This is a genomic window from Thermodesulfovibrio sp. 1176 (genome assembly GCF_029946585.1).
Taxonomy (GTDB): Bacteria; Nitrospirota; Thermodesulfovibrionia; order Thermodesulfovibrionales; family Thermodesulfovibrionaceae; genus Thermodesulfovibrio.
Map to the genome: position 1 here is coordinate 1 of NZ_JARZRZ010000001.1, position 230,686 is coordinate 230,686.

Genomic DNA, 230,686 nt, shown 5'->3' on the forward strand with positions numbered 1-230,686 from the left:
TATCCTTGCTGTGGCTCACAAGCTCCTTAGAACAGTATGGGCTATGCTTACTAAAAAACAACCTTTTTTTGTTAATCATACTCTTTCACCCTGTTTCTGAAGGAGGTGATTTTTCATAGTTGACTCCATAAATTATTTTTTATTTTCATGTTTTAGTATAAAAAACCATTGTTAAGACAGTTTTACAACAATGTTAATTTTTTGTTACAGGAATGTTAATTTTCTGTTACAATATTAAAAAATTAAAATGAGGAGGTATAGATGGTGAGTCTAATTTTGAAATTTATTGTATTTTTTGTACTTTTAACATTCAATATTTCTTCTTCTGCTGAAATGATTAATGGTGCTGGTGCTACCTTTCCATATCCACTTTATTCTTCTTGGGCATCGGGTTATTACAAGGCAACAGGAATTAAAATTAATTATCAGTCAATTGGTTCAGGTGGTGGAATCAGACAGATTACAGAAAGAACAGTTCATTTTGGTGCCTCTGATATGGCTCTTAAACCTGAAGAATTAGAAAAATCCCAACTTCTTCAATTTCCTGCTGTAATAGGTGGAGTTGTACCTGTTGTTAATATCCCTGAAATTCCATTTAATGCTTTAGTTCTTGATGGAAACACAATGTGTGAGATATTTCTTGGTGAGATTAAACAGTGGAATGACCCAAAAATTAAAGCATTAAATCCAGATATACATATGCCTGCAAAACCTATAACAGTAGTCTATCGCTCTGATGGTTCTGGAACAACTGCAATATTCACACACTATCTCAGTGGAACATGTAAAAAATGGGCAGATAATGTTGGCTATGGAACAGCTGTTAAATGGAGAACAGGACTTGGAGGAAAAGGCAATGAAGGGGTTGCAAATTATGTAAAAAGAACTTCTTATTCAATAGGATATGTTGAGTTTGCCTATGCCAAACAAAATAAACTTTCCACAGTAAAGCTTAAAAATTCAGCAGGACAGATTGTAGCCCCTGATTTTGAAAGTTTTGCTGAAGCAGCTGCTACTGCAGAGCTTGATCCTAAAAAACATTTTTATGCATGGATGACAAATGCACCTGGTAAAAAAGCCTGGCCCATAACAGGAGCTACATATATTCTTCTTGCAAAGGAAAAGACAGATGTTAACAAATCTGTTATAAAATTCTTTGATTGGGCATTTACAAATGGAGATGAAACAGCTAAAAAACTTGATTATGTGCCCTTGCCAAAATCCGTAAAAGATAAGGTAAGAAACTATTGGAAAACATATATAAAGTAAAATCTGGTAAGCCCATCTGGTTTTCAGGTGGGTTTACTTTCTTATCCCAATTTCTTTAAAAATTTTTACCATATAGGGCAGAGGAATCTGTCCAGGTGCAGATGTTGTGTTAAGGCTTGCATAGGTAATTAAAGAACCAAACACTGGATTTACAATACGTGTTAATCTTCCCTTTTCTCCCATTCCAATTACTATAACATTGTCTTTTTTATGTTTTATTGTAAAATACAAAAGTTTTTCCGCATCCTCTATTTCATTAACCATTGTAGAAATCTTGATTATATCAGCACCAAGTTTTTTACCTTCTTCAAAGACATTTTCTAAATCTTCTACCGAGGGAGTTAAATCAAATCTGTGATAGGATAAAATGAGTTTAATGTTATTTTGTAAAGTCTTTTGTCTTAAAGTTCGAGATCCCTCAGAAAAAATTTCAATATCAAAAAAATCACAATAGGGAGTTAATTTCTCATAAATGCTTAATCTATCTGGTATTTCTTTTTTGCCACCTTCCTTTAGAGATCTTATTGTACATAGCATTGGAAGATTAAATTTTTTCTTTGCAGTGGCAAAAACCTGTTCAATTTTTTGAATATTTTCAAACATATCAACCCTTAATTCAATAAGGTCTGCGCCTTCCAATGAAGATTCATTTAAGGAAAAAACATCTGTATCAATTAAAACAACTGCTATAGCCGGTATTTGTTTTAAATTCATAAATTAAGTTTATCAGTTTCTTTTAAGAAATTCAAAAAACCCGCCCCTTACGAGGCGGGTTTTTATAAGAGCTACTCTAATTGAATTTTTATCTCTCTTGGTTTTGACTCTGATTTTCTCATTATTGATATTTCAAGCAATCCGTCTTTAAGTCCCGCCTTAACAGAGGATTTATCTATATCAGGTGGAAGACTAATTGTTCTTGTAAAAGGACCAAAGCTTCTTTCACTTAAAATATAATCCTCTTCTTTGACTCCTTCGGGTCTTTTAATTTCTCCTTTGATGATTAGTCTATCATCGGTTATGGTTAAATCTATCTCATTTTTATTTACACCAGGTAATTCAATCTGAATTTTTAATTCGTTATCTTTTTCAAAGATATCTACATTTGGCGATATAATCCCTTCTGAACTCACTGCTCTTCTTCGTCTTACAGGAGAAAGAAACTCCTCAAAAAGTCTATCCATCTCTTTTCTTATCTCTTCAATTTCCTTTAAAGGACTCCATTTTACTATAGCCATTTTACACCTCCTAATTTTTTAAATTGCCTCTGCTAAAACAATCTTATTAAATATTATCTTACCATCTTTAAAGTCAACTTCTACAGTATCACCTTCTTTGAAGATTCCTTCAATAAGTTTTATTGCAAGAGGATCAAGAATCTCCTTTTGTAACACTCTTCTTAAAGGTCTTGCTCCATAAACAGGATCATATCCAATTTTTGCAATGTATTCCTTTGTAGACTCAGTCATTGTTATATCAATTTTTCTCTGTTTTAGATACTGTTTGATTCTTTTTAACTGAATTTCAATAATATTTTTCATTATTTCTTTGCTTAATGGATTGAAGATTATTGTCTCATCAATTCTGTTAAGGAATTCAGGTCTGAAGAAAGCCCTCAAATCATCCATTATTCTTTTTCTTAAATCTTTTTTCAAATCCTGCCAGTGTTCTGACCCACCGCCTTCAAGAAACTCCTGAATATGATGGCTACCTATGTTTGATGTCATAATTATTATTGTGTTACGAAAATCAACAGTTCTTCCATGTCCATCAGTAAGACGGCCATCATCAAGAACCTGTAAAAGAACATTGAATACTTCTGGATGAGCTTTCTCAACTTCATCAAATAGCACAACACTATAAGGACGCCTTCTTACTGCTTCTGTAAGCTGTCCACCTTCTTCATATCCTACATATCCTGGAGGTGCACCAATGAGACGAGACACAGTATGACGCTCCTGATATTCTGACATATCAATTCGAATCATGGCATTTTCATCATCGAAAAGAAACTCTGCTAAAGCCTTTGCAAGTTCAGTTTTACCAACACCTGTTGGACCAAGGAACATAAAAGAGCCAATTGGACGATTTGGATCCTGAAGCCCTGCTCTTGCTCTTCTAATTGCATTTGATACAGCGATTATTGCTTCATCCTGTCCAACAACTCTTTCTCTAAGACGCTCTTCCATCTTTATCAGTTTCTGTGTTTCGCTTTCAAGAAGCTTTTTCACAGGTATACCTGTCCATTTTGCCACAACTTCTGCTATGTCTTCCTCATCAACCTCTTCTTTAAGCATCTTTCTTTTATTCTGGATTTCTTTAAGTTGGGTATTTGCCTGCTCAAGGGATTTCTGAAGCTCTATCATTTTCCCATATCTAAGTTCAGCTGCCCTTGTAAGGTCACCCTGACGCTCTGCCTGTTCAGAGGCAATTCTTGTTTGCTCTATCTCTGCTTTAATTTCTCTTATTTTTAAAATAATCTCTTTTTCAGTCTGCCATTGCCTGTTTAATTCTTCTTTTTTAGTTAACAGCTGATCTATCTCCTGAGAAATTTTTTCAATTTTTTCCTTTGCATCCTTAGTTGGTTCTTTGCTTAATGCCTGACGTTCTATCTCAAGCTGTCTTAGTTTTCTTTCAATTTCATCAAGTTCAATTGGCATACTATCAATTTCCATTCTTAGCTTTGCTGCTGCTTCATCTATAAGGTCAATTGCCTTGTCTGGAAGATATCTGTCAGTTATGTATCTTGCTGAAAGAACTGCAGCAGCAACTAATGCAGAGTCCTTTATCTTTACACCGTGATGAACCTCATATCTTTCCTTGAGACCTCTTAGAATTGATATTGTGTCTTCAACAGAAGGCTCTTTAACAAGAATTGGTTGAAATCTTCTTTCAAGGGCAGGATCTTTTTCAATATATTTTCTGTATTCATTAACTGTTGTTGCACCTATACATCTAAGCTCTCCACGGGCAAGGGCTGGCTTAAGCATGTTTGCAGCATCAACAGCTCCTTCTGCCGCACCTGCACCAACGAGAGTGTGAAGTTCATCTATAAATGTTATAATTCTTCCATCAGAAGAGGTAATCTCTTTCAACACTGCCTTAAGACGTTCTTCAAACTCACCACGATATTTCGCACCAGCAAGAAGAGATCCTATATCTAAAGCTACTATCTCCTTGTCTCTTAATGATTCGGGCACATCTCCTGCTACTATTCTTTGGGCAAGGCCTTCAACTATGGCTGTTTTACCAACCCCAGGGTCTCCTATTAAAACAGGATTGTTCTTGGTTCTTCTGCTTAATACCTGTATAATTCTTCTTATCTCTTCATCTCTTCCAATTACAGGATCAAGCTTTCCTTTTTTGGCAAGTTCTGTTAAATTTTTTCCATATCTAACAAGAGCTTGATATTTTTCCTCTGGATTTGGATCTGTAACTTGATGTACTCCTCTTATTGCTATCATTGCATCAAGAACTTTCTGACGGGTAACAGCTTGTTTTTTTATCGCATCAAAAGCTGGTCCTCCGACATCAAATAGAGCAATCAGAAGATGCTCTACACTTATGTATTCATCTTTAAGATGTTCTGCTTCCTTATCAGCTTTCTCCAAAAGTTGATTAAGCCTTGGTGTAATGTAAATATGTTCAAGAGGTTGAACACTTTGAACTTTCGGAATTCTATCTATTGCTTTTTTTAAATCTGTCTTTATTGTATTTATATCTGCTCCGCATTCCTTAAGAATTCTTGAAACAAGTCCTTCCGAATCTTCAATTAATGCAAGCATAAGATGTTCCACATCTATTTGCTGATTTCCATGTTGAGAAGCAATTCTTTGAGCTTCCTTGATTGCCTCCTGGGTTTTATATGTTAATTTGTCAAATCTCATGTTTTACCTCCTTAAATTTGTTCAAAAAATTTTTTCATTCTTTTTTCCAATGTTTGCTTTATATCTTCATCAACATAACGAAACAATTCATTTATTAATTCTTCCATAATCTGCATTCTCTCCCTCATTCTAAGAATAATATCTACTCCAGCTCTGTTAACACCGAACTCCTTTGTAAGTCTTATTACGAAATTTAGTCTTTCAAGGTCTTCATCTGTATAAACTCTCTGTCTTTTAATTCTTTTAGGTTTTATAAATCCTTCTCTTTCGTAAAGTCTTAATGTTTGAGGATGAACATTAAGAAGCCTACAAACCATACTTATCATATAGAATCTTTCATCCTGTCTCATTTCTACCTCCTCAGCATGAATTCTCTTGGGTTTTCTTTATAAAGACGTTCCAGTCTTTTAATCTCTTCCTTTTCAGGATCTTTTAATCCCTTAGGAATTAATATTTTTATCACTACATAAAAATCTCCTTCCTTACCTCCCTTTGGTGATGGAAATCCTTTCCCTGAAATTCTAAATTTCTGTCCACCCTGGGTCCCCTCAGGTATTTTCATGGTGACTGTATCTCCATCTGGAAGAGGAACATCAACCTTAGCTCCCAAGGCTGCTTCAACAAATGTTACAGGAAGGTCAATGTATATATCATCTCCCTTTCTTGTAAAAAAAGGATGTGGGATAATATTAACTTCAAGAATTAAATCACCATAGGGAGCTCCACCTCTACCTGCATTTCCATATCCTTTAACCTTGACTGTTGAACCATTGTCTACCCCAGCAGGAATCTTAGCCTTAACTGTTTCTGTTGTTAAAAATCTGCCTGCTCCACTACAACTTTTACATGTCGATGAAGCTTTTCTTCCAGTTCCACCACAGTTTTGGCAGGTTTGACTTACCCTTACAAATCCTCTTGAAACCTGAATCCTGCCTGTTCCACCACATCTTGAGCAAATATCAACTCTGTCAGCTCCGCTTCCATGACAACTTTGACACTCTATATATCTTTGATAAGTAATTGGTTTTACAGTGCCTTTATAGGCTTCTTCAAATGTTAAATTAACAGGAATTATTATATCTTCACCTTTTACATAGGTGGTCGAAGTTGTTGTAAAGGTTTCACCAAAAATATCTCCAAAAATATCACCTAAATCAAAACCTTTTGTGAAGTCAAAACCGCCAAAGTCAAAACCTTTAAAATCAAATGATTCTCCTCTGTCATACTCCTCTCTTTTCTTTGGATCACTTAAAACTGCATAGGCTTCATTAATCTCTTTAAACTTTTCCTCAGCTTCTTTGTTTCCAGGATTTAAATCTGGATGATACTTTCTTGCAAGCTTACGATAAGCCTTTTTTATTTCCTCTTGGGAGGCATCTTTACTTACGCCAAGTATCTTATAATAATCCTTACGCTTCATGTTTTTAATCTAACATATTGAGTTGATTTATATCAATATATTTTTAGTCCGAAGGCTTGTGTTTTTTTTCTGTCAATCTGAGCTGAAGGCGAAGGGTCCCCTCTTTTTTTGAAATGAAAGTTTGAGCGAAAGACAGCTTTCTATATATCAGAAAATCTTGGTTTAACACTACATTGATTGACAGAAAGAGGAAAAAATCATTAATATTGAGTTAGAGATAAAATTCTCAAAGGAGTGTTTAACATGTTTGAAAAGTTTACAGAAAAGGGACGTAAAATAATTCTTTATGCAAGAGAGGAAGCAGAAAAAAGAAATAGCGAATTTCTCGATACAGAACATCTTTTACTTGCCATTTTGAGAGAAGAAGACTCTATACCAATTGCTATATTAAAAAAAATAGGGATTCAACCTGAAAATGTTCGTTATGAAATTGAAAAAAGAATTTCTGCAGAAACAAATCTTTTAACTTACGGTGAAATACCTTTCTCACCTAAAGCTAAAAAAGTTCTTGAATATGCAATAGAAGAGGCAAGACTTCTTGGACATCCATATATTGGAAGCGAACACCTTTTCCTTGGTCTTATAAAAGAAGAAGAAGGTATTGCTGGAAAAGTTCTTAGAAGTTTTGGAATAAATCTTTTAGGTGCCCGACAACTGACAATAAACTTTTCAATAAGACCCCATTTTCAAGGAGCTCCTCAGAAGGAAAGAAAAAGATCAAATACTCCAGCCTTAGATGAATTTGGAAGAGATTTAACATTATTAGCCCTGGAAGGAAAACTTGACCCTGTTATTGGAAGAGAAGATGAAATTGAGCGAGTTATCCAAATTTTAGGAAGAAGGATTAAAAATAATCCTGTAATAATAGGTGAACCAGGAGTAGGTAAAACTGCTATTGTAGAAGGATTGGCACAAAAAATAATTGAAGGAGATGTGCCTGATATACTTCTTGGAAAAAGAATTATCGCCCTTGACCTTGGTGCATTAATTGCAGGTACAAAATACAGAGGACAATTTGAAGAAAGACTGAAAGCTGTAATGAGAGAGACAACTCAGTCTGACAATGTAATTTTATTTATCGATGAACTACACACAATCATTGGTGCTGGTGCTGCTGAAGGCTCTGTAGATGCCTCAAATATGTTAAAACCGGCTTTATCGCGTGGTGAAATACAATGCATAGGAGCGACAACTCCACAGGAATACAGAAAATATATTGAAAAGGATGGAGCCTTTGAAAGAAGGTTTCAACCAGTATATATTCAACCAACGAGTGTAGAAACAACAGTTGAAATACTTAAAGGAATAAGAGAAAAATATGAAAATCATCATAAAGTAAAAATTACTGATGAAGCAATCGAGACAGCAGTAAAGCTTTCCGATAGATATATAACAGACAGATATCTTCCAGACAAAGCAATAGATGTCATTGATGAGACAGCATCAAGAATAAAACTGAAAAAATCAGTAATGCCTCAGGAATTAAAGGAAATTGAAATGGAATTAATGAAACTTTCAAAAGAAAAATCTCTTTACATAAAGATTCATGACTTACAGTCTGCTCAAAAAGCAAAATATGAGGAAGATAAACTTAGAAGAATGTATGAAGCTAATTATAAAAAATGGAAAGATTCTGTTTATAAAGAAGTTCCTGTTGTTACAGCCGAAGACGTGTCCTATACTGTTTCTAAGATGACAGGAATTCCTCTTTTCAAAATTGAACAGGCCGAATCAGAAAAACTTCTTCATATGGAAGAAGTTCTTCATAGGAGAATCATTGGACAGGATGAAGCAATCAAAAGCGTTTGTAAAGCCATAAGGCGTTCCCGTGCTGGATTGAAAACTAAAAATAGACCAATCGGTTCATTCTTTTTCCTTGGTCCAACAGGGGTAGGAAAGACCGAACTTGCAAAGGCTCTTGCTGAATTCATGTTTAATGACGAAAATTCTCTTATTAAGTTTGACATGTCAGAATATATGGAAAAATTCAATGTATCAAAATTAATCGGAGCGCCACCTGGGTATGTTGGCTATGAAGAAGGAGGACAGTTAACAGAAAGAATTCGTAAAAGGCCCTATGCAGTAATTCTTTTTGATGAAATTGAAAAAGCCCATCCTGATGTATTTAATCTTTTACTTCAAATTCTTGATGAAGGAGTCCTCACTGACAGTTTTGGAAGAAAAGTAGATTTTAAAAATACAATAATAATAATGACATCGAATATAGGAGCAAGATTAATAGAAAAATCCACTCCCCTTGGTTTCCATAAAAAAGAATCCAAAGATATATACTCAAAAATAAAGGATAGCGTCTTTGATGAATTGAAAAAAACCTTCAATCCTGAATTTCTCAATAGAGTAGATGATATTGTCGTATTCCATCCATTAGAAGAACACCATCTTCTTGCTATAATTGACTTACTCGTTGCAGAAACAAACAAGAAGCTTTCAGAGTACGGCTTTGTTATAGCTGTTTCTGAAGAGGTTAAACATTGGATTTTAAATAAATACTATCAGCCTGCCTACGGAGCAAGACCCATGAGAAGAGCTATAACTAAGGAAATTGAAGACCCACTCTCAGAAGAAATTTTAAAGGGAAGATTTAAAGGTTCAAACATAATAAAAGTTGAACTAAGAAATAATTCAATTGAATTTGAAGAAATTCCTGAAGAGGTAACTACAGCTGTTAATTAATCAGGTGAAGAAATGAAAAAGAATGTTTTTTTGATAATTTTCATATTACTTGCTGTAATAATAACTGGAAGCATATTATTTAAAAAATCTAAAATACCTTCGATTTCGCAAAATGCAAAAATTGGCATGCCTGCTCCTGATTTTGTTCTTAAAGATATCGAAGGTAAAACATGGAAACTTAATGAACTTAGAGGGAAAATTGTTATTCTTAATTTTTGGGCTTCCTGGTGTAATGATTGTAAGGTTGAAAAAAAAGCAATTCAGTCCTACTTGAATAAAAACGGTGCTCCCGATGATTTATTGTTTATTACAGTTCTTTACAAAGATAATCCAAAAACTGTTATAGAAATGGTAAAAAAAGCAGGATTTACCTTCCCAGTACTCATTGATGATGGTAATGTTTCATTTATATATGGAATAAAAGGAGTACCAGAGACCTTTCTAATCGACAAAAATGGAATTTTAAGACACAAAATCATCGGACCAGTTGAATGGGATAATCCCCATATTATTCCCCATTTAAAACAGGTTCTATCATGATTTAATGGGTAAACCAGGACAGCCCAAAAAAGTATTACTGTTTATCGGAACACTTTTTAAAGAAAAAGAAATTTATTATACTTCCATTGAATTCTTGAGAAATCTTTATGGTGAAATTCTCATGGAATCAGCGCCAAAGGAGTGGAAATATTCAAACTATTACACTGATGAGCTTGGTAGTCCTATTTTTCGTAGATTTATATTTTTTAAAAAATTAATTTCAGAAGGAGATATTGCGGATATAAAATTACAAACCAACGAAATAGAAATTAAGTTATCAATAAATTCTAAAAGAATGATTAATCTCGACCCAGGATATATAAGTCTTGCAAAGCTTGTTCTTGCTACCACCAAAGATTATTCCCATCGCATTTATCTTAAAAATGGCATATACGGAGAAGTTACACTAATTTACAAAAAAAACTCCTTTATACCCCATATTAACACTTATAAAGATTACGCAGATAAAAATTATATTGAACTTTTCAATTTAGCAAGGCAAATATATAAAGATTTGCTTTACAAAAATTATTGAAAAAATACTATTCAATATGTCATATTTATGACATGATTAAAGAAACGGAATTTATAGGGCAATCACCTGCAATTAAAGAAATTCTTGCTATCATAAATAAACTATCTAAAACTGACAGTACTGTTCTCATAATGGGTGAAAGCGGAACAGGAAAAGAGCTTGTGGCAAAAATGATTCATCAAAAAAGTACAAGAGCCACAAAACCATTTATTCCTGTCAACTGCGGAGCCATACCCTCTGAACTTCTTGAATCTGAACTTTTTGGACATGAAAAAGGAGCTTTCACAGGAGCAGTATACTCCCGTCCTGGTAGATTTGAACTTGCCCATGAAGGAACTATATTTTTAGATGAAATAGGAGACATGCCTCTTCATTTGCAAGTTAAAATTCTTAGGGTAATACAAGAAAGGTGCTTTGAAAGAATTGGTTCAACTAAACCATTACATGTAAATGTAAGAATAATTGCTGCAACAAACAAAAATCTGGAAAATGAAGTAAAAGAGGGAAAATTCAGAGAAGACCTCTATTGGAGACTCAATGTAGTACCTCTTTTGATTCCTCCCCTAAGAGAGAGAAAAGAAGACATTCCAATTCTTTGTGAATATTTCATAAATAAATTTTCGGAAAAATTTGGTTATACACTAAAGATTAAATCTGATGCTTTTGAATTACTCCTTAACTATCACTGGCCCGGAAATGTCCGTGAACTTGAAAATCTCATTGAAAGACTTTATGTATTAAGTGAGAATGGTGTTATTACCGTCAATGATCTTCCTGAAAGAATCAAATTTTCAGAGAGTTTTTTTTCAAGAAACATTATTCCAGAGGAATTAAATCCCTTTGCTTCATCAATTGACCTCAATGAAGTCATTAAAGAATATGAGAAAAAACTTATTCTACATGCCCTTAATTTACACGGATGGGTAAAAAGCAGAGCAGCAAAATATTTAAGAATAAATCGAACTACATTAATTGAAAAGATGAAAAGACTCGGTATTAAAGATGTTGAGATTAATTAAATCAATAGTATTCGTAATTTTAATATTCTGTTTCCTAATAGCTTATGCTCAGGAATCATTAAAGGAGGGAGAAAATTTATTAAAATCAGGACAATATTTGCAAGCAAGGGAATACTTTAAAAAATTTTTAGAACATCCTCAATTAGCTCCGGAAGCCTTGATAGGAATCAGTAAAAGTGAATATAACCTTGGTAACTACCCTGAAACCACACTTTATTTGAGGAGACTTTTAAGGGATTTTAAAGATTCACCCTTTATAAATGAAGGAAATCTTTACATGGGATTAAGCTATTTAAAAATGGGTAAATATCTTGATGCAGAATTCTATCTTAAAAAAGTAGAACCTCCCTTACAAACAAAAGCAAATATAGGACTTGGCTGGATAGCCTTTTACAAAGGAGATATCAAAACCGTTGAATCAATAATAAATAAAATAGATAAAAAAGAATTGAGTGAAAACCCTGATGCAACTCTTTTAAGAATTAAATATCTTGCCCATACAGGAAAGGCTGACGAAGCTTTAAAAGAGTTTGAAAGAAATACGAAACTGAAAAAAACAAACTTTGAACTTGATAAAGCTGAAATATTAATAAAGGCTGGTAAAATACAGGAGTCTGAAAAATTACTTAAAAATTTTCTAAAAAAAGATGTAAGAATTATTGATTCAATCAAAGCAAAAAATATGCTCTTTGATATTTATCTACTTCAGGGGAAAAAGGAGGAGGCTTTAAAAATTGCTAAGGAGATATATTTATATAATCCTTCTGATAGTTTTAAATTAAAGCTTGTTTCTCTTTACACTGAACAAAAAAACTATGATGAGTCAATAAAAATTCTTTTATCCTTAAGGGATAAGTCAGTTAGAAATCAAAAAATTGAAGAGTTTATTAAAAATGTGATAAAAGAAAGCCCTGAAAAAGCTTCAGAATATATAATGAGAGCATATCCGTTTCTTAGTGCTGACTCCCATTTACTAATTGATTTTGCTCAATTTCTTAACTCACAGGGAAAATTTAAAGAAGCAAAAATAATCCTTCAAAAAGTCATGACAGGACCAAGAAAAGCCGAAGCAATGATTCCACTTGCTCAAATTTTAATAAAAGAAGGCAAATTACAGGAAGCAAAAAAAATTCTTGAGCCTCTAAAAAATAATAAACCTTTGGCAATGGCATTATATGCCCAAATACTTGACAGAGAGGGAGATAAAAATACTGCTTTAATTTATATTAGAAAAGCTGTATCTAAAATAAAAGAACCTGAAATTATTTTATTTGCTGGAGATTTAGAATATTCAGTAGGTAACAAAAAGACCGCGCTAAAACACTGGATTGAGTCGGCAAAATTGGGAAACTCTCAAGGAGCTTTAAAAGTAGCAGATTATTTCTATATTTCAAAAGATTCTAAACAGGCTATTGCCTATTATAAAAGGGCTATTGATTTAGGACTTAATGACAATGACTCCCTTATGTGGGCATACTACCAGTACGGCAAACTTACCAAAGATAAATCCTATCTTGAAAAAGTGGTAAACTCAAAAGGAGAACTATCACAGGCAGCAAAAGAACTCCTTGAAAAATTATGAAAAACAACGAATTATTGAACGAAGCCATATTAAAGATAAACACTGCCTCTGAGGCTTTAGTTAGATACTATCAGATTTTAGAGGAAAGGATTAAACTTCTTACAGAAGAAGTTGAACAGAAAAAAAGACTTTTAAGTAGCATTATAGACAGTATCGACATAGCTGTTGTTTTTTTTGACAGAGAAGGTGTCATAAGATTAATCAATAAAGCAGGTGAATTTCTCTTTGGTATCAAAGCAGAAGAAGTTACCGGGAAAAGGGAATTACCAATAAAAATAGAAAATGAAAAGGTTTATCCTTCAAATTCTAAAAAACCCTTTTATGCAATTGTATCTCAATCAGAAGTTTTAGATTCGGAAGGAAACATCATAGGACATGTTCTACTATGTAAGGATATAACAAGAATTAAAGAACTTGAAGCAGAGAATGAAAGAAATAGAAGACTTTCAGCAATGGGTTCTTTGCTTATGAAAATTGCCCATGAAATAAGAAATCCTCTTGGCAGCATTGAACTTTTTGCCAATATGATATCAGAGGACTTAAAGGATAATATTCATGGAGAGTATGCAAGAAGAATTTCAAGTGCAGTAAGTATGCTTAGAAACACATTAGAAAATATGCTTAACTTTACAAGAGGAATAAACCCTAAAAAAGAGCCAACTCAAATAAATAATTTAATTTTTGAAATAATAAAAGAGTTTGAAGAGCTCTTTCAGAGAATAGGAATTGCAATAACTTTTGAATGGGATAAACAATATATTGTACTGGTGGACAAAGCATTAATCCGACAAGCATTAATCAATCTTATTGTTAATGCCTATCAGGCAATGCCTGAAGGAGGTATTTTAAAAATTATAGTTTCAAGGGAAGAAAAATTCCTTAAAATTATCATTAAAGACACGGGTCATGGAATTGACAGTGAAGTTTTAGATAAAATTTTTGAGCCTTTCTTTTCAACAAAAGACAGAGGTTCGGGATTAGGCTTAAGTATAACAAGTAGTATAATATCTGCCCATGGTGGAAGAATAGAAGTCAAAAGTGAGAAAAATCAAGGCACAGAATTTGCTTTATACTTACCTGTAGGATAAATGAAAGCTGTACTCATCATAGATGACGAACCTGATATGGGTTTTGCTTTAAAGGAAGCTTTAAATCGCATTGGCTTTGATGCCCATTTTTACCGAGACCCTATCCATGTTTTATCCAATGTTAATATCAAAAATTTTTCATTAGTAATTACAGATGTCAAAATGCCTAAAATGGATGGATTGCAGTTTTTATCAGAAATGCGAAAAAGAGGCATATTTACTCCCGTAATTGTTATAACTGGTTATGCAAATGTGGAAGATGCTGTCAAAGCTATGAAATTAGGAGCTGTAGACTATCTGACAAAACCTTTTTCCTTCGAAACCCTTAAATCCCTTGTTTTAAGACTCATACCAGATGAAGAGGATATTATTGCTGAATCAAAGGAAATGAGAAGAATTCTTCAGGTTGCTAAAGAAATAGCTAAAACAGATATCACTGTCTTATTAACAGGAGAAAGCGGAGTTGGAAAAGAAGTTATAGCAAAATATATTCATAAACATAGTAATAGAGCTAATTATCCTTTTGTTGCTATCAACTGTGCTGCGATCACAGAAACATTACTTGAAGCAGAACTTTTTGGATATGAAAAAGGAGCTTTCACAGGTGCCACAGAGAGAAAGCCTGGAAAATTTGAGCTTGCAGACAAAGGCACAATACTGCTTGATGAAATAAGTGAAATGGCTTATAAATTACAGGCTAAGCTACTAAGGGTTATTCAAGAAAAGGAAGTTGACAGAGTTGGCGGAACCAAACCAATTCCCATTGATGTAAGAATTATAGCTACAACTAACAGAGATCTATGGGAAGAAGTAAAAAAGGGAAACTTTAGAGAAGACCTCTTTTACAGAATTAATGTTTTTCCTCTTAGAATTCCACCTTTAAGAGAGAGGTCCTCTGATATAATACCCCTTGCTGATTTTTTTATTAAAAGACTTTCTAATAAAATGTCAAAAAATTTGTATCTTTCTGAAAAAATGAAAAAATACTTAATAAATAAACCATGGACGGGCAATGTTAGAGAACTCGAAAACTTTATATATAGAATGGCAGTATTAAGTAAAAATGGGGAGGTTAATCCTCCAGAGGAAGACGAAATAATATTTGAAGAAGTAAAAATTGCAAAAACAGGGAAGTTAAAGGATGCTGAAAAAGACATGATAGTTGATGCTTTAAGGAAGACTGAAGGAAATCGCACAAAGGCTGCTAAAATGCTTGGGATAAGTGTAAGAACCCTTAGAAATAAAATTAAAGAATATGGATTGAGAGATATCTAATCTGGCATACAATTTGTATATATATTGAGTAGAGGTGAATATACATGGATAATTCAATAAAAATACTTCAGAAAATAATGGATCTTTGTGCCTATAGGCAAAAAATTCTTGCCTCAAATATAGCAAATGTGGATACTCCGAATTATAAAGCAAAGGATATAGATTTTCAGGAGGAACTGAAAAAGGCTTTAGAAATAGAAAACAATTCTTACAGGATCATAGAAGCACCAACAACAATGCCAAACAGGGACGGAAATACTGTAAATATTGAAGTAGAAATGGCAAAATTAACAGAAACTTTGTTAATGTATAACAGTGCAACTCAGCTTCTTTCTACAAGGCTAAGAATGTTAAAAGATGCTATTAAAGGAGGTAGATAATGAAAGACCTCTTTTTGCCTCTTAAAGTATCTGCTACTGGATTAGAAGCGCAAAAAATCAGACTCAATGTTATTGCTTCAAACCTTTCAAACATTAACTCCACAAGAACACCTGAAGGCGGTCCCTATCGAAGAAAGGATGTACTCTTTATGTCCTATATGTATGACCAGATTTCCCATGGTGTTGATGTTTACAAAATAGTTGAAGACCAGAGACCCTTTAGGATAGTTTTCGAACCAGGTCATCCTGATGCAGACAAAGATGGATATGTTAGATATCCTAATGTAAATCCGATGGAAGAAATGATTAATATGATTTCCGCATCTCGAGCCTATGAAGCAAATCTTACAATGATTAACTCCTACAAAGAAATGTTTTTGAGAACCCTTGATTTATTAAAAGTTTAAGAATTTTTCGGAGGTAAATGATGACAGAAATAAAAAATATTAATGAGTTATTAGGTAAAAGTTTAGAGGAATTAAAAAATTTAAAAGGCGCCCAGAAAGAATCTTTTGAACAAGCCTTAAAGGATGCTATTAAAGAAGCCTCTAAAGTAGAGGAAGAAGCACAAAAGGCAATTGAAGCCTTTTCAAAGGGAGAAATAAGCATTCACCAAGTAGTTTTAGCAATGGAAAAGGCTGACATGACTTTACAAACTCTTATTCAGGTAAGGAATAAAGTTTTAACAGCCTACGAAGAAATATCTCGTATGCAGGTTTAGTAAAAAATGCCTATCACTGACAGATTTAAAATATATTTTGAAAACTTTAAAAATCTATCTACTAATCGTAAAATAGCATTTGCTGCAGTTGCTGTTATAAGTATTGCAATTATAATAACCTTCTTACTCTGGTTACCTAAACAGGATTATCAAGTTTTATTTTCCAATCTATCTGCTGAGGATGCAGGCAATGTTATTACAAAGCTTAAAGAAAAGAAAGTTCCCTATCAGGTTAAAGATAATGCAATATATGTTCCATCTGATAAAGTTCATGAACTAAGGCTTGAACTGGCAGCACAAGGTGTTCCATCAGGTGGTGGTGTTGGTTTTGAAATATTTGACAAAACATCAATCGGACTTACTGAATTTTCCCAAAGAGTAAACTATATCAGAGCCCTTCAAGGAGAACTGGCAAGAACGATCAAGCAAATTCAAGAAGTAGATCAGGTTAGGGTTCATATTGCCATACCTGAGAAGACCATATTTACTGAAAAAGAAGACCATCCAACTGCATCCGTTGTTTTGAAACTTAAACCAGGAAGAACTCTGTCAAAGGAACAAGTCGCAGGCATAGTTCATCTTGTATCAAGCAGTGTAGAAGGACTTGCACCTCAGTATGTAACAGTTGTTGACCAGTATGGAAATCTGCTTTCAGCACCTAAGGATACAGCACAGCTTGTTCAAACTGAACAGATTGAATATAAGAAAAATATTGAAAAAACTTATGAAAAAAATATTCAAAGCATGCTTGAAAACATAGTAGGAAAAGGAAAAGCAATAGTAAGAGTTTCAACAGAAATTGATTTTTCAAAAGTAGAACGCCTTGAGGAAAAATTCGATCCTGATACAATTGCTATAAAAAGTGAACAACGAAGTCAAGAAAAAACAATGGCACCACAGACAGGTGGAATACCTGGAGTACTTTCCAATCAGCCAGGACAACCTCAAACAGGTACAACACAAAATATTCAGTCTCAAAGACAGCAAGAAAGCATTAATTATGAAGTAAGCAAAAGTATAAGCAAAATCTTGCAGGCAACGGGACAAATAAAGAAAATCTCTGTAGCTGTATTAGTTGATGGAGTATATAAAGAAGAAAAAGGTAAAAAGATTTATACCCCAAGAAGTGAAGAAGAAATAAAAAAGTATCAAGAGCTTGTACAAGCTGCAATAGGATATAATAAAGAAAGGGGTGACATAGTAATAGTTGAAAGTATGCCCTTTGAAGTAATACCAGAGGAAAAACCAGCTATTGATTATTTAGGTATTGCAAAAACTATACTAAAATATTTATTACCCATAATAGTTCTCTTGTTGATAATCTTCTTTATAATTAAACCTCTCCTTGAAATTCTTAAAAGACCCGTTGAAGAAAAGGTTAAAATGAAAGAAGTTGTTATATCTGAAGAAATCCCAGGTATGCCTCCTTTTAAGGAAAGAGATATAAAGGAAGAAATCAGAGAACTGGCAAAAAGTAATCCTAAAAAGGTTGTTTCAATGCTTAGAGAATGGATGGCTGAATAAAAATGAGAAAATTTTCTGGGATAGAAAAAGTTGCTGCCCTTTTATCTCTTATTGGAGAGGATGCTGCAACAGAGCTTTTTAAACACTTTGATCCTATAGAACTTGCGCGAATTATCCCAATGATGTCAAGGATAAAATTGACAAAGGAAGAAGCAGATGCCATACTTCAAGAATTTTCTGAAAAAATTGGAACAACACCTGTTGTTGTTGATGAAGAATATATAAAATCAATTCTTACAAAAGCTTTTGGAGAGGAACAGGCAGCAAAACTTATTAGTAAAATTGAAAGTGGAGCCTCTGCTTTTGATATTCTCAGATGGCTTGACTCTTCAGCCATATCCTCAATGCTTCAAAGAGAACATCCTCAAACAATAGCTATAGTTTTAGCCCATTTAGAACCAAATCAGGCAGCTGAAGTTTTAAGTAAATTTCCAGAACAACAAAAAATTGAAGTAGCATCAAGAATTGCAAATCTTGATCAAATTTCACCAACTATTTTAAGTGAACTTGAAGATGTTCTTCAAAGTCAGCTTCGCTCCTATACTCAATCAAGAAGAATTGGTGGAGTAAAAACAGTTGCAGAAATACTAAATCAAATGGACAGAGCCTCTGAAGAACTAATTTTAAAAAATATTGAAGAAAAGGATCCTATCCTGGCAGAAGAAATTAGAAAACTTATGTTTACCTTTGAAGACCTTATTCATGTTGATGATAGAGGAATTCAGACAATTCTTAAGGAAATATCTACTGATGACTTAGCCCTTGCTCTTAAAATGGCTTCTGAAGAACTTAAAGAGAAAATATTCCGTAATATGTCAAGTAGAGCAGTTGAAATTTTAAAAGAAGAAATGGAAGCAAAGGGACCTGTTAGGGTTTCAGATGTAGAAAAGGCTCAAATGAATATTGTAAGGGTAGCAAGAAGACTTGAAGAGGAAGGTAAAATTGTACTTGGAGGCAAAGGTGGAGAAGAAGTTGTCATTTAAAGAAATAAAACCTTACATACCTTCATCTTTTGATGAAACTTTGAGACTACCTAAAGAAGAAAAAGATGAACATAAAGAAGAGGGATTAAAAAAGAAATATGAAGAGTTAAAAAAGAAGTATGAGGAAACTCTTAAATCCGCACACATAGAAGGTTTTAACAAAGGTTATGAAGAAGGATTAAAAAAAGCTGAAAAAGAAATTGATCAAAAAAAACAGGAACTTAATAGACAATTTGAAATCTTGAAAAAGTTAATAAATGACCTTTCAACCTTTAAAGAAAAACAGATGGAACTTTTTTTGCCTCAGATTTTAAGATTTGCATTTAAAATAGCAGAGAAAGTTGTTGCAACCAAAATATCCCTTGACAGGCATATAACTCTTTCAATTTTAAAAGATGCTCTTGCAGAAGTGCCTAATAATGAAGAAAAATTTATCGTAAAACTTAATCCAAAGGATTATGAATTTATCTTACAAAAATTAAATGAACTTGGAATTGATCCTTCAAAAATTCAATTCGAACCATCTGAAAATATAAAAAGCGGTGACTATAAAATAGAAACTCATTCTTTACACATTGTTGCAACAGTAGAAGAAAAATTAAAGGAATTAGAGAATGCTATCAATACATTCATTTCTCAGCAAAAGTGAAGAAATTTTAGATAAAACATCGGTAATCAAAATTTACGGCAAAGTCACAAAAGCGGTTGGACTTATCATTGAGGGAGTAGGAATAAATGCAAGTATTGGTGATATTTGTGAGATAATAACCGATAATGATTCCATTGAAGCAGAAGTTGTTGGTTTTAAAAATGGAACTATTCTTCTTTCTCCTCTTGGTGAGATATACGGGATAAGACCAGGTGATAAAATTGCTGTTAAAGGAAAGCAAAGTTATATTAAATTAAATGAAAAAATACTTGGCAGAATAATAGATGGCATAGGACATCCAATTGATGGTAAGCCACCCTTAACTGGCAAACCCTTTCCAATTTATAACGATGCTATCAATCCTCTTGACAGAGAAATAATAAAAGAACCTATTGATCTGGGAATAAGGGCTATAAATTCACTTATTACTTGCGGGAAAGGACAGAAAATTGGAATTATGGCGGGAAGTGGTGTAGGTAAAAGTGTGCTTCTTGGAATGATTGCAAGATACACTAATGCTGATGTAAATGTAATCGCTCTTATTGGTGAAAGAGGAAGGGAAGTTAAGGAATTTATTGAGAAAGACTTAGGTGAAGAAGGATTAAAAAAATCTGTACTTGTTGTATCAACCTCAGACACTCCTGCTTTAGCAAGAATAAGAGGTGCTTTTTTAGCAACAGCAATAGCTGAATATTTCAGAGAAAAGGGTAAAGATGTAATACTTCTCATGGATTCCCTTACAAGATTTGCAATGGCTCAGAGGGAAATAGGACTTGCAGCAGGAGAACCGCCTACAATGAAAGGATATCCTCCTTCGGTGTTTAAATTAATGCCAAAGTTACTTGAAAGAGTTGGAATAACTAAAAGTGGTGGTTCAATAACAGGAATATACACTGTCTTAGTAGAAGGAGATGATTTAACAGATCCAGTTACTGACGCAGCAAGGTCTATTCTTGATGGACATATTGTGTTGTCTCGTGAGCTTGCTAATAGAAACCATTACCCTGCTATTGATGTCCTAAAAAGTATAAGCAGAGTAATGAAAGACATAGTAGATGAAACCCATTTAAAGTATGCTGGAAAACTTCTTGATCTTCTTTCAACCTATTCAAAATATGAAGACATTATAAATATAGGTGCTTATAAGGAAGGAACAAATCCTCAGGTTGATTTAGCAATCAAAATGATGGAACGAATCAATGAGTTTTTAAGACAGGATATAAATGAAAAAGCTGATTTTGAGGAAAGTATAAAAAGTCTTATAAAACTTTTTGAATGACTATGAAAAGCACAACATTAAATATGATACTTAAATTAAAGGAATGGGAAGAAGAACTTGAAAAACAAAAGTTTGCTTCAATAATTACTGAAAAGGGAAAGATGGAGTCTTACATTGAAGAAATAGAGAAAAGATTCGATTTTATTAAATATGAAAGAAACAATAATTTTACATCCGATGAACTTATTGCTGTTTTTAGTGAAATTCAGCATCTCACTGGATTATTGAATGAAGCAAGGGATATTTTACAAAAAATTAATGAAGAATTAGAAAAACAAAGAGAAATATATGAAGAATCATATAAAGAAAGAAAAAAAATAGAACAACTTTATGACAAACTAATATCAATGATTAGAAGAGAAAGAGAAAAAATTGAAGAAAAAATCATTTCCGATGTTTTTACAAGTAGATTCAGAGGTGCATAAGTGTTAAAAAGAGCAATTTTTTTAGGAATTTTTATAACTATAATTGGCATTACTGCGGGAACAATAATTGGACAGCAGACAACTTCAAAGGAATCTTCGCAAAGCATAGAAGAAGAAAGGATAAAAATACTTAAAGAAGATTTGACAAAAAAAACAGAGGAACTTAAAAAGCTTCGCGATGAAATTAATGCAAAGATAAAAGAACAGGAAGCAATAAAGGCTCAACTTGAAAGAGCTCAATCAGAAAACTTTCAGAGACTTGCCAAAATTTATGAATCAATGCCTCCTGAGGAAGCTGCTACAAGAATTGAAAAACTTGATGATGATACAGCCACAACCTTAATTCTTGCCATAAAACCAAGACAGGCAGCTAAAATTCTTGCAAATGTAAATCCTGAAAAAGCAGCAATAATCTCTAAAAAGATAGTTAAAATCAAGGAAAAGGAATCCAAGTAGGAATTTTTTTCCTCTTTCAATTACTCCCCATATAAGAATAAGTTCCTGGAAAATAAAGATTTTTTAAATGGCACAGGAATTGAATAATAATTTGCATGATTTTGATAGGCAATATAAACCTAAACAACTTAATCAGTCAAAATGAGAAGCAATCATTAGTAGTTCAGTCTTTTGATTCTAATAATCTTTTCGATAAATTTTTAAATCTCCTATTAGAAAACGAGGAAAATCAAAATGAGAGCGCACCATTTTTATTACCAAATTTATCTTTTCAGAATCTTATACTACAGGATTTACAGAAAATGCAGGAATTATTGAACTCATTAAATATATCCGCAGATATTAAATCTCTTTTAATAAAATGGCAGATTAATTCGGAAGAGTTAAGCAACATAATAAAAAATTTACAAAACATTGATAACAAAGACTTGCTCAATTTTTTAAAAACTCTCAATGAAAGCAATGAAAACAAACTTGATATACAATCATTAAGGGAGCTTGCAAATGATTTAAAAGCTAAAAATAATGAATCCCACCAGACAGATGTATTATTAGAAAATATAAAGAAAATTGTCAATTCTAAAGAAAACAGTCATTCGGATTTAAATCTCTTCAAAGAATTATCATTAGATAACTTAAACAATAAAACAGAAAAAAATATCCTTTCAAATAGAGATTCTCATAAATTCAAAATTGAAAGTTTAGTAGACAGCGAAGTTCAACTTTCCTCTATTATAAACAAGGAAGTTACAACAAGCAACAACCAACAAAAAATTGAACTTCCCTTTACAAGACTTCAGGAAATTTCAAATATTCTTTTCAAAGCAGTATCGAATTCATCAAAAACTCTTATAGTTCATCTTGAACCACCAGAATTAGGGAAAATTCTTATTAAACTTTCAATGGATTCTGCCGGTATAAAGGCTGATATGAAAGTTGACTACCCCTATGTTAAAGAGGCTTTAACAGCTTTAATTCCCGAAATAAAGAGTAATCTTCAGTCTTCAGGTGTTAAAATATCAGATTTCTTACTTGACCTTATGAGAGACTATCGGGGATATTCAGATTCTTATAATAATCAAGGGCAAAGAAAAAACAAAAACACTCAAAAATTTTTTGAATATTTTGCATAATAAGGAGGAATAAAAAATGGCAGATGTAAGCTCAATATTTGATAATCCCCTTTACACAATATCGGAGAAAACAAATGCAACAGGAAACAACAGACTTGACAAAGAAGCCTTTCTCAAACTTCTTACAGCCCAACTTAAATATCAGGATCCTTTAAATCCCTTAAAAGACACAGAGTTTATGGGACAATTAACAGCAATGACAACTCTTGAACAGATAATTAATATGAAGAGTACACTGGAGGATCTGGCTACCTATCAAATATACTCTAATGCTTTAATGATAGGTTCAACAATAATTGGTAAAACAGTTATAACAACCGATGGAACTGAATATACTGTAAAAGGAATTGCAATTGAAGAAGGGAAATTAAAGATTAATGTTGGTGAAAGTTATATAAATATGAGTCAGATAAAGGAGATTAAAGCTTAAGGAGGTGATAAAATGTTAACATCCCTTTTTACAGGTATAAGTGGATTAAATGCAAATTCTTTAGCTCTCTCGGTTGTAGGAGATAACATTGCGAATGCAAACACTGTTGGTTTTAAATCAAGCAGAGCAAATTTTGGAGATATACTTAGCCAGACCCTTGGTGGAGCTTCAGCTATGCAGGTTGGAAGAGGTGCAATGATTATAGACATTCAAAAAATGTTCACCCAGGGAACCCTTGAGACAACTGCAAATCCCCTTGATTTAGCAATTGAAGGAGATGGTTTTTTCATTGTAAGACAGCTAAATGGTCCAACATATTATACCCGTGCAGGTCAGTTCAGACTTGATAAAGATGGTTATGTTGTTGACCCAAATGGATACAGACTTCAGGCATATCAGATGAATCCCGATGGCACAGTAACTGGAGCAATTGGAGACATCTATCTTGCAGGATTAATGAGTGAACCGAGAGCAACCAACGAAGTAAAAATACAGGTAAATCTTGATTCAAGGCAAACTGTTCCTTCACAACCATGGACATCACCTTCAGGAGCAAGTCTGCCAGACCCTAATACTTATAATTTTTCGACAGCTATTACAATATATGACAGTCAAGGTAATCCCCATCTTGTATATACTTATTTTGTAAAAACTGCTGCAAATCAATGGACTGCATATATGGTTTATGACAGCAGTAGTGATCCTACAAATCCGAATTATACAGAAGCAGGAAGCTTTAATATAACCTTTGATGAAAATGGTAGATTAACTACAGATCCGCCAACATCATCATTTAATTTTGATTTTACACCATGGGGTGCAGCAGCACAGAATGTAACATTTAACTTTACTGACTCAACCCAATTTGGTTCACCGAATGCAGTGGTATTTCAGACGCAAAATGGATACTCTTCAGGAAATCTTATTGCAGTAACCGTTGACCAAGATGGAGTTATCTCTGGAGTATTTACCAATGGACAGGTTAAAAAGGTTGCTCAGGTAGTGCTTGCAAAGTTTGTTGCAGCCCATAATCTTACAAAGGTGGGTAAAAATCTGTTTCTTGAATCCTATGGCTCAGGTAATCCAACCTATGGAGCACCAGGAACAGTAGGAGTTGGTAAAGTTTTTGCAAACTCTCTTGAAGCAAGCAATGTTGACCTTGCAGAGGAGTTTGTCCGCATGATTGCTGCCCAAAGAGGTTATCAGGCAAATGTAAGGGTAATTACAACAACTGACAACATGCTTAATGAATTGATGAATATTGTAAGATAAAAAAGAACTCTTTGAAAGCCCCTTTTTGGGGCTTTCAATTCTATATATTAAATCCATAAAATTGCATAAAACTGTCTTTGTCTGTTTTAATTAAAAAAGGAGCTCGCAGAAAAATGAACCTTCTTTATTTTGAAAAACCTACAAGATATATTAACAGTGAAATAAATTCAATAATAAAAAAAGAAAAAAATAACATAAAATTTGCTCTTTGCTTTCCCGATGTCTATGAAATTGGAATGTCCCATCTAGGCTTAAAAATTCTCTATCACATTTTAAATAAAATCCCTGAAGTCTCTGCTGAAAGGGTATTTTCACCTTGGATTGATATGACAGAATATATGAAAAAAAATAAAATACCCATTACATCCCTTGAAACAAAAAGACCCCTCAAGGACTTTGACATTGTAGGCTTTAGCCTTCAGTATGAACTTTCCTATCCAGCTGTTTTAAATATGCTTAGCCTTGGACAAATTCCTTTAAAATGGGAACAAAGAATAGACAAATCCTATCCTTTAATAATTGCTGGCGGACCCTGTGCCTCTAATCCTCTCCCGATGTCTAAGTTTATAGATGCCTTTTTGATAGGAGAAGCTGAAGAGGCAATTTTAGAGTTCATTCAAGTTTATAAGGAATGGAAAAAGTCTGACTCAAATAAAGAAACTCTCTTAAAAGCAGTAAGTGAAATCGAAGGTTTTTATGTTCCCTTTGTTGGTAAAAAGATTACAAAAAGAAGATTTGTTAACAATTTAGAAAATGTTGATTTTCCAACTACTCCTGTTTTACCCTATATGAAAATCGTCCATGACAGAGTATCCATCGAAGTATCTCGAGGTTGTCCCTCAGGTTGTAGATTCTGTCAGGCTGGAGTTATTTATCGTCCCCTGAGATTTCGTTCTCCCGATAAAATCATTGAAATAGCTAAAAAATCAATAGATAACACAGGCTATGAGGAAGTCTCTCTTCTTTCCTTCAGCATAGGTCATTATCCTTATCTTTTTGAAATAATCGATATTTTAAACGAATTTTTTTCAGGTCAAGGAGTAGCTCTATCACTTCCTTCTATAAGAGCTGATAAAGTCACAAAGGAGCTTCTTCAAAAAATTAAATTTGTAAGGAAAACAGGATTTACAATTGCACCAGAGGCAGCTTCAGAGAGATTAAGAGGAGTCTTAAACAAAAATCTTACAAATGAAGACATACAAAGAGCATGCGGACTTCTTTTTGAAGAAGGCTGGCATAATATTAAGCTATATTTTATGATAGGACTCCCAACTGAAACAGATGAAGATATTGAAGAAATATCTAATATGACAAGGGAAATTCTTAAAACTGCTAAATTTCATACAAAAAAATTCATAGACATAAATGTTACAATTTCACCATTTATACCAAAACCTCACACACCCTTTCAATGGTTTGGGCAAAACTCCTTTGAAGAGATTAAAAGAAAGCTTGATTTTATTAAAAACGCCTTTTTAAGAAGTAAAATTCATTATAAAGGACATGACCCTAAAATGAGCATTCTTGAGGCATCTCTTTCAAGGGGAGACGAAAGGCTCTGTGAAGTTATATACCGTGCTTGGAAAGAAGGAGAAACTTTTTCAGCATGGACAGATTTTTTCAACTTTGAAAGATGGCAAAAGGCAATGGAGGAGACAGGTATAGATTTGCTCTCCTATGCGACTCGAAATTATGGTTTCGATGATGAATTACCCTGGGATTTTATTGATATTGGAGTAAAAAAGGATTTTTTAAAAAAAGAATATACAAAAGCTTTCAATCTTGAAAAAACTAATGATTGCACTATTATATGTGATGGATGTGGCATATCAATCTGTGAATTAAAAAAAGGAAGAACAGAAAAAATTGAAATTCCTCAATCTTTAATAAAAAATTTACCAAGAGAAAATATAGATTTTGATAATCAAACTTTTGTGAGATTTTGTCATATAAAAACTGGAAATATGAAATATTTATCTCAACTTGAATTAGGAAATTTGATTACAAGAGTTTTAAGAATGGCAAAAATTCCTTTTGTACTTACAAGGGGCTTTCATCCTAAACCTGAAATATCCTTTGGTCCTTCTTTACCTGTTGGAATAGAAAGTGAAAAAGAATACTTTGACTTAAAAATATACGGTGATTTTAAATTAGAGTATGTTGATAAATTAAACAGAATATTACCTGAGGGACTTAAAATTAAACATGCTAAGATTATCAATCCAAATACTCCTTCTTTAAACTCTTTTATTCAAAGATATAAATATCTGATAAACACAAAGGGAAAAAATCTCATGGTTTCTCCTGAAAGTTTAAGCAATATCCAGATAAAAAGAAATGATAAAAATTATACAATCACAGAAGTTTTAGAAGATGTTCAGATTTACAATAATCAAATATGTATAATAGTTAAAGATGGACAGATTAAGGCAAGAATTTCAGAAATTGTGGAAGCTCTATTAGGTCTTTCAGCAAAAGACTTAGAAATTAAAAGAATAGAAATGTATGGATATAAAGGAGGCTGGATAGAGCCTTGAGCAATGAACTTTTAATAAATGTAACAAAACAGGAATGTCGAGTTGCCCTTCTTGAAGGTGGACAGGTTGTAGAATTTTATATAGAAAGAAAGGGGGATGCAAGTTTTGTTGGTAACATTTATAAGGGCAGAGTGGTAAAAGTACTAAAAGGTATGCAAGCATGCTTTATTGACATAGGACTTGATAAAGCAGCTTTTTTGTATGTAGATGATATAAGAGGTGGTATAAAGGAGCTTTATCCCTTTTTAGAAGGCGATGAAGAAACAGAATTCATATCCAAGCTTGACTTTAAGGATGCCTCAATAGAAGAACTTGTTCAACAGGGACAAGAAATTTTAGTTCAGGTTGCAAAGGATCCTATCGGAACAAAGGGAGCAAGAGTTACATCAAGAATAACTTTACCTGGCAGATATGTGGTTCTTATGCCAGGTATGGAGCATATAGGAGTGTCAAGAAAAATAGAGGATGAAGAAAAAAGAAAACAACTTAAAGAGCTTGCAACAAAAATAAAACCAACAGGTTTTGGACTTATTATGAGAACAGTCAGTGAAGATGCTTCAGAAGAGGAAATTAAGAGAGATATTGATTTTCTATTGCTTCTATGGGATAACATTCAGAAAAAGAAAGATAAAGTTCATGCTCCTTCTTTAATTCATAGCGAATTTGACCTTGTCCTTAGAAGTCTCCGTGATTTTATGAATCAAAATGTTGACCGACTCATAATTGACAACTACAACGAATGGATAAGACTTAAAGAGTTTGCACAGATTTATTTTCCACGAATTGCCGATAAAATTGAGCTTTTCGAAGGTGATGAGCCTATTTTTGATGCCTTTGGAGTTGAAGTTGATCTTGATCGTTCCTTAGAAAGAAAAGTTTGGCTTAAATCAGGTGGATACATTGTAATAGACCAGACAGAAGCCATGACTGTTATTGATGTAAACACTGGTAAATTTGTAGGTAAAGAAAACTTAGAAGACACTATACTAAGAACAAATCTTGAAGCAGTCAAAGAAATAGCCTATCAAATAAGATTAAGAAATCTTGGAGGTATAATTCTAATAGACTTTATCGATATGGAAAAGGATGAAAATAAACAGAAAGTTATAAATGCAATGGCAGAGGCAATGAAAAAAGATAGAGCAAAAACTACAATTTACAATATTACCGATCTTGGGATAGTTCAGATGACAAGAAAAAGAACAAGGGAGAGTCTTGAGCACATTCTCTGTGATAGCTGTCCTTACTGTGAAGGCAAAGGTAGGGTTAAAAGTGCTAAAACCGTTGCCTATGAAGTGTTAAGAAAGCTTAAATTTATGACCTTACAAGAAGGGACAGAAATAACAGTTATCCTCAATCCACAGGTAGCTGATTTGCTTACCGATGAAGAAAGAGACTCTCTGGAAGAGATTGAAAATAGCAAAAAAATAAGAATAACAATAAAAAAGGATTCTTCATTACATAGAGAAAATTATTCCATATATAAAAACCCTCCATCTATTGAATAAAAAATGGAAATCCTTGAATGTAATAGATGTGGAAAATGTAAAGAATTTTGCCCAAGTTATCTGATTTTTCTAAGAGAATCCTTCTGCCCAAGAGGAAGATTTCAGCTTTCTTTATTACTTCAAGAACAAAAAATAAAGGAAAATGATAAGTTAAGAAAAAGAATATTTAGCTGTCTTCTTTGTGGTGCCTGTATTAATATTTGTCCTCTTCAGATTAATATACCCATGTTAATTTATGAGACAAGGGCTAAAATGCAAAAAAAGATGTTTAACTACTTTTTCAAATACTTTTCCCTTTATCCTAAGTTTTTCTTTTCAGCTCTGCATTTTTTGGGTAATTCAAAAATACTTTGTACTATTTTAAAAAAACAAAAGAAAATTCCAAGCTCCCTTTTAGAAAAATTTTTTGTTATTGAAAGCAAAAAAGCAGAGAAACAATCCTTTAAAATATACAACAAAATAAAACCTAAAGGTAGAGTTGCTCTTTTTTTAGGCTGTTCAACTAACTATATTATGCCTTCCTTGACTGAATCATTAGTATCCCTTTTATCAAATGAAAATTATGAAATTATTATTCCAAAACAAAACTGCTGTGGTGCACCTCTTTTAAGTAATGGATTTAAGGAAGAAACATTAAAAATTGCTAAGAAAAATATTGAAACATATAAATCCTTTAACATTGATGGAGTTATAACGCCCTGTCCTACCTGCGCTCATTTTATAGAAAATATTTATGAGGAAATAACAGGAGAAAGTATCAATGTCATACAAATCTCTGACTTAATAGAAAACTTACCAGTAAATTATACCTCTGAATCTAAAATATTTTTTCATGAATCATGCCACTCTTCAAACTATATTAAAGAAACTGATAAAATTCTAAATCTTTTAACTAAATTAGGGTTTCATAATATCCAAAGAAAAAGTGGTTGCTGCGGATTTGCGGGTATTTTTTCCTTTTTATTTGAAAAAGAATCTATGGATATTCTTCAGAAAAAAGTTTTAGAATATGAAAAAGCAGATATGATAATTACTTCTTGTCCTAATTGTATTATGCAGTTTAAGTTTGCAATGAAAGATAAAAAAATATTTCATTATCTTGAAATTATCAATAAAATCTTAACAGAAAGAGGAGAAAAAAATGGAAGAAAAATCTAACTTTGAAATTATTTTGCCTGACGGGAGTATTTATAGAAGGACTAAAAAAGAAAGTTCTGTTCGGGGCTATGATCCTGATGGAAAACCCAAAAAAATGAAATTCGAAATAAAATCCTCCTGTGAAAGGTGTGGACAATGCTGTATTAAGGATACACCTGTATTGCTAAAAGAAGACTTCCCTCTTCTTATGAAAGGAATTATCTCAGAAAGGGATATTTACACTGTCCGAGAGGGAGAAGCAATTCGTTCATTCATTGATGGAGATATATATTTTTCATCAATGGAACTAATAAAAATTCGACCAATAATAGGTACTTCAACATGCCTTTTCTATGACTATGACGAAGGTTGTACAATATATGAAAACAGGCCAACTGTTTGTAAAGAATACGAATGCTGGAATGAAAATGTATCAATAACAGGATTAGAAAAAAGAAGACTAACAAGATTAGATTTATTTGGTAGCATCGATATTTTGAAAAAAGCAATTGAAAAACATGAGGAAAACTGTTCTTTAAATATTTTTAACAGCTCTATTGATAAATTAAAATCTAAAAAATCTGAAACTATCAAGAAAGAAGAAGAAATTAAAGAGAAGGCTGATGAAAATTTTGAAAAAATTGTAGAGATGATTCTATATGATAGTGAAATCAGACAATGGGCAAAGGATAGGTTAAATATACAGGAAGATGTTTCTTCCCTAATTTTTGGCAAAAGACTCTTAGAATTGGCTCCCTTGTATGGATTGATAATAGAAAAGGAAGGAGAGAATTTTATAATCAAAGTTATGGAGGTAGAAGAATGAAATTTTTCATTGATACTGCCAATCTTGAAGAGATTAAAAAGGCTTGGGATTTAGGAGTCATTGACGGTGTAACAACAAATCCTTCTCTTCTTGCTAAAGAAGGTAAAGATCCCTTGAGTTTACTTAAAGAAATATGTGAAATAGTTGACGGACCTGTTAGTGCAGAGGCTATCTCATTGGATTATGAAGAAATGGTAAAGGAATCCCTTGAACTAAGTAAAATTCATAAAAACATAGTGATAAAAATTCCTATGACAGAAGATGGACTAAAGGCAGTAAAAAAACTTTCTCAGGAAGGGATTAAAACAAATGTTACTCTGATTTTTTCCCCAACACAAGCACTTTTAGCTGCTAAAGCAGGAGCAACATATGTAAGTCCTTTTGTAGGAAGACTTGACGATATAAGCCATTTTGGTATGGATTTAATTCGAGATATTCAGATAATTTTTGAAAACTACGGATTTGACACAGAAGTTATTGTAGCAAGTATTCGAAATCCTTTACATGTTCTTGAAGCAGCCAGAATTGGTGCTGATATTGCAACTATTCCATACTCAGTAATTAAACAACTTATTAAACACCCACTTACAGATATTGGAATAGAAAAATTTCTTAAAGATTGGGAGAAAATTAAGAAATAGGAGGTGTAAAAGATGAAAAAAAATAAAAAATTTCTACTATCTGGAATTCTTCTTATTTTTATCGGAATTACAATAGGATTGATTATTTCATCAAAATTTGATTTTCAAACAAAGGGATACTCTGAAGACTATCAGATTTCAAGGGAATCTCAGGAGACTCTGTCAAAAATTGGCAGTGCAATGGCAGAAGTTGTTCAAGCTGTTAGACCTTCTGTAGTAAATATCTATACTACAAAAAAGATAAAAAGACCAGGTATACCTTTCCCCTTTAACGATCCCTTCTTTAGAAGATTTTTTGATGATGAATTTGAAAGATTCTTTGACAGGCAAAGGGAATTTACCCAAACTTCTTTAGGTTCAGGTGTAATTGTTGATAGTTCTGGTTATATTCTTACAAATTATCATGTTATAAAAGGAGCTGATGAGATTAAAGTTAAACTTTACGATAAAAGAGTATTCGATGGAACAGTAATTGGATTTGATGCAAAAACAGATATAGCGGTTGTTAAAATTAAAGCCGATGGACTTAGAGCTATCAAGTGGGGAGATTCAGATAAGTTAAAAGTGGGTGAAACTGTAATCGCAATTGGAAATCCCTATGGACTAAATCTTACAGTGACCAGTGGAATAGTCAGTGCTACTGGTAGAGCAAATGTTGGTATTTCTGATTATGAAGATTTTATTCAGACCGATGCAGCAATAAATCCAGGAAACTCCGGTGGACCCCTTGTAAATGTAAAAGGTGAACTTGTAGGAATCAATACTGCAATTTTTAGCACAACTGGTGGATATCAAGGAATAGGATTTGCCATTCCAAGCAATATGGCAAGAGTTGTCATGGATAATTTAATCAAACATAAAAAAGTTGTTCGTGGCTGGCTTGGCGTCACTGTTCAAGATATAGATACTGAAATGGCAAAGTCTTTACAAATGAAAGAACTTAAAGGAGCTGTAATTACCGATGTTCATGAAGGAAGCCCTGCAGAAAAAGCAGGACTTATGCGAAAAGACATTATAATTAGTTTTGATGGTAAAGAAGTTGAAGATTCTGCCCATTTAAGAAATCTTGTAGTTAGTACTCCTCCTGGCAAAACAGTAAAATTAGAAATCATCAGAAATGGAAAAGTACATTCAATAACTGCTACAATTGGTGAACTACCTGCAGAACAGAAAGTTTCTCTTTCAGAGTCTGTTCTTGCTGGCATTCAAGTTGAAGAGCTTACAACAAGATTAAGAAATCAGCTAAATATTCCAAAAAGAATAAATGGAGTTGTTGTAACTTCTATAGATCCAGATTCACCTGCGGAGGGATTGTTGACAAAGGGAGATGTAATTATAGAAATAAACAATCAAAAAATCAACAATGTTAAGGATTTCATGAAAGTAGCAGGACAGGTAAAAAATCAAGCAGTTGTATGGTTTTACAGAAAGGGAGTTGTATCATATATTACCCTGAAAATTAGATAACGATTGGAAGAAGGAGTTCAGCATCTGCTGTTTTAACTGAAGCATTAAGTTGAAAGTATTTGAAAACTCACGAAAAACCTTCGCAGGTGCTGACTCCATTTCACTTAAAAGATCCTTACAAAAATACCAATTACATCTCGATGGTCTAATGTAACGAGGTATTTTACAGCCTTTTTCTGTAAGTAAATAACAGGGTTCCTTTACATCAAGATTTCTCTCGGGAATCGGAAATTTTTCCCGTAATGCTAAAATGTATATTAGATCATCATATTCATATCTGCTATTTTTATTTAAACAGCATATGTTTGTACAGGAAGAACAAACTTTTTTGGAATAAAAATCAATAAAAGGATCTATTTTCAAAATACACTCCTTTATTTGCTGAGCTATATTCATAGATTCTTTAAAAGTTTCAGGAAAATTTTTAAAAAGAGCATCTATTCTTTCAACAAGTCTCTTAAATTCTAAAATATTTCCCCATAATAATATTTCTCCCTTATTGATTAACGAAAATCTTTCCATTTAAGATATTATAAAATAATCTGAGTTAAATTGGAGGAATGCTTTTGAAGAAGAGAATACTTAAAAATGCTAAATGCAAATATTGTAAGAACTCAATAATTATTTTCTTTTATTGAAGAAGGGTTGTGCTCTGCTGTAGTGAATGCGGAGCAGAATTTAAAATCTCTCAATACTTAGAGGAGATAGATGAAGAAACATGGGAGATTATTTCCCGTCGGTCCTGTGATAGAGCATAAGATAAATTGCCTTTTTTTTTTAAATATCTATAAAATATTAAATGAACTTAACGTTGGATAGCTTCGTTGAACTCTCTGAAAAATATAATGTTATCCCTATATACACCGAAATTATAGCTGACTTTGATACTCCAGTGGGAGTATTTCTTAAACTTGACAAAAAACCTTCTTTTCTACTTGAAAGCGTTGTTGGAGGAGAAAAATGGGGCAGATATTCAATTATAGGCATTGAGCCTATAGCAACAATCTCATATTATAAAAATCAGATAACCATCGAAAGTAAAGGCAAAAAAGAAACTTTTACAAACGTAAATCCTTTTAATTTTTTGAAAAATTTCTTTTATAAGTTTAAACCCTATATAGATACAGAATTACCAAGATTCTTTGGAGGAATGGTTGGATATATCTCCTATGATACAGTAAAGGTTTTTGAAAAAGTTCCTGACACATGCAAAGACTCTATGAATGTAAATCAAATATTCCTTATGATACCCGAAACTTTATTAATCTTTGACAATCTTAAACAGTCCATTAAAATAGTATTTAATGCATTTGTAGATGGAAATAAAGAAAAAATTTTTAAAAAGGCTCAAAAAACAATAAATAAGATAATACAATCATTCAAATCCCATAAAGATGAAAGATTCAGAAAATATTTTTTAGTTCCTAAAGCATCTAAAGATGTCCTTTGTGATTTTAACTCAAATTTTACAAAAGATGAGTTTTTAAAGGCTGTGGAAAAAGCTAAAGAGTATGTAATTTCAGGAGATGTTGTTCAGGTTGTAATATCCCAACGATTTGAAACAGATACTAAGTGTCATCCCTTTGACATTTACAGAGCCTTAAGAATTATTAATCCTTCTCCTTATATGTTTTATATTGATACAGGAGATATTTTTCTTGTTGGTTCTTCTCCTGAAATTCTTGTTAGATTAGAAGAGAGTAAAATAACTTTAAGACCAATTGCAGGAACACGAAGAAGAGGAAAAACAGAGGAAGAAGACATAGCCCTTGAACAGGAACTTCTATCTGATGAAAAAGAAAAGGCAGAACATATTATGCTTGTTGATCTTGGAAGAAACGATGTAGGCAGAGTTGCGGAAATTGGTTCTGTATCTGTTACTGAATTGATGACAGTTGAAAGATACAGCCATGTTATGCACATTGTAAGTAACATTGAAGGTAAACTTCGCAAGGGGCTTGATATGTTTGATGTTTTTATGTCCTGTTTTCCTGCAGGAACAGTTACAGGCGCACCTAAGGTAAGGGCTATGCAGATAATTGAGGAACTTGAACCAACTTGCAGAGGTCCTTACGCTGGTGCAGTTGGATATTTTGGATTTGGTGGTAATATGGATATGTGTATTGGAATAAGAATGCTTTCCATAAAGGATGGCAAAGTATATGTTCAAGCTGGAGCCGGTATAGTTGCAGACTCAGTCCCAGAAAATGAATACCAAGAAACAATAAATAAAGCTTCGGCAATGTTAAAAGCAGTAAGCTTCATAAATTTTGAGGATGAGCAAAAATGATTCTGATAATTGACAACTACGACTCATTCACCTATAATCTCTATCAATACATCGGAGAACTAAGTAAACATGTAATAGTTTATAGAAATGATCAGATAACAATAGAACAGATAGAAGAAATGAAACCTGAAAAAATAATTATATCCCCAGGACCTTGTACTCCAAAAGAAGCTGGTATATCCTGTGATGTAATAAAGCATTTTGCAGGGAAAGTACCAATTTTAGGTGTATGTTTGGGACATCAGGCAATTGGTGCAGCCTTTGGTGCTAAAATCATACGTTCTCACGAGATAATGCATGGGAAAACCTCTCTTATTTATCATGATGAAAAAACAATTTTCAAAGGAATCTCAAATCCCTTTGAAGCAACAAGATATCATTCATTAATTATTGAAAAAGAAAGTCTTCCTGAATGCTTAGATGTATCTGCATGTACTTCAAATGGTATAATTATGGGTGTAAGACACAAAGAATATATAATTGAAGGTGTTCAGTTTCATCCAGAAAGTATTCTTACAAAGGTTGGTAAGGATTTATTAAAAAACTTTTTAAAACTATGATACAAGAAGCCATTTACAGATTAAGTAAAAAAGAAAATCTACCTGCAGAAATTTTAAGAGATAGCTTTATTGAAATAATTGAAGGAAAAGCTTCAGAAGCACAGATTGCAGGGTTTCTTATGGGACTTGCTATGAAAGGTGAATCAGAAGAGGAAATTTTAACAACAGTAGAACTTTTTAGAGATTATGCAATAAAAATCAACTCTCCCAATGGAGCTATTGACATTGTTGGAACAGGAGGAGATCGTTTAGGAACCTTTAACGTATCTACTGCCACAAGTTTTGTTGTTGCAGGTGCTGGTGTGCCAGTGGCAAAACATGGAAATCGTTCTGCATCAAGTCAATGCGGAAGTATAGATGTTTTAGAAGAGTTGGAAGTAAAAGTAGATATGACTCCTGAACAAGCTGAAAAATGTCTGTTTGAATGTGGTTTAACTGTTCTTTTTGCTCCTCTTTATCATCCAGCAATGAAAAGAGTTGTTCCTGTAAGAAAGGAACTTAAAATAAGAACAATCTTTAACATCATTGGCCCCATGCTTAATCCAGCTATGGTAAAGAGACAACTAATTGGTGTTTTTTCAAAAGATTATATGGAAACAATTGCAAAGGTGCTTATGAAATTAGGATCTGAACAAATAATAGTTGTCCATAGCGAAGAAGGACTTGATGAGATATCTATATCAGGCAAAACTTTTTTAGTAACCGCAAAGGATGGGAATCTCTATAGTACTACCATAACTCCAGAGAATTTAGGATTAAAGAGGTCTTTTATTGATAATGTGAAAGGTGGAGACAGAAAGGAAAATGCTAAGATAATTATAGATTTACTTAAAGGAAAAAAAGGTGCACCACGAGATATGGTTTTAATGAACTCTGCAGTTGCATTACTCATTGCAGGTAAGGTAAAGGATTTTAAAGAAGGGATAGAGCTTGCAACGGAAAGTATTGACAGCGGAAGAGCCTATAAAAAATTAGAAGAATTAAAAAGATTATCAAATTTAAATTAGACTATGGCAGAATTAGGAAAAATAGAGAGATTAAATATAGAGGAGTTTAAAGGAAAAAGAAAGCTTTTTTGTATTCCCAATATTTTTATCCCTGACGATGAAGATGAAAAATTAAAAAATTTAGTTGAGCAGTATTGGCAGGAGGCTATCTCACATATAGAAAGACTTGAAAAATTAGGTTTTGTTACAAAGATATTTGTAGAAACCATATTCATCGAAGGTCAGGATGCTGTTGATGTAATAAGAGATACAAATCCCTATTTATATTTTTTAATTGAAAAAAAAGTTTCTCAAGGTGCTACTGTTGTTGGTATAGAAGACCCGGAAATTTTCGGTGCTTTTATTGATTGGAGTAACTGTTTGAGAATTGTGAAAACAGCATCGGTTTTACAAAAAGTTTTTAACTATTACAATGAAATTAATCAAAAAAGAATTGAGGTTATTTCAAATAAAATAAATGAAAATTTACAAGAAGGTGAATGCGCAATTGTTATTCTAAGAGATCAGGAAAGAATGAAACTTTCTTTGCCTAAGGATATAGACATTTTCTTAGTTGTACCATCTGTTTATGATGATATCTTAAAATATTTAAGAGATAAATTTTTATCCTAACTGTCAATCTCTATTGGCAAAATTATTTCATATTCTGTAAAATATTGCGATAGAAATATTTATGCAAAATATTTCTATTAAAGGGAGTGTATGGGGTTCTGGTGTCCCTCCTGGACTTCAAATCCAGTGTTGCCTGTGAGTAACAGGCAGGGTGGGTTCGATTCCCACACACTCCCGCCAAAATTAAATTTATTGCAGGAGGTAAAAATGAAGATTTCATCGTATACCTTTGGCAAAATTATAGTTAATGGCAACGAATACAATGCTGATTTAATAATTTTCCCAGACACTATTTGTCAATCATGGTGGAGAAAAGAGGGACATTCTCTTTGCATAGAAGATTTAAAGGAAGTTTTAAGTAGAGACATTAAAATTTTAATTGTAGGCACAGGTGCCTATGGTAAAATGAAAGTGCCTGAAAGTCTAATTCAGGAACTAAGAAACAAAGGAATTGAAACCATTGTAAAAGAAACAGACAAAGCTGTAGAATTATTCAATACCTTTATATCTGAAGGGAAAAAGGTTGCAGGTGCCTTTCATTTAACCTGCTAAACATTTTTAAAAGGAGAAAGTATATGGAAGAAAAACAACAACCCCGTCCAGAAAGAGTTGCTATTGTTAAAATGTTACCAAAGGATATTAAAGAAAAATTAACGATTGAAGAAATGAATGCTTTACTTTATGATGAAATTCTGCCAGATTCTTTACTGGAAAAACTTCAGGATTATTTGGCAGATTTTGATAATCCAACAGAATAGCTCAAAAAATTAATTCTCTGGAGAATTATATGCTTCCTGATCCTACAATATATCCTGATTGGCTTATTGCACAGATTGCAGAAAAATCAATGAAAACAATCTTTCAACTTGCCGATGAAATAGGTATTGAAAAAGAAGAGTTAATCCCCTATGGTTATTATATCGGTAAAATAGATTATCAGAAAATTTTAAATAGAATAAATAACAAGCAAGATGGTAAATATATTGTTGTAACTGCGATCACACCAACTCCATTCGGAGAAGGTAAATCTACCACAACTATTGGAATTGTTCAAGGACTTGGTAAAAGAAAGAAAAAGGTAGGCTGTGCTATAAGACAACCATCAGCAGGTCCTCTTATGAATGTTAAAGGAACAGCTGCTGGAGGAGGACTTAGTCAATGTATTCCAAGAACTGAATATTCTTTAGGTTTTACAGGTGATATAAATTCAATAATAAATGCCCACAATCTTGCAATGGTTGCTTTAACAGCAAGAATGCTTCATGAAGCAAACTATTCCGATGAAATTCTCATAAAAAAAGGGTTGAAAAGGCTTGATATTGATCCTAAAAGAGTAGAAATTGGATGGGTTATAGATTTCTGTGCTCAGGCTTTAAGGAAAATTGTTATAGGTTTGGGAGAAAAAAAAGATGGTGTAACAATGCAGTCTCGTTTCGATATAGCCACATCCTCTGAATTAATGGCAATATTAAGCTTAGTAAAAAATATCAAAGAATTACGAGAAAGAATTGGCAAAATTACTGTTGCCTATTCAAAATCTGGCAAGCCCATTACAACAGAAGACCTTGAAGTTGCCGGAGCAATGACTGCTTTAATGCTCACTTCAATTAATCCCAATTTAATTCAAACTATTGAAGGGCAACCTGTTTTAGTTCATGCTGCTCCTTTTGCAAACATTGCAATTGGGCAGTCTTCAATTATTGCTGACATGATAGGATTAAAACTTTTTGATTATCACATAACTGAAAGCGGATTTGGCGCTGATATAGGTTTTGAAAAATTTTGGAACATAAAATGCAGATATTCAGGACTTAAACCAGATGCAGCAATTATTGTTACCACTTTAAGGGCGTTGAAATATCATGGTGCAGACAAGGATGCTCCTAAAATAATACCTGGTAATCCACTGCCAAAAGAATATTTTGAAAAAAATACTCAATGGCTTAAAAAGGGAATGGAAAATTTATTCCATCACATAGAAATTGTAAAAAAATCAGGACTTATTCCTGTAGTATGTATAAATAAATTTCAACAAGACTGTACGGAAGAATTATATTTAGTTAAAAAACTTTGTGAGGAAAGCGGAATTTTAGCGGCAATTTCAGAGCATTGGAGCAAAGGCGGAGAAGGAGCATTGGAATTAGCTGACAAAGTCATAGAAGCTTGTGATAAAAATGCTAACTTTCAATTTTTATATGAAACCAAACTTCCCCATATATCAAGAATTGAATTAATTGCAAGAAAAATTTATGGTGCCGATGCTGTTGAATTCTCAACAACAGCTCTGGAAAAACTAAAAAAAATTAATTCAAATCCTGAATTTTCCGATTATTCTATTTGTATTGCCAAAACCCATTTAAGTCTCTCAGACAATCCAAAATTAAGGGGTGTGCCTAAGGGCTGGCAACTATTTGTCAGAGATATCTTGATTTTCAATGGAGCAAAGCTCATTGTTCCAGTTGCAGGGGAAATTAGTTTAATGCCGGGAACAGCATCAAATCCAAACTTCAGAAATATTGACATAGATTTAGAGACATATAAAGTAAAAGGTATATAAAAAAGTATTGACAAAATTATGATTTTTCGCATATTTTATAAACTAATTTTTAATTAAGAAGGAGGAATTTATGCCTAAAAGAGTTGATATTGAAAAAAAGATACTTGCTATTTCTTTATACAGAAAATTCCTTATAGTTTTTAATACCTCTATTGTTCTATCTACAATAATTCTATTAGCTGGCTTGATATTAACTGGTTATAACATATATGGAGAAGAATTTATTACTAAAAGAATAGGCATAGTGGAAACACTTATAAAGTTTGCTCCTGCAATTGTTATTTTTGCTTTAGCTTTGATTGCTATATCAACAGCTAATGTCTTTTGGTTTAGAAAACAAATTATTTATCCTATAACAGTTATAGAAGATGCTATAGAGGCAATTAGACAGGGCAATTTTGACAAAAGAATAAATCTTAAAACAGGAGATGAATTCCAAAAAATTGCAGAAGCTTTTAATCAAATGATGGATAAACTATCTACACTTATTCAAACTGAGGAAGAAAAAAGAGAAATGCAAAATAATATCATTAAGTTTTTGCAAGTTATGACATCCGCTTCAGAGGGAGATCTTACAAAAAGAGCAGAGGTTACACCAGATGTCTTTGGTTCTCTGGCAGATGCTTTTAATTTAATGGCTGATGGATTAAGTCAACTTGTCAATGAAGTTCAGAATTCAGCCAATGATGTTGGTGAAAAAACAGTTATTATCAACGAAATTATTACGAAATTAAAAACAGGAGCACAAATTCAGAAAAATGAAATAGAAAAAATTGCTTCTATGATAGCAGAATCTTCTGAAATCGCATCATCTACTACTGAAAAAACAATGGTTGCTACAGATGTTTCAAAGGAAGCCTTAGAAGCCATTAATAAAGGAAATGAAATTATTACTGAAACTATGAGCAGCATTCAGTTAATTAGAGCAGCTGTTCAAGTAATAAATAGAAGGATGAAGTTACTTTCCGAAAAATTAATGGAAATTGGTACAATATCCTCAATAATAAGTGAAATAGCTAACAGAACAAATCTTCTCGCCTTAAATGCATCACTTGAGGCAGCAAGAGCTGGAGAAGAAGGCAAAGGTTTTATTGTTATTGCTGAAGAAATTAGGGGATTAGCAGATAGGACAGCTAAATCTTCAAAAAATATTTCTGAAATTTTAACATCTATTCAAGAAGAAGCAAGTTTGGTAACAAAACATCTTGAAGAAGAAACCAATTATGTTGAAGTAGGCACAAAAATGGTCACAGAAACCACATCAATATTTGAAAAAATTGACTCAATAATAAGAAAAATTGGAGATATTATATTAGATATAAATGAATTTGCCAAAAAACAAAAAAATATAACATTTGATGAAGTAAGTTCTATAGATGAAGTTAAGAAAGTTACAGAAAATATAACAACAATTACAGAAGAACTTACAACATTATCTCAATCACTTTCTAAAACTTCTAAAGAGCTTATTGAAGTTACAGGAAGGTTTAAAGTTTAATAAATAAAGTTTTTTAAGATTTCAAATTTAGCAAGAAGGTCTGTTATTGTTTTTTCATCAAAGGGTTTTATTATAAAACCATCTGCTCCAAGGTCAATAGCTTTTTCCTGATGCTTTTTTGTACCCCTTGATGTTAAAACAATAATTGGTAAATCTTTGAATCTGTAGTCTTTTCTTAATCTGCTAATTAGTTCATAACCATGCATAACAGGCATTTCAAGATCAGTTATAACCGCATCAACATGTTTATTTTCTAAGATATTTAATGCTTCAACACCGTCTTTTGCAGTATATACTCTAACATTTTTTGATTCAAGCAATGTTTGCAAAGATTTCCTCACACTTATTGAATCATCTACAACAAGAACAGTTCGTGAATATGTTGTGCCTTCAAAAATGTGAGTTGTAGTTGCATAAGTAAAATTAAACTCTTCTTCAAAAATTCTTAATGGATCTATCACAAGTCTTGGAACACCATTGCTTGATATAACATATCCCATGTATTGAGTTAGACCCTCCAAGAATTTACCAAGAGGATATATAGTAGTTTCCTCTTGCCCAAGTATATTTTCAACAAATAATGCCTTTCTGATTCCTGAAAAATTAAAGATAATAATATAACCTTTATCTTTATCCCTACCATTAGAGGAAAAATATAGTTCAGAAAAAATTTTGACTGGGATTATTCTATTTTTGTGATTGATTTTTCTATCCCTTTTTACTTCTGGGAAATCATCTGCCAATAAAATTTCTTCTATATAGTTAATTGGTATGGCAAATTCAAGATTAGATGAACTAAAAATTAACAAATAACTGATTGTTAAAGATTGAGGTATTTTAATTAAAAATGTTGTTCCTCTGAAAGGTTCAGAAAATACCTCTATTGTTCCCTTTAATCTAGTAATAGTTGTTTTTACTATATTTAGTCCCATCCCTCTACCACTCTGAAAATCAACTTCTTCAGATGTTGAAAATCCAGGTGCGAAGATATAAGATAGAATTTCTTCTTTATTCATGAATGCTAACTGTTCTTGAGATATTAATCCTTTATTAATAGCAATTTCCTTTACTTTTTCAATATCTATTCCATGACCGTCATCACTAATGGAAATAGTAATGTATTTTCCTTCTTTTTTGATGTTAATTTTTATATTTCCTATCTTAGATTTACCTAATGCAGTCCTTGTTTCAGGCGGTTCTATTCCATGATCTATGGCATTCCTTAAAAGATGAAGAATAGGCTCATAAAGGGCATCAAAAATTGGTTTATCAATTTTTACATCACTACCTTTTATTTCTATATTTATTTTTTTCCCTAAACCTTGAGCTATGTCTTTTATAGCCTCTGTGATTTTATTTAATAATCTTCCGATTGGAATCATTCGCATCATGAGCAAATTATCTCGTAGATTATTAATTTCTTTAGTTAGAGATTTAAAATTGGAAGATAAATTATCAAAGAATAATATTAATTCATTTAATCCTTCGTTAATATCATTAGTAATCTCTGCTATTTTCCTTGTAAAAATATGATACTCATCATATCTATCAAATTCTAAATCACTGAAATCAGTAAAGAAAGAATCTAAAACTTTATGTGTTTTATCTAATGGTGTTAACCAATATCTATCTGAGAATGTGGTTATCTCATTGAACAATTTTTTACCACTATTTAATATTTCATCAACCAGTGATCTTAGTTCCTTTTCTCTATCATTAATTATATTTTTATTCAGAATAATTTCTCCCAATATATCAAATATATTTTCAATATGGCTAAGATCAACCCTCACAGAATTAAGCATTGGCATAGGAATATAGGTTTCTGTAACCTGTTCTGGCTGGTAAGATATTTTTCTCTCTATAATATCTTCAATTAATCTCAAAAGATTATCATCAATTTCTGATTGTTCCTGTTTAAATTTTGATAATTCATTTATTAAAGATACAATCACATTTACTACTTTTTTAATTACATTTAAAATAGAAGACTCATATTCTATTTCGTCATTCATCAATGCTTCAAATAGGTCTTCAAGTTTATGGGCTAAAGTTGCGATTTTATTAGATTTTACAATTGATGCAGAACCCTTAAGAGTATGAGTAGCCCTGTATAATGCTTCAAGGGTATCTTTATTATATCCTCTGTGTTCTAAATCTTCTAATCCCTCTATAATTGTGTTGATATATTCTTCTGATTCTAATAAAAAATATTTTATTAATTCTTCCTGATTAATCATCCTTAAGGTAATAATTCATTTGTTTTGTTTGAAGCAGTAGGTTGCTTGACTTTTAATTCTTCGTAAAGTTTTTTTGGATCAATATAATCATCTACTACTATATCCTTATCAAAACTTACAAAAAATGGTGTAATATCAGATAATATGCCTATCTTTTCACCATCTACATCTATGACTAATAATTTATTATCTGCATAATTGATTCTTTCCACATTATAAACTTTTGCAAGGTCAATGGCAGGAATAATTTTGCCTCTTACTGGTAATGCACCTACTATATAATCTGGAGAGCCAGGAATAGGAAATATTCTTGTAATATCAACGATCTGTATTACAGCTTCTTTCGGTATCAGGAATTCCCTTTCTCCTATGCCAAAAACGCAAAATTGTTTTTCTTCTTTTATTTCTTCAGCCATCTTTTAATAACCGCCAATAAATCGATTGGTTCAAAAGGTTTAGTAATGTATTCATCAGCTCCTTGCATCTTACCCCAAAATTTATCAGCCTCTTCTCTTTTTGAAGTAATCAAAATAACAGGAATATGTTTTGTATTTTCATTTTTCTTTATTTCTCTGCAAAGTTGAAACCCATTTTTCTTTGGCATTACCACATCCAATAAAATTAAATCAAATTTGTCTGTTTTAATGTAATTTTCTGCTTCTTCTCCATCCTTTGCAAAAACCAATTCATAGCCTTTATCTGCTAAGATGGATTCTACATATTTCGCATCAGTGATAGAATCCTCTGCAATTAGTATCTTCAACATTTATATTCTCCCATTAAGATTATCAAAAAATTCAAAATTTTGCAATATTTTTGATTAAAGTATTATATTGTTTAAAAAATTTTTTAGTCAACCTTTATTTAATTTCCTATAAATTCTTCAAAATTGTAATTAGGCAAATTTTCTAAATATGAATCTATATTATAACTTTCCTCTAAAATAAAATGTTTTATCTCTTTACTTAATAATTCTGATATTGTTTCATGAGTGATATTTTTTATTTCCTCTTCTGTTAAATCTTTCAAAATTCTGCCCCCCAACTTTGCTCTCCTATAGTTTGATATTGCATAAATAATTTGGCCTCTTAGCAACATAAATTCATAGATAATTTTATCACATTCGATTGTTAACAATCCTGTCATTTTAGAATTACTCAATATATTAAAAAGAGCTCTTAAATCTAATCCTTTTAATGTTCCAGATAGTATAAAATTTGATTCTTGAAACAATTTATATTTTTTAAATAAAGCCTCCATAGAATAATTAATGGCAAATAAAATTTCTTGAGTAAAATTATTTAGTTTAGCTTCAATTAGTTTTTCCATTTCCTTAATATCAAAGGATGGTTGAGGAATTACATCTGTCAGTCTTTCTGATGTTTCGATTTTTTCTTCTGTTGCAATAATATCACTAATTTCCTTAGAAGTTTGTAGAATTGCTTCTTCTTTTTCATCAAAAGTTAAAGTTTCTGATTCTTCGAAAGGAATTTCTATAGAAGGAACTTCTTCTTTTAATTCCGAGATTTCAGATGTTGTCATTTCCTCCGAAAACTCTATTTTTTCTGAAAGCAATTCATCAAATTCTTGAGAAGATAGAATAAATTCTTCTTGAGATGGTACTTCTTCTTGCTTTGATAATTCTTCTAATGGAGGAATTTCTACTTCAGGCATTAATATTTCTTCCTGAGAAGGAATTTGTATTTCAAACACTGATTCTTCAAACACTGGAATTTTTTCTTCTGAGACCTCTTCTTTCAAAATTTCTTCATATTGAGGGGTCTCAACTTCTATTTGTTCCTCTAAAATAGGGCTTATTTTACTTAGTATTAAGTCTACTTTTTCAACTAAGTCTTCTGATTTAAAGGGTTTAATAAAGTAATCGTAGACTCCGTATTTTTCTATAAATGCCTGACCAACTGTCTCTCCTTTTCCTGTAATTAGAATTATTGGTGTATCCTTTAATTGTTCTTGTTCTTTTAGAAGCATGCAAAATTGAGAACCTGTCATTTTAGGCATTATAAAGTCAACCAAAATCAGATCAGGATTTATAGACTGGGCAATTTTTAATCCATCTTCACCGTTGTCAGCAGTATAAACCTCATATCCTGCCTCCTGTAAAGATACTTCTGCAAGTTTTCTTACAAGAGGACTATCATCTACTATTAAAATTTTCCCCTTTCCCATTTTTTATACCTCATTCAAGTAATTTTTTCATTGTTATACGCATCCTTTCAATTGCCTTTGCCAAAATTGCAATTTCACCACGGGCATCTTTTACTTCAACTTTCTGCGCAACTTTTCCCATAGATATTTCATCGGTTATTTTTGTTAATGCTATAATAGGATTTATAACATATTTATTCATACCATAACCAATTAAAAGAGCTATTAAAGTAAGCATTGCAAGATAAACTAAAATATTTATTCCAAGAATTGTAAAAATTTTAACGGGACTGAGAATTCTTTCTTTAACAATATATATGTATCCTATGATTCTTCCTGAAAAATCTTTAAATGGACTGTAAACAACAATGTATTCTTTCCCTGTCAAAGAAACCACTTCGGTATAATATTTTTCTTTTGATTGAACAGCTCTTTTTAAAGAAGTTTCCGAAATAAACATTTTAGGGTCCTGCTGAGTAAAATAAAGCGAAACCCATTCTCCTAAAACATGTTTTACATCTTTTAACCCAGTCCAACCAGAAAGTAATTCCTTGTAAACAACTACCCCTAAATCGGCATTTATTGCTTTTTTAATCTGATCAATTTCTGTTTTCAGTCCTCCACCAAAATCAACACTTCCAACATATCTGCCTTTGTAAAACACCGGCTCAACTCCTCTTAATCCAACTCCACCCAAACCAATCTCAATACCTCTAACGCCTTTATGGGTTGACTCCACCTGGACAACAGTTTTACGGTCCTTGGAAATATCATCACCAAAATGAGAAAGGTCATGAAGCCTAACAAGAGAAACTGCAGGAGGTATATGAAAGTGAAATTGAGCAAGACCGAAATTTTCCTTTAAAGAATTAAAAGCAGGTAGGAATTTATCTATTAAGATATTCCTATCCTTTTTATTAACAGCCTCTTGAACATCTGGCATATGAGATATGAGATGTGCCATTTGTTGGTAATGGATAGTTGCAGTTTCAAGCAAAACCTGTGCTGTATTAACAGATGCTTGAATACTTCGATTTTCTTCTTCCTTTAAAAGGTTTACTTGTGTAATATAATTGAAAACAACTAATATACTCATTCCAGCAATCAAAGTTGCTAAAAGAGGCAAAGCTATTCCTGCTCTTAATCCTAATTCTATTCTCATTTTATAAACCTCCTAAAAATTTATTTACATCCTCAATAAATTCTTTTTTTGATTTAGGGTCTTCTATTTCCTCTTTTAACATCTCAACAAGTCTAAGAAAATCTTCTTTATTTGGAGGCTGAGAAGGAATCCATTTTTCATTAATGTATTTCTCTGTAATCTTACCTCCAATAGGACCTATTTGTTTTACTAATGCCATTTTAATATTTTCTTTAATTTTGTTTAAATCAGGAGTTTGAAGTAAAGCGGAATCAGTTACTGTCTTATTCATCTGTTTTAAAGTTGTAATTATCTTTTCAGTAGCAGGTAGATTAGTACTTACAATATCGATTGCTATCTGAGGAATAAAATTATATGAGATTGGCTCTTTTGAAGCTATCTCATTTAAACATTCAAAACCTTTTTTAAATCCATATGAAATATGATAAATTGATCCATCTTTTAGATATATTTTCAATAAATTTTTATCAGAAGATAAGTTAATAGTAAGTAACCCCGTGCTTTTTGTTTTAGATAAATTATCAACAATATCTCCAAGATCTTTTTTCATTTTGATTATTTTAGCATAAAATTTTTATAAATTTTATTACATTTTTCTCCACATCACCCTCTAAAATACCAGATGAAACTGCTACAAATTTACCTCCTACTTTTTTTATATTGATAATATTATCTACATTTATACCTCCAATTGCAACAACTGGTAGATTAACTTTTTTTTGTATAAAGGATAACATATCAATTCCTCTTGGTTCAATGGCATCTTTTTTAGTAGTGGTTTTAAAAATTGGTCCAAATCCTATATAGTCTGCACCGCTTTCTTGAGCCTTAACTGCTTCTTTCAAATTATGGGTTGAAATCCCTATTATTCCTGAAAAAAATCTTTTTGCAGCTTCTATTGGAAGGTCATCCTGCCCAAGATGAACACCGTCAGCTTTAACTGCTATAGCAATATCCAAATAATCATTTATAGTTAGAAGAGCATTGTATTGATTTGTAAGCTCTCTTAAATAAAAGGCTTGCTTTAGTATTTCCTTTCTTGACAAATCCTTTTCTCTGTATTGTATCCATTTAATACCTGATTTTAATGCTATCTTTAATTTTTCAATGGTTTGATTGATAGAAAAAATTAAACAAATTTGAGGGATTTCAGGTTTTTTCATTATTATTCATAATACTTATAAAATTAGTAAAAAATTTACCCTTTATGAAATCAGGATGTTCAAGAATTTTCAGAAAAAGATTAATATTTGTTTTTATGCCCTTGATAGATATTTCATTTAAAGCCCTTTTCATTCTATCTATAGCTTCAGCCCTATTTGCTCCCTTTGAGATTACTTTAGCAACTAAGGAATCATAATAGGGAGGTACTTTGCATCCCTGATAGAGATAACTGTCCACTCTTATACCTGGTCCACCAGGAAAATGTATGAATTCCACAATACCAGGAGACGGAATAAATTTTTCAGGATCTTCTGCATTAATTCTACATTCAATAGCATGGCCACGGAACTTAATCTGAGACTGTTTAAAAGACAATGGATATCCTTTTGCTACTCTAATCTGTTCTTTTATGATATCAATATCTGTAATTTCTTCAGTAACGGGATGTTCTACTTGAACCCTTGTATTTATTTCAATAAAATAGGGATTTAACTCATCATCCACGATAAACTCGAAGGTTCCTGCATTTCTGTATTTCAGTACCTTTGCAGCTTTGACCGCATATTCTCCAATTTTTTTTCTTAATTTTTCATTCAAAACTGGAGAAGGTGCTTCTTCAAGCAATTTTTGATGCCTACGCTGTATTGTACAATCTCTTTCACCAAGATGAATAATGTTACCCTGTTTATCAGCGATAATCTGAATCTCTATATGTCTTATCTTTGGAAAGTATTTTTCAATATAAAGTTCTCCATTACCAAAGGCAGCAAGTGCTTCTCTTTGAGCCATAAAAAAAGCCTGTTCTATTTCTTTTTCATCATTAACTATCCTCATTCCCCTTCCACCACCACCAGCAGAAGCCTTAAAAATCACAGGAAGTCCTATTTTTTTAATAACTTTTATACAAGCTTCTTCAGTGGTTACAGGTCCATCACTTCCAGGAACAACTGGAATACCTTTTCTCTTTAATATCTGTCTTGCCTTTGCCTTATCTCCTCCGATTCTTATTGTTTCTGGAGAAGGTCCAATAAATACAATTCCAGAGTTTATACAAGCTTCTGCAAACTGAGCATTTTCAGACAAAAATCCATAACCTGGATGAATTGCCTCAGCATCTGTTATGTCTGCTGCAGAAAGAATTGCTGTAATATTTAAATAACTTTGTTTAGGATTTGAAGGACCTATGCATATTGCTTCATCGGCAAGTTTAACATGTAAAGATTCTTTATCAGCTTCGGAGTAAACAGCAACGGTTTTTATACCAAGTTCCCTGCAAGCACGAATTATTCTAACTGCTATTTCTCCTCGATTTGCAATAAGAATCTTTTTAAATAATTCCATTATTGCGTCACCTCAATTAAAAATAATGGTTCTCCATACTCAACAGGATGTCCATTTTCAACAAGTATCTTTCTAACAATTCCTGAGACATCACTTTCAATTTCATTCATAATTTTCATTGCCTCTATTATGCATATAACCTGTCCCTTTTCAACTTTTGAACCAACTTCAACAAAAGGAGCAGAATCTTGAGAAGGAGACCTATAAAACGTACCAACCAATGGAGACGTAATTGTATGAAGTATTTCTTCTTCTTTAGATGGTGCTATTTCATAAGATGGTTTTACAGCTTCTTCTATAGGTTTTACAGTCTTAGTTATCTCAATAGGTCCGTAAATGTAACCTCTTTTTATTCTTATTTTGAATCCTTCTTTTTCAATATTCAACTCCGTAACATCCGTATCCTTCAAAAAAGATATTATTTCTTTTAATTCTTCAAGTTCCATTTTTTTACTCCTTTACCTTTTCAATATATTCACCTGTTCTTGTATCAATTTTTAATAAATCTCCTGTTTGAATATGAAAGGGGACCTTTACTGTCAAACCGGTTTCAAGTTTTGCAGGTTTTGTTCCACCTGATGCAGTATCACCTTTAAATGCAGGCTCGGTCTCTGCAACCCGCAACTCAACGAACATTGGTGGCTCAATCACAAGAATTTCACCTTTATAATAAATTACATCAACAATCATTTCCTCTTTTAAGTAATATAGAGCCTCACCAATTCTATCTTTTGGAATAGCAACCTGTTCATAAGTTTCCATATCCATAAAAACATAGGAATCTCCCTGACAATAGAGATACTGCATCTGTTTTTCTTCAAGTTCTGGTTTTTCAAACTTTTCACCGGCGGGGAAATTCTCTTCAAGAACTCTTCCTGTTTTAAGATTTTTAATTTTTGTTCTCACAATAGGAGCCCTTTGCTGCATTTTTACATGTTGAAAATCAATTATTTCATAGGGTTCTCCTTTGTATTCAATTTTTAATCCTTTTTTAAAATCCGTTGTTGAAATCATACCTTTACCTCCTTCTTATAAAATTTCCAAATCTCTTGGAAGCGTTGTCAAAACTTCCACTGAATTTTCTTTTACTGCTACCATATCTTCTATTCTTACTCCCCCAATTTTTTCTATATAAATACCTGGTTCAATAGTAAAAACCATTCCAGAGTCTATAACCTCTTCAGATTGAAAATTGATCTTTGGGAATTCATGAACGTCAAGTCCAACTCCATGCCCTGTAGCATGACCAAAATTTTCTGCATAACCTGATTTTTTTATCAGATTTCTTGCAGATTGGTCAATCTCTTTAGCCAATACCTTAGCTTTACAGGCTTTAATAGCTTGTTGTCTTGCATTATTTACAATGTCATAAATTTCTTTCTGTCTATCGTTAGCTTTTCCTATTATAAATGTTCTTGTCATATCAGAAAAGTATCCCTTGTATTCAGCCCCCCAATCAATTATAACAAAATCACCTTTTTTAAGAGTTCTATTAGAATGTCTCCAATGGGGCATTGAAGTATTCTGCCCAGAAGCTACAATTACAGGAAAAGGTAAAGTATCACTGTGTTTTCTTATTTCATCTTCAAGAGCTTTTGCTATAGATACCTCTTTTGAGCCTTCTTTGATGAGATGTTTAATCTTTAAAAAAGACTTCTCTGCTATTTTCACTGCTTTTTTTATTTTTTCAATTTCTTCTTTTTCTTTAATTGCTCTTATTTGTTCAACTATGTAATATTGAGGAAGAAGCTCAACTTGTTTAATACTATTAAGTTTATAAAAAGTCTCCACAGTACATGAAACTTCAAAGGAAAGACTCTTTATCTGTAAGTCCTCAATAAATTTCTTTAATGCATCAAACCATGAATCCTTAAAAAATACTATTTCTGCTATTGACTCTTTTTTTGCCTGCAGTATATAACGGAAATCAACAAAAAGGAAACATCCTTTTTCTGTTAAAAGAGCAACAGCAAAGCTTCCTGTAAAGCCAGTCAGATATCTAATGTTTTTAATATTAGTAATTAAAAATGCCTGAGAGGATGAGCTAACTTTATTGAAAACTTTTTTAATTCTATCTTCATATCTGTCTGTCAATTTTTATCTCCCTTATTTTAGAAAGTATAATATTAGCAATTTCATCTTTTGAAAGATGTGGTGTTTTCTCTTCAAAAAATTTGTTTCCTTTCTTATAAATAATTACTACTTCATTTTTATCAGCCTGCATTCCTCTGTCTTTTTGCATTATATCATTAAGAATAATCATATCAAGAGCTTTTTCTTTAAACTTAGTTTTTGCTCTTTCTGAATTTAAGCCTGCTTCAGCAGAAAAGCCTACTGTAAATGGCTTTTTTTTAAGTTTAGAAACTTCTTTTAATATATCGGGGCATAGTCTAAGTGGGATAGAATCTATTGATTTCTTATCAATTTTTGTATCAAAAAAAGTCTTCGGCTCAAAATCAATTGGAGCTGCTGCCATTAAAAGAATAGTAGCAGAATTTATATTTTCAATAACCCTTTCTAGCATTTCCTTAGTTGTTTCGACGCTAACAAAGCTGTCTACCTCTGGTGGTTCAATATTTGAGGGTCCGCTTATAAGAGTAACTTTAGCTCCTCTTCTCTTTGCAATTTTTGCCAAAGCATATCCCATTTTCCCAGAGGATTTATTTGTTATAAATCTTATTGCATCAATATATCCTAAGGTTGGTCCTGCTGTAACAATTATATGTTCATCTTTTAAATCCTTTTCAGTTAATGAAGAAACCAGGGATTCAAAAATTTTATCTGCCGATGAAAGCCTACCTGTACCTTCCTCTTTACAGGCAAGAAAACCCTTTTCTGGTCCAACAAAATTAACTCCAATACTCTTAAGGTATTCTATACTTTTATTAACCTGGGGAGATTCATACATTCTCCAGTTCATTGCAGGAGCAATAATTACAGGACCCCTGAAGGCAAGAAGTATTGTTGTAAGAAGATCATCGGCAATTCCATAGGCATATTTGTTAATAAAATTTGCAGTGGCTGGTGCAATTAAAGCAAGATTACATTTTTTCGCAATCTCAATATGTGAAAGAGGTTCATCAAATAAATCAACCAAAACTTTGTTTCCGCAGGATATTTCAACACTCATGGGCGTTACAAAATAGGTTGCCTTTTCGGTCATTACAGGAAAAATCTCTGCTTCTGCTTCCTTTAAAAGTTTAATAATTTCATATACTTTATATGCGGCAATACTTCCTGTTATACCTAAAAGAATTTTTTTATTTTTCAACAAAGGTTTACCCTTTATTATTCCTCTTCTTCTATATTCTCTGTATTTTCATTAAACAAATCCTCTAACATCTTTTCTGCTGATTCTTTCCCATGTAAATATATTTTCAGATCCTTTTCAAGTTCTGTAATATCTGGAATCGCCCTTCTTTTATCTTCAAGTAGCTTTTTAACATCAATTTTATCAATTTTTTCCTTAGCCCTAATTGCTTCTTCACCAGTAATATATTCTATCTTATTTGACAAAATTTCTAATATGGCTGTTGAGGTCACTTTTTTTGCCTTTTTTTCGAGCTTTGGAGTAGCTCCTAAAGATAATTCAGCAGCTCTTTGTGCTGCAATGACTGCTAAACGATATCTGCTATCGATTTTGTTTCTGTCAAATTCTATTGGTAGAGAAATAATATCGATTTTTTCTTCCTTTTTTTCCATTTTCTTACCCTCCTAATTTTAAAAATTGTTTATAATTTGTTGATTTACTTTATTAGTTTTCAATTTTTCAGCAGTAATAATGCATAAAATCTCTTTTACAGCTTTATCAAGATCATCATTTATTACGAGATAATCATAAATTTTATATTGAGAAATTTCTTCTTTTACTTTATTCAATCTCATTTTTATCGTATCAATTTCTTCTTTTCTTTGTTTAAGTCTTTTTTCTAATTCCTCCAATGAAGGGGGTAAAATGAAAATTAAAACACTATCAGGGTATGTTTTTTTTATATTTTTAGCTCCCTGTATATCTATATCAAGTAAAACATCATTTCCACTTTGGAACAATTCATTTATGACTTTTTTTGATGTTCCATAAAAATTTCCATATACCTCTGCCCACTCGACAAAATCATTATTTTTTATCATTGTCTCAAAGACTTCTCTATCTACAAAAAAATAATCAACTCCATCTCTTTCACCAATTCTTGGTTTTCTTGTAGTATGAGAAATACTCATCTTTAAATTTGGTAAACTTTTAATTAATCTCTCACATATAGTAGTTTTACCTGTTCCTGAAGGAGCAGATAAAACAAATATAGTCCCCACTTTATAAATCTCCATGCTCTTCCTTATTAAATTCATTAATTCTTTGTAAAATTGTTTCTACCTGTAAAGCACTCAGTATCACATGATCACTGTCTGTAATAATAATTGAACGAGTTTTTCTTCCTTCAGTAGCATCAATAAGTTTCCCTCTTGCTTTAGCTTCATCTTTAAGTCTTTTCATAGGAGAAGAACCAGGATTTACTATCGCAACTATTCTTGATAAAGAAACAATGTTACCAAACCCTATATTTACCAGCATAGTTATTGAATATTTTGAACCTGTTCTCTAAGTCTTTCTATATAAGTTTTTAAATCAACCGAGATTGTTTTAATCTGAAAATCCTCTGTTTTTGCCAGGATAGTGTTTGTCTCTCTATTCATTTCTTGTAGTAAAAAATCTAATTTCTTTCCTATAATACCACCCTTTTCAAGGGTTTCTTTAAATTGAATAATATGGCTACGCAATCTATCTACTTCCTCTTTTATATCAGATTTTTGTGCATAAATAATAATCTGTTCAAGTATTTTATTGTCATCAATGTTGTTCTGAATTATTATTTCCTTAACCCTTTCACGTATTGAATTAATATGGTTATTATAACTTATATCTACTCGATTTTCTAAATTAATAAATTCCTTTTCAATATTATTAACAATTTCTATGATACTTTCTTTTATTAACTCTCCTTCTCTTTTTCTCATCTCTTTAAGTCTTTCTAATGCCTCAGATACAGCCATTATAAAATTATTCACATCAGGTTCTTCCTCTTCATAGACAAAAAGTTCTTTGAAATTTGAAAATATAGAAATATCAATAGAACCAAGAATACTTAATTCCTTTTTTAAATCAATAAAGGCAGAATAGACCTCCATTGCAAGTTTCTTATTTAAATAAACCTTGCCTGTTTTCTCTTTTTGATTGATTGATACAATCAGGTCAATTTTACCTCTTTGAAATTTATTTTTTATTAGATTCCTGATTTCATATTCATGTTTTGAAAGTATAGTAGGCAATTTTATGTTTATTTCAAGAAAACGATGATTCAAAGATTTTGCTTCAACTCTAAAAATATCTCTCTCTGAAGTTCCGTAACCTGTAAGGCTTTCTATCAATTTATATCCCCTTTTATTTTTATAATTTTATTTTTAGATGTTTTTCCTTTAATTATTTCAATTTTTGATTTAGGAACATCTAATAAATCTGACAATATTTCAATAAGCTCCCTGTTAGCTAATCCGTCATAGGGTTGTGATTTAACCTTTACTTTGATTTTATCTTCTTCTATACTATCCAATCCAGATATTTTGGAGCCTGTCTTTACAACAATTTTTAGAATATATCCACACTTATCTTTTGTAAACGGAATTTTCATTTTTTGTTAACCAAAAATTATAGTATAAATTACCTAAAACTAAAGTTACAATAGTTAATAAAATACCCCCTAATATATCAACAAAATAGTGATATCTACAATAAACAGTAGATAAGATTAACATTAAAACAGGGAAAAACATCAACCAAAAAATTTTTTTACTGTATCTGTAAATTAAAATTAAAATTAGCAATGATATACCTACATGACCACTTGGAAAGGCATCTCTCTTAATTCCTTCAAGAGAATTGAGAAAATTCTTTATATAATCAGCTAAGAATAATCCTCTCAGCTCACTCTGAAAAATCTCTGGGATACTATATCTTGGACCTAAGGCTGGAAATAGAATATAACCTGTGTAAGAAAGATAATAACAAAGAAGTATCAGGAACAAAACTTTATAAAATTCATGCCATTTTTTTTCTTTAATTAAAAGAACTCCTATCAAAAAAGGCAGTATATAATATACACAGTAGGACAACTGCATCAATTCTGTTATTAGAGGATTAGCTATTTTCTCAAAGTAAAGGTAAGGATAAAATCCTAAAATCATATAATCAAGTTCAAGCAACACTAAATCTATATCTTTATTGATAAAAGGAGTTATTACTCCTACTGTATCAAAGGCAACAAGAACTGAAAAAACAGGAAAAGCTATGTTTTTTATAAAAGAAATACATGAATTATTAATTTGTTTACATAGAAAAAATTGAAAAAGAGCCATAGAAGAAAAGATTATCAAAAAATTCTCCCAAAGGGGGATTTTATCGTGAAAAATAATCACTAATATAACCAAGAAAATAAAGAAAATAATATTTACTTGAAATGCTGGATATAATTTAAAAAAGTTCTTTATCATTATAGTTTAGCGATTGCTCTTTGAATTGCTTTCTCTCTTTTAGACAGGGTTTTACCCTTTGTTTGTTGTTCAATAAAATATTCTTCTCCATTTATAATATTTAAAAAAATTGATGAATCAATAGCTACACAATTTTCTCTCCAGGCAACTTTTTCAATTTCTCTGTCTGAGGTTATTACAATCCAGAATTTTTTTGCTTCTTTAAGAATTCTTTTTATGACATCATCAGCTTTTTCTCCTGCGCCTGAATAAATTACAGTTATTCCACCGATAAATTCTTTAGTTTCAATGCCAGGACCTTCCTTATATCCATCAAAAACTAATGTGATATTATGTCCTTTTTTGTTCTTATATGATATGAGAGTTTGTATTAAATTTTGTCTAACTTTTTTTAAATCTCTATGGAATATTCCTATAAGGTTATATCCATCAATCAAAAGATTGCTCATTTTTTATTTTTTATAGAATCCCAAAAATTACCTATTTTCCTGTATTTTTCATAACGTTTTTTCAAGAGACTGTCAATCTTTATTTCCTTTAATTCATTGAAGGCATTTAAAATTGTACTTTTTATTCTTTTTGCTGTTTCTTGAGGGTCTCTATGGGCACCGCCTAATGGTTCTGGTATAATATCATCAATTATATTGAACTCTTTTAATTTTTGAGCTGTCAATTTGAGTTCTTCAGCTGCCTTGGCATACTCATCCACTCCTACTTCTGAATTTTTCTTCCATAAAATTGCTGCACATCCTTCAGGAGATATGACAGAGTAAACAGCGTGTTCAAGCATAAAAATTTTATCACAAACACTCAATGCTAAAGCTCCTCCACTTCCACCTTCTCCGATAACTATGGCAATTGTTGGGATTTTTAACAATGACATCTCCATTAAATTTGTTGCAATTGCCTCTGCCTGTCCCCTTTCTTCAGCTCCAACACCTGGATAAGCTCCTGGTGTATCAATCATTGTAATTACAGGGATAGAAAATCTTTCAGCTAATTTCATCAGTCTCAATGCCTTTCTGTATCCTTCTGGATGGGCCTGTCCAAAATTTCTATAAACTCTTTCTTTTATTGTTCTACCTTTCTGATGACCAACCAAAGCAAAAGACTGGTTTTCAATCTTACCTATACCTGCTACAACTGCTGGGTCATCGCCAAACCTTCTGTCACCATGAATTTCTATGAAATCTTCAAAGATCATAGAGACATAATCAAGAGTATAGGGTCTTTCTGAATGTCTTGCTATTTGAGTTTTCTGCCAAGCAGTCAAATTTGAAAAGATCTCTGTTTTTAATTCCTTCAGTTTTTTATTAAGTCTCTTTATCTCCTGTGATAGATCTATATCACTGTCATCGGATATTTTTCTTAATTCCTCTATCTTGGTTTCCAATTCCTGAATGGGTTTTTCAAAATCAAGATAAAATCTCATACTATTTTTACCTCACATCCATCAATTTTTGATATTTTGTTTTCTAAATCAATACAGGGTTCATAGGGGCTTAAAATTGTAACATAATAATCCTGAAAATTTAAAGATATATAAATATTGCCGTCGCTATTATTAGTTGGTCTTAGATACTTCTTCAAAGACTTAAGTTTCTCCTTTGCTTCATCCTCATTTATACAATCAATGATTATTTCATATCTAACCTTCATATCTTCATTTTTTATTTCTTCAATTTCTCGGGCAAAAAATTTAGTTGATTCTCCCACTTTGTTTACAATACCTTTTATTAATATGAAACTACCTTCTTTTAAAATATCTCTAAATTTTTTAAATAAATCAGGATAAATAACTACCTCAAGTATACCTGTTTCATCGGCTATTGTTAAATATCCAATAACTCCTTTTTCTTTTGCCTTGCTATTGATTTTTTCTACAATTCCACAGATATTTACCTCGAGGGAATCATTATCTGATTCTATTCCTTCATCATCAAACATTTCGAAAATTTCTCCAATGGGAATAATATTTCTCTTTCTAAGAATTGTTCTTAAATTTTTAATAGGATGTCCACTTAAATAAAATCCTAAAGATGCCTTTTCCTCGGACAATAATTTATCTATGTCCCAATCTTCGATGATATTTTCCTGACTATTAAAGGTGTTAATGTCTGAGGCTTCCTTATCTTTTATTTCTGAAAAAAGAGAAACAGCCTTTGCTTCATTTGATTTTTTTACTTTTCCGTTACCCTTATTTGAAATGAGATAGTTCATCGCAATCGCTCTTGCTTGATTAGGTGGGTATTCACTATAAACTGAATCAAAGGCACCAGCTTTTATTAAAGATTCAATAACTTTTTTATTTACCTTCCTTGCATCAACTCTTTTTAAAAAATCTTCCATAGAGACAAACTTACCCTTTTTTCTTTCATTTAGAATACTCTCCAGAGCTGCTCCACCTACACCTTTAACTGCTTCTAATCCAAATCTAATAGAATTGGCTGTTATGGTAAAAACTCTATCACTTTCATTTATATCAGGACCCTTTATTTCAATCCCTAAGGATCTGCATTCATTTAAAAATTTCAAAAGTTTATTTGTATCTCCCATTTCGTTAGATAGGTTTGCTGCAAAAAATTCCAATGGATAATGAACTTTCAAATAAGCTGTTATGTAGGCAAGATATGCATATGCTGCTGAATGTGATTTATTAAATCCGTACTCTCCAAAGGCTGCCATAAGATTAAAAAGAGCTTCTGCCTTATCTTTTGGAATTCCCTTTGATAAAGCTCCCTTTACAAAATCATCTTTCAAAGCTTCCATTAATTCAGGAATTTTTTTACCCATTGCCTTTCTTAGAACATCTGCCTGTGCCATTGTAAATCCGGCAATCTGATTTGCTATTTTCATTACCTGTTCTTGATAAAGGATAACTCCATAGGTCTCATCAAGAATTTCTTTTAGCTGAGGCAAATCATACTCTATAGGGATCAAACCTTTTTTTCTCTTAATAAAATCATCGACCATGCCACTTCCTAAAGGACCCGGTCTAAAAAGAGCTACAAGAGCTATAAGGTCCTCAAATCTTTCAGGATGCATCTTTTGAAGAAGATCCCGCATACCTCTGCTTTCAAATTGGAAAACTCCTATTGTCTGTCCAGATGAAAGAAGCTCGTAGGTTTCTTTATCATCAAGAGGGATGTGGTTTAAATCTATTTTTTTACCAAGTTTCTCGGCATATTTTACTATGTTATCAATCACTGTTAGAGTTTTAAGTCCTAAAAAATCAAATTTTAAAAGTCCTATATCTTCAAGAGCTTTCATGTCAAATTGACTTATAATTATTTCCTCATCGGGATTTTTGTAAAGAGGCATGAAATCTTCAAGAGGTTCTGGAGATATTACAACTCCTGCTGCATGTTGTGATGCATGTCTGGCTAAACCTTCTAATCTTAATGCAATATCAATAAGTTCCTTTATTGTTTGATTTTTTTCATATATTTCTCTTAATTTTGGCTCTAAGTCTAAAGCCTGTTTTAGAGATTGACATGCAGTTGGTATCATTTTTGCAATTTTGTCAACTTCATTATAGGGAATATTCAATGCTCGACCAACATCTCTTACAACAGCTCTTGCTGCCATTGTACCAAAGGTTATTATATGGGCTACTTTGTCATTGCCATATTTTTCCGATACATATTTAATTACTTCTTCTCTTCTGTCTTTACAAAAATCCACATCTATATCTGGCATGCTTATTCTTTCCGGATTTAAAAATCTCTCAAAAAGCAATCCATATTTCAAAGGATCTATATCAGTAATTCTTAATGCATAGGCAACAAGGCTTCCAGCTGCAGAACCTCTACCAGGACCAACAGGAATAGATTTTTTTCTTGCATAATTGATGAAATCCCAGACAATTAAAAAATAAGAAGCAAAACCCATTTTAGTTATTACTTCAAGTTCCCTTTCAACTCTTTCATAGTAAATATCTGGTACACTTCCATTAAATCTTTCTTTTAACCCCTCTAAGGTAATTTTTCTAAGATAACTTTCAACTGTAAAACCGTCTGGAACTTCATATTTAGGAAGTTTATAATCTCCAAGATTAAATTCAAAACTGCATCTTTCAGCTATCTCTATTGTATTTCTGATAGATTGTGGAATTTCTTGAAAAGCTAAAATCATTTCTTGCGGTGATTTGAAATAAAAATCTTCTGTTTGAAATTTTAATCTTTTTTCATCTTTTATTGTTTTTCCTGTTTGAATACAAAGAAGTATCTCATGGGCTTTAGCATCTGATTTTTGTAAATAATGGCAATCATTTGTTGCTACAACTGGTATGTTAATTTTTTTTGAAAGTTCTAATAGACCTTTGTTTGCTATTTCTTGTTCATGAATAGTATTTGGCTGAATTTCAAGATAAAGTCTATCCTGAAATATTTCTTTTAGTAGCTTTCCAATTTCCTCTGCCCGTTGTATATTTCCATGTATAATGTTATAAGGTATTTCTCCCTTAATACATCCTGACAAAGCGATAATTCCATCGGAATATTGACTTAAAATTTCCATATCAATTCTTGGTTTATAATAAAAGCCTTCAAGATAGGATGCGGTGACAAGGCGATTTAAATTTTTATATCCCCTTTCGTTTTCAACTAATAAAGTTAGATGAAAGGATGCCTCTTCAGGCATTCCCGGATCTTTATTTATCTTTGCTTTGTCAAATCTGCTTTGGGGCGCTACATAGACTTCGCAGCCTATTATTGGTTTAATTCCTGCTTTTTTTGCCTTTTTATAAAATTCTATAACTCCAAATAGATTCCCATGGTCTGTTATGGCAATGGCAGGCATTCCATAATTTTTAGCCTGCTCAATAACTTCGTCAATTCTTATTGCTCCATCAAGGAGGCTATATTCTGTATGCAAATGGAGATGAGCAAATTTTTCCTCTTTCATATTATGAATGTTAAAATTTTGAGCTTTAGCAAGTCAATTTTATGAAAGATAGAAAATATAAACAGCCGATATTATTTGTATAAATTTATGAAGATTAAAAGGTAATTCTTCTTTTGTAGACTCTAAAAATAACTCTTCATCTCTTATTTCTAATCCCAATCTTTTTGCTGCAAAGACAACTCTTTCTCTTTGTCCTCTTTCATGGGGTCTGAACTGTCTTAGTATTAATGAATCATCACTTAGTATAAATTCACCGGTATCTTTTTTCCTTATAAATACCGTTAATTCCTTAGATTGCTGTCCTGCTACTGGAATTTTAATTTCACAAATTCCATTTTCAGAAATTCTAAATCTTATAGAACTTTTTAATGAAAAAACAAAATCATCTATGATCTTTTGTGCTTCATCAATTGTTATAGGCTCTGTAATAGCCAATAATGTCCCAAATAAAAATTCTTTGATAAAGTTTTCTGTTTCTTCTCCTGCTTTGCTGTCCTCTGGAGGATCACTCCACATAATTCTACAGGAACGAAAAATTGGGCTATAAATTATCTCACCAGTAGCAGTTTTTTCACTTAACTGGACATCAAAGGGAAGAGAAAATGTTTGTTTATCCTTTGTTGATTTTCTTCTGTCCCTATAAAAAGTAATTCTTACTGTACCAACTTTTGGAAGATTAACTTTTTTTGAAATTATATTCATGGGAGGAATTTTACCATAATTATAGACTGCATTGGAATATTTTCTAATTTGACTCTAATATAACAAATGCTACAGTGTAGTTTTTCTCGTGTGACAGAGTTATCCTGATTTTTTTATCCTCTACTCCATAGATTAAAACAATTGGTGCACCATTTTGATTATTTATTATCTCAATATTCTTTAATTTCAATCCCTCTGGCTTGTCTAAAGCTTTAATTACTGCTTCCTTCGCAGCAAAACGTCCTGCAAGATGGGGGATAGGATTGCTATGTCTTAAACAATAATTAATCTCTCTTTCAGTAAAAATTTTTCTTAAAAATTTTTCTCCGAATCTTTTATAAAGCTTTTTAATCCTGCTGTTTGATACTATGTCAACTCCTATACCTTCAATCACGAAATAAACCAACTTTTTGGTATAAATATTTTTTCAAAGGTATACAAAGCATATCTGTCTGTCATTCCAGCAATAAAATCACATACTGCTCTGTGAATTTCTTCTTTTGAAGGAATAAGGTTTCCAAATATTATAGAAGGATTTTCAATGTAATAGCTATATAAAGACTCAAGGATATATTTGGCTTTTCTAAATTCTTTTAGAACAACTTCATTTTCATAGACTTTTTCAAATAGAAAATCTCTTAACTTATAAAGGGTTTCTTCTATTAAAGGAGACATGGAAATTTTCTCATAATCTGCCTTTATGGTTGAAAAAATTACATCTCTAACCATTGTATTTATTCTTTTTGAATGTCTGTCTCCGAAAATTTTAATAAACTCTAAGGGAATGTCGCTATTTTTTATAATTCCTGCTCTTATAGCATCATCAAGATCATGATTGAGATAGGCTATAATATCTGCAACTCTTACAATCTGTCCTTCTAAGGTTTTTGGAGTATCACTTAATATACTTCCTTTACCCTTTGAATGATTTACAATTCCGTCTCTGACTTCGAAGGTAAGATTTAATCCTTCGCCATTCTTTTCAAGAAAATCAACAACTCTTAGGCTTTGCTCATAGTGTTCAAAACCTTCTGGATGAATTTCTCTTAAAATTGCCTCTCCAGCATGTCCGAAGGGAGTATGTCCTAAATCATGTCCAAGAGCTATAGCCTCTGTAAGATCTTCGTTTAATCTTAAAGCTCTTGCAATAGTTCTTGCAATCTGGGATACTTCAAGAACATGAGTTAGCCTTGTTCTATAATGGTCTCCCTGTGGTGAAAAAAATACCTGTGTTTTATGTTTGAGCCTTCTGAAAGCTTTACTGTGAATTATTCTGTCTCTATCTCTTTGAAAGGCTGTTCTTATATCATCTTCCTCTTCTTTTTTAAGTCTTCCCTTTGATTGACTACTTAAGGTAGCTCTTTCATGTAAAATTGATTTTTCAATTTTTTCATACTCCTCTCTTATAGTCATTATGATAAACCTCCTTGACAATATTTGCTAAGAGAGGAATTTCATTTTCCTGAATTGTTCTTGCATCAAAAATAACTTCATCCTCTTTTATTCTGGCTACAACAGCGGGTTCAGCCTGTCTTAATGCTCTTACAAATTCGTCAACTCCAAAGTCAGGTTTAATTGCTACAACAAAGGTTTTTACTCCAACTTCAGGCAAAGAACCTCCTCCTGGCATTGAAATGTCTTCTTTTATTGTTGCTTTCACATTAGATTTTCTTAACAATCTTACAATTTTTGACGCTCGCTTTTTAATATTTTCAGGTTTCTCAAGAATCATTTTAAGGGTAGGTATCTTTTTCATAGCTTCATCTTCATCTAAATAAAGTCTCAGAGTTGCCTCTAAGGCTGCAAGGGTCATTTTATCTACTCTTAATGCGCGCATAAGAGGATTTTGTGCGATTTTTTCAATATATTGAGCCTTTCCTAAGATAAAACCAGCTTGGGCAGAACCAAGAAGTTTATCACCACTAAAGGTAACTATATCAGCTCCTGCTTCTAAGACTTCCTGAACAGTAGGCTCATAAGTAATTCCATGCTTTTTTAAATCAATTAAGCATCCACTTCCAAGGTCAACCATTACAGGAATATTGTACTTTCTTCCAAGACTAACAAGTTCTTGAACAGTGACCTCTTTGGTAAAACCTATTATTCTGAAATTGGACTGGTGAACTTTAAGAAGTAATGCTGTATTTTCATTAATTGCATTTTCATAATCTCTTAAATGGGTTTTATTTGTTGTGCCTACTTCTTTAAGTATTGCCTGGGAATTACTCATTACATCGGGAATTCTAAATGAACCACCAATTTCCACAAGTTCTCCTCGTGAAACAATAACCTCTCTGTTTTTTGCAAGAGTGTTTAAACATAGAAAAACTGCTCCTGCATTGTTGTTAACTACAACTGCATGCTCTACGTTGATAAGTTTTTTTATAGCATCTATAATGTGAACATATCTTTTTCCTCTTTTTCCTTCCTCCAAATCATACTCCAAATTAGAATAGTGAGTAGATATTTCAATAACATGTTCCACCGCCTCTTTTGGAAGAATAGATCTGCCAAGATTTGTATGAATTACGACTCCTGTCGCATTTATAACCCTTTGAAGGGAATATTTCTTAAGCTTTTTAAGATTTAACTTTACTTCTCTAATTATTTGATTTTCATCAACATTAACAATCTTTCCCTCTTTGATCTGAGTTCTTAATTTTGAAAGACTTTCCCTTACTGCTTCTCTAATAAAAAATTGTGAATGTTCCTTTGAGAGATTCCTAATCTCATCCATCTTAAGAATTCTATCAACGGATGGAAGAGTTCGTAAAAGTTCTTTTGTGTCCAGATTTACTCACTCCTTTCAAGTTTATAAAATATGTCATTTATAAATCTTTTTACAACTTCAACTGCCTTGGGATGTCTCATTATTATCAATTCTGCACCACTCAATAAAAAGGAACAAGCTGTAACTGCCTCCCACATAACAGCTCTTTCATAAAGGCTTCCCCACTGTGGAGCTTCTTCTTCAGTTGCTTGTGTTTCTTTTGTTTTCCATACATAAAAACCAACATCTGCAATCATCGGGCAATTAAGCATGGTATCTCCCTGAATGAGTCCTGCTATTCTAATTCTTTCCATAACAGAATAGGTATATTCAAAGCCATATCCTAAGGCAGAACACATAGGATCTATTATAATTTTTTCCTTTGGAAAACCTATTTGAGTAATAAGAATGTTTAACTGCTTTGCAAGATTTACATCAAGTTCTGACATAGCTATAAGATTATGCCCACCAGCCAGTGCAGAGGCAGATATGGTTTTATAATTACTTTCCTGAGCTTTACCAATTATACAGTTGTACCCTCTTGCTACATCAGATACAACAGGAAGTACATCAGCATCCTTTTCAGAATGATTACTACCCAAAATAATTAATGGTAAATCTATTTCTGAAAGAATTCTCTTTATTTTTTGAGAAGCCTCCTGGGCAGTGGAGTCTTTGCTATCTGGATGAGTACTTGTGAGTCTTACTGCAATTGCCTCTGCCCCTAAGGATTCACAAAATTTTGCCCATCTAACAGGATCATTCCATACTGAAGAGTAAACCTTTGAAAGTTCTTGAGGATAATCTTCTGGAATATCATCCTGAATTTCAAAAGCAATTAAGGGTTTGTTTGGGAAATCTCCTTCAAAAAAATAAAAGGGTAAAGCAGATTCTCCTCCAAAGGAAACTTTTTTTTCTTTACCAAAAGTAATTTCTGGAACACCTCCTGTATAGGTTTCTTTGGGTATTTGAAAATTCATTTTTCACCTCTATATTTCAAGATATGAATGGGCATAGAGAATTTTACCGGTGATTACATTTATTGTTTTTATAACTTCAATAACTTCTGATGGATTTACAATTGCTGCTGAAAGTCCTTCATACATGAGAAGTGCTAAAAAATATCTGTTTAAAATTGGTCTTATTTCCTTAGGACATCCATTTGAAAGATTACTAAGCCCTACAATTGTCTTCATTGGAGGGTCATTTAGTTGTTGGAAAAGTTTTATAGACCTTAAAACTTCCCTTGCCTGATTTTGAGATGTTGATATTTGTAATACAAGGGGATCAAGATAAATATCTTCAAAGGATATTCCGTATTCAGATGCTTTCTCCATTAGTTGAACAGCTATTTCAACTCTTTCCTCCGCATCTCTTGGCAAACCACCTTTTCCAACAGTTAATGCAATTATAGGTGCGTTATATTTTGATGCGAGTTCAAACATTATGAATCTCTCAGGATCTAATGATGTAGAATTAATAAGTGGTTTACCCCATTCATTATTGTGAATTTTCAACCCTGCTTCCATAGCCTTTGGATTTGTTGTATCAAGAGAAATAGGAAGAGGCACAGTCTCTTGAATTGTTGTAACAATCCATTCCATTAATTCTTCTCCATTATCTTCAGCTGGTCCTATATTAGCCTCAATCATGTGAGCACCAGCTTTCCATTGCTCAATGGCTATCTGTTGAATTGGCTTTTTATCCCTCTTCAGGATAGCATCTCTAACCTTTTTTGATATAATACTTAATCTTTCACCGATAATCAGCATTCATTCCCCCAGCACATTAATTAAAGAATTTTAACATAAAGGTAGAATTTTACTTAAGTAAAATTAGAAAAAGTTGATTACTAAATGATTTATGAAGTAAAATTATAAATTATTCTTATGTAAAGGAGATTTTATGAAAATTAGAGGAAAAATTTGGAAATTTGGCGATAACATTGACACAGACGCCATTATCCCAGCTAGATATCTTAATACATCTGACCCAAAGGAACTTGCTAAACATGTTATGGAAGATGCTGATAAAGATTTTCCAACAAAAGTAAAGCCTGGAGATATTATAATTGCAGGAAAAAATTTTGGATGTGGCTCTTCAAGAGAACATGCACCACTGGCAATTAAATCTGCGGGGATACAGGCAGTTGTTGCAAAAAGTTTTGCAAGGATATTTTTCAGAAATGCCTTCAATATCGGGCTTCCAATTTTTGAGGTTAAAGACCTTACCGATGAAGCCGATGAAGGAGATGAAATAGAGATTGATATGGACTCTGGTCAAATTATGAATTTAACAAAAGGGAAAAAGTATGAAACAAAGCCTATTCCCTCTTTTATGCAGGATTTAATTAAAGCTGGTGGTTTAATTGAATGGACAAAAAAGAGATTAACAATGGAGGATATAAAATGAAAAAAAGAGTTTGTAAGACGAAAAAAGAAGTCTCCATATGTAAAAGTTACAAAATTGCTGTAATTCCTGGAGATGGAACAGGTCCTGAAGTCATAAGAGAAGGAGTAAAAGTTCTTGACGCAGTAAGCAAAAGGATGGGATTTAAACTTGACTATACATATTATGATTTTGGAGGGGAGAGATATTTACGGACAGGAGAGACTCTCCCTGACAGCGCGATAGAGGAACTTAAAAAATTTAATGCCATATATCTTGGTGCAATAGGACATCCAGATGTTAAACCCGGAATTCTCGAAAAAGGAATTCTTTTGAGACTCCGGTTTGAGCTTGATCAGTATGTAAACTTACGTCCTGTAAAACTCTATCCTGGTGTTGACTGTCCTCTTAAAGATAAAAAACCTGAAGACATAGATTTTGTTGTTGTAAGAGAAAACACAGAAGGTCTTTATACAGGCTCTGGTGGATTTCTCAAAAAAGGAACTGCCGATGAAGTGGCAATACAGGTATCAATAAATACTCGTAAAGGCGTTGAAAGATGTATAAGATATGCCTTTGAATATTGTAAAAAAAGAAATAAAAAGAAAAAGCTTACTCTATGTGGAAAAACAAATGTTTTAACCTTTGCCTTTGACCTCTGGGAAAGAACTTTCTATGAAGTTGCAAAGGAATATCCAGATATTACAACAGATTATGCCCATGTAGATGCGATTACAATGTGGTTTGTTAAAAATCCTGAGTGGTTTGATGTGATAGTCACTGACAATATGTTTGGTGATATTATTACTGATCTTGGTGCAATGATACAGGGTGGAATGGGAATTGCTGCAGGAGGAAATATAAATCCAGAAGGGGTTTCAATGTTTGAGCCAATTGGGGGTTCTGCACCAAAATATACAGGTAAAAATGTAATAAATCCCCTTGCTGCAATATGTGCTGGAGGAATGATGCTTGAGTATCTTGGAGAAGAAACTGCTTCTAAATTAATTGAAAGAGCTGTGATTGAAGTAACAAGCAAGCATCTTAAAAGTCTTGCAGCAGGAAAGATGGGATATTCCACAACTGAAGTTGGTGATTTAGTTGCAAAATATGTATCAGAGCTACCTTTGGAGGGATAAAATGCTTAAAAAGAAAGAAAAATACAATGTAGCAGTAGTTGGTGCAACAGGAGCAGTTGGAAATGAAATGATAGCAGTTCTTGAGGAAAGAGATTTTCCTGTTGACACATTAAGGCTTTTTGCCTCTGAAAGAAGTGAAGGAATAAAACTTCAATTTAAAGGAGAGGAAATCCCTGTAGAAACTTTGAAGGAAGATTCCTTTGAAGGTATAGACATTGCTCTTTTTTCAGCAGGTGCAGAACGGTCTAAGATATGGGCACCTATTGCTGCAAAAAGTGGCTGCGTTGTCATTGATAATTCCTCTCAATGGAGAATGGACCCCGAAGTTCCCCTTGTTGTTCCTGAAGTAAATCCCCATGACCTAAAATGGCATAAAGGTATAATTGCAAATCCAAACTGTTCCACTATTCAGATGGTTGTAGCATTAAAGCCAATTCATGATGTAGCAAAAATAAAAAGAGTTGTAGTAACCACTTTTCAGTCTGTTTCTGGAACAGGCAAAAAAGCAATGGACGAACTTCTTCAGCAAACAGTTGATTTACTTAATTTTAAAGAAATAAAAATTCAGGTTTATCCCCATCAGATTGCATTCAATGTTTTGCCTCACATAGATAAATTCCTTGAAAATGGTTATACAAAAGAAGAAATGAAGATGGTTAACGAAACAAAGAAAATAATGGGTGATCCTTCAATAAAGGTTACTGCTACAACAGTAAGAGTTCCTGTTTTTAGAGGACACAGTGAAAGTGTAAATATAGAAACAGAAAGAAAACTTACAGCTCAGGAAGTAAGAGAAATTTTAAGTAAAGCACCAGGAATTGTTGTAATAGATAATCCTGAAAAGAATGAATATCCTTTACCAATTTACGCCTCAGGAAAAGATGAAGTTTTTGTAGGAAGAATCCGTGAAGATGAATCAATTGAAAATGGAATAAATATGTGGGTAGTATCAGACAATCTCAGAAAAGGTGCAGCATTAAATGCTGTTCAGATTGCAGAAGAATTAATAAAAATGTGTTAATGAGGAGGAAGAAAATGTTAGGAGACAGAAAGGATTATATATTCACCTCAGAGTCAGTAACAGAGGGACATCCAGATAAAGTAGCTGATCAGATTTCAGATGCTATTTTGGATGCAATGATCGAAAAAGACCCTTATGCAAGAGTTGCCTGTGAAACTTTAGTAACCACAGGATTGGTAATGGTTGCTGGTGAGATTACAACAGAATGTTATGTTGATATCCCTTCAGTAATAAGGGAAACGGTGAAAGAAATAGGCTATACAAGGGCAAAATACGGCTTTGATTATGAAACCTGCGCAGTTATCACATCAATCCATGAACAATCACCTGATATTGCGATGGGTGTAGATCCAGGAGGTGCTGGAGATCAAGGGCTTATGTTTGGTTTTGCCTGCAATGAAACAGAAGAACTTATGCCAATGCCAATAATGCTTGCTCATAAGCTTGCAATGAAACTTGCGGAAGTAAGGAAAAAGGATATTCTTACATATCTAAGGCCTGATGGAAAAACTCAGGTTACTATTGAATACAGAGATGGTAAGCCCTATCAAGTACGAAGTGTTGTTGTATCTGCTCAGCATGCTCCAGATATTACTCTCAGAGAATTAAGAGAAGATATCGTTGAAAAGGTTATAAAGCCTGTTGTACCGAAAGCACTTCTTGATGAAGAAAATGTTCAATATTTTATTAATCCAACAGGAAGATTTGTCATCGGTGGTCCAATGGGTGATACAGGACTTACAGGAAGAAAAATTATTGTTGATACCTATGGTGGAGTAGCTCGTCATGGTGGAGGATGTTTCTCAGGTAAAGATGCTACAAAAGTAGACCGTTCTGGTTCCTATATGGCAAGGTATATTGCTAAAAATCTTGTTGCAGGAGGACTTTGTGATAGAGTAGAAATTCAGATTGCCTATGTAATAGGTGTTCCAGAACCTGTCTCAGTCTATGTTAATAGTTTTGGTACAGGCAAGATTGAAGATAGAAAAATGGAAGATATAATAAAAAAAGTTTTCGATTTAACACCAAAAGGTATTATTGAAAAACTTAAACTTCGTAGACCAATTTTTAAGAAAACAGCTGCCTATGGGCACTTTGGAAGACTTGATCCAGATTTTACCTGGGAGCAAACAGATATGGCAGAGACACTTAGAAAGGAGGCAGAACTGTGTTAAAGTATGACATAAAGGACATCAAACTCGCTAATAAGGGTAAGCTTCGAATTGAATGGGCTGAGATGGATATGCCTGTTTTAAGAATCATAAGGGAGAGATTTAAAAAAGAAAAACCACTTAAAGGAGTAAGGCTTGGTGCCTGTCTTCACGTAACAACAGAAACAGCAAACTTGATGATTACCCTAAAAGAAGGAGGAGCTGAGGTAGCACTTTGTGCATCAAATCCCTTAAGCACACAAGATGATGTAGCAGCTGCATTAGTTAAATTTTATAAAATTCCTGTTTTTGCAATTAAAGGCGAAGATAAGGATACTTACTATAAACATATTTATCAAGTTTTAGAAATAAAACCTCATATTACAATGGATGATGGTGCTGATTTAATATCAACACTTCATAAAGAAAAAAAAGAACTTCTAAAAGATGTTTTAGGCGGCACTGAAGAGACAACAACAGGTGTGATTCGTCTACGATCAATGGCAGATGATGGAGCCCTTCAGTATCCTATTATTGCAGTTAATGATGCTTATACAAAGCATCTTTTTGATAATAGATACGGAACTGGACAAAGCACAATAGATGGTATACTTAGAGCAACAAATAGGCTTTTAGCTGGAAGCGTTTTTGTAGTTTGTGGATATGGATGGTGTGGAAGAGGTGTAGCAATGAGAGCAAGAGGAATGGGTGCAAGAGTCATTGTTACTGAAGTAGACCCACTTAAAGCCCTTGAAGCAGTTATGGATGGCTTTGATGTAATGCCAATAGAAGAGGCTGCCCAGATAGGAGATATCTTTGTTACCGTAACTGGAAATATAAATGTGATTTCTGGTAAAACCTTTTCTAAAATGAAAGACGGAAGCATAATAGCAAATACAGGACATTTTGATGTGGAAATAGACATTAAAAGTTTAGAAAAATTGTCAAAATCAAAGAGAATAATAAGGGATTTCGTAGAGGAGTATACTTTAAAAAATGGAAGAAGGATTTATCTTTTAGCCCAAGGACGACTTGTTAATCTTAGTGCTGCAGAGGGTCATCCAGCAGCAGTTATGGATATGAGCTTTGCCAATCAGGCTCTTTCAGCTGAGTATATATTTAATAATGCAAAAAAACTTGAAAGAAAAGTATATTCTGTCCCAGAAGAAATTGATAGAGAAATTGCCCGCCTTAAACTTGAAGCAATGGGCATAAAAATTGATACTCTAACAAAAGAACAATATAAGTACCTTCACAGCTGGCAAATTGGAACATAAAAAGATCCCCCAGCTCATAAAGCTGGGGAATTCACCTTATTCTTCCATCTCTTCTAAATTAAGAAATGGTGGAATGTCCGTAATGGCATTTACAATTAAATCCGCTAATCCAGAGTAATTTATTTTGTATTTATGAAAAAGTTCATATATTTTCATTATGTCTCTTAAAGATCCTTTACAATTAGAACAAGTTGCAACAACAACTTTGGGTATATCCTGATTAAGGACATCGCTGAAGGTATCAAGAATTTGTTTAGTCTTTAATCTTAAAGAGACCTTGTTTCTGAATACAGGAAAATTAAGAGACCTTATAATAGCAAAACCACTTCCACCACCACAACAGTAATTATAAGTTCCGTTAGGCTTCATTTCTCTAAATGTTCCGGGAGATATTGCCTTTATAATTTTTCTTTGAGGAGATACAATTCCCATTAATCTAACGATATTGCATGAATCATGGAATGTTATAGGGAAATTATTTCTCATAGGGTCTAATTTAACAACTCCACTTCTTACTATTTCCCACATTAATGGTAAACAGCTCTCTCTCTGAATATTCCATAAGGGAGAGCTCGCAGGAAGAATTCTATCAAAAATTACAGAATAAACCTTATGAGAATGTCCACATTCACCTATTACAAGCTTTTTAACTCCCAATTCATGGGCAATCTGTAAATGCCTTAACCCCACTCTTGCTAATTCAACATCATCATACCATGCACCATAGTTAACTCCATCATATCCAAGTGTTTCACTGCTTAATGTATAATTTATTCCAGCAGCATCAAAAAGAATCGCAAAGGCTGCAATATGGTCAGGCCATGAAAGATATTCTCCTCCATTGTGCAAAAGCATTATATCTGCACCCTTTTTATCTACAGGAATAGTTATTTTTTTCCCTGTCTTTTCATGAATATCCTCTTCTATGAATTTAATCACATCTATAAAAGTATGCGGTTTCATTCCTGTTGTTGAACCTGTTTGTAAATGAAGCCTTGTACCTTTTTTATAAACTTCTACAGGAGCCATCCCTAATTCCTGACTGAATAGTTTTCTTAATTCCCTTGCTATTAATCCATTGTCTATTCCAACAGGGCAATACAAGGCACATCTTCTACATAGTGTACAACGATAGGCAAGCTCTAAAAGCCTTCTAATTAGACTGTATGTTACTTCAATATCTGCTCCAACAAAGGATTTAAGTACTTTTCCGCTGATAGTGAAATATCTTTTATAAATTCTTCGAAGAACTTCTGAGCGAAAATTAGGTCTATAGATTTCCTTTTTACCACTACCTACATAAATATGACATGCTTCTGCACAGGTATTACATTTTACGCAATGTTTTAACGAGAGAAAAAAAGGTTTATAGAAAGTCCAGTTAGATTCAGGATTAAGAAGTTTCTGTATACCATTGAGAAATTTTTTAATAATTTCTTCTTTTTCTTCCTCAGAGGGATTTATAAAAGGGAAACCTGAAAAACCATCAAGGGATAAATCATATTTATCAAACCAATCATCGGGAGCTTTATAACTGTCATTTTCTTCATCTAAATAGGGTGACAGTGAGATAAGTTCATCATTATTAATTTCAAAAATTGGTTGATTGGTTTCTTTAGCAAAATCTTTTAATTTTTCCATTTTATGCCTCCTCAAACTTTATCATGAAGATTTGTATTTTGAGCATTTTCAAGCCAGCTTTTATCAGACAGGATGTGTGGACCTGTCCATCTAACCCTGTAATTAAGCTGTTCAGAAATTTTTTTCTCCTCTTTTGAACCCTTAATCTGATACATATCATCCCATAAAATTTTGTGAAAGGTCATATACTTTACAGGACCGTGGAAAAATTTAGAAAAGGGAATGTATATCAAAAATAATTTAAAAATTAGAAAATGTAAAATTATCACTAAAGATAGTTCATCAACTGGAATATTACCTTTCAAGAGCCCCTCTAAATAAGTTATGGATTCATTAATCCCGCCTTTATTCATTATCGCAAATAAGCCTGATGCAAAAAGGATTAATAGGAATAAGAGATTTAAATAATCAATTGGAGATGTATATATCTTTAAATCGTGAATTGTACCTCTTTTCACAATTAATCCCAAAACTCCAAGACTTCCTAAAATATATGATAAATAAGCTAATACGGAAAGTTTTGAAGTTATCTCTAAATTGAATATAGAATTTATAATTAGAATTCCCATCCAAAGAAAGAGCAACCAAATGCCCCAGTGTAAAGCCATTGACCAAATCCATATACCATAGGGATTGAACTTTTTAACTTTGTGCAAATATAAAATCTCTTTAAAGGGCTCTATATATTCACCTAATGTGTATCTTTCAGGTCTCTTTTCAAGCCAATTTAATTCTTCCATATAAGACCCGCCATACTTCCTTTTTTCTTCTGATTCATGAGGTAATGGATAAATCTCCCACCGAACATTAAGAGGCATTTTTGAAATTTTATAAAATTTAATCGCGATACCTAAAATCAAGATAATCGGGGATAAAATCCCTAATATCATCAATAAGCTTTCCATATTTCCTCCTCATTAAAATTTATTTATAAGTCTATTATTTTATTTAATAGTAAAATAAAAATTTTTCAAAAATCAAGATTTAATGAAAAAGTTTATAAATTAAAAAATTGTGGTTTTTTAAGATAGAATTCTAAAAACAGAGTCATAAAGGAGACTCCAGTCTTATAACAGACCGGAGTCTCCCAAAAATCATTTTAGTAATGCTTCTATGTTCTGTTGTGTTCCGAAGGGATCTTTGAACTCCTGTTCTGGTTTAAAGTTAAGTTTCTTTTCTCCACGATTATTAAGATACTTTTTAAGTTCTAAATCAATATTTACAGGAACTTCCACATTAGCCTTTGCAAGCATTGTTCTTAAAATAGATTCTGATTTTGATGCATAGGCAACAGCATCGCCGAGAATTCTTGTTGCTTCAGTTGGATTGTGAAACCCAACTGAATTCTCTGCTCCAATGAAAATTACTCTGTAAAGGGCTTCAAGATAAAGATCCTTTGCTTTGTTATAAAGAGCCTGGTCAAACTGTTTTCCGCTTTCTTGAGATTTGTGTGCTAATTCAAACAACTTAGCAGTAACTGCTGTTTGATAACCTGCTCTAAGATACATGCTAATGGTTCTATCCTGAATTGCTATTACCTGTTGTTTTAACCACTCAGGAGTTTGGCTATGGCATTGTAAACAGGCTTTCATATCGTATTTAAGTGGACTCATTATTCTGTGTTCAGAGACTTTAAAGCCACCCATTCTCTTAAAGGGCATATGGCAATCTGAACAGGCTACTCCCGCATTCCAATGGACCGAGTTGTTTGAGAAAAATTCAAATTCAGGATGTCTTATAAAAGCAAGTTTAAATCCAGTTACTGCTTGTTTCCATTCTGCATAAGAAGGGTCGCTTTTTAGAACTTTTATTATATTTTCAACACTAATTCCGCCGAGTTTACTGCCCTGCCATGGAAAGAAAAGTCCTGTTGGCTTCATATCTTTGTCTCTTGGTACAACATAGGTAACATGACATTGAGCACATACAATACTACGCATCTGCTGATGAGTAATATTTTTTGTATCAACTCCCATTGTCTGCAAAGCCTTAACAAGAGTGAATCCTCTTCTTATATTCAAAGAAGCGTCCTTTGGATTATGGCAGTCGATACAGGAATCTCCAAGTTTTCTATGTTTTTCTGGTATCCATTTCCAAGCTTCATCTATAGGAGTATTATAATAGGCAGGTCCGTATTTAGCCTCAAGATCGGGTGCATAGGTTGATTTACAGGTAAGACAAACTCCTCCAGGTTTTGTTCTTGAAGGATCAATTTCTTGTACATCTATAACTCTGTAAAAGTGAGACCTTGGCTCATTATATTCAATACCAAATCCGAAACCATTGTATAGTACACCTAAAAAAGGATACTGGGAAAGCTTGTCATAGACAATTTTGTCGGTATCCCAGCCCCTTTTATATTTGCTTTTGCCTGCTAGAGTTGGTTCCTGTGATTGTTTATACATTTCATAATGAATTGGATAAACCTTTCCCCATACTTCCGGATCTACTTCATTTTCAGCAATAGGAGTTACCCTAAATTCTTGTGCTTTCTCAGACTGACATCCCATAATTAGTAGAACACAGACAAAACATAAAATTAAAGATAAACTAAATCCTTTCATAAAAAACCTCCATTAAATTGTTTCTCTTAAACCTGTTTGTCTATGAGATGTTCTTTTATGGCAGTCCCAGCATTTTCTGTCAGCTATTGTAATTCTTGAAACCATGCCTTCATGGCATCTGATACAGTTTTGCTGAATTGTTTTTTTAGCATGGGCTGAAGTTTTTATTGGGTCGGAAACTCTTCCAGTATGAAATGCAATGAAATCTTTGCTACCATCAACTGCTTTCCAGAAATAAAAGTTAACCTTTGAATCATTAGGAAGATGACAATCCACACATTTTAAAGAATTATGAACCCCTCCTTTCATTAAGGTTATATACTGTTCTTTCATAACATGACAACTGGCACAAAATTCTGGCGTATTTGTCTTGGCAAGAATTCTCGGGGAAAAAGCTATGGTAACCACGAGTAAAATTAAAACTATTGCAAGAATAATTAAATTTTTTTTCATAACTCACCCCCTTTATAAAGAACTTAGTTTTGTTAAATTTTACCATCAATTTTAAATAAATACAATACTCCAAAAATATGATTTAAATCATATTTTTTAATAATTAGACATGGTAAGATTAAAGTATAAAAAATACTTTTAGGAGGTTTAACTATGTTTTGTAGACAGTGTGAACAAACAGCAAATCAAATAGGATGCACAAAATTAGGCGTATGCGGAAAACAACCAGATACAGCCTATCTTCAGGATCTATTGACTTATGCACTTCAGGGACTTGCAACTTATGCAAAGGAGGCGTTCAAAGGATACTCTTCTGCTCTGTCTAAGGATGATATCAGCAAAATTAACAGATTTACTGTGGAAGCACTCTTTGCCACTTTAACAAATGTTAATTTTGACTCAGAAGTCATTAAAAACTTTATTTATGAAGCAGTAAAACTGAGAGAAGATCTTAAGCAAAAGGGAATTAAAGCTCAGGAAACAGAAGTTTGTAGATTTCATCCAGCTGATAACTTACAGGAACTTGTAAAACAGGGTGAAGAAGCAAACAGAAAGCTTTTCCATAGCTACAAAGACGAGGACATTCAATCCCTTAAGGAAACAACCCTTTACTCTCTAAGAGGAATCGCTGCCTACACTGACCATGCTGCAATACTTGGGAAGGAAGATGACAGTGTATACTCCTTCATATATGAAGCACTTGATGCAATGCAAAGGGATGGTGACCTTAATTTCTGGCTTAACATGGTTCTTAAATCTGGGGAGACAAATTTAAAAGCAATGGAGCTACTTGATTCTGCAAATACGGGTAGATATGGGCATCCTGTTCCAACTGTGGTTCCTCTTGGATATAAAAAGGGTAAGGCAATAGTTGTGTCAGGACATGACCTTAGAGACCTTGAAATTCTTTTACAGCAAACAGAAGGAAAGGGAATTTACATTTATACCCATGGAGAGATGCTTCCCTGTCATGGATATCCTGAACTAAAAAAATATAAGCACTTTTATGGACATTATGGTACAGCATGGCAGAATCAGCAAAGGGAGTTTTCTCAATTTCCTGGTGCAATATTAATGACAACGAATTGTATTATTAAGCCTCAGGAAAGTTACAGGGACAGAATTTTTACAACAGGAGTTGTTGGCTGGCCCGGTGTCAAACACATAAAGGACAAAGACTTTACACTGGTAATTCAAAAGGCTCTTGAATTACCGGGTTTTCAGGAAGACAGAGAAGGCAAAACAGTAATGGTAGGTTTTGCAAGGAATACAGTTTTATCAGTGTCAGACAAGGTTATAGAACTTGTTAAATCAGGGAAAATTCGCCATTTTTTCCTTGTTGGAGGATGTGATGGTGCAAAGCCCGGAAGATCATACTACACTGAATTTGTAGAAAAAGCACCAAAAGATACAGTGATTTTAACTCTTGCCTGTGGAAAATTTCGCTTTTTTGATAAAGAGCTTGGCTCTATTGAAGGAATTCCAAGACTCCTTGATGTAGGGCAGTGTAATGATGCCTATTCGGCAATTCAGATTGCTTTAGCACTTTCAAAGGCTTTCAATGTAAGTGTAAACGAGCTTCCTCTGTCATTGATTCTTTCATGGTTTGAGCAAAAAGCTGTCGCTATTCTTACTACTTTGCTTTATCTCGGCATTAAAAACATCCGTCTTGGACCAAGTCTTCCAGCCTTTGTAAGTCCTAATGTTTTAAAGGTTTTGGTTGAAAATTTTGAAATTAAACCAATAAAAACTGTCGATGAAGATTTAAAAGAAATACTCGGATAAAGAAATCAGCCTGCTACAGGGAAAATTTTATTCCTTGAAGCAGGCATTTTTTTCAAGAATCGGAAGCCATTGAGATTTAAAAATTTGAAACTCTCCCTTTTTAATAGCCTCTCTCATTTTTCTAAAAAACTGACAATAAAAATAGAGGTTATGGATTGTATTTAACCTCATTGAAAGTATTTCTCTACACATATATAGATGTCTCAGATAGGCTCTTGAATAGTTTTTACAGGTATAGCAATCACAGGCAGGATCTAAAGGTAATGGGTCTTCTTTAAATTCAGTTCTTTTTATGCTAATTCTTCCTTGAGAAGTAAAAAGTGTTCCATTTCTGGCATTTCTCGTAGGCATTACACAATCAAACATATCAATACCCCATTCAACAGCATATAAAACATCCATAAGATCACCTACGCCCATTAAATATCTTGGTTTATCTTCTGGCATGACTGGTGCCATGTTTTTTATTATTTGATACATTTCTTCCTTAGGTTCTCCAACACTCAATCCACCTAAGGCATATCCATCAAATCCGATTTTTAAAAGTTCTTTTAGTGCTTTATTTCTTAACTCAATGTAAAATCCGCCCTGAACAATGCCAAAAATAGCCTGAGAGGTTTTATTTTTTTCAAAATGCTCCTTACATCTCTTTGCCCATTCTGTTGTTAGTTGAAGGGATTTTTCTACATACTCTTTTTCTGATGGATAGGGAATACATTCATCAAGAACCATCATTATATCTGAACCTAAAGCTTGCTGGATTTCAATAGATTTTTCAGGAGTCAAAAAATGCAAACTGCCATCAAGATGAGAACGAAATTCTACTCCTTCTGTATTAATCTTTCTTAAAGAGGACAGACTGTAAATCTGAAAACCTCCACTGTCAGTTAAAATTGGTAGTTTCCAGTTTATAAATTTATGAATTCCACCAAGTTTTTTAATGATTTCATGCCCAGGTCTTAAATAAAGATGATAGGTATTTGAAAGAATTATTTCATAACCTATCATTGAAAGCTCTTCAGGAGTCATCGCTTTTACTGTTCCATTTGTACCAACAGGCATAAAACATGGAGTATGGACAACTCCTCTCTCGCTTTCTATTATACCTGCCCTTGCATAGCCATCTTTTTTTAAAATTTTAAATTGCATTTAATATTTTAGCAGTTTCATTTATTAGAGAACAAAGAATTGTCGATAGAAAATTAATGTCTTGAGCAATTCTGTCATTCCCTCGCTTGAGTCAAGGCAATGTCTGAGTCTCTTTTCCCATCATCCTGAGCCTTTCCTCTGTAATCCTTAGCATTAGCGAAGTGAAGAATCTCATCCTTTTCAATGAGATTCCTCGGGGGATTGACCACCTCGGAATAACAAAAAAGGAGGAGACTTCTGCTTCGCCTCAGAGCCTGCCCTGAACGAAGTGAAGGGGTAACAGAAAAGAGTATCATCTGTATTTGCAAAAGAAAACTTTTTATCAAACAGCAATTTAAAAAAATAAAGCAGAATTCATCCAATTAAATTTTCAATGTGCAAATTTTGCAAAGCAGTCTCACCAATTTTATCTTTGGTCAACTCATTTAAATAGGGCAGTATACCTAAAAAGGGTATATCTAATAACTCATTGAGAATATCGGGATTGGTTTTTTCTGAAATATCATTTTTGACTGTAGTTGAATAATTTATAATAAATCCTTTTATAGGAATTTTTTTGCTTTTTAAAGCCTCAACTGTAAGCAATGTATGGTTTATTGTGCCAAGAGTTGGACGAGTAACAATAATGACCTCTAATTCCATATCTTTTATCAAATTTCTTACAAAATATACCTTTTTAGCTTTCTTTTTTTGCTCTTTAAGTATTGGCACCATTAATCCACCCACACCTTCAACTATTAGATAGTCATATTTTTTCTTAAGATTTTCAAAGGCTTTGAATATTCTTTCAAGGTCAATCTCCATATCTTCAAGTCTTGATGCAACAAGAGGACTAACTGGGTTTTCAAATTTTACAGGAGTAACAATCTCAAGAGAATCATTCATTTCAGCCATATCTCTTAAAAACATTCCATCAGAGGGAAGTAAAACCCCGTCTTTATTTAAACATCCTGTCTCAATTGGTTTCATTGCTCCAACTTTTAATCCCTTCTTGATAAAAGTTCTCAAGATTGCAGCGCTTACAATGGTTTTACCAACCCCTGTATCGGTTCCTGTGATAAAATATCCAGATTTCATAGTAATTCCTCCTTATTAGAGAATATTATCGTTATATGGTATAATGTTGTATAGATTAAAGGCAAGTAAAAGGAGGAAAACTGTGTTAAGATTCGAAGAATTACAGATGAGATTAATGGATGCAGCAAAGAATTATCTCGATGTATATGAAATGTCTACATTGGTTGAACAGTATTCATTAAATAAAGAGAGTAGATTATCAATGACATTACCTGAACTTAAGCCACCCTATCCACTTTCAGCTACAATAACATTCTCTTACGATGCGGAGCAGACAAGTTTCTCACTTACTTTTGATGACGAAGAAGTTGATGAGGAAGAGGATTTTACAGATATAGTTGAGATAGATGTAACAATCCATCTTCCCTTTTTGGAAGGATATAATAATGTTTCAGATCTTTTTGAAGAAATAGTCAATGATAATCCAGATCTTGATCCTGTTTTAATAAAAAAGGAATTTTTTAGAAAAGATATGATGAATGGAGAAGAATACGAGATTATTTACTCATACATAATTGGTGGGGAAGAATTAAAGGATCCGGAATTTTATGAAGAATTGTTTTTTGACTTAAGCAATATCTTAAGAGGTATTTATGAGAAGACAAGATTTTTTATAGAGATGTCATGGTATAGGGAGCAAGAAGATGATAATTTTTAATCAAATAGAAACAGTTCTTTTAGATATGGATGGTACAATTTTGGACAAATACTACGATGATTACTTCTGGGAGATATTAGTTCCTAAAAAATATGCAGAAAAAAATGCTATATCCTTCGAAGAAGCTCAGAAAATTTTGTTCTCAATGTATAAAGCAGAAGAGGGAACATTAAACTGGACTGACATTGATTTCTGGTCAAAAATGACAGGAATTGATATTTTTAGCTTAAAAAAAGAAGTAGACCACCTTATAAATCCTCATCCTGATGCAGAGGAATTTTTACAGGCGATAAATTCTAATGGGCATAGAGTATATCTTGTAACAAATGCTCACAATAAAGTAATGGAACTTAAACTTAATAAAACAGGCTTTTATAAATATTTCCACTCCTGTATAACATCTTTTGATATAGGATATCCCAAGGAAAACATAAAATTCTGGGAAAACTTAAAAAGAAATCTTAATATAAATCCTGAAAAAACCATGTTTATTGACGATACAGAAACAATTCTTCATACAGCGAAGCTCGCGGGAATAAAGTTTCCTATTTTAAGGGCTATATCAAGTTCAAAGTCAGCTCCCAGAACTTCAAATCATTTCATTACGATTAAAAATTTTAAAGAAATCTTAAGAAGTTAAGAAAACTATATTAATCCCAATTCTTTTTTAAGCCATAATTTAATTTTTTCGTTAATTGGGCATATCCCGTATTTAATTTTGCTTTTATTTTCCTCTACAGCTTCATTGATTAATTCTTGGGGTATTTCGTCTATTTTTGCTATTGTCTCACCGAAATAATTGGTTTTATGCATCATTAAGAAAAGTTCTGGTTTTTTGCCAGAAGTTTCTATATAGAAAACATACCCCTTGACAGGTTCCTTACAAACTATTGTTGAACCTTCCTGAACTACTATTGGTTCCATAACCTTTGTTGGGTCATAATCCCAGAGAATATTTTGAATATAATAGGTCTCTTTTTTAATATCTTCAAATGTTAAAAGCTCTTCCCATATCATTTTTAATCACCCCTTGTTAAGATTTTTTTCTTCTTTCTGGAACATTTTTATAAGGAATTTTACCTTCATTAAATTCCTTTGAAACATAAAGTCCGCAATAGCATCTTCCATATTCTTTAATATCTTCTTCACTATAAACACAAGGACATATTATATCTTTGTCCTTTTCTTTATCTCCGCTGGCAAGTCTACAGGGACATGAACGATATCCATATCTTTCTTCATTTCGAAGAAGTCCTTTAATTAGGTCTAAAACAAATTCTTTATCTTTGTTAAGTTCAATCCCTTTTGATTGGGCATATTTTTTTAATATTTCATAAAGCTTTTCTGGATCCATGTTTAGATTTCAAGAACTTTCTTGATATTTTCCTCATCAAAGCCTACAACCGCTTTTTCTACAACCAAGGTTGGAAAGGTCTCCTGAGGATTTATCTTTTTTAGTTCTTTAAGGGCTACCCACTGTTCACCGCCATCTAAAAGGTCAACCTCTATGATTTCACAATCAACGTTATTATTTTTCAGAAATTCTTTAACTTTTTTGCATGCAGGGCATGTGCTTAAAGAATACATTTTTACTTTTCTAAGCATTCCCGCTCCTTTGATTTTTATTAAAAGTATTATTTAAAGTCATTTGAATATCTTCAAGCATTTCAAAATTAGCATTCCTAACTTTTTCTATAGGCAATCCTAACATATTTGCAAATTCCTCAAAGGGTATTTTTGAGACATAACATAATTCGGCAATTAAAATTTTTAAAGCATCATCTTCAATTAGAGATTTAAGATTTTTATCAGATACTTCTACCTTATCTACAGCATCTTGAAAGCTCATCCCCTGTTTAATATTTACCAAAATCTCCCGCATTGCCTTTTCATAAACTGCGCTTTCCTCTTCAGAATATTCTCTGTAAACAAAATCAAAATCTTTCATTTTTTTCTCCCATTATTTTTTCATTAACATATAAAATATACTTTGTTATTAAATTTTCCATAACAGATTTCATTTCATCATCTTTGATTTTTTTCACAATTTCGGAAATCCAAAGTTTTTGTTCCTGAGATATTTGTAAATTCTGTTTTTTTTCATCACCTCGGTTATTTTTATAAATTTTGCCAAATTTAAAGGTAATTTCTTTAACTCCATATTGAGATAGCCTCTTAATAAACTCCTCCTGTATCAGTTTTAGTTCATTTAACCAAGCATGTGAGTTAACAATAACTAAAAGTTTACCCTCTTTTAATTCTTTAGGATAGGTATGTTCACTTAAAGGTGGATTAAAAATCTCAAACCATTTGTTTTTTATTAACTTTAAAACTACTGCATCCTCAATCCCTAAATTATTAAATAAAGAGGGCAATAAAAATCCGATTCTTTCCATGAATTCACATAAAATTATACAGCCTTCTTAACTAATCCAGAACGAAGGCATCTTGTGCAAACATGTACTCTTTTAGGCCCTGTTTCTGTTAAAATTTTCATTCTCTGAAGATTTGGGAAGAAATATCTTTTAGTTTTGTTGTTTGCATGACTAACATTATTTCCTATTGTCTTTTTTTTACCACAAACATAACAAGCTGCCATTTTTCCTCCTTCAATTTGCATATACTTATTTATTTATGATAACATTTTATTGATTTGGAGACAAGGAGGGAAAGGTTTAATTTATGTCAGATAAGGGTATAAGAAGTATAGAATTAGCAAAAGAATTAGGTGTAAAAACTTCTGATATTGTCAAATATGTAGAAAAGATAAGAAATACCCAATTTAAAAAAGGCACAACAAACATCAAAATAGAACCAGAAGAAATTGAAAAAATAAGGGAACATTTTAAAGGACAAGAAGAGAATATCAAAGAGTCACCAAAAATTGAAAAAGAGGAGGAAATTAAAGAGCAAAAGGTTGTAGAAACCAAAATAGAAGAAAAAAAAGAAGAAATTAAAGAGTCACCAAAAATTGAAAAACCAAAAATTTCCCAAAAAATTCAATTGATTGAAGAGGAGCTCAAAGTAGAGGAAGAAGAAATTACTCTGCCTGGAAGGTTTAGAAGGGAAATCTCCTTTGAAAAAATAGAAAAAATAAAACCAAAACCTGTTTTAACAAAGGTTCCTCCCAAAAAGATTGAGCCTAAAAAATGGCTTGATTTAAAGGAACAAAAAAAACAGAAGGATAAAAACAAAAGAGAAGAACAAGTTACAGCTCCAATTACAGCTCCAAGGAAGAAGTCAATAAAAATTCAAGAAGGGACAACTGTTAAAGAATTTGCTGAGCTTATAGGACAGAAAGTAGCAGATGTTATAAAAAAATTTATGGAACTTGGCTATATGCCAACTATAAATCAACCTGTTGACCCAGATGCGGCAATTCTTGTGGCTGAAAGTTTTGGAATTAAAGTTGAACTTGCTCAGGCACAGGAGATTGACGTAATAGAGGAAGAGATTGAGGATGCTCCTGAAAATCTGCTTCCGAGGCCTCCTATTGTCACTGTAATGGGGCATGTTGACCACGGAAAGACTTCTTTACTTGATGCAATAAGAAAGACCAAAGTTATAGAGCAAGAAGCAGGTGGCATTACTCAACATATAGGTGCCTATAAGGTGACCTTACAGGGAAAGGATATAACTTTTCTTGATACTCCAGGACATGAAGCTTTTACAGCCTTAAGAGCCAGAGGAGCTAAGGTAACTGATATAGTTGTATTAGTTGTTGCAGCCGATGATGGAGTAATGCCTCAGACAGTAGAAGCAATAAACCATGCTAAAGCAGCAGGAGTTCCGATTATTGTTGCTGTTAATAAAATTGATAAACCAGAGGCAAACCCCCAAAGAGTTAGAACACAATTAAGTGAGTACGGAATTATTCCAGAAGAATGGGGTGGACAAAATATATTTGTTGATATATCCGCAAAAAAAAGAATTGGTATAGAAAATCTCCTTGAGATGATTCTCCTTCAGGCTGAGATAATGGAACTTAAGGCAAATCCTAATAAGCCTGCCAGAGGAACTATTATTGAGTCACGCCTTGATAAAGGTCGTGGTCCTGTTGCCACGGTAATTATTCAAAATGGAACATTAAAAGTTGGTGATGCCTTTGTTGCTGGAACTACCTATGGCAAGGTAAGAGCCTTAAATGATGATACAGGTAAAAGAATAACCGAGGCTTCTCCATCGACGCCTGTTGAAGTTGTGGGTTTTGAGGAAGTTCCTCAAGCAGGGGATAGCTTTATTGTTGTTGAAGATGAAAAAATAGCAAGACAGATAGCAAACTTAAGAGCACAAAAGAAAAGATTAGCTGAAATGCAGAGAGCTCAAAAAATAACATTACAGGATCTCTATGAAAAGATTAAAGAGGGAGAAGTTAAAGAACTTAACCTCATTATAAAAGGCGATGTTCAGGGTTCCATAGAAGCTTTAAAGAAAGCAGTAGAGGATATTGTCCACCCAGAAGTTAAAGTAAAGGTAATTCATGCTGCAGTAGGTGGAATTACAGAAAGTGATGTCAATTTAGCAGCAACTGCTAATGCAATTATAATTGGATTTAATGTAAGGCCAGAACCAAAAGCTCAAGAGCTTGCAGAACATCTTGGTGTTGATATCAAGCTTTACAGCATTATCTATGAAGTCATTGATGATGTTAAGAAGGCATTAATTGGAATGTTACAACCTGAAATAAAAGAAAAAATACTTGGTAGAGCAGAAGTAAGAGCTGTATTTAAAATCTCAAAGATTGGAACTGTTGCAGGTTGTTATGTTTTAAATGGAGTTATTTCCCGTGCAAGTGATGGTATAAGGGTTATAAGGGACAATATAGTTGTTTATGAAGGGAAAATAGGTTCTTTAAAGAGATTTAAAGAAGATGTCAGAGAAGTTCAAGCAGGATATGAGTGTGGAATAGCAATTGAGAATTTCAATGATATAAAAGAAGGAGATATATTAGAAAATTACATATTAGAAAAAATTCAAGTAAAGGGTTTTTAAATGCATCCCTATAAAAGGTCTCAAAGATTGAGTGTTCTATTGAAGGAAGAAGTTGCAGATATTGTTTTACACAAAATTAAAAATCCTCGCTTAGGTTTTATTACTGTTACTGATGTAGAACTCTCAGATGATTTAAGATTTGCAAAAATTTTTGTTACAGTACTTAAAGAAGAAGACAGAGAGATATCTTTACAGATTTTAAATGAAGCAAAGGGTTTTGTGAGAAGCGAGATTGCCAAGCGCTTAAGGATAAAAATAATACCTAACTTTGAGTTTTTTTATGATGAGTCTATTGAAAGAGGATTCAGGATAGATAAGCTTCTTGAAGATATAAAAAAAACATCGGAGGGAATTTGAATCCTCCAGAGCCCCTTGTTAAGATTTTAAGGGAAGAAAATAATTTTCTTATTTTAACTCATTCAACTCCTGATGGTGATGCCTTTGGTTCTTCTTTGGCATTGAAATTTTTGTTAGATCAGCTTGGTAAAAATTCCCAAGTATATACAGAAATTCCTGTACCTTCCCAATATAAATTCCTTTCAGGTATTGAAAGTATTAAAGATTTAAAAGAGTTAAACACGGAAGGATTTAATGTGCTGATTCTTGTTGACTGCAATAATCTTAAAAGAGTAAGCTATGATAAAACTATCATTAATAACCTTCAATCTTTTAAAGGAAAAATATTAATAATAGACCATCATATAGAGGATAAATCTTCTACCGATAATTCATCGCAGGAGTCAATAAAATGGATAGATTCTGAAAAGGCTGCCACTGGAATTTTGATATACTATCTTATAAAGGCATTGGAAGGAAAAATAACGAAAGAAATAGCTACAAATCTTTATACTGCAATTATAGTAGATACTGGTAATTTTCAGTTTGATAACACCACAGATGAAGTTTTATCTATAGCTACAGAACTTGTAAGAGCTGGGGCAAAACCCTCATATATTTATCAACAAAGCTTTGAATCTTGGAGCGAAAAAAGATTTAAACTTTTCATCGTAATGCTTAATAAATTAGAGATTTTATCTTCTTTAGCGATTTCATTTATTTCTAAGAATGATTTTCAAGCTACAGGAACCACAGAGTCAGATACAGAAAGATTTGTGGAATTCTTGAGAATTCTAAAAAATGTCAATATTTCAGCTCTTTTCAGAGAAATAGAGCCGGGTTTTATAAAAGTAAGTCTAAGGTCAAAGGGTGAAATAGATGTAAGTGTTATTGCAAGATATTTTGGTGGCGGTGGACATAAAAATGCAGCAGGATATCGCATAAATGATACCTTTGAAAATGCCAGAAACAGACTCTTAGAGAGACTTACTTACTATAAATTGCTATGAAATAAAAATGGGGAAAATCATAGCAATTGCAAGTCAAAAGGGTGGAGTAGGTAAGACAACTACTGCCATAAATCTTTCATCATGCTTAGCCTTAGAAGGCAAAAGAGTTCTTGTAATTGATTCAGACCCTCAAGCAAGTCTGACCTTCGGTTTAGGGATGCGAAAAAATGGAAGTTCTATAAAGGGTCTCTACGAAGTATTTATCAAGAAAGCCTCTCTAAAGGAAGCTATGTACAATGTGATAAATAATTTATATCTTGTTCCAGCAAAAATAGACCTCTTTATGGCAGAACTTGAATTCTTCGATACAGAAGAAAGAGAGAGAATGTTAAAAGTTGTATTAGATGACTATAGAGAAGAATTTGATTATATTTTTATAGATTGCCCTCCTTCCTTTTCTATTCTTACTCTTTGCTGTCTTGTAGCTTCTGATTCTGTAATTATTCCAGTTCAATGTGAACAATTAGCCCTTGAAGCATTAAGAATTTTTATAAAACTTTTATGGAGAATAAAGGCTAATTTTAATGAGAACCTTGAACTTGAAGGTATCCTTCTTACAATGTTCAGTAGACACTTAACTTTAAGTAGAACTATCGCAGAGGATGTTAAAAAAGTTTTTCGTTCGAAAACTTTTAATACAGTTATACCAAGAAATATCGCATTATCAGAGGCAACTATGAATGGTAAGCCTGCAATTATTTATGCACCTCAAGCAACAGGTAGCATAGCTTATATGGAGCTTGCAAGAGAAATTTTATGTAAGTACGAATACTAAAAATATAATACTAAATTGTTTTCTCATAAATCCTTAAGGTTTTATATCTACGGGCATTTAATATTTGGGTTAGATTGATTGTTTCATAGTTATCTTCAAGAATCCATGAAAATTCAACTTTTTTAAATTTGTATTTTTTTGAACCTATGAATGCCTGTTTAAGCATGATTGATTCTACTCCTTTGTGCCTAAATTCTTTTTTTACACCAAAAAGAAGTAATCTTATTGACTGAATTTTTCTTTTATAATATAGAGCTTTTAAAATTGAAAGGGGTGTAAGTTTTCCCTTAATTTTTCTTAAGACTTCGTTGAAATCAGGGATAGCACCAAAAAAACCTACAGGATTGCCATTTTTCTCGGCAACTACAACTAATTCAGGTAATGCTATCTGTTTTAGTTTTTCTGCCATGTAATCGATTTCTTCTTTTGTAATTGGTATAAATCCCCAGTTTTGAGCCCATGCTTCATTATATACATCCATAAAGGCGTAAAGTTCCTGTTTTAAGTTTTTTAATTTTATCGCTCTTGCCATTATACCTTGTTTTTCAGCAAATTGGGCAATTCTTTCAATTTTTTTTGGAAGAATTTCTGGAATATCTGCTAAAAAGCAGTAAAGATCTTTTACTTTTTTTAAGCCGAAGGATTCAGCAAGGTCATTGTAATAGGGTGGGTTGTAAGGAATCATTATCATTGAAGGAGTATCAAATCCGTCATAAAGAAAACCACATTCTTCATTGGTTGAAAGATTCATTGGTCCACGCATTAATTTAAGATTATTTTCTTTGAGAAATTCTTCTGTTTTCAAAAATAAAGCATTGGCAACATTTTGGTCGTTTACGCATTCGAAGAGTCCAAAAAAACCTGCATTGTCCTTGTGATAATCAATGTGAGCATAGTTTACTACAGCAGCAATTCTTCCGAGAGGTTTTTCATCTTTGTAGGCAACAAAAAATTTAGCTTTCGCTCTTTTAAAAAAGGGATTTTTTTCTGACAGATGCATCATCATGTCTTTGATTAAAGGAGGAGCATAAAAATTGTCATTTTTGTAAAGGAAGAGAGGGAAACAGACAAAATCTTTTAATGCTTTTTTATCTATAACTTCTCTGATTTCTATATCCATGTCTATGTTAATATAAATTCCTTTTACCTTAAAATAAGTCTATCTTATGTTTAAGTAAGCAAAAAGCCGAAATTAAATTACTCCTAAAGCTTTACCAACCTTTTTAAAGGCTTCAAGAACTTTGTCAAGATGTTCATCTGTATGGGTTGCCATGTAACTTGTTCTTATTAATGCTTTTCCAGGTGGCACAGCTGGTGATACAGCTACATTGGCAAATATTCCCTCTTCCTGAAGCATCATTACAAATTTAAAGGCAAGCTCGTCTTCTCCTACAATCACAGGAATTATTGGTGTCTCTGCAACTCCTATATCAAAGCCTAATTCTTTAAAACCTTTTAACATCTTATTTGTGTTTTTCCAGAGTCTTTCCCTTCTTTCTGGCTCGCTCACAATAATATCAATTGCAGCAGATACTGCAGCAATTGATGCAGGTGGCGGGCTTGCACTGAATATGAAAGCTCTTCCAAAATGTTTAATATAATTTATAACATCTTTATCGCCAGCTATAAATCCTCCAATTGACGCGAGAGATTTACTGTATGTCCCCATTATAAGGTCAACTTCTTTTTCTAATCCAAAATGTTCTGCTGTACCTCGACCTGTTTCACCGAGTACTCCTATTCCATGGGCATCGTCAACCATGAGTCGGGCACCATATTTTTTACAAATTTGATAAACTTCAGGAAGCTTCACAATATCTCCTTCCATACTGAAAACACCGTCTACAACAACAAGTTTTGGCTTTTCTTCACATTCTTTAATAACCCTTTCAAGATCTTCTATATCATTGTGTTTATATCTTTTGACCTCTCCGAAGGACAGTCTACATCCATCAACAATACTTGCGTGATCCATTTTATCAATGATTACAACATCGTCTTTTCCAACTAATGAAGCTATGACACCAAGATTTACCTGAAAGCCTGTACTAAAAACTAATGCAGACTCCTTTCTCATAAACCATGCAAGCTTTTCTTCTAGTTCTACATGAATATCAAGAGTACCATTTAAAAAACGTGACCCTGCACATCCTGTACCGTATTTTTTTATAGCATTGATGGCTGCTTCTTTTACCTTTGGATGGTTTGTAAGTCCAAGATAGTTATTTGATCCTATCATTATCATTTTTCTACCATTCATTATTACTTCTGGTCCCTGTGCAGATTCAATAACTCTGAAATATGGATACATTCCTATTTTTTGTAATTCATAGGCTATTGTAAATTTAAAACATTTCTGGAAGATGTCTTTTTTTAAATCCAGTGATTCATTTTGTACCACTTTGCTGTCCATTCCATCCCTTCCTTTAAGTTAATTTTTGTTTTATAGCCAAGCAAATGCTCAGCTTTTTTAGTGGAACAAACCCAGCATGGCTGGGCAAGCTCTTTAAGTTTATCGCTATTTATTATACTTTTTTTATCAAATTTTTGAAATACTTTGATTAAAAAGCTCCCGATTTCTTGAGGAATTTTAATTTTTAATGGTTTTTTACCGAGTGCCTCTGATATAGCAGATACTATTTGATGTGTACTGTAGGGGATGCTATCGGCAATAAAAAAAATTTCTCCAATAGCTTTATCACTTTGTGAAGCTAAAATAATTCCCTCAATAAGATCATCAACATAAATCATAGAATATAATCCATCAGTAAGATAAAAAACCAATCCAGCTTTAATCATTTTAAAAAATGCAAGAAAATCAATATCTTTAGGTCCATATACAGCAGGTGGTCTGATTATTGTAATGGGTATGTGATTTTTATAATACAATATAGCCTGTTCACCAAGAAGTTTACTTTTTCCATATTCAGAAACAGGAGAGGGTTCGGTGTCTTCGGTAACAGGTATTCCATTTTTACAGGGTCCTGCAGCTGCGAGACTGCTTACATGGATAAATCTTTTTAGTTGCGTACATCTTTCAACCACAATTTCTATAAGATTTTTGGTCCCGATATAGTTTGACTGAAAAAACTCTTCTGGATGGCTTGCTTTGGTTATACCAGATAGATTAAATATATAATCAAATTCCCAATTAATTTTATCAAGAGAATTTTTATCTGAACAGTCTGCCTGAATAATTTTTACATCAAGTCCCTGTAAAAATCTCAGCTTAGCGGGATTCCTTACAATACAGTAAACTTCATAATTTTTCTTTAAAAGAGCTTCAGCAAGATGACTACCTATAAAACCTGTTGCACCTGTAAGAAGGACCTTCAACTGATTCTCCTTACCTTCAGGGTGAGTCCTTTAACATCCTCAACTACAACTTCTTCATCTTTTTTTATTTCTTCATCGGATACTGCCTGCCAGAGTTCTCCATGAACCATTACCATACCCTTGTGGCTGTCAATATCAGTCTTTGCAATTCCTCTTAATCCAATGAGTTCTTCAATGCCTGTAACAGGTTTTCTTTTATGGGCTTTATATGCGAGTCTTAATAAAAATCCAAAAAATAGGGCTGTTATAGCAGTAACAGGAATTATTACTGAAAGGGAAAGTTTAAAAAGAGGATTGGCAGTATCAAAAAGCATAAGAGAGCCTAAGAGAACACATACCACACCTCCAAGAGTGAGAAGTCCGTAGGAGGCAAATTTGAGTTCAAGAATAAACAGAATAATTCCAAGAAGGATAAGTCCTGCTGCTGCATAATTTAATGGTAGAGTTTGTAGACTATAAAAAGCAAGTATGAGAGATATAGCACCTATGACTCCCGGGAATATTGCTCCTGGGTTGCTTAGCTCAAAAATGATTCCATAAATACCAATCATGAGTAATATGTAAGCTATGTTTGGATTACTGAGAAAATTAAGCAGTCTTTCTCTAAAGTTCATCTTTATTTCGTTAACTTTAGCATCCTTTGTATTTATAATTTTTTCTCCTAAAACTGTTTTAACTTTCTTACCATGAATGGCTTTTATTAGTGCATTCAAATCATCGGCAATCAGGTCAATTACACCTTTTTGTAAGGCTTCTTTTTCAGTAGATGAAATGCTTTTTCTTACAGCCTGTTCCGCCCATTCAACATTTCTACCCCTCTGTTCAGCAATTGATTTAATGTAGGCAACAGCATCGTTAGTTATTTTTTCAGCAATTGTTTTATCCATCTTTTCCCCTATAGCAACAGGATGGGCTGCGCCAATATTTGTTCCAGGAGCCATAGCAGCAACATGGGCTGAAAGTGTTATAAAAGCACCAGCACTGGCAGCACGAGCTCCCTTTGGAGATACATACACAACCACCGGTATGTTAGAATTAAGTATTTCCTTGACAATATCTCGCATAGAGGTGTCAAGTCCACCAGGAGTGTCAAGTTGAATAATTAACGCCTCTGCTTTTAATTCATGAGCTTTTTTAATTCCTTTAATAACATATTCTGAATGAGGTGGATTTATAACTCCATCTACTGTGAGAACAATTACTTCTTTTGCCCAGACAGTGCATGAAAAAAACAAGCTGAATAAAATTATTATTAAAAATTTTTTTACATCCATGAAAAATTATACCCTATTTTGTCATTTTATTGAAATGTATTTATGAATTTGAAGATTTAGTCTTACTGATAAGCCATCTTTGATAATCCATTGGGCAAGCTCTGTTGCATTAAGCATTCCAAAGGCTGGAGAAAATAAAATTTCTTTTGTTTTTAATTTATAGATCTTTAAAAATTCTTTTGCCCATTCATAATCAAATTTGTCTGTAAGAACAAACTTAATCTCATCAAACTCTTTAAGATATGTAAGATTATCTAAATAATTTTTGTCACACATACCACTTCCTGGGGTTTTAATGTCCATAATAATTTTTACCTTCCGATTTACTTTCTCAATAGAAACTGAACCATTGGTTTCAAGTAAAACATAGTAGTTTTTAACAAGTTCATCTATTAATGGATAAACATCTTCTTGAAGGAGAGGTTCTCCTCCAGTAATCTCGACAAATTTGAATGGAAGATCATGAATTATCTGTAATATTTCATCTTTAGATAGCTCTGTTCCGTTGTCGTATGCATATTTAGTATCACAATATGTACATCTTAGATTACATCCAGTAAACCTAATGAATACCATCGGTACTCCAACAAGAGAGCTTTCTCCTTGAATACTTGGGAAAATTTCACAGATTTTCATATCTTTAAATTGGCATTTATTATTTTGTAACCTTGAGGGCTTGCTTTAAGCCAAACCTTTGCAGTAAATCTCTCACCTGGTAAAAATCCATAGGAAAGCTCTCGCCAGATAACAATTGTTGTATCACCTTCCTGTTTTACATTTGCAATAGGATGTTTTGAAATGCTGAGCAAAGCTTTTACAGATTCTGATTCCTTTGATTTTAAAATAGTAGGGTCATTTTTTATTTTATATCTTTCATCAACATAAACTTTCTTTGAAAGGAGGTCAACAAAACCCGTTATATACTCATCAGAGAATTTTGCCACGAACCACCATCTTAAAAAGTCATTTGGCAGAGGATATACTCTGTACTGTTGGGCTTCAATCTTTTGTTTGAGAAAGTCTCTTGCCTCTGTTTTACAATATACTTTAACGCCTATATAAAAAATAATAAAGACAATAGATAAAACGTACAGGAATCTTACTTGTTTTTTAAATTTTAATGAAAACAAAACTGCTAAAAGAAGGGGAATCAAAACATAGGGGTCTATTATGAATGTAATAGACAAAGCATAGGAGGTGGAATCAAAGGGTGATAAGATTTTTGTTCCATATTGATTGGTAAGATCAAAGAAAATATGAACTCCATAGGCTATGAAAGCTATTGAATAAGTTTTCAAAAAGCCGATTTTTCTCCTGAACATTATAGCAGGGATAAGAGGTAACAAAAATAAAGCCAAAACTCCATGAGTTATACCTCTATGATAGGTCAAAAAAAGTTCTTTACTATGAATTCTTAATATATAATCAATATCAGGCAAAAGCGAAAAAATTAAAGCAGTTATTAGTATTGTTTTATTTTTAGAAATTGTTTTGCCTAATACAAAACCTGTTAAACTGTGCGTAACAGGGTCCATTAAAAATTATAACATTAATGGTTGAAATTACATAATATTTCTTGCTATTATTATATTTAGCCGAAGTGGTGGAACTGGTAGACACGCACGTTTGAGGGGCGTGTGGGGAAACCCGTGCGGGTTCGAGTCCCGCCTTCGGCATTTTAATCTATTATTACAATTGTCATTTTCTTTCAATAAACTGCTAACTAACTTGTCACCCTGAACCAAACGTAAGTGAGGTAATCCTTGAAATTGCCGATAGAAAGTCATGTTTTGGACTATTTTGTCATCCCTTCGCTGACCCTTCGCTTAAGCTCAGGGCTTCGGCTCAGAACAGCGCTTCGGGGCGTTTAGTTTCTCAGAATGACGGGATGGGCTCAAGACATCTCTTTCCTATCGGCAATTTCAGGTAATCCTGCCTACTTAATTTTGTTTGTTGTGATTATGTTAAAATTAATAGTTTAAAAATTATTTTGGAGGTGTACCTATGAAAAAGGTATTAGTTGCCTATTATTCAAGGTCAGGTAATACAGAGAAAATGGCAAAGATGATAGCAGATGAACTCTCCCAAAAAAATATCTCTGTAGATTTGAAGAGAGTTGAAGAAATAGAAATTGATAGCCTTCCAAATTACGATGGTTACATAATTGGTTCTCCAAATTACTTTGGCACAATGGCAGCAGAGGTAAAAAAATTCATAGATGAAAGTGTAAAGTATTACAGGAAAATAGAAGGCAAACTGGTTGCTGCCTTTACCTCAACAGGTATGATAGGAGGTGGTGGTGAAACGGTTTGCCTTGATATTCTTAAAGCATTTTTAATTCATGGTTGCCTATGCCTTGGTTTTACAAGGCTTGGCCATTACGGACCTGTATCTATCGGCAAACCTGATGAGAGAGTATCAAAGGAGATAAAAGAAATGGTAAACAAATACGCCGAAATTTTGAATATTTTAAGATAGTCAGTTGTGATGAATTAAGTTTTCATTTTTGAAAAGATATTCTATCTTTTTTAATATTTCTTGAGAAGAAATACTCCTAAGGCATTCAATCGTTGAGCATTCTCTAATTTTGCATCTTCTTATATTTTTAAAAAATATACCAAAGTAATCGTTACTATTTTTGCATTCTAATTCTCTATTAGGAGAAATCTTTATTAAATTTTCTGAAGGATTAGTGATTTTAGGGTCTTCAGGTCCATATATAACCATAGTTTTTGTACCTGTGGCACGAGCTATATGTAATGCTCCAGTATCACAACCTACCACTAAGTCAGCAATTTTAAAAATTGCTACTAACTCTTCTAATGTTGTTCTCCCTCTTAAGTCTATGTGTGAGAAAATATCAGGATTGTCTTTTTTTTGTCCAGTTAAAATAATATATAATTTGTTTTTGAAATATTCCATTATTGCCTTAGATAATTCATTGAAGTAAGGCCATTTTCTTGAAAGAGAAAAAGTATCTGCATGAATGACAATTTTTTTTAATTCTTTTGGGAGCATGCTCTCAATTTTTCTTATATTTTCATTTAACGGATAAAGCTTGGGGACAATTTTATCGTCTTTAATTCTTATATTTAGTGGAGTTAAAAGATTCAAAAATAATCTTTCCATACTCTTAAATTGTTCATCACAAACAACAATATCAGTAAGTTGATTGTTAAATTTTTCTGACATATTAAATCCTATTCTTTTTTTAACTTTGAGATAGGAAAAAAACTTTAATCTGTAAAGTTTGCTTTCGGCAGCAAAGATAACGCAATCGTATTTTCTAAAATCTTTTATAAACTTTAAAAGGGAAAATTTATTTTTATAAACATATACTTTATCAACGTAAGGAATGCATCTAAAAATTCCAACTATATTTTCCTTGACAAGGTATGAAATTTCAACATCATGGATTTGTAATTTCAGATTTTCTGCTAAGGGAAGACTCATTATTACATCACCAAGTCTTAGTAAGTTAACTATTAGTATTTTCATGTTCTTTTAATAATATAAAAACAGATATAATAAAAACAATTGCTGGTTCATGTTTTAATGTAGTCTCAAAAATACCATTTGTAAGCAAAAATAAAAGCATAGAAACAGCGAATTTATTTTCTAAGAATTGTTTCAGGAAATAGTAAATAAAAGTTAAAAAACTTAATAATCCGATAATTCCTGCTCTCGACAAAAATGCTATAAATAAGTTATCTGGATCTTCATAACAAATTTTACTACTTCCACCAAAGATTGGATTAATAAGAAAGCAGTTTAGATTTTTCTCCCAGTTTTTAAATCGTTCCATGGTGCTAAAAGTGTCAAGTATTCGTGAAGATAATTCATTATAGAAAGTCCCACCAATTAAAATTATCAAGGAAAGGATAAAAAATGAGATAAGGAAAAACCATCTTTTACTTGGGTTAATAAGAATTAAATATAAAATACCAGCAAAAATACCTACATAGGCACCTCTTGAACCATTTAAAATTAGAGCTATCAAAAGAAGCATAATTATTATTAGATAAAAGCTAAACCATCCCTTATGTTTATGTACTAAATCCCGAGACTTCAAATAAATAATGAATAAAATAAATAGTGTGTATATGCCTAAGTAAGTACCTGTTGCATTTGGAGCTCCTACTGATTTAATTTCTAATCGAGGATTGCCCCATGAAATTTTCCATACAAATATCCCCCATATCAAACCAAGAACAAGGCTAAATAGGAAAAATTTTTTAATCATAGCTACCTGATTATTAGATTTAAAGTCATTTATTAATATTAGATAGAGAGAAGAAAACATAAAGATACTCCAAAACCATTTAAAAGCTAATTGAGGTTCATTGGAGAAATATAAAGGAAGAGTATTCCCTAGAAGAAGAATTAGAAGTCCTGTGGAGAATTTATCAATATATATCTTTTGTTTATTTAGGATTTTATCAATAACGAATAAAAGAATTAATAATACAAAGGTAATTTGTTTTAAAGTTTCAGAAAGAGGGAGAGACAAAAGGAATATAGCAATAATATAATTTTCAAGATTATTTATGGAATATTTTTTGATAGACATTCTCTATTTTTTCAAGCATTTTATCAAAAGAATAATTATCTTTGACGAGTCTTTGTGCATTTTCTCCTAAGAACGAACGAAGTTGGTTATCTTTATAAAGACTAATTACAGCCTCGGCAATTTGCTCTTTATTTTTAGGTTCTATTAAAAGCCCGGAAAATTTATCAATCAATATCTCTTTGATGCTGCCTGTATCAGTGGCAATAACTGTTTTCTTCATAGCCATTGCTTGAATAACAGCCTGTGGAACTCCTTCATTAGCATAAGAAGGATGAACAATCACATCCAAAGAGGCTAATATTTCTGGGATGTCTTCTCTATAGCCCGTCATGATAACCCATTTTTCTATATTTAATTGTTTGATGTTATTCTTTATATTTTCTCTCTGGGGACCGTCTCCTACTATATAAAACTTTATATTTGAAATATGATTTAATATTAGAGGAACAGCTTCTAATAAATATATGACCCTTCCAGCTTCTTAGAACTCCTATTGTACCAACTTTAAATTCTTTACTTTTGAATATTGGATTGACTTTTTCAGGATTAAATCTTTTTAAATCCACTCCTGTAGGTATGGAAAAAATTTTGTTGTGATTGAATTTGTTGTGATTTATCATATTTTTTCTAATTTCCTCGCCAGTGGTTATAATAGCATCAGGTAAAGTATCATAAATCAATCTATTCAAAAAGTTATTTTTTATAGGCGTTGATAAATGCCTTGTTCTAATGATTTTAGGTTTGTTATAGGCTAATTTGGCTGCAATTGTAGAAACCCAACTATCTTTTGAACTATGAGTATTAACTATATTGACATTTTATTTTTCTATTAAGGATTTAATCTTCCAAAATGAAGAGGGGTTATATTTTAAAAAGGACACAGGAAAAGTTTTAAAACCCTCTTGAATGGCTTTCTTTAGAATTACACTATTTTTTTCAGCCGCAATTAAAATTCTATAACCTCTATCCCTTAATCCTAATGCTTCTTGTATGATCTGAATTTCCTGTCCACCCCAACCTAATGACGATTCTGTATGTAAAATTGTTTTCATTAATCCTGCAATTTAATCTCAAGATTCAAACAGAACCGAAGAAATTATTTCTATTAATTCTTCAGATTATATATCAAAAAGGTATTTACTTATTTTATTTACTTTGCGACTATCCTGTCTACAGGACGACATTCCTTAAAAATAAGCTCTTCGAAAGAGAATTGTTTTCTCATAATTGACAAAAAAAGCAACTATCCTTTTAACCTATTTTTCAATGTTTTTAACAGGATAATTTATCAAGAAATGCTAAAAATTTATTTATTTCCCTTTTATATAACTTTAAAAGCCTTAATACTCTATCAGCAATAATCTTAAATTTTTCTTTGTCAATATCAATATCATAGGCATGTCTAAAAAAATGCCTGAAAGCCCTTAATTCATTCAGACATTTAAAACTTTCCTGGGAAAGAACAGCAGGTCTAATATCTTTGATTTCAAGTGTCATTCTTTCCAGTAGTGACTTATGCCAGTAATCTTCTTCAATGTTATTTTCAAATGTTCTTGCAATGTTTTTAAATATATGTTCAAATCCTGTATATATTTGATTTACATAAAATGCTGATTCAACTAACTTTGAATATTCTTGAGAATCTTGATATTCATTATATGAATTTACAAATCTTTTAAAAAGCCGACTAATTTTTTTTAAATCTCTATTTATTTCACTTTTTAATATTGCTATCTTTTCTACCATATATCAGTATACCTCTGGATTTAACCTTATCAATAAAAGGAAGATCATTCAAAACTCTGATGTCTACTTCTCTTTTAAAATATCTATTTATTTCTGAATAGAGTTTTAATAAAGACTCAAATCCAATATCTGGTTCAATAGCAAGGTCTATATCTGAGTTCCTATTAAAGCTCAAATCCGAAATAGAACCATAAAGATGAACTTTATCTATGCGGTATTTTCCCCATATTTGACTTAGATTTCTAAGTTTAACAATAATTTCTTTCTGCTCTTTTTGTTTTAATGCTCGAATATTTTCTTCTTTTTTCAATAAATAAGCTCTGATTTTGTCTATATTTAAAGTTTTTTTCAACATTAAACTTATTATATCATATATTGACGGGTGAAAGGACCGAAGAAATTATTTCTACTACTTCTTCAGGTTTTATGTCAAAAAGGCATTTACTTATTTTACTTCCTTTGCAACCATCTTGTCCACAGGGAATGCATTCCCAGTTTCTTTGAATTACTATGTTTTTGCCAAATCTCTGAATACCACTTCTTTCCGAATAAGGAATCTCAGATGAATCACTATCCCAAGGGCCCCAATGAAATGCTCCGCTTGGACCAAAGAGGGCAAAAACAGGTTTTCCAAGTGCAGATGCAATGTGCATTGGTGCAGTGTCTACACCAAAAAAAAGGTCTGATATTGAAGAAACTGCAATAAGTTGCCTTAAGGTGAGTCTACCAGAGAGATTAATTAGTTGTTCTGAAGGTTTTAAAAAAGACAGTATAGAGTCAATTTTTTTCATTTCTTTTTCCGTTGGAGCGGAAGTTAGAACCACTATGAAGCCTTTCTCTATAAACCATTTAATGACCTCTGCTATGTATTCATCCTTCCAGCATTTAAAAAGCCATCGGGAAGTAGGATGAATGTGAACAATTTGTTTATGAGGAATCAATTTTTTTGCCCATTCTTTTTCTTCTTCTAAAACATTAAGCAAAACTTTTCTGCTTTTAACTTTAATCCCTGCTTTTTCTAAAATTTCAAGATTTTGTAATACTGTATGTTTTTTACCATCTATTTCAAATAAATGGGTGTAAAAATATTTTTTACCAGCAAAACCCTTAGATTTGACCCCAATTCTTACTTTCGCTCCTGAAAACACTGAGATGAGCGCAGCTCTGTCTCCTCCAGTAAGGTCAATAGTTGTATCAAATTCTTTTTTTCGTATTTGTTTTAAAAAGTTTAATTCTTCTGTATATTTTTTAAATACTCCATAATTTTTCAATCTTCTGTCAAATGTTATGATTTCATCAATGAAGGGATTTTTCTCAAGAACTGCCTCTGTCCCTTTATTAACAAGAACAGCAACAAAGCTTTCTTTAAAATTTTCCTTTAAAGCAGTAAAAACTGGTGTTGTTAAAAGCACATCTCCAATATGACGAAGTTTTATTACGAGGATTTTTTTAAACATTTTATGACCTCGAGAATCTTTTTTGCCTGTTCTTCAATTGGAAATTTCTCCGCCTTTCTTCTTGCAAAAAAACTCATACTTGTTAAGTTTTTTAATGCAAGATTTATTTTATTGGCGAGTTCCTGCGGATTTAATAAATCCTTTAAAACATATCCTTCAGAACCATCCTCTATTAATTCAGCCACACCGTTGTTTTTCGTTGTAATTACAGGTATGCCTGATGCCATTGCTTCCAAAGTGGCATTACTGAAAGGGTCATAAAGTGTTGGAAGAACAAATAAATCAGAAATAGCATAAAATTTTTCAATTTCTCTCTGAGGTCCCAAAAATAAAATCTTCCTATAAATTCCTGATTTTTTTGCCATATTGAGATATTCTTTCGGATTTCCTTTGCCTATTATTAAAAGTTTTACATTTTCATTTACATATGGCAAAGCTTTAATCAAGGTTTCAAGCCCCTTTCTTTTAAATCCAGAGCCTAAGAAAAGCAGAATTTTTTCGCCTTCTGAAAGTTTCATATCTTTTTTGAATTGGGCGAATTTTTTCCTATTTTCTGAAGAAAATCTGCTAAGGTCAACTCCATTGTAAACTACTATGATTTTTTCTGGAGAAATTTTGTAATTCTCGATTATTTCATTTTTAACCATCTCTGAATTTGCGATTATGAGAGGAGTTTTCTCAAAAATCTCCTTTTCAAGCCTTAGATAATATATATGAAGAGGATTTATTTTAAAGGAGATTTTCTTGTAAAAGGGCTCTGTCTGTTTTCTTATCTCAAGCCATTTTCGATGACAGCCTTCTCCTGCTCTGTAAATATGCTGAGAATTTGTTCTTTCAAAGCTTACTACACAGTCGTACTCCTTTAAGTTTATTTTTAAATTACGGTTAAAACTCCAGGCTTTAAGGAATGAACCGAAAGGTAGAATTTTTACTTTGTGAAAATTTATCCTTTTATCCTTAAGCCACTTATTTGAGAAAATATGGATTTCGTGATTTTCTTTTTTTAAAAAATCAATAAGACTGGCGAGATACTTCTCAGCACCGCCATGATAGGAAAAATTTCTCTTTATGAATGCAATTTTCATTAAAACCTTATTTTTGAATATATTTTGCTAAGAAGGGAAGAGCTATATATAATCAATTTCTTTTTTAACCATCCGGAGCCTTTGTCTTTTACTGCTATCCTTTTAATTCTGAAAGGATCATTTATATTAACTCCTCTTTGAGTTGTATATAAAGCCTTAAAACCAATTTTTTTAACTATTTGAATAGTTTCCTCTGTATAGACACCCTTTGGCCAGGAAAAATGGAGAGATTCTTTATGAAGATTTCTTTTTATTAATTCTTTACAAGTTCTTAGGTCTTTTTCTATTAAATAGTTTTGATTTATGAAATCTGGAATTTTGTGGCTATGACCGTGACTTTGAATGTCAAAAACTCCTTCTTCTTGCATTTCTTTTAGTTCATTCCATGTGCACATTACTTCATGTTTTCTCTCTGAAAAAGCAATTCTCCAGATTTCTCTATGAGGAACTGGCTTGAAAGTATCTCTTTTTACTTCAAAATCTGCTATAAAATCTGTTGCCACGAAAAGCACTGCATTCATTTTATATTTCCTTAAAATTGGATAGGCATAAAGAAAATTATCAACAAAACCATCATCAAAGGTAAGGAGAACACATTTTTTTCTGTTTTGATAAGGATTTGTTATAAGATATAAAAACTCATCTGCTGTAAGAGTTTTCCATCCCTTTGTTTTTAGTCCTCTTAGTTGTTCCTCAAATATTTGTGGTGTAACATTTAAATCACTCTCACAGGGCATTACATGATGATACATTAAAACAGGAATACTGTTGAAAATCATTATCCGATAAAAAATCTTTAAAATTTATTTTCAAATCTACAATAAACTATCATTTACATACCTTCTTTCCTTAAATTCTTCCTTTTTCCCATCATTCCAATTGCTTACAGGACGGAGATATCCTACAACTCGTGAGTAAACTTCACATTCAGAACTACATTGAGGGCATTGATTATGTTCTCCTTCAATGTATCCACATTCTATACAAATACTGAATGTTGGAGTAATACTTATATATGGAAGTCTATAATTTTCAAATACTTTTTTTATAAAGGTTTTCAATTTAGCAGATTCGGGTTTTTCTCCTAAAAATAGATGTTGCACTGTGCCTCCAGTATATTTACTTTGAATTTCATCCTGATGATTTAGTATATATTGAATTGATTCTGTAAATCCAACAGGTAGCCATGTGGAATTTGTATAGTAGGGATTTTCTTTGCCCTGTGTAAATATATCAGGATATTTTTGTTTGTCAATCTTGGCAAGTCTATAACTTGTTCCCTCCGCAGGAGTTGCTTCAAGATTATAGAGATTACCAGTTTCTTCTTGATAGTGAATTAGTCTGTTACGCATAAAATCAAGTACTTGAAGAGCAAAGGATTTTCCTTCCTGAGTCCATATGCCCTTTGTATTTAACCATTTTGCATTAGCAATTGCTTCATTCATTCCAATTATTCCGATTGTTGAAAAGTGATTGCTCCAGTAAAATCCTGTTTTTTCCTTAACTGAACTTAGATAATGTTTTGAGTAAGGATATAGCCCAGAATCTGTAAATCTTTCAAGCACTTTTCGTTTAATTTCAAGAGAAGTTTTTGCAATATCCATGGCTCTTTCTAAACGAGAAAGAAAATCTTCATAACAGCTACTTAAATATCCAATTCTTGGCAGATTAATCGTAACAACACCAATGCTTCCTGTGAGAGGATTTGAACCAAAAAGTCCTCCACCACGATGTTTAAGTTCACGGGTTTCAAGTCTGAGTCTACAGCACATTGACCTTGCATCCTCTGGTTTTAAATCAGAGTTTACATAGTTTGCAAAATAAGGAATTCCGTATTTTGCAGTAGCAGACATGATTAGGTCTATAACAGGGCTATCCCAATCAAAATCTTTTGTTATATTGATTGTTGGTATAGGAAATGTGAATACTCTTCCCTTTGCATCTCCTTCAGTCAAAACATCAAAAAGTGCCTGATTAAAAATATCCATCTCTTTCTGGAATTCTCCATAAGTGTTTTCCTGAGGAAGACCTCCGATAATTACTGCCTGTTTTTTAAGATGTTCTGGAACTTTCAGGTCTAAGGTGATATTACTGAAGGGAGTATTGCCCGTAATAAAGACCTGCCCATTTCTTCTGGCAATGACTGTTTCATTATCGGTGTTAACACTCCATATAATTCCACTGTAATTTACTTTTTCTATTTTGTTTATGTAATCATCATTAGTATCCGTAAGTGTAATTATGTACTGAGTTTTTTTTGAAATGCCTCCGACTACTCTTTCTTTAATATTAAAATTATATCCTGCTAAAACTGCTATGGCTGTTAATCCATCAGCAAATTCTTTATCTGTCACTGTTATTCTTTTTCTATGTTTCTCATTCCATCCATCTCCTTTTATGTAGACTTCTAAAAATAACCTTGCCTGTCTTTGGCTGAGATTGTATAAAAATTCAGGAAATTTTTTTATTCTGGAACCTATAATTTCATGAACCTTTTTGCTTGATGAAGGTTTTAGTCTTATGTGCTCACATGTGCCAAGAGATTTCTGTATTTTTATATCATATTCAAAACCAAATTTATTAAGTAAAGCAACAATTTCTTCATAATTTTCTTTATGGGCTTTTGCTGACTGATAAATACTCACTCGGTAACTTCCTTCTTTTTCAATGCTTCCTTCTGAAAGAACCCAAGCTAATAATTTTATTTCATCATCCGATATTGAATAATCTGAATTTATATTTTTCCCAACCACAGGAATGGCTATTGGAGATTTTAATTGCAATGTCTTTTCAATTGGTTCAAGTAGATATTCTTCTTTATTGAATACTTTTCTTACAATTCTGTGCCTTGGAGAAATTAGCTGATTTTGACTGCGATTTTTCAGGCAATACATAACTCCTTTATAGTGCTCTCTAAAGACATATCTGACACATTTAGATTCAATCTCTCCAGTTTTTATATTAAAAGTGTAAATAGAATCACCAATTTCTATTTCGTTATATTTTTTCCATCCATTTAATGTTAAAATTTCTGTATCTTCTGAAAGACATTGAAAACCAACCCTTGTTGGTACATTCAGGTTAAAAACCCATTCCTGTAAAGCCTGTTTTACCTGTTTATAATTCAACCCGTCATAGGCAATAAATGGTGCAAGAAGGGTATCTACATTGCTGAATGCCTGAGCTCCTGCAGCCTCTCCCTGAAGGGTAAAAAGAAAATTTACAACCTGTCCAAGAGCACTACGGAAGTGTTTTGCAGGACGGGATTCTACTTTTCCTGATACTCCACCAAAACCACGAACAAGCAAATCCATTAAGTCCCAACCAACACAGTAAGGAGCAATTACATTCAAATCATGAATATGTAAATCACCATTTATGTGGGCATCTCTTACTTCAGGGGGATAGATTTTATGTAACCAGTAGCTTTTACTTATCTCGCTTGATATGTAATTATTTAATCCCTGAAGAGAAAAGCTCATGTTGCTGTTTTCCCTTACTCGCCAGTCAACTTTGCTAAGATAATTGTCAATCAATTCAAGCCCACCTTGACGGGCAATTTCACGCATACGTGCATGCTGGTCACGGTAAATAATGTATGCCTTCGCAGTTTTTCGATAGGGACTGCTTAGCAAAATCTCTTCAACAATGTCCTGAATTTCCTCAACATGAGGGTCACGGTCACGAATGAGTTCTTCTGCAAGAAGCAGCACTTTTATTGTAAGTCTGCGGGCAGTATCATAATCGAACTCTGCTGTTGCTTTCCCTGCCTTTGTTATGGCTTTTGTGATTTTTTCAGGATCAAAGGGGACTACTCTACCATCACGCTTTATTATATTTTTAAACATTTTATCCTCCTCCTACGAAAAATTTTTTCATCTCCTTTTATCATTTTGAACATTTGAGTTACTCTTTTTTTATAATCCTGCTTTTTTTTGTTATTTTGATTTTTTAATGTCATTCTGAGCTGAAGGCGAAGAATCTCCTGTTTTCCAAATATATATTTCTCAGGACAAGAATGCCCCAAAAAGTTATGGACTTTTTGGAAAGTGCGCCATTGACTACCTTTGAATGACAAGGAGGATTCATTAAGCATATGATTCAATGCTATACTTTGGAACATTGAGTGCCTCGACATGATTCACGAAATAAAAGAGCAACCATAACCATGTTTTTAAGTGATGCAATGGTTTCCTGCCATCCTCTTGTTTTAAGTCCACAGTCAGGATTAATCCAGAAAAGGGATATATCAATAAGCTTTATTGAACGTTCAACAATTTCAATCATTTCTTCTAATTGGGGCACTCTTGGCGAATGAATATCATATACTCCGATTCCAATGCCTCTGTCATATTTAAACTTTTCAAAGGCTTTTAGGATTTCTCCCCTACTTCTTGATGCTTCAATTGATATGACATCAGCATCCATTTCGTAGATTTTTTCAATTATATCATTAAAATCTGAATAGCACATATGAGTATGAATCTGTGTTTCTGGTTTTACTGAATGGGTAACAATTCTGAAACTTTTGATTGCCCAATCAAAGTATTGATTAACCTTTGCTTTTTTAAGAGGCATTCCCTCTCTGAAAGCTGGTTCATCAATCTGAATGATTTTAATCCCAGCTTTTTCAAGCTCCATTACCTCCTCGTTAAGTGCAAGAGCAATCTGATAAGCAATTTCCTCTTTTGGAATATCTTTTCTTGGATAGGACCACTGAAGAATTGTAACAGGTCCTGTTAAGATGCCCTTTACTGGTTTTTTTGTGAGAGACTGGGCATAAAGCGTTTCTTTAAGAATTAAAGGTTTGTCTCTCCATACATCACCATAAATTATCGGTGGTCTTACACATCTTGAGCCATAGGACTGAACCCATCCATTTTTTGTTATAGCAAATCCCTGTAGCTTTTCAGCAAAAAATTCAACCATATCAGTTCTTTCAAACTCTCCATGAACAAGAACATCAAGTCCGATTTTTTCCTGAATCTCTATTGCTTTTTTTATCTCATTATTGATAAAGTTCTCGTATTCCTCAAGGGAGATTCTGCCAACTTTGTAATCTGCCCTTGCTTTTCTTAATTCAGTAGTTTGGGGGAAGCTTCCTATTGTTGTTGTGGGGAATAAAGGCAGTTTTAAATTTTCCATCTGTTTTTTATATCGCTCTGCAAATTCAGGTTTTCTCTGAAGAGTCTTTTGACTAATCTGAGAAACTTTTTCTGAAACATTTAGATTAACAAATTTCATAGATAAATCCTGCAGAGGTGGTTCTTTCCCCTCATTTATTACTGTTTTAAGAATCGCAAGTTCTTCAAGTCTCTCATTAGCAAAGCTTAATACCTTTAAGAGTTCTTCAGGAAGGTGTTCATTTTTAATTGTTACTGGAAGATGTATGAGAGGACAGGAGTTTGAAAGAATTATTTTTTCAGTGAATTTTGTAAGTATTTCAATGAGTTTTAGAATTTCTTTAAAATCTGTCCTCCAGGGGTCTCTTCCTGAGACAACACCTGCTATTAGAAATTTATCCTTTGGAAAGCCGAACTTTGAAATGTTTTCAAGATTTTCCTTCCCATCTACAAAATCAAATCCTATGCCATGGACTGGTAGTTCATAAACCATCCTTTCATATTCTGATAAAGCCTCGTAATAAGTCTGAACATAGATTTTTATTTTGTTAAAAGGCTTTGTAATTTTTTTATAACAGTCAATGACTTCTCTCATAGTTTTATTATCTAAATCAAGAACCATCGCAGGCTCATCAAATTGAACTTCCTCTACACCAGATTCCTCAAGTTCTTTAAGGAGACCGCGGTAAACAGAAGTTATTTTATCAAGAAAATAAGCGTAGTCTGCTACTTTTGCACAGTAAAGATAGGTAAAAGGTCCTGTTATAACAGGTTTTGTTTTAAAATTAAGAGATGATTTTAAAAGTTCATACTCCTTCAAGGGCTTATTTTCTGTGATTTCAAACTCGGTATTACTTTCAATTTCAGGAACAATGTAGTGATAGTTTGTGTTAAACCATTTTGTCATCTCTGAAGCAGGTGCATCTGCTGTTCCTCTTGCAATTGCAAAATACTTTTCCAGAGGATTTTCAATTTTTCTAAATCTTTCTGGAATTACATTGAACATTAATGAAAGATCAAGAATAAAATCGTAGAAGGAAAATTCATTTGATGGAATAATGTCAATTCCGTGCTTTGCAATTGTTTTAGCATTGTTGAGGATTAAATTTTCAGATGCTTCCATAAGTTCTGCTTGAGAGATTTTACCATTCCAATAGGATTCAAGGACCTTTTTAAGTTCTCTTTGAGGTCCAATTTTAGGATAACCAAAGACAGTTGTTTTAACAGGCATAAATTTTCCTCCCTCGAGGTTTTCTGACAGCCAAAGGCTATCAGGCTGGATAGGTCTTCCGGCTTAGGGCTAATGCGCCTACTTGCCCGCCTTCCCATCTGCATTTGCAGACAGTGGCATTCATGGGCTTTCGTTCCCTACACGGCTGCGGGGCAGCGGGGGATTCTCACCCCTCTTCCCTTATATCCAGCATTTTTGAGATTAAATTAATTCTTAATAGTATGTCAAGAATAAAAAAATTCAGTTGACATATATATAAAAATTTTTTTATATTTCTTTATGAAAGAAATTGTTAAAATTTTTCATGCTTTATCTGACGAGACGCGTTTAAAAATTATCAAACTTCTTGAAAAGGGCGAACTTTGTGTATGTGAGATAGTTTCAGCATTAGATATGGTGCAACCGAAGGTCTCATTTCACTTAGGAATATTAAAGGAGGCAGGATTAGTAAAAATAAGAAGAAAGGGAAAATGGATTCTTTACAGCCTTGATGATGTGGATATATTTAAAAGATTTTTAATTCTTTCTGTTCTTGAAAAAATTTCAGATGAACAAATTAAAAAGGAACTTGAAGCTTTAAAAAATTTTAAAGCCAATCAATCCCCTCGTTATTGTAAAACATAATTAAAAGGGAGGCTAAATTGAAGGAAAGATACAAACTTGCTTTGATTTTTTTTATTTTTATTGTCTTTTACTTTCTTCCCATTGAAAATCAGAGGTTTACAAAGGCAATATTTGAATCCCTTGCTTTAGCTAAATGGTATGCCCAGGAACATGTTCTTCTTTGCCTGGTCCCTGCCTTTTTCATTGCGGGAGCAATAGCTGTCTTTGTAAATAAAGCCTCTGTTATGAAATATTTCGGTGCAAAGGCAAATAAGGTGCTCTCCTATGGTGTAGCTGCCATATCTGGTTCGATACTGGCAGTATGTTCCTGTACAATTCTTCCTCTTTTTATGAGTATTTATCAAAGAGGAGTGGGACTTGGTCCTGCAATTGCTTTTTTGTATTCTGGTCCTGCAATTAATGTTTTAGCAATAATCTTGACTGCCAGAGTTCTTGGATGGGATATTGGTATAGCAAGAGCAGTAGGAGCGGTGCTTTTCAGTGTTATCATAGGTTTACTCATGCATTTAATTTTTTTAAAAGAGGAAAAGAAAAGACAGTCAGATGAGAATTTTGAAGTTTCAGGGCTACAGTCTAAACCGCTTTATCAAGTGGCAATGCATTTATTTTTTATGATAGGGCTTCTAATTTTTGCTAATTGGGGCAGACCTCAGGAAGGAGCCGTTGCCTTCTGGTGGATTGTTTACAATCTTAAATGGATATTAGCCATAGGATTTTTTACCCTTGTCTTGATTTGGAGTCTCAAGTGGTTTAATAAAGATGAACTTGTTCAATGGGTTTATCAGACATGGTATTATGCCTATCTAATAATTCCATTACTTTTCATAGGTGTCCTTGTAGCAGGTTTTTTATTTGGACGAGTTGGGCATGAAGGTATTGTACCCTCTGAGTGGGTTTATTCTACTGTAGGAGATAATTCTTTACAGGCTAATTTAATAGCAAGCATTGTAGGTACTTTTATGTACTTTGCAACATTAACAGAAGTGCCAATTATTCAGGGATTGTTAGGTGCTGGAATGGGTAAAGGCCCAGCCCTTGCAATGCTTCTTGCAGGACCAGCTCTTAGTCTTCCGAGTATGATTGTCATAATGAGAACAATAGGATTTAAAAAAACTGCTGTTTACGTAAGTTTAGTTATAATTATGGCAACAATTTCTGGAATGATATTTGGTGCTATTGTTTAGTATTGATTGAATAAATTAAATATTCAATATTTCCTTTCTGTCCAGGGATAGGAGATTGGGTTATACCAATGACTTTTAATCCGAGACTTTCAAAAAAGTCTCTCATTTCCTTTATAATTTTTTCTCTTTTTTCAGCATCTTTTATAACCCCTCCTCGAGGAACTTCCCCTTTCCCTGCTTCAAACTGTGGCTTAATTAATGCTACAATTTCACCATCGGGCTTAAGAAATTCAAGAATTTTAGGAATAACAAGCCTAAGGGATATAAAAGAGACATCTACTGTAACAATATCTATTTTTTCAGGGATTTTTTCTTTTTGAATATATCTAATATTTGTTTTTTCAATGGGAATAACTCTTGGGTCTGTTCTTAATTTCCAGGCAAGTTGTCCATATCCCACATCTATCGCATAAACTTTTTTAGCTCCATGTTGAATCAGGCAGTCTGTAAATCCTCCTGTGCTTGCACCAACATCCATTGCTACTTTTTCTTTAACATCTATTGAAAATTCCTTTAATGCCTTTTCAAGTTTAAGCCCACCTCTGCTTACATAGGGAAGAGTCTCGCCACAGATTGTTATTTCAGCATTTTGATTAACCATTGTTCCAGGTTTATCAATTTTTTGACCGTTTACAATAACTTTGCCTTCAAGAATAAGTGCCCGGGCTTTTTCTCTGCTTTCAGTTATTGCTCTTTTATAAAGTAATTGATCAATGCGTATTTTCATGGGATTATTTCTTCCTATGGGGGACTCTTTGTAAAGAGTCCCCCATAGGATAAATCTTTACTTACAAATCAAAGTAATCGATGTTTTTACTGAAATGCTTTGATCTTCTTTTACAGGAGTAGGTGCTTCAAGGCTGATTTTAGACTCTGTAGTGGCTGATTTTAACATGATATTTTCATCTCTGAAAGGATACCATATGGGAGGTCTTTTTACATCATAATTTATATCTGTAATATGACAAATTTTACCTATTTTTTCAGACATTTTCTTTGAAAAAGTTTGAGCAGTATCTATTATTTCAAGCTTTAATTCTTCCTCAGCGATTTTTAAATTCTTTTTTGAAACTGTCCATGTTGGATTAGAAATAGTAAGACTTACTTTATCTTGGTACTTTTCCTGAAGATCTGTCAAAGTCTCAAGAATTTTATTCTGTTGTTCTGGTTTTTCAAGTTCAAAGTAATAATAAACATTGCCTTTGTATCCTGAACATTTTTCCTTTCCCTTCTCCCACCAACAATTTCTATAGACGTTGTATTTACCACCTTTATAATTTAAACGGAGGTTTTTTATTGACTTGTCAACATTCCCCAGAATTTTAATTACTTCTGCTTCTTGAATAGAGTTGACATTCACAGCAATGCTTAGTGTGTAAATATCAGGAATTAAATCTTTTGCTTCTTCAAGGGTAATGTAAACTTTTGTGGAATCTTTTTGCTCTGAAAAAGCATTATTCCCTGTAAATAAAATTGTAAAAATGATTACAAATAAAATAGCCTTTTTCATATTCAACTCCTTTTTAATGAATTTTATCAGTGGTTATACCACCCCATTCAACTAAAGTAAAACCCTTTCTTTGAATTTGAGTAAGTTTAGGATTTTTAATTTTCCTATATTTATCAACAGGTTTAAAGTAAAGTATTACTCTAATCACTGTATCTGGTTTTGGAGAAATCAGCAATTGCATATTGTTATCAAGAAAATCTCTATCTAATAGTCTTATCTCATAAAATTTGGCATATTTTAATTCTTTTAACCAATAATCTTTGAAATCTTTTATCTCTTTTCTGTTTAACCCCAACTTAGGCAGGTATTTTTCAAACCACGATTCAAGGTGTTCATACTTTACGATCCATCCTTCCTTTGTAACATTAACAGGACTTTCAAGAGATGCCTCATAAAAAAGATACGAATATTTGTTATCAATAATACCTTTTTTATCTACCTTCACCTTCCAGGATTCATTATATTCAGGTATTGTTTTTGTAATATTACCTTTTATGTTCAGTTTGACTGTAATATTTTCATTATTTTTTGGATATAGATAAATTGCTGGTTTTTTTACTACAGGAGCAGATTCATCTTCGCAAGATTTTATCTCATCTGCTAAAGTTAAATAAAAGCATTCTCTTACAACTTCACTTGGGCAACAGGATGGATCATCGGTTTTATGAGTTTTCATTGTTAAATAGATTTTCTTTGAAGACTTAAAAGATGTACGTGGTAAAGAGACTTCATCAACTATTTTGATATCATTAATTTCTACTCTGTCACCAAGTAAAAGGGAATTAGTCTGTTTAATATTTTCTCTTTCAGTAATTAAAGCTGTTAATTCAAAAAAAGTGCCACTTCCTCCACCTGTATGAGCAAGAATAACCACAGCATCCATCTTATCATCTTTATTTATATCTGCAAAAGCATATTTAACTATCCATGCTTTAATATAACCTTTTAATGAACCTTCAGACTCATACTTACCATTTTTAAAGGCAATTTTTGTATCTTCTAATTTTATATGATATGTAAAATTTTTTATTATATTTTCATCTACACCAGTCTTTTGCGCATAGGAAGAATTTACAAACAATATTATAGTTATAAAGATAAACATAATTGGTTTGTTTAATTGACTTATCAAGCCCATTTAAATTTCCCTTTCAAGTATAAACTTCCATTTATAAATCTGATCTTTAATTGCCTGTGCCTGAGGATGCTCCCGCTGTAGTTGTAAAAATATCTCCATGTTCTTTATTGCTCCCTTGTAATCAGCAATTTTTTCACAAACCAACGCAGAGTTAAAATAAATCTGTGGATTGAAAGGAATATAGGACTTGGCTTTTTCAAGCTCCTGCAAAGCCTCTTCATATTTACCAGCATTAAATAAAACTTCAGAGTTTAAAAAGTGCTGTCTTGCAGTGCCTGAAATTTCAACAACAGCTGGATTAAGCATAATATATCTTGATACTTTATTCCTTATCAATGATGCTTTATCTTCAGAGACAATATCTATGATTTCTCCATATATTTTTAATGCTTTGCTAATATTACCTGCCTTTTCATAGTTTATAGCTTGTTTTTCTATCTCCTGTATGTAAGGTTCTGTTGCTTCATAAAAATCTTTAAGAGTTTTTTCTGTGATTGACAATTCTTTTTTATTAACTGTTCTGAAAATTTTCAAAGATCTATCATACTCTCCTTTTTTAGCATAGGCTGTTGCAATAAGCAATTTGACATAATCGTTATCAATTTTTGAAAAATCATTAATCAATTTATCATATTCCTTAGAAACAAGTAGCAATGTGGAATAAGCTTTAAGAGGAATAATGCCTAAACCCGTAGATTTTGAAATGTTCAAAGCCTCGTTTATTATTTCTTTTGCCTCCTTGATGTTTCCTTTATGTATCTGAGCCATACCTGTAATTCCCAGATAACTTGTCACTAAAGATGGTTGGCTATAAAATTTTTGTCTTGTTAGAGTCAGATTTATCGGCTCTTCAGTGTCTTTTCTTTTAATCTTAAGATTGATTTTTGTTCCTTCACCGCCTCTTAATTTTTTGACAACTTCGTCAATCTTAAGCTCTTCTGTAGATGTTCCGTCAATTTCTTTTATTATGTCTCCTAATTTAATACCAGCCTTTTCTGCAGGAGCCTCTTTTTCAACAGATTTAACTACCGTTAAGTCTTTTTCTTTTGAAATTGATGCTCCAATTCCATAAAATTTTAAAGAATCAATCATTTTTTGTGAGATTGAAATGGCATCATCATATTTCCCCTTTGTCAAATAAAGCATTCCAAGATATGTTGCAGCATATTTGTCATCAGGTCTTGCTTGCATGTATCTTGTTACAGCATTCATAGCTTTATCAGGTTTTTCCTGTTCAATATAAAAATTGTATAGATGGATAAAAAGTGTAGCATTGTTAGGTTTTAGAGTAAATGCCTGTTCGAGTTGCTCCATAGCACCTTTTATTTTTCTCTGAGCTTTATAGATTTTATAGAGTAAAAAATATCCATTTGTATCTTTAGGGTCAAGCTGAGTAATCATCTGAGCTGCTGCTAAAGCTTCTGCATAATCTCCAAGTTTTAAAGAGCGATTAGCAATAACTGTGTAAGCAAAGGTATTCGAAGGGTTTTTATTTATTTCTAATTTTGCATCACTGATTACTTTTTTTGGATTATTTACTACCTCATAAATAACATCAATAGAGTTTTTAAGAGCCTCTTTAATTGATTGATAAGCTACCTGAGCATATTCTTTATCATTCATAGTAGCAAAAAGTCCTGGCTTTGAAAGGCTTCCTTTCCCTTCGGAATATACAGGAAGAGAAAGCACAATAAGGTCATTATCATAGAGATTAAATCGAAGAGTTGTTTTCGTATCAAAAACAAGAGGTAGGCAACAATCAAGCTTCACATTCATAAAATTTACTGCAGTATCTATTACTATGGTTTTTTTATCTGGAATGGCTGAAAGAGACGGCTCAGTTTTATATTTTTCAAAGGCTGTTGAAATAATTGGCAATGCCTGTTTAATAAAATTTCCTGCAGGAAATATAAAATCATGAATCACTCCAGCAGCATAATCAGCATGGGTTGCTGTATATTTCTTTGTATCATCTACGATAAATATGACTTCATAAGGAATTTTCCTTGTTGTTACAGTCTCCTTTGGAGACTCTAAATCTAACGGTTCAATTTTATGGGTTATTCTTATTGGTTCACATCCATAAAGATAAAGAACAAGAAGAAAAATAATTAAAACTTTGAGAAATTTCATTTCTATTCTCCTTTCAACCATTTATATATCATTTTTTGCCCAAAATTCATATCACTTTCAAAATTGTTCATGAATTCATCTTTGCTGAAATTAAATCCTAAAGCTTGAGATGCTTCTTCTGTTTTGGTTAAAAATTTATCTAAGGCTGTGAAGGCAATCTGCGTATATATTTTTCTACCTATTTCTGAAACTGTAGCCTGTGGCTTAGACATGGGTTTTGTTATAAAAGATACTAAATATTCGTCAATAGCCTGTGCACCTGCACTTGCTACCCCCTCTGTTTTTGCTGTTACTGCAATCTTCATTATAGGAAGAGCATGTTCATTAATTTTTGACCCCCAAGTTTTTTTATATTTTTCATCAAGTTTTTCAAAAAGTTTTTCACCAATATTATCAATTTTTTCTTCTATTGATTCAGTGACTTTATCCTGTATTACATTCCCAAAAATTTTGTTTAAATCTGAAGCATTTAGCTCTGCAGAGACTCTCATCTGTTCCATTGTATTGCTTGAATTAGGCTGAGACATGGAAGGCTTCTGCCACTGAAATGCTGTTAGTTGTCCTCCAAGAGTTTGAAAAGAAAAAGGACTCTGAGCTGGATTTGATGGCTGGCTCTGAACTTGCTGTTTTGCCTGTGTAATGAGCTGATTGTACTGGGCAAGGAGTTGTTTTTTTCTTTCCTCCTCTTTTTTTCTTTCATCTGCGATTCTTTTTTGTTCTGCCTCATACTGAGCCTGTTTTTGTGCGGAATTGTCATTCATATCAAACATTCCACTAAAAAGAGTTCCAAAAAAGCCACTTAAAAAAGAACCCATAATTCCAATTGTCATCTGTTGAGACGGTGTAAGTCTGGATGAAGGAACATATGAAGGCGTATATGTGGAAGAGCCACTGCTTATGGGAGTGCATCCACCGCAGCCAACACATCTGTATCTTACGCCACCATAGGTAACTTCTTTTACTTGCCCTTTAGGAATATAAGTTCCATCTGGCATTTGACTTCCTTCACAAGACATTCCAGTAGGCATTGGGATACTTCCTCCATAAACATGCCATGGTAAAAGAAAAATCAAAGCTATCGATAAAATTATTTTTTTAAGCATTTTCACACCTCCTGATTCTTATATAGTAACTTTTTCATAGATAAAATTAATTATTTGTTCAATGAATTTTTCTACAGCCTGCTTTGTTGTTCCGGCAAAAACCGTTCCTCCCGAAGAAATTCCTTCGACGATAAATTTACCTAAATTTTCATTGTTTATGTGGTCAAATAACTCAATTGTACCTGCAACTTTAGCTCTTCCGGCAAGGGCTCCGTGCAGGAATCTATCTTTGGCTGATACTATTCTTAATTCAGTAATTCTAATATTGATTGTTAATTCAGGATTTTGGATTTCTACACTAACTATTTCAAATAAAGCCGTTTTTTTAATTTTTTCTATTAATAGGGTTTCGATATTTTTTATTTCTTTATCGCATTCTTCATCACAGGAAGGCAAAAAAGATCCCACATTAACACTGACAGTCTTATAATTCCTTAATTTAAAATCTTTTTCAGTTTGAATTATTGACTTTGCTGCACATCCAGAAATAAATAAAGTTAAAAGAAGCAAGTTTAATATTCTTAAAGGGACTTTCATTGTTGACCTCCACCATTTCTTTATTAACTTCAAAAAGTTCTATCTATATCAATAACTCTTTCAATTTTAAAACTGTAATTTTTTAAATCATCAATATTTTCTAACTCTACAACAGCCATAGCTTTTAAGAATAAGACATAGATACTTGAGCCTTTAAAAAACACTTCGAAGTTCTCACTCTGAAGAAATTCCATAGCACTTCCATCCTTTACAAAACCAATTCCATTTTCTGTTTTATAAAAAAGACCTGTCTTTTCTGAATAGAAAATCTCTTTTATATCCTGTCTTGGATGCTCATAAACAATGTGAAATTTACCATTTTTGTATTCTTTAATCTGTTTTCCTGAACTTATAAATAAATGCTCTCCTTTACCGCTCAAAGAATCTATTTTTTCTTTAAGAGAAAGAATCTTTTCAAAGTTTTTATTAAGGGGTTTAAAAAGATATATTTCGTATTTATTCGTTTTAGGATTGTATGATAATGAATATAATGAATCACTACCTTTAAATACTCTGGAATCAGACTGAGGAAGCTTAGCAACAGCTTTTAACTTTGCTATAGGGAGTGTATCATTAATGTTTTTTTCTAATTCAAGATAGCCGAGATTTTTACTATCAGAAAAAATAAGAACTCCGTTTTCAAGACATATTATATCCTTTAGGGATTCTTTGGTTTTTACAAGGTAATTTTTTATAGGATTTAAAATCAGATTTGTTCCATAAAGGAGCATTGGTTCATTTTTGTTGTCTATTATGAAACGGATTTTTTGTGTTACCTCTGGTGGAGGCCTTTTTTCAGGCAATAAAATCCATTTTATTTTTACTTTTGATGTTTCTGGAAGTATTAATAGAGTTTTAGGAATTATTCCGCTTTCAGTGGAATAAAGAACATTGGCAACAGCAAAAAATAAAATTATGGCGAACAATATTAATTTTTTCCTCATTTATGCAGTAAAATTATAATCTTTACGAACTCCTTTTTACAATATATTTAGCTATCTCTCTCAATGGTTCTGCCTTTTGGTCAAAAATTTCAATTGCCTTTAAAGCATGATCTATTAATTCCTTTGCCTTTTCTCTTGAGTTTTCAATTCCGTATACTCTTGGATAGGTCATTTTGCCTTTTTTTTCATCGGAACCCTTTGGTTTTCCTAATTGTTCTGTGGTGCCTTCAATGTCAAGAATATCATCGACTATTTGAAAAGCAAGTCCTATACTTAATCCATAGGTTTCAATCCTTTTTATCTGTTCATCATTTGCATCAGCAAGGATTGCTCCTGATTTAACAGATGCGGAAATTAATTTTGCAGTTTTATTTAAATGAATGAATTCAACAACTTCTTTATTAGGTTCTTTACCTTCCGAGATTAAATCATAGGCTTGTCCTCCTACCATCCCGTAAAGTCCTGCTGAGTAACTTATTTCTGAAATTACTCTCAAGAGATTGATTGGTTTAACATCTGCATATTTTGGATTAGACAGGATTCTGAATGCCTCAGTTAAAAGTCCATCTCCTGCAAGTATTGCAATAGCCTCACCAAATACTTTGTGATTTGTAGGCTTACCACGCCTAAGATCATCATTGTCCATTGCTGGAAGGTCATCATGAATTAATGAATAAGTATGAATAAACTCTATTGCAGTTGCATAGGCAGTTATATCTTCTTTCCCTCCACAGGCTTCATAGGAAGATATGCATAAAATAGGTCTAAGTCTCTTACCACCTGCAGTTAAAGAGTAAAGAACTGATTCATGAAGTATGGGAGGAGTTATAGATGGATTAAAATAGGAATTTATAAATTCTTCAATTTTTACTTTCTTTTCTGAAATATATCTTTTTAAATCAAAATTATTTATTCCCATTCAATTGTTCCAGGAGGTTTTGATGTTATGTCATAAACAACACGGTTTACTCCCTTTACCTCGTTAATTATTCTGTTTGAAAGCCTTTCCAAAATTTCATAGGGAAGTCTAACCCAGTCTGCTGTCATTCCATCAACACTGTGTACTGCCCTTATTGCTATCACATATTCATAGGTTCTTTCATCTCCCATAACTCCAACTGTCCTAACAGGAAGAAGAACTGCAAAGGACTGCCATACTTTATTATACCAACCAGATTTTTTAATTTCTTCAAGAACAATTCTGTCAGCCTGTCTTAAAATATCAAGCTTTTCCTTTGTAACCTCTCCAATACATCTTATTGCAAGCCCGGGTCCGGGGAATGGATGTCTGTATAGGATTTCATCGGGGATTCCAAGTTCTTTACCAAGCTCTCTTACCTCATCCTTAAAAAGTTCTCTTAATGGTTCTATCAGCTTTAGCTTCATTCTTTTAAGTAATCCACCAACATTGTGATGACTTTTTATGGTTGCAGAGGGTCCTTTAAAGGATATGCTTTCTATTACATCTGGATAAAGAGTTCCTTGGGCTAAAAATTTAACTCCTTCAATTTTTTTTGCTTCTTCTTCAAAGATTTTTATAAATTCTCCACCAATTATTTTTCTCTTTTTTTCAGGATCACGAACACCTTTAAGTCTTTTTAAAAAGCGTTCAGAAGCATCTACAACTTTTAAATTTATATGGAAATTATTCCTTAACATCTCTTCAACTTTTTCACGTTCTCCTGCTCGTAAAAGTCCATTGTCAACGAATATACATGTAAGGGCATCTCCTATGGCTCTATGAACCAATACAGCTGTTACAGTAGAATCAACTCCTCCACTTAAAGCACAAACAACTTTATATTTGCCAACTCTTTTTCTTATTTCATCAATTTCTCTTTCAACAAAGGAATGCATATCCCATGTTGGTGAGCAACCACATATTTTAAAAACAAAGTTTTTTAAGATTTGCCTTCCTTCTAATGTATGGACTACTTCAGGATGAAACTGTAAGGCATAAATTTTTTTATCTCTATTCGCCATAGCAGCATATGGTGAGTTTTCTGTATGAGCAAGCCTTATAAATTCTTCAGGCATCTGAGAGATTTTGTCTGCATGACTCATCCACACAACTGTTTCATTTTGGATATCAGAAAAAAGGTCAGAAAAGTCATCAATATATAATATAGATTTACCATATTCTCTTTTTTCAGCTTTTGCTACCTTTCCTCCGAGAAGATGGGTAATAAGTTGCATTCCATAGCAGATGCCAAGTATGGGAATTCGGAGATTAAATATTTCTTTATCTATTGTTGGAGCATTCTCTTCATATACGCTTGCAGGACCGCCTGAAAAAATTATTCCTGCTGGTTTTCTTTTTATAATTTCTGAAAGATGAGCATTGCATGGAATGATTTCAGAGTATACTTTAAATTCTCTTATTCTTCTTGCAATAAGCTGAGTGTATTGGGAACCAAAATCAATAACTAAAATTTCCTGTTTATGCATTTTAATCCTCAACCCAGTAATTGGGAGATTCTCTTGTTATTGTTACATCGTGGACATGGCTTTCCCTTAACCCAGCATTTGTAATTTTTATAAATCTTGCTTTAGTTCTTAATTCTTCAAGGTTTTTACAACCACAATATCCCATTCCTGATTTAAGTCCACCAACTAACTGATGGACACTTTTTGAAAGAGGGCCTCTATAAGGTACTCTTCCTTCAACTCCTTCAGGAACAAGTTTTTCAGAAGAGACCACCTCCTGTCTGTATCTATCAGATGAACCACCTTGCATTGCACCAATTGATCCCATTCCTCTGTATGTTTTGTAACTTCTTCCTTGATAAAGTATTATTTCACCGGGAGCTTCATCTGTTCCAGCAAAGAGGCTTCCAATCATTACACAGTGGGCTCCAGCTGCCAAAGCTTTTGTAATATCACCAGAATATTTAATTCCGCCATCAGCTATTAAAGGAATATTATATTTTGAGGTTACCTGGTAACAATTCATAATTGCGGTAAGTTGGGGCACACCAGCACCTGCAACAATACGGGTTGTGCAAATAGAGCCAGGTCCTATTCCTACTTTTACTGCATCAGCACCTGCCTGAATAAGTTCTTCTGCTGCCTCACTTGTTGCTATGTTTCCTGCTACCACATCTATAGCAAATCTTCTTTTAAGTTCCTTTAGTGTTTCAATCACAGCTTTACTATGTCCATGGGCAGTATCAATTACTATAGCATCAACACCAGCTTTTACGAGTAATTCTGCTCTGTAGATTGCAGGTTCACCAACTCCTACTGCTGCAGCTACTCTGAGTCTACCAAGATGGTCTTTACAGGCATTTGGATATTTTTTTCTTTTTTCAATATCTTTTATAGTTATCAATCCCTTTAGATTAAAATCTTTATCAACAATAGGCAATTTTTCTATCTTATATTTATGAAGAATTTCCTGTGCCTCATCCAGAGTTATACCAACAGGTGCAGTAATAAGTCTTTCCTTGGTCATCACCTCTTCGACTTTTTTAGTAAAATCTCTTTCAAATTTTAAATCTCTGTTTGTTATTATTCCAACGAGCTTTCCATTTACTGTAACGGGAACTCCAGAAATTCTGTATCTTTCCATTAAAGCTAAAGCCTCTGAAATAGGAGCATCTGGTCCAATTGTTATTGGGTCAACAATCATTCCACTTTCTGATTTTTTGACCTTATCTACTTCAAGTGCTTGCTTTTCAGGAGTCATATTTCTATGAATTACACCAATTCCACCTTCTCTTGCAATCGCTATAGCAAGATTTGCATCTGTAACTGTATCCATCGCTGCACTAACAATTGGAATGTTTAATTTTATATTAGGTGTGAAGTAGGTTGTTACATCTACTTGAGCAGGAACTACATCGGATTTTGAGGGTACTAATAAAACATCATCAAAAGTTAATCCTAAAGGGATTTCATTTTCTCTCATTTGACAACTCCTTTTTGTTATAATTTATTTAAGCGCCTGTAGCTCAGTGGACAGAGCATCGGCCTCCGGAGCCGAGAGTCGGAGGTTCAAATCCTCTCAGGCGCATTAAATTTTTGTTAACAGATGCCCAAGTTTTTCCTTCTTTGTCTTTAAGTAACATTTATTATTTTCATTTGGTTTTACTTCAATTGGAACTCTTTCAACAACTTTGAGTCCATAACCTTCTAATCCTACAATCTTACGAGGATTATTTGTCATAAGTCTCATTTTTCTTATGCCAAGATCAACCAGAATCTGGGCTCCTACACCATAATCTCTTAAGTCTGGTTTAAAGCCTAATTTTATATTGGCTTCCACTGTATCATAGCCTTTTTCCTGTAATTCATAGGCTTTTAATTTATTAAGAAGTCCTATACCTCTACCTTCCTGTCTCATATAAAGAAGAACTCCTTTACCAGCCTCTTCTATCATTTCAAGGGCTCTATGAAGTTGGGAACCACAGTCGCATCTTTTTGAAAGAAAGACATCACCTGTTAAACACTCTGAGTGAACTCTTACAAGAACTTCATCATTTGGTTTAATATCTCCTTTTACCAAAGCAAGATGAATTTTATCATCAATTAAGGTTGTATAGGCTATTGCCTTAAACTCACCATAATCTGTTGGAAGCTGAACACTGGCAACTTTTTTTACAAGTGTTTCATTCCTCATACGATATCTGATAAGGTCTTTGATTGTTGTAATTTTAAGCCCGTGCTTTTTTGCGAATTCCATCAGTTGAGGCACTCTTGCCATTGTTCCATCGTCATTCATTATTTCACAGATTACACCTGCGGGGTATAATCCAGCAAGTCGAGCAAGATCAACAGCACCCTCTGTATGTCCAGCTCTTTTTAAAACTCCACCCTTTTGGGCTCTCAAGGGAAATACATGCCCTGGTTTTACGAGGTCTTCAGGTTTTGTTTTTGGATCAATGGCTGTAAGAATTGTTATGGCTCTGTCATGGGCTGAAATCCCTGTTGTTACTCCTTTTCTTGCTTCAATTGATACAGTAAAAGCTGTCTGATGTGGTGTTTCATTGATATCTACCATCATTGGAAGCTTAAGTTCTTCAACTCTTTCAGGTGTCAAGGCTAAACAAATTAATCCACGAGCATATTTTGCCATGAAGTTTATTGCCTCGGGCGTTACTTTTTCTGCTGCTATGAAAATGTCCCCTTCATTTTCTCTATCCTCGTCGTCAACAAGGATAATCATTTTGCCCTGAGCTACATCTTCTAAGACTTCTTCTATAGTGTTAAATTTAAATTCGTTTTTTTTGATATTCAACTTTTCCCTCCCTTTAGTTTGATAGTTTAATTTTTAATATATCAAAATATTCAAAAATTTTTCCAAGATGATATAAGATAAATTCCAAAATTATCTATATCCAAAAAATTTTCGTTCATAAGATATTTGAGATCTTTCAGACTCCTACAGTGAAAGTACTCTGTTTTTTTAGTATATTTCTAAGGTTTATCTTTAATTTGATTTGACATTAAAACAATTTTTATTTAAAATAATTTTAAAATAATTTATAGGAGGTGGAAGAATGGCTATTTTTAAATGTAAAAACTGTGGAACAATTAAGGAAGGCAAATGTAAACCTCAGAAATGTCCTAAATGCGGACAAAAAGGAACAATGGAAAAACAGCCTTAAAGTTTTTCAGAGGAGGTTACGCGATGGAAAAAAATAAAATTAATAAACAACCATATAGATGTACTCATTGCGGTTATATTTATGAACCTTCTAAAGGTTGTGAAAAAAATAAAATAAAACCAGAAACTTCTTTTGATGAAATACCTGAAGGTTATAGATGTCCAGTTTGTAAATCTAAAAAGGCAGGATTTGTGCCTATAAAATAAAAAGCCGTGGTTAAACCACGGCTTTTTAAACGTCCCCAAGGGGATTTGAACCCCTGTTACCGCCTTGAAAGGGCGATGTCCTAGGCCTGGCTAGACGATGGGGACATCCTCTATGAGCCGCGTTGGATTCGAACCAACGACACCCGCCTTAAAAGGGCGGTGCTCTGCCTGCTGAGCTAGCGGCCCTGTAGATTTAATAATCTAATATTTTTGAAAAATTTTTGTCAAATATCGTTGAAGTATGGGCAGGGACGGAATCGAACCGCCGACACGGGGCTTTTCAGGCCCCTGCTCTACCGACTGAGCTACCTGCCCTCAAAGGCATTAAAGCTTTTTAAAATTAATATATTTTGTCATGAAAAGTCAATAATAGAATTTGAAAAAGCTTTATTTTATACTTTTAATTTAGATTTTTGCTATAATTTAAGAAAAATAGCCGAGGTGATTACGATGAAAGTATTGATTGTTTATTACAGTACCTTCGGTAATACTTACAAAATGGCAAAATTAATAGCTGAGGGAGTAAAAGAAGCAGGAGGTGAACCAATAATTAGAAGATGTCCTGAGCTGCTTCCAGAGACTGTTATTGCTTCCAGACCAGATATTCAGGCTGGTATAGAGCTACAAAGGGATGTTCCATTGGTAACTCTTGAAGATTTTAAAAATGCCAATGCCTATGCCTTTGGTACTCCTACAAGATTCGGAAATGTTTCTGCACAACTTAAAAATGTAGTAGACCAATTTGGTCCGCTCTGGATGCAGAGAGTTTTTGAAGGAAAACCTGCTGGCGTATTTGTCTCAACAGGAACTATGCATGGTGGACAGGAATCTACAATTCTTACATTTATGACTGTTTTATTGCATCTTGGATGTATAATTGTTGGAGTTCCTTACTCTACTCCTGATCTTTATCTTACTAAAGGCGGAGGTTCTCCCTATGGTCCTGGACATGTTGCAGAAGCTGAAAATAAAAGAGAAATTGATGAAAACGAGGCAAATATATGCAGAACTTTTGGAAAAAGGCTTACAGAGATTGCTAAAAAACTCAAAAGTTAATTTTATTTAAAAGCAACATCAAGAATCATCATTAAAGTAAAACCGATGATTAGTCCAGCAGTGGCAATATCGGAGTTTCCATTTCTTTGAGACTCTGGAATTAATTCTTCTACAGTAACAAATATCATAGCGCCAGCTGCAAATCCAAGAGCATAAGGCAAAAGATTCTGCATTATTTCAACAAGTAGAACTCCTAAGACAGCAAAAATAGGTTCAACTAATCCAGAAATTTGTCCGATCATGAAACTTTTTTTCTTTGACAATCCTTCACCTCTCAAAGGCATTGATATGGCGAATCCTTCAGGAATATTTTGTATTCCCATACCAATTGCAAGGACTATTGATGAAAGAAGACTTACATTAGCTGGATCAATTCCATGGGCACCGAAAGAAACTCCTATTGCTAATCCCTCGGGAATATTATGTAGTGTTACTGCAAAAACTAAAAGAGTGCTCCTTTTAAATGATGTTTTGATACCCTCAGCTTCGCTTATGGGAGCTTGAAAGTGAAGATGAGGCAAAACCATATCAATTAATCTTAAAAAGAGCGCACCTGATAAAAAGCCTACTGCTGGAGGTATCCACGAAGGAATGCTAAATTTCTGTGACATCTCAATTGCTGGTTCAAGTAAAGACCAGAAGCTTGCAGCAATCATAACTCCTGCTGCAAAACCTAAGGCAGTATCAAGAAGTTTTCTATTTACATTCTTAACAAATAAGACAAGACAAGCACCTAAGGCAGTCATACCCCATGTGAATAACCCTGCTAACAAAGCCTGTATAGTTGGTGAAAAATAGTTTGTTATATCTTCTATCATTTTTTAATTATAACCTGAATTACACAAGATAATTTAGGTTATAATTTTAAGTTTTTCACTTCCTCAGGACCTCGGTTCTGCAATTTCAGGAGCCTGAATCTCTTGAGATAAAAATAATCAGTGAAATGGTATAATTAAAAAATGGTTACAAGAACATACCTTAAATTAGGTGACAAAGTTAGACACATAAACTATAAAGTTTGGGGGATAGGAGAAGTAATTGAAGAGAGGAACTCTTCCCTGCCAGGTGGTTTATGTCTTGTCAGAATTCTTTTTGAAGACGGAGTAGAAAGGTCCTTTATTAATAATTTTGACCATGAGATGTGCTGTTATTATATGGGTATTAGACTTGTTGAGGAGTTCAGTATTTGGGAGACATAATTGCCTCTTTTAAGAGCTGTTAATCTTAATAAAATCTTTAAACTCAAAAAAATAATAATTCCAGCCGTTGAAAATTTTAACCTAAGCGTAGATAAAACAGATTTTTTTGCTCTTGTAGGAGAAAGTGGCTCAGGCAAATCAACGGTAGCTAAATTATTTTTAAGGCTCATTAAACCTCAAGAAGGACAAATTATTTTTAAGGGCAAGAATATATGGCAGTTAAATAAAGAAGAATTAAAATCTTACCATAATTCCATAGCTATTGTATTTCAGGATCCCTATTCATCATTAAATCCAAGAATGAAAATATTCAGTATAGTCGAAGAGCCATTAAAAATACACAGAGATTATACTAAAAGTGAAAGAGAGGAAATAGTTAGAAAAACTTTAAAAACATTAGGTATTGACGAATCAATGATTGAACGATATCCCCATCAATTAAGTGGCGGACAAAGACAAAGAGTGGCTATTGCAAAGGCTTTAATACTTGAACCAGAAATTTTGATAGCCGATGAACCCCTTTCTGCCCTTGATATTTCCCTTCAGGCTTCATTGCTCAATCAGTTAATAAAAATCAGAGAAAGTAGAGAAATGGGAATTTTTCTTATAACCCACGACTTAAATATTGTAAAAGCCGTAAGTAACAAGGTTGCAGTAATGCATCTTGGAAGAATAGTAGAGGAAGCAAGTACAATAGATTTATTTAAAGAACCTCTTCATCCATATACAAAAGTACTTCTTGAGAGCATACCTGGATTCCATAGAAGGTACAGGATAAAAATGCCTCGCATTAGCGCAGAAGACAGAATATCTTGGCATATTAAGGGATGCAGGTTTTATAGTCGTTGTTCATATAGAATGGATATATGCAAAGATAATACCCCTGAATTAAAAAATTTGGGTGCAAGAAAGGTTAGATGTTTTCTTTATTAGAAAAATTAAAATACTTTTTTACCATAAAAACCCTTTCAAAGTGATTAACAATAGGCTTACAATAGTCTAATTTAAATTTTAAGGGATCATGAAGCATAAAGGCTGGGTATTTTTTTAATTCTGGTATGTATTTTTTTATAAAAACTCCATCGGGGTCAAACTTTTTTGCCTGAATAATAGGATTAAAAATTCTTAAAGGCTTTGGGTCTGGACCAACGGAAGCATTCCACTGCCAGTTACCAGTATTTACAACTTCGTCGTAATCTATTAAAAATTCCATAAAAAACCTCTCTCCCTCTCTCCAGTCTACAAATAAATCCTTTGTAAGAAATGAAGCAACAATCATCCTTGCACGGTTATGCATCCAGCCTTCAGTTTTTAACTGTCTTATAGCTGCATCAATAATCGGATATCCTGTTTCTGCATTCATAAAGGCTTTTAGAAAAATTTCATCCCTCTGCCAAGGTATACTTCTTCTTCTTTCTTGAAATTCCAGTTCCTTGAATTGAGGAAAATTTATTTTAATGTGATACCAAAACTCCCTCCAAGCAAGCTCCTTTATGAACTGACAATCTTGTCCTGAAGTATCAAAAACCCTTTTGTATATACTTCTTAATGATACTACTCCAAATCTAATGTAGGGAGAAAGTTTTGAAGTTCCATCTATGTCGAGTCTGTTACGGATTTGTTCATAATTTTTAAAATCAAAATCTTTTAATCTTGAATAAACAAAATTCGCCTTCCAATAAAGATTTTTTTGATATTTAATATTTCTTGTAATCTCTTCCACTGAGTTTTCCTGTAATTTAGGTGTGATTATCCTATCTGGCATAGGATAGGGCTGGAGATTTAAATTCTCTTTCCATTTTTTATAAAAAGGAGAAAAAACTTTCCTAAATGGAATGTTTTCAACAGAACAGAGAAAATTATCATTGTAAGCATGATATTCAATTTCAAATTGTTTACAAACTTCCATTACTTTTCTATCTATTTTTTCTCCTGTATATGAAAAGGCTCTGTTAGTAAAAACAGCCTGAGGTTTATATTTCTTTATTAAATAAAGAAAAACTTCTTCTGCTTTTCCATGAAAACAGTAGAGGAAACCTCCTATCTTCTTAATTTTTTCGCTTAAAATATTCAAACAATCAATGATAAATCCTAATCTTTGATCGTAACTTTTGAATTTATCCAAGATTTCAGGTATAAATATGAAAACAGGAATTAATTCTTTTGACTTAGTAGAAGCTTCATAAAAAGGTTTATTATCATCAACTCTTAAATCCCTTTTGAACCAGTAAATGACTCTTTTATACATTTAGTTCGTCAGGATAGGGATCAAGATATTTTTGTATTAAAATATACTCATTTTCAAATCTAAAAGAAAGGCTACGAAGAAGTTCAAGAATTACTCTTATTTCAACTAATCCTTTGCTGTATTTTTCAATTAAATTGATTAGATGTGTTCTTTCTTTAGTGGTTAATTTTTTAGAAACATGTCCTATTAGATGCAAAAGAGTATTAACATGTCTTTTAATAGATGGCTTTCTTATAAAGGCTTGATAGAAGAGATTTTTATATTGCAATAATTTATCTTCTAAGTTCATTTTCCTATCAGCTACAATTTTACCGAGTTCCTTAAGATTTTTTTGGCTATAAGTCATTAAAAGATACTTATATTTTGAATGAAATTCTACGAGACCTCTTAATGATGGATTACTATTTAAAGCTCTAAACTCAGAGAAAGCAAAAATCCTGATTAAAAAGTGTTTTCTAATTTCCTCATCTCTTAATCTACCTTCATCTTCAACGGGTAAATAGGGGAAAAATTTTTTTATGGTATCAGCAAAAAAACCATCAGTTTTGCCAATTATGGCATTATTTTTATAAAGCTTAGCAGATGTAACACCACAGGAAGGAGACTTTGATTTAAGAATAAACCCATCTATATCTTTCAATTCATTTAATACTTTGTTTACATAATTAATCATGATATCAGTTAAATCCCTTCCTGTTTCTGGCTGAATAAGTTTTTTTTGCTCCCCATCAATTTTAATAATAATTCTTGCTCTGGGAATCCCTAATCCAATATCAACTTCAGGACAATAATCAATATAATTAATATAAGATTTAAGTTTTTCAATAAAATCATCATTAACAATTCCACCGTTGTATCTTACAGGGCTAATAAAGCATCTACTTAATACAATTTTTGGTTTTGACATAATATATTATATCTAAAAATTACGCAAATATAGGCGGATTACTCTGGACTTTGCCCTAAATTCAATAAAAATCACTGAATTTGATTTAAAGGAAGTACTCTCTTAAGAAATTTTGTTATTCTGAGGGAGAGTATACCTTGAAATGACATTAGTGAAAGACAGTCTTTCATTAATCAGCAGTTTTAAGTAGTCTTTATTGCCTTTGATATTAGTCATTGTGGTAAAGTTAAAGAAATGGATTTAAAGAATAGATATGATGTTATTATTGTTGGAACAGGACCTGCTGGAATATTTACAGCTTTGGAAATCATTCAAAAGGCACCTCTTAAAGTTCTACTAATTGAAAAGGGTAATGATATTGAAAAAAGAAATTGCCCAATGGAACTAACAGGTAAATGTGCCCATTGTTCTACATGTAATATTTTAAGTGGATGGGGAGGAGCAGGTGCTTACAGTGATGGTAAACTGAATCTTTCTCCTTATATTGGAGGTTTTTTAGACAAATATATAGACAGGCAAAAACTTGTTGAACTTATTGAATATGTAGATAAGATTTATTTAAGATTTGGTGCTCCAGATAAAGTTTATGAACCTGAGATTCAGATGGCAGATCAAATAAAAGCTAAGGCATCAAAAAATGGATTGTTATTTATGCCTTCTAAAATAAGACATATTGGCACAGAAAAATGCATAGAAGTTCTTAGATCAATAAAGGAAGAACTTTCGAAAAAAGTTGATATAATTTTTAATCATGAGGCATCTAAAATCATTGTAAACAAAGGTAAGGCAATAGGAGTTGAGCTTAATGATAAAAGAAAAATTTATTCAAACTATATTGTTGTTGCTCCAGGAAGAGCAGGAAGTAGCTGGCTCAGTTCAGAAGCAAAAAGACTTAGATTAAATACGGAGCTTAATCCTGTTGATATAGGTGTTAGAGTTGAAGTTCCTGCTTCAGTTTGTGAAGAACTTACTAAAGTATGTTATGAGCCAAAGTTTATTTATTATTCAAAAACCTTTGATGATACTGTAAGAACTTTTTGTGTAAATCCCTATGGAGAAGTAGTAAGAGAAAATATAAATGGGATATGGACCGTAAATGGTCATAGTTATGCCAATAAAAAAACAGATAATACAAATTTTGCAATTCTTTCTAGTACTTATTTTACAGAACCCTTTAGGGAACCCATTCTTTATGGACAGAGCATTGCAAAGCTGGCAAATTATCTTGGACAAGGAGTTTTAATTCAAAGACTTGGAGACCTTAAAAAAGGAAGAAGATCAACCCTTGAAAGAATCTTAAGAAATCCAGTTCAACCTACACTTAAGGATGCAACACCAGGAGACCTTAGCTTTGTCCTCCCCTATCGTTATCTTGTAAATATCGTTGAAATGCTTGAAGCCCTTGATAAAGTTATGCCTGGCTTAAACACTAATTACACACTTCTTTATGGAGTCGAGATTAAACTTTACAGTATGAGAATAAAGTTAACTAAAAATCTTGAGACAGAAGTAGAAAATCTTTTTGCTGCAGGAGATGGAGCTGGAATTTCAAGGGGCTTGATTCAAGCCTCTGTATCTGGTATTCTTGTAGCAAGGGAGATATTAAAACGTCATGGTAGATAAGTATAAACATTTAAGAGAATGGATGGTTGAATCCCAGATTGTCGAAAGAGGAATCAGGGATAAAAGGGTTATTGAGGTAATGAAAAAAGTTCCAAGACATCTCTTTGTTCCAGAAGATATTATTGACAGTGCCTATGATGACAGAGCTCTTCCAATTGGTCATGGTCAGACAATTTCGCAACCCTATATTGTTGCTTTGATGACAGAACTACTTGAGCTTAAAGGAGATGAAAAGGTTCTCGAAATAGGGACAGGTTCGGGATATCAGGCAGCAATTCTTGCAGAACTTGTAAAAGAAGTCCATACAATTGAAAGAGTTGAACCACTTGCAGAGGAAGCAAAGAGGAGATTTGAAAAACTTGGAATAAAAAATATAAAAGTATATGTAAAAGATGGTACAGAAGGATTACCAGAGGAATCTCCCTTTGAAAAAATAATAATAACTGCAGCAACACCTGACATTCCGCAACCTCTTATTGAGCAACTTAAAGAAGGTGGAATTATTGTGGCACCTGTTGGAGAAAGATATTCTCAGTATATGCTTAAAGCAATAAAAAAGGGAAAGGAGCTTGAAAGATATTACCTCATTCCTGTAGCCTTTGTCCCATTAATAGGAAGGCATGGATGGAAAGAGGAGTAAATGAGATTATTCCAAGCCAAATTCTTTAATTTTATTGTAAAGAGTTCTTAAAGAAATACCAAGTAATTGAGATGCTTTTTGTTTATTCCCGCCGGCTTTTTTTAATGCTTCAATTATTGCTTTTTTTTCAACACTTTTAAGGTCATTTTCCTGCCACTCAACATCTTTTTCAATTTTTATTTCAATATCTTCCCCCTTTGACAGAATTATCGCTCTTTCAAGGATATTTTCAAGCTCTCTAATGTTTCCTGGGAAGTGATAATTTTTTATTGATTCTATTGCTGATTTACTTAACTTTTTTGTTTCCTCACCAAATTTCTCTGAAATTTTTTCTATTAAATACTGGGCAATTTTGATAATATGCTGTTTTCTTTCTCGTAAAGGAGGAATTGTAATTGGGAAAACATTTAACCTGAAATATAGATCTTCCCTGAATTTCCCATCTTTAATAAGTTGTTTTAAATCTTTATTTGTTGCGGTGATAAATCTTGCATTGGTTTTAAGAGTCTGAAGCCCGCCAACTCTTTCAAAGCTTTTGTCCTGTAAGACCTTTAAAAATTTTGCCTGAATTGATGGAGACAATTCTCCAATTTCATCAAGAAAGAGAGTTCCATTTTGTGCAAGCTCTATTTTACCAGGTTTTTGCTTAATTGCTCCTGAAAAAGCTCCCTTTTCATATCCAAAAATTTCGCTCTCTATTAATGTTTCAGGAATTGATGCACAATTTATCTCAACAAATGTACCTTTTTTACCACTCATAATATGAATTGCCTTTGCAATTGCTGATTTACCTGTTCCTGTTTCCCCATAAAGAATTACAGTTGCGTCAGTCTTTGCAACTTTTTTAACCATTTCATAAACATCTTCAATTCCTGCAAAAAGTATTTCATAGGGAGGCAGATCAAAGTCTGCACTGTAATGTTCTTTTTTTAAAATTTTTTTTATCTTTTCTAAAAATTCTTCTAAAGATGAAAGAGGTTTTGTAATATAATCAAGAGCACCTTTTTTTATTGCTTCCACTGCAGAAGGAATTGTTCCAAAGGCTGTTATTACAATAAATTCTGCCTCAACAACTTCTCTTGCTCTTTCAATAAATTTTATTCCATCCATTTTTGGCATTTTTAAATCTGTAATTACAAGATGGGGTGAAAAATCCTTTATGTTTTTCAGGGCAACCTCAGGGTCATTAAATACCATAACAGCGTATCCTTCCTCTTCAAGGATTGTTTTAAGAAAAGAGGCAAAGGAGGAGTCATCTTCAACTATAATGATTCTAACAGTGTCAGGCATACTGTTGTGCCCTGTCCTTTTTTACTTTTAATTTCTAAATTAATTTTTAAAATTTCACAGAGGCGACCTACTATTGCAAGTCCTAATCCTGTACCTTTTGGTTTTGTTGTAAAAAAGGGTTCTTTAGCTTTTTTTAAAATTTCTTCATCCATTCCAATTCCTGTATCTGATATTTCAATTTTTATTCTACCATTGATTTTTCTTGATTTTATACTAATTCTTTTTTCTTCAACTTCTGATAAAGCAGAAACAGAATTTTGAAGAATATTGTTCAAAATCTGTATAATTTTATCCCTATCTGTTTTTATTGAAACTTCCTCAACTTGAAGCTCAAAAAATATTTCTTTATGTTCGATACTAAAAGGTAAAACTGTTTCATGAATCAATTCCATTAAATTAACTCTTTGCAGATTAATACTTTGCGGATTCGCATATTGAGAAAGATCATCTGTAAGTCTTTCAAGTCTTAAGCTTTCTTTTACAATTATGTCAAGATATTCCTTTAAAGGAGGCTCTGAAATCTTTTTCATTAAATATTGGGCAAATCCTTTGATGCTTCCAAGAGGATTTCTTATTTCATGGGCTAAAACCCTTGAAAGCATTGAGAGATTTTCCAGCTCCTTCATCCTGTTTTGCATTTTTTCTATTTTACTTAAAAGTTTTATTGTAAAAAAACCTGCTAGAATTATAAATACTGCTGAAAATGCCAGAAAAAGCATGTGAATTTTTGCATGTCTTACAAGACTCTGAACTGGATAGGTGTGCAGAGCAACTCTTAAAAGATACTGAATCTCATCAAGATTTATTTTTGTATCCGTTACAAAAACCTTTTCTCCTGTGGATAGTGTAAGATAGTGATAATATGGAGTTTTTTCCTTAAAAAGAGGAATTACTTCCTGAAATTTCTGCCCAATTAATGCAGGATTTGAATGAAAAACCACCTTTCCTTCACTACTGTAAAGAGATATAAAAGCAACGCCTTCCCATCGCTCATCAATTAAAATTTCTGAAAAAATTGTGCTACCTTGCCTTTTAAGTTCCTTAATGTCCGAATTTTGTAATACACTATTTAGAGTTATTGTTATTCCTATTGCCTGCATTTTCAAAGATTGCTCTGTGGCTTGTTCTGCATTTCTGTAAATAAAAAAAGCACTAACTACCAACATTAATGCGGAAAAGAAAACTAAAAGAAAAACAATCAATCTTACTGTTAATCCTGAAATCTTGATAATTCCACCTCTTTGTAAACTTCTTGAGGATTATCAATATACTTTGGAGAAATATGAAGAATCACAAGATCATCTACTTCTGCTTCCTTTGCAATTTTGCCAGTTAAAGCAGCTGTTAAATGATTTCTTTCCATCGCTCTTTCTATATCTTTACTTAAAAAATAGGCTTCACAAAATAAGATATCAGAATCTTTAACGAACTTTATGATTTTTTGGATATTACTCTCTTTAGGAGCTACATCCATTACATAAGAAAGTTTTTCTCCTTTAGTAATTTTTAAAATATCAAAGAGTTCTTCAATACTGAACTGTCCTTTCGGAGTATTTATCTTTAATTTTAAAGAGGGATTTTTAGGTTTTAGCATATTAAAAGGAGCATAATCATAATGGAGTTTAATTAATTTTTTAAGTTCTCCAAGCCATGGGCCTATTTCAAATCCTCTTTTTTCAAGTTCTACTTTATTTATGTTTATATGATAATCTTCTTCGAGGCAGTAAGCAATGACTGGGATTCCGTGTGATAAAACCAGAGCTTTTACTTTAAAAAGAGGTTCTTGAAGAATAACTTCTTGTTTTGGCAAACTCGGCAATTTTTCAATTTTAAATCTTTGAGAGGCAGAAAATTTTGCTCTATGTATTTTTTTTTCTGTGATTGCAAAAACTTCAATTGTTAATGGATAATCAGAAACAAGATTCCATGTATATCCTTTGAGTTTTCCATATACACAATCAATAATGTTTTCTGGCCCATAAACTCTTAATGGTTCTGTTCTTCTTAAAACAGCTCTTATAACCTGATCGAAGCCTATAAAATGGTCAATATGGGTATGGGTTACGAAAATATCGCTTACTTTGAGTATCTCATTAAAGGGAATTCTTCTTATATCTCCTACATCAAAGAGCAGAGCTCTTTTTTCCCTCAATAGTCTTACAAAAACACAGGGGTCTCCAAAGGCATTATTTACAACCTTATAATGAAAAAGTCTTGACACAATGGTATAATTATACAAAATATAAGTTATTTTTCAATAATGAATATCCTAATCTTTTTATGGAGGAAACTATGTCAGAATTAAGAAGAGACCCTATATCAGGAAGATGGGTTATTATAGCTGTTGAAAGAGGAAAAAGACCTTCAGATTTTACATCTGTAAGCCAAAAAAGAAAAATAAAAGGATTTTGTCCCTTTTGCCCCGGTAATGAACATACTGCACCAAATGAAATAATTGCCTTTAGACCTCCAAATACACCTCCAAATACACCAGGTTGGACTTTAAGGGTGGTCCCAAATAAATTTCCAGCTTTGCAGATTCATGGAGAACTTAACAAAAGAGGAGAAGGCATCTATGATAAAATGAACGGAATTGGCGCCCATGAAGTAATTATTGAAACTCCTGATCATCTTTCATCTATTTCCACTATGTCCATTAAAGCAGTTGAGGATGTTTTATGGGCTTATTATTTTAGAATTACCGATCTTAAAAAAGATGTTCGTTTTAAGTATGTACTTGTTTTTAAAAATGAAGGTGAAATTGCAGGTGCCACAATTGAGCATACCCATAGCCAGTTAATAGCTCTTCCTATAGTGCCTCATCATGTTACAGAAGAAATGACATCTGCTAAAAGATACTATGAATTAAGAGACAGATGCATATTCTGTGACATTATTGCTCAAGAATTAGAGTCAGATAAGAGAGTTGTTTTTCAGAATGATGCATATATAGTCCTTTGTCCTTTTGCTCCAAGAGAACCCTTTGAGACATGGATTTTACCTAAAAGACATGAATCAAGATTTGAACCTAAAGATAAAAGTTTTACTCTCCTTGCAGAAGCTTTGCAAGTAACACTTAAAAAATTAGATGCTGTTTTGGAGACTCCACCATATAATTATGTCCTTCATACTTCTCCTTTCTTCGATGAAGTTAATGAATATTATCATTGGCATATTGAAATCATCCCTAAACTCATAAAAACAGCAGGCTTTGAATGGGGTTCAGGATTTTTTATAAATCCTACACCTCCAGAGGAAGCTACAAAGTTTCTTAAGGAGGCTAAAATATGAGAGTTGCTTTAGTATCTGCTGAATCTGTCCCTTTTTCAAAAACAGGAGGATTAGGTGATGTTGTAGGTGCTTTATTTAAAGAATTTATTAAAGGTGGTATAGATATTACCCTTTTCTTGCCTTTTTTTAGAATAACTAAAAATAATTTTTATGATAAAGTGGTTGATTCAGGATTAGTATATGGTGTCCCATTAGGAACATCTACAAAATTTGGGGGTCTTCGGTCTGCAAGGGTTTCAATAGACAGTGATGATAATTTAATTTTGAATCCAGAAAAATATGGAAATATTTTTTTCATTGAACATAACGATTTTTTTGACCGCGATGAGCTATATGGAACGAATTTTGGTGAATATCTTGATAATGCCGAAAGATTTGTGTTTTTTTCAAGAGCTGTTTTGGAGATATGTAAAGCATTGGATTTAAATTTTGACATAATCCATTGCCATGACTGGCATACTGCATTGATTCCACTTTATTTAAAATCAATATATAGGGAAGGAAAATGTTTTGAAAAAACAAAGACAATTTTAACTATACACAATTTAGGTTATCAGGGTGTATTTCCAAAGGAAAAACTAAACATTACAGGTTTTGGTTGGGAGATGTTTCATATAGATTGTTTAGAATTTTATGGGATGGTTAATTTTTTGAAAGGTGGTTTATTTAGTGCTGATTATATAACTACTGTTAGCCCCAGATATGCAAAAGAGATCCAAACACCTGAGTTTGGTTTTGGATTGGATGGGGTTTTAAGAAAAAGAAAGGATAGACTTATCGGTATACTGAATGGAATTGACTATGAAATATGGAATCCCGCAAAGGATAGATTTATATCTTATAATTACGATGTAAAAAGTTTTCACTTGAAAATAAAGAACAAAGAAGAGTTAATAAAAATAACAAAACTTGACTGTGATATTAATAACCCTATTTTTACTTTTATTGGTAGAATGGTTCAACAAAAAGGTATTGATATTTTAGTTCAAGCAATCCCAAAACTTATAGATAAAGGAGCAAGATTTATATTAATAGGAACAGGAGAACATTATTATGAAAAGATGGTAAAACAGTTAGAAAAAAATTATCCTGGGAGGGTTTTCATACATATAGGTTTTGATGAAGAGTTAGCCCATAAAATTTATGCAGGAGCAGATGGAATTGTCATGCCTTCAAAATACGAGCCCTGTGGGTTGAGTCAATTAATTGCAATGAGATATGGAACAATTCCAATCAGTAGAAGGGTAGGGGGGTTAGAAGATACCGTTGAAGACGGAATAACAGGTTTTCTTTTTGATGAATTTACTCCAGAAGCAATTGAATGTGCAATAAAAAGATTTATAGATGTCTACTACGACAAAAATAGACTGAATAAGATGATTTTTTCTGCAATGAGCAAGGATTTTTCATGGTCAAAGGCAGTAAAAGATTATATTAAACTTTATAGGGAAATAATTCAAATATGAGAGAAAGAAAAGCATTATTTGAACTCTTAGCACTCCTTGAAATCTCCGATGACACTGATATACTTCTTGAAAGATTAATATATCATGTTGCGGAATTTATGAATGCCCAAGCATCGGTTTTAAGGCTAATACAGAATGGAAAACTTAAGGTTGTAGCATCTTATAATCTTCAGACATGGAAAGATGAAATAGGGATTGATGATGGTCCTTGTGGCAAAGTTATGAAAGAAGGTAAAGTTCTAATTTTAAATAAACAGGAATTAGATGGTGAAGTTTTAGATATTCCAGCATACTCCGCAATATGCATTCCTCTAAAAATTACTAAAAAAATTAAAGAAGATGATACTAAATCAGAAGGAATAGAACGGGAAATTATAGGGACAATTCTTGTTTATAATAAGTTGGACTCAGAAGAAGGGTTGGGTGAATTTACAGATGAAGACATAAGTATTGGTGAACTTTTTTCTTCGATTGCTTCTCTAATTATTTTAAAATCTCTACAATTTAAGGAAACAAAAGAGTTAAAAAATTACTTAGAAAGCCTTATTGAGAGTTCTGCCGATGCTATTGTTGCTACTGATTTAAATAATATTGTAACTGCTTGGAATAAGGGCGCTGAGGAGATTTTTGGTTTTAAAAAGGAAGAAGTCATAGGAAGGCCTTTGCCTGTTATTCCAGATTTTTTAATAGAAGTAGAAAAATTTTATATTGAAAAGGTAAAACAAGGAGAAATACTTAAAGAAATAGAATCTGTAAGGATAACAAAGGATAATAGACTCATAGAAGTTAGCCTTACCCTTTCTCCAATAAAAAATGTTTTTGGTGAAATTGTTGGTGTCAGTAGAATTGCAAGGGATATAACGGAAAAAAAGAAGCTTGAAAGAGAACTTATTAGAAGAAATGAAGAATTGACAAAAATTCTATTTGTTAGTTCCGTTGTAAGAAGTACTTTGTCTTTAAATAAGCTTTTGCGTATGATTTTAACAGTAATCACAATGGGTGAAGGATTAGGTTTTAATAGAGCAGTTCTTTTCTTAGTAGATGAAGAAGAAAATTCTATAAAAGGGAAGATGGCTGTTGGTCCATCAAGTTATGAAGAAGCTTGGCAAATCTGGTCAAGTCTTTCAAAGGAGAAAAAAACCCTCTATGAAGTATTAGAAGATTTAAGTAAGAAAGATTTTGAGGAAGACTCCTTTTTTGATCGTCTTTGCAGGCACCTTTCAATTCCTCTTAACAGTAACTATCCAATTACCCGAGCTGTGAAAGAAAAAAAAGTTTTTAATATAAAGGATGTCCATAAGGATGAATCTGACCCACTAATAATTCAACAACTTGGAAGTCACGCCTATGCTATTGTCCCTTTAATCTCTAAAGATAAAGCGATCGGTGTTATATGGGTTGACAATCTTTACACAAGAAAACCTATAACTGAACAGGACATAAACTTTCTTAAAGGTTTTGCAGATCAGGTAGCAGGAGCTATTGAAAATGCATGGATTTTTGAAAAAGTTGAACAGGCTGAAAAAGAACTTGAGATGCTATTTAACTCAATAACTGATTTACTTTATTATACAGACGAATTTTATACAATAAAAAAGGTTAACAGAGCTTTTCTTAATAAGATTGGCAAAGAAGAACGAGATATAATAAATAAAAAGTGTTTTCAAATTGTCCATAAAGAAGATACTCCTCTAAAAAGTTGTCCACATAGGCAAGCTATAGAGACTAAGAAAGCAAAAATTGGGGAAATAGAAGAAAATTATTTAGATGGTATTTATCTTGTTTCAAGCTCCCCAATATTTGATAAAGATGGAAATTTAAAGGGAACCATAAATTTAGCAAGAGATATTACAGAAATAAGAAGTCTACGAGAGAAAATTGCTTCAATGGAAAAGATGGCTGCTTTGGGTGAGATGGCAGCAAAGGTTGCTCATGAAATAAGGAATCCTTTACTTGCCATAGGTGGGTTTGCCAAAAGACTAAATAAAGAGCTTAAAGAAGAAAAATTAAAAGAATATGTTAAGGTAATTGTAGATGAAACACGAAGACTTGAAAAAATATTGAACGAAATTCTCAGCTTTGTAAAACCTCAAGCATTAACCAAAGAACCTTTTAGCATAAAAAATCTTGTAAATGACATGATTAATTTAACTGAATCAACTTTGAAAGAAAATAATAACAGATTTATTATTGAAATACAAGAAGATTTTATAGTTTTGGGAAGTTATGATAAACTCAAAGAAGTTTTGCTTAATTTAATTTCTAATGCAAATGAAGCTACAAAAAATGGAAGCATAACATTAAGAATTAAAAATCCAGAAGAAAATATGAAGGGAGAACTCTTGAACGGAGATTTCTTTGTAATAGAAGTGGAAGATACGGGCATAGGGATTTCAAAGGAAAATCTTAAAAGGATTTTTGATCCCTTTTTTACAACTAAAATAACAGGTACTGGGCTTGGACTATCTATTTCAAAGAAAATTATTGAGGAACATGGTGGTATAATTAAAGTAGAAAGTGAACTAAATAGAGGGTCAATTTTTAGAATTTATTTGCCAATTTATAAAGAGGGAGGTAAAAGTAATGAAAATAATGGTAGTTGATGATGAAAAAAACATTCTAATGCTCTATAAGTCTGAATTGGAAGATGAAGGATACGAAATAGTGACAGCTAATTCAGGGAAAGAAGCCTTAGAACTTTTTGATAAAGAAAAACCAGATTTAGTTACTCTTGATATAATGATGCCTGATATTGATGGGATTCAAGTTTTAAGACAACTGAAACAAAAAAATCCAAATGTACCGGTAATTATGCTTACAGCCTATGATTACAGAGATGATTTTTCTGTTTGGGCATCAGATGCCTATGTAGTTAAATCATCTGATTTAGGACCATTAAAAGAAACAATTAAACAAATCGCAGAAAAATTTGGAATAAAATGATTAAGTTTGCTCTTTCTATTTTTTTTATTTTAATATTTCCTTTTATGGCACTTTGCAAGATAACAGAAGAAACATTAAAAAATGGTCTAAAAATAATTGTAATTGAAGATCATTCTTCTTCAGTATCTACATTTCAGGTTTGGTATAGAGTTGGAGCAATCGATGAACCAGAGGGAAAATCTGGTATCAGTCATCTTCTTGAACATTTAATGTTTAGGGGAAGCAAAAATTATCCTAATAATGTTTTTTCAAAGATTATTCAATCTCAAGGTGGAATTGATAATGCTTTTACAACAAAGGATTATACTGTATATTACCAAAAAATTTCGCCATCTAAAATTCAAACTTCTATTGATCTTGAATCAGACAGAATGGCTCATTTACTTTTAAAATCTGAGGATTTTGAACTTGAGAAGAAAATTGTTCTTGAAGAAAGAAGGCAAAGATATGAAGATGATCCTGAAAACCTGATAATTGAAGAGGTTATTAGCACTGCCTTTAAAAACCATCCCTACCGCAAACCAGTAATAGGTTGGACAGAAGATATCCAATCAATTACTCTTGAGGATATTAAAAATTATTATCAAAGTTATTACTGCCCAAACAATTCTTTTATAATTGTTGCTGGAGATATAAAAAAAGATGAAATTTTAGAAAAAATTAGAATTCAATTTGAAAATATTCCTGAATGTAAAACTCTTCCATTAAGAAAAAAACTTTATGAACCTAAGCAACATGGAGAAAGAAGGATTATATTAAAAAAACAAACTCATCTACCCATGCTTGTTATGGCATATAAAGTTCCAGCCTATCCTGATAAGGATAGTCTTGCCCTTGAAATATTAAGTACCATAATGGGAGAAGGAAAAAGTTCAAGGCTTTATAGAAAGCTTGTCAATGAGAAAGCTTTAGTTGTTGACATTTCATCAAGTAATTCACCATTAAGTAGAGATGGATTTTTATTTTTTATTATTGCTGCGATAAAGGATATTGAAAAGGTTGATGAAGTTGAAAAAATTATAAAAGAAGAAATAGAAAAGATAAAAAATGAATTGCCCGATGAAAAGGAAATCGAGAAAGCTAAAAATCAGGTAGAGGCATCCTTTCTATTTAGCCAAGATTCTGTATTTGGACACGCCCTTTTTATAGGTCGATTTGAAATTCTTGGTAGTTGGAAAATGATTGATTTATATAGGAAAGAAATAATGGAAATTACTGGTGCTGATTTGCAAAGAGTAGCAAAAAAATATTTAATTTTCGATAATATGACAGTTGGCGTTTTGCTACCAAAATGAAAAGAAAAATTTTTTATATATTTTTATTTCTATTTTCTTGTTTTAATTATTCAATAGCAGGAGCAATTAATATGGAATTTAAAACAATAAAACTAAATAACGGAGCAACAGTAAAGTACTTATATAGAGATAATATCCCTATAGTTTATTTATCTGTGCTTATTCCAGCCTCTCCTTTAGATGAAGAAAAGCCTTCTCAAGCCTATTTAACTGCCCATTTGCTAACCCACGGAACGAAAAATTTATCAGCAAGAGAAATTGAAGATAAAATAGATTTTTTCGCTCTTTCAATAGAAAAAAAAGTTCACTATGATTATACCTTACTGACTCTTTCTACAACTAAAAGGTATTTAAGTGAAGGATTAGAGCTATTTTTTGAAATACTCAAAACACCTACATTCCCTGAAGAAGAATTTAAAAAAGAAGTTTCCATCCTTGAAAAATCACTAAAACAAATGGAAGAGGATCCCTCATATATAGCTCATAAAAACTTCTTTAAAAAACTCTTTGGAGAACATCCTTATGGAAGACCAATAGAAGGAGAGCCTGAAAAACTCAAAGATTTAACAAGGCAGGATATAGTGAAATTTTATGAAAAATTTTACAAACCTAACAGAATGATTTTTTCCTTTGTTGGAGACATTGATGAAAAAGAATTAAAGGATAAAATTGAAAAATATATTCTTCCCTGGCAAGGTGAAATTTATGATAGACAGATAGTCCCACCTGTTTTTCAAAAAAGAGATAAACCTTTAGAATTGAAAATAAATAGAAAAGATTTAACACAATCAACAATTGTTTTAGGTTTTGAGGGAATATCAAGAAAAGACCCCGATTTTTTTGCTACATCTTTAATGAATTATGTTCTTGGAGGTGGCGGACTTACATCTCGATTGGCAAAAAAAGTTAGAGAAGAAAAGGGACTTGCTTATTCAATATATAGCACATTCACACCCTATTTATTAAATGGAGCCTTCTATATTGAAGTTAAAACAAAAGCTGAAAACACAGATAATGTTGTTAAAATGGTAACAGAAGAACTAAAAAATATGGTAAACAAAGGATTAACTGAAGAAGAACTTAAAGAAGCAAAGGCTTTTTTGGTAGGTAGTTTCCCATTAAGAATTGATACAATGAAAAAAATAAATGAATTTTTACCTCTTATGGATTTTTATCAATTGGGAGACGATTACATTAAAAGATATCCAGAATATATTGAAAAAGTTAGCATAGAAGATATAAAAAGAGTATCAGAGAGAATTATTAATTACAAGAGTTTTATCTTAAGTGTTGTAGGACCAACTAATTAATTTTAAATTCATTATCTTCCTCCACAGGTTGAGAGGCTTCAATAAGAAGGACAGGAATATCATCTTTTACAGGATAATAAACCTTGCATGTTTTACATAAAAGTATATTTTTTTCTTCTTCATAAATTAAATCACCTTTACATTTAGGACACACAATAATTTCAAGAAGTTCCTTTTCAAGAGGCATTTATAATCCTTCTTAATCTTTTAAGTGTTTTTTCCTTCCCTACAATTTCTAATACTTCGTAAATCCCAGGACTTACTGTGCTTCCTGTGATCACCACTCGTATGGGTTGAGCAATCTGAGCAAGTTTTAATCCTCTTTCATTTACCATGTCCATAAATATCTTTTCAATTTTATCCTGAGTAAAATCATTAAGTTGAGCAAGTTTTTCAGTTATTTCTTTAATTATCGGTATAGTCTCTGTATTTATATATTTTTCCCTTGCCTTTGGCTCAATATCGACATAATCAAGAAGATAATATCTCATTGCATGGGCAAGCTCTTTAAGAGTTCTGCATCTCTCTTTAAGGGATTTGATAGCCTTACATGCCCATTTCAAGTCAATTGAATCCCCTTCATTTAGATAACATTCCTTTATTAGAAAGGGTTTTACCAATTCATAAAGTTTGTCCTCTGGAGTCAATTTAATATATTCACTATTTAACCAAAGCAGTTTTTCAGAATCAAAAACCGCATTAGCTTTGCCTACCTGTTCTAAATTAAAATATTTAATTAATTCCTCTCTTGTAAAAATCTCCTGATCTCCATGAGACCATCCAAGACGGACAAGATAGTTAACTACAGCATCAGAAAGATATCCTTCATCTCTGTATGCAAGAACACTTGTAGCACCATGTCTTTTACTTAAACGTGATCTGTCTTTTCCAAGAATCATTGGAATATGAGCAAAATTTGGAGGATTCATCCCTAAAGCATGATAAATATGAATCTGTTTTGGAGTGTTATTTAGGTGGTCTTCGCCTCTTATTACATGGGATATTTCCATTTCATAATCATCAACAACAACACAAAAATTATATGTTGGTGTGCCATCACTTCTTAGGATTACAAGATCTTCAAGTTCACTATTTTTAAAAGTTACATGACCTTTTACAAGATCATGAACTACTGTTTCACCTTCAACAGGCATTTTAAAACGAATTGCAAAGGGTTTATCTAAAATTTCTCTTATTTCTCTACATCTACGGTCATATCTTGGTGGCTTTCCCTCTTTCATTGCTTTCTGCCTTCTTTCTTCCAGCTCCTCAGGGGTGCAATAGCATCGATAGGCTTTACCTTCTTCAAGAAGTTTATAGGCGTATTTTTGATAAATTTCTGTTCTATCTGTTTGTCTGAAGGGACCTTCATCCCAGTCAAGTCCAAGCCACTTCATTGCTTCAATAATTGATTCAATATACTCCTCTGTAGAACGTGATCTGTCAGTATCTTCAATCCTTAAAATAAATTTTCCATTGTGATGTCTTGCAAAAAGCCAGTTAAAAAGCGCGGTTCTTGCTCCTCCAATATGAAGATGTCCTGTTGGGCTCGGTGCAAATCTAACCCTTACCACTTCTCCTCCTTTATAATCTTATTGGAATTCCTTTTTGCTTTAAAAACTCTTTTGCTTCCCTTATTGAGTATTCCCTGAAATGAAATATTGAAGCTGCCAGAGCTGCATCTGCCTTTGCATAGGCAAAGGCTTCATAAAGATGTTCCAGCGTTCCTGCTCCACCAGAAGCAATAACTGGAATTGTTACAGCCTCTGCAATAGTTCTTGTAAGCTCTATATCATAACCTTCCTTTGTTCCATCTCTGTCCATGCTTGTAAGAAGAATCTCTCCAGCACCGAATTCTTCCATCTTTTTAGCCCACTGAATTGCATCTATTGGTCTCATAAGTCTTCCACCATGAGTTGAAAGAACAAACCTTGAATTTTCATTATAAAGAACATCTTTCAGTTCAGAATCATCAAACCACTGTTCAGGTGGATAGGATTTAGGAGCAAAGGTTTTATCAACCCTTTTTGCATCAATTGCAATTACTATACATTGTGAACCGAATCTTGTTGATGCTTTTTGAATAAAGTAAGGGTCCTTTACAGCAGTTGTGTTTATGGATACCTTGTCAGCGCCTGCATTAAGCAGATCTCTTATGTCATCAAGGCTTTTTATGCCTCCTCCGACTGTAAGTGGCATGAATACAACTGAAGCAGTTCTTTCAACAACATCAATTATAATCTTTCTTTTTTCATGGGATGCTGTAACATCAAGAAAAACAAGCTCATCAGCTTCTTCTTCATCATAATAAAGGGCATTTTCAACAGGATCTCCTGCATCTCTTAGGTTGAGAAAATTAACACCCTTTACAACCCTTCCATCCTTTACATCAAGACAAGGTATTATGCGTTTTGCCAACATAGCTCAATAGCCTCGCTAAACTTTAATGTTCCTTCATAGAGGGCTTTTCCTACGATAACACCCCAAAGATTTGGGATTTTTGAAAGCTTTTTAATATCATCAATTGATGAAACTCCGCCTGAGGCAATGACAGGAATTGTGAGCCTTTCAACAAGTGCTTTTGTTGCTTCAATATTTGGTCCTGTAAGCATTCCATCTCTTGAAATGTCAGTATAAATAATTCCCCATACTCCATGCTCCTGCATTCCTTGAGCAAGTTCAGTTGCCTTGATTTTTGTAAGTTCAACCCATCCTTTTACTGCTACATAACCATCACGGGCATCAATTCCAGCAATTATTTTTCCTGGAAATTTTTTGCATATATCTTTTACAAAATCAGGAGCTTCTACTGCAACAGTACCGAGTATAACTCTGTCGATTCCGCAATCAAGAAGGATTCTCACATCTTCTTCTGTTCTGATACCTCCTCCCACTTCTATTTCTCCCTTAAAGGCATTTCTAATTTTCTTAATAGATGAAAGATTTTGTATTTTTCCACTGAACGCTCCATCAAGATCAACTACATGTAAAACCTTTGCTCCTTCATTTTGCCACTTTAATGCAGCATCCTGAGGGTTGTTATAATAAACAGTGACTTCGCTAAATTTACCCTGCCGAAGTCTTACACATTTACCATCTTTAAGGTCAATTGCTGGAATTATATGCATTTTTTAGTATAACATATTCAAATGGATGAGCTTGAAAAGGAGTTCGTAATTGATTTTTTCACAAAAAGACTTATTCATTTTAAGGATTCTCCCGAAGCAGTAGGATGGACAAAAACAGGACAACTGCTTCGTTACGAAGCAGTTTATAAACTTATCAATCCTGATGGGAAAAAGCTTCTTGATTTTGGTTGTGGTAAAGGTGATTTTTACAGATTTTTAAAAGAAAAGGGAGTCAATTTAACCTATACAGGAATAGATATCAATCCTTCTTTAATAAAGCTTGCACAGAAAAACTATCCTGCAACAAATTTTTATGTAAAGGATATTGAAAGTGAACAATTAGATGAAGTTTTTGACTATACTGTGGTGATTGGAGTTTTTAATCTTGCTCTTTCTAATATAAAAAATCTTATGCAAAGATGCTTAGAAATTCTTTTTGAGAATACCAAAGAAAGACTTATTCTTACTTGCCTTAATAATAAAACAAAATTTCGTGATATTGGTGTTGCTTATTTTTCTGTGGAAGAATTGCAAAGACTTGCTCAAAGCCTTACAAAAGATTTTGAAGTTTTAGATAATCTTATAGAAGGAGATTTATTTTTAATTCTTGACAGGAAATAGATATTATTTGAAATAAATTTAAATGCTGACTTAAAATAAAACTTATGGAAAATCTAATTGATGCTGCAAAAAAAGTTCTTACAATTGAAGCTTTATCAATTCAGGAACTTAAAGATAGAATTAATGAAGATTTTATAAAGGCTGTTGAAATCATACATAACTCAAAGGGAAGAGTAGTTGTTACAGGAATTGGCAAATCAGGGCTTGTAGGAAGAAAAATATCAGCAACTCTTGCTTCAACAGGTACTCCTTCTTTTTTCATGCATCCAGCTGAAGCAAGTCATGGTGATCTTGGTATGGTCACTGAGGATGATGTAGTTATTGCAATAAGTAACAGTGGTGAAACAGAGGAGGTTTTAAGGCTTATACCCTATCTAAAATATTTCAATGTAAAGATTATTGCCCTTACAGGAAATCCCCAATCAACTCTTGCCAAACAGGCAGATGTTGTTTTAGATGTATCAGTTAAAGAAGAGGCATGTCCCTTTGGTTTTATTCCAACAGCATCAACGACTGTAACTATGGCAATGGGAGATGCTATAGCAGTTGCATTAATAATGCGTAATGGATTTAAAAAAGATGATTTTGCTGTATTTCATCCAGGAGGTTCTCTTGGAAGAAGAATGCTTACAAAAGTCAAAGATTTAATGCACACAGGAGAGGAACTTCCTGTTGCCTATTCAGACACTTTGATGCTTGATGCTATTTTAGAAATTTCTTCAAAAAGATTAGGAGTTGTTGTTATTGTGGATGAAAATAAAAGAATTCTCGGAATTATCACAGATGGCGATATAAGAAGAGGAGTTCAGCGATGGGGTAAAGAACTCTTTGAGTTAAAGGCTTCTCAAATAATGACTAAAAATCCAAAAACAATCAATGAAGAGGAACTCGCAGCAGTTGCTCTTTCAACAATGCAGAAGTATTCAATAACGAGTCTTGTTGTTCCTGCCAGTGATGGCACCCTTAAAGGATTAATTCATATCCATGATATTCTTAAAAAAGGCATTTTTTAATGACGATTATTTTTAAAGCTTTAACCAAAGAGTTACTTCAGAATATTTTTCTTTCTTTAGCTTTTTTAAATTCTTTGCTTATAATTGAAAAGCTTCTTAAATTGAGCAAAGTTTTTGCTTCTGTTGGTATTGATTTAATAAATCTTTTCAAAATTGTCATTCTTCTACAACCGCAGTTACTTATATTTACTCTTCCTATGGCTTTACTTATGGGAATTTTGCTAACTTATGGAAGAGTTCAAACAGACAATGAAATGACAATTTTTATGGTAAGCGGAATGCCATATAAAAAAGCCTTTAAGCCTGCTATATATATAGGATTAATTGCCTTTTCATTTACAGTTTTAATGAGCTTTTATCTTGCCCCTTCCGCAGTAAATCTCGTAAGAGAGAAAATATTAACAATTCTTGCAGAAAGAGCCCCCCTCGGAATAGAAGAGGGGGTATTCAATCAAGGATTTAAAGGCATTACTATTTTTGTAAAAGAAAAACCAGATAGCCTTACTCTGAAAGAAGTTATAATTTTTGATGAAAGAAAAGAGGAAACTAAAATTGTAATTGCAAAAGCTGGCAGAATTACAAAAGAAAAGGAAAATATCAATCTTAGTTTGCTTGATGGGAAAGTCTATTTTAATAAAGATATTACTTTAAATCAGATAAACTTTAAGGAATATATTTTTAAACTTTCTCCTAATATAGAACCAATTGCGAAAAAAATAAGTGAATTTTCCATTTTTGAGCTTATATCAAAGATAGGAAGCGATGAGAAAAGAAAGACTGATTATAAACTCGAACTTTATAAGAGATTTTCTTTGCCTCTTTTGTGTATTGTTAGTGTGTTTTTATCCCCTTTTTTATGCAGGTTAATTGGCAAAAGTGGAAGAATTGGTGGAGTAACAGTTGGTTTACTTGTATTTACAATTTATTATATTCTAATGATTTACGGAGCAAATCTTGCAAAGGCTGGAAAGGTCTCAGCTGAGGTAGGTTCTTTATTACCTATAATAATTATGGGCTTATTTACTTTTTTCTCCTACAACAAAATCAAAGCATAGGATAAAAAAATGAGAATAAATATTGTTTGTTTTAGCTATCTTAAGGATTTTTTAAAAATTTTTATTGTTTTAACTATCTCCCTTGCTTCGCTTCTTTCAATAATAGGAATTGTCGAAAAAATTGATGATTTTATGCCCTATAAACCTTCTTTATTATTTTTTATTGAATATTTCCTGTATAACATACCAAGGTATGTTTTTTATCTAATTCCCTTTGTTACGCTAATAAGTTCCCTTTTTATATTTTCCATAGGCATTAGAACCAGAGAGTTACTTATTTTATCTGTTTCAGGAGGAAGACTTCGGAAGATTTTAAAACCTTTTTTATTTTTAGGCGTTATAATATCTTTGTTTGGATTTATTTTTGGTGAATTTATTCAACCCTACGTTACAAAAAAAATTAACGTTATGATAGAAACTTTAACTGAAAAAAATAAAAGTAGAGTTCAAAAAGATGTATATGTTAGGACAAAAGACGGAATAGTTGTAAAAATTGGAACATTGAATTTTTCAGAACAGTCGCAGAACATAAAAATAGCAAATAACTTAAAAATATTCATAATTAAAGACGATATTCTTCTTAAAAGAATTGACTCAGAAAAAGCAGATATCACAAATAAAGAGTGGTTGCTTAAAAATGTTATAGTTTATGATTTCATTAATGGAAGAGTAGAAAAATTGCCTGAAATGAATTATCCAATGAATCTTAAATTATCTGTAACAGCCTTTAAAGATATCAAAAAAATCGAAGAATTTGGTATATCAGAGCTTTTACAAAAAAGAAGAGAGTTAAAAAAAGTAGGGCTAAGTAATCCAAAAATTGATACTGATATAAGCGGAAGGCTTTCTTATAATTTTGTTACACTTTTTATGATGATTTTGGGTCTTTCTTTACCTCTTGGAGCCTATGAAAAATTTAGCTCTATTTTTTCAAAAACTAAAAGCGGGGTTCAGGCAAGTGGACTAATAACAGTTAGTATCGGACTTTTAATAACAATAGTTTACTGGCTTTTTTATTCACTTTTTATGTTTGTAGGCTATTCTAAAATCTTACCACCCTTTATTGCTCCATGGATTACGACTGTAGTGTTTGGCTTGGTTTCTGTGAAGCTTTATTTTTCAATTAAAGAATAAATAGATAAAGTTTATTTATTAGTTGCTGACCATTTTATTGATTCTATGTACGGAATCGGGCTTCTTTGTAAAATTTCTGTCATTTGTAAGATATCTTTAGAATAACCGCATACATTATCTCTCCACATCATTTTGTATTGTTCAGATAGAAATATTTTCAGAAATCCCTTTGGAACAGGTATAAAAAATGCTAATTTATTAAGAAATCTTAAGAAGTCTTTAACAATATCCCTTAAACTAACCTTTTCATCGCCACAAAGCTCAAATACGCCTGTTCCTTTATATTCAATTGCTTTTATAAAACATCCTGCCACATCCCTTACATCCACTGGCTGAAAATAATATCCTTTAATATCAGGGAAAATAATAAAAGGAGTTCTATAAAGAATTTCTCTTAATTTTGTAAACAGTAACTGTTCAGGACCTAAAATAAAGGAAGGACGAAGTATAACATAGGGGAGTCCGCTTTTTAATAGTTCTTTTTCGGCTTTCAATTTAGTAATATGATACTTTGATGGAGCTTTCTCATCTACTCCAAGGGCGCTCATATGAATTATTTTCTTAGGAGGCAACTCCTTTAAAACTTCATAAAGGCATTTAGAATACTCAAAATGCACCTTTTCAAAGGTAACTCCTTTAGATTTTATTTCTTGAATAATGCCAATTAAATGGATTACATAGTCAGGCTTTAATATTTTTATCGTATCTCGTAATTTTTCTATTTTAGTTAAATCATCTATAACATGACAGTGTATTGTATCTCCAAAAATATTTTCTGCCTTTTTCAAATTTCTAACTAAAAGATGAACTTCATATCCTTTTTTAAGAGCAAGATTTACAACATATCTTCCTACAAAACCAGTTCCACCTGTTATTAAAACTTTTTCCATAATTATATAAATTTTATCATTTTTGAAGATATTTTAAAACTTTTTTTGCAAGATTTAAATTGAAACTCGGTAATTTAGCAATCTCCTCCTCTGAGGCTTCTTTAATTTTTGAAAGGCTTCCATATTGTTTCAGTAGTATAAGTCTTCTTTTTTTGCCAATCCCTGGAATTTTCTCAAGGATAGACTCAAAAGTAACTTTTTTCCTTAATTTTCTGTGATAACTTATAGCAAACCTGTGAGCTTCATCTCGTATCTTTCTTAATAAAAGAGAAGATGGTTTTTTGTCTTCAAGAGATATTTCCTTGCCATTTGGGAAAATTAATCTGTCTGGGTCTTTTGCAATGGCATATACATTTAATTTATCCTTTAATTCAGAAAGTACCTTTAGAGCAACATTCAAGTGTCCTTTACCACCATCTATCAAAACAATATTTGGTATTGGTACTCCTTCTTCTGTATCAAATTTATTTATAACTCTGAAAACAATCTCTTTCATTGATGAATAGTCATCTGCTCCTTCGGTTTCTTTTATTTTTAAATGTCTGTAGTAATTTTTATTAAATGAACCATTTTCCCAGTAAACGAAACTTCCTACAGAATGATAGCCAAAAAGAGTAGAAACATCAAAGGCTGCAATCCTTTCTGGCAATGATTTAAGGTATAGTCTTTCTTTAAGTTCGTATAAAGTAGTTTCAATTGGCGAGATTTTATGTTTTAGATGAATTTTAGCATTTTTTATTGCCATATCAATAAGAGCTTTTTCTTCATCTGACTTTGGTATTCTTATTTTAATTTCAACTCCTCGTTCTTTTGATAGCCAGTTAATAAGATTCTCTGAATTATCTGGAATTTGCTCTAAGAGAATTAAAGGTGGCGGAATTAGATTTTCCTTTAAATAAAAAGATTCAACTATAGAAAAGGTAAGTTCTGATAGATTTTCAAAAAAAACTTTTTTGATAAGATAATCTTTAGAACCCACTAATAAACCATTTCTTACAAACAAAATATTCACTGAGATATTTGAATTATCTACATATATTCCAAAAACATCTAAATCATCAAGATTCTGGGATACTACCCTTTGCTGTTCAAAAATTCTCTCAAGTCTCTTTATTTGCTCTCTTACTCGAGCTGCTTCTTCAAATTTAAGATCTTCACTCAGTTTAAACATTTTTTCCCGTAACATATCAATAAGTTCTTGTCTCTGTCCTTTAAGAAACATAATAACTTCCTCTACTTTTTTAATATACTCTTCTCTACTTATTAATCTTGCACAGGGAGCAGGACATCTTTTCATCTGGAACTGAATGCAGGGCTTTATTGTTTTGTTTAAATTATATTTGCATGTTCTGATAGAAAAATTTCTTCTGATAAAGGAGAGAGCTTCCCACATAGATTGAGCTGGGACATATGGACCAAAATATAAACTACCATCTTTTTTTATTTTGCGAGCTACTTCAATTTTAGGCCATTCCTCATTCACAGTTATTTTTAGATATGGATAGCTTTTATCGTCCCTCAGTAAAACATTAAAAGGTGGTTTATATTGCTTTATTAGATTTGCCTCTAAAACAAGAGCCTCAAATTCATTAGAAGTTACAATGTAAGAAAAGTCCTTCACTAACTCCATCATGCTACGTTTTCTTGGATCAAGCTCACTTGCGTTAAAATAACTTAACAATCTATTCTTTAAATTCTTTGCTTTTCCTACGTATAGAACCTTTCCTTTTTTGTCTTTAAAAATATAAACTCCAGGATGAGAAGAAATTTTTGAAATTTCTTTCATAAATATATTATATTAGAATCACTCTTGACATTTGGAAAAAATTTATGTATTATAACTAAAACTAAATTTTAGAAAGGAGGCTTATCGTGGAGGCACCGACTTTTTTACACATGTTATTCCCTTCAATCCCGCCATATGTTAGTTATTCATGGTTAGCTATGGCATTGATTATCGGAGTTTCTCTTGTTGTCAAGAGAAACTTAAAAATGGTCCCAGCAGGAATTCAAAACGTAATGGAAGTGCTTACGGAATTTTTAAGAGGTCAGGCTTTAATGAGTATTGGACATCATTGGGGAGATAAATTTTTGCCTCTTTTAGGCACTCTTTTTATTTATATTTTAGTCTGCAATTTATTCGGTCTTATTCCAGGTTTTGAATCCCCAACTTCCAATGTTAACATGACCTTTGCTATGGCAATTCCTGTATTCTTTATCTATCAGTTTATGGGTTTTAAAGTCCATGGAATTCGTTATTTAGAACACTTTTTAGGTCCTATTAGAAGTATCTATGCCATACCATTTATGATGTTTATGTTTGTGGTAGAATGGATAACCCATTTAGCAAGACCTTTAACCCTTGGAGTCCGACTTTTTGGCAATATGTTTGGAAAACATCTTTTATTAATGGTTCTTGGCATTTTAGCTCCATTGATAGTGCCTGTTGCCTTTTTAGGATTAGGAACATTGGTCAGCGTACTTCAGGCATATGTATTTATGTTATTAACCGCTGTTTATATAGCAGGTGCCGTTGAGGAGTCTCATTAAAAAAAGAAAGGAGGGGAAAACAGAATGAGAAAGTTTTTTGTAGTTCTACTTACTGCATTGGTTGTTGTTTTGACCGCCTCAGCAGTTTTTGCAGCTGAATCTGATCCTGCAAAGCTTAATTACTATGGGTGGGCCACAGCAGGAGCATTAATCGGACTTGGCGCAGCTGCAGGTGGTGGTGGAGCTGGAATGGGACAGGCTGTTAGAGGTATTCTGGAAGGTTCAGCAAGAAACCCCGGAGTTACCGGAAAGCTCATGACGCTCTTTATCGTAGGTCTTGCATTAATTGAGTCTCTTGTCATTTATGTTCTTGTATTTGTTCTTATTACCTTCTATGCAAATCCTTTTGTGAAGTAATTTTTCTATTTTTTCAAAAAGGGGAGCAAAGTCTCCCCTTTTTTTATTTATAATTTTAAATTATAAAACAAACGAAATCAGATTTTGCTCTTCTAAAGATAAATCATAAATGTTCAGTAATTTGTGGGCTATAAATTTTTACAGGCTCGTTTTCTTCATTAAGTAATATGATTTTGGGTTTGTGTAATGCTATTTCATCATCTTTTAAATATCCATAAGAAAAAATAACTATTCTATCCCCAACTGATGCTTTTTTAGCAGCAGGACCATTAAGCCCTATTTTCCTTGAGCCCTTTGGCGCGGGAATAACATATGTATCAAATCTTTCACCATTATTCATGTTACTTATCCATACCCTTTCATAGGGCATGATACCTGAAAGCTCAAGTAGCTCAATATCAATACTAATTGAGCCTTCATAAAATAAATTAGCCTCTGTTACTTTTGCAAGATGAAGTTTTGCTCTTAAGAAAGTTCTTAACATTTACCTCTCACTAATTTTTTTATTCAATAATTTTAGGAACTCTAAAAAATTTATCTGTATAATCTGGTGCATTCCTTAAAGCTTCGTCTCTTGAAATAGATGCTTTAACCTCATCTTCTCTAAAAACATTATTTAATTCAATTACATGCGATGTCGGTTCAATATCTTTAGTATCTACTTCGTTTAGTTTTTCAACATACTCAAGGATTCTACTAAGTTGTTCTTGATAAATTTCTGTCTCGCCTTCATCGAGCTCTAATCTACTTAGTAATGCTATGTGTTTTACCTGTTCCTTTGTAATTTTCATTTTTAAACCCTCTCTAAATTTACAATTTTTGGAGCTAATTTTTTAACTCCGATGCCAGGAAAATTAACAATAACTTTTAAATCTTCTCCTTCTCCATAACAGTCTCTAACAACTCCAATGCCCCATGTAGGATGTTTAACCTTACATCCTATTACAAAGGGTGTTTTTATCTTTGGTTTTTCTGTTGTTTTCTTTTCTGTTACAAAAGTAGAATAATCCTTTCTTATACAAGTACAGTAATCAGCTGGAATGTCTTTGATAAAACTCGAAGGTTCCTGTTTTTGAATTTTTGAATAGAGTTTTCTATTGCTTGCAGATGTTAGAAATAGAATATTTTTTGCTCTTGTCATGCCAACATAAAATAATCTCCGTTCCTCCTGCATTTCTAATAAATCTTCTTTTGCTTTGAAATAAGGGAGTATACCTTCTTCACATCCTGCAATGAATACAACAGGAAACTCAAGCCCCTTTGCTGAATGAAGAGTAAGAAGGGAAACATAATTTTTCTTATTCTCCCAAATATCTACATTGGAGATTAAAGAAACCTTATCAAGAAATTCTCTAACAGGGATGTTTTCTGCAGAAGAAAGCAGTTCTAATACATTTTGTATTCGATCTTCTTCTATTTCTTCAAGATAACCCGTGGAATTTAAAATATCTTTAATCATCAATGATGCAGTTTTATATTCTTTTTTAGATAACTCTTCTATAAATTCTACAAAGGCTGATAATTTTTCCTTTAGAATTTCTGAAGCATTTTCATCCTTTATTATTGATTTTATTGCATCGTAATAGGAACACATATTTTTCTTTGCTTCCTGTTCAATCTTTGTTATAGCGGAAATACCTATACCTCTTGGAGGAGTATTGATTATTCTTAGAAGACTCAGATTATCTTCCTTATTAAGAATAAACCTCATATAAGCAATAACATCTTTTATTTCTTTTCTATGATAGAAACTTACCCCACTTATTACCTGATAGGGTATGCCTTCAATTCTTAATGCTTCTTCTAAAGCTCTTGCTTGCAAAGTTAATCTATAGAGTATAGCAAAATCTCTGTATTCATAATCTCCTTTAAGGTATAATTCTTTAATGCTTTTTGCAATATACTTAGCCTCTTCTTCTTCGTTGCTTAATTGGCAATAAAAAATTTTTTCTCCCCAATCTCTTTCAGTCCATAAAGTTTTGGGTTTTCTTATAGGATTCTTAGAAATCATGGCAGTTGATGCAAGTATTATATGTTTTGTTGAACGATAATTTTGTTCTAATTTTACAACTTTAGTACCTGGAAAATCTTTTTCAAATTCTAAGATATTATAAACATTTGCTCCTCTAAATTTATAAATGCTTTGGTCATCATCTCCTACAGCACATATTTTTTTATGATACTTTGAGAGTAATTGAAGAAGCACATACTGTGATTTATTAGTATCTTGAAATTCATCAACAAGGATGTATCTAAATTGTTCAGAATATTTTTTCAATAAATCTTCTCTTTCTCTAAAGAGATCTATTACACAAAGAATCAAGTCATCAAAGTCTAAGGCATTGTATTTTTTTAATTCATTTTGATATTTCATATAGATTCTACCTAATCTCTCTTCAAATTCATAACCCTCAATACTTGATACATAATCCTCAGGAGTTATGAGGTTAGATTTTAAATTGCTTATCTTTGATGCAAGACATTTACACAAAGCCTCGTGCATGTTTAAATCTTTAAGAATTCTTTTAATTAGGGTTGCCTGATCATCTTCGTCATATATTATGAAATCTCTTTTGTATCCTATTTTATCAATATGATTTCGCAGAATTCGTAAACAGAGGGAATGAAAGGTTCCAATCCACATATTTTTGCAATGGCCATTACACATTCGTCCAATTCTTTCTTTCATTTCTTCAGCTGCCTTATTTGTAAAGGTAACGGTAAATATTGAGGATTGAGAAAGTCCTTGTTCACGGGTTAAATAAGCAAATTTGTAAGTAATTACCCTTGTTTTTCCACTTCCTGCACCTGCAAGCACAAGAAGTGGACCTTCACAATAAACTACTGCTTCTTGTTGAGCCGGATTTAAATCCGACAGGGGGAAATCTTTCATGGCTATACCCCTCTTAATTTTATTTTTATACAAAGTCTTTATATTTTGCTAAATTTATTCAACGGTAACACTTTTAGCAAGATTTCTCGGTTGATCAACATCACAACCCCTCAAAACAGCTATGTGATAAGCAAGAAGTTGAAGAGGTACAGTAAGCAATACAGTATTTAGATATTTATTAATACCTTCTACTTTAATTAATCTATCTGATAATGTTTTCATTTCTTCTTGATCGCTGTCTGTAAATGTTATTAAAAAACCATCCCTTGCTTTTATCTCCTGCATATTAGAAATAGTTTTCTCCATTAGTGTATCCTCTGAAACTATAAATACAACTGGAAAACCTTCTTCAACAAGTGCAATTGGTCCGTGTTTCATCTCTCCTGCTGCATATCCTTCAGCATGAATATATGATATTTCCTTTAATTTCAAAGCACCTTCTAAAGCAACTGGATAGTTTAAGCCTCTTGCAAGATACAAAAAATTCGGTTTTCTATAAACTTCTTTTGCAATTATCTGAATATTTTTGTCAATTCTTAAAGTATCTTCAACTTTTCTTGGCAAAGCTAACAAATCATTTATTAAAACTTTAGCTGTTTTTTTGGTAACTTTTCCTTTTGCTAATGCAAGACCGATGCTGAAAATATATAGAGCCACTATCTGAGTTGTGAAAGCCTTTGTAGAGGCAACTCCAATTTCAGGACCTGAATGAGTGTAAAAGACAGTATCTGCATCTCGAGAGGCTGTGCTTCCTAAAACATTGCAGATGGTTAATGTTTTAACTTTATTATTTTTAGCATATCTTAAAGCAGCCAAGGTATCTGCTGTCTCTCCTGATTGAGTGATTGCAATGAAAAGAGATTTCTTTTCAAAGGGTATTTTTCTATAACGAAATTCAGAGGCAATATCAACTTCAACTGGAATACTGCAGAGCTCTTCAATCATGTATTTACCAATCATACATGCATGATAGGAGGTTCCACAGGCTACAAGGTAAATCTTTTCATAATTTTTTAGCTCATTTTTAGTAAAACCCCATTCCTCATAAACAATTTCACCTTCTTCATGTAAAATCCTTCCTCGAATGGTATCTGCAATAGCTCTTGGCTGTTCATATATCTCTTTTAACATAAAATGTTTGAATCCGCCTCTTTCAGCAGCTCCTTCGGTCCATGTTATTTTAGTTGTAGTCTTTGTTTTTTCATTGCCCTTTAGGTCATAAATTTTGAATCTGTTTTTATTCAAAACAACCATTTCTTTATTTTCAAGAAAAACAACATCTCTACAATGAGCTAAAAAAGCAGGGACATCGCTGGCTATAAATTTTTCCTCCTCTGATATTCCAACTACGAGAGGACTTTCCATCCTTACTCCAATTAGAGTATCAGGTTCCTCTTCATTTATCAAAACTATTGCATAGGAACCTTTAAGCTTTAAGCATGCATGCCTTACAGCATCCTCAAAACTGTATTTTTTTGAATATTTTTCAATCAAATGGGCAATCACTTCCGTATCAGTCTCTGAATTAAATTTATATCCTTCCTGAGTAAGCTCTTTTTTAAGTTCAATATAGTTTTCAATTATTCCGTTATGAACAACAGCAATCTTGCCTGAACAGTGTGGATGAGCATTTTCATCTGAAGGTTTTCCATGGGTTGCCCATCTTGTATGTCCTATTGCTAATTTTATATTGTTTAAACTGCCTAAATCCTGTAGGAGTTGTTCCAAATTTTTAATTTTTCCTTTACATTTTACCGTGTTAATCCTGCTATCAACTAAATAGGCTATCCCAGCTGAATCATATCCACGATATTCCAGCCTTTTTAACCCATCAAGTACTATCTGAACAGCATTTTTATCTCCTATATATCCTATTATCCCACACATTCTATCCTCTTTTTTTGTTAAAAATATTAATTAAGTCTATAAATATTTTTTCGTATTTTTTTACTTTACTATTTTCTTCTTCATCCTCAAAATCATCTCTTAAAATATAGATACCATCAAGCTCATATTCGGCTATGATTCTGTTTCTACTTTTTCCATTTATTCTGTTTTTTAAGTTAGACTTTATATAAAAATCCTGATCATTATCAGCAGTAACAAGAAATACTTTGATATTCTTTGTAACATCTGAAGCAAGTAATTTTAACTTCCAATAACAAGCCTGAGCTATTCTTTCTCTTAAACTTGTTTTACATGAAATAATAGCTAAAACATCTGAATTCCAAACATCATCAACATTCCAATCAACAACTACAAGGTCAGTATCTGGTAATAAAAGATAATCTCCAAATTTAACAGCAATCTTTCTAAATAGTATCTCATTTTTTTTATCTTTAATTTCATTATCTGTTAAAACCCTTAGAGTGCTAAAAGATTTATCTTTCTTACTGATTTCTTTTAAATATGCACTAAGTATGGATTTGATAATGTTTTCAAATTTTCTACCTATAAATGAATGCCATGACTGTTCAGGGTCTTTTATGTGAGAATGATGAGTTTTAAGGTTTTCTACATAGCTTTTCTTGAGATCTTTTATCTCAAGCCATGCCTGATTTGGATCTTTATTTCCTGCTTCTAAATCTCTAATAATATTCTCAATATTTTTTTTAGGGTCATTCATTCTTTTTGTCCCTTTTATATTGATTCCATTTAATTTGTCTTTTTTCTCTTTTTAATGTCTCTTGAGAAAATTTTCTAACAATAAAAAGATATTTAAATCCTCTCAAATAAAAATTAAATCTTAGTGCTCTATTATGCCAGATAGCAGTATTGGATGTTTGATTTCTACGGGCAACACAGATTATATCAACGGGCTCAAAATATTTGCAAAGCCTTTCAAATATTCTGAATCCAACAGGAGTAAATTTTTTCTTTACCCATTGATCACCAATTAACCAGCCCAAAACTTTACCTGGTTTTAAAATCCTATGACACTCTCTCATAACTTTCTCTAACTCATCATAAAAATGTTCAGTTTCAGCAGAAATTTTTCCTATATCTTCAGGATGGTCATTATATCTAACATTATCTCCGTAAGGAGAATCAATAAATATCATATCAACTGAATTATCTGGGAGAGGAATATTTCTGGCATCATTCTGAACTATATCTGGTCTTGTTGGAGAAATGTCATAACATATGCATTTACGATTTTCCTCTTTACAAACATCAAGAGTAGTTCCACTTCCAGCCATTGGGTCAACAACTAAATCACCAACCTCTGTATATCTTTTTATCATGTTATATATAACAAATGCTGGAGTGACACCTGGATATTTATTGTTACCCTTCGGCATTTTCCCATAGCTTTGAGTTGGATAATCCCAAAGAGTAGTTGTTTCTAATTTGGGTTTTTCATTGTCATCAATAATTTGCTTTACCTTGCTCCAATCAAAATTATCAAGATTTTGAAGATAGTCAAGGAATATATCTAATAATTGAGAGTTTATAACCTTGCCCCATTTTATTCCCATTTTATCTAAAATTTTTTTTGCTTCTTTTAGGATTATTAAATTTTCATTCTTTTCAACTTTAACCTGATAGGGATATTTACCTCCCCATGCATGAGGTTCTATATTTTTCCCTCCGTCAGAAACTGCTTTAAAAATACCATACAGAACATCTTTATCAATGTTATAAAGGAATAAATAGTCTCCTTTTTTAATTTGTAAAACTTCATCGGAGTAAAGTTTGTTAGTTGAAAAAATCATCCTTTCAAAGCATTCTTTTTCTGTTTTATCTGTGCATGCGAATATAAATCCTTTCACTTTTTTCCCCTCTTTTTCCTTGCCCAACCTTCTATGTTTTTCTGAGGAGTCCTTGATACTGCCAAAGCATCAGAAGGAACATTCTTTGTAATTGTAGAACCAGCTCCGATGTATGCACCCTTTCCAATTTTGACAGGAGCTACAAGCTGTGTATCACTTCCTATAAAAACATCATCTTCTATAGTTGTCTTATGCTTCTTTTTACCGTCATAATTACATGTAATTGTACCTGCGCCGATGTTTACATTTTTACCTATTTCAGAATCTCCAAGGTAACTAAGATGGGATGCCTTTGTTCCATCTCCGATCACTGATTTTTTTATCTCAACAAAGTTACCAATTCTACAATTCTGTCCAATAATACTTTCAGGTCTTATATGAGCAAAGGGACCGATATTTGAGCCAGACTTTATATGAGAACTTTCAATTACTGTGTAATCTTTTATTTTAACATTATCTTCAATAATACTATCTCGGATTCTTGTCCCTTGGTAGATAATACAATTTTGCCCGACGGTCGTGTTTCCTTCAAGAAAGACATTTGGATAAATTATCGTGTCTTTTCCAATTTTTACAGAGGAAGAAATCCAGACAGATAATGGATCATAAAAGGTAACACCTTCAGCCATCAATTCCTTAACAATTCTGTCTCTTAAATATTTCATAGCAAGAGAAAGTTCCTCACGATTGTTTATTCCGATTAACTCATTTTCTTCCGCTATTGAATAGGCGTCAACTTTATATCCTTTAGAAACCGCTATTTCTACAATGTCTGTGAGATAAAATTCACCCTTACGGGGATTTTCCTTAATTTCTTTAAGAAGGGCTAAAATGTCTCTTTTTAACAAATAAACTCCACTATTTGCCTCAGAAGATTCCTCTCCAGCGTAATCGGTAACTTCAACTATTTTTTCAACATCTCCTTTAGAGTTTCTTAAAATTCTTCCGTAGGAATGCTGTCGTTTTGGATAAAAGGAAAGAATTGCCATGGCTGGATTTTTCTCATCAAAAATTTTTAAAAAATTTAAAAGTGTGTCCTTTTTTATCAAAGGTGTATCACCATTTAGAATTAAAATTTTTTCACTTTTTATGGAAGGTAAAGCAGACTCTAAAGCATGGGCTGTTCCCTTAGGTTCATTCTGGAAAACAATGTTCAAATCATGTTTTTCAAGATGTTCTGTAACTTCTTTTAATGATGGATTAATAACAACAAATATATTGGCAGGATTAAAACTTCTGGCACACTCTATAACATAATTTATAATTGGTTTATCAAAAATTTTGTGAAGTATTTTTGGCATAGAGGACTTCATTCTTGTGCCAAGTCCTGCTGCCAAAATTACCACATCCATTATTTATCACCTCTTATTATTTGTGGTGCAGCAATCCCGCCTGAAAGAATTATTTTTATTCCTTCCTGAATAGGAATATTTGTATGAATAACACTTTCTTCATCAAACAAGACCACTTCTCCAAGATAGAGGTTATTAGTAGGTATATATACTGCAATTAGCTTTTTTTCTATATCCTTTTCCTTTAAAAAACATTCCTTTGTCTGAAATCCAAAAACAAAGCTACCCTTTCTTGGATACTCCACAATTACAAATTTCTGAAAAGAAGTTTTATTTTCAGGAGAAAAAGCATCAATTAATTGCTTCAAAGATGAATAAAGGCTTTTAAATACAGGTATTTTAAGAAAGAGTAATTTTTCAATCTGATCTAAAAGTTTTTTCCCAAAGACATTGGTTGATATAACTCCTACTAAAAAAACTATAACCAAAGCTGTTATAAAGCCTAATCCAGCAATATGCCTTCCAAAAATGTAATCATATATAGGTCCTAACAATCCATCTACGATTTTAAAAAGTTGAATTAAGACAAAGATACTTATTGCTACAGGAATTGTTACTATTAGACCTGCAATAAATTTTCTCTTAAAAGTAAGTCTAATAGATGGCTCCATCCTATACTTCTGCCTTAATCATTGCCTCATTTGGGATATCAAAGTTTGCATAAACATTTTGAATGTCATCATGGTCTTCTAAAGCATCCATGAGTTTTAACATTTTTTCAGCATCTTCTCCCTCAACAGATACATAATTTTTAGGAAGCATTGTTACCTCTGCTAAAGAAATATTTATCCCAGCTTTCTGCAAAACCTCTTTCACATCTTTTAATTGTTCTGGTGAAACAATAATTTCATAATTATCCTCTTTAGGATCATTTTTCACATCTTCGACCCCTGCATCTAATACAATTGAAAGAAGAGCATCTTCATCAACTGATTTTTTATCAACAAGAATGTATCCTTTTTTCTCAAATATCCATGAAACACATCCAGACTCACCAAGACTTCCACCATGTTTTGAAAGAAGATGTCTTATCTCAGAAACAGTTCTGTTTTTGTTATCGGTCATAGCTTCAATTAAAAGGGCAACTCCCCCAGGTCCATATCCTTCATAAGTAACTTCTTCATAGGCTGTGCCTGCCAGTTCTCCAGTTCCTTTCATTATTGCTCTTTTAATGTTGTCCATTGGCATGTTTACTTCTCTTGCTTTCTCAATTGCAACTCTCAATCGAGGATTTTTTTCAGGGTCTCCTCCTCCAAGGCGTGCTGCAACGGATATTTCTTTTACAAGTTTTGTGAAAATTTTACCTTTTTTGGCATCAACTTGTGCTTTTTTATGTTTGATTTGCGCCCATTTGGAATGCCCTGCCACAATAACCTCCTACAAGGATGGGATATTTTTAATAATAATAAGATTTTTCCTGTTCTGTCAAATTTTTACTGATTCCAGAGCATTCAATGCATCAATAAATAAAGAGTTTTTAACTCCACCAACTGTCAATTCTCTGATAAATAAACTTTTTTGAACTTTTATAAATTCTTTTTTATCAATTGAGGCAATTCCACATATCTCATCGATAAAATCAGAAATAATAGGAACCTCAAAAAGACCCTCTTCTGATTGCATTAATTTTTTTAAAAAAGGATTATTCTCAAATTTAAAAAAAATTTTTTCCATTATGCTTCTTTGAAAAATAAAATTCTGACGAAGTTTATAAAAATTCTCACGAAGTTCTTTATCAGTAAATTCAACATCCCATACCAATTTAGCATCATCGTGAAATCCTTTACAGGATTTGAAAGCTCCTTGTCTTTTTTTGGCTATCACAAGATTTTGTAATTCTTCAGGAAAGGTTACTGAAAAAGGAATAACAGAGCATTGAAGGGGTTTAAAACTATTTATTGAACATAAAAAGTTTTTAAGCATTTGACATCTTTTTTTTAATCTGTTGCCAGCAACAAAGTCTCCAATTATATAAAAATTTCTAAATTTTATAGCAATTTCTTCTATATAAGCTTTATGATCCGAATTTAAAGGGAATATTTTTCTGAAACCTATTGTAACAGGGAAAAATCTATAAAGTCTGTTAAGCTCTTTTAATGTTAAAATTGTTGCTCCTCCGCAGCAAAGGGAGGAGCAATCAATCATGCATTGAAATTTTATCTGTTTTCTCACTTCCTGTATAGTTTCATTACATCATCTCTTAAAACAACTGCTTGTAAATGATTGGAAAATCCGCATTCTGAAAGAAACTTCAAAATATTTTCCCTCCCACCTTCTTGTCTGTCAATAAGAACAACTACCCCTTTTACAAAAATTCCTGCTTCTTTAAGCCTTGTAATTGCTTGAATTGTTGAACTTCCTGTTGTTATAACATCATCAACTACTACTACACTGTCACCTGTCTGAATATTGCCTTCAATCCACTGCATCGTTCCATGTTCTTTTGCTTTTTTCCTCACCACAAAGGCTTCTATGGGATTACCTTTAAGGTAAGATGTGTAGGAAACAGCCATTGCAATAGGATCTGCGCCAAGGGTAAGTCCGCCAATTCCTTTTACTCCTAAATCTTTAATCATATTGTAAATAATGTTTCCAATTAGATACATTCCTTCAGGGGATAGAGTTACTTTTTTACAATTAAAGTAATAGTTGCTTAACCCCCCAGAAGTCAGTCTAAAAATCGGAGTTTCAGAATATTTAAATGCCTGTTCATAAATTAACTTAATAAGCCTTTCCCTCATAAATTTTAATATGTTCTCTCCTGTTTTTCAGATTCACAGATTTCTTTTACTGTATCTTTTACGAGTTTTCCATTTTCCCAAACTTTTTCGCTCACTTTTCTGCATTTTGTATAGGGATCTTTGTAATAGTAATCACTTGCTGGTTCTGCTCTGTAGTAACCTCTTCCATCTTCTGTTCTGTATTCAACTGGTCGTCCACTCTGGTAAGCCTCTCTTGATCCTCTTGTTGAAATATCAGCAATTGTAGCGCCAAAAACTGCTCCTAATCCAGCACCTATCACTCCTCCGCGCCAAGGATTTTTCTTGTCTAAAAGAGCTCCAGCAATTCCACCGATTACAGCGCCTGCACCTGCTCCTTCATAATGTTGCTGATGTAACTGCCCGCATGCTACAGTAAATAACATTAATGCTGCCAATATCAAAGCCATTGCTTTCATCTTTGACCTCCTTTTTTCTTTTATTCTAACTCAAAAGCATCAAAAATTACTCTATTTCTTCCTGGAATCTTTTAATTCTTATTCCATTTGGACTGATTACAATTAAATTTCCAAAAATATCTTTTTCTTTAAGCATAATAAAAAATTTTTTAAATATTTCGCATGTTTCTTTAATGGTGTGTCTATAAATTTTTACTACTATTATCCCGCCACAATATTTTGGATGAAATCTGAAGATTTTCGAAAAATCCTTATCCATTGTAATTATTATGCGATTTTGTTCACAGGCTATTTTATAAACCTCATCATCTTTTATTCCAGATAAATTATCTCTTATGTTTAATACATCATGTCCTAAGTCTCTCAAATATTCAACAATTGGTTCGAATAAATTTTCATCAGTTAGAAACCTCATGCAGAAACACCGGCTTCTTCATCAGCAAGTGCTGCAGCATAACTCAGACATGCTTTAATATCTTCATCTGTAATATTAGGATAGGCCTTTTTAATGTCTTCAAAACTTTCTCCTTTGGCTAAAAGTTCAAGAATTATGTGAACAGGAATTCTTGTTCCTTTTATGCATGGTTTTCCACTGCAAATTTGCGGATCAATTGAAATTCTTTCTATTTCTGTTTTCATTTTGTTCCCTCTTTTTCTTTTATTCTAACTCAAAAGCCTCAAAAATTACTCTATTTCTTCCTGACTGTTTTGCTTTATAAAGAGCAATGTCTGCTTTTTGAAGTATTTCGTCAAGAAGAATTCGATCATTACCGTAAAAAGTAGTAAATCCTATACTTATTGTTAATTTTATTATTTCTCCTGAAAAAGTATGGAATATGTGATTTTCAACTCTCTTTCTAAGGTTGTCGCAAATTTCTAAAGCCTCTAATTCATCTGTAGAAGGCATAATAATACAGAATTCCTCTCCTCCATATCTACCAATAGTCATTTTGTTTGGAAGAAAATCTATGGTTAAGGAGACAAGTTCCATTAAAATTCTGTCTCCTGAAAGATGCCCATAAGTATCATTAATTTTTTTAAAGAAATCAATGTCTAAAAGAGCAAGGCTTAAAGGTTCCTTGTATAAAGAACACCAACTCAACTCTTCTTGAATCCTTTCCATAAGAAATCCTCGGTTGTATGCTCCAGTGAGAGGATCTTTAGTAAGTAACTTATTAAACTCTCTTTTGAGTTCTATAATTTCACGAGTTCTATTAATTTTCATAATAATTTCACATTTTAAAAATGGTTTTGAAATATAATCAAAAACTTCTAATTCACATATTTTCATTAGTTGAGAATTATTTTTCTTATTGAGAATGGAAATAACTGGACATTCTCTTAAGGAGGGAGCTGTTGTGAGAGTTTCTATTATTTTCCATTTCATATTGCCCTTGGCAGAAATATCAAAAAAAATTAAATCAGGATTTATTTTATAGATGTTATCTATGAGGTTATTGTCTATCTTAAAAGTTTCAAAGTACTCAACTTCTTCTTTAAGAAACTCCGCTAAAAGCTTTGAAAGGTCTTTTTCATTAGAGCATAGTATAAGTTTCATTTTTTCATTAAAAATTATTTCATTAAAAATTATACATTAAAAAACTCCCTATGTAAACAGTTTTTTCAAAACCTCTCCTGGATTTTGATTTGAAGTAACAGCCCTTCCTATGACAATGTAATCGGCACCTAAATCAAAGGCTTCTTTTGGAGTGGTAACTATTTTTTGATCATGTAAATCTGTATCTTTTAATCTTATTCCTGGAGTTACAATAAAGAAATCTTTCCCACACAACTCCTTAATTGTTTTTATCGATGATGCACCTGCAACAACTCCATCTAGCCCTGCCTCTTTTACCTTTATAGTAAGATTTTTAACAATGGTTTCCCGAGAAACTGGAAAAGAAATTAGTTCCTTCAAGGCTGTTTCATCTATACTTGTCAAAACAGTAACTCCTAAAATCTTGGGTGGAAGAATATTCTCTTTGTAAGAATGCTCTTTTACTGCCAACAGGGCTTTTTTCATCATTTCAGTACCACCAAAGGCATGAATTGTGAACATATCTATTTCATATTGAAGGATTGATTTTACAGCTTTATATACAGTGTTAGGAATATCATGGAATTTAAGGTCAAGAAAGATTTTTTTGCCTCTTTTTTTCAGTGTTCTTAAAATTTCTCCACCTTCGCTTAAAAAAAGCTCAAGCCCAATCTTGTAAAAGCCAATAACTCCTTCAAGTTGATTAACTATTCTTAAGGCATCCTCTTTTTTTGAAAAATCAAGGGCAACTATAATACGACTTGGATCAATCATATTTTTGGAAGAACTATGCCCTGTTGTGCCTGATATTTACCTTTTCTGTCAGCATAGGAGATTTCGCATTCTTCCTCGGCTTTTAAAAATATCAACTGTGCTATACCTTCATTTGCATAAATTTTTGCTGGCAGAGGCGTTGTATTCGATATCTCCACAGTTACAAAACCTTCCCAAGCAGGCTCAAGAGGTGTAACATTTACAATAATTCCACATCTTGCATAGGTTGACTTTCCAATGCAGATTACAAGCACATCTCTTGGAATCCTGAAATACTCAACAGAACGAGCCAATGCAAAGGAGTTTGGTGGAATTATGCATACATCTCCTTTAAATTCAACAAAGCTTTTAGGGTCGAAGTTTTTGGGATCAACTACTGTATTGTTTATATTGGTAAAAATTTTAAATTCATCGGCAACCCTCATGTCATAACCATAGGAACTAACACCAAAAGAAATAACACCTTCTCTTATAAGTCCTTCCTCAAAGGGTTCAATCATTCCTTTACGTGCCATTTCTTTAATCCATCTGTCATTTCTTACCATAACTTCACTCCTTCCCGTCTATCATATTTCTTATTTTAAACAAAATTTCCTCAGGAGAAATCGTTTTTTCTACTGTGATAATATTTTTTAATTTCACAGGATGTCCACTAATTATTATAACCTTTGCTTCAGGCTTTATTTTCTTTATCTGTCTCATGACTTCTATTCCTGGAATTCCAGGCATAATAAGGTCTACAAGTGAAAGGGCAATCTGATCTTTATTTCTCTCAAATATCTTTAAAGCTTCTTGCCCATCTTTAGCTTCGTAAACTTTATATCCATAGTCTTTAAGCATGGATGATATATAACCTCTTGTCTGTTCATCGTCATCAACAATTAAAATAGTTTCTAAACCTTTCAATGCATTTTTATCAATTGAATGTTTTAGTTTTGTCTCTTTTATTGGCAGATATATCTTAAAAGTTGTTCCCTTGCTAATCTCACTGTATACATGAATATGTCCATTATATTTTTTAACAAGACCGAATACAGTAGATAGCCCTAGTCCTGTTCCTTTACCCTTTGGTTTTGTTGTAAAGAAGGGTTCAAATATTTTCTGCTTTGTTTGTTCATCCATTCCTATACCAGTATCAGATAAGATTATAAGTAAATATTCGCCAGGCATTACAAGAGGATGTGTATAGGAATATTCGGCATCGATACTAACTCTTTTTAAACAGATTGAAAGTTCGCCTCCCTTCGGCATTGCATCGCGTGCATTAGTAACAAGATTCATAAAAATTACTTCAAGATGAGTTCGGTCAATTTTATAAAAAATTTCTTCTTCTGGTAGATTTATTTTTAGTTCAATGTCTTTGCCAATAACTGGTTTTAGAAATTCTGAAAATTCATTTAAAAATTTATTTAATGATATCTCCTGAATATCTTCTTTAGATTCCTCCTTTCGGCTAAATAAAAGGAGTTTCTTTGATAGGTCCCTTGCTCTTTCAGATGCTTCTATAATCTTTTGAACATAATTTTTAAGTTGAGGGTCTTCTATTTTTGAATAAAGAATTCCACTGAAACCTAAAACTGCTGTAAGAATGTTGTTAAACTCATGGGCAACTCTGCCTGAGAGAAAACCAAGAGATTCCATCTTTTGAGAATGAATTAACTGTTCCTGAATTTTTTTTCTTTCTGAGATATCTATTATCGAAGCAATTGATTTTTTTGTATAAGGAAGCATTTCAACATTTAAGAGAACATCTTTAATTTTTCCATTTCTGTCCTTTAACTTTGATTCATACTGTCTTGGCGCAAGGGATGGATTAATTCTTCTTAATTTATGATACTCTATCATCTTATGAAGCATCTCTGGAGCAATAAATTCCGTCCACTTCATTTTATCTTCAACCTCTTTCTTTGTATATCCTGTCAAAGATTCAAACTCCTCATTTACATATTCAACTGTCATATCTTCTTCAACAACTATTACAGCAACTCCTATTGATGAAAGAATAGTTTTTTGCTGTTCATAAGATTGTATTAATTCTTGATGTTGTTCTTTAATTTTATTTATATATTCAACAAATCTGTTCCTTTGTTCATTTATCAACTGCCCAAGCATCCTTACAACTTCTACTGAAGAATCCTCTGAAGCAGTTGCTGAGAAGTCTCCCTCTTGAAGTCTTCTTAAAACATCAAAATGCTCACATATTCCTATTGCAAGCTCATGGGTAAGTTCAATTATCTCAGAGAGTTCTTCAGAAACTTTATTTATTGAATTTATAAGTTTTTGAACAGCATTTCTTTCAACCACTATGTCTATTTTCTGAGATGTATCTCCCTGTGCGATTTTTTCTAAAACATCACAGCAATAATGAAGAACTTCACTTAAAGCATTTCCATATTCACAAAAAAAATTTTTACATTTTAGATATCCACCATAGGGACAGGGATGATTTTCCATTTTAAATCCTTATTGTAACTTTTAATTTATTACCCATTTTTTCTATACTAAGTATGGTTTTGTTAAGTTTTGAAGCCCATGCTTTGATGTCTTTTTCAAAGGTGGGACAATCTGCTATTACTTCTATAATTTCTCCTTGCTTAAACTGAGGATAAAGGGCACTTAATTTTAAAATAGGATAGGGGCACTTTAATCCGCAGTAATCTAAACTTCTGTCTGCCAATTTTTTTCCTGCTCCTCCATTTCTTTAAATATTTTTTCAAAAATTTTCAATGCCTCTTCTGCCTCTGCTGGTTCCATTTTATTTATTGCAAATCCAGCATGGACAAGAACATACTCACCAATTTTTGGTTCCTCTGGAAGTAACAATAAACTTACTTGTTTTCTTAAGCCCATTACATCAACTGTAGCCATATAACCGTCAATTTCTATTATTTTTGACGGGACTGCAAGACACATTTTATCCCCCACGAATTAAGAATTTTCAAAACTTCATTGACTAATTCATGTATTTTACCAGCTACTGTCTCTGAAAGGTCAAGTCCTAAATCTATGGTTTCAGGCTGAATCCCAACAAGAACAAGCTCTTCTGGCATTACTTCCATAAATCTTGCAACCTCAAGGAGATCCTGAACACCAACATGATGAACAGAAAGTTTTGTTTTTAAGTAGGGAGGAATTTCTTCTCCTCTTAAAACCTTTATATATCCTGGTTCTTTATGGAAATCAACAACATCAATGAGAATAATTTTTTTAAATTTTTCAATGTATGGAAGAAGATCAAGCCCCAATGTGCCCCCATCAATTATTTCTATTTGAGGGTCAAAAAAATATTTTGTTTTTAAAAATTCTGTAACCTTTGGTCCAATACCTTCATCCTGCATAAGAATATTTCCAACTCCGATAATGCCTATATCCATTTCTTTCTCCTTGAAATTAAAAAGCCCTCCCACGGTTGGGAGGGCTTAGATTTTTTTAAAATATTTCTTTATTCCTCCTTGACCTCAACAATATGCATACCACAAGCCATACATGGGTCAAAGGAATGGATTGTTCTTAAAAGCTCAAGAGGTTGCTTAGAATCTGCAACAGGTGTTCCTACAAGGGCTTCCTCAACAGGACCTCTCTGTCCTTTATGATCCCTTGGGGAAAGATTCCATGTAGAAGGAACAACCATCTGATAATTTTCAATCTTTTTATTTTTAATTACGATAAAATGAGCTAGTGCACCACGAGGAGCATCATGGAATCCTACTCCCTTTGCCTCTGCAGGCCAGGTTTTTGGATCCCACTTTTCTGTATTTGCAATTTTGAGGTCACCATTTTTCATATTTGTTGCGAGTTCACTTATGAAATCCTTTATCTTGTATGCAGTTACAAGAGCTATAATTCCTCTTGCTGCAGTTCTTCCCAATGTGGAGAACAAGGCTTCAGGTCCTACACCAAGTTTTTTCATAACCATGTCAGCCACTTCTTTAACTTCTTTATGTCCAGATGCGTAGGCAACAAGCACTCTTGCAAGAGGACCTACTTCCATTGGCAGTTCTTCATATCTTGGAGCTTTACCCCAGCTGTATTTTCCATCTACATTGATGTATTCATAGGGTGGCTTTGGTCCTGTATAATTTGGTGTTGTCTCACCATCCCATGGATGGAGTCCTGCTTTCTCACCCTTTGAATAGGTATAGTAGGAACGGGTTATATATTCCATTATCTTTTTATGGTCAACAGGATATATCTCTTTTAGATTTTTGTTCTTTATAATTCCAGCTGGCAACCAGAGTTTTCCGTTTGCATCTGGATACTCACCGCAGGCAAGGAAGTTTTTGTTTCCACCATAGTTTGTCCAGTCTTTGTAGAATGATGCAATAGCAAGAAGGTCTGGAATGTAAACTTTTTCAACAAATTCAATTCCCATATCTGCATATTTATTTAGCGCAGCAATTGTGCCTGCATTAATGGCATTCTGGCTTTCTGGATCAATTGGAATTGCCATACCACCAACAAGGAATGTCTGTGGATGAGGATTCTTTGCACCAAGAATTGCCATCATCTTGATTACTTCCTTTTGCCAATCTAATGCTTCAAGATAATGGGCAACTGCCATCAAGTTTGCCTCAGGTGGAAGTTTGTAGGCTGAATGCCCCCAGTAGCCGTTGCTGAATATGCCAAGCTGTCCTCTTTCTACAAAGGCTTTTAATTTATCTTGCACAGCCTTGAAGTAAGTTGCTGAATTATTAGGCCAAGAGGAAATGCTTTTTGCAAGTTCTGATGTTTTTGCTGGATCTGCTTTAAGAGCGCTAACAACATCAACCCAGTCAAGGGCATGAAGATGATAAAAATGAATAACATGGTCTTGCACACACTGATTTCCCATTATGAGATTTCTTATAAGGTCTGCATTTCTTGGTACTTTAATTTTTAATGCATCTTCCACTGCTCTTATTGATGCTATTGCATGAACAGTGGTACAGACCCCACAGAGTCTTTGTACAAAAACCCATGCCTCTCTTGGGTCTCTTCCTTTCATTATTAGCTCTATTCCACGCCACATTGTACAGGATGAATAGGCATCTTTTACTTTTCCATCGGAAACCACTGCTTCACATCTCATATGTCCTTCAATTCTTGTTACTGGATCAATGACTAACCTTGCCATACATGCCCCCTTATTTATTCCTTATTTTCTTTTTTTGATATTAGACCGGCTACTGCCATAGCACCGAGTCCGATTGTAGATGCTTTAGCAAAAAAGCCTTCTTTACTGTCAATTCCTGCATAAAATGGAGAATTATCATCCCAAAACTTTGGTTCCGAACAGGCTACACAGGGATGTCCTGCCATAACAGGCCAGCTTGTTCCATCATTCCATCTAATAGTTGGACAGTTATGATAGGCAAAGGGACCTTTACATCCAAGTTCATATAAACAAAATCCCTGTCTGTGTCCTTTATCTCCCCATAATTTAGCAAACTGACCTGTATCAAAATATCCTCTTCTTTCACAGTTGTCATGAATTAAAATTCCGTGAGCAAAAAGTGGTCGTCCAAGTTTGTCTGTCTTTGGAAGTTTTCCAAAGGTAAGGTAATAAACAACTGTTGCTGTAAAGTTTTCAACATTAAAGGGACAACCAGGAAGATTAATTATAGGTTTGTCTTTAATAATATCTCTTACACCAACTGCACCTGTTGGGTTAGGTTTTGCTGATGGGATTCCACCGTAGGTTGCACAAGTTCCAACAGCAATTATTGCTGCAGCATCCTTTGCAACTTCTTTCATAATATCAACAGATGATCTACCCCCAATACAGCAATAAATTCCGCCATCTTTTGTCGAAATAGAACCTTCTACTACAACCAGGTATTTACCCTTGTACTTATGAATAGCATCATGAAGGGATTTTTCTGCCTGATGTCCTGCTGCTGCCATGATTGTCTCGTGGTATTCAAGGGATACCACATCAAGGACAATCTGTCCAATTGTTGGTTTTGTTGCCCTCAATGCACTTTCACTGCATCCTGTACAGTCCTGAAAGTGTAACCAGACAACAACGGGTTTTTCTTTCTTTTCCATTGCTTCAGCAATTTTTGGAACAAAGGAAGAGGAAAGACCTAATACAGCTGCTGTTGTAGCGCAGAATTTGAGAAAGTCTCTTCTTGAAACGCCTTGACGTACCAATCCTTCATAGATTGTTTCTCTTTCCATACAAGCCCCCCAAAAAGGATTTTTTTTCTGTATAAAGTTTAATTTTTTTTTTCTAATTTGTCAAGAGGGGACAACAAAAAGTATAATATATATCTCATGAGAAATTTATCAGTAGGCATAATAGGTGCTGGTCCTGCAGGAATCGCTGCAGCTGTAGAGTGTAAAGCTAATGGAATAAGTAATGTAGTTATATTTGAAAAAGCTTCAAAATATTGTTCAACAATAAGAAGACTTTATCCTGCTGGAAAAAGAGTAGATAAAAATTATAAAGGAGAGATTTTCCAAACAGAGGGAATATGCACCTTTGAAACAGAGGCGAAAGAAGATTTTCTATTAAGAATGAAAAAATATATTAATGAATACAATATTTCAATTGAATACAACATTGAAATCAATGGATTAGAAAAAAGAGAGGACTATTATATATTAAAGGCTGGAACATATCTTGTTGCACAAACCCAGGCTGTTATAATTGCAACAGGAGTATTTGATAAACCTAAAAAACCTACATATCCAATTCCTGAAGCAATAAAAGGCAGAGTGTTTTTTGAACTACCAAAGGAAATCCCCGAAGGAGAAAAAATACTTATTGTAGGTGGAGGCAACACTGCTGCTGAACTTGCCTGTCTTTTATCTGGGAAGTGTGATGTTTATTTATCATACAGAAGACCTCAATTTTTCAGAATAAATGAAGAAAATCTAAGAGAGCTTGAAAAAAGAAAAGATATGATTAAATTCTTTTTAGGTACTGAAATAAAATCTCTTGAACCATCAGAAAATGCAGTAAAAGTTTTATTTCAAGATGGACATATCGAAATTTTTTCAAAAATTTTTTATTGCCTTGGAGGAAGTACTCCCAAAGTATTTCTTGAAAAAATGGGTATAGAGTTTAATAATTCTACGCCCAAGTTAGATGAATTTGGTGAAAGTAATCTTAAAAAGGTTTTCCTTGTAGGCGATATTGCTGTCAAAAGAGGAAGCATAATGTTTGCTTTTAATTCGGCTCACAAAGCTGTTAAACGTCTAATCGAAAAGTATCCTGAAATATTAAATTCTTAATGGTAGAAAAGTTAAAAATTAAATTTTAAGAAGGATTTTTTGGCGGGGTGGACGGGACTTGAACCCGCGGCCTCTTGCGTGACAGGCAAGCGTTCTAACCGTGCTGAACTACCACCCCACTTTTCACATGGGCGGAACAGGTTTCGAACCTGTGACCTCAGCCTTGTAAGGGCTGCGCTCTCCCATCTGAGCTATCCGCCCGCATTTATTAAACTAATATAATATTCACTTGTTTGTCAAGAAATTAATCATGATAAACAGATTGTGCTTTAAAATTAATGGGACAGTTGTGTTAAAATTTTCATATCTACTATGAGGAAAAATTATCCAGAAAAAATATCAATAGAAATTACAACAAAATGCAATCTCCACTGTGCAATTTGTCCAAAGCAAAGTCCAAATTATCATCAACCTGAAGCTGATATGGATTATGAAACCTTTGAAAGCCTTAAAACAATTTTTCCCCATATTAAGAGTCTTGTTTTAAGCGGAATTGGCGAACCACTTTTACATCCAGAAATTGAAAAATTTGTTGCCTTAGCAAGTGCTTACATGCCTAAGAATTCATTTGTAGGATTTCAAACAAACGGAGTTTTACTAAGTGATGAAAAACTAAAAGAACTTATTAGGTCGGGATTAAATAAAATTTGTGTTTCCATTGACAGTCTTGTCCCCATTAATGGACTTCATGTTCCAGAATTTGGAGAAAAAGCTCTTGAAGTTATTGCTCGAGCAAAATCAAATGGAGCAAAAAATCTTAAAAGCGGGATAGAGATTGTTATAACCACTGATAATCTTGAACATATAATTCCTACAATAAATGAATCATTGAAGTACGGAATTGATTTTGTAATTCTTTCCCATCTCATTCCCTATTCATTAGAAAATTCAAAAAAAGTAGCCTATGAAACAAGCAATGAAGAAGCAGTAAAGATATTCAAAAAGTGGGTTAACTATCTTGAAAATAAAGGATATAAAATAGATGACTGGCTTGAGCTAATGAAAAAGAAAGCTTTACCAGAATTTTTCCCTGAAGAAAATGAACCAATGAAACTTTTTAAAGCCATGTATGATGAAGCTTCAAGTAAAGGATTAACTCTTCATATGCAGAATTTGATAAACAGAAATGATGATCTTATCAGTACAGTTAAGGCTATACTTGAAGAAGTAGAAAGTCTTTGTAGAAAGAAGAATATTTCCTTTCAGATTCCAAGAACAAATCCAACACCATTGAGAAAATGCGATTTCCTTGAAGAAAAATGTATGTATATTGGAGTTGATGGAGAGGTCTCACCTTGTTATTTCTTATGGCATAGTTTTACATGTTATATTGGAGGATTAAAAAAGGCAGTTAAAAGATGGAGTTTTGGTAATATAAAAGAAAAAGAGCCTTTGGAGATTTTTAATTCTTTAGCTTATCAACAATTTATTAACTCCGTTCTTAAATATGATTTTCCCTATTGCTATGACTGCAATTTTGCCCTTTGTGATCTTATGGAGCTTGAAGATTTTGTTTATGACTGCTATACAAATGATGTCCCCTGTGGAGCCTGTCTGTGGTGTGGCGGATTGTTTTATTGTATGATATAATTAAACAAAATTTTAAGGAGGTGTGGCATGAGGATTTTAAGGATTAATATGAGTGAAGAAAAACCAGTAGCAAGATTTGAAGAGCTTGGTGAATATGAAGGTCTTGGTGGTAGAGCCCTTACTTCTGCGATTATTTCAAGGGAAGTTGATCCACTCTGTCATCCTCTTGGTGCTGAAAATAAACTTGTAATTGCTCCTGGACTTCTTGGAGGGACAGCTGCAGCAATGTCTGGAAGAGTTTCTGTAGGTTGTAAAAGTCCTCTTACAGGAGGAATTAAAGAAGCAAATGCTGGAGGTCAGGCTGGACAGGTTCTTGGAAGACTTGGGATTGCAGCAGTTGTTCTTGAAGGAAAACCAAAGGGAGATGATACATATAAAATTTATATAAGTAAAGACACTGTTAAAATTGAAAAAGACAGTACGATTAAAATGTTACCAAACTATGACTTAATTGAAAAAATGAAAAAAGAATATGGAGAAAAAATAGCCTGTGTTAGTATCGGTACTGCAGGGGAAATGAAAATGTCTGGAGCATCTGTTGCTTTTACAGATATGGAACTAAGACCTACAAGACATGCTGGAAGAGGTGGTGTTGGTGCTGTAATGGGGTCAAAGGGAGTAAAAGTCATTGTCCTTGATGATACTGGAACAACTCCAAGACAACCAAAAAATCCAGATGCCTTTAAAGAGGCAAATAAAAAATTTGTTGCAGGACTTCAGAAACATCCTGTTACAGGACAAGGACTTCCTGCTTATGGAACAAATGTTTTAACAAACATAATTAATGAAGTTGGAGCCTATCCAACCTACAATTTCAAAGAAGGAAGATTTGCTGGAGCAAGGAAAATAAGTGGTGAGGTTCAGGCTGAACTTGAAAAACAAAGAGGTGGGAATCCAACTCATGGCTGCCATCGTGGGTGTGTTATTCGTTGTTCAGGCATTTATCATGATAAAGATGGACATTATCTCACAAAACAGCCAGAATATGAAACTGTATGGGCATTTGGTGGAAACTGTGGTATTGATGATATTGATAAAATCGCAATGATGGATTTTCTATGTGACAATTATGGATTGGACACCATTGAAATGGGTGCAACAATAGCAGTTGCAATGGAAGCAGGTTTATTAAAATGGGGAGATGCAGATGGTGCAATAAATATTCTCCATGAAGTAGGGAAGGGAACTTATCTTGGTAGAATTATCGGAAATGGAGCAGCCTTTACAGGAAGAGCCTTTGGAGTTGAAAGAGTTCCTGTTGTAAAGGGGCAAGCACTTCCAGCCTATGATCCAAGAGCAGTTCAGGGTATAGGTGTTACCTATGCAACAAGTCCAATGGGAGCTGACCATACAGCCGGATATTCAATTGCATTGAATGTTTTAAAAACTGGTGGATTTGTTGATCCCCTTAAACCTGAAGGACAGGTTGACCTGTCAAGAAATCTTCAGATTGCAACTGCTTTCATTGATTCAACAGGAATGTGTCTGTTTATAGCCTTTGCATTACTTGACCAGCCAGATACAAATCAAGCAGTGCTTGACATGATAAATGCCTTTTATGGATGGAATATGACAGAAAAGGATGTTGTTGAATATGGCAAAAAAGTTCTCAAATTTGAAAGAGAATTTAATACTCGTGCAGGATTTACAAAACAGCATGACAGACTACCGAGATTCTTCTACAAAGAACCAATTTCACCTCATAATGTTGTTTTTCAGGTAAAAGACGAAGAAATTGATCAGTTGTTTAACTGGTAGGAAATTTGTCTATGGCTTTGCCTGTGGATTGACAGAGTTGTCATTCTTCAGGCAAAGCCAGAATATCCAGAGCTTATTCTCTGAGAGAGATCTCTCTAAACATTTAGCCCCTTGGAAAGATAATATGAGCGAACCTGAAATTATCGATTGAAAAAAATGAATTTACCTTTTCTTGTCACTCTGAGGTAGCTTAATGCTCCTCTTTTGTCACTCTGAACGAAGTGAAGGATCTCCTCCTTTAATGAGGAGGAGATTCTTCGGCACTGCGTACCAGGCAGAACTTTTCTATCGGCAAATTTAAGAGCGAAAGATAGTCCGTCTTTCCTCAATCATCAATTGTAGGATATAATTATTTTTGATATGAAAGTTACAGTAAAACTATTTGGTGGATTAATATCTGACAAGGAATTTCCAAAAAATGAACAGGGAGACCTTGTTATTGAATTTTTGTCTGAAAGTTCTGTTTCTCAATTAATTGATGCCCTTTCATTAAATAAAAAGCCTTTTATAGTTGTTCTTAATGGCATTATTCTTAGTGACTTACATATTACCCTAAAAGATGGTGATGAATTAAGTCTTTTCCCTCCAATTGCAGGTGGATTAATTAACAATGGTTTATCCTAAATTAATTCATCTTTTTATCTCTTTTCTCAAACTTGGGTTTACTGCTTTTGGTGGACCTGCAATGGTTGCCTATATTAAGGAGCTTGCTGTTGAAAAAAAGAAGTGGCTTGATGGCAAAACCTTTCAGGAAGGCATTGCCCTTGCCCAGGCAATTCCAGGAGCTACTGCAATGCAGGTTGCAGCTTATGTTGGATTAAAAACAAGAGGGATAATTGGTGGAATTGCAAGTTTTACAGCCTTTGGATTACCCGCTTTTTTGTTTGTGCTTATTCTGTCCTATTTTTATGCAAAAACTCACACAATACCAGAGGTTATATCAGTTTTTACAGGTCTACAGGTAATAGTTGTTGCAATAGTTGCTAATGCTTTTTTAAGTTTCGCAAAGCCTGTAATTAAATCAAAGGGTGAGACAGTAGTGGCTATCTTTTCTTTTTTACTATTTCTTTTAAAAATCAATCCATTTCTGATAATCATAGCCTGTTTTATTCTTTCTCAATTAATTTTTAGAGATAAAACAGGCTCAGATAACAAAAATGCAAAGAAAATAAATCTCAGAGACATTTTACCCATTTTTTTTATTGTATTTGCAGGATTACTATTTCTTTATTTATTTGACAAAACTCTTTTCAACATTTCTTTAATTATGATGAAAATAGATTTTTTTGCCTTTGGAGGCGGGTATGCTTCTTTACCTTTAATGCTTCATGAGTTTGTAGATAGACTTCATTGGATTGATGGAAAAACTTTCATGGATGGAATAGCCCTTGGACAGATTACCCCGGGACCAATTGTAATTACAGCAACCTTTGTGGGATATTTATTGAAGGGTTTAGCAGGTGCTACCGTGGCAACAATTTCTATATTTACTCCATCTTTTATTATGATGGCTTTTGCCTCTGAGATTTCAGAAAAGATAAGAGATTCAAATATATTTATCAGAGCAAAAAGAGGACTTTTAGCTTCCTTTTCAGGTCTACTGCTTTTTGCAACAATTAAATTTGCTCAATCTGTTGATTGGAATTGGTTAAAGATATTAATAGTTTCTATTAGCTTTTTTGCCTTGTTTAAAAGGGTAAATATTCTTTATATTGTTATCACCGGAGCAGTAATTTCAGTTTTTTTATTTAATTAAGAGACCCCCATAGATTAAATACTAATGGGGGTCTCTTTGTGGGAGGGGCGGGGTGTAACTAATTAGAATTTTTTATATAAAAGGATACTTTTTTGTAAAGTTGGAAAACATCCCCCTTTGGAATATAATCTGTGACTTTTTTTTGTAAAGTTAATTTTTTTAAATAGTTTTCATCTAAAGAAGAGTAAAACAATACGGGAATTCTGAATTGTTTAATGTTATATTCAAGTAACTCATATAGTTTATCTCCAGATAAAGCAGGCATATTTACATCAAGAAGAACAATATTAGGACAAAAAGTTTTTATATTCTTTGTTGAACCAAGCCATCCATAATTTTCTTTAACTCTGTACCCAACCTTTTCAAGTAGTTCTTTTGTAATCTTTAAATCTTCTTCATTATCATCAATTATCAATATTTTACCTCTTTCCATAAAATCCTCCTTTACTCTCCTTTTATTAATTTTTCTGCAAAATAGTAGGGTAACCCACTTTTTATTATTGCTCTAATAACTGATTTGATATCATACTGTCTTCTAATAAAAGTTACCTGAACATTACTTCTGCTTATATCTATTAAGCATAAACAGGTTCTTGGGTCTTTATCTTTTGGTTTCCCAACACTTCCAGCATTGATAAAATATTTACCATTCAATTTTTTAAAATAGGGAATATGTGTATGCCCATAAATCATCAAATCTGCTTGAGCTTTTTCTGTCATTAAAAAGAAAAAATTATCAGGTCTTTCCTCATACCAGTAGAGATTATTTTTTGTTGGTGTAGCATGAAAAATTTTTACTCTCCTTCCCTCTACCTCAAAGGATATCTGAAAGGGTAAATTTTTCATATAATTTTTTGATTTTTCTGTTACATGTTTTTTTGTCCATTCAAAGGATAAATGAGCCATTTCTGCTTGAAAATGGTCTTCATATTTACAACCGCAATTTTCTTTATCAAAAACAACTGATTCATCATAATTACCCTGAACTCCTTCGATTTTGTGTTCAATCAGAAAATCTACTACCTCATTTACAAAGGGAGCATAACCGCCAAGGTCTCCAAGATGATATATTGTCTCTGGTTTTAACTCCTTGGTAATATCATAGGCAACCTGAAGAGCTGGAAGATTTCCATGTATGTCTCCTAATATTGCCAGTTTCACAGTTTAATTCCTCCTTAATGGCTGAATATTGTTTTCAATTTCAAATAGGTTCGTTTTAATGAACTATCCGTAACTGGCATAAGTACAGTATTTTCAGAGATTAAATACAGATTGCCTCGCCAGTTGACTTTTGATGTTATGAAGGGAACAAACCATATAATTCCAGACATTAAATCCTTTATTGGTGAAAACATTATCTGAATTCCTGGTTTTTCTTTAATCATTCTCATTACCAAGTAATCGCCAGTTGTTTTTATTAGCACAGACAGTAAAAGCAAAATTAATGATAAATTAGAAAAGGCATAGAAAAGAGGGATTAAAGAAGCAATAAAAACAGGATTTGCTAAAGGTTCTGTAAAGTATTTAACTCCTCCAATTTTCCATCTAATTTTTGCCCATCTCGTATGTCTGTTAAAAAATCTTTTTATTGACCAGTATTCATTTATATTTTTAATCATGTAATTTGAAAGAACAACTTTTTTCCCTTTTTCATGCATTAATTTACCAATTAAATAATCCTCTGCTAATACATCCTGAACTGCGTTAAATCCTCCTATCTCTTCAAAATCCTTTTTTCTCATTAACATAGATTTTCCAATACTACAGGGCATTTTAAGAAACTTATCAAGAAGGCAAACACTTAATATAATGAATGAATTAAGCTGAAGATTTTCCAATACTGCACCAAAACTTTTTCCACCTACACCAACAATTAAATTAGTAACAAGTCCGACATCCTCAGTCATTGACGCAAATGTTTTTCTCAAGTAATCAGCATCAACATAGACATTACTATCACTAATTAGAAAATAATCATATTTTGAAATTTTGTAAGCAGTTATCATATTTCTTACCTTTGGATTTAAAGCTTTACTGGAGTTATCAATGACTATGGTTACTCTATCAGGGTATTTATTTCTTATTTTCTCAGCAACTCTGTATGCAGGATCATTGCGATTTTCAAGAGATAAAATTACTTCATATTCAGGATAATCCTGTTTACAGAAACTTTCAATATTGTCAAATAAATTGTCATCAAGTCCTTTAAGTGGCTTAATAATAGAAATTGGCTGGGTAAAACTGTTAGGAATCTCTTCCCTCAGCTTTTTTCTTAATGCCAAAATTTGGGAAAAATAAATTATAAAACTTAAGCCTAAAAGAATTAATATTACCCATAAAAGCATTTTTACCTCCTAAAAAGGGTTATTGCAACGCCTTTGTTGTGTTTAATGCATGTTTTTATAGTTTCTTTATCCTTTTCACAGTTAAGTAGAGTCTTCCATGAATAAAGATGTCTTGCCTTATGAAAGTCACTGTTTGCGATATAGGGATATTTTTTAAGGCTTACAACATTAAAAACATCATCCCTGTTTGCAATCTCCCATGCATCAATATACTTGCCATATTTCTGCTTGTTTTTCCAAAGATAGAGGGTGTTTCTTATTTCTCCCTTCATGTGATGGGGATGGCAGGCAACTACAAGAGCATTTTGTTTTTTTGCTTCAAGAAATATTGATTCATAACTACCGCAAGCAGGAATAAAGTTCTTAATATCAAGTATTAAGATATGGGCAGATTTGTCTGAGGATAAATAGTTTTTACTGATTTCAACCCCTGGTATTACAAGCATTTCATATTTATTCCAAGCTCTTTGTGCTTCATACTCAATATTTTCAAGATATTCATTAAAGTTTTTCTCTGTGATTGTAAATCTGAATTTATAAGCTAATTTGCCTATGAGACTGTCTCCATTTACAACATGGTCTGTTATTGCTATCACATCAAATCCTGCCTGACCAAAAAGGTCAACAACTTTTTTTAACTCTAATGAACCATCGGAATACTTAGTATGAATATGAAAATCACAAAGTAACATTATTTAATTTGATAATAGCATCAGAAAGTTACACGAATATTAAAAGAAAATTAAATTTTTGTTAAATTTTTGACGAGATTTAACTAAAAATTAACATTTTTTTAAAATTGTCGTAACATTTTTTTGTAATAATCAAAATAAAAAATTCTCTCTCGGAGGAATATATGCCATATGCTGAATTTGGAACTCTTAAATCAAACCAAATTTATGAGAATTTGTACTCTCAGTTAACAGTCCATTTTCAACCAATATTTCATTCAAAAACAAGCAAAGTTTTCGGATATGAAGCCCTTACAAGGCATAAACAAAAAAAAATCAATATAAAAAAATTATTCGATGATGCTAAATCGAAAGGCTTTATTTATCTTCTTGATATGTTATGCAGAAGAAACGCTATCAAAGAGGCATCAAAACAGGGGCTTAAAGATTATCTTTTCATAAATATATGTCCGGAAACTCTATTAGATCCTCAACACACTATAGGGCTAACAGACAGATTTACAAAGGAATTTAATTTCCCAAAGGAAAAAATTGTTCTTGAAATTACTGAGCAAACAGCAATTGAAAATTACGATATTTTTATTGAATCAGTTTTTTACTACAAAAATTTGGGATATAAAATAGCTATTGATGACTTTGGAGCTGGTTTTGGTGGACCTAAACTTTTAAGTCTAATTGAGCCAGATATAGTAAAAATAGATAGACACTTTATATCCTGTCTCAAAGAAAATCCAATTTGTAAGTCCTTTGTTTCTTTTACAGTTAATCTCTGTCATGAGAGAGGTATAATGGTTGTAGCAGAGGGAATAGAAAATCAGTTGGAGCTTATAGAAGCTTTGAAACTTCAGATTGATCTTCTACAGGGTTATTATCTTGGAATGCCTACTTCAAATATAAGAGATAATGATGATCAATAAAGTTGAACAAAATAAAAATGAACTTATTATTTTGGATCTATCAATAGGAGAAATAGCTGAAAGAATACCACCGATAACTTCAAAGACAAATATTAATGAGGCTTTTCTTAGATTTATGAAAGATGAGAAACTTAGCTTAATTCCAGTGATTGATGAACAAGAAAGAGTAATTGGTCAATTAAATAGAATAAGATTCTTAGAAAAGACAGTATTAGGTAAATATGGCTACGGCATTCATTTAAATTCCAGAAAATGTGTTTGTGAAGTTATGGAAAAACCTTCTTTAATTGTTGAGTATAATTTAACCTTAGAGGAGGTATCAATTCTCGTTCAATCAAGAGCAATTGATAATATATACGATGATATTATAGTAAATAAAGATGATAAGTACTTTGGTACTATTTCAGTCAATATTCTTTTAAATGCTATAACTCAAAAAGCTATAATGCTTGCAAAAGAAGCAAACCCACTTACAGGACTTCCTGGAAATTGGGTAATACAAAGAGAGATAGAAAAAAGGATTTTAAATAAACAACACTTCGATACTGTTTACATTGATATAAACAACTTCAAACCATACAATGACCACTATGGTTTTAGCAGGGGTGACAGGGTAATTACAGTTCTTGGAAGAATTATTTATGAAATATCAAAAAATTACAAAGGAACCTTTGTTGGACACATTGGTGGAGATGATTTTATATTGCTGTCAAGTTGTGAAGACTCACTACAAATTTGTGAAAAAATAATTGAATCCTTTGAGTCTTATTTACCTGAGTTTCATGGAGATGATTTTATTAAGGGATACTATATTGGTAAAAATCGAAAGGAAGAAGAGAAATTATTTGGATTACTTTCACTTAGCTGCGCAATTGTAAGCACCGAAATGCGAAAAATAACATCTTATGCTCACCTTGCTTCTATATCTGCAGATGTAAAGGCAGAGGCAAAAAGAAGGTCAAAAGAACAAAAAAAATCTATAGTCTTTAAGGAGAGGAGAAATGATTAATGATAAAATTTCTTTGTATTTCGCTCTTTTTTCTCATGAATTAAAATCTCCTTTGAATACTATAATCAACTCTGCAAAACTTATTGAGCTCAACATCCATAATTCAGATGAAACAAAAATAAAAAGATATCTATCACTGATTTTATCATCAGCTCTGTATCTTAAAACATTTATACAAAATACTATTGAATTTGGAAGAATAAGTTTTGATAGAGAAGAACTCTACATAGAAGAATTTGATATTATAGAGGTTTTGTACGAAATAGTAGATTTAACAAAAATAATGATAGAGGAAAAAAATATAGAAGTTGAATTCAATCCCTCACAAAAGGAATTTTATATTACTTCTGATCCTATTAAAATAAGGCAAATTTTATTAAACATCTCCTCAAATGCTGCAAAATTTACTAAAGAGGGATACATTATATTTACAATTGATGAAAAAAAAGACGGTGTTTTGATTAATGTGAAAGATACAGGATGTGGTATAAAACAGGAACAACTCGATAAAATTTTCGCTCCTTACTGTAGTTTAGAAAAAAGATATGAAACTCTTTGTGAAAGCTCGGGATTGGGACTTTTTATTACTAAACAGCTTTTATTTTTTATTGGTGGAGATATTTCCATAAAAAGTGAGTATTATAAAGGAACAGAAGTTGAAATCTTTATTCCTTCAAAAAGGCGTTAATAAAAATTTTCTCTGGGGTGTGGCAACCTCTGCTTTTCAACTTGAAGGCTCACCATATGCGGACTGGGCTACATGGGATAGTGTTTTAAATCTTAATCCAAAAGTTACAAATCATTATGAACTATACAAAGAGGATATAAAACTCATTAAAAATCTTGGGGTGAATGCTTACAGATTCTCCATAGAATGGAGCAGAATCCAACCTACTGAAGATACATGGAATGAAGCAGTTGTAATACATTATCAAAAAATCATTGATCTTTTAAATTATTACGGCATTACTCCAATGGTCACACTTCATCACTTTACTCATCCTGTATGGTTTATAACCAAATACCCCTGGCATAAAAGAGGATCTGTTGAAAAATTTATAAAATACATTGATAAACTTACAGATTCAATTAAAGATGTTGACTACTTTATCACCTTTAATGAACCCTATCTTTTAATACTTGGAGGATACATTGAAGGATGTATACCTCCTGGATATAAGGATTTTGAATTAGGAATCAAGGCACTTAAAAATATTCTTGTCTGTCATTCCCATCTTTATGACCTAATTCATTTAAAAAATAAAAATTCCCAAATTAGCATAGCCCATAACATGGCAGTATTCGCACCGTGGATGAAATGGAATCTCTTTGATAGAGTTTTAGCAAAACTTGCAAAGAGGTTTTATAATCATTCAATAATTGAGGGATTCTTAAATGGTAAAATAATTATAAAGCTTCCAACTCTAAAATCCTATGAAATAGATGCTCCAATAAAAGGCAAGCTTGATTTTTTCGGGATTAATTACTACACAAGGATTCACATGCGTTTCAATCCCTTTAAAAAATTATTTGTTGAGTTTAGACACAGAGACATAGATGGTCATGGACTTACTGATATGGGTTGGGAGATTTATCCCAAAGGATTGAAAAAAGTTTTAAGATATGCTTCTCAACTTCAAGTTCCCTTAATAATTACTGAAAATGGAATTGCAACAAAGGATGACAACAAAAAAATGAAATTTATTAAGGCTCATGTTGATGTGATTGAAAGTGCTATAAAGGAAGGTATTGATGTAAGAGGATACTTTTATTGGTCTTTGATTGATAATTACGAATGGCTTCACGGACTTGATGCAAGATTTGGTCTTTACAAAGTTGATTTTAAAAATTACAGAAGAATTCCTACAAAAGCTGCTTCTTTCTACTCTCACATAATAAAATCAAGAAATTTTTAAACTATTCTAACCCTAAGAAACCTCTTTTTACCCACTTTTATTATATAATCACCCTTTTTTAGTTTAGTATCTGAATTATTTAATACTTCATTATTTATTTTTACTGCATTTTGTTTTATGAGTCTTATTGCCTCAGAAGTACTTTTTGAAATACCCTGTTCTTTAATTATTTTTGGTATCCAAACTCCTTCTCCTTCATCTTTAATTTCGATGGTTGGAATGTCCTCTGGAATGTCCTTTTCTCTAAAAAGTTTTATAAATCTATCTCTTGCTTTTTCTGACTGTTGTTTACCATGATACCTCGTAACAATCTCAACAGCCAAAGCCTCCTTTGCATCTCTTGGGTTAATTTTGCCTTCTTTAATGTTTCTTTTAAGTTCTTCTAATTCTTGCACTGAGATATGGCTTAAAAGTTCATAATACTTAAGCATTAATTCATCATTTATGGACATTATTTTCCCAAACATTTCATCTGCTGGTTCATTAATACCAATATAGTTTCCAAGACTCTTTGACATCTTTTGAATACCATCAAGTCCTTCCAAAAGAGGCATTGTGATTATTACCTGTTCTTCCATTCCGTATATTTTCATTAATTGTCTTCCCATAAGAAGATTGAATTTTTGGTCTGTGCCTCCAAGTTCTATATCAGCTTTAAGATAAACAGAGTCATAGGCTTGTAGTAGTGGATAAAGAAATTCAAGAATCGTTATTGGACGACCCTCTGTAAAACGCTTTTTAAAGTCTTCTCTTTCAAGCATTCTTGCAACTGTTTCAGCTCCTGCAAGTCTGCACATATCAAGGGCTGTCATTTCATTAAACCATTTGCTGTTAAACATTATCACTGTTTTTTCTGGGTCAAGGATTTTAAAAACCTGTTCTTTGTATGTTTCAGCATTCTTTAAAACTTCTTCTCTTGTAAGCGGTTTTCTTGTTTCTGTTTTTCCTGATGGGTCTCCTATCATTCCCGTGAAATCACCGATTAAAAATATTATTTCATGACCAAGTTCCTGAAACTGTCTCATTTTTTCAAGAAGCACAGTATGGCCAAGATGAATATCTGGAGCAGTAGGGTCAAATCCGACTTTTATTCTTAAAGGTTTATTTGCTTTGTAAGCTCTTTCAAGTTTTTTTTTGAGGTCTTCTTCAAGAATTATTTCAACAGTTCCTCTTTTTATAATTTCAAGTTGTTTTTCAGGTGATAACATTCTGCCTCCTTAAAAAGAATGCTCATCATTAGGGAAAATTCCCCTTTCAACTTCATCTTTGTATTGCTTAATAGCCTTTAAAATTTCTTCTCTTAAATTTGCATATTTTTTTACAAATTTTGGTGTAAATCTCTCAAAAAGTCCGAGTAAATCATGAATTACTAAAACCTGTCCATTACAGTATGGACCTGCTCCTATACCAATTGTAGGGATATCAAGACTTTCAGTAATTTCCTTCGCAAGCTCAGCAGGAATTACTTCAAGTACTATTGCTACTGCACCTTTGTCCTGTAGTCTCAATGCGTCCTCTTTTATTCTTTTTGCCTGCTCCTCTGTTTTCCCCTGAAGCCTGTATCCTCCCATTCTGAGTACTGCCTGAGGAGTAAGTCCGAGATGTCCAATAACAGGAATTTCTGCCTCAGTAATAGCTTTAACCTGTGGAAGAATTTCCCTTCCTCCTTCAAGTTTTACAGCATGGGCACCTGCTTCTTTTATAAGTTTGCCTGCATTTTTTACTGCTTCCTCAACACTTACTTGATAGGACATAAAGGGCATATCAGCAACAATCATTGCTTTCTGGGTTGATCTAACAACAATCTTTGTATGATAAATCATTTCATCCATTGTAACAGGCAGTGTTGTTTCATTCCCTTGAACAACCATTGAGAGGGAATCACCTACTAAAATCATGTCTATTCCTGCTTCATCTACAAGGTGTGCAAAGGGATAATCATAGGCTGTAAGCATTGTAATCTTATTTCTCTGCTTTTTTTTATTTAATAAATCTGTAACAGTAAACCTCATCTTTGTCTCCTTTGTTTGTCATTCCGAGAGACTCGATGTCCCGAGGAATCTCTAAGGATGAGATTCTTCGGCACTTCGTGCCTCAGAATGACAAAATGTCTATCTGTAACAGTAAACCTCATCTTTGGGCCCTTCTTATTGCTTTAAGTTGAAGTTGAAGGTTTTTCATCCCCTCCCATTCGTTTATTGATGGAGTAAAGGCTGCATCAATTAGGCATCCTTCAAGAATGTTTTCCTCTGCCATTTCAAAACCTATTGCAGAAATACTGTTTCCATTCTGTCTCAAAAACATTTTTAAATGATTGTTTCCAACCTTTCTTAAGTTTACCACAGTAAGTTCCTTTGCTCCAAAAAGGGGTTCACGATTTCCTTCTCCAAAGGGTTCAAGTAATTTTATTTCATCAACAACCCTTTCATTAACCTCTCCTAAAGTTACAGCAGCGTCTAACTGAAGTACGTTTTTAGTATCTGTAAACAAAGAGTCAGCTAATCTGCAAATTCTTTCTTTAAATTCTCTTAAATTTTCTTTATAGAGCATTAATCCTGCTGCCTGTTTATGCCCTCCGAATCTAATAAGCAGATCTTTACATCCCAGCAACAATTCCTGTAAATCAAAACCCTGAGGAGCCCTTGCAGATCCCTTTGCTTTATTTTCGTCTATTGAAAGTATAAAAACAGGTCTACTAAATCTTTCTATAAGCTTATTTGCAACTGTGCCAACAACTCCAACATGCCAATCATCCCAAAGTACAATTACAGATTCATCATTAAACTCTTCTTCGAGTTTTTTTTCTATCTCCCCTAAAATTTTTTCCTCTGTTTTCTGTCTTAAGGAATTTACCTGATTAAGCCACTGACCAATTGTTGAGAGTTCTTCAATATCCTCTGAAGTAAAAAATTTTACTACATCTCCTGCATGATCAATTCTTCCTGGAGCATTTATTCTTGGTATAAGGCAGTAACTTAAATGGAAATTTTTAATATTATTAGAATTTATTCCAACAATTTCTTTCAGTATTTTGATTGATTTTCTGTAAGGGTTTTCAATGAGACTCCATCCCTCTTTTATTATTGCTCTGTTAATGGTATTAAGGGGAACCATATCTGCATAGGTTCCTAAGGTTACAAGGTCAAGATACTCCATTGCCTTTTTTCGGTCTATTGCCATTGAAAGTATAAAGGCAACTCCTACTCCAGCTAAAAATGCATAGGCTGAGTTTTTATCAGTTTTCGGATTTATTACTGCTAAAGCCTCAGGAAGAGTAACATTTTCATTTATTCTTAAAGGTTCATGATGATCTGTAATAATCACATCTATGCCTTCTTTTTTTGCATATTGAACTGCCTCAAAATCTTTTATACCGCAATCAACAGTGATAATTAGTTTTGCACCAAATTTTTTTGCTATTTCAATGCTTTTATGTGTTAAACCATATCCATCATGAATTCTGTGTGGTATATGATAAAAGACATCGGCTCCTCTTTTCTTTAAAAGGTCATAGAGGATTGCAGTTCCCGTTAATCCATCTGCATCGTAATCACCATTTATTAAAATTTTTTTCCCTGAATGGATTGCATCATTAATTATTTTTGCAGATTCATAAACTCCAGAAATACTGAAAGGATCTATCAGGTCAATTGAAGGATTCAGAAAGGAATAAATCTCATCTAAGTCTTTAAGTCCCCTTGATACAAGAACTTGTGCAAGGGGAACTGATATATTCAATGCCTTTGAAAGATATTGAAGATAAGCCTCATTTGTTTTAACAACAATCCATTCACTGTAATGCATTTTATCTCTTTAAAAGAGAGTTTTTACCAAGCAAAAGCACTATGGGGCTTGCAACAAATATGGATGAATAGGTACCAATTAGTATTCCAAGCATCATAGCAAGGGCAAAATCGTGTAAAACTTCTCCACCAAATAAAAATAATGCTGTTGCTGCCATAAAAGTTGTAAGAGAGGTTATAATTGTTCTTGATAAAACTTCATTGATGCTTTTGTTTATCAGTGCTTCGAGAGTTATTGTTCCTTTTGCAACTTTTCCAAGATTTTCACGAATTCGGTCAAAGACTACAACTGTATCTGTCAAAGAGTATCCAGCAATTGTAAGAAGAGCACTTATAAAAATTAGATTTATCTCCTTGTCAAGGAGATAGAAAATTCCAATTACTGCCATAACATCATGGAAGGTAGCTGCTGTTGCACCAATTGAAAAGTGAAATCTGAATCTAATTGCAATGTATAAAAGTATCCCAATAGTAGCAGCAATTATTGCAAGTAAAGCATCTTTCTTTGTTCTTTCTCCAATTTTTGGACCAATTTGAGTTATTGATTCAATCAAAGGTTCTTTATTTGCTAAATTCTCTTGAAGAGCTCTTTCAACTTTTTCTTGAGCACCTTCCTGTTGTTTTTTTAGTTTTATAAGAATCTTTTTTTCAGTCGGAAGCTCCTGTATATCTGCATCTTTTATTCCTGCCTTTTCAATTACTGCTCTTACCTCTGCAAGAGTTACCGGTTGTGAAAATCTTACTTGAAGACTTACTCCTCCAGCAAAATCAACACCAAGATTGGCATTACCTGAATAAATCTGAAAAATTGCAAATATTCCTAAAATTATTATTAAACAAGAAAATCCCAAGGCAATATATTTTTTACCTAAAAAATCAATGTTTGTTTTTCCAAGTATCTGTATCATATGCTCAGACTCCTGCGCTCCTTTCCAATGTATATGAAATCAAAGACTGTTTTTGTTCCAATTAGTGCTGTAAAAAGGTTTATCGCAACGCCAAGGGAGAGAGTTACTGCAAATCCTTTAATAGGTCCTGAACCAAAATGAAAAAGAACTGCTGCTGTTATAAGTGTTGTTACATGGGAGTCAAATATTGTCCAGAAAGTCTTTTTATATCCCGATTCAATAGCAGCTTTGGGTGTTTTACCAAGTCTTAGTTCCTCTCTTATTCTTTCAAACATCAAAACATTGGAATCCACAGCCATTCCTACTGCAAGGGCGATTCCTGCAATACCGGGAAGTGTAAGGGTTGCGTTTAAAGCAGCAAGGGCACCAATAAGAAGAAAAATATTTAAAATTAAAGCAAAATCAGCAATTATTCCGCTTAAACGATAGTAAACAATCATGAATAAAGCTACAAATATCGCTGCGATAATTACTGCTGTTTTTCCAGCTTCTATGGAATCTCTTCCGAGAGTTGGACCAACTGTTACATTCTGAATAAGGTTTACAGGTGCTGGAAGCGCACCAGCTCTAAGGACAATTGCAAGGTCCTTTGCTTCCTCCAAAGTAAAATTGCCAGAAATCTGAGCATTTCCACCTTCAATTTTTTCCTGTATTACAGGTGCTGAATAGAGATTTCCATCAAGAATAATAGCGAGTCTCCTTTTTACATATTTCCCTGTAATCTCCTCAAAAATCTTTGCTCCCGTATCATTAAATCTCAAGGATACATAGGGTTCATTAAATCTCTGGTCAATGCTTACATGGGCTTCAGCAAGGAGGTCTCCAGTAAGTAAAACTTCTTTTTTAACGATATAGGGTCTTTTATAAACTTCTCCTGTTTCTTTGTTTACAATCCTTTGAAAGACAATTTCATCACCCTCAGGAATTTTATTTTTCCACTGATTGAGAAATACCTCTTCTTCTCCTGCTTTTATAAGAGATGGAAGTTCTTTCCATAGAGGAGTTTCTTCATCGAGGAGTTTAAATTCGAGTTGAGCAGTTTTTCCGATTATTTCAAGAGCTTTTTTAGGATCCTTTACTCCTGGAAGCTGAATGACTATTTCATTTTCACCCTGGCGGTGTATTGTTGGTTCAGCCACACCAAGCTGGTCAATTCTGTTACGAATTACCTCAATTGCCTGCTCAACTGAAGTAGTTTCAACTCTCTTAAAGGCTTCTTCTGGTATTTCGCAAAATAGATAACCACCTTGTTCAGAAAAAGAAAGGTCAGGGTAGTTTTCTTTTATGAGCTTTTTTACCTCATCATTTACTGGTTGAACAGTTATTTTTTCTCTTTCAGCCTTTACAGTGGCTTTTATTCCTTTTTTTTCAAGAAGACTCTGCAGATGCATTCCAATTCTTTCAACTGTTATCTCCCGAGCTCTTTTAATGTCAACTTCAAAAATTAGATGGGAGCCACCTCTTAAATCAAGTCCGAGAACAATTCCTTTGTTAGGCATATTTTTTTTCCACCAATCGGGCATGTAACTAAAAAGAGGAGTATTTGGCAAAAAGAATATAAATGCTAAAATAACAGTCAACAGTATAAGCGAACCCCTGATGTAAATGCCTTTTCTCATGGTTATTTTTTCCCTTTACTTTTTTTAATACTGATTTTTCTTTCCTGTCATCATGTTCTTTTTTTTATCATTTCGAGAACTCTTTTTTGTCATCCCTTCGCTGACCCTTCGCTTAGGCGCAGGGCTTCGGCTCAGGACAACGTCCGAGTCTCTTTTTCCGTCATTCTAAATCTTCTTTTCCTTGTCATTCTGAGGCACAAAGTGCCGAAGAATCCCATCCTACATTAATCTTCATCTGTTGGTGGTCTTAAGGCAGCAACTGACTGTTTTGAAAATTTAACCTTTACATTTTCAGCAATTTTTAAAACTACCGTATTTGGATTTACAGCTTCAACGACACCGTAAATTCCACCAACTGTTATAACTTTGTCTCCTCTTTTCAGATTTTCAAGCATCTGTCTGTGTTCTTTTGCTCTTTTCTGTTGAGGTCTGATGAGTAAAAAGTAAAAGACAACGATAATTAAAATAAGAGGCAAAAGACTTGCAACAAGGCTCATTATTGGGTCACCCTGTCCTCCTCCCTGTGGTGCGGGTCCCATTGCATAGGCATCAGATATTAATGTCAAAAACTTCATATTTCACCTCCAAATTTTTTAAATCTTTTTATAGTAGCAATCTTAGATAAAAAATCTCAAGTTTTATCTTGAAATTGCTGATATAAAAAATGAATTTACCTTTTCTCGTCATCCTGAGGCGAAGCCGAAGGATCTCCTCTTTTTTTCCCCATATAGATTCTTTAATGAAAGATTCCTCGGGGGGGGTATTGAACCCCTCGTAATGACAACTTGAAGAGGTCATTCTGAGGAGCGAAAGCGACCGAAGAATCTCATTCCTTTGTGAGACCCTTCGGGACCTCGTCCCTCAGGGTGACAAAAATAGTGGATCAGGGTGACGAAAAAATATCAGGTGTCAGAATCACAAAAACTAGGAATTGTGGGAGCATAAAATGGCTCAAGATAACTTTCTTTATCTACATTTTTTTAATATTATGACTTAAAGAATATTAGAACTTTATGTGTTTCACCCATTCCTTGAGGAAGTATGAGTCTTTTAAATTTATCAATAAGTTCTTGTTTTTTCAATCTTTCAAGTAATTGTTCATCACAGAGGGATACAAGAAACTTACTCTGTGACATATATTCTATTATCTTAAATCCAGAATCATTAGCCCATTTTTGAAGTACAGAAAAATTAACATGACTTGTTATGTCCTGCAGTCCAACATTTATATAGGGATTTTCATTTATTGTATGTTTATAATAGCAAAGAAGGGTACCTTTATTTCTTTGAGGGTTGTAATATTCTTCATTGTTCCATCCGTAATCAAAAATGAGCAAGAATCCCCTCTTAACTGCCTTTGAGAGCTTTTCAATGAAATCTTTCATTCTAAGATTTATCTCTGAACGGTATCCGTCTATTTCTAAGACATGTTGAGCAGACTCTTGTATAAATTCAAAGGTTTCCTTTCTTGCAGGCATTAGTTTTTCAATAAAATCTCCTTTTTCATCAATTGTTACATATACTTCAAAAAGTTTTCCCTTCTTAACTTCAAAAATTCTCACAGGAAAGGCATCGAAGATTTCATTGCATATAACCACACCATTTAAATTAAATAGCTCATCTATGGAAGAATACCATCTTATGTAGTCAAGATATTTTGCCAGCCTCTCCTGTTGTCTTTTTTTTAAATATGGATTTATTTCAACGAGATTGTATTGGAAGTTTGATGTAGTGATATTGTGTTCATTTAATAATTCTTCCATAATGTCTTCACATAGGTATCCCATTCCAGGACCAATTTCTGTAATAGAAAAATTTTGCGGGTATTCCAGCTTTTCCCATAAAATTTTGATGTATCTAACTAAAAGAATTCCAAAAACTTTGCCAAGATGAGAAGCTGTGAAGAAATCCCCTTCTTTCCCGATTTCTATGTTATCTCTGGTGTAGTAGCCAAGATTTGGAAAGTAAAGAGCCAATTCCATAAATTCATCAAAGGGAATTATATTTCTCTTTTTTATCTCTTCAGTTATTTTCCGATGGAGAGGATTATTAGTCATTAATTCTTTGGTTTATAGAGGGTAAACATTCTTTCAATTGCTTCTTTTGCTTTTAATCTTATGTCTTCAGGTACTTTTATTATATGTTTCATATCCCTAAGAGCTGTCAAAACACTTTCAAGGGTGGTGACTTTCATATTAGGGCATATCATTGTTTTTTTCAAGGGATAAAAATTTTTATCGGGATTTTCCTTTTTCAATCTGTAAATAAGTCCTGTTTCAGTGCCAATTAAAAATTCCTTTGCCGAAGATGATTTAGCAAACCGAACCATACCAGATGTTGATGCCACATGGTCAGCTAAATCAATAACCTCAGGTCTACATTCAGGATGAACAACTACTAAGGCATTTGGATAGAGTTCTTTACTTCTTATTACATCATCTTTTTTTATCATGTGATGGGTCGGGCAGAAGCCATCCCATGGAATTATCTCTTTTTCTGGGACTTTTCTTTTGACCCAATCAGCAAGATTCTTATCAGGGACAAAAAGAATTTTTTCGAATGGAACAGCCTTAACAATTTCAGGAGCATTTGCAGAGGTACAGCAGGCATAGCTTAAAGCTTTAACTTCTGCTGTGGTGTTTACATAGGCAATTACTGGAGTATCAGGGAATTGGGATGCCCACTTAGTCAGCTTTCTTGCATCAATCATATCAGCCATTGGACATCCTGCGTCTATCTCTGGTAAAAGCACAGTTTTTTCAGGATTAAGGATTGAAGCAGTTTCTGCCATAAAGTGAACTCCACAAAAAACAATAATATCACATTCAAGCTCCACAGCCTTTCTGCTTAATTCAAGGGAGTCACCTACAAAATCGGCTATATTCTGAATTTCTTCTCTCTGGTAGTTGTGGGCAAGAATAACAGCATTTTTTTGTTTTTTTAATTCAAAAATTTCCTTTACTGTCTCGTTGACCATATATAAATATCCTCTCTGTTTGTGTATAGTACAGTTCCATCAGAGAGAATTATAGCTTTAATGGGAAGGGATTTTCTTGTTTTAGCAGTTTCACTTTGGACTGGTAAAACTCCATTATATCTGAGTGAAATTCTTCTTACATAGTTCAGTGTTTCTGGAATGTTTGGAATTCTTCCTAAAGATTCAACAAGATTAGGTCCTGCATTGTAAGCTGCCAAAGCAAGATTTATATTGCCATTAAATTTTTCAAGAAGATATTTCATGTAGCGTATACCTCCGTCAATATTTTCAATGGGGTCATAGGGATTTTTCACGCCAAGCAAAAGTGCTGTTGAAGGCATAAGCTGCATAATTCCCATTGCTCCCTTTGGAGATACTGCATTTATGTTCCAATTTGATTCTTCCTTTATGATTTCCTTTATAAGTTTTGGGTCAACACCGTAAAGTTTTGATTTTTCTTCTACAATTTTTTCAAGTTCATCTTTTGAATATTTAAATGTTTCCTTCTTTGAAGAATCTACTTCAAAGGAGGTTTTTTTTGTTGATAATTTTTTACTTTCCTTTCCACAAAGATTTGTATAAACCATTTCACCGTCAATCTGTCTAAGACATATTTTTTCTGCCCATGCTGAAGAGAAGACAAGCAAAATTAATATGGAACATATTAAAAGCATATTGAAAATGATACCAAAGAGTTCTTTATATTTTCAATTAATTCATAATATTTGAAATTGCCGATTGAAGAAAGGCTGTATTTCACTCATTTTATAATTCTTAAGGACTTAATATCTCAAGGAGGACTCCAGAGGCAAAGCCTGAGGAATTTTTCAGTTTTTGTCATCCTTAGTCTGAACGAAGTGAAGGGGAAAGGTTCCCTCCTTTTCTGTCATTCCAATGGGATTTAATGTCCTGAGGAGTTTCTCGTTATTCTCTAGATATGGAAAAAAGTAGGGGATTCTTCGGGCTAACGCCCTCAGAATGACCTTCAAATTGTCACCCTGAGGCAAAGCCGAAGGGTCTCTTTTTTTTTAACAAGGAGGGGATTCTTCACTACGCTATCGCTTCGTTCAGAATGGCAACCTACTCAGTCTGGACAGCACTGACCTCACGGCAATTTTAGTAAAATTGATGATAATCGGAGGAATAGAAAATTAAACAAATTTTTCATCAAATTGCAAGAGCTTACAGAAGAATTGATGGAAGGATTATTTAATAAAACTCTGGTTTCAGAGTCCTGTTCATAAGGTCATCAGTAGCTTTTTTGGGATCTTTACCTTCATAAATTACCTGATACACTTGTTCTGTTATGGGCATTTCAATTTCTAATTTTTTTGAAAGTTCCATTGCTGATTGACTTGTCTCAACTCCTTCTGCAACTGAGCGCATACTTTTTGTAATTTCCTCAAAAGTTTCGCCCTTTCCAAGTCTATATCCAACAGTATAGTTTCTTGAAAGAGTAGAAGTGCAGGTAAGAAAGAGGTCTCCAAGTCCGCTTAATCCTGAAAAAGTTCTTTCTTTTGCTCCCATTTTTTTACCAAGTCTCATTATCTCATGTAATCCCCTTGTAATTAGTGCAGCCCTTGCATTGTTGCCAAGTTCAAGGGCATCACAAATTCCACTTGCAATAGCAATTACATTTTTTACTGCTCCTCCGATTTCTGCACCAATAGGATCATCGTGTTCATAAACTCTAAAATAATGAGTGCTAAATATCTCCTGTAGCAAAAGCCTTTCCTTTATATTTGCTCCTGAAATTGTAACAGCAGTTGGCTTTTCTTTAGCAACCTCTATCGCAAAACTTGGTCCAGAAAGAACATATATTTTTTTGTTAAGAATTTCCTCAAGAATTTGTGAAGGGGTTTTTAAAGTATTTTTTTCTATACCCTTTGATGCACTTACAATAATATTTTCGTCATTAATTTTATTTTTAAGTTGGGAAAAAACATTTCTTATAAACTGAGTTGGAACAACATTTATAATAAATCGGGCTTTTTTTATTGCTTCAAAAAGATCGTCAGTGCAGATAAGACTTTCTGGGAGAGAAATTCCAGGTAAATAAACAATATTTTCTCTTTTGTTATTAATAGAATCAACTATCTCCTTTTCCCTTGCCCAGACTATTACATCAAATCCCTTTTTTGAAAGCAGAGAAGCAAGGGTTGTACCCCAGCTTCCCGCTCCTATGACAGCAATATAAGACATGTTTATTTTAATTTACCAAATTCTTTAAGTTTTAGTTCCTTTCTTTTTATCTTACCGCTTATTGTTTTAGGAAGTTCATCAACAAATTCAATTTTTCTTGGATACTTATATGGCGCTGTTTCTTTTTTAACAAAATCCTGAATATCTTTTATTAGTTCCTCAGAGGGTGTATAATCTTGTGTAAGAACAATAAAGGCTTTAACAACCTCTCCTCTAACTTCATCGGGGCTTGCAACAACCGCTGCTTCTTTTACTGCAGGATGTTTAATCAATGCACTTTCAACTTCAAAGGGTCCTATACGATAGCCAGCACTTATTATAACATCGTCCTCTCTACCTACAAACCAGAAATATCCTTCCTCATCTTTATATCCGCGATCTCTTGTGTAATACCATTCTCCCTTAAATGCGGAAGCCATTTCTAATTTATCCCCTATGTATTCTTGGAAAAGACCAACAGGTCTTTGAGGATTTATTTTTATGGCAATATTACCTTCAGTGTTTGGTGGAAGAGGATTACCATCATCATCTATTACATCAATATGAAACCCCGGAGTTGGTAGCCCTGTTGCACCAGCTTTCATTGGGATAAATCTAAACATTGCAAGTGTGTTTACTGTTTCAGTCTGTCCATAGCCATTGTAAATCCATTCACCAGTTGCTTCCTTCCATATATTTATAATTTCAGGATTAAGAGGTTCTCCAGCTGCAACAAAATGTCTTACAGTTTTAAATTTCAATTCATTAAGGGGATACTCTTTTACAATCATCCTGTATGCAGTAGGTGGTGCACATAGAGTGTTTATTTCGTATTTTTTCAAAGTTTCAACAATAAGGGCTGGAGAAAATTTACCCTTTCTAAAATAGGTAAAAACTGTTGCTCCCATGTTCCATGGTCCAAAAAAACTTGACCACGCAGCCTTTGCCCAACCAGTATCTGATAAATTCCAATGGATATCACCAGGTTTTAAATCAAGCCAGAACTTTCCTGTGATTTTATGGGCAAGGGGATAGCTTACCTGTGTATGAAGTACCATTTTAGGCAAACCTGTTGTTCCTGAAGTGAAAAATATAAAGGCAGGGTCCTTTGATAATGTTCTTTCACCCATAAAAGGTTCACTATTGAATAAATCATTGTATTTTTTCCATCCAGCTTGGTTATCAACATTTATCAATATAATATCTTTTTCATAATTGTTAACCGCTGTTTCAATTTTTGATGCATTTTCAGAATCTGAGATTACTGCTTTAATTTGTGCTGCCTTTAATCTATATTCAATATCTTTTGTTGTTAAAAGGGTTGTCCCAGGGATGGAAACAGCATTAATTCTCATTAAAGCAAGTATAATCACCCACCATTGAGGTATATTTGGTAATAATACTAAAACCTTGTCTCCCTTGTTTATTCCGAGCGTTTTAAACCCACCTGCTAATTTACTTGAAAGGACAGTTAAATCATTAAAACTGAATTTCTCTGTGATTTCTCCATTTGTCCATATAAGAGCTGTAGCATCACCCCATTTATCAAAGACATCAAGGGGAAAAGAAAAAGTCTCTGGTGCTTCGAGTTTGAAATTTTTGACTTCCTCATAATAGGCTTTCATAGATTCTTGCATGGAACCCCTCCCAAAAATTTTTAGAATAATCTTACATCATATAATAAAGAAAAGAATGTTTGCAAGCAGGAAGTTTTACCTGATAGAATAGAACTTGTGATTAATGGAAAGACAAAGATTATAGGCATATTTGGAGACCCGATAGAACATACCCTTTCTCCCCTTATGCACAATGCAGCATTTAAACATCTTAAACTTAACTACTGCTATGTTCCATTTAATGTAAAAAGAGAACAATTAAAAGAAGCTGTTCAGGCAATAAAAGCTTTGAATCTAATTGGTGTAAACATCACAGTTCCCCATAAAGAAGCTGTAATTGAGTATCTTGATCAATTATCAGAAGAGGCAAAACACATAGGAGCAGTCAACACCATTTTAAATGAAAATGGAAAACTTAAAGGATTTAACACAGATTCAATGGGTTTTATCATATCTTTACAGAAAGAGAAAGTTTCAGTAAAAGATAAAAACATTTTAATTTTAGGTGCTGGAGGAGCTGCAAAAGCTATTGCCTATGGAATTTTAAAGGAAGGTGGTAACCTATACATTTTTAATAGAACCCTATCAAAGGCATATAAAATTAAGGCTTCTTTTAGTGGAATTGGTAAGATTGAAGTAATTGAAGAGTTAAACAATGAAGTGATGGAGAAAATTCAAATAATAATCAATGCTACTTCCTTAGGTTTAAAAGAAAAGGACCCTATGCCACTTAATCCCTCTTTAATTAAAAAAGAACATGTCTTTTATGATATTGTATATCCAGAAACTTCGATAATGAGAGAAGCAAAAAAAATTGGATGCAAAACTATTGGTGGACTTGGTATGTTACTTTGGCAAGCAGCTTTAGCCTTTGAAATATGGACATCTAAACCTGCTCCAGTAAAAGTTATGAAAAAATTTTTAAAAAATTTTTAAAAAATAAAAAAAACTATTGACAAAAGTTAAAAAATTTGATACAACTATACATAACTTATGATGATAGGTATCGAAATAGAACCCTCCGCTATTAAATCTGCTTTAGTTAGAAAAAAGGGTGGATATGAGCTTTTAAATTGGGAGATATTTGAACTTCCAGAAGGAGTTGTAAAAAGTACAGGCATTGCTGATATTGATACACTTCTAAAAAATTTAATAAAAATTCCAGCAAAATTTGAGCTAAAAAATCCTCAGGTTGCCTTTTCAATATCTGGACCAACTAATTCAGCAATTAGAATTCTTGAACTTCCATATATTGATGAAAATGAAATAGAGCTCAACCTTCCCATGGAACTTGACAAATATATACCTTTTAGCGTGAAAGAAGTTTTCTATGATTATCAAATAATAGAAAAATCAAAAAATAAAAATACAAGCAAGGTAATTGTGGCTGTTGCATTAAAAGAACTTGTTAATGATTATGCCAACATATTGGAAAAAGCTGGAATGATACCTCTTGTAGCTGATATTAGTTGCCTTGCCCTTTATAATGTTTATGAAGTTAATTATCAAGAACCTTCAGTATCTGCTATTGTAAATATTGCTGAAAATGTTATTAATTTTAATATTGTTAAAGGCAGACAGCCATTATATATTAGAGATAGCATCAATGCTTACAATATACCTATTGAAAATGCCAATGAAGATGAAATAAGAAATTACGCTGATGAAGTTTCAGCAGAAATATATAGACAGGTAGAATACTTTAAAACAATAAATCCTGAAAATCCTGTTGAAAAGGTTTATATTACAGGAATACCTACGGTATCTCCTCTGTTTTTACAGAGTTTACAGGAAAGGCTTGATATTGACATATCACTTTTTAATCCCTTTAAAAATATTAAGATTCACAAAGATATTTCATCAAAAATGCAAAAATACTCTGCAATATCATCAATCTCAATAGGTTTATCTTTAAGGGGTACGGAGAAAATAAAATGATAAAGATAAATCTTTTACCTAAAAGAGAGATAAAGAGGACTGTAAGACCTATAGCTGAGGGAGTATCAAAGGATGTTTTACTTAAACTTGCTTTACCAATTGGAGTAGTTGTCCTGTTAGTATTGGCAGTCTTTGCTTACATGGAAATTACAAAATCAAGCCTTAAAAAGGAAATAGAGGAACAGAAAAAAATACTTGCCCAACTTCAACAAAAAATTGAAGAGGTAAAAAAATTTGAAGCTTTAAATAAGGATATTGAGACGAAGACAAAATTAATAGAAGAATTAAAAAAGAAGCAGTCAGTACCTGTTTATCTTTTAAATACAATTGCTAAAAAAATGCCTGAAGGAATATGGTTAACAGGAATAAATTTTAATGACAATTCTGTAGATATTGAGGGTATGGGCTTTTCCAATCTTAATATAGTTGCCTTCGTAGATAATCTTAAATCTGTTTCAGAATTTCAGAATGTAAATTTAACAGAATCTCAGCAGACTGAATACAATAAGGTGCCAGTATATAAATTCTTAATCAAATTTAATTTAAAGGGTTAAAAATGAAATGGGAAGAGTTATCAAAAAGTAATAGAATTGCTTTAGCAGTATTAATACCTCTTGTAATAGCCGTGCTTTTCTTATCTTTCTATTTAATGCCGACTAATGAAGAATTAAAAAAATTAAAGGCAGAAAATAAAGCATTACAAGAAGAAATAGATAAGGCAAATAAAATAGCAGCAAAATACGAGCAACTAAAAAAATTAAATGAAGAACTAATGAGAAAAATGGAAGCTCTCAGTCAATTACTTCCAAAGGATTATGAAGTTTCTGCAGTATTAAAAAAAGTATCAGAAATCGGGCTTCAGAGAGGATTAATAATAACATTATGGAGACCCAAGCAAAAGGAAATTCATCAATCAAAGGAGATTTATGAAATTCCTGTAGAAGTCAGCATTAAAGGTAAATATCATATCATGGGAAATTTTTTTAGCGATATAACAGGCATAGAGAGAGTTATTAATTTGAAAAAGATTGAAATGAAAAGCGGACAGGGAGAGCCAACATTTTTAAATGTGAATCTTGTTGCAGTTACATATTCAATAATTCCCGATGAAGAAAAGAAAAAACTTAAGGAACAGAAAAAATGAAAAATAAAAAAATAATTTACATCGTAACCATTGCATTCATTTTAATAATTACAGGATATTTTATTTATAACCTTGTTCTAATGAAAGATAAACCAAAAGAAACACCTTTGCCACAACCTGTGAAAAAAGAAATAACTCAAAAAGTAGAAACCCCTCCTAACCCTTCTATTTCTTTTATTTATGATTCAGAGAATCTAAGAGACCCCTTTGCTCCTCTTATAGTTAAAAGACAGATTAATCAAAAAACAGGTTCACCTCTTGAAAGATATGATATAGAAGAACTAAAGGTAACAGGAATAGTTTTTGACAAAAAAGGAGCTATGGCACTTATCCAGACTCCTGATGGAAAATTTTATGTAGCAAGACAGAATGACAAAATAGGCATGGCTGGTGGAACTATCTTTAAAATTCATAAAGACTTTATAGAAATAAAGGAGCCTCCAGCCTTTGGAAGCACAGTTTGGAGAACGAAACATTTGAAATTAAGATTGGAGGAAGAACAATGATAAATTGCAGGATTATTTTGGTATTTTTTGTTTTATTCCTTTCTACTTCTTTATGGGCAGGAGAGATTAATTCTGTGGTCTCTGAGGGCAATAACCTTAGGATACAGCTTTCTGATAAGTCTGATTATAAAATAATTCCAACAGATGACCCCTTTAAACTTAAAATAGAACTTTTAGATGCAAAGCCCGGAATCCTTATCAAAAAAATCCTCTATCACGAGGGTCTAATAAGTGAAATATCCGCTCAGCCTACCCAAAGAGGAAGCATCATTGAAATTTTATTGGCTGAACCATCTTCATCGCAAATAAAAACAGAAGGAAATGTTTTAGTTGTCTCTTTTAATCCAGAAACAAATAAATCTAATGAAGCAAAACTTTCAAAAATAATAGAATTGACAATGAAAAATAATAGAATTGACAATGGAGGAAACTAAAGATGGATTTGAGATATCCATTCAAGGAGATGGTGAACTTCCAGAGCCAGGCATTTCAAAAGATGATAGATACATTAACATATCATTTTCAGGAGTAAGGTTTGAAGCTGAGCCATCAAAGGATATTCCTCTTTTTGTAAAAAGAGAGGGGAATGAAGTTATACTTAGTTTGCCTTTTGGTAAAGACTTTGATGTTGAGTCACTTTATTTGGGTGATGAAGTTATACTTAACATTAATAAAATCAAGCCAAAGGAAATTAAAACCGCAGAGATTCCAAAGGAAACTAAAACAGTAATATCTCCTCAAGCCCTTCCTGTAACAGAAGATAAAACCATATCCCTTGACCTTCAGGATGCAGATATTGTTGGAGTTTTTAGACTTATTGGAGATGTATCAGGTTACAATATGGTTATTCATCCAGAGGTAAAAGGTAAAATAACGCTTAAACTTATTAATGTTCCATGGACAAAGGCACTTGACATTGTTTGTAAAACCTTTTATCTTGAAAAAATATTTGATGGAAATATTATAAGAATAGCACCTTTAAAGGTATTTCAGGAGGAAAAGAGACTTCAGGCTGAAACAAAAGAGCTATTCAAAAAAGCAGAAGATACAGATACCAAAATATTTACTCTTAGATATGCATCACCTGATAAAGTAAAATCTGCTATTGAAGGAGCTAAACTTTTAAGTCCTCAGGGAAATATTGTAGTAGATGACAGAACAAGGGCATTAATTGTTAAGGATATCCCCTCTGCATTAAATGAGATAAAAGTTTTCATAGCCAATCTTGATAAACCAATAAGACAGATTCTTCTTGAAACAAGAATTATTGAAATAAGTAGTAGCTTCGCAAAGAGCCTGGGTTTTGAATGGGGAATTAGATGGGCACCACCTGATTCGAGAACAAATATTGTAGGTTCTCAAACTGGTACAGTAACTGTCCCTGGTGGTACAACCCCCATTGCAATAAATCTTCCAGCTTCATCTGGTGCTGCAGGGGCTGGAACATCAGCATTTACCGTAGGATATCTAAATGCCTCAGGAACCTTTGCCCTTGATTTAAGAATTTCAGCATTACAGGAAAGTGGAAAGGGTAAGATTGTCTCTAATCCTAAAATCATAACTATGGATAATCAGAAGGCAAAGATTGTCCAAGGTGAATCAATACCATATGGTGAAAAGGATGTTCAGAGTGGACAGATTTCAACGAAATTTAAAGATGTAGCAATTACTGTTGAAACAACACCCCATATGATTGATGATAAATCCCTACAGCTTGATATCAATGTTATTAAAGAAGACCTTGTAGAATTTATAAATATTGGTGGAACATATGCACCAAGGACAACAAAGCTTGAGGGTAACACAAAGGTAACATTAAAAGATGGTGAAACTCTTGTAATAGGTGGAATTTACAAGAAAAAAGATGCAGTAAGAGATTCAAAGGTTCCTTTTCTTGGAGATATTCCAATAGCAGGTCAACTTTTCAAAAGTACTGGAAGGGATGAGTCTCTTTATGAAGTTATGATATTCATTACTCCAAGAGTATTAAATTATGAATAATGCGAATTCTCCTCATAGAGGATGACAGAGTTTTAGGTGAAACCCTAAAAGATTACCTTGCCATACAGAAAATAGAGACAATCTGGTTATGGGATGAAAGGGAACTTCCAAAGATAATCAGAAACTACGAATTTGATGTAATAGTAATTGACCTTATTCTTAAGTTCTCCTCAGGAGAGGATATAATAGCAGTCCTAAGAAAAGGAGGGATAAAAACTCCCATATTAGTTATAACAGCAAAAAGAGATTTTGAAAGCAAAGAAGAATGTTTCCTTAAAGGTGCCGATGACTACCTTATAAAACCCTTTGATTTTAAAGAACTTGTACTGCGTATAAAAGCATTAGGTAAAAGAAGACACATAGAAAGCATAATAAACATTAGTGATATAACAATAAATCTTGATACAAAGACAATCCACAGAGGTGCTCAAGAAATAAAAATATCAAAAAAGGCATGGCAGGTTCTTGAACTTCTTTTAAGAAAAAGAGGGGAAATCGTTGACACCGATACAATTCTCAATTATGTATGGTCTAACAAAGATGTAGGAGAAGAGATTGTGAGAGCCTACATAAAGGAGTTAAGGAAAATCCTGCCACAAGAGACTATAAAAACCTATCCGGGAAGGGGATACAGAATAAGTTGAAGTTTCAGATAAAAATAATTATAGCCTTTTCATTGACCCTTGCTGTAATACTTTTTTACTTAAACACAATGGTAATAAACTTCATAGACTACATGAAAGAAGACCTGATTGTTCAGCTTCAGGATAAAAGGGCTTTCATAAAAAGAGATTTCATAGAGGATAAATTTCAGGAATATGTAAAAAATGTTTTACTTTGGGAGTTTCTGCTTGTCTTAAGCTTGATGCTAATTTTGTATAAGGTGATTGAAAGAATTACCAAACAAGAAAGGGATTATAAGGAGCTTCTTGAATTAATTCTTCTTACAGTATCTCACAAATTTGGCAATTTTTTAGCAGTCCATAGAGGTAACATAGAAATTCTTAAAGTTAGAAATGATGAAAGGGCATTGCAGAGGCTTGAAAAGAGTTGCACCTTTATGCAGGAAGATTTAAACAAAGTAATAGAAACTATAAATCGCTTTAAAGAAGCATCCTTTGAAAAGGAAAAAATAAATTTGAGGGATTTAATAGATAAATTTTTTAGCCTCTTTGAAACAGAAAAGAAGGTATTAATCAGTACAAAGGATTTTTTTGTTTATGCAAACAGGGCAAATCTTGAAAACATCATATTTTCTTTACTTGAAAATGCCTTTAAATATTCAAAGGAAAGGATTCATGTAAAGTTGTGCAAAAACTATCTTGCCATTAGAAATGATATTTATGAAACTGAAAGGGGTTCTGGTATAGGATTAAAAATAGCCCAAACTCTTGCAAAAAAAGAGGGCTTTAAAATAAAATATCGTGCAAAGGAAGATAGCTTTATTTTAATCTTAAAATTCACATAATTTTCACAACATTAGGTAGGAAATAGTGTATGATATTAAATATGAAAAACTATAATTCCCATTTATTCCGTCATTCTGCTTCTTTTTCTTGTCATTCTGCTTCTCTTTCTTGTCATTCTGAGCGAAGCGAAGAATCCCTTCCTTGTTTCCTATTCTGTCATTCTGACCCTGAGTTTAATCGAAGGGGAAGAATCCCTTCCTTTTCCTATAATCGGAATGAGACCCTTCGGGACTTCGTCCCTCAGGGTGACACAAAGGGTAATTCTGAACTTAGCATTCAATACACTATTTGTCATTCTGACCGGAGCATTCAATACATTCCTTGTCATTCTGAGCGGAGCGTTAGCGAAGCGAAGAATCCCCTCCTCATTAAAAAGAGGAATGAGATCCTTCGCCTTCGGCTCAGGATGACACTTAAAGAAATTAAAACACTCAGGATGACATTTAAAGGGATTAAAACATTCAGGATGACACCAAAGGTGATTAAAACACTCAAGATGACACATAGGCGGATTAAAACACTCAGGATTAAAAAGGGAGAGATTCCTCGGGACATCGAGTCCCTCGGAATGACGAAAGGAATAACAAATGAAAAAAAGGAAAAGGGGGTGAGAAAAGTTAGTTTAAACAGTGGTTTCCTTTGGAAACCATAAAAATTATTTTGGAGGTTTAAGTATGAAAAAACTATTTTTAAGAGACCAGAAAGGATTTACCCTTATTGAATTGCTCATCGTTATCGCAATTATTGCAATTCTTGCATCTCTTGCAATTCCTCAGTATCTTAAGTATCAGAGAAAAGCCAAAGTTTCCTCTTATGCAGAACCAATAGCAAGAGGATGCATGATGGATATTGCAGCTTGGTGTGTAGAAAATCCGGGCGAGACTCCGGTAGCAGAAAGTTTGGGTAACTGCTCACTTACATCAATAGCCACAGCAGGTGGAACTGTTACTTTAACTCCAACCATGGCAGCATGTACTGCAGATGGACAGCCTGCATCTACCGCACAAGCAGAAGCAACACTTTCTGGTGTTGAGGATTATAACGCTCTATGTAACTACACCAATCAAAGTATAAAATGCACTATACGAGGATAATTTAATTTAAGCCCCCGTTAGGGGGCTTTTTATTTTAAATGAAAAGCGAAGGATTTACATTAATAGAAATCATTGCTGTTATTGCTGTTATATCTATTCTTGCTACCATAGCAATTCAACAATTTACAGAGTATCAGGAAAAAGCAAAGGTTACAAACTTTGCCTTAAACATTGTGTCTCACTGTGCAAAGGACGCAATAGGAGACTGTATATCACAAAATGTCAGTGCTCCTACTAATTATAGTCTTAATGAATTACCAAACTGCTCAAATATCCAAACAGCAATGGGTTATCTTACTGTTATTCTTGATGGACAGTACATCTGTTTACCTCAAGGTGTTGCAACAGGTAGTGTAAGAGGAGTTATATCTGAGTTATCAAGATATACTGCTGTTTGTGATTTTCACGAAAATTCTCTTAAGTGTTATGTAAAATGATTTTTATTCTGCTTTCCCTTTTTTCCTTTTTTTATATCATAGCCTCTTCAAAAGTTTTAAACTCCGGTGATGCTGGAGAATTTATAGTTACAGGTATGACTCTTGGTATTGCCCATCCATCAGGGTATCCACTTTATCTTGAAATTTTGAAAATATTCAGCTTCCTTCCACTCGGAAATATTTCATTCAGAATGGTTCTTGTCTCTATTATTTTTTCTATTCTTTCACTTTATTTGATTTACAGAATAGTCACCAAAATAACCAATGATAAATGGGCATCAGTCTTTTCAGTTGTTCTTCTTGCTGTATCTTATTCTTTCTGGGGACAGGCTGTTGTAATAAAGTTTTATCCTTTGAATCTATTTCTTATAATTTTTATGCTTTATTTCTGTATAAAAACTATTTTTGATGGATATGAAAGAAGATATCAATTTTTAATTGCTTTTCTGCTCGGTCTTACCCTTTCTAATCATCATACAGGATTTATGATGGTCATTCCTTTGTTTGTGCTTTCTATTTTTTATTTTAGAGATGTATTGAAAAATTTACCATTGAGTATTGGTTTATTTTTCATTGGTTTTCTTGTAAATCTTCATATGATAATCAGGGGAGTTAAGGGATTTGCAGTAAATGTAGTAACAAATTTAAATGATTTCTTAGTTATTTTTTTAAGAATTCCCTATGAAAGCGGGTCTTCTATAAATTTATCTAAAAATGTTGTTTCAGGAATTGATGGTTACTGGTATGCTATAAAAAATACTTTTATAGTGCTTCAGAATAATTTCCCTGTTTATATTATACCTTTATTTATCATAGGAATCTGGTATTCATTCAGGATTTCAAAAAAGCTCGGTATTTTACTAACTACATATTTTTTAACTTATTCAGTGTTACTTGCAAAGCTTGTATTTTCAGGCTCTGTTATGAATATGGATGCTTGGTATATGGGTGCTCATCAATACTTTCTTCCTATGCTTTCTGGGTTTGTAATTTTTTCAGGTTTTGGCTTTTTCTTTATAATGAAGCAGATAAAGAAAACCTCAATGGAATTATTAAAAATTGTAGTGCCTGTTTCTGCTATTTTGATTGTTTCTTTAAGTATTTTTGAAAGACTTATTGACCAGAACTTTAATGATAACTATATACCACATACGGTGACAAAAACAATATTAACATCTATGCCAGTTGGCAGTGTTTATCTTACATTCGGAGACAATCACACCTTTCAGGCATGGTATTTCAAATATGTTGCAAAATATAGGGAAGATATATGTAGCAATGAGTATTTGGAACCTGACAGAGAAATATTAATCCCAAGAGGATGTCAACCTCGGAGTATATATAAAAATTATTTTTTTTCTGATTTCTTTCACGATAAATACATAAATATTTCAAAACAACAAAGAATGTATAGTGTCATACATCTTAGTAAAAATAATCCTCTAAGACAGACACTTAAAAATCAACACTGGATATTTTCTTATATGCTTACTCCATCTAATTTAGTTATCCCTGAAAGTTACATTGAAAAGAAACTTACCCATTGGCAGGAACTTCAGTATTTTACAATGCTTGACTGTGCCAATTACAGGGCTGATGACCAGTTTACAAGGCTTTTATGTAATTACTCTTTACCATTCTTTGCATATTTAGCTAAAAGCATAGAGGTTAAAAATCCAATTCGCTCAATTGAATATGACACAAAAAAAGAAAATGAAAAATTCATAATAAAAGTTGGCATAGAAAACAGAGAAATATTAGACCTTTACAGCAAAGTACTTGAAAATAACAGGGCTGAAAGATTTAAGTATTACATCTACACAAAAGAATACATGGAGAAGCAAAAATGAGGTGGTTTTTAATAGTTTTTTTAATAGTTTTTATTATTATAACTTCTCTGGGGGTTCTCTTAAAAAATCAGAGAGATTTATTCCGAGAGGCAGAACTGGTTAAGTCCATGGGTAAACCTCTGATGGCTGTTTCCCTTTATGAAAGAGTTCTTCTAAACTATGTTCCTTTCAGCTCTTACAATAAAAAGGCAATTGAAAGAATGGAAAATTTGTGCAAAAACCTTAATGACAAGAAATATAAGCTTTTCTGCGAGGAAACACTCAGGTCTTCCCTTTACCAGATAAGAAGCTTTTATATTCCCTACAATGAAAAAATAAAAGAAACAGAAAAAAGAATACTTCTTTTAAAAACAGAACTATATATAGAGCATAATAACCCACCTGAGAAAGATTATGAAAAAATTTATAAAGACTTAAAAGCTATGATGGAGTATGACTGGTATCCTTCAGTATTCTGGAGCTTGATTGCTACAGTTTCACTTATTCTTTGGATTTTATGCATAACTTTTACCATTTGGAAAGGATTTGCAAAACAAGTAAATAAGCGAATTTTAATTACAGGCACAGGGGGATTTATTCTATTTTTTGCTCTGTGGATTATAGGTCTATATATGGCATAAAAGGAGTAATTTATTAAAGAGTTGATTCACAGAGGCATTTCGTAGGAAAAGTAAATCTTAATTCCCTTTCCCTGAGCATAGGCTCTTACAGGAGGTGATGTTTGATAGGTTTATTTCCTCATGTTTCTTTGGTGCGATTTAAATGTAGTCTCTTTTAAGATTCAGAGTTTGAACATTTAACAACTCTTCCATTATCGCTTTCTGTTTACATAAAATTGCCGATGGAAAAAAATGAATTTACCTTTTCTTATCATTCTGCCCCCTTTTTCTCATCCTATCTCCTTTTTTGTCATGCTGAGGCAAAGCCGAAGGATCTCATCCTTTTTCACCTGAAAGGTTTCTTTAATGAGAGATTCCTCGGGGTATTGAACCCCTCGGAATGACTGTATAAAAATGATATTGCTTTTATCTCTATCTTCAAGTCTTTGTGTTTATTATTTCCTTTACAGAAAGAAAAAATTATGCTAAATTTTCCTTTTAAGAATTAAAGAGACAGACAAGTTGTAAATGAATTAAGGGATATAATTGACAATCAGGGCAAAAATTGATATAGTAAATTAAGAAATCTTAAGGAGTAAAAGATGAAAACCTTAGAACACAGAGTTGAATCCCTTGAAAGTCTTCTTGGTCAGTTTATCATAAACCACGATATTGCATTAAGAAGACTTGAGAATAAAATAGATAGATACATAGAAGAGATGCAGAAGGATAGAAAAGCCTCTGAAGAGAGACTTCAAAGACAAATTGAAGAGATGGAGAAGGATAGAAAAGCCTTTCAGGATGAAATGAAGGCGTTCAAAGATGAAATGAAGGCGTTCAAAGATGAAATGAAGGCGTTCAAGGATGAAATGATAGATTTCAAAAGAAGGCAGGAAGAGGAAAACATCAGAAAAAACAAGGAATGGAGTGCCCTTGCAAAAAAGATGGGAACTATTGTTGAAGACCTTATAGCACCTGCATTAAGACCTACTTTAAGCAAATACTTTGGCTGTGAAGTTACTATGGAAGGTCAGAGAATTTTCAGAAGAAAAAACGGTGAAGATTATGAAATAGATGCCATTGCAGGCTGTGAGAATAAAATTTTCATGATAGAGGCTCGTTCAACTCCAAAAGTTGAAGATGTCAAGGAAATTAAGGACAAAGGTAAGAGATTTTTTGAATTTTTCCCTGAACATAAGGATAAAGAATTAATTATAATCTTTGGTAGCATTACCTTTCCAGAGAATGTAATAAAGTACGCAAGCAAAAGAAGTGTTTATGTGCTTGCATGGAGAGAATGGCAGCACATGGATATTCTAAATTTTGATGAAGTAAGAAGGTCAGGATAATATAATTTCCGCAACTCCTTCATTTGTTCAGTTTTTTGGTTCTATCTCGCATAAACTGCTTCTATACGGGAGCGAGTATCCTCCGGTCCCTCTGCTTCTGAAATTATTGTGTAAATATTGCCCTTTTCTCCAGGTAATTCCTTTGTATAGGCAACTCCTAATGTCTCAAATCCTGGTGGAATTGTATATGTCATGAAACAGATATTAATTCTATTTTCAAAGGTTCCATCCCTTCCTGCTATTCTAAATCTTAAATTTAGAGGATTATTTGGTGGACAATATTGGTCATTAGTTATCTCTTCAGATTGTAAAAGCATAACAGCATGATTAACCCCTCCTACAGCGGCATCTTTTACTGATGCATAGGTTTTTATTGTATGAGAAGTACCAAGAAGTTTTGTAAGAGCAAAATATAAGCCTCCCAGAGCAAGCAGTGCAAAAAGAGCAATTAAAATTGCAGCAAAAAGTGATGCTCCCTCTTGACTTATTGATAATTTTTTAATGGAATATCTTGCTCTATTACTTTCCATCTATACCACCTCCCTGTATTATTCCACCATGTGGTATCAATTGTAGGACCTCCTCCACAGTCTGAACTAAATTGAGGATATTCCGTTGCTGAGGTGTCCTGTTTATAACCAACTTGAGTTATTAGACATATTCTGAATAGTTTTAAATTTTTATTTTGAATATGTGCTGAAGATAAATTATTTGTATAATTAATTGATGTACCACTATCAATTCCTACCCTAACTACAAATCCTCTTGGGAAAATACATGAAATAACAGGTTGATTTGCCTGATAACCTGGTTGCCCAATTGTCCCAAGCGTTTTAACTAAATTGTATGTTCCTGAAGCACATTCTTTGGGTAAATTTGTTTGATTTACTCCATAAGTAAGCATAAATGAATCTGGATATTTATATGAATTATTATTAGTTGCATAGAAGACCAATCCAGTCATACCAGATAAACTATTACATAAATAATCTGTGTTTTGAGGGCATAAATTCTTTTTTGTATAGGGTTCTAATACAACATACCATTCATTTGGAAATTGGCAGTTCTGTCCCAATAAGTTTTTACTTCTATTAGTTATTGACCCATTATTTAATTCAGCCCAACATCCTGACCATCTTTCAGCTCTAAAGGCAAGTCCTGGAACAGTTAGCTTACTGAATGATTTACCACCGACTGTTTCAGATGAAAGAGAAGCTCTTGTTAAATTTAATGAATCAATCCCAAAACCAGATGTTTCTATGTCTTTTATTATCTGATTTAAAAATACTGAAACATCCATTTCATTTTTAGCAACATAATGCCGCCAGGCAGTTTCTTTAGCAATGAATCTATAGACAGAAAAAATTCCACCAGCCAATATACTCATAATAGCAATGACTATTAAAATTTCAATAATTGAATAACCATTGTTTTTCATTTTTTCTCTCTAATTACAAGATTTGTTATCTGTTGATATTTGTTTGTAAAGGGTTCGAAATAATAGACTATCACTGCTGCAGCTTTTCCTATTTCTTGTCCTTGGTTGTTAACAAGTCTTGCTATATTGACACCCAAATAAATTTTCTTTTCTGAAAATCCTTTATATGTACAATGAGGTAATGCATTAGAAGCAGGGCAGTTGTTTCCGTTGCAGGCACATCTTGATGATTCATCTGAAGGTTGTAATCTAAAATTAATATTAATACCACTGGTTGGATTTGATGGATCAGGTGAACCTGCTTTATAGAAATCCTCTTCTGTTTCAAAAAAGGAACAAGTTGTTGCACATATAACATTTTGCCAATCAGAGTTGTTTGCATAAAGAATAGAATTTATGCCACTTCCATCTGATGCATAGGGCAAACTTTCTATATATGAAACCATTGTTTTTGCTATTTCAGTAGCTTCATCTTTCATTTTGGCTCTTGTGGCAAATTTTTCATATTCTATTATGCCTTTAAGAAGTCCAAGCATTACAGTTATAATAATTATCATAGCAACCAAAAGTTCAATTAATGTAAAGCCTTTATTATTTTTATTCAATTCTTGTCCTCCCGTATCGGGATATTTTTATATTTTTTGTGTTATTGTTTGTATTTTTTAATGTAATTGTGCCTTCTAAGGTCCCTAAAGCACAATTTGCAGCTCTTGCATAACCCTTTCTGTCAAAAACAATTGTTTGTGTTGTTGTGCTTGTTATCCCAGATTCAAAATCTACGATTTTTACTGTTTCATCTCTTATTTCCTCTCCTATGTTATAGTCGCAGTTTCCATCAATGTCCTTAAAGAGAGTGTAATTACTCAAAGTAATCCTTATTCCATGAGGTTCCTTTGCAATTGATTGAGATTTTATCCAAGAGATTTCATCAAGAAGCTGATTAGCCTGACGCATAAGCTCTCTGTCTGCTTTATATTTTGTATATGTTGTTACTATAACAGCAGTAAGAATTGAAAGTATAGCAATAACAATTAAAACCTCCAATATGCTAAATCCTGCTATTTTTCTATCCATGAAATAAACCTTCCTCCACCCCCACCTAATTGAGGTAATTCAATAATTATTCCTCCAGATAGTTGAACGAATTTTTTCGCCTCTTGTCCTAATGTTGGTGATATTTGAAAGGGATTGCCAAGAGGTGGAGAGCCAAAACCTAATGCAATTTTTGGATTTATTGTAACAGTTTGACCGATTGCTATACTCCCCTGAACTGCTAAGGGAGAGTAAACAGCAGGTCTTGGATCAGCGGTGCCAGATTTATAATTCAGTGCAATTAATTTTGTTGTTCCTCCAGGAATACACACATCATTTGAAGGTTCAAAACTTAAGGCATCAAGGGTTCCGCCATAAATTAGAGGCTGTGAAAAAATGGCTTCCCTTGGATTTGTTAGAGTTATGTACCATCCTCGAGTAACTTCATCATAAATACTAACAGGATTTGTTTTATAGGCAACATCAACAAGGCTACAGCTGGTTGCAGTGCAGTTACAAACTTTTTTTATTGCAGTAATTGTTGCTTGAACTGTAATATTTGTAGTATTGGTGAATTGACTGAGTGTATATGTTGTGCTACACCCTGCTGTATAGGAATTGTTATCTTTATTCCAACATCCATCTTTAAAGCCTATAAGATAGTTCGTATATCCGATTGATTTATCTGCATCTCCAAGAAATCTACCTGTTCCAAAAAATACCCAAAGCTGATTATTTTCATCCTTAGTAAATGTAGGTGAGGCAAATACAGGAGCACCAACTGTTACTGCCCTTGATAAAGTTGCATTTGCTAATCCATTTCTTATGTAGAGTCTGTAGAAATTACCAGAATTTGTGGTGTAAACTCCAAAATAAATAGCATCATCGGAGTAGTCAAAATCTGGGTCAGTAGGCATTAAATCACCAACAGAAGCATTAAGTCCTGTTTCTACTGTGATAGGTTGTCTTGCTTCAGTTCCATCATTCAGATTAAAGAAATAAAGTTTAGCAGTTGTAAACTGAGTTCCCTGAGGGTCTCTTGGTCCTGTTCCTGCTACTACATACCAGTTATTTCCAATTTTTATTACCGCTGGGAAAGATAAAGTTAAAGTTCTATCATCTAATGCTTTTTCCCATAAAAGACTTGGGTTTGTTGGATTTGTAATATCAAGAACAAATATGCTTGATGAATAAACTATGTTTGAAGATATTTCTCTTCCTCCAAATCCCATAACACCAATTAATAGAGTTCTCCATCCTCTCCACTCATCACTTTCGCTTCCTATCTTTGCATCAACAATAAAAGTTCTGTAATCAACTGTTGGAACATGGCAAGTTGAAAAATCTTCCCTTCCATACCATACCAGATAGGGTAAAGCATTCCTTGGTATAAATGCCCATTCTTCTCCACCTATTTTATCAGTTTCTGTATCATTTGGTGCATTTTGAAGTTTTACTGGTTGATTAAAGCTTGCCTGATTTATGATTGTTCCAACTCTAAATGCATGTAACATTCCATCATTTGCACCAACAAATAAAATAGAAGGTCTGTTTTTATATTGAGTTGTATTAATGAATTCTGCATAAGTAGTGTCACCATATTTCTTGTGATATATATTCACAGGCTGTTCGGATACAACAGTTGGATTTGAATGGATAATATCACCAAGTCTCCAAGTTTTCTCTCCTGACATACCAGGGCAAAGTTGATTTGTTGATAAATTTAACTCACGAGAGCGTCTAATATTGGGCAAATTTGAACAAGCTGAGTCCCCTCTTACATTTTCCCCTCTTAAGTATTTTATAATGCATCCTGCTTTTGTATCTGTGTTTATATTACCATCTACTGCCTGCCATATTGGACGGAGGGATGATGCAGCTGATTCATTAAAAGCTGCTAATCCAGAACCGCTATTATATTTTATTATTCTACTGCCTGGATTTATATCACAAAGCCAGCAACTGCTATCAAAGACAGGTTTTATAGTATCAAGCTCTTTAATTGCCTCCATTGTACAAGCATTTGGCCCTACCTCAGAATCTCTCTCTAAAACAGCAATTTTTGTTTCATTTTCTACTGTAATGAATTTAATTATTTTGTCAAAGGAACTTCCAATTAAATCAAGAATTTTGTTTATTACTGTATCTTCTCTTATGTTTTGATTGAAATCTACCCACATAGAGCGTAAAAATCCTATCCAGCTTATTTCAGTACCTTCAGCAGTTTGATATCTTGGATAATAATAGGGCTGGATTAAGAGCGAAGAAAATCCTGTCTGCGATGACAAAGTTGCAACAGTTGCACCAGAGGATGCTTTACGGAGGATATCTGAGAAGGCTTTTTCAAGTTCCTGTTCCATTTTTAATGGATTTACTACATAAAAATATGTATCAGGGATGCCATCTCCATCTTTATCCCACTCAGATTGTAAATCGGGACGATTGTTTCCATTTTGATCATCAAAGCCTCCCCATTTTGCAGCATACCAGAGAGGGTCTTTAAGTTGTCCGCCTGTGGAACCTGATACGGTAAAAGTTCTTTCCCAATATGTAATTCCACCAGGACTTGTAGTAGGAGACCCTGGCATATTAGCAACAACTGCAGGAGTGTCACCATCAGCACCAGAGACATCTCTGTCTTTTAAAACAAGCCATTGTCCATCCTCTGTTGTTCCACTTATGAAAAATCCTAATACTTGGTCAATACATCCTGCAGCATAATCAGAGGTCAAACGTACTCTTATCTGATTGGTACCCACAGGAGTAATTTCATACTTTATTACGGCATCCATATCATGGTCTGCACCCTGCTCAACGTCTTCAAAGTTTATGCTAAATCTTGCATAGGTTAAATTATTGTTTGAATCATAATCCATCTGCTCAACATAAAAATCAACAATTTGGTTAGTAGGACAGAATGCATTTGCTTGACAATTTGAAATTGTAAACCTTCCTGTGGTTTCATCTCTTGTAAATGTGCATCTTTGAGCACAGTTAGTGAAAACACCAAGACAACCACTTACACTTTTTGCAAATGGTGAGATTCTTACTGTGTTATTGCCAACCTTAATAGCTATATCAGGAATAGGAGATGCTAAAGCAACAGAGTATGTTTTTACATTAAAGGGCTTTGTGCCTGTAAAATTATCTCTAAAAGCTGTGTTTCCATAATAGGCAACTGATGCAGAATAGTAACTGCCCTGTTTTGTTGGTTCTTCTGGACAGAGTCCTCTTATATTTGAAAAACCAGTTACATTTTTTGGCGAACAGATAAAGTCATATAAAGCTCCGCTTTCACCTATGAAATAGTTACCACTTATACCTTCTCCTGAACTTATGGTGTTTGCAAGGGTTGAAACATTTAATCCTGTTAAATCCCCTGTAATTCCACCAAAGGAAGAACCAGGAAGTCTGTCTGAGTCATAACTTGTGTTTATATCGCTTAAAACTATCATAAAAGGTTTAGCACATATTGGGAATAATTGATAAGGTTGATACCTATCACTTCCCTTTTGAATTCCCCAGTTAGGTTTTGAGAGATTAAGTCCGCTGTCTTGAGTGCCACTATATGTAAAGCTTGAAGTAGGGGTGCCTTTTCCTGCAAGATATCTTAAAGCCTCATACATCATCTCACCTATTGGATTACCCCACATTCTACATTGTCCTTCCTGTAAGGGAGCTTCTGTAATCCATCCACAAGTTCCGCCTTCAGCAGCTTGATAAGAGAAGTCAGAGTATCTAAAACCAATTGGGCGCATTCTGTCAATTGTTAATATAATATTACCAGGAGTATTCTCTGAGGTTTGAAAGATTCCTGTTTGTGAATTTATCTCATCCTGAATAGTCCAACTATTTTTTCTTAAAACACCACCACTTAAATTATTGGTATAGGAGCCTGTCAAAAAACCGAAATACATCTTACCCCTATCTACGCATAAACCATCAGTTGTTATATTGCAATCACTGTCAGTATTACAGCTTTTTAGTGATTTACTACACCATTTTCCACCACCCTCATACTCCCCATATTTTTGAAGAAGTCCAATTGGTTTGTATGTTCCTTGAGGATATCTTTTACAATTTGGCTCAAGCCCTACAGAGAGGTTACAGACTTGAACTCTAATTACATAATCCTCTATGTCATTTCTTGTCCCAACCGGACCTCTTCTCCAACTTGAAGGAGTATCTGGTCCACTACATACAGCCCTTTCTGTAGAAGCCCACTCCCAAATTCTGTTTGGATCATTTAGAGCAACTCTTATTCTTCTTGTATCACCAGCTGAAGTACTTGTAATACAGAATAGATGCCTTCTGCCTGATGAAGGAACAGAAAAAGGAGTAAGTTGGGGAGTATCACTTCCTGAATATTCTTTGCCCCAGCTATGGGCATCCTGAGGTATGTATGAAGCTTCAAGAACTGTTTCATTTGCATCATCTTTTATTCTGTCTCCACCGTATAGGACCTTTTTTAATACATCCATCCTTGACATTGTAAGCCAATTTAGGAAGTTTCCACTCCATGCTCCTGAGCAGTATTTGTTAGATGTTCTTGATACAGGAACAAATTTAGCATTAGCACCTGAGCCTGAGTAGTTATAACACTTGTAGGGATCAAAATATCCGTAATAATCAATTGAATGTTTGTATCCCACATCAAGCCTTCCATCACCATCAAGGTCTGATGCATCGTTGTAGGCTTCATAATAAAGTTTGTGGTCTCTTCCCATAACAAGCATAACAAGGGGAGGCACTGTGGTTGCAATTGAGGGAGGTGCATAGCAGTAATTACCCATTTCAACATTGGCATAGGATTTATTCATTGTTTGGTCTGATGGTATAACAGCAGATATAATTAATAAAACTAAAAGTATTAATCCTAACTTTCTCATTTTTTATACTCCTCTATGATAACTTCATAAACAGTGTTTCCAATTACTTTAAGAGTAACGCTTTGTCCTGGTTTAAGCTCTCTTAAAGAAGCTTTTTCTTCGTAAATAGAGACACTCTTTTTAACATGTTTTACTACTCTTGCTGTATTTGAAATATAAAAAGGTTGTTTTGATGTGTCAATCTGAATTATGTCATTGGAAAAAGATAAAACTTTTCCATTAATATATACATGATTAGTTTGACTGTTTGAAAATGAGGGAAATAAAGAAAGTAGAAGTATAAATACTAAAGTTTCCAATATAAATTTGTGAATCTTTCTCATCCCACATACTCCTTTTTTTTATGTAATTACATTATATCAACAAAAATCTTAAAAATCGTGAGAATTTTGTGAGAGAAAAGGAGGTAGAAAGGTATTGACATAGCATATTTTTAAAGCATATAATTAATGCATATAAAGGAGGTGATTTTTATGCGTGCTACATTAAATTTACCTGATGAGCTTATTAATGAAGTTATGAAAATCACCGGGGAAAAAACTAAAACAAAAGCCCTTATAAGAGTTCTTGAAGAATACATAAGGCAAACGAAAATAAAAAAACTTATTGAACTCAGCGGTAAAATTGAAATTGTTGATGTAACCGAAGAACTTGAAAATATGGAACTAAAGGAAACAGATGAAAATTAAAAAAGATGGCATAATAGTTGATACATCTGTATTTGTATCTTTCTTGAGAGGAAACGAAAATGCTTATCCTGTTAAGAATTTGCTTGAAGAAGACAGAGTGTATATCACTGGAATAATAATCGCTGAATTAATTCAAGGATTGAAAAATACTAAAGAAGAAAATTATTTGATAGACTTGTTGAGAGCTTTAAATATTATTGAAATTACCACTGATATGTGGATAAAAGCTGGAAAACTGAGCCTTGAGTTAAGAAGAAAAGGAATAAATATTCCTCTTACAGATATGGCAATTGGAGCTCTGGCATTAGAGCATAATATGCAGATTTATACCTTTGATAAACATTTCAATAGTATTCCCGGTGTAAGGATTTATGTGCCTTAAATAAAAAAGCAAGCCAAAATGCCAATAATTAGATGGAATTTATTTTAGGATTTTAAAAATAATGCTAAAATTGCTACAAGAACTCCAATCAATACTATACAGAACATCCATTTAATATGTTCAGTTTTCATTCTCTCAAGTTCGATTTCAAGTTCTTTTTTTACATTAATTATTTTTCCTGAGTTTATCAATTTAATTTTGTAAGTTATTGAAAATATTGAATTTTATTTTTTGAAAATGTAAATTTTTGTACAACACAAAGGGTAACTCTTTGATTTTCTTTATCTTTTAGATTCCGAATTCTTCTTTGGCTGTTAAATGGGCTGGTTCAGATACTTTCAATGCTTTAAATAAAGCTTTTGCTACTTTATCCATCTTGTTCTTTAAATAGTATTCCTTGCCATCCAATGTAAACTCTGTAAGCGTTATGCTCCCTAAAGCTTCTTTTATTCTTTCTGTTGATACATCTTTGTTTAATGCAAACTCTAACATCCTCATAAATAAAAAGGAAAGAAAACATACTACCAGATGCCCTCTGATTCTTTTTTCTGTCCAGTGATATACAGGTCTTACCTCTATGGTGTGCTTCATTATTCTGAAAGATTCCTCTATCTTCCATAAACTATGATAAGCTGAAAGGATTTGTTCTGGACTAAGGTTTTCAGAACTCTGCACTGCATAGTATCCATCAAATTCCATATCCCTTTTTATTAAAGATTCATCAAGAATGTATCTGTTTTGTCCTTCTGTCTTTATGTATTTTTTCCCACCCCTTTTGTTTAATCCTTCTATTATTGAGGGACTCTCAAGTAGCTTTATTGCTTTGTTTATCAATTTTTCTCTTTCTGCTCTGTCTTTTTCTGCCCTTTTGTCTGAATAGCTTATTATTAACGTATCTGTTATTTCTTTTATTTTTCCTTCCAAATCTCTTACTTTAAAGCTGTACTTAATCTGTTTGTATTTGAATATCCCTTCCTCTGTCTTGATTTCTACATATCCTTCAGGATTAAATACTTCTTTATGTAATTGGAAATCTGCACTTTTAAGTCTTACTGCTACTATATAGCCAAAACCTTGTTCTTTAAGTTTAAGCAGGTTTATTTTGCTGTTTATCCCTTTGTCTGCTACTATGATTATCCTTTTTAGGGAAAATCTCTTCTTAAGATTTTCTAAAAAGGGTAGCAATGTCTTTCCATCAAAGGTGTTCCCTGGAAATATCTCATAGCCAATGGGAAATCCCTCACTGTCTATGAGTAATCCAAGCACTATCTGAACACTGCCAATTTGAGACTTTCGGCTTCGCCTCAGGAAAATGCTTCGCATTTTTCCATCTTTGCTAAATCCATACTTCCTCAGTATATCTTCATTTTGACTCTCAAAGTATATGGTTGTTACATCGTAAAATACTACATCTACTTGATTGTTAAAAAGGTTGTATCTCCTGTTAAACAAGTACTCCTCTAATTCTTCCTTGCTTTCTGCCAGTACATCTAATGCCCTGTATAGATGATTTATCCCTATACTTTCAAACCCTAAAAAATCCTTCCTGCTTTCATACATCCCAAGTTTGCTGTCTGATGAAATCATATGCCTTGCTGTCATATAAAATACTGCCTGTGATAAATTAATTTTCTTCTTCTTTGATACTCTGCTGAAAAACTCATCAAACTGAAATTTATCCCAAAGCTTCTTTATTAGACAATGTCCATAATTTAGTACTCTTCCTTCTGATATTTTTGTAAGGTCAAACTGTTTCTCTACGCTTTCACTTAAAGCTCTTTTTGCAAGTTTTTTAAATGACTCAGTGTTAAGGAAATCTTCAAGTCTTCCAAGACTGAATAGATACTTGTGTTTGATTCTTCCAGAACTATCTCTGTATCCTTCTACAACATAAACATAATCAATGTTTTGAGCTGAACGTACAATTTTTAGGAACATGGAATAATTATACAGAATGATAGGGATAAAAGTCAATATAAAATTAGATAAAAATCAAAAAAAGTTATACAACAAAAATTAAAAATAAAAAACTGAATCAAGTAAAATCAAGGGTTTACAAATGCAATTTGCCAAAATTTGACCCTAAGTTGATAAACTCAGGAAAATAATGCTAAAATTGCTACAAGAACTCCAATCAATACTATACAGAACATCCATTTAATATGTTCAGTTTTCATTCTCTCAAGTTCGATTTCAAGTTCTTTTTTTACATTAATTATTTTTAATTCAAGCTCTGCAATTTCATGTTTGTTTTCACGATGCATTTTTCCCCCACTTTGCTTAAAGTTCAAAAAAATATTCCTTTATGTTAAGCACATTTTCTCTTTCAAAGCTTCATAAATTTCTATTTCAGTTACTGGCATGATTAATTATAACATAAAGTTAAATATGCATTGTAAAAATCGGTATCCTTTCAATAATAAGATTGTTAATACTTTCTTTTTGTTTTTCAAATATTTTCATTAAAATTTTTGCCTCTGAAAGTTTGAATTTCCTGCAACAAGGCATTTTTTCAAAAGGATACCTGAATCCTTTTTCTTAAGTCTGATATGTTTTAGTAAATTTATTTCCATTGAAATTAAACTTTTTTAGAAGTATACTTCCAATATTTTATAAATTTTTATAAATTTTAGAATTTCAAAGTCAATAAGAAATGTTCCCCCTTTGCTCGATATTTGATAGTATATCCAGATTTTTTTGCAAGATAATCTACAATTTGTAATCCTACTCCTGATCCTTTGTCGGACTCGGCAATATCATTTCTTACAGCAAGAAATTTTTTAAAAATCTTTATATGAATTTTACTGTTTGAGTATTTAAAGGCATTATCAATGATTAAAAATAGAATAGTTTCAACTGTTTCTTCGTTTGCATTTACAAAGGCATCCTTAAGACTTAGTATAATTTTTTTTCTTGTTTCAAATTTTGAGATTATTTTCGTCAATATTTCTTTGAGATTTATTTCCTTGATATCTTTTCTAAAAGCAGGCAATTTTTTTACTGTTTCGATTGTTTTTGTTATTTCTTCATTCAGAATGTTACAACTTGTATGAAGTCTTTCAATTATTCTGTTTTCAGGCTTTATTCTCAATATTTCTAAGTTTGTTTTCATGACTGAAAGAAAATTTCCGATTTTATGAGACATTACAAAAATAAGAAGTTTTAAAAATTCTTCATATTCGATTTCTTTTTTGCTTATTGCAACTAATAATCTATAAAAAATATACATAAGTAGCAAAACAAGTAAAGACTCCCATAGAAGCACTGTTTTTGCATATTTTTTGAATCTATCATCAATGTAATTCTGGTCAATAATGAGCTCTTTGTCATATCTTTTTATATGGAGCGGAAGTGGATAATTTTTATCTTTTTCAAGAATTTTCTGATACAATGCAAGGGTCTCCTCAAAATGTCTTTGTTGTTCTTCATTAAAAAAATAAAGAGTGACAAAATTAATAATAGAAAATATGAGTACTACTATTATTGCAAAAATTATTAACAGCTTTGTCTGAAAGCTCAACTTAATTTGTATCCTCTCCCTTTGTAGTTTTCAATTGCTCCTTCTGGAAGTATCTTTCTTAATTCTTTTATGTATGTCCTTATAACTTCATCTCCTACAGCTTTTCCTGCCCATACATAATTAAGTATTGTCTCATTATCAACAATCTCTCCTCTTCTTTTTATTAATAAAGTAAGCAAATCCCATGCAGTCTTTGAAAGTTTTAATTCTTCATTGCCTCGCTTGATTGTTTTCGCATCAATATTGATAATTATATCACCTATATTCATTATAAAGGGCAATCTTTTTCTTTTGCTTAATGCTTGGATTCTTAGAACCAGCTCTTTAGGTTCAAAGGGTTTTATTAGATAGTCATCAGCTCCTCTGAGAAAACATTCTTCTTTATTAGAGAAATCCTTTTTTGCTGTCAAAATTAGGATTGGTGTTTCTATTCCTTTCTCTCTTATATAAGTTATTAAATCTTCGCCACGAGAAAATTTCAATACTAAATCAAGTACAATTACATCAAAGGAGTAAACATTAAGGACATTAGCCAGATTTCTTTCATCATGAAGCCAAAGGGCTTCTATTTTTTCCATCTTTAGATATTCTACTAGGCTTTCACCTAACACTTTATCATCTTCTATTATGAGAATTTTCATTAATTAAATGTTACAGAAAAAAATTAGAGTTTTCAATATGCACTTAATTTTGGCGATATAAAAGTGCAATCTTTTACGATTTAGTCATCCTGACCCTGAGCATATTCGAAGGGGAAGGATTTCATCTTTTTCACCTTTGAGGTGTCTAATGGGAGATTCTTCGAGGGCATAAAGCCCCATAATGATTATATAAAAAGGAAGGTCATTCCGAAGGAGCGTAAGCGACTGAGGAATCTCCTCCTTTTTCACCAGATAGATTCTTTCATGAGAGATTCCTCGGGGTATATAAACCCTCGGAATGACTGCATAAACGAAAGATTGCTTTTATCTCTATCGGCAATTTCAGGTTCAAACTTAGGGATTGTAATATTTTTTCCTTTTGGGAAGGTAATCTTGCTTAACATATCCTCCATAATCATGGGGATATTTATATCCTTTACCGTGTCCGAGTTTTTTAGCTCCTTGATAATGGGCATCTTTTAAATGTTCGGGTACAGGTAAGGTAGGCTCTTTTTCAATATCCTGCATAGCCTCTTCAATTGCCCTATAGCAGGCATTGCTTTTTGGAGCCTTTGCTACATATATTGCTGCTTGTGCAAGTATTATTCTTGCTTCCGGCATTCCTATTATTTCAACTGCCTGTGCTGCTTGAGTTGCAATAATCAGTGCCATAGGGTCTGCGTTTCCTACATCTTCACTGGCTGCGATAATAATCCGACGAGCAATAAAACGAGGGTCTTCTCCAGCATAAATCATCTTTGCAAGCCAATAGACTGTTGCATCGGGATCACTTCCTCTCATGCTTTTTATAAAAGCAGAAGTTGTATCATAATGCTGATCTCCTGTCCTGTCATAGACAATATGTTTTTTTTGAATACTTTCTTCTGCTGTTTTAATGTCAATATTAATAAAACCCCTTTCATCAGGCTTTGTTGTTAAAACAGCAATTTCTAAAGCCGAAAGAGCTTTTCTTGCATCTCCATCAGAGAATTTCGCAATATGATATAAGGCTTCATCGGTAATCTTAATATTTAAATGCCCAAGACCTCTTTCTTTGTCTAAAAGAGCCCTATTAAGAATTTTTATGATTTCTTCTTCTGAGAGGGGTTTGAGTTCAAAAACATGACTTCTTGAAAGTAAAGCAGAATTTATATAAAAGAATGGATTTTCTATTGTAGCACCAATAAGAATTATACTTCCCTCTTCAATGTCAGGAAGTAAAGCATCCTGTGAAACCCTATTGAGTCTATGAATTTCATCAATAAAGAGTATTGTTTTTTCTCCCTTGCTTTTTCTATTTCTTGCAATGGTAAGTTGTCTTCTTATTTCATCAATATTTAATGTAGTGGCGTTTAACCAATGAAAATGAGCCTTTGTTTTTGAAGCAATAATTCTTGCTAAAGCTGTTTTCCCAACCCCAGGAGGACCATACAATATAAGGGATGTAATCCTGTCAGAGTCAATTGCTCTTTTTAAAAGTTTTCCTTCAGAAAGTATATGTTCCTGTCCCACATATTCATTTAAATCCTTTGGTGCCATTCTGTAAGCAAGGGGTTCTTCTTTCGGAGGCTCTATTACTTCATTAAAGAGATTACTCATTTTATATTCCCAAGCATTTTTATAAATTCTATAAGAAGCGATTTATCATAATCCTTTTTTTCTCTTGTAAGAATTGATAAGGCAAAGAAAGGAGTTAAAGGAGCCTTGTAGGGTCTTCTTGTTGTAAGAGCATCATAGCAGTCAGCTATTGCTGTAATTCTTCCAAAAAGTTCGATTTCTTCTTCCTTTAAACCATAGGGGTAACCTCTTCCTGAGAGTTTTTCATGGTGTTGTAAAATTGCAGGATAGGATTCCTTAGGAACTTCTTTATTTTCTTTTATTATTTCATAACCAGAAATTACATGTTGTTGAATTATTTTGTATTCTGTATCTGTTAATTTGCCCTGTTTGTTTAAAATTTCATGGGGTATTTTTGTTTTACCAATATCGTGTAACATAGCACCAATACCAAGTTTTTGAATTTTTTCCTTTTCCAGTTTAATATGAATACCAAGACCTATTGATAAAACTCCTACATTTATACTGTGTGTATAGGTATAGTAATCATATCCCTTTAGGGTTAATAGCCCATATATTGAATCTGGTTCCTCTATAACTTTTTTTATAATGTCATCTACCAGATTTTGCACTTCTTTAATTTTTTTGCCACTTCTTGGATCTTTTAACAGCTCTTTCATTACCACCTTGGAATTCTCTTTGAATATAATGTTTGCAATTATTTTTTTATCTTCTTCTGAAATGTCTACATTAGCTAATTTGTCTTGAAGCCCTTTAATATATTCCTCATAAAGGGGAATATCCTTTTCTTCAATAACTAATTCTCCTTCAACTGAAAATATATCTTCAGTAATCACTACAGGATTTTTATCAGAGGCATTTATTATTTTGGTAAATTCAAGATTTTTTAGATTATAGATGGGGAAATTTATTTCTGTCCCTGGAACAAGCAGTTTTTTCTCAATTTGATAATGCTTTTCTTTGAAAAAAGAATAATTGCTGAAGGCAACTTTAATATCCTGAACTTTTGGTTTGACGGGCTTTTTTGATAAGTAGTATTCCAAACTTTTTATTTCGGTCTTGTCGAGATAAACATAATCAAAGCCTTTTTCTTCTAATATTTCAAGAAAAATCCTATTTAGAATGTTACCTCTGTTAAAAACTTTCTTTACAACACCATTGTCTTTTACATAAACATTAAAGGGTAAGGCTATGCCTGTTTGAAGTCTTTTGGTTTCAACTTTTATTAAACCTTCAGTTGGGGTAATCTCTTTGATCTGGTATTTGAAGTTTACAGCCATAATTAATTATCTCAAAAAAGCCTATTTAATGTAAAATATTAAGATGGAACAAATTATATATCCCGATAATTTAAAAAATACAGGTTGTCAAGCCTTTTTTACAGAAAAAAATTTTTCTATTGAGCTTTTTACTAATAAATATCAACTCTATCTACCCATTCAAAGGCACACAGACAATATTATAATTATCGACAAATACTCCAAACCTCAAGTAGCAGATTCTGTGCTCACTGACAATAAAGAACTTTTTATAGGGATAAAAGTAGCAGATTGCCTACCAGTGCTTCTTTATGATCCAGTAAAAAAAGTAATCGGAGCTATACATGGAGGATGGAGAAGTACAGCAAAGGCAATATTGAAAAAAACAATCTTAAAAATGGTAGCAACTTATGGTTGTAAACCTTCAAATATTCTTATTGCTATGGGACCAAGTATTAAAGGTTGTTGTTATGAAGTAGGTGATGAAGTAATAGAAGCTTTGAAATTAGAGACTCCTTCAAATGAATTTGTTTTAAGAGTAAATGGTAAAAGTCATGTTGACCTTGCCACTGCTAATTTAATTCAGGCAATATCAATAGGTGTAAAAAGAGAAAATATATGGATTTGTTCATCCTGCACCCGATGTAATACTGAGCGATTTGCTTCTTACAGATATGAAGGTAAAAAGGCTGGTAGACAATACGGAATAATCGGAATGTTATAATAAACAAACGGGGTGTAGCGCAGCTTGGTAGCGCTCACGGTTCGGGACCGTGGTGTCGGAGGTTCAAATCCTCTCACCCCGATAGAATTGATAAGGGAGAAGGTATGAAAATTTCTGCTAAAAATTATTTCTGGTTTGGCTTTTACTTTAACTAATCTGCCTCTGGCAGTTTAGTCTGTAAAAAAATACTTAAGCAGACAAGTCAGGGGCAGACAGTTACCCCTGATTTGTCTGCTTTTTTATTTATTTAAAATACTTTAAAGGAGGAGGTTTAAAAATGGTAATTGTAATGAAGCCAGAAGCAACAGAAGAGCAATTAAGGCAAGTTATCGCAAAAATTGAGGAACTCGGTTACAAACCCCATGTAATCTATGGTGCTACAAGAAATGTAATAGGAGCTGTTGGAGATGAAAGAGGAAAGTTTATTTTACAAAGCCTTGAAGTTTTAGATGGCGTTGAAGCTGTTATTCCTATTTTAAAACCCTACAAACTTGCCTCAAAGGAGGTAAAAAAGGAAAAAACTATTATTAATGTTGGCGATATCTCTATAGGTGGAAGCGACCTCATTATTATTGCAGGACCCTGTGCAGTGGAAAATCAAGAACAAATTGTAAAAACAGCAATGACTGTGAAATCATTAGGTGCTCACATTTTAAGAGGCGGTGCTTATAAGCCAAGAACCTCTCCTTATGCTTTCCAGGGACTTGGCGAGGAAGGTTTAAAATTACTCAAAAAAGCAAGTGAAATCTCTAAGATGCCTGTAGTAACAGAGGTAATAAATCCAGAACATGTTGATTTAGTCTGTGAATATGTTGATATTCTTCAAATAGGAACAAGAAATGCTCAGAATTTCGAACTTCTTAAAAGAGTTGGTCAGGCTGACAAGCCTGTAATTCTTAAAAGAGGGATGTCAATGACTATCAAGGAATGGCTTATGAGTGCTGAATATATCTTAAGTGAAGGAAATATGAATGTGATATTATGCGAAAGAGGAATAAGAACCTTTGAAACTTCCACAAGAAATACCCTTGACCTTTCAGCTATAGTGGTGCTTAAAGAAGAAACTCATTTGCCTGTTATAGTTGACCCATCCCATGCTACAGGATATGCAAAGTATGTTTTACCAATGGCTTTAGCTGCAGTGGCTGCAGGTGCTGATGGTTTAATGATAGAGGTTCATCCTAATCCTGAAAAAGCTTTTTCAGACGGTCCTCAGTCTCTTAACTTTGATGCCTTTGGTAAATTAACAGAAAAAATTAAGAAGCTGACAGAAATTATAAAAGAATGTTAACCATAGCGAATTTTCATTAAAATTATTACGGAGATTAATATTAAAGAAACAAAATTTGCTAATATTACAGGGAATTCTTTGATAAGAATTCCATAAAAAAACCAAAGGAGAATTCCTATGCCTAAAAAAACAAACATGGCAAGAGAAACATCCTTGGCAGATTTGGTTTTATAGATTTTTATTGCCTGTGGAATAAGAGCTGAAGTTGTTATAATACCTGCTATTGTTCCGATTAAATCTGAAAAAATTGAAATATTTTCCATTGAAAACTCCATAGTTTATATTGTATTATTAAACAATAAATTTTTGAAACTATGACAAAAATAGAAAAAATAAGAATAGAAATTCAAACACTAAAAAAGCTACCTACTCTATCGCATTCTGCAATGAAAATATTAAATTTAACAGAAAATGAATCAACCCATCTTGATGAACTTGTAAAAATTATAGAAAATGATCCGCCAATTTTGTCAAAAGTTCTTGGAGTAGCAAATATACTTTATTTAGGATATGGATATAAAATAACTACGGTAAAGGACGCTCTTTTTAAAATTGGATTTAATACTTTAAGAAATATAGCCTTTGGAATTTCTATTTTCAGTCTTTTTAAAAGTTCAGGGCAAAAAGAAATAACTTATAGAAAACTTTTTAAACATTCAATCGCAACAGGAGTAATAAGCAAATTCATATCAGAAAATATACTTGATTATAATGATGAGACAGCCTTTACTTGTGGAATGCTTCATGATATAGGTTTATTTGCCCTTCATTATTTAAATTATGAAGCCTATGTAAAAATAGAAAATCTTGTATTACAGGGGAAAACAATTGCTGAAGCAGAAAATGAAGTTATTGATTTAGATCATTCAATAATAGGAAAGTGGCTTTCTGAATGGTGGGGACTGCCTGAGGAGATTGGAGAAGTAATACTTTATCATCATGAAAATCCAGCAACTTTAGATAATAAATATCGAAAAAATATAGCATTGGTGCATCTTTCCAATTTTATTTCTGAAAGAATAGGATTTGGAATATTTGACGGATTTCAGGAATCTAATTTTTATGAATACGGAATATATAGCATATTTACTTTACCAGAAATCAATGAATTAATAAACTACATAAAAAATGATTTACCCTTTGAGGAGATAAATATAATATGAGAGATTTTTTAGAAAAATTGGGGAATCTTTTAGAAATTGAAAATTATAAGAAACTTCAAACAGAAGAATTAAAAAAAGCAATTTTGCAATCTATGCATAAGAAAGATAAAGTAAGCTATAAATTATTAGATATTTTTGAGGATATGTCTTCAAATTGTGAAATTAATATTAGAATAATTTCACTTATAAACTTACTGATAAACAGAATTTATCAAGAAAAGGATAGAAATATAAAAAGCTTTATTTCTTTTGCCTTAGAAGAAATTGCCCGATTATTACCAATTGAAAACATCTCTTTAATGGAAAAAGATTCTAAAAGGAATTATCTAATTTTAAAATTTGCATCAGGTAAGATAAAAATAAAAGATTTCAGAATTAAAAAATTTCCTATTGAAGATTCTGTATCAGGGCAGGCATTCAAAAGTGGAAAATATATTTATATCCCTGACACTGAGGTTGACCCCAGATTCAATAAAAAATTATCTAACCTGCCTATTAAATCATTACTATCTGTGCCATTAAAAGAAGGAGATAAAGTAATTGGTGTTATGAATTTTTCCCATGCTATAAAAAATGCCTTTAATGAAATGATAATTCATATGCTTGTCAGTTTTACAAATCTATTTTCTTCCATATTGACCCTTTTCAAACTTTATAGGGAAAACCTTCATTTTAATTCTCGGCTAAAAAAGGAAGTTAATAAGAAAACAATAGAAATTCAGCGGATGAATATAAAGCTATATAAAACCTCCATAACTGATCCCTTAACAGGACTTTATAATCGAAGATTTTTCTCCCAGAGATTAGAAGAGGAATTCAATAGATTTTTAAGATACGGAAGTAATTTCTGTCTTGTCATACTTGATTTAGATAAATTGAAATATATAAATGACACCTATGGACACTTAGAGGGTGATAGAATATTAAAGATTTTTGCTAAAATATTGGCTAAAAGAACTCGTAAAGAAGATGTTGTTGCAAGAATAGGAGGAGATGAGTTTGCCTGTATTTTAGTGGGCTCTAATATTGAAGGAGCAAAAATATTTACTGAAAGAATTAAGGAGGATTTAAATAAAAATTATAAAAAAGAAAAACTAACATTTTGTGCAGGTGTTGGATGTTTAAATAAAGGAGAGTATTTTAAATTTTATAAATCCTATAAGGAATTTTTCAAAGAAGTAGATAAAACCCTCCTAAAAGCAAAAAAGATAAAGGATTCTGTAAAAATAATTGAAATTGATAAATAATCTATGCTAAATTTTAAACTTAGAGTCTTTGACTCTTTAAAACACATGCCCTAAAAATTTCCCGATGGTCCTCTTTGAGGTTTAGGGAAAAGGGCAGAGGAAAAACCAATTAAGGAGGCTTTTTATGGCAGTAGTTACAATGAAAGAACTTCTTGAAGCAGGTGCTCACTTTGGTCATCAAGTCAAACGCTGGAATCCCAA

Annotated in this window: 237 protein-coding genes, 9 tRNA genes and 1 riboswitch (1 of these 247 cut by a window edge); of the genes, 103 read left to right on the top strand and 143 right to left on the bottom strand. The window is 32.8% G+C overall.

The window, feature by feature from the left end:
• Positions 1 to 333 precede the first annotated feature (333 nt).
• Positions 334 to 1,269 carry a phosphate ABC transporter substrate-binding protein PstS gene (gene pstS / locus QI155_RS00005; protein ID WP_348650818.1) on the top strand — a complete coding sequence of 312 codons (936 nt, stop codon included), beginning with the start codon at positions 334 to 336 and terminating at the stop codon, positions 1,267 to 1,269.
• Positions 1,270 to 1,302: 33 nt separating this feature from the next.
• Here the strand turns inward: pstS and aroD are convergent, their stop codons facing one another.
• The 5 genes from aroD to dnaJ form a co-directional block, all read right to left on the bottom strand.
• Positions 1,303 to 1,983 carry a type I 3-dehydroquinate dehydratase gene (gene aroD, locus QI155_RS00010; protein ID WP_281320862.1) on the bottom strand — a complete coding sequence of 227 codons (681 nt, stop codon included), beginning with the start codon at positions 1,981 to 1,983 and terminating at the stop codon, positions 1,303 to 1,305.
• A 71-nt stretch (positions 1,984 to 2,054) separates the two neighbouring features.
• On the bottom strand, positions 2,055 to 2,504 hold the full coding sequence (locus QI155_RS00015) for an Hsp20/alpha crystallin family protein (protein ID WP_068858527.1): 450 nt from the start codon (positions 2,502 to 2,504) through the stop codon (positions 2,055 to 2,057).
• 18 nt (positions 2,505 to 2,522) lie between these two features.
• Positions 2,523 to 5,153: an ATP-dependent chaperone ClpB gene (gene clpB / locus QI155_RS00020; RefSeq protein ID WP_281320863.1), complete on the bottom strand. Its 2,631-nt coding sequence runs from the start codon at positions 5,151 to 5,153 to the stop codon at positions 2,523 to 2,525.
• Between the two features lie 11 nt (positions 5,154 to 5,164).
• The gene (locus QI155_RS00025) at positions 5,165 to 5,503 is read right to left on the bottom strand and encodes a MerR family transcriptional regulator (RefSeq protein ID WP_281320864.1); all 339 of its coding nucleotides are present in this window, start codon (positions 5,501 to 5,503) and stop codon (positions 5,165 to 5,167) included.
• A gap of 2 nt (positions 5,504 to 5,505) precedes the next feature.
• Positions 5,506 to 6,573 (bottom strand): molecular chaperone DnaJ, encoded by a 1,068-nt coding sequence (gene dnaJ, locus QI155_RS00030; RefSeq protein WP_068858521.1) that lies wholly within the window; start codon positions 6,571 to 6,573, stop codon positions 5,506 to 5,508.
• 243 nt (positions 6,574 to 6,816) lie between these two features.
• Between dnaJ and QI155_RS00035 the strand changes: the two genes are divergently transcribed.
• The 25 genes from QI155_RS00035 to QI155_RS00155 all read left to right on the top strand — a co-directional run bounded on the left by QI155_RS00035 (position 6,817) and on the right by QI155_RS00155 (position 32,674).
• Positions 6,817 to 9,267 (top strand): ATP-dependent Clp protease ATP-binding subunit, encoded by a 2,451-nt coding sequence (locus tag QI155_RS00035; protein WP_281320865.1) that lies wholly within the window; start codon positions 6,817 to 6,819, stop codon positions 9,265 to 9,267.
• Positions 9,268 to 9,279: 12 nt separating this feature from the next.
• Complete coding sequence (locus QI155_RS00040; RefSeq protein ID WP_068858517.1) at positions 9,280 to 9,807, top strand: TlpA disulfide reductase family protein; 528 nt, start codon at positions 9,280 to 9,282, stop codon at positions 9,805 to 9,807.
• 4 nt (positions 9,808 to 9,811) lie between these two features.
• Positions 9,812 to 10,342 carry a DUF4416 family protein gene (locus tag QI155_RS00045; RefSeq protein WP_068858515.1) on the top strand — a complete coding sequence of 177 codons (531 nt, stop codon included), beginning with the start codon at positions 9,812 to 9,814 and terminating at the stop codon, positions 10,340 to 10,342.
• Positions 10,343 to 10,374: 32 nt separating this feature from the next.
• A complete protein-coding gene (locus tag QI155_RS00050; protein WP_083200012.1) occupies positions 10,375 to 11,361 on the top strand; it encodes a sigma-54 dependent transcriptional regulator in 987 nt (328 codons plus the stop codon).
• Entirely contained in the window at positions 11,345 to 12,943 is a 1,599-nt protein-coding gene (locus QI155_RS00055) for a tetratricopeptide repeat protein (RefSeq protein ID WP_068858511.1), read from the top strand. The genes QI155_RS00050 and QI155_RS00055 overlap by 17 nt, the downstream gene beginning before the upstream one ends.
• Complete coding sequence (locus tag QI155_RS00060) at positions 12,940 to 14,031, top strand: ATP-binding protein (RefSeq protein WP_068858509.1); 1,092 nt, start codon at positions 12,940 to 12,942, stop codon at positions 14,029 to 14,031. The genes QI155_RS00055 and QI155_RS00060 overlap by 4 nt, the downstream gene beginning before the upstream one ends.
• On the top strand, positions 14,032 to 15,306 hold the full coding sequence (locus tag QI155_RS00065) for a sigma-54 dependent transcriptional regulator (protein ID WP_068858507.1): 1,275 nt from the start codon (positions 14,032 to 14,034) through the stop codon (positions 15,304 to 15,306).
• A 44-nt stretch (positions 15,307 to 15,350) separates the two neighbouring features.
• The gene (flgB, locus tag QI155_RS00070; RefSeq protein ID WP_068858505.1) at positions 15,351 to 15,686 is read left to right on the top strand and encodes a flagellar basal body rod protein FlgB; all 336 of its coding nucleotides are present in this window, start codon (positions 15,351 to 15,353) and stop codon (positions 15,684 to 15,686) included.
• The gene (gene flgC, locus QI155_RS00075) at positions 15,686 to 16,093 is read left to right on the top strand and encodes a flagellar basal body rod protein FlgC (RefSeq protein ID WP_068858503.1); all 408 of its coding nucleotides are present in this window, start codon (positions 15,686 to 15,688) and stop codon (positions 16,091 to 16,093) included. The genes flgB and flgC overlap by 1 nt, the downstream gene beginning before the upstream one ends.
• Positions 16,094 to 16,113: 20 nt before the next feature.
• On the top strand, positions 16,114 to 16,407 hold the full coding sequence (gene fliE, locus QI155_RS00080) for a flagellar hook-basal body complex protein FliE (RefSeq protein ID WP_068858501.1): 294 nt from the start codon (positions 16,114 to 16,116) through the stop codon (positions 16,405 to 16,407).
• 6 nt (positions 16,408 to 16,413) lie between these two features.
• Positions 16,414 to 17,931: a flagellar basal-body MS-ring/collar protein FliF gene (gene fliF / locus QI155_RS00085; RefSeq protein ID WP_068858499.1), complete on the top strand. Its 1,518-nt coding sequence runs from the start codon at positions 16,414 to 16,416 to the stop codon at positions 17,929 to 17,931.
• A gap of 2 nt (positions 17,932 to 17,933) precedes the next feature.
• Positions 17,934 to 18,914: a flagellar motor switch protein FliG gene (gene fliG / locus QI155_RS00090; RefSeq protein ID WP_068858497.1), complete on the top strand. Its 981-nt coding sequence runs from the start codon at positions 17,934 to 17,936 to the stop codon at positions 18,912 to 18,914.
• The gene (locus QI155_RS00095) at positions 18,892 to 19,563 is read left to right on the top strand and encodes a FliH/SctL family protein (RefSeq protein ID WP_173894021.1); all 672 of its coding nucleotides are present in this window, start codon (positions 18,892 to 18,894) and stop codon (positions 19,561 to 19,563) included. Before fliG ends, QI155_RS00095 begins: the two co-directional genes overlap by 23 nt.
• Positions 19,529 to 20,842, top strand: a complete 1,314-nt coding sequence (fliI, locus tag QI155_RS00100; protein WP_068858493.1) for a flagellar protein export ATPase FliI — start codon at positions 19,529 to 19,531, stop codon at positions 20,840 to 20,842. Before QI155_RS00095 ends, fliI begins: the two co-directional genes overlap by 35 nt.
• A gap of 2 nt (positions 20,843 to 20,844) precedes the next feature.
• Positions 20,845 to 21,267, top strand: a complete 423-nt coding sequence (locus tag QI155_RS00105) for a hypothetical protein (RefSeq protein ID WP_143600616.1) — start codon at positions 20,845 to 20,847, stop codon at positions 21,265 to 21,267.
• Complete coding sequence (locus QI155_RS00110) at positions 21,268 to 21,723, top strand: hypothetical protein (RefSeq protein WP_068858489.1); 456 nt, start codon at positions 21,268 to 21,270, stop codon at positions 21,721 to 21,723.
• A 302-nt stretch (positions 21,724 to 22,025) separates the two neighbouring features.
• Positions 22,026 to 22,856: a flagellar hook-length control protein FliK gene (locus QI155_RS00115; protein WP_159426679.1), complete on the top strand. Its 831-nt coding sequence runs from the start codon at positions 22,026 to 22,028 to the stop codon at positions 22,854 to 22,856.
• A gap of 16 nt (positions 22,857 to 22,872) precedes the next feature.
• Complete coding sequence (locus tag QI155_RS00120; RefSeq protein WP_068858485.1) at positions 22,873 to 23,286, top strand: flagellar hook capping FlgD N-terminal domain-containing protein; 414 nt, start codon at positions 22,873 to 22,875, stop codon at positions 23,284 to 23,286.
• Between the two features lie 12 nt (positions 23,287 to 23,298).
• Positions 23,299 to 24,558: a flagellar hook protein FlgE gene (gene flgE, locus QI155_RS00125; RefSeq protein WP_281320866.1), complete on the top strand. Its 1,260-nt coding sequence runs from the start codon at positions 23,299 to 23,301 to the stop codon at positions 24,556 to 24,558.
• A 113-nt stretch (positions 24,559 to 24,671) separates the two neighbouring features.
• A complete protein-coding gene (locus QI155_RS00130) occupies positions 24,672 to 27,095 on the top strand; it encodes a TIGR03936 family radical SAM-associated protein (protein ID WP_281320867.1) in 2,424 nt (807 codons plus the stop codon).
• Positions 27,092 to 28,603, top strand: coding sequence for an Rne/Rng family ribonuclease (locus QI155_RS00135; RefSeq protein WP_068858479.1), 1,512 nt, complete (start codon positions 27,092 to 27,094; stop codon positions 28,601 to 28,603). Before QI155_RS00130 ends, QI155_RS00135 begins: the two co-directional genes overlap by 4 nt.
• A 3-nt stretch (positions 28,604 to 28,606) precedes the next feature.
• On the top strand, positions 28,607 to 29,761 hold the full coding sequence (locus QI155_RS00140; RefSeq protein ID WP_068858477.1) for a (Fe-S)-binding protein: 1,155 nt from the start codon (positions 28,607 to 28,609) through the stop codon (positions 29,759 to 29,761).
• Positions 29,745 to 30,566: a YkgJ family cysteine cluster protein gene (locus QI155_RS00145; protein ID WP_068858475.1), complete on the top strand. Its 822-nt coding sequence runs from the start codon at positions 29,745 to 29,747 to the stop codon at positions 30,564 to 30,566. The genes QI155_RS00140 and QI155_RS00145 overlap by 17 nt, the downstream gene beginning before the upstream one ends.
• Positions 30,563 to 31,207, top strand: a complete 645-nt coding sequence (gene fsa, locus QI155_RS00150; RefSeq protein WP_068858473.1) for a fructose-6-phosphate aldolase — start codon at positions 30,563 to 30,565, stop codon at positions 31,205 to 31,207. Before QI155_RS00145 ends, fsa begins: the two co-directional genes overlap by 4 nt.
• Before the next feature lie 12 nt (positions 31,208 to 31,219).
• A complete protein-coding gene (locus tag QI155_RS00155; protein WP_281320868.1) occupies positions 31,220 to 32,674 on the top strand; it encodes a DegQ family serine endoprotease in 1,455 nt (484 codons plus the stop codon).
• On the opposite strand, the gene QI155_RS00160 is transcribed toward QI155_RS00155, so the two are convergent.
• The gene (locus tag QI155_RS00160; RefSeq protein ID WP_068858469.1) at positions 32,648 to 33,196 is read right to left on the bottom strand and encodes a hypothetical protein; all 549 of its coding nucleotides are present in this window, start codon (positions 33,194 to 33,196) and stop codon (positions 32,648 to 32,650) included. The genes QI155_RS00155 and QI155_RS00160 overlap by 27 nt on opposite strands.
• 277 nt (positions 33,197 to 33,473) lie before the next feature.
• On the opposite strand from QI155_RS00160, the gene trpE reads away from it, so the two are divergent.
• The 9 genes from trpE (at position 33,474) to QI155_RS00205 (ending at position 41,198) form a co-directional block, all read left to right on the top strand.
• Entirely contained in the window at positions 33,474 to 34,964 is a 1,491-nt protein-coding gene (gene trpE / locus QI155_RS00165; RefSeq protein ID WP_281320869.1) for an anthranilate synthase component I, read from the top strand.
• The gene (locus tag QI155_RS00170) at positions 34,961 to 35,524 is read left to right on the top strand and encodes an aminodeoxychorismate/anthranilate synthase component II (protein WP_068861407.1); all 564 of its coding nucleotides are present in this window, start codon (positions 34,961 to 34,963) and stop codon (positions 35,522 to 35,524) included. Before trpE ends, QI155_RS00170 begins: the two co-directional genes overlap by 4 nt.
• The gene (gene trpD, locus QI155_RS00175; protein ID WP_068861408.1) at positions 35,521 to 36,531 is read left to right on the top strand and encodes an anthranilate phosphoribosyltransferase; all 1,011 of its coding nucleotides are present in this window, start codon (positions 35,521 to 35,523) and stop codon (positions 36,529 to 36,531) included. The genes QI155_RS00170 and trpD overlap by 4 nt, the downstream gene beginning before the upstream one ends.
• A 3-nt stretch (positions 36,532 to 36,534) precedes the next feature.
• Positions 36,535 to 37,143 (top strand): hypothetical protein, encoded by a 609-nt coding sequence (locus QI155_RS00180; protein ID WP_068861409.1) that lies wholly within the window; start codon positions 36,535 to 36,537, stop codon positions 37,141 to 37,143.
• Between the two features lie 82 nt (positions 37,144 to 37,225).
• A tRNA-Sec gene (locus tag QI155_RS00185) sits at positions 37,226 to 37,323 on the top strand.
• A gap of 27 nt (positions 37,324 to 37,350) precedes the next feature.
• Positions 37,351 to 37,695, top strand: coding sequence for an Mth938-like domain-containing protein (locus QI155_RS00190; RefSeq protein WP_068861410.1), 345 nt, complete (start codon positions 37,351 to 37,353; stop codon positions 37,693 to 37,695).
• Between the two features lie 23 nt (positions 37,696 to 37,718).
• On the top strand, positions 37,719 to 37,901 hold the full coding sequence (locus tag QI155_RS00195) for a hypothetical protein (protein ID WP_068861411.1): 183 nt from the start codon (positions 37,719 to 37,721) through the stop codon (positions 37,899 to 37,901).
• Positions 37,902 to 37,930: 29 nt separating this feature from the next.
• Positions 37,931 to 39,700 (top strand): formate--tetrahydrofolate ligase, encoded by a 1,770-nt coding sequence (locus QI155_RS00200; protein ID WP_068861412.1) that lies wholly within the window; start codon positions 37,931 to 37,933, stop codon positions 39,698 to 39,700.
• 70 nt (positions 39,701 to 39,770) lie between these two features.
• On the top strand, positions 39,771 to 41,198 hold the full coding sequence (locus tag QI155_RS00205) for a methyl-accepting chemotaxis protein (protein WP_068861413.1): 1,428 nt from the start codon (positions 39,771 to 39,773) through the stop codon (positions 41,196 to 41,198).
• On the opposite strand, the gene QI155_RS00210 is transcribed toward QI155_RS00205, so the two are convergent.
• The 27 genes from QI155_RS00210 to QI155_RS00340 all read right to left on the bottom strand — a co-directional run bounded on the left by QI155_RS00210 (position 41,195) and on the right by QI155_RS00340 (position 65,963).
• A complete protein-coding gene (locus tag QI155_RS00210; protein WP_068861414.1) occupies positions 41,195 to 43,438 on the bottom strand; it encodes a response regulator in 2,244 nt (747 codons plus the stop codon). The genes QI155_RS00205 and QI155_RS00210 overlap by 4 nt on opposite strands.
• A 2-nt stretch (positions 43,439 to 43,440) precedes the next feature.
• The gene (locus tag QI155_RS00215) at positions 43,441 to 43,854 is read right to left on the bottom strand and encodes a chemotaxis protein CheW (protein WP_068861415.1); all 414 of its coding nucleotides are present in this window, start codon (positions 43,852 to 43,854) and stop codon (positions 43,441 to 43,443) included.
• Positions 43,839 to 44,204 carry a response regulator gene (locus QI155_RS00220; RefSeq protein WP_068861416.1) on the bottom strand — a complete coding sequence of 122 codons (366 nt, stop codon included), beginning with the start codon at positions 44,202 to 44,204 and terminating at the stop codon, positions 43,839 to 43,841. Before QI155_RS00220 ends, QI155_RS00215 begins: the two co-directional genes overlap by 16 nt.
• A gap of 98 nt (positions 44,205 to 44,302) precedes the next feature.
• Positions 44,303 to 45,625: a response regulator gene (locus tag QI155_RS00225; protein ID WP_281320870.1), complete on the bottom strand. Its 1,323-nt coding sequence runs from the start codon at positions 45,623 to 45,625 to the stop codon at positions 44,303 to 44,305.
• Positions 45,626 to 45,635: 10 nt separating this feature from the next.
• Positions 45,636 to 46,766 carry a cache domain-containing protein gene (locus QI155_RS00230; RefSeq protein ID WP_068861418.1) on the bottom strand — a complete coding sequence of 377 codons (1,131 nt, stop codon included), beginning with the start codon at positions 46,764 to 46,766 and terminating at the stop codon, positions 45,636 to 45,638.
• Position 46,767: 1 nt separating this feature from the next.
• Positions 46,768 to 47,316: a DUF4388 domain-containing protein gene (locus QI155_RS00235; RefSeq protein ID WP_068861419.1), complete on the bottom strand. Its 549-nt coding sequence runs from the start codon at positions 47,314 to 47,316 to the stop codon at positions 46,768 to 46,770.
• Between the two features lie 10 nt (positions 47,317 to 47,326).
• Positions 47,327 to 47,929: a thiamine phosphate synthase gene (gene thiE / locus QI155_RS00240; protein ID WP_068861420.1), complete on the bottom strand. Its 603-nt coding sequence runs from the start codon at positions 47,927 to 47,929 to the stop codon at positions 47,327 to 47,329.
• Positions 47,916 to 49,271 carry an acetyl-CoA carboxylase biotin carboxylase subunit gene (gene accC, locus QI155_RS00245; protein WP_281320871.1) on the bottom strand — a complete coding sequence of 452 codons (1,356 nt, stop codon included), beginning with the start codon at positions 49,269 to 49,271 and terminating at the stop codon, positions 47,916 to 47,918. The genes thiE and accC overlap by 14 nt, the downstream gene beginning before the upstream one ends.
• The gene (accB, locus tag QI155_RS00250; RefSeq protein ID WP_068861766.1) at positions 49,271 to 49,717 is read right to left on the bottom strand and encodes an acetyl-CoA carboxylase biotin carboxyl carrier protein; all 447 of its coding nucleotides are present in this window, start codon (positions 49,715 to 49,717) and stop codon (positions 49,271 to 49,273) included. The genes accC and accB overlap by 1 nt, the downstream gene beginning before the upstream one ends.
• 4 nt (positions 49,718 to 49,721) lie before the next feature.
• Positions 49,722 to 50,285 carry an elongation factor P gene (gene efp, locus QI155_RS00255; protein WP_068861765.1) on the bottom strand — a complete coding sequence of 188 codons (564 nt, stop codon included), beginning with the start codon at positions 50,283 to 50,285 and terminating at the stop codon, positions 49,722 to 49,724.
• 15 nt (positions 50,286 to 50,300) lie between these two features.
• Positions 50,301 to 51,365, bottom strand: coding sequence for an aminopeptidase P family protein (locus tag QI155_RS00260; RefSeq protein WP_083200191.1), 1,065 nt, complete (start codon positions 51,363 to 51,365; stop codon positions 50,301 to 50,303).
• On the bottom strand, positions 51,349 to 52,542 hold the full coding sequence (coaBC, locus tag QI155_RS00265; RefSeq protein WP_281320872.1) for a bifunctional phosphopantothenoylcysteine decarboxylase/phosphopantothenate--cysteine ligase CoaBC: 1,194 nt from the start codon (positions 52,540 to 52,542) through the stop codon (positions 51,349 to 51,351). Before coaBC ends, QI155_RS00260 begins: the two co-directional genes overlap by 17 nt.
• 17 nt (positions 52,543 to 52,559) lie before the next feature.
• Positions 52,560 to 52,973: a DNA-directed RNA polymerase subunit omega gene (gene rpoZ / locus QI155_RS00270; protein ID WP_068861622.1), complete on the bottom strand. Its 414-nt coding sequence runs from the start codon at positions 52,971 to 52,973 to the stop codon at positions 52,560 to 52,562.
• 18 nt (positions 52,974 to 52,991) lie between these two features.
• Positions 52,992 to 53,582: a guanylate kinase gene (gene gmk, locus QI155_RS00275; protein WP_281320873.1), complete on the bottom strand. Its 591-nt coding sequence runs from the start codon at positions 53,580 to 53,582 to the stop codon at positions 52,992 to 52,994.
• A gap of 1 nt (position 53,583) precedes the next feature.
• A complete protein-coding gene (locus QI155_RS00280) occupies positions 53,584 to 53,847 on the bottom strand; it encodes a DUF370 domain-containing protein (protein ID WP_173894075.1) in 264 nt (87 codons plus the stop codon).
• Complete coding sequence (locus QI155_RS00285; protein WP_068861625.1) at positions 53,844 to 54,695, bottom strand: YicC/YloC family endoribonuclease; 852 nt, start codon at positions 54,693 to 54,695, stop codon at positions 53,844 to 53,846. Before QI155_RS00285 ends, QI155_RS00280 begins: the two co-directional genes overlap by 4 nt.
• On the bottom strand, positions 54,692 to 54,955 hold the full coding sequence (locus QI155_RS00290) for a DUF167 domain-containing protein (RefSeq protein WP_068861626.1): 264 nt from the start codon (positions 54,953 to 54,955) through the stop codon (positions 54,692 to 54,694). Before QI155_RS00290 ends, QI155_RS00285 begins: the two co-directional genes overlap by 4 nt.
• Entirely contained in the window at positions 54,930 to 55,697 is a 768-nt protein-coding gene (locus QI155_RS00295; RefSeq protein ID WP_173894074.1) for a phosphatase PAP2 family protein, read from the bottom strand. The genes QI155_RS00290 and QI155_RS00295 overlap by 26 nt, the downstream gene beginning before the upstream one ends.
• A 116-nt stretch (positions 55,698 to 55,813) precedes the next feature.
• Positions 55,814 to 56,263, bottom strand: a complete 450-nt coding sequence (locus QI155_RS00300) for an NYN domain-containing protein (RefSeq protein ID WP_068861628.1) — start codon at positions 56,261 to 56,263, stop codon at positions 55,814 to 55,816.
• The gene (locus QI155_RS00305) at positions 56,260 to 57,246 is read right to left on the bottom strand and encodes an acetyl-CoA carboxylase carboxyltransferase subunit alpha (protein ID WP_068861629.1); all 987 of its coding nucleotides are present in this window, start codon (positions 57,244 to 57,246) and stop codon (positions 56,260 to 56,262) included. The genes QI155_RS00300 and QI155_RS00305 overlap by 4 nt, the downstream gene beginning before the upstream one ends.
• Positions 57,243 to 60,719 (bottom strand): DNA polymerase III subunit alpha, encoded by a 3,477-nt coding sequence (locus tag QI155_RS00310; protein WP_281320874.1) that lies wholly within the window; start codon positions 60,717 to 60,719, stop codon positions 57,243 to 57,245. Before QI155_RS00310 ends, QI155_RS00305 begins: the two co-directional genes overlap by 4 nt.
• 39 nt (positions 60,720 to 60,758) lie before the next feature.
• The gene (locus tag QI155_RS00315; RefSeq protein WP_068861282.1) at positions 60,759 to 61,421 is read right to left on the bottom strand and encodes a DUF1828 domain-containing protein; all 663 of its coding nucleotides are present in this window, start codon (positions 61,419 to 61,421) and stop codon (positions 60,759 to 60,761) included.
• A gap of 43 nt (positions 61,422 to 61,464) precedes the next feature.
• Positions 61,465 to 61,815, bottom strand: coding sequence for a holo-ACP synthase (gene acpS, locus QI155_RS00320; RefSeq protein WP_068861283.1), 351 nt, complete (start codon positions 61,813 to 61,815; stop codon positions 61,465 to 61,467).
• The gene (locus QI155_RS00325) at positions 61,812 to 62,834 is read right to left on the bottom strand and encodes a deoxyguanosinetriphosphate triphosphohydrolase (RefSeq protein ID WP_068861284.1); all 1,023 of its coding nucleotides are present in this window, start codon (positions 62,832 to 62,834) and stop codon (positions 61,812 to 61,814) included. Before QI155_RS00325 ends, acpS begins: the two co-directional genes overlap by 4 nt.
• Positions 62,812 to 64,212, bottom strand: coding sequence for an L-seryl-tRNA(Sec) selenium transferase (gene selA, locus QI155_RS00330; RefSeq protein ID WP_068861285.1), 1,401 nt, complete (start codon positions 64,210 to 64,212; stop codon positions 62,812 to 62,814). Before selA ends, QI155_RS00325 begins: the two co-directional genes overlap by 23 nt.
• 2 nt (positions 64,213 to 64,214) lie before the next feature.
• Complete coding sequence (locus QI155_RS00335; RefSeq protein WP_068861286.1) at positions 64,215 to 65,171, bottom strand: acetyl-CoA decarbonylase/synthase complex subunit delta; 957 nt, start codon at positions 65,169 to 65,171, stop codon at positions 64,215 to 64,217.
• A 9-nt stretch (positions 65,172 to 65,180) separates the two neighbouring features.
• The gene (locus tag QI155_RS00340) at positions 65,181 to 65,963 is read right to left on the bottom strand and encodes a dihydropteroate synthase (RefSeq protein ID WP_068861287.1); all 783 of its coding nucleotides are present in this window, start codon (positions 65,961 to 65,963) and stop codon (positions 65,181 to 65,183) included.
• 133 nt (positions 65,964 to 66,096) lie between these two features.
• Between QI155_RS00340 and leuD the strand changes: the two genes are divergently transcribed.
• From leuD to ahcY, 5 genes are read left to right on the top strand one after another with little or no spacing between them, the layout of a single operon-like run.
• Positions 66,097 to 66,603 (top strand): 3-isopropylmalate dehydratase small subunit, encoded by a 507-nt coding sequence (gene leuD, locus QI155_RS00345; protein WP_068861288.1) that lies wholly within the window; start codon positions 66,097 to 66,099, stop codon positions 66,601 to 66,603.
• Positions 66,600 to 67,718 carry a 3-isopropylmalate dehydrogenase gene (locus QI155_RS00350; protein WP_143600807.1) on the top strand — a complete coding sequence of 373 codons (1,119 nt, stop codon included), beginning with the start codon at positions 66,600 to 66,602 and terminating at the stop codon, positions 67,716 to 67,718. Before leuD ends, QI155_RS00350 begins: the two co-directional genes overlap by 4 nt.
• A 1-nt stretch (position 67,719) precedes the next feature.
• Positions 67,720 to 68,739 carry an aspartate-semialdehyde dehydrogenase gene (locus tag QI155_RS00355; protein ID WP_281320875.1) on the top strand — a complete coding sequence of 340 codons (1,020 nt, stop codon included), beginning with the start codon at positions 67,720 to 67,722 and terminating at the stop codon, positions 68,737 to 68,739.
• 14 nt (positions 68,740 to 68,753) lie between these two features.
• Complete coding sequence (metK, locus tag QI155_RS00360) at positions 68,754 to 69,914, top strand: methionine adenosyltransferase (RefSeq protein ID WP_068861290.1); 1,161 nt, start codon at positions 68,754 to 68,756, stop codon at positions 69,912 to 69,914.
• Positions 69,908 to 71,167 carry an adenosylhomocysteinase gene (gene ahcY / locus QI155_RS00365; protein WP_281320876.1) on the top strand — a complete coding sequence of 420 codons (1,260 nt, stop codon included), beginning with the start codon at positions 69,908 to 69,910 and terminating at the stop codon, positions 71,165 to 71,167. The genes metK and ahcY overlap by 7 nt, the downstream gene beginning before the upstream one ends.
• Positions 71,168 to 71,203: 36 nt before the next feature.
• Here ahcY and QI155_RS00370 read toward each other — a convergent pair whose 3' ends face one another.
• The 4 genes from QI155_RS00370 to nrfH form a co-directional block, all read right to left on the bottom strand.
• Positions 71,204 to 72,808: a (Fe-S)-binding protein gene (locus QI155_RS00370; protein ID WP_068861292.1), complete on the bottom strand. Its 1,605-nt coding sequence runs from the start codon at positions 72,806 to 72,808 to the stop codon at positions 71,204 to 71,206.
• An 11-nt stretch (positions 72,809 to 72,819) separates the two neighbouring features.
• Positions 72,820 to 73,713, bottom strand: a complete 894-nt coding sequence (locus tag QI155_RS00375) for a respiratory nitrate reductase subunit gamma (protein ID WP_068861293.1) — start codon at positions 73,711 to 73,713, stop codon at positions 72,820 to 72,822.
• Between the two features lie 189 nt (positions 73,714 to 73,902).
• Positions 73,903 to 75,318 (bottom strand): ammonia-forming cytochrome c nitrite reductase subunit c552, encoded by a 1,416-nt coding sequence (locus QI155_RS00380; RefSeq protein ID WP_348650819.1) that lies wholly within the window; start codon positions 75,316 to 75,318, stop codon positions 73,903 to 73,905.
• A 66-nt stretch (positions 75,319 to 75,384) separates the two neighbouring features.
• Positions 75,385 to 75,825, bottom strand: a complete 441-nt coding sequence (nrfH, locus tag QI155_RS00385) for a cytochrome c nitrite reductase small subunit (protein ID WP_281320877.1) — start codon at positions 75,823 to 75,825, stop codon at positions 75,385 to 75,387.
• Between the two features lie 153 nt (positions 75,826 to 75,978).
• Here nrfH and hcp point away from each other — a divergent pair, with 153 nt between their 5' ends.
• Positions 75,979 to 77,610, top strand: coding sequence for a hydroxylamine reductase (hcp, locus tag QI155_RS00390; protein ID WP_281320878.1), 1,632 nt, complete (start codon positions 75,979 to 75,981; stop codon positions 77,608 to 77,610).
• Positions 77,611 to 77,637: 27 nt separating this feature from the next.
• Here hcp and tgt read toward each other — a convergent pair whose 3' ends face one another.
• Both tgt and bioD read right to left on the bottom strand, forming a co-directional pair.
• Complete coding sequence (gene tgt, locus QI155_RS00395; protein ID WP_068861581.1) at positions 77,638 to 78,759, bottom strand: tRNA guanosine(34) transglycosylase Tgt; 1,122 nt, start codon at positions 78,757 to 78,759, stop codon at positions 77,638 to 77,640.
• A gap of 354 nt (positions 78,760 to 79,113) precedes the next feature.
• On the bottom strand, positions 79,114 to 79,836 hold the full coding sequence (gene bioD, locus QI155_RS00400; RefSeq protein ID WP_281320879.1) for a dethiobiotin synthase: 723 nt from the start codon (positions 79,834 to 79,836) through the stop codon (positions 79,114 to 79,116).
• Between the two features lie 82 nt (positions 79,837 to 79,918).
• On the opposite strand from bioD, the gene QI155_RS00405 reads away from it, so the two are divergent.
• On the top strand, positions 79,919 to 80,494 hold the full coding sequence (locus QI155_RS00405) for a hypothetical protein (protein WP_068861584.1): 576 nt from the start codon (positions 79,919 to 79,921) through the stop codon (positions 80,492 to 80,494).
• The gene (locus QI155_RS00410; RefSeq protein WP_068861585.1) at positions 80,481 to 81,134 is read left to right on the top strand and encodes an HAD-IA family hydrolase; all 654 of its coding nucleotides are present in this window, start codon (positions 80,481 to 80,483) and stop codon (positions 81,132 to 81,134) included. The genes QI155_RS00405 and QI155_RS00410 overlap by 14 nt, the downstream gene beginning before the upstream one ends.
• A gap of 5 nt (positions 81,135 to 81,139) precedes the next feature.
• On the opposite strand, the gene QI155_RS00415 is transcribed toward QI155_RS00410, so the two are convergent.
• The 6 genes from QI155_RS00415 to rpmB are packed head-to-tail and all read right to left on the bottom strand — an operon-like array spanning position 81,140 to position 83,093.
• Positions 81,140 to 81,511, bottom strand: coding sequence for a DVU0772 family protein (locus tag QI155_RS00415; RefSeq protein WP_068861586.1), 372 nt, complete (start codon positions 81,509 to 81,511; stop codon positions 81,140 to 81,142).
• 16 nt (positions 81,512 to 81,527) lie between these two features.
• Positions 81,528 to 81,848 carry a ferredoxin-thioredoxin reductase catalytic domain-containing protein gene (locus tag QI155_RS00420; protein ID WP_068861587.1) on the bottom strand — a complete coding sequence of 107 codons (321 nt, stop codon included), beginning with the start codon at positions 81,846 to 81,848 and terminating at the stop codon, positions 81,528 to 81,530.
• Between the two features lie 2 nt (positions 81,849 to 81,850).
• The gene (locus QI155_RS00425) at positions 81,851 to 82,099 is read right to left on the bottom strand and encodes a glutaredoxin family protein (RefSeq protein ID WP_281320880.1); all 249 of its coding nucleotides are present in this window, start codon (positions 82,097 to 82,099) and stop codon (positions 81,851 to 81,853) included.
• Positions 82,092 to 82,442 (bottom strand): hypothetical protein, encoded by a 351-nt coding sequence (locus QI155_RS00430; RefSeq protein WP_281320881.1) that lies wholly within the window; start codon positions 82,440 to 82,442, stop codon positions 82,092 to 82,094. The genes QI155_RS00425 and QI155_RS00430 overlap by 8 nt, the downstream gene beginning before the upstream one ends.
• The gene (locus QI155_RS00435) at positions 82,429 to 82,890 is read right to left on the bottom strand and encodes a DUF721 domain-containing protein (RefSeq protein ID WP_281320882.1); all 462 of its coding nucleotides are present in this window, start codon (positions 82,888 to 82,890) and stop codon (positions 82,429 to 82,431) included. The genes QI155_RS00430 and QI155_RS00435 overlap by 14 nt, the downstream gene beginning before the upstream one ends.
• Positions 82,891 to 82,904: 14 nt before the next feature.
• Positions 82,905 to 83,093: a 50S ribosomal protein L28 gene (rpmB, locus tag QI155_RS00440; RefSeq protein WP_068861591.1), complete on the bottom strand. Its 189-nt coding sequence runs from the start codon at positions 83,091 to 83,093 to the stop codon at positions 82,905 to 82,907.
• Between the two features lie 83 nt (positions 83,094 to 83,176).
• On the opposite strand from rpmB, the gene infB reads away from it, so the two are divergent.
• The 4 genes from infB to QI155_RS00460 are packed head-to-tail and all read left to right on the top strand — an operon-like array spanning position 83,177 to position 87,607.
• Positions 83,177 to 85,486, top strand: coding sequence for a translation initiation factor IF-2 (infB, locus tag QI155_RS00445; protein WP_068861592.1), 2,310 nt, complete (start codon positions 83,177 to 83,179; stop codon positions 85,484 to 85,486).
• Complete coding sequence (gene rbfA / locus QI155_RS00450) at positions 85,487 to 85,843, top strand: 30S ribosome-binding factor RbfA (RefSeq protein ID WP_068861593.1); 357 nt, start codon at positions 85,487 to 85,489, stop codon at positions 85,841 to 85,843. It begins immediately after the preceding gene.
• The gene (locus tag QI155_RS00455) at positions 85,840 to 86,832 is read left to right on the top strand and encodes a bifunctional oligoribonuclease/PAP phosphatase NrnA (RefSeq protein WP_281320883.1); all 993 of its coding nucleotides are present in this window, start codon (positions 85,840 to 85,842) and stop codon (positions 86,830 to 86,832) included. Before rbfA ends, QI155_RS00455 begins: the two co-directional genes overlap by 4 nt.
• Positions 86,833 to 86,839: 7 nt before the next feature.
• The gene (locus tag QI155_RS00460; RefSeq protein WP_068861606.1) at positions 86,840 to 87,607 is read left to right on the top strand and encodes a ParA family protein; all 768 of its coding nucleotides are present in this window, start codon (positions 86,840 to 86,842) and stop codon (positions 87,605 to 87,607) included.
• A 10-nt stretch (positions 87,608 to 87,617) separates the two neighbouring features.
• On the opposite strand, the gene QI155_RS00465 is transcribed toward QI155_RS00460, so the two are convergent.
• From QI155_RS00465 to QI155_RS00490, 6 genes are all read right to left on the bottom strand, one after another.
• The gene (locus QI155_RS00465) at positions 87,618 to 88,727 is read right to left on the bottom strand and encodes a hypothetical protein (RefSeq protein ID WP_281320884.1); all 1,110 of its coding nucleotides are present in this window, start codon (positions 88,725 to 88,727) and stop codon (positions 87,618 to 87,620) included.
• Between the two features lie 72 nt (positions 88,728 to 88,799).
• Positions 88,800 to 89,918 (bottom strand): pyridoxal phosphate-dependent aminotransferase family protein, encoded by a 1,119-nt coding sequence (locus QI155_RS00470; RefSeq protein WP_348650820.1) that lies wholly within the window; start codon positions 89,916 to 89,918, stop codon positions 88,800 to 88,802.
• Between the two features lie 62 nt (positions 89,919 to 89,980).
• On the bottom strand, positions 89,981 to 90,943 hold the full coding sequence (locus tag QI155_RS00475) for an NAD(P)-dependent oxidoreductase (protein ID WP_068861608.1): 963 nt from the start codon (positions 90,941 to 90,943) through the stop codon (positions 89,981 to 89,983).
• On the bottom strand, positions 90,940 to 92,217 hold the full coding sequence (locus QI155_RS00480) for a nodulation protein NfeD (protein WP_068861609.1): 1,278 nt from the start codon (positions 92,215 to 92,217) through the stop codon (positions 90,940 to 90,942). The genes QI155_RS00475 and QI155_RS00480 overlap by 4 nt, the downstream gene beginning before the upstream one ends.
• Before the next feature lie 21 nt (positions 92,218 to 92,238).
• Positions 92,239 to 92,853 carry a radical SAM protein gene (locus tag QI155_RS00485; protein ID WP_068861610.1) on the bottom strand — a complete coding sequence of 205 codons (615 nt, stop codon included), beginning with the start codon at positions 92,851 to 92,853 and terminating at the stop codon, positions 92,239 to 92,241.
• The gene (locus tag QI155_RS00490; protein ID WP_281320885.1) at positions 92,850 to 93,752 is read right to left on the bottom strand and encodes a metal-dependent hydrolase; all 903 of its coding nucleotides are present in this window, start codon (positions 93,750 to 93,752) and stop codon (positions 92,850 to 92,852) included. Before QI155_RS00490 ends, QI155_RS00485 begins: the two co-directional genes overlap by 4 nt.
• 59 nt (positions 93,753 to 93,811) lie before the next feature.
• Here QI155_RS00490 and QI155_RS00495 point away from each other — a divergent pair.
• Positions 93,812 to 93,893, top strand: a tRNA-Leu gene (locus QI155_RS00495).
• Positions 93,894 to 94,221: 328 nt separating this feature from the next.
• Complete coding sequence (locus QI155_RS00500) at positions 94,222 to 94,695, top strand: NAD(P)H-dependent oxidoreductase (RefSeq protein ID WP_068861612.1); 474 nt, start codon at positions 94,222 to 94,224, stop codon at positions 94,693 to 94,695.
• Here QI155_RS00500 and QI155_RS00505 read toward each other — a convergent pair whose 3' ends face one another.
• From QI155_RS00505 to metE, 12 genes are all read right to left on the bottom strand, one after another.
• Complete coding sequence (locus QI155_RS00505; protein WP_083200176.1) at positions 94,696 to 95,715, bottom strand: glycosyltransferase family 9 protein; 1,020 nt, start codon at positions 95,713 to 95,715, stop codon at positions 94,696 to 94,698.
• Entirely contained in the window at positions 95,696 to 96,520 is an 825-nt protein-coding gene (locus QI155_RS00510) for an O-antigen ligase family protein (protein WP_281320886.1), read from the bottom strand. Before QI155_RS00510 ends, QI155_RS00505 begins: the two co-directional genes overlap by 20 nt.
• 238 nt (positions 96,521 to 96,758) lie before the next feature.
• Entirely contained in the window at positions 96,759 to 97,253 is a 495-nt protein-coding gene (locus QI155_RS00515; RefSeq protein WP_348650821.1) for a glycosyltransferase family 4 protein, read from the bottom strand.
• Entirely contained in the window at positions 97,153 to 97,596 is a 444-nt protein-coding gene (locus QI155_RS00520) for a glycosyltransferase (protein ID WP_281321136.1), read from the bottom strand. Before QI155_RS00520 ends, QI155_RS00515 begins: the two co-directional genes overlap by 101 nt.
• Positions 97,597 to 97,605: 9 nt before the next feature.
• Positions 97,606 to 97,839, bottom strand: a complete 234-nt coding sequence (locus QI155_RS00525; protein ID WP_281320887.1) for a hypothetical protein — start codon at positions 97,837 to 97,839, stop codon at positions 97,606 to 97,608.
• Positions 97,840 to 98,059: 220 nt separating this feature from the next.
• Positions 98,060 to 98,533: a hypothetical protein gene (locus QI155_RS00530; RefSeq protein ID WP_281320888.1), complete on the bottom strand. Its 474-nt coding sequence runs from the start codon at positions 98,531 to 98,533 to the stop codon at positions 98,060 to 98,062.
• Positions 98,502 to 98,888 (bottom strand): nucleotidyltransferase domain-containing protein, encoded by a 387-nt coding sequence (locus QI155_RS00535; RefSeq protein ID WP_281320889.1) that lies wholly within the window; start codon positions 98,886 to 98,888, stop codon positions 98,502 to 98,504. Before QI155_RS00535 ends, QI155_RS00530 begins: the two co-directional genes overlap by 32 nt.
• 13 nt (positions 98,889 to 98,901) lie before the next feature.
• Positions 98,902 to 99,990, bottom strand: coding sequence for a putative lipopolysaccharide heptosyltransferase III (gene rfaQ, locus QI155_RS00540; RefSeq protein ID WP_281320890.1), 1,089 nt, complete (start codon positions 99,988 to 99,990; stop codon positions 98,902 to 98,904).
• Positions 99,969 to 101,075, bottom strand: coding sequence for a glycosyltransferase family 4 protein (locus QI155_RS00545; protein WP_068861519.1), 1,107 nt, complete (start codon positions 101,073 to 101,075; stop codon positions 99,969 to 99,971). The genes rfaQ and QI155_RS00545 overlap by 22 nt, the downstream gene beginning before the upstream one ends.
• A complete protein-coding gene (locus QI155_RS00550) occupies positions 101,075 to 101,854 on the bottom strand; it encodes a polysaccharide deacetylase family protein (RefSeq protein ID WP_281320891.1) in 780 nt (259 codons plus the stop codon). The genes QI155_RS00545 and QI155_RS00550 overlap by 1 nt, the downstream gene beginning before the upstream one ends.
• Before the next feature lie 36 nt (positions 101,855 to 101,890).
• A complete protein-coding gene (locus QI155_RS00555; protein ID WP_281320892.1) occupies positions 101,891 to 104,923 on the bottom strand; it encodes a ribonucleoside triphosphate reductase in 3,033 nt (1,010 codons plus the stop codon).
• A gap of 259 nt (positions 104,924 to 105,182) precedes the next feature.
• Entirely contained in the window at positions 105,183 to 107,429 is a 2,247-nt protein-coding gene (gene metE, locus QI155_RS00560) for a 5-methyltetrahydropteroyltriglutamate--homocysteine S-methyltransferase (RefSeq protein ID WP_281320893.1), read from the bottom strand.
• Positions 107,430 to 107,459: 30 nt separating this feature from the next.
• Positions 107,460 to 107,650, bottom strand: a riboswitch (cobalamin riboswitch).
• Positions 107,651 to 107,708: 58 nt separating this feature from the next.
• Between metE and QI155_RS00565 the strand changes: the two genes are divergently transcribed.
• Both QI155_RS00565 and QI155_RS00570 read left to right on the top strand, forming a co-directional pair.
• The gene (locus tag QI155_RS00565) at positions 107,709 to 108,053 is read left to right on the top strand and encodes a metalloregulator ArsR/SmtB family transcription factor (protein WP_281320894.1); all 345 of its coding nucleotides are present in this window, start codon (positions 107,709 to 107,711) and stop codon (positions 108,051 to 108,053) included.
• A 17-nt stretch (positions 108,054 to 108,070) separates the two neighbouring features.
• A complete protein-coding gene (locus QI155_RS00570; RefSeq protein WP_281320895.1) occupies positions 108,071 to 109,237 on the top strand; it encodes a permease in 1,167 nt (388 codons plus the stop codon).
• Here QI155_RS00570 and QI155_RS00575 read toward each other — a convergent pair.
• The 10 genes from QI155_RS00575 to guaB are packed head-to-tail and all read right to left on the bottom strand — an operon-like array spanning position 109,227 to position 120,512.
• Positions 109,227 to 109,964, bottom strand: coding sequence for a TlyA family RNA methyltransferase (locus tag QI155_RS00575; protein WP_281320896.1), 738 nt, complete (start codon positions 109,962 to 109,964; stop codon positions 109,227 to 109,229). The two genes, QI155_RS00570 and QI155_RS00575, sit on opposite strands and share 11 nt — an antisense overlap.
• 57 nt (positions 109,965 to 110,021) lie before the next feature.
• Positions 110,022 to 110,747: an SIMPL domain-containing protein gene (locus tag QI155_RS00580; protein WP_281320897.1), complete on the bottom strand. Its 726-nt coding sequence runs from the start codon at positions 110,745 to 110,747 to the stop codon at positions 110,022 to 110,024.
• Between the two features lie 13 nt (positions 110,748 to 110,760).
• Complete coding sequence (locus QI155_RS00585) at positions 110,761 to 111,885, bottom strand: hypothetical protein (protein ID WP_281320898.1); 1,125 nt, start codon at positions 111,883 to 111,885, stop codon at positions 110,761 to 110,763.
• A complete protein-coding gene (locus tag QI155_RS00590) occupies positions 111,886 to 114,018 on the bottom strand; it encodes a tetratricopeptide repeat protein (protein ID WP_281320899.1) in 2,133 nt (710 codons plus the stop codon).
• A gap of 2 nt (positions 114,019 to 114,020) precedes the next feature.
• Complete coding sequence (locus tag QI155_RS00595; protein ID WP_281320900.1) at positions 114,021 to 115,121, bottom strand: hypothetical protein; 1,101 nt, start codon at positions 115,119 to 115,121, stop codon at positions 114,021 to 114,023.
• An 18-nt stretch (positions 115,122 to 115,139) separates the two neighbouring features.
• A complete protein-coding gene (locus tag QI155_RS00600; protein ID WP_281320901.1) occupies positions 115,140 to 115,658 on the bottom strand; it encodes a hypothetical protein in 519 nt (172 codons plus the stop codon).
• Positions 115,659 to 115,687: 29 nt separating this feature from the next.
• Entirely contained in the window at positions 115,688 to 116,584 is an 897-nt protein-coding gene (locus QI155_RS00605; RefSeq protein ID WP_281320902.1) for a hypothetical protein, read from the bottom strand.
• A 40-nt stretch (positions 116,585 to 116,624) separates the two neighbouring features.
• Complete coding sequence (locus tag QI155_RS00610; protein WP_281320903.1) at positions 116,625 to 117,521, bottom strand: polyprenyl synthetase family protein; 897 nt, start codon at positions 117,519 to 117,521, stop codon at positions 116,625 to 116,627.
• A complete protein-coding gene (gene guaA, locus QI155_RS00615; protein WP_281320904.1) occupies positions 117,512 to 119,050 on the bottom strand; it encodes a glutamine-hydrolyzing GMP synthase in 1,539 nt (512 codons plus the stop codon). Before guaA ends, QI155_RS00610 begins: the two co-directional genes overlap by 10 nt.
• A 1-nt stretch (position 119,051) precedes the next feature.
• On the bottom strand, positions 119,052 to 120,512 hold the full coding sequence (gene guaB / locus QI155_RS00620; RefSeq protein ID WP_068861379.1) for an IMP dehydrogenase: 1,461 nt from the start codon (positions 120,510 to 120,512) through the stop codon (positions 119,052 to 119,054).
• Positions 120,513 to 120,544: 32 nt separating this feature from the next.
• Between guaB and QI155_RS00625 the strand changes: the two genes are divergently transcribed.
• A tRNA-Arg gene (locus tag QI155_RS00625) sits at positions 120,545 to 120,617 on the top strand.
• On the opposite strand, the gene QI155_RS00630 is transcribed toward QI155_RS00625, so the two are convergent.
• On the bottom strand, positions 120,618 to 121,841 hold the full coding sequence (locus QI155_RS00630) for a bifunctional 3,4-dihydroxy-2-butanone-4-phosphate synthase/GTP cyclohydrolase II (RefSeq protein ID WP_083200153.1): 1,224 nt from the start codon (positions 121,839 to 121,841) through the stop codon (positions 120,618 to 120,620). It lies immediately after the preceding tRNA gene.
• Between the two features lie 262 nt (positions 121,842 to 122,103).
• On the opposite strand from QI155_RS00630, the gene QI155_RS11040 reads away from it, so the two are divergent.
• On the top strand, positions 122,104 to 122,211 hold the full coding sequence (locus QI155_RS11040) for an RCKP-type rubredoxin-like domain-containing protein (protein WP_068861380.1): 108 nt from the start codon (positions 122,104 to 122,106) through the stop codon (positions 122,209 to 122,211).
• A 23-nt stretch (positions 122,212 to 122,234) separates the two neighbouring features.
• Positions 122,235 to 122,417, top strand: a complete 183-nt coding sequence (locus QI155_RS00635; protein WP_068861381.1) for a rubredoxin — start codon at positions 122,235 to 122,237, stop codon at positions 122,415 to 122,417.
• 30 nt (positions 122,418 to 122,447) lie between these two features.
• On the opposite strand, the gene QI155_RS00640 is transcribed toward QI155_RS00635, so the two are convergent.
• The 3 genes from QI155_RS00640 to QI155_RS00650 all read right to left on the bottom strand — a co-directional run bounded on the left by QI155_RS00640 (position 122,448) and on the right by QI155_RS00650 (position 122,732).
• Positions 122,448 to 122,522 (bottom strand) — tRNA-Glu (locus QI155_RS00640).
• Positions 122,523 to 122,530: 8 nt separating this feature from the next.
• A tRNA-Lys gene (locus QI155_RS00645) sits at positions 122,531 to 122,603 on the bottom strand.
• A 56-nt stretch (positions 122,604 to 122,659) separates the two neighbouring features.
• Positions 122,660 to 122,732 (bottom strand) — tRNA-Phe (locus QI155_RS00650).
• Between the two features lie 135 nt (positions 122,733 to 122,867).
• Here QI155_RS00650 and wrbA point away from each other — a divergent pair.
• The gene (gene wrbA, locus QI155_RS00655; RefSeq protein ID WP_068861382.1) at positions 122,868 to 123,473 is read left to right on the top strand and encodes an NAD(P)H:quinone oxidoreductase; all 606 of its coding nucleotides are present in this window, start codon (positions 122,868 to 122,870) and stop codon (positions 123,471 to 123,473) included.
• A 2-nt stretch (positions 123,474 to 123,475) separates the two neighbouring features.
• Here wrbA and QI155_RS00660 read toward each other — a convergent pair whose 3' ends face one another.
• Positions 123,476 to 124,291: a ZIP family metal transporter gene (locus QI155_RS00660; RefSeq protein WP_068861383.1), complete on the bottom strand. Its 816-nt coding sequence runs from the start codon at positions 124,289 to 124,291 to the stop codon at positions 123,476 to 123,478.
• Positions 124,292 to 124,432: 141 nt separating this feature from the next.
• On the opposite strand from QI155_RS00660, the gene QI155_RS00665 reads away from it, so the two are divergent.
• Both QI155_RS00665 and QI155_RS00670 read left to right on the top strand, forming a co-directional pair.
• Positions 124,433 to 124,672 (top strand): hypothetical protein, encoded by a 240-nt coding sequence (locus QI155_RS00665; protein ID WP_068861384.1) that lies wholly within the window; start codon positions 124,433 to 124,435, stop codon positions 124,670 to 124,672.
• Complete coding sequence (locus QI155_RS00670; RefSeq protein WP_068861385.1) at positions 124,673 to 125,605, top strand: ABC transporter ATP-binding protein; 933 nt, start codon at positions 124,673 to 124,675, stop codon at positions 125,603 to 125,605.
• Here the strand turns inward: QI155_RS00670 and QI155_RS00675 are convergent.
• On the bottom strand, positions 125,586 to 126,920 hold the full coding sequence (locus QI155_RS00675) for a deoxyribodipyrimidine photo-lyase (protein WP_068861386.1): 1,335 nt from the start codon (positions 126,918 to 126,920) through the stop codon (positions 125,586 to 125,588). The two genes, QI155_RS00670 and QI155_RS00675, sit on opposite strands and share 20 nt — an antisense overlap.
• Positions 126,913 to 127,827, bottom strand: a complete 915-nt coding sequence (locus QI155_RS00680; RefSeq protein ID WP_068861387.1) for a DUF523 and DUF1722 domain-containing protein — start codon at positions 127,825 to 127,827, stop codon at positions 126,913 to 126,915. Before QI155_RS00680 ends, QI155_RS00675 begins: the two co-directional genes overlap by 8 nt.
• A 234-nt stretch (positions 127,828 to 128,061) precedes the next feature.
• Between QI155_RS00680 and QI155_RS00685 the strand changes: the two genes are divergently transcribed.
• Complete coding sequence (locus QI155_RS00685; protein WP_068861388.1) at positions 128,062 to 129,450, top strand: NAD(P)/FAD-dependent oxidoreductase; 1,389 nt, start codon at positions 128,062 to 128,064, stop codon at positions 129,448 to 129,450.
• Entirely contained in the window at positions 129,440 to 130,090 is a 651-nt protein-coding gene (locus QI155_RS00690; protein ID WP_068861389.1) for a protein-L-isoaspartate(D-aspartate) O-methyltransferase, read from the top strand. Before QI155_RS00685 ends, QI155_RS00690 begins: the two co-directional genes overlap by 11 nt.
• Before the next feature lie 6 nt (positions 130,091 to 130,096).
• Here QI155_RS00690 and QI155_RS00695 read toward each other — a convergent pair whose 3' ends face one another.
• Genes QI155_RS00695 through QI155_RS00705 form a run of 3 tightly spaced genes read right to left on the bottom strand, consistent with a single transcriptional unit; the run spans position 130,097 to position 133,601 of the window.
• Positions 130,097 to 131,380 carry a sigma-54 dependent transcriptional regulator gene (locus QI155_RS00695; RefSeq protein ID WP_281320905.1) on the bottom strand — a complete coding sequence of 428 codons (1,284 nt, stop codon included), beginning with the start codon at positions 131,378 to 131,380 and terminating at the stop codon, positions 130,097 to 130,099.
• Positions 131,353 to 132,546, bottom strand: coding sequence for an ATP-binding protein (locus tag QI155_RS00700; RefSeq protein ID WP_281320906.1), 1,194 nt, complete (start codon positions 132,544 to 132,546; stop codon positions 131,353 to 131,355). The genes QI155_RS00695 and QI155_RS00700 overlap by 28 nt, the downstream gene beginning before the upstream one ends.
• Positions 132,547 to 132,590: 44 nt before the next feature.
• Entirely contained in the window at positions 132,591 to 133,601 is a 1,011-nt protein-coding gene (locus tag QI155_RS00705) for a hypothetical protein (RefSeq protein ID WP_281320907.1), read from the bottom strand.
• A 71-nt stretch (positions 133,602 to 133,672) separates the two neighbouring features.
• Here QI155_RS00705 and galT point away from each other — a divergent pair, with 71 nt between their 5' ends.
• The 6 genes from galT to QI155_RS00735 are packed head-to-tail and all read left to right on the top strand — an operon-like array spanning position 133,673 to position 141,685.
• A complete protein-coding gene (galT, locus tag QI155_RS00710; protein ID WP_281320908.1) occupies positions 133,673 to 134,671 on the top strand; it encodes a galactose-1-phosphate uridylyltransferase in 999 nt (332 codons plus the stop codon).
• Positions 134,668 to 136,137: a glycogen synthase GlgA gene (gene glgA, locus QI155_RS00715; RefSeq protein WP_068861364.1), complete on the top strand. Its 1,470-nt coding sequence runs from the start codon at positions 134,668 to 134,670 to the stop codon at positions 136,135 to 136,137. The genes galT and glgA overlap by 4 nt, the downstream gene beginning before the upstream one ends.
• Positions 136,134 to 138,740, top strand: coding sequence for a PAS domain S-box protein (locus tag QI155_RS00720; protein WP_068861363.1), 2,607 nt, complete (start codon positions 136,134 to 136,136; stop codon positions 138,738 to 138,740). Before glgA ends, QI155_RS00720 begins: the two co-directional genes overlap by 4 nt.
• Positions 138,721 to 139,080 carry a response regulator gene (locus QI155_RS00725; RefSeq protein WP_068861362.1) on the top strand — a complete coding sequence of 120 codons (360 nt, stop codon included), beginning with the start codon at positions 138,721 to 138,723 and terminating at the stop codon, positions 139,078 to 139,080. Before QI155_RS00720 ends, QI155_RS00725 begins: the two co-directional genes overlap by 20 nt.
• Positions 139,077 to 140,375: a pitrilysin family protein gene (locus tag QI155_RS00730; RefSeq protein WP_068861361.1), complete on the top strand. Its 1,299-nt coding sequence runs from the start codon at positions 139,077 to 139,079 to the stop codon at positions 140,373 to 140,375. The genes QI155_RS00725 and QI155_RS00730 overlap by 4 nt, the downstream gene beginning before the upstream one ends.
• Positions 140,372 to 141,685 carry a pitrilysin family protein gene (locus QI155_RS00735; protein WP_281320909.1) on the top strand — a complete coding sequence of 438 codons (1,314 nt, stop codon included), beginning with the start codon at positions 140,372 to 140,374 and terminating at the stop codon, positions 141,683 to 141,685. The genes QI155_RS00730 and QI155_RS00735 overlap by 4 nt, the downstream gene beginning before the upstream one ends.
• On the opposite strand, the gene QI155_RS00740 is transcribed toward QI155_RS00735, so the two are convergent.
• From QI155_RS00740 to hisA, 4 genes are read right to left on the bottom strand one after another with little or no spacing between them, the layout of a single operon-like run.
• Positions 141,678 to 141,872, bottom strand: a complete 195-nt coding sequence (locus tag QI155_RS00740; protein WP_068861358.1) for a Trm112 family protein — start codon at positions 141,870 to 141,872, stop codon at positions 141,678 to 141,680. The two genes, QI155_RS00735 and QI155_RS00740, sit on opposite strands and share 8 nt — an antisense overlap.
• The gene (gene gltX, locus QI155_RS00745; protein ID WP_068861357.1) at positions 141,862 to 143,259 is read right to left on the bottom strand and encodes a glutamate--tRNA ligase; all 1,398 of its coding nucleotides are present in this window, start codon (positions 143,257 to 143,259) and stop codon (positions 141,862 to 141,864) included. Before gltX ends, QI155_RS00740 begins: the two co-directional genes overlap by 11 nt.
• 10 nt (positions 143,260 to 143,269) lie before the next feature.
• On the bottom strand, positions 143,270 to 144,106 hold the full coding sequence (hisF, locus tag QI155_RS00750; protein WP_068861356.1) for an imidazole glycerol phosphate synthase subunit HisF: 837 nt from the start codon (positions 144,104 to 144,106) through the stop codon (positions 143,270 to 143,272).
• Positions 144,088 to 144,813: a 1-(5-phosphoribosyl)-5-[(5-phosphoribosylamino)methylideneamino]imidazole-4-carboxamide isomerase gene (gene hisA / locus QI155_RS00755; RefSeq protein ID WP_068861355.1), complete on the bottom strand. Its 726-nt coding sequence runs from the start codon at positions 144,811 to 144,813 to the stop codon at positions 144,088 to 144,090. Before hisA ends, hisF begins: the two co-directional genes overlap by 19 nt.
• A 21-nt stretch (positions 144,814 to 144,834) precedes the next feature.
• Between hisA and QI155_RS00760 the strand changes: the two genes are divergently transcribed.
• Genes QI155_RS00760 through QI155_RS00775 form a run of 4 tightly spaced genes read left to right on the top strand, consistent with a single transcriptional unit; the run spans position 144,835 to position 148,636 of the window.
• Positions 144,835 to 145,434, top strand: a complete 600-nt coding sequence (locus tag QI155_RS00760; protein WP_068861354.1) for a class I SAM-dependent methyltransferase — start codon at positions 144,835 to 144,837, stop codon at positions 145,432 to 145,434.
• 44 nt (positions 145,435 to 145,478) lie between these two features.
• Positions 145,479 to 146,447, top strand: coding sequence for a KpsF/GutQ family sugar-phosphate isomerase (locus QI155_RS00765; protein WP_068861353.1), 969 nt, complete (start codon positions 145,479 to 145,481; stop codon positions 146,445 to 146,447).
• Positions 146,447 to 147,502 (top strand): LptF/LptG family permease, encoded by a 1,056-nt coding sequence (locus QI155_RS00770; protein WP_281320910.1) that lies wholly within the window; start codon positions 146,447 to 146,449, stop codon positions 147,500 to 147,502. The genes QI155_RS00765 and QI155_RS00770 overlap by 1 nt, the downstream gene beginning before the upstream one ends.
• Before the next feature lie 9 nt (positions 147,503 to 147,511).
• Positions 147,512 to 148,636 (top strand): LptF/LptG family permease, encoded by a 1,125-nt coding sequence (locus QI155_RS00775; protein ID WP_068861351.1) that lies wholly within the window; start codon positions 147,512 to 147,514, stop codon positions 148,634 to 148,636.
• An 11-nt stretch (positions 148,637 to 148,647) separates the two neighbouring features.
• Here the strand turns inward: QI155_RS00775 and QI155_RS00780 are convergent, their stop codons facing one another.
• Both QI155_RS00780 and uvrC read right to left on the bottom strand, forming a co-directional pair.
• On the bottom strand, positions 148,648 to 149,526 hold the full coding sequence (locus tag QI155_RS00780; protein ID WP_281320911.1) for an NAD-dependent epimerase/dehydratase family protein: 879 nt from the start codon (positions 149,524 to 149,526) through the stop codon (positions 148,648 to 148,650).
• Between the two features lie 16 nt (positions 149,527 to 149,542).
• The gene (gene uvrC / locus QI155_RS00785) at positions 149,543 to 151,312 is read right to left on the bottom strand and encodes an excinuclease ABC subunit UvrC (protein ID WP_281320912.1); all 1,770 of its coding nucleotides are present in this window, start codon (positions 151,310 to 151,312) and stop codon (positions 149,543 to 149,545) included.
• Between the two features lie 86 nt (positions 151,313 to 151,398).
• Here uvrC and atpB point away from each other — a divergent pair, with 86 nt between their 5' ends.
• Positions 151,399 to 152,076: a F0F1 ATP synthase subunit A gene (atpB, locus tag QI155_RS00790; protein ID WP_173894071.1), complete on the top strand. Its 678-nt coding sequence runs from the start codon at positions 151,399 to 151,401 to the stop codon at positions 152,074 to 152,076.
• A 24-nt stretch (positions 152,077 to 152,100) separates the two neighbouring features.
• On the top strand, positions 152,101 to 152,433 hold the full coding sequence (locus QI155_RS00795; protein WP_068861502.1) for a hypothetical protein: 333 nt from the start codon (positions 152,101 to 152,103) through the stop codon (positions 152,431 to 152,433).
• A gap of 103 nt (positions 152,434 to 152,536) precedes the next feature.
• Here QI155_RS00795 and panD read toward each other — a convergent pair whose 3' ends face one another.
• The 23 genes from panD to QI155_RS00910 form a co-directional block, all read right to left on the bottom strand.
• Positions 152,537 to 152,917 carry an aspartate 1-decarboxylase gene (gene panD, locus QI155_RS00800; RefSeq protein ID WP_068861503.1) on the bottom strand — a complete coding sequence of 127 codons (381 nt, stop codon included), beginning with the start codon at positions 152,915 to 152,917 and terminating at the stop codon, positions 152,537 to 152,539.
• A gap of 19 nt (positions 152,918 to 152,936) precedes the next feature.
• Positions 152,937 to 153,224: an Asp-tRNA(Asn)/Glu-tRNA(Gln) amidotransferase subunit GatC gene (gatC, locus tag QI155_RS00805; RefSeq protein ID WP_068861504.1), complete on the bottom strand. Its 288-nt coding sequence runs from the start codon at positions 153,222 to 153,224 to the stop codon at positions 152,937 to 152,939.
• Positions 153,225 to 153,226: 2 nt separating this feature from the next.
• Entirely contained in the window at positions 153,227 to 155,326 is a 2,100-nt protein-coding gene (locus tag QI155_RS00810) for a UvrD-helicase domain-containing protein (protein WP_068861505.1), read from the bottom strand.
• A 54-nt stretch (positions 155,327 to 155,380) separates the two neighbouring features.
• Positions 155,381 to 157,213 (bottom strand): glutamine--fructose-6-phosphate transaminase (isomerizing), encoded by a 1,833-nt coding sequence (gene glmS, locus QI155_RS00815; protein WP_068861506.1) that lies wholly within the window; start codon positions 157,211 to 157,213, stop codon positions 155,381 to 155,383.
• Between the two features lies 1 nt (position 157,214).
• Positions 157,215 to 157,952: a BsaWI family type II restriction enzyme gene (locus QI155_RS00820; protein ID WP_068861507.1), complete on the bottom strand. Its 738-nt coding sequence runs from the start codon at positions 157,950 to 157,952 to the stop codon at positions 157,215 to 157,217.
• Positions 157,945 to 159,099 (bottom strand): DNA methyltransferase, encoded by a 1,155-nt coding sequence (locus tag QI155_RS00825; RefSeq protein ID WP_281320913.1) that lies wholly within the window; start codon positions 159,097 to 159,099, stop codon positions 157,945 to 157,947. The genes QI155_RS00820 and QI155_RS00825 overlap by 8 nt, the downstream gene beginning before the upstream one ends.
• A complete protein-coding gene (gene glmU / locus QI155_RS00830) occupies positions 159,096 to 160,451 on the bottom strand; it encodes a bifunctional UDP-N-acetylglucosamine diphosphorylase/glucosamine-1-phosphate N-acetyltransferase GlmU (protein WP_281320914.1) in 1,356 nt (451 codons plus the stop codon). The genes QI155_RS00825 and glmU overlap by 4 nt, the downstream gene beginning before the upstream one ends.
• Positions 160,451 to 161,062 carry a DUF502 domain-containing protein gene (locus QI155_RS00835; protein WP_068860351.1) on the bottom strand — a complete coding sequence of 204 codons (612 nt, stop codon included), beginning with the start codon at positions 161,060 to 161,062 and terminating at the stop codon, positions 160,451 to 160,453. Before QI155_RS00835 ends, glmU begins: the two co-directional genes overlap by 1 nt.
• A gap of 1 nt (position 161,063) precedes the next feature.
• A complete protein-coding gene (locus QI155_RS00840) occupies positions 161,064 to 161,819 on the bottom strand; it encodes a YebC/PmpR family DNA-binding transcriptional regulator (protein WP_068860353.1) in 756 nt (251 codons plus the stop codon).
• Between the two features lie 57 nt (positions 161,820 to 161,876).
• On the bottom strand, positions 161,877 to 162,623 hold the full coding sequence (locus tag QI155_RS00845) for a hypothetical protein (protein WP_281320915.1): 747 nt from the start codon (positions 162,621 to 162,623) through the stop codon (positions 161,877 to 161,879).
• The gene (gene pyrE, locus QI155_RS00850; protein ID WP_068860357.1) at positions 162,620 to 163,192 is read right to left on the bottom strand and encodes an orotate phosphoribosyltransferase; all 573 of its coding nucleotides are present in this window, start codon (positions 163,190 to 163,192) and stop codon (positions 162,620 to 162,622) included. The genes QI155_RS00845 and pyrE overlap by 4 nt, the downstream gene beginning before the upstream one ends.
• 5 nt (positions 163,193 to 163,197) lie before the next feature.
• Positions 163,198 to 163,629 carry a YMGG-like glycine zipper-containing protein gene (locus QI155_RS00855; RefSeq protein ID WP_068860359.1) on the bottom strand — a complete coding sequence of 144 codons (432 nt, stop codon included), beginning with the start codon at positions 163,627 to 163,629 and terminating at the stop codon, positions 163,198 to 163,200.
• A 46-nt stretch (positions 163,630 to 163,675) separates the two neighbouring features.
• Positions 163,676 to 164,044 (bottom strand): DUF5615 family PIN-like protein, encoded by a 369-nt coding sequence (locus QI155_RS00860; protein WP_281320916.1) that lies wholly within the window; start codon positions 164,042 to 164,044, stop codon positions 163,676 to 163,678.
• Positions 164,041 to 164,268, bottom strand: a complete 228-nt coding sequence (locus QI155_RS00865; protein WP_068860363.1) for a DUF433 domain-containing protein — start codon at positions 164,266 to 164,268, stop codon at positions 164,041 to 164,043. Before QI155_RS00865 ends, QI155_RS00860 begins: the two co-directional genes overlap by 4 nt.
• 19 nt (positions 164,269 to 164,287) lie before the next feature.
• Positions 164,288 to 165,187 carry a diguanylate cyclase gene (locus QI155_RS00870; RefSeq protein ID WP_068860365.1) on the bottom strand — a complete coding sequence of 300 codons (900 nt, stop codon included), beginning with the start codon at positions 165,185 to 165,187 and terminating at the stop codon, positions 164,288 to 164,290.
• A gap of 48 nt (positions 165,188 to 165,235) precedes the next feature.
• Positions 165,236 to 165,940: an orotidine-5'-phosphate decarboxylase gene (gene pyrF, locus QI155_RS00875; protein WP_068860367.1), complete on the bottom strand. Its 705-nt coding sequence runs from the start codon at positions 165,938 to 165,940 to the stop codon at positions 165,236 to 165,238.
• Positions 165,937 to 166,485, bottom strand: a complete 549-nt coding sequence (gene dcd / locus QI155_RS00880; RefSeq protein ID WP_068860369.1) for a dCTP deaminase — start codon at positions 166,483 to 166,485, stop codon at positions 165,937 to 165,939. The genes pyrF and dcd overlap by 4 nt, the downstream gene beginning before the upstream one ends.
• Positions 166,486 to 166,489: 4 nt before the next feature.
• Positions 166,490 to 168,394, bottom strand: coding sequence for an ATP-binding protein (locus tag QI155_RS00885; protein ID WP_281320917.1), 1,905 nt, complete (start codon positions 168,392 to 168,394; stop codon positions 166,490 to 166,492).
• A 1-nt stretch (position 168,395) separates the two neighbouring features.
• Complete coding sequence (locus QI155_RS00890; RefSeq protein WP_068860373.1) at positions 168,396 to 168,617, bottom strand: sulfurtransferase TusA family protein; 222 nt, start codon at positions 168,615 to 168,617, stop codon at positions 168,396 to 168,398.
• Positions 168,599 to 168,853 carry a HypC/HybG/HupF family hydrogenase formation chaperone gene (locus QI155_RS00895; protein ID WP_068860375.1) on the bottom strand — a complete coding sequence of 85 codons (255 nt, stop codon included), beginning with the start codon at positions 168,851 to 168,853 and terminating at the stop codon, positions 168,599 to 168,601. The genes QI155_RS00890 and QI155_RS00895 overlap by 19 nt, the downstream gene beginning before the upstream one ends.
• Positions 168,826 to 169,314, bottom strand: a complete 489-nt coding sequence (locus QI155_RS00900; RefSeq protein WP_068860377.1) for a HyaD/HybD family hydrogenase maturation endopeptidase — start codon at positions 169,312 to 169,314, stop codon at positions 168,826 to 168,828. The genes QI155_RS00895 and QI155_RS00900 overlap by 28 nt, the downstream gene beginning before the upstream one ends.
• A gap of 68 nt (positions 169,315 to 169,382) precedes the next feature.
• A complete protein-coding gene (locus QI155_RS00905) occupies positions 169,383 to 171,053 on the bottom strand; it encodes a nickel-dependent hydrogenase large subunit (protein ID WP_068860379.1) in 1,671 nt (556 codons plus the stop codon).
• Between the two features lie 14 nt (positions 171,054 to 171,067).
• Positions 171,068 to 172,099, bottom strand: a complete 1,032-nt coding sequence (locus QI155_RS00910; RefSeq protein ID WP_068860381.1) for a hydrogenase small subunit — start codon at positions 172,097 to 172,099, stop codon at positions 171,068 to 171,070.
• A 96-nt stretch (positions 172,100 to 172,195) separates the two neighbouring features.
• On the opposite strand from QI155_RS00910, the gene QI155_RS00915 reads away from it, so the two are divergent.
• Complete coding sequence (locus QI155_RS00915) at positions 172,196 to 173,158, top strand: NAD(P)-binding domain-containing protein (RefSeq protein ID WP_068860383.1); 963 nt, start codon at positions 172,196 to 172,198, stop codon at positions 173,156 to 173,158.
• Between the two features lie 40 nt (positions 173,159 to 173,198).
• Here QI155_RS00915 and QI155_RS00920 read toward each other — a convergent pair.
• A tRNA-Asp gene (locus tag QI155_RS00920) sits at positions 173,199 to 173,276 on the bottom strand.
• Between the two features lie 10 nt (positions 173,277 to 173,286).
• Positions 173,287 to 173,359, bottom strand: a tRNA-Val gene (locus QI155_RS00925).
• A gap of 111 nt (positions 173,360 to 173,470) precedes the next feature.
• On the opposite strand from QI155_RS00925, the gene QI155_RS00930 reads away from it, so the two are divergent.
• The 4 genes from QI155_RS00930 (at position 173,471) to chrA (ending at position 178,262) form a co-directional block, all read left to right on the top strand.
• Positions 173,471 to 174,748, top strand: coding sequence for a radical SAM/SPASM family putative metalloenzyme maturase (locus QI155_RS00930; RefSeq protein WP_068860385.1), 1,278 nt, complete (start codon positions 173,471 to 173,473; stop codon positions 174,746 to 174,748).
• 27 nt (positions 174,749 to 174,775) lie between these two features.
• Positions 174,776 to 176,506, top strand: a complete 1,731-nt coding sequence (locus QI155_RS00935; RefSeq protein WP_068860387.1) for an aldehyde ferredoxin oxidoreductase C-terminal domain-containing protein — start codon at positions 174,776 to 174,778, stop codon at positions 176,504 to 176,506.
• Positions 176,507 to 176,866: 360 nt separating this feature from the next.
• Positions 176,867 to 177,130 carry a MoaD/ThiS family protein gene (locus tag QI155_RS00940; RefSeq protein ID WP_068860389.1) on the top strand — a complete coding sequence of 88 codons (264 nt, stop codon included), beginning with the start codon at positions 176,867 to 176,869 and terminating at the stop codon, positions 177,128 to 177,130.
• A complete protein-coding gene (gene chrA / locus QI155_RS00945) occupies positions 177,117 to 178,262 on the top strand; it encodes a chromate efflux transporter (protein ID WP_068860391.1) in 1,146 nt (381 codons plus the stop codon). The genes QI155_RS00940 and chrA overlap by 14 nt, the downstream gene beginning before the upstream one ends.
• A 58-nt stretch (positions 178,263 to 178,320) precedes the next feature.
• Here the strand turns inward: chrA and QI155_RS00950 are convergent, their stop codons facing one another.
• From QI155_RS00950 to QI155_RS00965, 4 genes are read right to left on the bottom strand one after another with little or no spacing between them, the layout of a single operon-like run.
• Entirely contained in the window at positions 178,321 to 178,695 is a 375-nt protein-coding gene (locus QI155_RS00950) for a response regulator (protein ID WP_281320918.1), read from the bottom strand.
• A gap of 11 nt (positions 178,696 to 178,706) precedes the next feature.
• Complete coding sequence (locus tag QI155_RS00955) at positions 178,707 to 179,423, bottom strand: metallophosphoesterase family protein (RefSeq protein WP_281320919.1); 717 nt, start codon at positions 179,421 to 179,423, stop codon at positions 178,707 to 178,709.
• A 14-nt stretch (positions 179,424 to 179,437) separates the two neighbouring features.
• Positions 179,438 to 180,607 (bottom strand): ceramide glucosyltransferase, encoded by a 1,170-nt coding sequence (locus QI155_RS00960; protein ID WP_281320920.1) that lies wholly within the window; start codon positions 180,605 to 180,607, stop codon positions 179,438 to 179,440.
• A 2-nt stretch (positions 180,608 to 180,609) separates the two neighbouring features.
• Complete coding sequence (locus QI155_RS00965; protein ID WP_068860400.1) at positions 180,610 to 181,299, bottom strand: PHP domain-containing protein; 690 nt, start codon at positions 181,297 to 181,299, stop codon at positions 180,610 to 180,612.
• A gap of 164 nt (positions 181,300 to 181,463) precedes the next feature.
• On the opposite strand from QI155_RS00965, the gene QI155_RS00970 reads away from it, so the two are divergent.
• From QI155_RS00970 to QI155_RS00985, 4 genes are read left to right on the top strand one after another with little or no spacing between them, the layout of a single operon-like run.
• Entirely contained in the window at positions 181,464 to 182,216 is a 753-nt protein-coding gene (locus QI155_RS00970; protein WP_068860402.1) for an EAL domain-containing protein, read from the top strand.
• Positions 182,206 to 183,225, top strand: a complete 1,020-nt coding sequence (locus tag QI155_RS00975) for a GGDEF domain-containing protein (RefSeq protein WP_281320921.1) — start codon at positions 182,206 to 182,208, stop codon at positions 183,223 to 183,225. The genes QI155_RS00970 and QI155_RS00975 overlap by 11 nt, the downstream gene beginning before the upstream one ends.
• Entirely contained in the window at positions 183,218 to 183,913 is a 696-nt protein-coding gene (locus tag QI155_RS00980) for a HAMP domain-containing sensor histidine kinase (RefSeq protein WP_281320922.1), read from the top strand. Before QI155_RS00975 ends, QI155_RS00980 begins: the two co-directional genes overlap by 8 nt.
• Positions 183,858 to 185,141, top strand: a complete 1,284-nt coding sequence (locus QI155_RS00985) for a family 1 glycosylhydrolase (protein ID WP_281320923.1) — start codon at positions 183,858 to 183,860, stop codon at positions 185,139 to 185,141. Before QI155_RS00980 ends, QI155_RS00985 begins: the two co-directional genes overlap by 56 nt.
• Here the strand turns inward: QI155_RS00985 and tyrS are convergent.
• The 11 genes from tyrS to QI155_RS01040 form a co-directional block, all read right to left on the bottom strand.
• Positions 185,138 to 186,349, bottom strand: coding sequence for a tyrosine--tRNA ligase (tyrS, locus tag QI155_RS00990; RefSeq protein ID WP_281320924.1), 1,212 nt, complete (start codon positions 186,347 to 186,349; stop codon positions 185,138 to 185,140). The genes QI155_RS00985 and tyrS overlap by 4 nt on opposite strands.
• A gap of 9 nt (positions 186,350 to 186,358) precedes the next feature.
• On the bottom strand, positions 186,359 to 187,153 hold the full coding sequence (gene panB, locus QI155_RS00995) for a 3-methyl-2-oxobutanoate hydroxymethyltransferase (protein ID WP_068860410.1): 795 nt from the start codon (positions 187,151 to 187,153) through the stop codon (positions 186,359 to 186,361).
• 118 nt (positions 187,154 to 187,271) lie between these two features.
• Positions 187,272 to 188,945, bottom strand: a complete 1,674-nt coding sequence (gene recJ, locus QI155_RS01000) for a single-stranded-DNA-specific exonuclease RecJ (protein ID WP_281320925.1) — start codon at positions 188,943 to 188,945, stop codon at positions 187,272 to 187,274.
• Between the two features lies 1 nt (position 188,946).
• Entirely contained in the window at positions 188,947 to 189,852 is a 906-nt protein-coding gene (gene secF / locus QI155_RS01005; protein WP_281320926.1) for a protein translocase subunit SecF, read from the bottom strand.
• Complete coding sequence (gene secD / locus QI155_RS01010) at positions 189,849 to 191,471, bottom strand: protein translocase subunit SecD (RefSeq protein ID WP_348650814.1); 1,623 nt, start codon at positions 191,469 to 191,471, stop codon at positions 189,849 to 189,851. The genes secF and secD overlap by 4 nt, the downstream gene beginning before the upstream one ends.
• Before the next feature lie 224 nt (positions 191,472 to 191,695).
• Positions 191,696 to 192,046, bottom strand: coding sequence for a preprotein translocase subunit YajC (gene yajC, locus QI155_RS01015; protein WP_281320928.1), 351 nt, complete (start codon positions 192,044 to 192,046; stop codon positions 191,696 to 191,698).
• 411 nt (positions 192,047 to 192,457) lie between these two features.
• Positions 192,458 to 193,453 carry an SAM-dependent methyltransferase gene (locus QI155_RS01020; RefSeq protein ID WP_281320929.1) on the bottom strand — a complete coding sequence of 332 codons (996 nt, stop codon included), beginning with the start codon at positions 193,451 to 193,453 and terminating at the stop codon, positions 192,458 to 192,460.
• A gap of 74 nt (positions 193,454 to 193,527) precedes the next feature.
• Complete coding sequence (gene nadA, locus QI155_RS01025; RefSeq protein WP_281320930.1) at positions 193,528 to 194,448, bottom strand: quinolinate synthase NadA; 921 nt, start codon at positions 194,446 to 194,448, stop codon at positions 193,528 to 193,530.
• The gene (locus QI155_RS01030; protein ID WP_068860420.1) at positions 194,430 to 195,122 is read right to left on the bottom strand and encodes a lytic transglycosylase domain-containing protein; all 693 of its coding nucleotides are present in this window, start codon (positions 195,120 to 195,122) and stop codon (positions 194,430 to 194,432) included. Before QI155_RS01030 ends, nadA begins: the two co-directional genes overlap by 19 nt.
• Positions 195,123 to 195,657: 535 nt before the next feature.
• Positions 195,658 to 196,650 carry an NAD(P)H-dependent glycerol-3-phosphate dehydrogenase gene (locus QI155_RS01035; RefSeq protein WP_068858944.1) on the bottom strand — a complete coding sequence of 331 codons (993 nt, stop codon included), beginning with the start codon at positions 196,648 to 196,650 and terminating at the stop codon, positions 195,658 to 195,660.
• Between the two features lie 2 nt (positions 196,651 to 196,652).
• Entirely contained in the window at positions 196,653 to 198,266 is a 1,614-nt protein-coding gene (locus QI155_RS01040; RefSeq protein WP_281320931.1) for an acyl--CoA ligase, read from the bottom strand.
• A 96-nt stretch (positions 198,267 to 198,362) separates the two neighbouring features.
• Between QI155_RS01040 and aroE the strand changes: the two genes are divergently transcribed.
• The 15 genes from aroE to QI155_RS01115 all read left to right on the top strand — a co-directional run bounded on the left by aroE (position 198,363) and on the right by QI155_RS01115 (position 210,632).
• Complete coding sequence (gene aroE / locus QI155_RS01045) at positions 198,363 to 199,181, top strand: shikimate dehydrogenase (protein ID WP_281320932.1); 819 nt, start codon at positions 198,363 to 198,365, stop codon at positions 199,179 to 199,181.
• Positions 199,182 to 199,241: 60 nt separating this feature from the next.
• Entirely contained in the window at positions 199,242 to 200,183 is a 942-nt protein-coding gene (gene pilM / locus QI155_RS01050; RefSeq protein WP_281320933.1) for a pilus assembly protein PilM, read from the top strand.
• A complete protein-coding gene (locus tag QI155_RS01055; protein WP_281320934.1) occupies positions 200,180 to 200,737 on the top strand; it encodes a PilN domain-containing protein in 558 nt (185 codons plus the stop codon). Before pilM ends, QI155_RS01055 begins: the two co-directional genes overlap by 4 nt.
• 2 nt (positions 200,738 to 200,739) lie before the next feature.
• Positions 200,740 to 201,327: a type 4a pilus biogenesis protein PilO gene (gene pilO, locus QI155_RS01060; RefSeq protein WP_281320935.1), complete on the top strand. Its 588-nt coding sequence runs from the start codon at positions 200,740 to 200,742 to the stop codon at positions 201,325 to 201,327.
• The gene (locus tag QI155_RS01065) at positions 201,324 to 201,833 is read left to right on the top strand and encodes a pilus assembly protein PilP (RefSeq protein ID WP_281320936.1); all 510 of its coding nucleotides are present in this window, start codon (positions 201,324 to 201,326) and stop codon (positions 201,831 to 201,833) included. The genes pilO and QI155_RS01065 overlap by 4 nt, the downstream gene beginning before the upstream one ends.
• Positions 201,830 to 202,267 (top strand): hypothetical protein, encoded by a 438-nt coding sequence (locus QI155_RS01070; protein WP_281320937.1) that lies wholly within the window; start codon positions 201,830 to 201,832, stop codon positions 202,265 to 202,267. The genes QI155_RS01065 and QI155_RS01070 overlap by 4 nt, the downstream gene beginning before the upstream one ends.
• A complete protein-coding gene (gene pilQ / locus QI155_RS01075) occupies positions 202,254 to 203,834 on the top strand; it encodes a type IV pilus secretin PilQ (protein WP_281320938.1) in 1,581 nt (526 codons plus the stop codon). The genes QI155_RS01070 and pilQ overlap by 14 nt, the downstream gene beginning before the upstream one ends.
• Positions 203,834 to 204,478, top strand: a complete 645-nt coding sequence (locus QI155_RS01080) for a response regulator transcription factor (RefSeq protein WP_281320939.1) — start codon at positions 203,834 to 203,836, stop codon at positions 204,476 to 204,478. The genes pilQ and QI155_RS01080 overlap by 1 nt, the downstream gene beginning before the upstream one ends.
• Entirely contained in the window at positions 204,475 to 205,302 is an 828-nt protein-coding gene (locus QI155_RS01085; RefSeq protein WP_281320940.1) for a hypothetical protein, read from the top strand. Before QI155_RS01080 ends, QI155_RS01085 begins: the two co-directional genes overlap by 4 nt.
• Before the next feature lie 407 nt (positions 205,303 to 205,709).
• Complete coding sequence (locus tag QI155_RS01090; protein WP_281320941.1) at positions 205,710 to 205,955, top strand: hypothetical protein; 246 nt, start codon at positions 205,710 to 205,712, stop codon at positions 205,953 to 205,955.
• 22 nt (positions 205,956 to 205,977) lie between these two features.
• The gene (locus tag QI155_RS01095; protein ID WP_281320942.1) at positions 205,978 to 206,397 is read left to right on the top strand and encodes a prepilin-type N-terminal cleavage/methylation domain-containing protein; all 420 of its coding nucleotides are present in this window, start codon (positions 205,978 to 205,980) and stop codon (positions 206,395 to 206,397) included.
• A gap of 38 nt (positions 206,398 to 206,435) precedes the next feature.
• A complete protein-coding gene (locus QI155_RS01100; RefSeq protein WP_281320943.1) occupies positions 206,436 to 206,834 on the top strand; it encodes a prepilin-type N-terminal cleavage/methylation domain-containing protein in 399 nt (132 codons plus the stop codon).
• Entirely contained in the window at positions 206,831 to 208,684 is a 1,854-nt protein-coding gene (locus QI155_RS01105; RefSeq protein ID WP_281320944.1) for a DUF2723 domain-containing protein, read from the top strand. The genes QI155_RS01100 and QI155_RS01105 overlap by 4 nt, the downstream gene beginning before the upstream one ends.
• Entirely contained in the window at positions 208,681 to 209,304 is a 624-nt protein-coding gene (locus tag QI155_RS01110; protein WP_281320945.1) for a hypothetical protein, read from the top strand. The genes QI155_RS01105 and QI155_RS01110 overlap by 4 nt, the downstream gene beginning before the upstream one ends.
• 581 nt (positions 209,305 to 209,885) lie before the next feature.
• A complete protein-coding gene (locus tag QI155_RS01115; RefSeq protein WP_281320946.1) occupies positions 209,886 to 210,632 on the top strand; it encodes a hypothetical protein in 747 nt (248 codons plus the stop codon).
• Positions 210,633 to 210,673: 41 nt separating this feature from the next.
• On the opposite strand, the gene QI155_RS01120 is transcribed toward QI155_RS01115, so the two are convergent.
• From QI155_RS01120 to QI155_RS01145, 6 genes are read right to left on the bottom strand one after another with little or no spacing between them, the layout of a single operon-like run.
• Positions 210,674 to 211,162 carry a hypothetical protein gene (locus QI155_RS01120; RefSeq protein WP_281320947.1) on the bottom strand — a complete coding sequence of 163 codons (489 nt, stop codon included), beginning with the start codon at positions 211,160 to 211,162 and terminating at the stop codon, positions 210,674 to 210,676.
• Entirely contained in the window at positions 211,117 to 212,070 is a 954-nt protein-coding gene (locus QI155_RS01125; protein WP_281320948.1) for a prepilin-type N-terminal cleavage/methylation domain-containing protein, read from the bottom strand. Before QI155_RS01125 ends, QI155_RS01120 begins: the two co-directional genes overlap by 46 nt.
• On the bottom strand, positions 212,067 to 212,675 hold the full coding sequence (locus tag QI155_RS01130) for a type II secretion system protein (protein WP_281320949.1): 609 nt from the start codon (positions 212,673 to 212,675) through the stop codon (positions 212,067 to 212,069). Before QI155_RS01130 ends, QI155_RS01125 begins: the two co-directional genes overlap by 4 nt.
• On the bottom strand, positions 212,668 to 213,144 hold the full coding sequence (locus QI155_RS01135) for a type II secretion system protein (protein ID WP_281320950.1): 477 nt from the start codon (positions 213,142 to 213,144) through the stop codon (positions 212,668 to 212,670). Before QI155_RS01135 ends, QI155_RS01130 begins: the two co-directional genes overlap by 8 nt.
• Positions 213,129 to 217,991 carry a PilC/PilY family type IV pilus protein gene (locus tag QI155_RS01140; RefSeq protein ID WP_281320951.1) on the bottom strand — a complete coding sequence of 1,621 codons (4,863 nt, stop codon included), beginning with the start codon at positions 217,989 to 217,991 and terminating at the stop codon, positions 213,129 to 213,131. The genes QI155_RS01135 and QI155_RS01140 overlap by 16 nt, the downstream gene beginning before the upstream one ends.
• On the bottom strand, positions 217,988 to 218,314 hold the full coding sequence (locus tag QI155_RS01145) for a hypothetical protein (RefSeq protein ID WP_281320952.1): 327 nt from the start codon (positions 218,312 to 218,314) through the stop codon (positions 217,988 to 217,990). Before QI155_RS01145 ends, QI155_RS01140 begins: the two co-directional genes overlap by 4 nt.
• Positions 218,315 to 218,464: 150 nt before the next feature.
• Here QI155_RS01145 and QI155_RS01150 point away from each other — a divergent pair, with 150 nt between their 5' ends.
• Both QI155_RS01150 and QI155_RS01155 read left to right on the top strand, forming a co-directional pair.
• On the top strand, positions 218,465 to 218,680 hold the full coding sequence (locus QI155_RS01150; RefSeq protein WP_281320953.1) for a type II toxin-antitoxin system VapB family antitoxin: 216 nt from the start codon (positions 218,465 to 218,467) through the stop codon (positions 218,678 to 218,680).
• Positions 218,670 to 219,062: a PIN domain-containing protein gene (locus QI155_RS01155; protein ID WP_281320954.1), complete on the top strand. Its 393-nt coding sequence runs from the start codon at positions 218,670 to 218,672 to the stop codon at positions 219,060 to 219,062. Before QI155_RS01150 ends, QI155_RS01155 begins: the two co-directional genes overlap by 11 nt.
• 44 nt (positions 219,063 to 219,106) lie before the next feature.
• Here QI155_RS01155 and QI155_RS01160 read toward each other — a convergent pair whose 3' ends face one another.
• The 7 genes from QI155_RS01160 to QI155_RS01190 form a co-directional block, all read right to left on the bottom strand.
• On the bottom strand, positions 219,107 to 219,253 hold the full coding sequence (locus QI155_RS01160; protein WP_281320955.1) for a hypothetical protein: 147 nt from the start codon (positions 219,251 to 219,253) through the stop codon (positions 219,107 to 219,109).
• Positions 219,254 to 219,350: 97 nt separating this feature from the next.
• Positions 219,351 to 221,000 (bottom strand): IS1634 family transposase, encoded by a 1,650-nt coding sequence (locus tag QI155_RS01165; protein WP_281320956.1) that lies wholly within the window; start codon positions 220,998 to 221,000, stop codon positions 219,351 to 219,353.
• A gap of 158 nt (positions 221,001 to 221,158) precedes the next feature.
• Positions 221,159 to 221,326, bottom strand: coding sequence for a hypothetical protein (locus tag QI155_RS01170; protein ID WP_281320957.1), 168 nt, complete (start codon positions 221,324 to 221,326; stop codon positions 221,159 to 221,161).
• Positions 221,327 to 221,691: 365 nt separating this feature from the next.
• Positions 221,692 to 222,582, bottom strand: coding sequence for a hypothetical protein (locus QI155_RS01175; protein ID WP_281320958.1), 891 nt, complete (start codon positions 222,580 to 222,582; stop codon positions 221,692 to 221,694).
• Positions 222,579 to 223,223: a response regulator transcription factor gene (locus QI155_RS01180; protein ID WP_281320959.1), complete on the bottom strand. Its 645-nt coding sequence runs from the start codon at positions 223,221 to 223,223 to the stop codon at positions 222,579 to 222,581. The genes QI155_RS01175 and QI155_RS01180 overlap by 4 nt, the downstream gene beginning before the upstream one ends.
• Before the next feature lie 354 nt (positions 223,224 to 223,577).
• Positions 223,578 to 224,822, bottom strand: coding sequence for a replication-associated recombination protein A (locus QI155_RS01185; protein ID WP_281320960.1), 1,245 nt, complete (start codon positions 224,820 to 224,822; stop codon positions 223,578 to 223,580).
• On the bottom strand, positions 224,819 to 226,081 hold the full coding sequence (locus QI155_RS01190; RefSeq protein ID WP_068859012.1) for an HD-GYP domain-containing protein: 1,263 nt from the start codon (positions 226,079 to 226,081) through the stop codon (positions 224,819 to 224,821). The genes QI155_RS01185 and QI155_RS01190 overlap by 4 nt, the downstream gene beginning before the upstream one ends.
• A gap of 43 nt (positions 226,082 to 226,124) precedes the next feature.
• Here QI155_RS01190 and pgeF point away from each other — a divergent pair, with 43 nt between their 5' ends.
• The 3 genes from pgeF to aroF all read left to right on the top strand — a co-directional run bounded on the left by pgeF (position 226,125) and on the right by aroF (position 228,075).
• Positions 226,125 to 226,784, top strand: coding sequence for a peptidoglycan editing factor PgeF (gene pgeF / locus QI155_RS01195; protein WP_281320961.1), 660 nt, complete (start codon positions 226,125 to 226,127; stop codon positions 226,782 to 226,784).
• 8 nt (positions 226,785 to 226,792) lie between these two features.
• Positions 226,793 to 226,866 (top strand) — tRNA-Pro (locus QI155_RS01200).
• Between the two features lie 195 nt (positions 226,867 to 227,061).
• Positions 227,062 to 228,075: a 3-deoxy-7-phosphoheptulonate synthase gene (gene aroF, locus QI155_RS01205; RefSeq protein ID WP_068859018.1), complete on the top strand. Its 1,014-nt coding sequence runs from the start codon at positions 227,062 to 227,064 to the stop codon at positions 228,073 to 228,075.
• Here the strand turns inward: aroF and QI155_RS01210 are convergent.
• Positions 228,072 to 228,338, bottom strand: coding sequence for a SemiSWEET transporter (locus QI155_RS01210; RefSeq protein WP_254045430.1), 267 nt, complete (start codon positions 228,336 to 228,338; stop codon positions 228,072 to 228,074). The genes aroF and QI155_RS01210 overlap by 4 nt on opposite strands.
• A gap of 51 nt (positions 228,339 to 228,389) precedes the next feature.
• On the opposite strand from QI155_RS01210, the gene QI155_RS01215 reads away from it, so the two are divergent.
• The 3 genes from QI155_RS01215 to rpsB all read left to right on the top strand — a co-directional run.
• Positions 228,390 to 229,238 carry an HDOD domain-containing protein gene (locus QI155_RS01215; RefSeq protein WP_281320962.1) on the top strand — a complete coding sequence of 283 codons (849 nt, stop codon included), beginning with the start codon at positions 228,390 to 228,392 and terminating at the stop codon, positions 229,236 to 229,238.
• A complete protein-coding gene (locus tag QI155_RS01220; RefSeq protein ID WP_281320963.1) occupies positions 229,235 to 230,485 on the top strand; it encodes a sensor domain-containing diguanylate cyclase in 1,251 nt (416 codons plus the stop codon). The genes QI155_RS01215 and QI155_RS01220 overlap by 4 nt, the downstream gene beginning before the upstream one ends.
• Positions 230,486 to 230,609: 124 nt before the next feature.
• Positions 230,610 to 230,686, top strand: the 5' end (the start) of a protein-coding gene (rpsB, locus tag QI155_RS01225) for a 30S ribosomal protein S2 (protein WP_068859029.1). 709 nt of this gene lie beyond the right edge of the window; only the first 77 of its 786 coding nucleotides appear in the window; the start codon lies at positions 230,610 to 230,612; the stop codon falls past the right edge of the window.

What these genes read in the sequence shown, in the direction of transcription:
- hisF (WP_068861356.1), bottom strand. Translation starts at nt 144,106, where the DNA reads ATGTTGGCAAAACGCATAATACCTTGTCTTGATGTAAAGGATGGAAGG.
- QI155_RS00665 (WP_068861384.1), top strand. Translation starts at nt 124,433, where the DNA reads ATGGTTACAAGAACATACCTTAAATTAGGTGACAAAGTTAGACACATA.
- nrfH (WP_281320877.1), bottom strand. Translation starts at nt 75,825, where the DNA reads ATGAAAAAAAATTTAATTATTCTTGCAATAGTTTTAATTTTACTCGTG.
- QI155_RS00535 (WP_281320889.1), bottom strand. Translation starts at nt 98,888, where the DNA reads ATGTTGAAAAAAACTTTAAATATAGACAAAATCAGAGCTTATTTATTG.
- QI155_RS00720 (WP_068861363.1), top strand. Translation starts at nt 136,134, where the DNA reads ATGAGAGAAAGAAAAGCATTATTTGAACTCTTAGCACTCCTTGAAATC.
- QI155_RS00170 (WP_068861407.1), top strand. Translation starts at nt 34,961, where the DNA reads ATGATTCTGATAATTGACAACTACGACTCATTCACCTATAATCTCTAT.
- QI155_RS01100 (WP_281320943.1), top strand. Translation starts at nt 206,436, where the DNA reads ATGAAAAGCGAAGGATTTACATTAATAGAAATCATTGCTGTTATTGCT.
- QI155_RS00910 (WP_068860381.1), bottom strand. Translation starts at nt 172,099, where the DNA reads ATGGAAAGAGAAACAATCTATGAAGGATTGGTACGTCAAGGCGTTTCA.
- QI155_RS00685 (WP_068861388.1), top strand. Translation starts at nt 128,062, where the DNA reads ATGGATTTAAAGAATAGATATGATGTTATTATTGTTGGAACAGGACCT.
- QI155_RS00760 (WP_068861354.1), top strand. Translation starts at nt 144,835, where the DNA reads ATGGATGAGCTTGAAAAGGAGTTCGTAATTGATTTTTTCACAAAAAGA.
- QI155_RS00765 (WP_068861353.1), top strand. Translation starts at nt 145,479, where the DNA reads ATGGAAAATCTAATTGATGCTGCAAAAAAAGTTCTTACAATTGAAGCT.
- QI155_RS00965 (WP_068860400.1), bottom strand. Translation starts at nt 181,299, where the DNA reads ATGTTACTTTGTGATTTTCATATTCATACTAAGTATTCCGATGGTTCA.
- QI155_RS00035 (WP_281320865.1), top strand. Translation starts at nt 6,817, where the DNA reads ATGTTTGAAAAGTTTACAGAAAAGGGACGTAAAATAATTCTTTATGCA.
- QI155_RS00740 (WP_068861358.1), bottom strand. Translation starts at nt 141,872, where the DNA reads ATGCCTCTTGAAAAGGAACTTCTTGAAATTATTGTGTGTCCTAAATGT.
- QI155_RS01140 (WP_281320951.1), bottom strand. Translation starts at nt 217,991, where the DNA reads ATGAGAAAGTTAGGATTAATACTTTTAGTTTTATTAATTATATCTGCT.
- pyrF (WP_068860367.1), bottom strand. Translation starts at nt 165,940, where the DNA reads ATGATTGATCCAAGTCGTATTATAGTTGCCCTTGATTTTTCAAAAAAA.
- fliE (WP_068858501.1), top strand. Translation starts at nt 16,114, where the DNA reads ATGACAGAAATAAAAAATATTAATGAGTTATTAGGTAAAAGTTTAGAG.
- QI155_RS00290 (WP_068861626.1), bottom strand. Translation starts at nt 54,955, where the DNA reads ATGAAAATTCCGTTTACAAAAGATAAGTGTGGATATATTCTAAAAATT.
- QI155_RS01065 (WP_281320936.1), top strand. Translation starts at nt 201,324, where the DNA reads ATGAAAAATAAAAAAATAATTTACATCGTAACCATTGCATTCATTTTA.
- nadA (WP_281320930.1), bottom strand. Translation starts at nt 194,448, where the DNA reads ATGGTCAACGAGACAGTAAAGGAAATTTTTGAATTAAAAAAACAAAAA.
- QI155_RS00420 (WP_068861587.1), bottom strand. Translation starts at nt 81,848, where the DNA reads ATGGATCCAGAAAAGCTTTATGAAATATTAAAAAAATATGCCCAATCA.
- metK (WP_068861290.1), top strand. Translation starts at nt 68,754, where the DNA reads ATGTTAGGAGACAGAAAGGATTATATATTCACCTCAGAGTCAGTAACA.
- flgB (WP_068858505.1), top strand. Translation starts at nt 15,351, where the DNA reads ATGGATAATTCAATAAAAATACTTCAGAAAATAATGGATCTTTGTGCC.
- QI155_RS00065 (WP_068858507.1), top strand. Translation starts at nt 14,032, where the DNA reads ATGAAAGCTGTACTCATCATAGATGACGAACCTGATATGGGTTTTGCT.
- pilO (WP_281320935.1), top strand. Translation starts at nt 200,740, where the DNA reads ATGAAATGGGAAGAGTTATCAAAAAGTAATAGAATTGCTTTAGCAGTA.
- glmU (WP_281320914.1), bottom strand. Translation starts at nt 160,451, where the DNA reads ATGGATGTGGTAATTTTGGCAGCAGGACTTGGCACAAGAATGAAGTCC.
- QI155_RS00980 (WP_281320922.1), top strand. Translation starts at nt 183,218, where the DNA reads ATGATTAATGATAAAATTTCTTTGTATTTCGCTCTTTTTTCTCATGAA.
- guaA (WP_281320904.1), bottom strand. Translation starts at nt 119,050, where the DNA reads ATGCATAAACAGGAAATTTTAGTTATTGATTTTGGTTCCCAATACACT.
- QI155_RS01220 (WP_281320963.1), top strand. Translation starts at nt 229,235, where the DNA reads ATGAGAGATTTTTTAGAAAAATTGGGGAATCTTTTAGAAATTGAAAAT.
- QI155_RS00115 (WP_159426679.1), top strand. Translation starts at nt 22,026, where the DNA reads ATGCAGGAATTATTGAACTCATTAAATATATCCGCAGATATTAAATCT.
- QI155_RS01125 (WP_281320948.1), bottom strand. Translation starts at nt 212,070, where the DNA reads ATGAAAAACAATGGTTATTCAATTATTGAAATTTTAATAGTCATTGCT.
- QI155_RS00120 (WP_068858485.1), top strand. Translation starts at nt 22,873, where the DNA reads ATGGCAGATGTAAGCTCAATATTTGATAATCCCCTTTACACAATATCG.
- QI155_RS00060 (WP_068858509.1), top strand. Translation starts at nt 12,940, where the DNA reads ATGAAAAACAACGAATTATTGAACGAAGCCATATTAAAGATAAACACT.
- QI155_RS00565 (WP_281320894.1), top strand. Translation starts at nt 107,709, where the DNA reads ATGAAAGAAATTGTTAAAATTTTTCATGCTTTATCTGACGAGACGCGT.
- QI155_RS01180 (WP_281320959.1), bottom strand. Translation starts at nt 223,223, where the DNA reads ATGAAAATTCTCATAATAGAAGATGATAAAGTGTTAGGTGAAAGCCTA.
- QI155_RS00695 (WP_281320905.1), bottom strand. Translation starts at nt 131,380, where the DNA reads ATGCCTGACACTGTTAGAATCATTATAGTTGAAGATGACTCCTCCTTT.
- QI155_RS00430 (WP_281320881.1), bottom strand. Translation starts at nt 82,442, where the DNA reads ATGAAAGATTTTGATTTTGTTTACAGAGAATATTCTGAAGAGGAAAGC.
- trpE (WP_281320869.1), top strand. Translation starts at nt 33,474, where the DNA reads ATGAACTTAACGTTGGATAGCTTCGTTGAACTCTCTGAAAAATATAAT.
- QI155_RS01040 (WP_281320931.1), bottom strand. Translation starts at nt 198,266, where the DNA reads ATGCAAGAATCTATGAAAGCCTATTATGAGGAAGTCAAAAATTTCAAA.
- flgE (WP_281320866.1), top strand. Translation starts at nt 23,299, where the DNA reads ATGTTAACATCCCTTTTTACAGGTATAAGTGGATTAAATGCAAATTCT.
- thiE (WP_068861420.1), bottom strand. Translation starts at nt 47,929, where the DNA reads ATGAAAAAACCTGAAATCCCTCAAATTTGTTTAATTTTTTCTATCAAT.
- QI155_RS01035 (WP_068858944.1), bottom strand. Translation starts at nt 196,650, where the DNA reads ATGTCTTATATTGCTGTCATAGGAGCGGGAAGCTGGGGTACAACCCTT.
- QI155_RS00140 (WP_068858477.1), top strand. Translation starts at nt 28,607, where the DNA reads ATGGAAATCCTTGAATGTAATAGATGTGGAAAATGTAAAGAATTTTGC.
- QI155_RS00635 (WP_068861381.1), top strand. Translation starts at nt 122,235, where the DNA reads ATGGAAAAAAATAAAATTAATAAACAACCATATAGATGTACTCATTGC.
- gatC (WP_068861504.1), bottom strand. Translation starts at nt 153,224, where the DNA reads ATGAAAATTACAAAGGAACAGGTAAAACACATAGCATTACTAAGTAGA.
- yajC (WP_281320928.1), bottom strand. Translation starts at nt 192,046, where the DNA reads ATGAAGTTTTTGACATTAATATCTGATGCCTATGCAATGGGACCCGCA.
- QI155_RS00460 (WP_068861606.1), top strand. Translation starts at nt 86,840, where the DNA reads ATGGGGAAAATCATAGCAATTGCAAGTCAAAAGGGTGGAGTAGGTAAG.
- QI155_RS00820 (WP_068861507.1), bottom strand. Translation starts at nt 157,952, where the DNA reads ATGAATGACCCTAAAAAAAATATTGAGAATATTATTAGAGATTTAGAA.
- QI155_RS00675 (WP_068861386.1), bottom strand. Translation starts at nt 126,920, where the DNA reads ATGTATAAAAGAGTCATTTACTGGTTCAAAAGGGATTTAAGAGTTGAT.
- bioD (WP_281320879.1), bottom strand. Translation starts at nt 79,836, where the DNA reads ATGAAATCTGGATATTTTATCACAGGAACCGATACAGGGGTTGGTAAA.
- QI155_RS00160 (WP_068858469.1), bottom strand. Translation starts at nt 33,196, where the DNA reads ATGGAAAGATTTTCGTTAATCAATAAGGGAGAAATATTATTATGGGGA.
- QI155_RS00355 (WP_281320875.1), top strand. Translation starts at nt 67,720, where the DNA reads ATGCTTAAAAAGAAAGAAAAATACAATGTAGCAGTAGTTGGTGCAACA.
- QI155_RS00870 (WP_068860365.1), bottom strand. Translation starts at nt 165,187, where the DNA reads ATGAAACTTATACTATGCTCTAATGAAAAAGACCTTTCAAAGCTTTTA.
- QI155_RS00860 (WP_281320916.1), bottom strand. Translation starts at nt 164,044, where the DNA reads ATGAGGTTTCTAACTGATGAAAATTTATTCGAACCAATTGTTGAATAT.
- QI155_RS01215 (WP_281320962.1), top strand. Translation starts at nt 228,390, where the DNA reads ATGACAAAAATAGAAAAAATAAGAATAGAAATTCAAACACTAAAAAAG.
- panB (WP_068860410.1), bottom strand. Translation starts at nt 187,153, where the DNA reads ATGAGGTTTACTGTTACAGATTTATTAAATAAAAAAAAGCAGAGAAAT.
- QI155_RS00580 (WP_281320897.1), bottom strand. Translation starts at nt 110,747, where the DNA reads ATGAAAAAGGCTATTTTATTTGTAATCATTTTTACAATTTTATTTACA.
- QI155_RS00550 (WP_281320891.1), bottom strand. Translation starts at nt 101,854, where the DNA reads ATGATTTTCAACAGTATTCCTGTTTTAATGTATCATCATGTAATGCCC.
- QI155_RS00410 (WP_068861585.1), top strand. Translation starts at nt 80,481, where the DNA reads ATGATAATTTTTAATCAAATAGAAACAGTTCTTTTAGATATGGATGGT.
- QI155_RS01170 (WP_281320957.1), bottom strand. Translation starts at nt 221,326, where the DNA reads ATGCATCGTGAAAACAAACATGAAATTGCAGAGCTTGAATTAAAAATA.
- QI155_RS01155 (WP_281320954.1), top strand. Translation starts at nt 218,670, where the DNA reads ATGAAAATTAAAAAAGATGGCATAATAGTTGATACATCTGTATTTGTA.
- QI155_RS00700 (WP_281320906.1), bottom strand. Translation starts at nt 132,546, where the DNA reads ATGTTGGTAGTTAGTGCTTTTTTTATTTACAGAAATGCAGAACAAGCC.
- QI155_RS00780 (WP_281320911.1), bottom strand. Translation starts at nt 149,526, where the DNA reads ATGGAAAAAGTTTTAATAACAGGTGGAACTGGTTTTGTAGGAAGATAT.
- uvrC (WP_281320912.1), bottom strand. Translation starts at nt 151,312, where the DNA reads ATGAAAGAAATTTCAAAAATTTCTTCTCATCCTGGAGTTTATATTTTT.
- QI155_RS00470 (WP_348650820.1), bottom strand. Translation starts at nt 89,918, where the DNA reads ATGTATCCATATTTCAGAGTTATTGAATCTGCACAGGGACCAGAAGTA.
- QI155_RS00600 (WP_281320901.1), bottom strand. Translation starts at nt 115,658, where the DNA reads ATGAAAGTCCCTTTAAGAATATTAAACTTGCTTCTTTTAACTTTATTT.
- QI155_RS00375 (WP_068861293.1), bottom strand. Translation starts at nt 73,713, where the DNA reads ATGGAAAGCTTATTGATGATATTAGGGATTTTATCCCCGATTATCTTG.
- QI155_RS00735 (WP_281320909.1), top strand. Translation starts at nt 140,372, where the DNA reads ATGAAAAGAAAAATTTTTTATATATTTTTATTTCTATTTTCTTGTTTT.
- QI155_RS00435 (WP_281320882.1), bottom strand. Translation starts at nt 82,890, where the DNA reads ATGGAAAGAATCGGATTTTTATTGCCCTCTTTATTTAATAATTTAGGG.
- guaB (WP_068861379.1), bottom strand. Translation starts at nt 120,512, where the DNA reads ATGAGAGAAAATGAAATCCCTTTAGGATTAACTTTTGATGATGTTTTA.
- tgt (WP_068861581.1), bottom strand. Translation starts at nt 78,759, where the DNA reads ATGCAATTTAAAATTTTAAAAAAAGATGGCTATGCAAGGGCAGGTATA.
- QI155_RS00660 (WP_068861383.1), bottom strand. Translation starts at nt 124,291, where the DNA reads ATGATAGAAGATATAACAAACTATTTTTCACCAACTATACAGGCTTTG.
- hisA (WP_068861355.1), bottom strand. Translation starts at nt 144,813, where the DNA reads ATGCATATAATTCCAGCAATTGACCTTAAAGATGGTAAATGTGTAAGA.
- galT (WP_281320908.1), top strand. Translation starts at nt 133,673, where the DNA reads ATGTCAGAATTAAGAAGAGACCCTATATCAGGAAGATGGGTTATTATA.
- QI155_RS00595 (WP_281320900.1), bottom strand. Translation starts at nt 115,121, where the DNA reads ATGCTTAAAAAAATAATTTTATCGATAGCTTTGATTTTTCTTTTACCA.
- QI155_RS00730 (WP_068861361.1), top strand. Translation starts at nt 139,077, where the DNA reads ATGATTAAGTTTGCTCTTTCTATTTTTTTTATTTTAATATTTCCTTTT.
- rpoZ (WP_068861622.1), bottom strand. Translation starts at nt 52,973, where the DNA reads ATGGAAAAAAAGGAAGAAAAAATCGATATTATTTCTCTACCAATAGAA.
- pilQ (WP_281320938.1), top strand. Translation starts at nt 202,254, where the DNA reads ATGGAGGAAACTAAAGATGGATTTGAGATATCCATTCAAGGAGATGGT.
- dcd (WP_068860369.1), bottom strand. Translation starts at nt 166,485, where the DNA reads ATGGTAAGAAATGACAGATGGATTAAAGAAATGGCACGTAAAGGAATG.
- QI155_RS00225 (WP_281320870.1), bottom strand. Translation starts at nt 45,625, where the DNA reads ATGGGAAAGGGGAAAATTTTAATAGTAGATGATAGTCCTCTTGTAAGA.
- QI155_RS00885 (WP_281320917.1), bottom strand. Translation starts at nt 168,394, where the DNA reads ATGGAAAATCATCCCTGTCCCTATGGTGGATATCTAAAATGTAAAAAT.
- QI155_RS00500 (WP_068861612.1), top strand. Translation starts at nt 94,222, where the DNA reads ATGAAAAAGGTATTAGTTGCCTATTATTCAAGGTCAGGTAATACAGAG.
- QI155_RS00315 (WP_068861282.1), bottom strand. Translation starts at nt 61,421, where the DNA reads ATGAATATAATTTCAAAAAAAGTTAATCTTCCAAAAGTTGGTACAGTA.
- leuD (WP_068861288.1), top strand. Translation starts at nt 66,097, where the DNA reads ATGAAAATTAGAGGAAAAATTTGGAAATTTGGCGATAACATTGACACA.
- pstS (WP_348650818.1), top strand. Translation starts at nt 334, where the DNA reads ATGATTAATGGTGCTGGTGCTACCTTTCCATATCCACTTTATTCTTCT.
- aroD (WP_281320862.1), bottom strand. Translation starts at nt 1,983, where the DNA reads ATGAATTTAAAACAAATACCGGCTATAGCAGTTGTTTTAATTGATACA.
- metE (WP_281320893.1), bottom strand. Translation starts at nt 107,429, where the DNA reads ATGCCTGTTAAAACAACTGTCTTTGGTTATCCTAAAATTGGACCTCAA.
- QI155_RS00155 (WP_281320868.1), top strand. Translation starts at nt 31,220, where the DNA reads ATGAAAAAAAATAAAAAATTTCTACTATCTGGAATTCTTCTTATTTTT.
- QI155_RS00040 (WP_068858517.1), top strand. Translation starts at nt 9,280, where the DNA reads ATGAAAAAGAATGTTTTTTTGATAATTTTCATATTACTTGCTGTAATA.
- QI155_RS00210 (WP_068861414.1), bottom strand. Translation starts at nt 43,438, where the DNA reads ATGATTAATCAGGAAGAATTAATAAAATATTTTTTATTAGAATCAGAA.
- fliF (WP_068858499.1), top strand. Translation starts at nt 16,414, where the DNA reads ATGCCTATCACTGACAGATTTAAAATATATTTTGAAAACTTTAAAAAT.
- QI155_RS01020 (WP_281320929.1), bottom strand. Translation starts at nt 193,453, where the DNA reads ATGGAATTGGCTCTTTACTTTCCAAATCTTGGCTACTACACCAGAGAT.
- QI155_RS00690 (WP_068861389.1), top strand. Translation starts at nt 129,440, where the DNA reads ATGGTAGATAAGTATAAACATTTAAGAGAATGGATGGTTGAATCCCAG.
- QI155_RS00960 (WP_281320920.1), bottom strand. Translation starts at nt 180,607, where the DNA reads ATGCTTTTATGGGTAATATTAATTCTTTTAGGCTTAAGTTTTATAATT.
- efp (WP_068861765.1), bottom strand. Translation starts at nt 50,285, where the DNA reads ATGATTTCAACAACGGATTTTAAAAAAGGATTAAAAATTGAATACAAA.
- QI155_RS00055 (WP_068858511.1), top strand. Translation starts at nt 11,345, where the DNA reads ATGTTGAGATTAATTAAATCAATAGTATTCGTAATTTTAATATTCTGT.
- QI155_RS01090 (WP_281320941.1), top strand. Translation starts at nt 205,710, where the DNA reads ATGACACTTAAAGAAATTAAAACACTCAGGATGACATTTAAAGGGATT.
- QI155_RS01190 (WP_068859012.1), bottom strand. Translation starts at nt 226,081, where the DNA reads ATGGCTGTAAACTTCAAATACCAGATCAAAGAGATTACCCCAACTGAA.
- QI155_RS00725 (WP_068861362.1), top strand. Translation starts at nt 138,721, where the DNA reads ATGAAAATAATGGTAGTTGATGATGAAAAAAACATTCTAATGCTCTAT.
- QI155_RS00380 (WP_348650819.1), bottom strand. Translation starts at nt 75,318, where the DNA reads ATGGGATGTCAGTCTGAGAAAGCACAAGAATTTAGGGTAACTCCTATT.
- fsa (WP_068858473.1), top strand. Translation starts at nt 30,563, where the DNA reads ATGAAATTTTTCATTGATACTGCCAATCTTGAAGAGATTAAAAAGGCT.
- QI155_RS00905 (WP_068860379.1), bottom strand. Translation starts at nt 171,053, where the DNA reads ATGGCAAGGTTAGTCATTGATCCAGTAACAAGAATTGAAGGACATATG.
- infB (WP_068861592.1), top strand. Translation starts at nt 83,177, where the DNA reads ATGTCAGATAAGGGTATAAGAAGTATAGAATTAGCAAAAGAATTAGGT.
- QI155_RS01185 (WP_281320960.1), bottom strand. Translation starts at nt 224,822, where the DNA reads ATGAGTAATCTCTTTAATGAAGTAATAGAGCCTCCGAAAGAAGAACCC.
- trpD (WP_068861408.1), top strand. Translation starts at nt 35,521, where the DNA reads ATGATACAAGAAGCCATTTACAGATTAAGTAAAAAAGAAAATCTACCT.
- QI155_RS00130 (WP_281320867.1), top strand. Translation starts at nt 24,672, where the DNA reads ATGAACCTTCTTTATTTTGAAAAACCTACAAGATATATTAACAGTGAA.
- secF (WP_281320926.1), bottom strand. Translation starts at nt 189,852, where the DNA reads ATGATACAGATACTTGGAAAAACAAACATTGATTTTTTAGGTAAAAAA.
- pilM (WP_281320933.1), top strand. Translation starts at nt 199,242, where the DNA reads ATGATAGGTATCGAAATAGAACCCTCCGCTATTAAATCTGCTTTAGTT.
- QI155_RS00220 (WP_068861416.1), bottom strand. Translation starts at nt 44,204, where the DNA reads ATGTTGAAGATACTAATTGCAGAGGATTCTATCACTGATGCGAAATAT.
- QI155_RS00585 (WP_281320898.1), bottom strand. Translation starts at nt 111,885, where the DNA reads ATGGGCTTGATAAGTCAATTAAACAAACCAATTATGTTTATCTTTATA.
- QI155_RS00230 (WP_068861418.1), bottom strand. Translation starts at nt 46,766, where the DNA reads ATGAGAATAGAATTAGGATTAAGAGCAGGAATAGCTTTGCCTCTTTTA.
- QI155_RS01115 (WP_281320946.1), top strand. Translation starts at nt 209,886, where the DNA reads ATGAAAACCTTAGAACACAGAGTTGAATCCCTTGAAAGTCTTCTTGGT.
- QI155_RS00015 (WP_068858527.1), bottom strand. Translation starts at nt 2,504, where the DNA reads ATGGCTATAGTAAAATGGAGTCCTTTAAAGGAAATTGAAGAGATAAGA.
- QI155_RS00145 (WP_068858475.1), top strand. Translation starts at nt 29,745, where the DNA reads ATGGAAGAAAAATCTAACTTTGAAATTATTTTGCCTGACGGGAGTATT.
- QI155_RS01120 (WP_281320947.1), bottom strand. Translation starts at nt 211,162, where the DNA reads ATGGAAAGTAATAGAGCAAGATATTCCATTAAAAAATTATCAATAAGT.
- QI155_RS00865 (WP_068860363.1), bottom strand. Translation starts at nt 164,268, where the DNA reads ATGAAAACAGAAATAGAAAGAATTTCAATTGATCCGCAAATTTGCAGT.
- tyrS (WP_281320924.1), bottom strand. Translation starts at nt 186,349, where the DNA reads ATGTTATCACCTGAAAAACAACTTGAAATTATAAAAAGAGGAACTGTT.
- QI155_RS01095 (WP_281320942.1), top strand. Translation starts at nt 205,978, where the DNA reads ATGAAAAAACTATTTTTAAGAGACCAGAAAGGATTTACCCTTATTGAA.
- QI155_RS00190 (WP_068861410.1), top strand. Translation starts at nt 37,351, where the DNA reads ATGAAGATTTCATCGTATACCTTTGGCAAAATTATAGTTAATGGCAAC.
- clpB (WP_281320863.1), bottom strand. Translation starts at nt 5,153, where the DNA reads ATGAGATTTGACAAATTAACATATAAAACCCAGGAGGCAATCAAGGAA.
- QI155_RS00485 (WP_068861610.1), bottom strand. Translation starts at nt 92,853, where the DNA reads ATGAAAATCTGTGAAATTTTCCCAAGTATTCAAGGAGAAAGCTCTCTT.
- rbfA (WP_068861593.1), top strand. Translation starts at nt 85,487, where the DNA reads ATGCATCCCTATAAAAGGTCTCAAAGATTGAGTGTTCTATTGAAGGAA.
- QI155_RS00235 (WP_068861419.1), bottom strand. Translation starts at nt 47,316, where the DNA reads ATGAAAAAAGATCTTGGAGATATTGTTGATAATTTATCTAAAACAAAA.
- QI155_RS01105 (WP_281320944.1), top strand. Translation starts at nt 206,831, where the DNA reads ATGATTTTTATTCTGCTTTCCCTTTTTTCCTTTTTTTATATCATAGCC.
- flgC (WP_068858503.1), top strand. Translation starts at nt 15,686, where the DNA reads ATGAAAGACCTCTTTTTGCCTCTTAAAGTATCTGCTACTGGATTAGAA.
- QI155_RS01145 (WP_281320952.1), bottom strand. Translation starts at nt 218,314, where the DNA reads ATGAGAAAGATTCACAAATTTATATTGGAAACTTTAGTATTTATACTT.
- QI155_RS00775 (WP_068861351.1), top strand. Translation starts at nt 147,512, where the DNA reads ATGAGAATAAATATTGTTTGTTTTAGCTATCTTAAGGATTTTTTAAAA.
- QI155_RS00950 (WP_281320918.1), bottom strand. Translation starts at nt 178,695, where the DNA reads ATGGAAAGAGGTAAAATATTGATAATTGATGATAATGAAGAAGATTTA.
- QI155_RS00915 (WP_068860383.1), top strand. Translation starts at nt 172,196, where the DNA reads ATGAGAAATTTATCAGTAGGCATAATAGGTGCTGGTCCTGCAGGAATC.
- QI155_RS00895 (WP_068860375.1), bottom strand. Translation starts at nt 168,853, where the DNA reads ATGTGTCTTGCAGTCCCGTCAAAAATAATAGAAATTGACGGTTATATG.
- QI155_RS00855 (WP_068860359.1), bottom strand. Translation starts at nt 163,629, where the DNA reads ATGAAAGCAATGGCTTTGATATTGGCAGCATTAATGTTATTTACTGTA.
- QI155_RS00835 (WP_068860351.1), bottom strand. Translation starts at nt 161,062, where the DNA reads ATGGAGCCATCTATTAGACTTACTTTTAAGAGAAAATTTATTGCAGGT.
- pgeF (WP_281320961.1), top strand. Translation starts at nt 226,125, where the DNA reads ATGGAACAAATTATATATCCCGATAATTTAAAAAATACAGGTTGTCAA.
- QI155_RS00305 (WP_068861629.1), bottom strand. Translation starts at nt 57,246, where the DNA reads ATGAGATTTTATCTTGATTTTGAAAAACCCATTCAGGAATTGGAAACC.
- QI155_RS00050 (WP_083200012.1), top strand. Translation starts at nt 10,375, where the DNA reads ATGATTAAAGAAACGGAATTTATAGGGCAATCACCTGCAATTAAAGAA.
- QI155_RS00300 (WP_068861628.1), bottom strand. Translation starts at nt 56,263, where the DNA reads ATGAGCAATCTTTTGATTGATGGATATAACCTTATAGGAATATTCCAT.
- QI155_RS00465 (WP_281320884.1), bottom strand. Translation starts at nt 88,727, where the DNA reads ATGGATATAGAAATCAGAGAAGTTATAGATAAAAAAGCATTAAAAGAT.
- QI155_RS01150 (WP_281320953.1), top strand. Translation starts at nt 218,465, where the DNA reads ATGCGTGCTACATTAAATTTACCTGATGAGCTTATTAATGAAGTTATG.
- QI155_RS01165 (WP_281320956.1), bottom strand. Translation starts at nt 221,000, where the DNA reads ATGTTCCTAAAAATTGTACGTTCAGCTCAAAACATTGATTATGTTTAT.
- QI155_RS00215 (WP_068861415.1), bottom strand. Translation starts at nt 43,854, where the DNA reads ATGGCTGAAGAAATAAAAGAAGAAAAACAATTTTGCGTTTTTGGCATA.
- fliG (WP_068858497.1), top strand. Translation starts at nt 17,934, where the DNA reads ATGAGAAAATTTTCTGGGATAGAAAAAGTTGCTGCCCTTTTATCTCTT.
- QI155_RS00555 (WP_281320892.1), bottom strand. Translation starts at nt 104,923, where the DNA reads ATGTTTAAAAATATAATAAAGCGTGATGGTAGAGTAGTCCCCTTTGAT.
- QI155_RS00425 (WP_281320880.1), bottom strand. Translation starts at nt 82,099, where the DNA reads ATGCTTAGAAAAGTAAAAATGTATTCTTTAAGCACATGCCCTGCATGC.
- chrA (WP_068860391.1), top strand. Translation starts at nt 177,117, where the DNA reads ATGGTTTATCCTAAATTAATTCATCTTTTTATCTCTTTTCTCAAACTT.
- QI155_RS00490 (WP_281320885.1), bottom strand. Translation starts at nt 93,752, where the DNA reads ATGGACCCTGTTACGCACAGTTTAACAGGTTTTGTATTAGGCAAAACA.
- QI155_RS00205 (WP_068861413.1), top strand. Translation starts at nt 39,771, where the DNA reads ATGCCTAAAAGAGTTGATATTGAAAAAAAGATACTTGCTATTTCTTTA.
- QI155_RS00940 (WP_068860389.1), top strand. Translation starts at nt 176,867, where the DNA reads ATGAAAGTTACAGTAAAACTATTTGGTGGATTAATATCTGACAAGGAA.
- QI155_RS00505 (WP_083200176.1), bottom strand. Translation starts at nt 95,715, where the DNA reads ATGAAAATACTAATAGTTAACTTACTAAGACTTGGTGATGTAATAATG.
- rpmB (WP_068861591.1), bottom strand. Translation starts at nt 83,093, where the DNA reads ATGGCAGCTTGTTATGTTTGTGGTAAAAAAAAGACAATAGGAAATAAT.
- QI155_RS00680 (WP_068861387.1), bottom strand. Translation starts at nt 127,827, where the DNA reads ATGTCAAAACCAAAAATTGTATTAAGTAGATGCTTTATTAGCCCTGTA.
- QI155_RS01210 (WP_254045430.1), bottom strand. Translation starts at nt 228,338, where the DNA reads ATGGAAAATATTTCAATTTTTTCAGATTTAATCGGAACAATAGCAGGT.
- aroF (WP_068859018.1), top strand. Translation starts at nt 227,062, where the DNA reads ATGGTAATTGTAATGAAGCCAGAAGCAACAGAAGAGCAATTAAGGCAA.
- QI155_RS00180 (WP_068861409.1), top strand. Translation starts at nt 36,535, where the DNA reads ATGGCAGAATTAGGAAAAATAGAGAGATTAAATATAGAGGAGTTTAAA.
- QI155_RS01055 (WP_281320934.1), top strand. Translation starts at nt 200,180, where the DNA reads ATGATAAAGATAAATCTTTTACCTAAAAGAGAGATAAAGAGGACTGTA.
- accC (WP_281320871.1), bottom strand. Translation starts at nt 49,271, where the DNA reads ATGGAATTATTTAAAAAGATTCTTATTGCAAATCGAGGAGAAATAGCA.
- QI155_RS00480 (WP_068861609.1), bottom strand. Translation starts at nt 92,217, where the DNA reads ATGGATGTAAAAAAATTTTTAATAATAATTTTATTCAGCTTGTTTTTT.
- glgA (WP_068861364.1), top strand. Translation starts at nt 134,668, where the DNA reads ATGAGAGTTGCTTTAGTATCTGCTGAATCTGTCCCTTTTTCAAAAACA.
- pyrE (WP_068860357.1), bottom strand. Translation starts at nt 163,192, where the DNA reads ATGAGGGAAAGGCTTATTAAGTTAATTTATGAACAGGCATTTAAATAT.
- hcp (WP_281320878.1), top strand. Translation starts at nt 75,979, where the DNA reads ATGTTTTGTAGACAGTGTGAACAAACAGCAAATCAAATAGGATGCACA.
- dnaJ (WP_068858521.1), bottom strand. Translation starts at nt 6,573, where the DNA reads ATGAAGCGTAAGGATTATTATAAGATACTTGGCGTAAGTAAAGATGCC.
- QI155_RS00930 (WP_068860385.1), top strand. Translation starts at nt 173,471, where the DNA reads ATGAGGAAAAATTATCCAGAAAAAATATCAATAGAAATTACAACAAAA.
- QI155_RS00795 (WP_068861502.1), top strand. Translation starts at nt 152,101, where the DNA reads ATGAGAAAGTTTTTTGTAGTTCTACTTACTGCATTGGTTGTTGTTTTG.
- QI155_RS00045 (WP_068858515.1), top strand. Translation starts at nt 9,812, where the DNA reads ATGGGTAAACCAGGACAGCCCAAAAAAGTATTACTGTTTATCGGAACA.
- QI155_RS00105 (WP_143600616.1), top strand. Translation starts at nt 20,845, where the DNA reads ATGAAAAGCACAACATTAAATATGATACTTAAATTAAAGGAATGGGAA.
- recJ (WP_281320925.1), bottom strand. Translation starts at nt 188,945, where the DNA reads ATGCATTACAGTGAATGGATTGTTGTTAAAACAAATGAGGCTTATCTT.
- QI155_RS00340 (WP_068861287.1), bottom strand. Translation starts at nt 65,963, where the DNA reads ATGCTGATTATCGGTGAAAGATTAAGTATTATATCAAAAAAGGTTAGA.
- QI155_RS00325 (WP_068861284.1), bottom strand. Translation starts at nt 62,834, where the DNA reads ATGACTATAAGAGAGGAGTATGAAAAAATTGAAAAATCAATTTTACAT.
- accB (WP_068861766.1), bottom strand. Translation starts at nt 49,717, where the DNA reads ATGGAACTTGAAGAATTAAAAGAAATAATATCTTTTTTGAAGGATACG.
- QI155_RS00610 (WP_281320903.1), bottom strand. Translation starts at nt 117,521, where the DNA reads ATGGGAATAAATAATTTTGATTTAAAAAGATATATTTCAGAAAAGAAA.
- QI155_RS00970 (WP_068860402.1), top strand. Translation starts at nt 181,464, where the DNA reads ATGCCATATGCTGAATTTGGAACTCTTAAATCAAACCAAATTTATGAG.
- QI155_RS00370 (WP_068861292.1), bottom strand. Translation starts at nt 72,808, where the DNA reads ATGGAAAAATTAAAAGATTTTGCTAAAGAAACCAATCAACCAATTTTT.
- QI155_RS01080 (WP_281320939.1), top strand. Translation starts at nt 203,834, where the DNA reads ATGCGAATTCTCCTCATAGAGGATGACAGAGTTTTAGGTGAAACCCTA.
- QI155_RS00810 (WP_068861505.1), bottom strand. Translation starts at nt 155,326, where the DNA reads ATGAAAGATTTCCCCCTGTCGGATTTAAATCCGGCTCAACAAGAAGCA.
- QI155_RS01135 (WP_281320950.1), bottom strand. Translation starts at nt 213,144, where the DNA reads ATGGATAGAAAAATAGCAGGATTTAGCATATTGGAGGTTTTAATTGTT.
- QI155_RS00975 (WP_281320921.1), top strand. Translation starts at nt 182,206, where the DNA reads ATGATCAATAAAGTTGAACAAAATAAAAATGAACTTATTATTTTGGAT.
- QI155_RS00590 (WP_281320899.1), bottom strand. Translation starts at nt 114,018, where the DNA reads ATGAAATTTCTCAAAGTTTTAATTATTTTTCTTCTTGTTCTTTATCTT.
- panD (WP_068861503.1), bottom strand. Translation starts at nt 152,917, where the DNA reads ATGTTAAGAACTTTCTTAAGAGCAAAACTTCATCTTGCAAAAGTAACA.
- QI155_RS00770 (WP_281320910.1), top strand. Translation starts at nt 146,447, where the DNA reads ATGACGATTATTTTTAAAGCTTTAACCAAAGAGTTACTTCAGAATATT.
- secD (WP_348650814.1), bottom strand. Translation starts at nt 191,471, where the DNA reads ATGAGAAAAGGCATTTACATCAGGGGTTCGCTTATACTGTTGACTGTT.
- glmS (WP_068861506.1), bottom strand. Translation starts at nt 157,213, where the DNA reads ATGTGTGGGATAATAGGATATATAGGAGATAAAAATGCTGTTCAGATA.
- fliI (WP_068858493.1), top strand. Translation starts at nt 19,529, where the DNA reads ATGCTATCAATACATTCATTTCTCAGCAAAAGTGAAGAAATTTTAGAT.
- QI155_RS00350 (WP_143600807.1), top strand. Translation starts at nt 66,600, where the DNA reads ATGAAAAAAAGAGTTTGTAAGACGAAAAAAGAAGTCTCCATATGTAAA.
- QI155_RS00510 (WP_281320886.1), bottom strand. Translation starts at nt 96,520, where the DNA reads ATGTTTTCTTCTCTCTATCTAATATTAATAAATGACTTTAAATCTAAT.
- QI155_RS00415 (WP_068861586.1), bottom strand. Translation starts at nt 81,511, where the DNA reads ATGATATGGGAAGAGCTTTTAACATTTGAAGATATTAAAAAAGAGACC.
- QI155_RS00200 (WP_068861412.1), top strand. Translation starts at nt 37,931, where the DNA reads ATGCTTCCTGATCCTACAATATATCCTGATTGGCTTATTGCACAGATT.
- QI155_RS01030 (WP_068860420.1), bottom strand. Translation starts at nt 195,122, where the DNA reads ATGCTTTTAATATGTTCCATATTAATTTTGCTTGTCTTCTCTTCAGCA.
- QI155_RS11040 (WP_068861380.1), top strand. Translation starts at nt 122,104, where the DNA reads ATGGCTATTTTTAAATGTAAAAACTGTGGAACAATTAAGGAAGGCAAA.
- QI155_RS00525 (WP_281320887.1), bottom strand. Translation starts at nt 97,839, where the DNA reads ATGAAAACAATTTTACATACAGAATCGTCATTAGGTTGGGGTGGACAG.
- wrbA (WP_068861382.1), top strand. Translation starts at nt 122,868, where the DNA reads ATGAAAGTATTGATTGTTTATTACAGTACCTTCGGTAATACTTACAAA.
- QI155_RS01070 (WP_281320937.1), top strand. Translation starts at nt 201,830, where the DNA reads ATGATAAATTGCAGGATTATTTTGGTATTTTTTGTTTTATTCCTTTCT.
- QI155_RS01110 (WP_281320945.1), top strand. Translation starts at nt 208,681, where the DNA reads ATGAGGTGGTTTTTAATAGTTTTTTTAATAGTTTTTATTATTATAACT.
- QI155_RS00530 (WP_281320888.1), bottom strand. Translation starts at nt 98,533, where the DNA reads ATGGTAGAAAAGATAGCAATATTAAAAAGTGAAATAAATAGAGATTTA.
- QI155_RS00575 (WP_281320896.1), bottom strand. Translation starts at nt 109,964, where the DNA reads ATGAAAATACGCATTGATCAATTACTTTATAAAAGAGCAATAACTGAA.
- QI155_RS00335 (WP_068861286.1), bottom strand. Translation starts at nt 65,171, where the DNA reads ATGAATTTTCAAATACCCAAAGAAACCTATACAGGAGGTGTTCCAGAA.
- rfaQ (WP_281320890.1), bottom strand. Translation starts at nt 99,990, where the DNA reads ATGTTTAAAAAAATCCTCGTAATAAAACTTCGTCATATTGGAGATGTG.
- QI155_RS00900 (WP_068860377.1), bottom strand. Translation starts at nt 169,314, where the DNA reads ATGGATATAGGCATTATCGGAGTTGGAAATATTCTTATGCAGGATGAA.
- QI155_RS00025 (WP_281320864.1), bottom strand. Translation starts at nt 5,503, where the DNA reads ATGAGACAGGATGAAAGATTCTATATGATAAGTATGGTTTGTAGGCTT.
- QI155_RS00545 (WP_068861519.1), bottom strand. Translation starts at nt 101,075, where the DNA reads ATGAAAATTGCATTCATAAAGAGAAATTTTTCCTATCATGGCGGTGCT.
- QI155_RS00935 (WP_068860387.1), top strand. Translation starts at nt 174,776, where the DNA reads ATGAGGATTTTAAGGATTAATATGAGTGAAGAAAAACCAGTAGCAAGA.
- QI155_RS00195 (WP_068861411.1), top strand. Translation starts at nt 37,719, where the DNA reads ATGGAAGAAAAACAACAACCCCGTCCAGAAAGAGTTGCTATTGTTAAA.
- QI155_RS00310 (WP_281320874.1), bottom strand. Translation starts at nt 60,719, where the DNA reads ATGAAAGAGGAAAAATTTGCTCATCTCCATTTGCATACAGAATATAGC.